We start from the raw sequence: 208,882 nt of genomic DNA on the forward strand, positions 1-208,882 counted from the left end.
CCGACGACCTCGGCTCGATCACCTGGCGGCTCACGCTGGCCGCGGGTGCGACCGCGACGGCCACGCTCGCCTACCGCGTCGACGTCGCCAAGGGGGTGGAACTCAGCGGCTGGCGCGAATAGCCGTCACCCCCGCGCGATGTACGCCTCCAGCTGTTCCTGACTCTGCTCCAGCCGCTCGATCCTGGACTTCACCACGTCACCGATGCTGACGATCCCGGCGAGCCGCCCGTCGTCGAGCACGGGCACGTGCCGGATCCGGCGTTCGGTCATCAACACGCTCAGCTGGTCGACCTCGTCGTCGGGGGACGCACTGGCCACGAGCTTCGTCATGATGTCCGCGACCGGACCGTCGAGCACCGTCGGCCCGTGGTCGTTGAGCCGCCGCACCACGTCGCGCTCGGACACGATGCCGGCGATGCCGCCTTCGGGGGTCACCACCACCATGGCGCCGACGTTGTGGCGGGCGAGCCCGGCGAGCAGTTCGGTCACCGTGGTCCCCGGAGCGACAGTGGCGACGGCAGCGCCCTTCGCCCGGAGCAGATCAGCGATCCGCATGGGTGTTCCCCTCTCCTCGTCGAGTTGGGTCACACCAGGTTAGGGCCCGGGTGCCGAGTGCGAAAGTCCAGCGAAGAGCGTTCACCCGTGGTATGGAACGCTCAGGAAAGCCGCTGTGCCAGGCCCTCGAGCGCGGCGCGGATCCCGGTGGCGTAGTCGTCATCGCCCAGCGCGTCGAGCTTCTCCCGGGCCAGGGCCAGGTGGCGGCGCGCGGAGTCGAGCTCACCCAGCTTGCGATAGTCCTCGCCGAGGTTCAGGTGCAGCGACGGGTAGAACCCGCGCACGGCGAGCGTCGAGTGGTACTCCTGCGCGCGTTCGTCGGTGAGCGAATCGGCGGCCGAGAGGGCGCGCAGGTCCCACTCGAGTTCGTCGGCGGGCTCGTCGCAGACGTCGGCGAGGTGGTGTGCGAGGGCGCAGCGGTGCAGCGGGTCGCCGTCCTCGCCGATCTCCCGCCACAGCGCGAGGAACGTCTCGCGCGCACCCGCGCGATCGCCCCCGATGTGCTTGCGCAGGCCCGCGTCGATCGCCACCATCACGTCGTCGGTCATCGCACTCCCTCGTCGAACACCCGGCGCAGCCGGTGCAGGCCCGGCCCGATGCGCTGGGCCGCGATGGCACCGTAGCCGAACATCAGCCCGTGCCGGGGCTCGGTCATGGCGAAGTCACCGAGCAAGAGCACACGCACGCCGACGGCCCGCGCATTCCTCGCGACGGCACCGAGGTCGTGGTCGGCGGCCGCGCTCAGGCGGAGCCCGGCGGCCGCCGGTACCGGCCGCAGCACGTCGCCGAACTCGCGGCGCAGGCCGTCGACGAGCACGTCGCGGCGCTCCCGGTAGATCTTGCGCATGCGGCGGACGTGCCGCGAAAAGCCGCCTTCGTGGATGAAGTCGGCGAGCACGGCCTGCTCGATCGCCGGCGAATGCCAGTCGGTCGGGTACTTCGCTTTGGTGAGCGCGCCGATGAGCGGCGGCGGCGCCGCGAGGAAACCGATCCGCAGCGCGGGCGAGACCACTTTCGAGAAGGAGCCGACGTACACCACCCGGCCACGGGAAGCCAAGCTGTGCGACGGTTCCAGCGGCCGGCCGGTGTAGCGGAATTTCGTGTCGTAGTCGTCTTCGACGAGCACGGCACCCGTTCGTTCGGCCCACTCCAGCAGCTCCTGCCGCCGCGCGAGCGACATCGCGACGCCCAGCGGGCACTGGTGCGACGGCGGGACGTACACCAGCCGCGCGCCGTCCGGGATCGCGTCGACGATCAGGCCCTCGTCGTCCACCGGCACCCCCGTGACGCGCGCGCCGAGCGTTTCGAGCAGGATTCGCGGTGGCGGGTACCCCGGATCCTCGACGGCGACCAGGTCACCGGGCTCCAGCAGCACGCGCGCGACGGGTCCACCGTCTGCTGGACTCCCGTCGTGACAACGATGTCCTCCGGTCGCACGGGAACGTTGCGCGAGACCCCGAGGTGCCGGGCCAGCCCTTCCCGCAACCGCGGGTCGCCCTGCGGATCGCCGTAGGTGAACAGCTCGGCGTGCGAGCCGCGCAGGCGCTTGGGTGGTCAGGCGGCGCCAGGTGTCGAACGGGAACAGCCGCACGTCGGGCACACCGCCGCGGAAGTCGAACTCCGCCGGCGGCCCGAACGGCCGCGGCGGGCGCGGCACGTCCGTCCACTGAGGACTGGGGCGGACGCCGGGCGCGGGATCGGCGGCCGGTTCCGCGGGGTGCCGGCCGGCGCCTGAACGCACGAACGTGCCCGCGCCGGCCCGGGTGCCGAGGAACCCCTCGGCGGCGAGCCGTTCGTAGGCCGCGCTGACCGTCGTGCGGGACACGGCGAGCCGCTGCGCCAGCTCCCGCGTCGGCGGCAGGACGTCGCCGTCGCGGTCCGGCCGTCGAGCACGGCTGCGCGGATCTGGCGCTAGATCTCGTCGCGGTGGCCGCGCGTGCCGGTCAGGTCGATGTGCAGGTCCACGTCGTCAGGCTAGATTGGTCCACGGGAGTTCGGCGGGTTTTGGACCTTCAGCTGGTCCGCTCACGCGGTTAGCGTCCGGGGATGACCACGTTCGAACTCGACCGCCAGTCCCTGCTCGTCCTCGACAGGATCGTCGCCGCGGCAAGCCACCAGGATCTGAACCGTCCCACCCCGTGCGAGGGCTGGACCCTGGCCGACCTGCTGCGCCACCAGGTCAGCGAAAACCACGCGTTCGCCGAAGCCGTGCGCCACGGCGTCGCCGCCGACTGGGACGCCGGCCACCTGGGCGAGGACGCCTACGCCTCCTACGCCGCTTCCGTCGACGACTTCCTCGCCGCGTTCGGCGAAGAGGGCGCCCTCGGCCGCGAACTGAAGATCCACGAGTTCGGCCCGCTGCCCGCCGAGATCGCCGCGGCCATGCACCTCGTCGACACGATCGCGCACGGCTGGGACCTCGCCAAGACGATGGGCGTGCCCTACGAGCCGGTGCCGGAAGCGGTGCACGCGGCCCTCGAGTTCGCGGCGATGGTCCCCGCCGATCCGGCGGCGCGCGAGGCGGGCGGCGCGTTCGCCGCCATCGTCGACGTGCCCACGGACGCGAGCGAGCTCGACCGGTTCCTCGGGCTGCTCGGGCGCGATCCGGGGTGGCAGGTCAGCTGACCTCGGAATCGGGGGCCGACCACGTGTTGCACGCCGACGTCGTGCCGACCGAGAACCCGGCTTTCGCCCACGCCAACTGGTTCACCCGGCTGCCGTGGTCGCCGCTGTCGTCGGCGCGGCCGTAGTCGGCCACCGCGGCGTTGGCCGTGGCACGGCTGATCGAGCCCCGGCCCTCGGCCGCGGCGATGAACAGCGCGCCGAAGCAGTTGGCCTGCAGCTCGATGCGCCGCACCAGCGCCCGGTCGTGCGGGGCGTCCTGGTTGGGCGACGTCATGCGGTCGCCCGCCGCGGCCAGGATGCCGCTCTCGTCCTGCACGTGGTGGCCGTACTCGTGGGCGATGGTGGCGAGGTGGCGCGAAGGGTTCTGCCCCGCGTCCGCGAGCATCCAGTCGGTCGGCGCGTAGATCGTGGAGTCGCCGCCGCAGTAGTAGGCCACGGCCTGGTCCTTCGACGGCGCCGAGCCGCACGCGCTCACCTTCGTCAGCGTCACCGACACGCTGACCCGCTGCGACGGCTCGTGCGCGTGGTCCAGCGCCCGGCGCCAAGCCTGCTGGAGGCACTCGGTGAGTGCCTCGTAGTAGGCCGAGAGCTCCGCGCCGGTGCGGCCCAGCTCCGGCAGGGTGCACGAGACCTCGTTGAGCTCGACCCCGTTCGCGAGCAACGGGTTGGTTTCCAGCTCGGGCACCGCCACGGGGGTGTCCCGCACTCCGTCGGGCGCGCTGTCGGAGCGGTGGAGGGCGTTCGGCACCGCGAGGGCGTGGCCGGACAGCTCGTGCGGCACCACGGCGATCACCCCCACCGTCACGACGAGGATGACGAGCGCGACCGCCGCACCGGCGACCCCGCCACCGCTGCGGCGCGGCGGCCGGTGCCACGCGGGGGCCGCCCACGGGTTCGCCGCGGGCGGCCGGGCCGCCACCGGCGGCGGTGGCGGCCCGGCCGGCTCCCAGCCGTCGTTTTCAGTCACTGAACCCCCCTGTCCCGCGCGCGGTCCAGCATACGGAGCAGCGGCGGACACCGGATCACGAAACGGGAACGCCGCGCCGGTGGCCGGAACCCCCTCGAGACCGCGAGACTGGGGTCATGAGTGACGAAGATCCGTACCTGTGGCTGGAGGACGTGACCGGCGACGAGGCGCTGGACTGGGTCCGTTCCCGCAACACCGAGACGCTGGACGTGCTGACGTCGGGCGAGCGCTTCGCCGCTCTGCGGGACGAGATCCGCGAGGTGCTCGACGCCGGCGGGCGCATCCCGTACGTGACCCGCCGCGGCCCGAAGCTCTACAACTTCTGGCAGGACGCCGAGCACCCACGCGGGCTGTGGCGGCGCACGACGCTGGAGGAGTACCGCAAGGCCGAGCCCGATTGGGAGGTGCTGCTCGACGTCGACGCGCTGGCCGACGCCGAGGGCGAGAACTGGGTGTGGAAGGGCTGCGCGGTGCTGCGGCCCGGGCACCGGCTGGGGCTCGTGCAGCTCTCGCGCGGCGGCGCCGACGCGACGGTGGTGCGCGAGTTCGACCTCGACGCGCACGAGTTCGTCGAGGACGGCTATTTCCTGCCCGAGGCGAAGAACCGCGTCGGCTGGATCGACGAGGACCGCGTGTACGTCGGCACCGACTTCGGGCCGGACACGCTCACCACGTCCGGCTACCCGCGCCTGGCGAAGGAGTGGCGCCGCGGTACGGCGCTCGAAGCCGCCGAGACGGTGTTCGAGGGCAAGCCGGACGACGTCGCCGTGTCCGCCTACCACGATGCGACCGAGGGGTTCGAACGCGACTTCGTGCACCGGGCGCTCGACTTCTACCGCACCGAAGTCCACCTGCGGACCGCGTCAGGGATGCAGAAGCTCGACCTGCCCGACGACGTCGAGACGTCGGTGCAGCGCGAATGGCTCTACGTCCAGCCGCGCACCCCGTGGACGGTCGGCGGCACCGAGCACCCGGCCGGCGCGCTGCTCGTGATCGGGTTCGACGCGTTCCTCGCGGGCGAGCGCGACTTCACCGCGCTGTTCACACCCGACGCGCACACCTCGCTCGAGTACTACACGTTCACCCGCCACCACGTGCTGCTCGCGAAGCTGCGCGACGTCAAGTCCGAACTGGTGGCGCTCACGCCCGGCCCGGACGGCTGGACGGAGTCGCCGCTGGGCGGGGCGCCGGAATACGGCAGCGCGGACCTCGTGGGCACCGACCCGGACGAGAGCGACGAGTACTTCGTCGACTCGTCCAGCTACCTGCAGCCCTCGACGCTGAGCCGAGGCGAGGTCAGCGGCGACGTCGAGGTGCTCAAGCAGGCGCCGGCGTTCTTCGACACGTCCGGCATCGAGGTGAACCAGTACTTCGCGACGTCGGAGGACGCCACGTTGATCCCGTACTTCGTGCTGCGCCCGCGCGGCGCCCACGGCGGGCCGGCGCTGCTGACCGGCTACGGCGGCTTCGAGGTCTCGCTGACCCCGTCCTACAGCGGGGTCATCGGCCGCGGCTGGCTCGCGCGCGGCGGCACGTACGTGGTCGCCAACATCCGCGGCGGCGGCGAGTACGGGCCGGAGTGGCACTCGCAGGCCGTGAAGGAGAACCGGCACAAGGTCTACGAGGACTTCTCCGCGGTGGCTCGCGACCTCGTGGCACGCGGCATCACCACGGCCGCGCGGCTGGGCATCCAGGGCGGCAGCAACGGCGGGTTGCTGATGGGCGTGATGCTCACGCGCTACCCCGAGCTGTTCGGCGCGATCGTCAGCCAGGTGCCGCTGCTCGACATGAAGCGCTACCACCTGCTGCTCGCGGGCGCGTCGTGGATGGCCGAGTGGGGTGATCCGGACGTGCCCGAAGAGTGGGACGTCATCGCGAAGTACTCGCCGTACCACAACGTCCACGAGGGACGGACCTACCCGCCGACCCTGTTCGCGACGTCGACCCGTGATGACCGCGTGCACCCCGGGCACGCGCGCAAGATGATGGCGCGCATGCTCGAGCAGGGCCACGACGTGGCGTACTACGAGAACATCGAAGGCGGTCACGGCGGCGCGGCGGACAACGGGCAGCTCGCGTTCAAGTGGGCGCTCGTGTTCGAGTTCCTCTGGTCACGCCTGTCCTGAGGAGCCGACGCGGGGGCGCTCCCGGGCGCCCCCGCGCTCACCTCCCCACCTTGCGCCAGATGATCGTGGCGCCGATCACCAGCGCCACGATCGCGCCGAGCACGATCAGGCCCTTGATCAGCAGGTCCAGCACGAGGTGCTGAAGCACGCCCTCGGTCACCGGTCTCGCCCGCTGTCGAAGCGCCGCAGCGCCTCGCGCGCCACGCTGCTCCCGAGCCCGCCCCCACGCCGGGCTCCGGGCGCACGCCGCTCGTCCAGCACTCGGCCGGCGAACCGCGCGGCGTTCTCCACCCCCTGGCGCACGCGGGCGCCTTTCCCCCGGCGGCGCAGTGCGACCGCGACCGCGAACAGGACCAGCCCGAGCACCACCAGGCCGGCGGCGATCAGGCCGAACCGGATGAGCATCAGGTTCAGGTACGTCTCCATCTTTCCCACCTCGTTTTCTATCACACCCGTGATAGAAAACGAATATCACAGGTGTGATAAAAAGGTCCAGTGCCCAAGCAGGTGGATGGCGAACAGCGGCGCGCGGACATCGCGGACGCGGTACTGCGCCTCGCCGCGCGCGATGGGTTGCCGGCCGTTTCGCTGCGTGCTGTGGCCGCGGAGTCGGGCCTGAACATCGGCTCGGTGCGCCACTATTTCGACGGCCAGCGCGATCTCATGCGTTTCGCGATGCGCTCGACGATCGATCGCGTCACCGCCCGGCTCGAACGGCGGCGCGAGTCGCTGCGCCCGTTCGCCGAGCTCACCCGCGACGAAGCGGCCTCCCAACTGACGGACTTCCTGGCCGAGCTGCTCCCCCTCGACGCCCCGCGGCGCGCCGAGGCCACGGTCCTCGTCGAATTCCTCATCGCGGCCCGCGTGGACACCGACCTGGCCGACCTGGCACACGAAGCCCTGCGCGGCACCCTCACCCTGGCCCGCCGCATCATCGACGCCATGACCCGCGACGCGCTCCTGCCACCCGGCGCCGCGGACCTGGAGGCCGAACGCCTGGCGGCCCTGCTGGACGGCCTCACGTTTCGCTGCGCCCTCGACCCGGCGGCCACGCCACCCCAGGCTTGCCGCGACGTCCTACGGGCGCACCTGGCTTCGCTGCCCCGGCCTTAGACGAACCCGTACGGCCGCGCCCTCTGTGCCGCCAGGCAGCTCTACCGAAAGAAGCGGTCGAACCGCCACTTCCGGAGGTACTCGGTTGGTAGCCGGTGGCGAACAGTTTTTCACGCCGCCGTGCCAGCGCGCTGAGCCGACAACCTCAGATCAACCCGTTCGGCCGTGACCGTCGCGCCAAAGTCCTGACGCAACCCGGCCGCTTTCGTCCACTGTGGACGTCGGCGAGGACCTCCTCGAACCGGGCCAGGACGTCGGCCGCGAACCGAAGCCGCGTGATCCCCAACGCGCGCAGCGCCCGCCCGTGATCGACCAGCACCGTCGGCAACGCCCCGGCCATGAGGACCCGCCACCCGGCGGCGACGAGTTTTCCCTTCGCGCCGGGAAAGGCTCCCCGCAGCTGGTCACACTGGAACGGCACGTGCCGCTCCTCGTCGGCCAGGATGCGTGCCGCGACTTCGCGCGTGAGAGTGTCGTCGGTGCCGTCCCTCAGCGCCCCGGTAGTAGCTCAGCGCCACCACTTCGGCGATGAGCAGCACCATGAGCTCCAGCCGGAGCCCGAGCGCCCTCCTGAGCCAGACGAACGCGGTGTCGGACCAGTGTTCCCGGATCGTCGTGCTCCCGGCGGCCTTGAGCAATTCCGCCAGCAACCGCGCGTGGTTCTGCTCCTCGGCCACGAACAGGCGGACCGCCTCCCGATACCGCGGCTGCGCCTTCGCGATCAGGTTCACCCCGTCCCCCGACTCCCCGACCTGGAACCGCTGCAAGCTCCTGACCACGAGCGCGTCCAGCCGCGCCCCGCACCCCCACGCCGGCTCGGGCCGCACCCGGCGCCGCTCCGCGTCCGCTGTGAACTCCGTCAGCCACTCCACGGGCCCGATGCTGGGCGCACCGATGCGCTCACCCGAGGGAGGACCTGTGGAGATCTTGTGGAAACACGCGGCCGGGACGCAGTCGGCCGAAAAACGCTCGCAAACGCAGCCGTGGTCAGACCTTGGTGGCGAGCCGGCGCAGCAGTCCCGCTCGAGGTGCTCATGACCGGCGCTGACGGCACGACGGATGACCGCGCGCCAGTCGTCGCGGTCGAGCACCGACCGGTAGGCGTCGCGCAGCCGGTCGCGGTGCGCCTGCGGCCAGCCGAGTCGCGCGGCGCCGCGGAGGTAGTCGGCGATCACAGCCGCCGTCGCGAACCGCCTGGCGGTGGGTTGTTGCCTGACCAGGCGCTGAGCGTGGACGGCGAGGACACCCGCAGCGTGGGCGTAGTCGTGGATCGAGAAGCCAACGCCGTCGCAGTACGTCTGCACGACCAAGAGCCGGCCGGCGTGGTCGCAGCCGGGTCGCCGAGCCGCAACAGCGCCTCCACCGCGTAACCCGGCCCATCCGTCGCCCGGTCGCCCAGCCCGCACAGCGCTTCCCCGCCGCCCGCCGGCATTTTTCCACGCTCGCGCGGCGAGGTGCGGCGCCGGCTCGGGCTTGACGCTCACCGGCGTGCGGACGGCTCCGTTCTCTCGATCATGCGTCGGGCATGCCACCGGGACAATACGATTTCTCGCCGCGGCGCCGGGCTTGACGGCGATCAGGGTGGCGAGAACGGGACCTCGCCACCCTGACCACAACGTTCACCGCCTCAGGCCCGGAGTGGATCAGCTGCAACCCGAGGTCGCGCCGCAGCCTTCGCAGGCGTAGCACGAGCCGGCGGGGCGCATCTTGGTGCCACACGTCATGCACAGCGGCGCGTCGGCCGCTTTGCCCAGGTGGAGTTCCATCAGTTCGGCCGTGCTGTGGGCGTCGCGGGGGGCCGGTTCGGCAGCGGCCTCTGATTTGGCCTGGACCGGGGACGAATCCACGCTGGTGCGCAGCGCTTCGAGGTCCACGTTCTGGCCACCGTAGTTCTGCTCGACCTCCGCCGAGCGCTCGTCGGCCGTGAAGATGCCGAGCTGGGAGCGCTTCTCGTACGGCAGGTAGTCGAGGGCGAGGCGGCGGAACAGGTAATCCATCACGCTCGTGGCGATGCGGATGTCCGGGTCGTCCGTCATGCCGGCCGGCTCGAAGCGCAGGTTGGAGAACTTCGAAACGTAGAACTCCAGCGGGATACCGTGCTGGAGGCCGACCGAAATCGACATCGAGAAGGCATCCATCACGCCCGCGAGCGTCGAGCCCTGCTTGCCGAGCTTCACGAAGATCTCGCCGAGGCCGTCGTCCGGGTACGAGCCGGCGTGGAGGTAGCCCTCGGCGCCGCCGACGGTGAAGGACACCGTCTGGCTCGGGCGCTTCTTCGGCAGGCGGCGGCGCACCGGGCGGTACTCCACGACCTTCTCCGGCTCCGCCTCGGTTTCCTTCTTCTTGCCGGTCGAGAGCGGCTGGCCGACCTTGCAGTTGTCGCGGTAGATCGCGAGGGCCTTGAGGCCCAGCTTCCAGCCCTGGAAGTAGATCTCCTCGACGTCCTCGACAGTCGCCGACTCCGGCATGTTGACCGTCTTCGAGATCGCACCCGAGATGAACGGCTGCACCGCGGCCATCATCCGCACGTGGCCCATCGGCGCGATGGAGCGGTCACCGACCGCGCAGTCGAACACCTCGTAGTGCTCGGGACGCAGGCCCGGCGCGTCGACGACGTGGCCGTGCTGGGCGACGTACTCGACGATCGCCTCGACCTGCTCGTCCTGGTAGCCCAGCACCTTCAGCGCGCGCGGCACGGTCTGGTTCACGATCTGCATGGACCCGCCGCCGACGAGCTTCTTGAACTTCACCAGCGAGAAGTCCGGCTCGATGCCCGTGGTGTCGCAGTCCATCATGAAGCCGATGGTGCCGGTCGGCGCGAGCACCGAAGCCTGCGCGTTGCGCCAGCCGTGGCGCGCGCCGAGCTCGATGCCGCGCTGCCACTCCTCGGTGGCCAGTGCGCGGACGGCCGCGTCGTTGGAGTGGTACGTGCGGACCAGCTCGTTGGCCGCGGCGTGCTTGCGCATCACGCGCTGGTGCGCCTCGGCGTTGCGCGCGTAGCCCTCGTACGGGCCGACGACCTTGGCCAGCTCGGCCGAGCGCCGGTACGACACCCCGGTCATCAGCGACGTGATGGCGGCGGCCAGCGCACGGCCGCCCTCGGAGTCGTACGCGTGCCCCAGCGCCATGAGCAGCGCGCCGAGGTTGGCGTAGCCGATGCCGAGCTGGCGGAACTTGCGCGTGGTGTCGGCGATCGGCTCGGTCGGGAAGTCGGCGAAGCAGATCGAGATGTCCATCGCGGTGATGACGAACTCGACGGCCTTCGCGAACAGCGGCGCGTCGAACGTGCCGTCGGCCGACACGAACTTCAGCAGGTTCAACGACGCGAGGTTGCAGCTCGAGTTGTCGAGGTGCATGTACTCGCTGCACGGGTTCGACGCGGTGATCCGGCCCGATTCGGGGCAGGTGTGCCAGTCGTTGATCGTGCCGTCGTACTGCACACCCGGATCGGCGCACTCCCACGCGGCCTGCGCCATGCTGCGGAAGAGCTTCTTCGCGTCGGTGCGCTCGATGACCTCACCGGTGAGGCGGGCGCGCAGGCCGAAGTCGGTGCCGTTCTCCACGGACTGCATGAATTCGTCGGACACTCGCACCGAGTTGTTCGCGTTCTGGTACTGCACCGAGGAGATGTCCGCGCCGGAGAGGTCCATGTCGAACCCGGCGTCGCGCAGGACCTTGATCTTCTCCTCTTCGCGCGCCTTGGTCTGGATGAACTCCTCGATGTCGGGGTGGTCGACGTCGAGCACGACCATCTTCGCCGCGCGCCGGGTGGCGCCGCCGGACTTGATGGTGCCCGCGGACGCGTCGGCGCCGCGCATGAACGAGACCGGGCCGGACGCGGTGCCGCCGGAGGTGAGCAGCTCCTTCGAGGAGCGGATGCGGGAGAGGTTGAGACCCGCGCCGGAGCCGCCCTTGAAGATCAGGCCCTCCTCGCGGTACCAGTTGAGGATCGACTCCATCGTGTCGTCGACGGCGAGGATGAAGCACGCGGAGACCTGCTGCTTCGAGGCGGTGCCGACGTTGAACCAGACGGGCGAGTTGAAGCTGAAGACCTGGTGCAGCAGCATCCAGGTGAGCTCGTGCTCGAAGATCTCGAGGTCCGCCGGACCGGCGAAGTAACCGTGATCCGCGGCGGCCTTCACGTACGTCTTCACCACGCGGTCGATGAGCTGCTTGAGGCTGTTCTCGCGCTGCGGGGTGCCGACGGCGCCGCGGAAGTACTTGCTCGTGACGATGTTCGTGGCGTTGACCGACCAGAACTCGGGGAACTCGACGCCCCGCTGCTCGAAGTTGACGCTGCCGTCGCGCCAGTTGGTCATGACGACGTCGCGCTGCTCCCACGCCACCTCGTCGTAGGGGTGCACGCCCTCGGTCGTGAACACCCGCTTGACGGTCAGTCCGCCAGCAGCCTTTTTCTTGCTCCGGCCGGCTGCCGCAGCGCCGGTTCCCACGGTTTCGGTCATCGGGTCTCGTCCCTCGCTCCCGCGCGGCGCAGGCGACACTCAGTCGTCTTCGGCGCGCTCGCCTCGTTCTTCAGCAGCAGTTCCCGCCATGGCTTTCCGCAGGTCCGAGATCTCCTTCTCGAAGTCCTCGACCGAGGAGAACGAGCGGTAGACGCTGGCGAAGCGGAGGTACGCGACCTCGTCGAGCTCCCGCAACGGGCCGAGGATGGCCAGGCCGACCTCGTGGCTCGGGATCTCCGCCAGCCCGGCGGAGCGGATGGACTCCTCCACGCGCTGCGCGAGCTTCTGCAGCGCGTCGTCGTCGACCGGGCGGCCCTGGCAGGCCCGCCGCACGCCGTTGACGACCTTGTCCCGGCTGAACTGCTCGGTGACGCCGGACCGCTTGACAACGGCGAGCACCATCGTCTCCGACGTGGTGAAGCGCCGGCCGCACTGGGCGCACGAGCGCCGCCGCCGGATCGCCTGGCCTTCATCCACCTCTCGGGAGTCGACGACCCGAGAGTCCGCATGCCGGCAGAACGGGCACCTCATCCGCCGATCACCTTCCCCTCAACGCCGGTCGCTTCCATCCACGCCGGCCCCGGCCGCCACGCTACGACCCGGGCCACGATCACCCCGCACGACCCCGCGCCTGGTGATCGACTTGTGGAAAACCGGTGGATCAACACCGACCAGCTGTGGACAACTGGTGTCGAGTCTACCCCTACCTGTGGACCAACTACAGCGGTGTAACTACTAGATGTAGGGGTTGACCATAGATCGCCCGGACGGCCTACGCAAGCGACACAAGGGGGTGAAGAAGGCACCGATTCGGGGTGCGACCGGTCGAATCCCGACCGTCACCGGCCCGCCCCCGCCACCTCCGCCGCGACCGGGACCGTGAGCGGCAGACCGGGTACGAGAACACCGTCGTCCAGGTGGTTGAGCTCCTCGATCCGCTCGACGACGGCCGCCTGGTCGGAATCGGGCGCGAACCGAGCCGCAAGATCGGACAGCGTGTCGCCCTGCCGGACGGACACCGCCGCCGTGCGCTCGGGCACCGCGCCGGCCGGCGTGCCGGACCCGAAAACACCCAGAACGGTGACCACCAGGCAGGCCCCGACAGCGATCGCGACGAGCCACGGCCACCGCACGGCGGGCCTGCGCGGCTCCGCGCACGCGGACCCGGCCGACCGGTGTCCCGCAACCACCCGGGCGCGGGTCGGCGGCCGCAGCGGCTCTCCGCGGCGCTCCCGCGCGCCCGAGGGGTGCCGGGCCGGACTGGGCGACCCCGCCGGGACCCGCGCCGGACCCGCGCCCTGCCGGACGGGCCGAAGCGGGCGGACGATCCCGCGGTCTGCCAGAATCGACATGGCGAACCTCCTTCTGACCTGCTGATCGGTTCGGCCCGACCCGCTCACCGGCGGCGATGCGTCCGGGTCGAACAGGCGTTCTATCGAACGTCCGTGCGAAGGTCTACCACCCCGCACCGACAAAATCGAGAGGACACGGCGTGTCGATCGAACAGATGTTTGAAATCGTCACGCTCGGTGGGCTACTGTCGGTGACCAGGACATCTGCCGGGCAGATGTCGCCGGCGAGTGCTCCCGCGGCCGCGGGAGCCGGCCGGCGGACGCGGAAACGCGCGGGACGTCTGGGAGGCGACACTGGTGCGAAAAGACCCGGTGCGAAAAGACACGGTGACGAAGGAGAGCAAGCCGGGCAGCACACCCGGTGACGTGGGCAAGGTGACTCCCTTACCGGAGGTCTACGACGTGGACGAGACGCTGACCGTGCGGCAGCAGCAGGTACTGGACGTGATCCGCACCTGGGTGAGCCGGTTCGGCTACCCGCCGAGCGTCCGCGAGATCGGCGAGGCCGTGGGACTCACGTCGACCTCGTCCGTGTCGCACCAGCTGCGCGCGCTTCAGCGCAAGGGCTACCTGCGCCGTGACGCGAACCGGCCGCGCGCGGTGGGCGTGCTCGCGTCCACCGACGACAACCCCATGGGCATCGACATGGACCAGCAGCCGTCCGTGCCGAAGGCGGCGTACGTGCCGCTGGTCGGCCGGATCGCCGCCGGTGGCCCGGTGCTCGCGGAACAGGCCATCGAGGACGTGTTCCCGCTGCCGCGCGAGATCGTCGGCGAGGGTGAGCTGTTCCTCCTGAGCGTCACGGGCGACTCGATGGTCGACGCCGCAATCACCAACGGCGACTGGGTCGTCGTCCGCCAGCAGCCGACGGCCGACAACGGCGAGATCGTCGCCGCCATGATCGACGGCGAGGCGACCGTGAAGACGTTCAAGCGCAAGGATGGCCACATCTGGCTGATGCCGCACAACGAGGCCTACGACCCCATCCCCGGTGACGACGCCACCATCCTGGGCAAGGTCGTCGCCGTCCTGCGGCGGCTCTAGGGTTTCGCTTCCCGCGGCCGCGGTACGGCGACGAGGATGCCCGGCCTCCGTCGCCCCCGCGGTCCGATGTGGACGGCGCCGGCAGCACTGTGGACACCGCGGCACTCGGGTGCGACAGCAGTGTGACACCACCGAGCTCTGACACCACCGCTCTGTGACGCCACTGCGCTCCGACGCCGCCAAGCCCTGACACCACTGCGCTCTGGCTCCACTGCGCTCTGACACCACTGCGCTCTGACACCACTGCGCTCTGACACCACTGTGGACCGCACTCACGGCCGCTCCCCCGCGGTTGCCTCCCCGCGGGGACGGAGGTCGAGCGACCCGGCTGGCGAGTGCGTCCGCAGGCGGTCTCAGCGCCGAGGGCGGCGGCGCCGCCGGCTGAACGCGAACCAGCCGCCCAGCACCACGACGACCGCGATCCCGGCCGCCGGCAGCCACGGCACGCCGGACGAGTCGTCCGAGCCGCCGCCACCGGAACCCGAAGCGGCGGAGGGCTTCGCGGCCTCCCGCTGCGGGGCGGCCGCGCCCGGGACGAGGGCCGTCGCGTTCTTGACCGCGCGCAGAGGCTGACCGACACCCTCCCCACCCGACAGGAGCGTGCCGTCCGGTTCGAAAGCGAGGGCCTCGCCCTGCTTCTCGTTCGGCAGCGGAACGCGGACGGGGTTGCGTTTGAGCGCCGCGAGCACGTCGCCGTCCGGCGCGGGGTACAGATAGGCGTCGGTGTACGTACGCAAGGCGACCACGGTGCCGTCGGCGCTGGTGGCGCCACCCGTGACCAGCACGGAGCCGAACGCGCCCACCGGACCGCCCGGGGTGCCGGTGTCGTGGATGGTCAGCGAGCCGACCTTCTCCAGTTTGGTCGGACCGGGGGCCGCCAGCGGACCGGTCGGCCGGTAGACCGCTGAGTCGCCGAAGACTTCCTTCGTCACGAGGTACGGCGTGCCCGAGCGGTCCAGCAGCAGTGCCTCAGTGTCGTGCGGACCGTCGGGGTACGTCAGGCGGTACAGCGTCACGCCGCCGGCCGACGGTTTCATCTCCAGCAACGCCACGGTCGAGCGCTTGTGGCTGTTGTCGCCCGTGTCCGAGAGCCACAGGGTGCCGTCGGCACCGCGGGCGAGGTCTTCGACGTCGTACGGATCGGTGCTCGCCGACAGCACCTTCTGCACGGCGCACGAGTGGTTCAGCACGAAGACCTGCACCTTCGTGCCACCGTCGTTGATCGCGTACCAGTGCTCGCCGTCGGAGGCGAGACCGGACAGCTCCCCCAGCCGCGAGTCCGTGACCTTGCACAAGGTCTCCGGCGCGGGTGGTGGCGCCGCCGCGGCGGGCGCCGCGCCCATCACCAGGAAAACCGCCGCCACAGCGAGACCGACCCGCACCAGCGCACCTCCGTAGTGCCGCGGCCGGGACCGGCCGCGCACTACGGAAGACGTTCAGAGCCGCGAGGAGTTGGTTTCGTACCGGCGCAGAGCCGCCGCGAGGTCCGGGTGGACCCGCACGAGCAGGCGCGTGCCGTCGGCGATGTGCTCCTCCTCCAGCACCTCGCCGTCCGCGTGGGCGCGGGCCACGAGCTCGCCCCGCGCGTAGGGGACCAGCGCCTCGACCACGACCTGCGGACGCGGCAGCCGCTCGGCGAGCACGTCGGCCAGCTCCGGGATGCCCGCCCCGGTCCGGGCGGACACCTGCACGGACCCGGAGAGCTGGTGGCGAAGCCGGGCCAGCGTGACCTGGTCCGCGGCGTCGGCCTTGTTGATCACCAGCAGCTCGGGCGGCAGCGGTTCCTTGCGGGTGCGGGTGATTTCCGCGAGCACCTCGCGCACCGCGTTCACCTGCTCCTCGGGCGCCGGGTCGGAGCCGTCGACGACGTGCAGCAGCAAGTCGGCGTCGGCCGCCTCCTCGAGCGTCGAGCGGAACGCGTCCACCAGCTGGTGCGGCAGGTGCCGCACGAACCCGACGGTGTCGGTGAGGGTGAACGTGCGCCCGTCGGCCGTCTGCGCCCGCCGCGTGGTCGGGTCCAGGGTGGCGAACAGCGCGTCCTCCACCAGCACCCCCGCGCCGGTCAGCGCGTTGAGCAGGCTCGACTTGCCGGCGTTGGTGTAGCCGACGATCGCCACGCTGGGCACCTCGTTGGCCACGCGCCGGCCGCGCTTGGTCTCGCGGATCGTGTCCATCGACGCGATCTCGCGGCGCAGCTTGGCCACGCGCTTGTTGATCCGCCGTCGGTCCGTTTCCAGCTTGGTCTCACCGGGACCGCGCAGGCCCACACCGCCGTTGGCGCCACCGGCGCGGCCACCGGCCTGCCGGGACAGCGACGCACCCCAGCCCCGCAACCGCGGGATCAGGTACTGCAGCTGGGCCAGCTCGACCTGGGCCTTGCCCTCCTTGGAGCGGGCGTGCTGGGCGAAGATGTCGAGGATCAGGGCGGTCCGGTCGATCACCTTGACCTTGACCTTCTCCTCCAGCTGCCGCAGCTGGCCGGGCGAGAGCTCGCCGTCGCAGATCACTGTGTCGGCGCCGGTCGCCACGACCACGTCGCGCAGCTCCCGCACCTTGCCGGAGCCGATGTACGTGGCGGGATCCGGCTTGACGCGTCGCTGGACCAGCCCTTCGAGCACCTCGGAACCGGCCGTCTCGGCCAGCCTCGCCAGCTCGGCGAGAGAGGCGTCGGACTGGTCGGCCGTGCCCTCGGTCCACACGCCGACCAGCACGACGCGCTCCAGCCGCAGCCTGCGGTACTCGACCTCGGTGATGTCCGTGAGTTCGGTGGACAGCCCCGCGACCCGCCGGAGCGAGGCGCGGTCCTCGAGCTCCATCTCACCGGTCGACGGGTCGTCGTCGTAAAGGTCTTCGTGTGTCAGTTCTGTCATCGTGCCTCCATGCTCCCACGATTCGGCGCGGGAGCCGAGTGATTAGCGGCTGGGGTAGATCGATACATAGATGGCCGTGCGCTCCGCGCCGGGTGAGCGCGGCCGCGAACCGAACTCGTCGAGCAGCTCCGCGACGCGGCTCTTGAACTCGGCGACCTCGGCGGGTGAGACCTGGAAGACGAGCCGGCTGCTGTCGACTTCGGCCGGGTCGGCCTCGCCCATCTCCGCGAGGTACGCCTCGAGCATCGCCTGGCGGACGGGCACGGCCTGCACGTCGGCGTTCTCCAGCGTCCAGGACAGGCCGGTGGACCGGTACGGGATCTCCTTGGCGCCGCGAGCACCCCGGCGGGGTTCCTCCGGGACGAGGAAACCGGTCTCGACCAGGCGCCGCACGTGGTGGAGCGTGGTCGCCGGGTCGCGGCCGAGCCGCTCGGCCAGCTCCTTGTTCGTCATGGCCTCGAAGGACGTCAACCGGATGATCCGCAGGCGTATTCCGGACGCGAGCGCGGCGGCCTCGGCCTCCGTCGAAGGGCGTCGTGGGGTCGGCACGCGCACAGCCTAGGCAGCGCTAAGTGATTGACACTTTCCAATCACTTCGCGGACACTCTTTCGGGTGAACCGGGACTCCCTCTTCTTCCACGCCGACTTCCGCCGGCTCTGGTCGGGCGACACCGCCAGCCAGTTCGGCACGTTCGTGGGCAACACGGCGATCCCGCTGCTCGCGGCGGTCACGCTCGCGGCGACGCCGTTCGAGATGGGCCTGCTGACCACGGCCGAGACGCTCGGCTTCCTGCTCATCGGCCTGCCGGCGGGCGTGTGGGTGGACCGGCTGCGCAAGCGGCCCGTGATGCTCGCCGCCGACCTCACGCGGGGCGTGCTGATCCTGAGCATCCCCGTCACGTGGTGGACGGGGCTCCTGACGATGCCGCAGCTGATCGCGGTCGTGCTCCTCACCGGCATCGGCACGGTGTTCTTCGACGTCTCCTACCAGGCCTACCTGCCGGCGCTCGTCGGCCGCGAACGGCTGCTCGAGGGCAACGCCAAGCTGCAGGGCGTGCAGTCCTCGGCCCAGATCGCCGGGCCGAGCGCCGCCGGTGTCCTGGTCCAGTTCGCCGGCGCCGCGAGCACGGTCCTGGTCACCGGATGCGGCTACCTGATCTCAGCGCTGTGCCTGTGGCGGATCCGCACCGTCGAACGGCTGCCCGAGCGCACCGGGCACGAGCGGCTGCTGCCGCAGATGCTCGAAGGCCTGCGGTTCGTGTTCACCGACAAGCCGCTGCGCGCGATCGTCGCCTGCACCGCCACGGCGAACCTCTTCGGCGCCGCCGCACAGGCCGTGCAGGTGCTGTTCCTGACGCGCACGGCCGGCCTGCCCCCGGCGGCGGTCGGCGGGCTGCTGGCCGTCGGCGGCATCGGCGGCATCCTCGGCGCGCTGTTCGCCGGCGCGATCATCCGCCGCGTCGGGCAGGCGCGCTCGATCTGGCTCGTGCCGCTGCTGGTGTGGCCCGGCAACCTGCTCGTGCCGCTCGCGGGCCCCGGCTGGCGGCTGCCGCTCGCCGGCTTCGGTCTCGCGCTGGCCGGGTTCGGCGTGATCCTCTACAACATCGCGCAGGTGTCCTACCGGCAGGCGATCACGCCTGACGGCCTGCTCGGCCGGATGAACGCGAGCGTGCGGTTCGTCGTGTGGGGCACGATGCCGCTCGGCGGCCTGCTGGGTGGCGGGCTCGGCGAGTGGCTCGGGCTCACCGGCGCCCTGTGGGCGGCGGTGCTCGGCCAGCTCGCCGCGGCGCTGTGGGTCGTCTGCTCCCCGCTGCGGCGCATGCGTGACCTCCCGGTGCCCGGGAAACCGGTGGCGGCTCCCGCCTAGAGTTGGCCCATGAACGCCACACCGCAGCCCAGCCCCCGTGTCCCCGAGAAGGTCGGTGTCGACGGACTTGAGGCCAAGTGGGTAGCGGTATGGGAGCGCGCCGGCACCTACCGCTTCGACCGCGAGAAGCCGCGCGCCGACGTCTATTCGATCGACACCCCGCCGCTCACGGCGAGCGGTTCGCTGCACATCGGCCACGTGTTCTCCTACACGCACACCGACGTCCTCGCCCGCTACCAGCGCATGCGCGGGCGGGAGGTGTTCTACCCCATCGGCTGGGACGACAACGGCCTGCCGACCGAGCGCCGCGTGCAGAACCACTACGGCGTGCGCTGCGAACCGTCCCTGCCCTACGACCCGTCGTTCACGCCACCGGCGAAGCCGGGGAAGGACGTGATCCCCGTGTCGCGGCGCAACTTCGTGGAGCTGTGCCGCACGCTGTCGGAGGAGGACGAGAAGGTCTTCGAGGACGTCTGGCGGCGCGTCGGGCTGTCGGTGGACTGGACGCTCGCTTACCAGACCATCGACCCGTCGACCACGGAGATCTCGCAGCGCGCGTTCCTGCGCAACCTCGCGCGCGGTGAGGCGTACCAGGCCGAAGCGCCGACCTTGTGGGACACCACGTTCCGCACCGCCGTCGCGCAGGCCGAGCTCGAAGACCGCGAGCGGCCCGGCGCGTACCACGACCTCGTGTTCCGCGCGGACGGCGACGAGGAAGTGCTGATCTCGACCACGCGGCCCGAGTTGCTGCCCGCGTGCGTCGCGCTCGTGACGCACCCCGACGACGAGCGCTACCGCCACCTGGTCGGGAAAACCGTGCGCACGCCCGTGTTCGGCGTCGAGGTGCCGGTGCACGCGCACCACCTCGCCGACCCCGAGAAGGGCACGGGCATCGCGATGGTCTGCACCTTCGGCGACACCACGGACGTCACGTGGTGGCGCGCGCTGCGCCTGGAAACGCGGCCGGTGCTCGGCCGCGACGGGCGGTTCCTGCCCGAACCGCCGCGCGAGGTGCCCGCCGAGGCGTACGCGCCGCTGGCCGGCAAGACCGTCCACACGGGACGCCAGCTCGTCGTCGAGGCGCTGCGGGCCGAAGGCTCCCTGCGCGGCGAGCCGCGGACCATCACGCACGCGGTGAAGTTCTACGAGAAGGGCGACCGGCCGCTCGAGATCGTCACGAGCCGCCAGTGGTACCTCACCAACGGCGGCCGCGACGAGACCCTGCGCGCGAAGCTCCTGGCCCGCGGCGAAGAGCTGAACTGGGTCCCGCCGCACATGGAGGTCCGCTACCGCGCCTGGACCGAGGGCCTCACGAGCGACTGGCTCGTGAGCCGCCAGCGGTTCTTCGGCGTGCCGATCCCCGTCTGGTACCCGCTCGACGAGCACGGGGAGCCGGACCACGAAGCCGTGCTCGTGCCTGCGGACACGAACCTGCCCGTTGATCCGACCACCGACGTGCCACCCGGCTACACCGAGGACCAGCGCGGGAAGCCGGGCGGGTTCGCGGGCGAGGTGGACGTGATGGACACGTGGGCGACGTCGTCGCTCACGCCGCAGATCGGCGGGCGCTGGAGCCTCGACGACGACCTGTTCCGGCTCGTGTACCCGTACTCGCTGCGGCCGCAGGCCCACGAGATCATCCGCACCTGGCTGTTCTCGACGGCCGTGCGCTCGGAGCTCGAGGAGCACGTGCTGCCGTGGCGCGACGCCGTGATCTCCGGCTGGGTGCTCGATCCGGACCGCAAGAAGATGTCGAAGTCCAAGGACAACGTCGTCACGCCGGCCGCCCTGCTGGACCAGTTCGGCCCGGACGCCGTCCGGTACTGGGCCGCGAGCGCGCGCCCGGGGGTCGACACGGCCGAGGACCAGGGCCAGATGAAGGTCGGGCGGCGGCTCGCGACGAAGCTGCTGAACGTGAGCCGCTTCGTGCTCGGGCTCGGCCTGCCCGGGCCCGGCGCCGAGGTCACCGAAGCGCTGGACCGGTCGGTGCTCGCCGCGCTCGGCGCCGTGGTCCGCGAGGCAACCGCGGCGTTCGAGAGCCTCGACCAGGCGCGGGCGCTGCACGTGACGGAGACGTTCTTCTGGACGTTCTGCGACGACTACGTCGAGCTGGTCAAGGCGCGCGCGTACGGCGACCGCGGCGAGGCGGCCGCGGAGTCGGCGCGGGCGGCGCTGACCACCGCGCTGTCGACGCTGGTGCGGCTGTTCGCACCCGTGCTGCCCTACACCGCCGAGGAGGTGTGGTCGTGGTGGCAGGAGGGTTCGGTGCACCGCGCGCCGTGGCCCGAGGCGCCGGCGGTCGACGGCGACTCCGGACTGCTGCCGCTGGCCGGCTCGGTGATCGCCGCGGTGCGGCGGGCCAAGACGGACGCGAAGGTGTCGATGCGCTCGGCCGTGGAGGCCGTGACGGTCAGCGCGCCGGACGACGTGCTCACCGGCTTCGCCGCGGTGTCCGACGACGTGCGCGCGGCGGGCGTGATCTCCGCGGTGACCACCCGGCCGGGTGATGGCGAGCTTGCCGTCGAGGTGACGGTGGGCTGAGGCGCTGAAGCGCTGAAGTGCAGGGCCGCCGCTCACGCTCCGGCGGCGGCCCACCAGCCTTCGTCCAGCTCACCGCGCGCGACGATCTCCGCCGGGCCCGTGAGCGTGGAGGCACCGCGTTCGACGGTCACGGTCACGCGCCCGCCCGGGATGTCCACCGTGGAGGTACCCGTGTCGGTGCCCGCGAGGTGGAAGGCCGCGGCGACGGCGGCGACCGTGCCGGTGCCGCACGAGCGGGTCTCCCCCACGCCCCGCTCGTGGACGCGCATGCGCAGCACGCCCTCGCCGAGCAGGTTCACGAACTCGAGGTTCACGCCGTTCGGGAAGAAGTCGTGGTCGAAGTCGGGCTGCTCACGCAGGTCGAGCTCCGCCACCTCGTCGTCGAGCACGGAGACGAGGTGCGGGTTGCCGACGTCCACGGCCACGCCCGAGAACGGCTGCCCCGCCACCACGGTGACCGAGGTGCCGGTGATCGTGGCCGGTCCCATGTGGACGGAGACGGAACGGTCGGCGTGCACGACCACCGGGCGGTCGCCCGCGCGCGTGCCGACCGTGAAGTGCCCGTCGTCCGCCAGGCCCGCGTCGACGAGGTAACGCGCGAACACGCGCACGCCGTTGCCGCACATCTCGGCGACGGAGCCGTCGGCGTTGCGGTAGTCCATGAACCACTCGCCCTCAGTCGCCTCACCCAGCGCGCTCGCGCGGACCACGCGCAGCACGCCGTCGGCGCCCAGCCCACGCCGGCGGTCGCACAGCGCCGCCACGCGCTCCGGCGTGAGGTCGAGGCGGCCGGCCGCGTCGGGCAACAGCACGAAGTCGTTCTGCGTGCCGTGCCCCTTCAGGAATTCGATGCCGCCCATGGGTTCAAGATTACTGGGCCAGCGCCTCGAGCACGCGCGCGGCCAGGTCGGGGGAAGCGCCGTCGAACCACTGGATCCGCTTGTCGCGGCGGAACCACGAGCGCTGCCGGCGGACGAAGCGGCGGGTGGCCTGCGCGGTCGCCGCGGCGGCGGCCGCGAAGTCGCCTTCCCCGTCGAGTTCGGCGAGCACCTGCTGGTAACCCAGGGCGCGGGAGGCCGTCTTGCCTTCGCGCAGGCCCCGGGTGACGAGGGTGCGCACCTCGTCGACCAGGCCGGCCTCGAACATGTGCTCCACCCGCAGGTCGACGCGCTCGTCGAGCTCGGCGGCCTCGCGGTCGACGCCGATCAGCACCGTGCCGTAGCGGGCCGGGCCCGGTTTGGGGAGGTTCGCGGAGAACGGCTCTCCGGTGAGCTCGATGACCTCCAGCGCGCGCACGATGCGCCGGGTGTTCGTGGGCAGGATCGCGGCGGCCGCGGCCGGGTCGCGCTCGCCCAGCCGCGCGTAGAGCACCGCGGTGCCGAGCTCGGCGGCTTCCGCGTCGAGGCGGGCCCGCACGGCGGCGTCCGTGCCGGGGAACCGGAGGTCGTCGAGCACAGCCTGCACGTACAGGCCGGAGCCGCCGGCGAGCACCGGGACGCGCCCGGCCGCGAGGACGTCCTCGATCTCGCGGCGGGCGTCGCGCTGGTAGGCGGCGACGGAAGCGGTCTCGGTGACGTCGAGGACGTCGAGCAGGTGGTGGGGCACCCCGCGCCGCTCGGCTTCGGTGGCCTTGGCCGTGCCGATGTCCATGCCGCGGTAGAGCTGCAGGGCGTCGGCGTTCACGACGTCGCCGCCGAGGGCGAGGGCGAGCTCGACGGCCAGCGCCGTCTTCCCGGTGGCCGTGGGACCGACGACGGCGACCGGACGAGGCGGCTGAGCAGGGCTGATCACGCTGGTCGAGGGTACCTGGACGGGTAGGACCTGCCGACACGGAGCGTCAAGGAGAAGTAGGATCACTGGCTTCAGGTGGCGCATCGGTACCACAGCAGGCGCTGAGCTGCTTGAATGCCGCTGGGGCACCGTGGCCCCGGAGCAGAACCGCGTAACCCGGCCCCGCGCACGCGGGGCGCCCGCACCAGCGGGCGTACAGGCGATAAGGAGCCTGCGATGGCCCAGGAGAACACGTCCAGCGGCACCCCGGCACCCCACCCCGTGCCGCACGCGCCCGGCAGCGCCCAGACCGCGCCTCCGGTGCCGCCCGCCGAGCCCACCCCGTCCACCTGGGGGCGGGTCGACGCGGAGGGCACTGTCTTCGTTTTCACCGCCGAAGGTGAACGCTCGGTCGGGGTCTGGCAGGCCGGCACCCCCGAGGAAGGGCTGGTGCACTACGCCCGCCGCTTCGACGACGTCCGCACGGAGGTCGAGCTGCTCGAGACCCGGCTGCACTCCGGCGCCGGCGACCCGAAGCACGCGCTGTCGAGCGCCACGCAGATCCGCGACGGGCTGGCCGAGTCGGCCGTGGTCGGTGACCTCGCCGCGCTGGCGGCGCGCGTCGAGTACGTGATCGGTGTCGCCGAGAAGGCGCTGGCCAACGCGAAGCACGAGCGCGAGGAGGCCCGGGCCGCCGCCGTTTCGCGCAAGCAGGCGCTGGCCGAGGAGGCGGAGAAGATCGCCGCCGACTCCACCCAGTGGAAGGCCGCGGGCGACCGGCTGCGCGCGATCCTCGACGAGTGGAAGACGGTCAAGGGCGTCGACCGCAAGACCGACGACGAGCTCTGGAAGCGGTTCTCGAAGGCCCGGGAGGGTTTCAACCGCCGCCGCGGCTCGCACTTCGCGGAGCTCGACAAGCAGCGCGCGAGCGCCAAGCACCGCAAGGAAGAGCTCATCGCCGAGGCCGAGTCGCTCGCCGATTCGGAGGACTGGGGCGCGACCGCGGGCCGGTACAAGGAGCTCATGGCCGAGTGGCGCGCCGCGGGCCGCGCGCCCAAGGACAGCGACGAAGCGCTGTGGCAGCGCTTCCGCGCGGCCCAGGACCAGTTCTTCGCCCGCCGGTCCGCCGTCTTCTCCGAGCGTGACGCCGAGTTCGCCGGCAACGCCGCCCGCAAGGAGGAGCTGCTGGTCGAGGCCGAGAAGATCGACGTCGCCGCGAACCTCGACGCGGCCAAGTCGGCCCTGCGGCGCATCCAGGAACAGTGGGACGAGATCGGCAAGGTCCCGCGCGAGCGCATCCGCGAACTCGACGGCCGGCTCAAGGCGGTCCAGGACGCGGTCAAGTCGGCCGAAGACAGCCGCTGGCGCCGCACCGACCCGGAGGCCCAGGCGCGCGCCGCGCAGTTCCGCGAGCGCGTCGAGCAGTTCGAAGCCCAGGCCGCCAAGGCCCGCGCCGCCGGCGATGAACGACGCGCCAAGAAGGCCGACGAACAGGCCGCGCAGTGGCGCGAGTGGATGGAAGCGGCCGAGGCCGCTGTGGCCGACCGCTGAAGTTGCCACGGCTGCCGCGGCCGTGCGTTGAGGTCGCCACAGCTGGCGCGGCCGAGCACTGAGGTTGCCGCGGCGGTCGTTCCCGTGCGCTGAGCGTTTCGTTGAGGAAGGGCCGCTCCCGGGTGTACCGGGGAGCGGCCCTTTCTCGATCGTCCAGGTGGTCAGCGAGGCCCGAGGGCGCTCAAGCAGCGGCAGCCGGGATGATCAAGCCCGCGAGTGGTCGCTGGTGGTCGGCGAAAGAATGAAGGGGCCCTTCACCACCGGCCAGGGGGACCCCTGGCTTTTATTCTCCCAGCCCGCCACGCCGGCAGTCACACGCAATCGCGCGCGAACGGGACCGCCGCACCCGCTGATCGCAAACAACACCGGTGTGAGTGGATAACCGCTCCGGCGACCCGCGGTACCAAGGGGACCATCGCACCTCCGGCCCCGGGCACAAACCAGCGGAATTCGGCGAGTCGGAAGCCCGCACACACTCATCGCCGCCGAAGGCCCGGCCGGGGCTGCACCTCGGCGAGACAGAAGTCGGCGACCACTCACCCCGACCGAACCCACCACCGAAATCCCCGGCCACGGCAGGACCTCCGCAAGACACAAGCCCGCGACCACTCACCCCGACCGAACCCACCACCGAAATCCCCGGCCACGGCAGGACCTCCGCAAGACACAAGCCCGCGACCACTCACCCCGACCGAACCCACCACCGAAATCCCCGGCCACGGCAGGACCTCCGCAAGACACAAGCCCGCGACCACGCAACCTCGACAAGCCGCCGAACGCGTCCAGCCACAGCCGACCTCGGCAACAGAAGCCCCCGGCCACTCAACCCCGACGGACTCCACTATCGAAGGCTCGGCCTCGCCTTGACCTCGGCGAGCGGGAAGCCCGGGAGCACTCAACGTCGCCACTGAAGGTCCGGCCGAGGCTGAACCTCGGCGAGCCGGAAGCCGGCAAACATTCACGTCGCCACCGAAGGCCCGGCCACGGCCGCACCCCGGCGAGCCAGAAGGCCACAAGCACTCAACGTCGCCACCGAAGGCCCGGGCGAGGCTGAACCTCGACGGGCAGAAGTACGGCGTAGTCAACCTCGCCACCGAAGATCCGGCCGGACCTCGGCGCGACACAAGCCCCCGCCACCCAACCCCGGCAAACCGCCGAACACGTTCAGCCGAGGCTAAACCTCAAGACCGCGAAAAGGCCGTCCTCATCCACATCGTCGCGAGGACGATCGTGGCCACCCACGCGATGATCAGGCCGATTCCCGGGCCGCCGCCGGCGGCGCCCGAAGCGTGGGCGGACTGCTGGGACCACACGGCGAGCAAGCCGTCCACCGAGGCGAACCAGCCGCCCGCGGCGCAACACCACGCGACCCACCAGCGGCGCGTCACGAGGGCCACCGCGCCGGCCAGAACGCCGATGCCGGTGGACGTCGCGGCGAACAGCTGGGGGATGCCGCCGCCCTGGCCCTGCAGGACCTGGTAGCCCGCGTGGTCGCCGACCCACGGCAGGGCCTGTGCGACCAGCAGCACCACGATGAACACGGCGAGGTAAAAACCACGCCTGCCGAGCTCCACCGTCCGGGCCGCACGGTGACCCGCGTCGTCGATTTCGGAAGTCAGCTTTTTGTCGACCTCGGCCGGCGTTCCTGGCTCGCTCACAGCGCACACCCACTCACCGGGGCCGGCTGCGCCGCCGGGACTCCGAAGCCCGGCAGCCCCAGCGTGACCCCGCTCGTCTTGGGCCGAAGACCCGCTTCGGCGTTGTCGCCCGCCCGCGTGCGGCGGTGCGTCAGGAGGTCGCCGTCGGCGACCAGGTGGTGTGGAGCGCCGTAGGTGATCACGGTCTCCACCACATCGCCCGCGCGCACCGAACCGTCCACCGCGGGCCCGGTCGGCGTGAAGTGCACGAGACGCCCGTCGCGCGCGCGGCCGCTCATGCGATGCGTCTCGGCGTCCTTGCGGCCCTCGCCCGTCGCCACGAGCAGCTCGACCTTCGCGCCGAGGAGCTTCTTGTTCTCCGCCCAGGAGATCTCGTTCTGCAGCTCGACGAGCCGGTCGTAGCGCTCCTGCACGACCTCCTTCGGCAGCTGGTCCGCCATCGTCGCGGCCGGCGTGCCGGGGCGCTTCGAGTACTGGAACGTGAACGCGCTGGAGAACCGCGCCTCGCGGACCACGTCGAGCGTCGCCTGGAAGTCTTCCTCGGTCTCGCCGGGGAAGCCGACGATGATGTCCGTGGTGATCGCCGCGTCGGGCATCGCCGTCCGCACCTCGTCGAGGATCTTCAGGAACCGGGCTGAGCGGTAGGACCGGCGCATCTCGCGCAGCACGCGGTCCGAACCCGACTGCAGCGGCATGTGCAGCTGGTGGCAGACGTTCGGCGTGTCGGCCATCGCCTCGATCACGTCCGACGTGAACGCCGCGGGGTGCGGCGAGGTGAACCGCACGCGCTCCAGGCCGGTGATTCCGCCGGTCGCGCGCAGCAGCTTGCCGAACGCCAGCCGGTCGCCGAACTCGACGCCGTAGGAGTTCACGTTCTGCCCCAGCAGCGTCACCTCGAGCACGCCCTCGGCCACGAGCGCTTCGACCTCGGCGAGGATCTCGTCCGGGCGGCGGTCGCGTTCCTTGCCACGCAACGACGGGACGATGCAGAACGTGCAGGTGTTGTTGCACCCGACCGAAACCGACACCCAGCTCGCGTACGACGATTCGCGGCGAGCGGGCAGCGTCGACGGGAACGTCTCGAGCGACTCGAGGATCTCGACCTCGGCCTCGGCGTTGTGCCGCGCGCGCTCCAGCAGTGCCGGCAGTGAGCCGATGTTGTGCGTGCCGAACACGACGTCGACCCACGGGGCGCGCTTGACGATCTCCCCGCGGTCCTTCTGCGCCAGGCACCCGCCCACCGCGATCTGCATGTCCGGGTTGGCGATCTTGTCCGGCCGCAGGTGCCCCAGCGTGCCGTACAGCTTGTTGTCCGCGTTCTCCCGCACCGCGCAGGTGTTGAACACGACCAGGTCCGGCTTCGCCTCCGCGCTCGCGGGGACGTACCCGGCCTCCTCGAGCTGACCGGCGAGCCGTTCCGAGTCGTGCACGTTCATCTGGCAGCCGAAGGTGCGGATCTGGAAGGTCTTGAGATTCTCGGTCATCGTCAGTCAGGGTAACCCCCGCCGACCTCGCCGAAGCCGCCGCCCACCTGGTTGTTCCCCGGTCGCGACCCCCTTTCGACCCGATCACCGCGCGATGTCTGACTACGCGGTTTCCACCGCTGCCGGGCGCCTTGACCGCTTGCGGAGATCGCGCCGCCCGCGGCCGCGGTCCGTCTGGCACGATCGCCCCATGCGGTGGAGGCGGACGGTCGCGGCGGTGGTGGCGGTGCTGGCGACGGCGCTGACCGCCGCGTGCGGGCCGAGTTTCGAGGGCCTGCACCTGCGCATCGCGGCGGGCGCCGTCGGCGGCGTGTACAACGACCTCGCCCAGGCGCTGTCCGGCGCGTGGGCCGGGGACCTCGAGGTCGACCGGCCGCAGGTGCTGGCCACGCAGGGGTCGCGCGACAACCTCAACCGCGTGCTGTCCGGGGGTGCCGACGTCGCGTTCGTGGCCGCCGACCTGGCCGCCGACGCCGCGGCGAAGCATCCGGACAAGCTGGCGGCGCTGGCCCGCATCCACGACGACTACCTGCACATCGTCGTGCGCGCCGACTCGCCTTACACGTCGGTGGCGATGCTGGCCGGGCGCCGCATCGCGGTCGGGTCGCCGGAGTCGGGCGTGGAGTACATCGCCGAGCGCGTGCTGCACGTCGCCGGGCTCGACAACACCGAACCGCAGCAGCTGGGCCTCGAAGACTCCCTCAAGGCGCTCGAGGACCACCGCATCGACGCCCTGTTCTGGTCCGGCGGCCTGCCGACGCCGCTCATCACGCAGTACACGCAGAAGGTCGGCCTGCGGCTGCTCGACATGGCGAGCCTGATGCAGGGCATGCAGGCCTACAGCCCCGTCTACGGCACGGCCACCATTCCCGGCAGCACCTACAACCAGGCCGGCCCGGTGACCACGCTCGTGGTGCCCAACTTCCTCGTCGTCCCCACGACGATGGCCGACGTCGTCGCCGAGGCCCTCACCCGCGGCCTCTACGACGCTCGCCCCGCCCTCGCGCAGGCCAACCGGGCGGCGCTGTCCATCGACGTCCACCCCGGCATCGAGACCGAGCCCCTGCCGCTGCACCCGGGCGCGCTCACGTTCTACCGCGAGCAAAAGGTCTAAGGCGCCACCTGCAGGTCCATCTCGACCCGGAGCCCGCCGCCTTCGGGCAGCGAAAGCCGCAGGTCACCGCCGGAGTGGCGGACGATCTCGCGCACGATCGCGAGGCCCAGCCCGGAACCGGGCACGTTCTGGTGCGCCGTGCTGCGCCAGAACCGGTCGACGGCCCGCTCCAGCTCGTCTTCGCGCAGGCCGAGGCCGTGGTCGCGGACGGCGAGCTTCACCCGCTCACCGTCGCGGACGGCCGACACGTGCACGGACGTCCCCTGGCCGGTGAACTTGAGCGCGTTGTCGATCAGCGCGTCGAGGATCACCTCGAGTCCGCGCGGTGGCAGCAGCACGCGTGCGCCGTCGACGTGGGCGTCGGTCTCCAGCGCGACGTCGCGGGCCGCGCCGACCACCGACCAGTCGGCGACGCGGTCGGCCACCACCTCACCGAGGTTCTCGGCCACGAGCTCACCACCCGCCGCCTCCGCGCGGGCCATCGACAGCAGCTCGTCGAGGATCTGGTTGAGCCGGCCCGCGTCGACGCGAGCGGCGTCGAGGTCGGCGGCCGCGGTGTCGTCGTCCACGTGGCCCTCGAGGTTGCCCAGCCGCAGCTTCAGCGCGGTCAGCGGGTTGCGCAGCTGGTGCGACGCGTCGGCGACGAACGCGCGCTGCGCCGCCAGGGCCTCCGACACGCTCGCGGCCATCCGGTCGAACGAGCGGCCCAGCTGCCGCAGCTCCGGTGGCCCGCCGCTCTCGCCCACGGGCACCACCTCGCGCCCGCTGACCACGGCCGCGACCAGCGAGCCCGTCGCCTCGTCGAGGCGGCGCACGGGCCGCAGCGTCCAGCGCACCACCGGGATCGCGGCGAGCAGTGCGAGCCCGAACGCGATCACCGCGCCGGCGGCGAGCACCAGCCACTGCCACAGCAGCACCGTGCGCACGTGGTCGGTCGCGGACTCGGTGACGACGGCGCCGCGCACCTCGCCGTCGATGAGGATCGGTTCGGCGAGCACGAGCGGCGCGGTCGTCCACGGCGTCAGCAGCGGCCCGGGCGCCGGGGGCCGGCCGGCGAGCGCCTCGTTCACGGGCACGTCGATGGCCGACCGGTCGATCCGCGCGGCGTCGGTGCCGCCCAGTGAGCTGAGCACCGTCACGCCGTCCTGGTTCACCACGACGACCTTCACGCCGTACACGTCGGTGTAGCGGCGCAGCTCGGGCTCCAGCAGCGCGGGCCGGTTGTCCACCAGCGGCCGCTGCGCGAGTGACGCGAACCGCGCGGTGTCGGTCAGCCGGTCGAGGAACAGGTTCTGCTCGAGGCTGTTCGCCATCGTCAGCGCCAGCGGGATGCCGAGGCCGAACACGAGCAGCGCGACGAGCGTGACCACGATCCCCTGGAGGCGGACGCGCACCGCTCAGCCCCGTCCGCCGAGGCGGTAGCCGACACCGCGGACGGTCTCGATCAGGGCGGGCCGCCCAAGCTTCGTGCGCAGCGTCGCCACGTGCACGTCGAGCGAGCGGCTCTCGGCCGCACCGCGGTGGCCCCACACCTCCCTGAGCACGTGTTCGCGCGAGCACACCGAGCCGCGCGCGCCGGCGACGAGCGCGAGCACCTGGAACTCCTTGCGGGACAAGGCGATCGACTGCCCGTCCACGAGCACCTCATGGCGCGCCAGGTCGATCTTCACGTCGCCGACCTCGATCACGGGCGCGGGCGCGTCGGCGCGTTCGCCCCGGCGGCGCCGCACGGCCTCGACGCGGGCCAGCAACTCTTCCACGTCGTAGGGCTTCACGAGGTAGTCGTCGGCGCCCGCGCGCAGCCCTTGCACCCGGTCGTCCACCTCGCCGCGCGCCGACACCACGATCACGGCGACGTCGCTGACGGCGCGGATGCGGCGGCACAGCACCACGCCGTCGACGTCGGGCAGCCCGAGGTCGAGCAGCACGACGTCCACGTCGTGCACGCGGTCCAGCACGCCGGCGCCCGATGCCAGCCGCTGCATCTCCAGCCCGCGCCTCGTCAGCGCGGGCACGAGGGCGCCCGCGACCCGGTCGTCGTCCTCAACCAGCAGCACCCGCACCGCTCGCCTCCCCGGTGATCCAGCCCACGGTAGCGGGGAACTCTAGGGGGCACCCGACCGCGACCACGAACGGGCACAGCGGATCACCCACCGTCACCCTCGCGGGGTGCTCAGCGCGATTCCGAGGTGCATTCCTGGCTAGGCTGAGCTGCACAGATGGTCGCCGACCAGCCAGGACGGCGCCGCGATCCGATATGTACTTGAAACCCTAAGTATTGCTCAAGCCGCCTTTACAAAGGGTTCGATGCGAGTAGGTTTCCGCCATCGACGCGGGACCCGGTCCCGCAGGTGCCGGTGGTGAAGGAGCTCTGGAGGCCAGATGACCGCGGAGGTGGCGGCGCCGATGATCAAGGCGACCGCCGTGGACAAGTACTTCGGCGATTTGCACGTGCTGAAGGACATCAACCTCGAGGTGCCACGCGGCGAGGTCGTGGTGGTGCTCGGGCCGTCCGGCTCGGGCAAGTCGACGCTGTGCCGAGCGATCAACCGGCTGGAGCCGATCAACGCCGGGGAGATCGCCGTCGACGGCGTGCCCCTGCCGGCCGAGGGCAAGGCGCTCGCTGCGCTGCGCGCCGACGTCGGCATGGTCTTCCAGTCGTTCAACCTGTTCGCGCACAAGACGATCGTCGAGAACGTGATGCTCGCGCCGGTCAAGGTCCGCAAGCTCTCCTCGGCCGATGCGCGCAAGACGGCGATGGAGCTGCTCGACCGAGTCGGCATCGCGAACCAGGCGGACAAGTACCCGGCCCAGCTCTCGGGCGGCCAGCAGCAGCGCGTGGCCATCGCCAGGGCGCTCGCGATGCACCCGAAGGTCATGCTGTTCGACGAGCCGACCTCGGCGCTGGACCCGGAGATGGTCCAGGAGGTGCTCGACGTGATGACCGGCCTGGCCAAGGACGGCATGACCATGCTCGTCGTCACCCACGAAATGGGCTTCGCCCGCCGGGCCGCCGATCGGGTGATCTTCATGTCCGACGGCGAAATCGTCGAGGACGCCACGCCCGAACAGTTCTTCACCCAGCCGAAGAGCGACCGGGCGAAGGATTTCCTGGGCAAGATCCTCACCCACTGACACCGAGTTTTTCCCGGCACCTGCCGTACCCGGCGGCTTCGGACCAGCCGTACCGACGACAGATACAGGAGACAAACCAATGAGGATCCGCACCCTCGCGGCAGGCCTGCTCGCCGGCGGGCTGCTGCTCACGGCCTGCGGCAAGGAAGGCACGCCCGCGGCGCCGGGCGGCGAAGCCAGTGGCACGAACACCGCCGCGCTGCCGACGTACACCGTCGCGCAGAACGTCGACCTGCCCGGCTCGGCGACCTTCGCCAAGATCAAGTCGGCGGGCACGGTGACCATCGGCGTCAAGGACGACCAGCCGGGCCTCGGCCAGAAGGACCCGACGACCGGCAAGTTCGAGGGCTTCGACATCGAGATCGCCCGGATGATCGCCGCCGGACTGGGCGTGGCGCCGGACAAGATCAAGTTCGTCACGGTCGACTCGGCCGCGCGTGAGCAGGCCATCTCCAACGGCCAGGTCGACTACTACGTCGGCACGTACACGATCACCGACAAGCGCAAGCAGCAGGTTTCGTTCGCCGGGCCGTACTTCCAGGCCGGCCAGGACCTGCTGGTGCGTGCGGACGACACCTCGATCACCGGCCCGCAGACCCTGAAGGGCAAGAAGGTCTGCTCGGTGACCGGGTCGACCCCGATCCAGCGCGTACGCGAGCAGGGCCTGACCGAGCCCGCCAACATCGTCGAGTTCCAGAAGTACTCGCAGTGCGTGGACAAGCTGAGCACCAAGGAGGTCGACGCCGTCACGACCGACGACGCGATCCTCAAGGGCTTCGCCGCGCAGGACCCGTCGTCGTTCAAGGTCGTCGGCAAGCCGTTCTCGCAGGAGCCCTACGGCATCGGCCTGAACAAGGACGACAAGGTGCTGCGCACCAAGATGAACGAGCTGCTGCAGACCAGCCTCGACGACGGCACCTGGCAGAAGATCTACGACGCCACCCTCGGCAAGTCCAACGCCTCCGCGACGAAGCCGACCATCCAGCCCTACTGACGCACCTCCGCGGCCGGTGGACGGGGTGCCCGTCCACCGGCCGTGCCACGTAAACCTACGGACGCGGGGAAGGCTCCATGGACGTCCTGTTCGACAATCTGGACCTGTTCGGTCCGTTCTTCCTGCGCACGATCGAGCTGTTCCTCATCGCCGGCGCCGGCAGCCTGGTGTTCGGCACGATCCTGGCGATGCTGCGGGTGAGCCCGGTGCCGGTGCTCCGCGCGATCGGCACGACCTACGTCACCGTCGTGCGCAACACGCCGCTGACCCTGGTGTTCGCGTTCTTCGTGTTCGCATACCCCTTGCTCGACATCGTCTCGCTCGACTACTTCACGTACGCGGTCGTGGCGCTGACGGTGTACACGTCGGCGTTCATCTGCGAGGTGGTGCGCTCGGGCATCAACACCGTGCCGGTCGGCCAGGCCGAAGCGGCCCGCGCGCTCGGCCTGACCTTCGGCCAGATCCTCGGCCAGGTGGTGCTGCCGCAGGCGCTGCGATCGGTGGTCCCGCCGCTGATCAGCACGCTCATCGCGCTGCTGAAGAACACCACCATCGCCAGCGGGTTCTCCGTCGCGGAGGCCGGCGCGATCCGGCAGTACATCTCCGAGCGCGGCGACAGCCAGCTGGTCGCCCTCCTGTGGGTGGCGCTCGGGTTCATCATCCTGGTCGCCGTGCTGTCGCTCGTGCAGCGCAGCCTGGAGAAGCGCTGGAGCGTGGCCCGATGAGCACCGTCCTGTTCGACACGCCGGGGCCGAAGTCGCGGGCCCGGCACCGGCTCTACGCCGTGCTCGGCATCCTCGTCGTCGTCGCGCTGATCGCCTTCGTCGTCTACAGCTTCGCCGCCAGTGGTCAGTTCGCCCCGCGCAAGTGGGAGTGGCTGCAGTACGCGCAGGTGCAGTCCGACCTCGCCAGTGCCGTGCTCGCCACGCTCGAGGCCTTCGCGCTCGGCGCCGTGTGCGCGCTGATCTTCGGCGCGGTGTTCGCCGCCGGGCGGCTCTCCGAGCACACCTGGGTGCGCGGGATCTCGACGTTCGTCGTCGAGTTCTTCCGCGCGATCCCGCTGCTGATCCTGATGTTCCTGTTCTACTACGGCCTCCCGACGGTGGGCGTCGACACCTCGCCGCTGTTCGCCGTGGTGCTCGGTTTGACGCTGTACAACGGTTCCGTGCTCGCGGAGGTCTTCCGCGCGGGCATCAACGCACTGCCGAAGGGCCAGTCGGAAGCCGCGTACGCGCTCGGCATGCGCAAGACGCAGGTGATGTTCACGGTGCTGCTGCCGCAGGCCATCCGCGCGATGCTGCCATCGATCATCAGCCAGCTGGTGGTGCTGCTCAAGGACACCGCGCTCGGGTTCCTGGTCACCTACCCCGAACTGCTCTACTACGCGCGCTACATCGGCTCGCAGGGCGCGTTCGGCCGGCCGATCGTCCCGTCGACCATCGTGGCGGCCGCGATCTACATCGTGCTGTGCCTGCTGCTGACCGCGCTCGCGACGTGGGTCGAGCGCCGCAACCGGCGCAGCAAGAAGCGCATCGAAACCACCGACACCAAGGCGGAGCAGATCGCACTGGGCGCCGCGACGGGCCAGGCCGGGCCGCTCTGACCGTCACTCCCGAAGAAGCCCTCGCGCCTCCGGTGCGGGGGCTTTTTCGTGCTGCGGCACCGGTTCGGCCAGGCCGCGGGCGACCGCCCGCGCCCGCTCGGGGCGCCCGAGTACGTCGGTGCTGTCCACCCACTGGTCGACGGCCCCGACCGCGCCCGGGCAGAGTGCGTCGGCGAAGCGGGCGGCGTCGAGGACGCGGTAAGGGCGGCTGTGGAAACCGCGAGTGCGAGGCTCGAGGGGTGGTGTGAGGCCGAGCTGGTTGTGGTGTGCCGCAACGGTTTCGTACGCATCGGCCAGGTGGGTTTCGCGCGTGGGCCACGTGGTCGCGGCCAGGGCGCCGGTGAGGTGGGGAGTCAGCGTCGGCGCGATCGGCAGCCGAGCGAACGCGCTGCCGAGCCACTTCGAATACGGCGGGTACCGCCGGGCCATCAGCAGGCACAGGCGCATGAGGTCCCGCACGAGCCGCGCGGCGACGACGGCGGACCCGAGCTCGTCGCCGGCTTCACCGCACCGCCCGACAAACGGTTCTTCCTGCGCGACGCGCTGCCACTGGCCGGCGAGGACCTCGCGCCAGACGTCGTCCGGATACCACGCCAGCGCGGCGCGCACCGGCTCGAGCCGGCCGAGCCCGTCGTGGAAGACGCCGCCCGAGGTGAGTTCGGCGAGGGTCTGGGTCGGGGTCGCGAGCCAGTCTGCGCGGGAAATCGGCACCGTCGGCACGAAACCGAGGTACGCGCCGAAGAAGCGGTCGACGTCGGCGACCTCGACCGCGTGGCGCACCGGCCCGTCCGCGGGCGCCCGGCGGCGGATGGCGTCAACGGGGTTGCCGGCGAAGTGGGTGGAGTAGCCGAGGAACTCACGCGGTAGTTCGCGGGAGAGCAGCTCGTCGAGACCGGCCGGCTCGGTGACGAACACCTGCAGCCGCGGGCCCCAGTCGTGGTCGGTGGAGCGTTCCGTGTCGAACCCGAGAACCTCGGAGCCGCGCCCAAGCAGCGCAGCCGAATACGGCACCCCACGCCGCTCGAGGATCGGCCGCACCGCCTCGTCGTGGAAGCGGCGCGCGAGCTCCAGCCCGGGGAGGAAGACCACGCCGGCGAGTGTGGCGGGTCCTTCGGTTTTGGGGCCAGCGATTTTCACCCGGACGAAGCGACCAGTTGTCCACAGAGGCGCCTCGATGGCTGTGCACAGCCCGAATTTCGTCGGTGTGGAGCGATAGACTGGACGTGGGGACGCCCCCTAGGGAGGGCGGGGGCTGTGTCCGCCGGGCCGTGTCCGCCGGCGTTCGCCCATCGAGGCCTGCCCGCCGCGGGATTGCTCGACGCCGTTCGTCGGCCGGGGTTCGCCCTCCCAGGAAGTACTCGCCGCGACGAACTCCGCCAGGATTGCGCAGTGGGATTCGCACGCTGCGGAGGTGCCCCACGGAACTGCCCGCCGGACGCCACGGACCTACCCCACGGAACTGCCCGCCGGACTTCCCACGCCACGGACCTGCTCCCCACGGGACTGCCGCCGAGACGCGGGCGCGGACACGCAGCCCGGAGCCGCAGCTGGTCAGCCGTGCACGAGGTGGCCCGCTTGCCAGACCGCGCGGATGCGGCCGGACAAGTCGGTCACGTCCACTGCCGCGCCGTGGAGCAGGACGAGATCCGCGCGCAGCCCGGGCGCGATGCGGCCGCGGTCAGGCAGGCGGAGGAGACGGGCGGCGTCGCTCGTGGCGGCGCGGAGGGCGCGCGCCGGGCCGAGGCCGGCGGTGGCGAGGAGGCGCAGTTCGGTCAGCAAGTCGACATGGGGACGCGGCGCGAGGTCCGAGCCGGCGGCCACGGGGACGCCCGCTTCGAGCGCGAGGGCCACGGAGCGCCGGTGCGCGGTGGCGTGGTCGGGCGGGATCGGGGCAAGCGTGGAGACGTACCAGCAGCCGTGGTCGCGCATCGCGGTGATGGCAGCCTCGTCCAGGAACACGCCGTGTTCGATGCTGCGGGCGCCGGCGGACGCGGCCGCCGAAGCCGCCGCCGCGGTGTGGGCGTGGGCGAGCACGTCGCGACCCGCGCGGCGAGCCTCGTCGGTGACGGCGTGCAGTTCCTCGTCGGTCGGACAGATGTCGTGGCCGGAAGCCAAGGCTGCCATGGCACCGCCGGCGCTGAGCTTGATCCAGTCGGCGCCGGCGCGAACCATGCGGCGCACCGCGGCTCGGGCTTGGTCCGGGCCGTCGAACACGGCGTCGGGCAGGGCGGGGTCGGCGATGCGGTCGAGGCGGCCCGTGTCGGCGTCCCACCAGTCGCCGAGGCCGCCGGTCGGTGACAGCTGCCGCAAGCTGACGAGCAGGTCTGGCCCGGCGATCCACCCTTCGCGCAATGCGTGCTTGAACCCCGCGTCGGCACCCCATGCGTCGCGAACCGTGGTGACGCCGCGCGAAAGCAGCCGCCCCAACACGAAGACCGCTTCGAGGATCCGCGTGCTGCGCGGAAGTCCTTCGCCGCGGGGAAAAGCGACGTGCGCGTGACAGTCGATCAGCCCGGGCAGCAGCAGTCCGCCACCGCCGTCCCACGGCTCCGGTCCGTCCACATCGGATCCCGCAGCGGCGATCTCAGCGCCGGGCACGAGCACGTTCGCCGCTTCGGCCACACCGGAATCGGGATCGAAGACCCGCACGTTCTTCAACAGCACAGCCGCGACCCTGACGAATCACCGAGGAAATCCGTCGGTCATTCAGGCCCTCCACCGCGCATCCACGATGTCCACCGTGGAGGGTTCGGGCCCGCCTCAAACCGGCGCGGACCTCACGAACTTCCGGTGGCGGCCGGCTCAGCCGCCGAGCTCCACCGCCGCCGGCGCGACCGTCTCCTCGGCCGGCGCGGCGAGGTCCGGTTCGCGGTCGACCGCGGCGCGCGCGAGGCGCGTGACGTCGTCGACCCAGCGGCCCGTCGCTGCGTCCGGCTCGCCGATCCGCGCGAAACCCCGCTCCAGCAAGCCGTTCGCGTCGTCGACGCGGCCGCGGGCGACGGCCTTGACCGCGCCGAGTGCGTTGGCCAGTGCGCTCGCCGGACGCGACCACTCGCCTTCGCGGGCGTGCCCGGCCGGGTCACCGCTCCCGGGCTCGGCGGCCGCGGACGCCTCCCGAAGTTCGAGGTCCGGCCGCCAGAACAGCGGCACGCCCGAGAAGCGCACGAACAGCAGCCGGCGTTCGCGGGAGCGGAAAAAGTCCGGCGACGTGCGCACGGCGGCGACCGGCCGCACGTGCTCCAGCACCGTCCGGACGTCACGGGTGCACGCGGGCACGCGCCCGTCCGGCACCACCCACTCGACGTCGATGTCGCTGAACGCGTCCGCTGTGCCCGCGGCGAGCGAACCCCGCAGCCGCGCGCGAACCCGGGCACGCGGCCGCGAGCGCGCGCACGACGGCATCGGCGAGCTGCGCCCGCGACGGCGTCACCGGCGGAACAGCTTGTTGCCCAGCCAGACGATCGGGTCGTACTTGCGGTCGGCCACGCGTTCCTTCATCGGGATGAGCGCGTTGTCCGTGATGTGGATGCCTTCGGGGCAGACCTCGGAGCAGCACTTGGTGATGTTGCAGAATCCGAGCCCGTGCTCGTCCTGCGCGGCGTCACGACGGTCGGCGACGTCGAGCGGGTGCATCTCCAGCTCGGCGATGCGCATGAGGTAGCGCGGGCCGGCGAAGCTCTCCTTGTTCTCCTCGTGGTCGCGCACCACGTGGCAGGTGTTCTGGCACAGGAAGCACTCGATGCACTTGCGGAACTCCTGCGACCGCTCGACGTCCACCTGCTTCATCCGGTACTCGCCCGGCGCCAGGTCCTTCGGCGGCGTGAACGACGGGATCTCGCGCGCCTTCGTGTAGTTGAACGACACATCGGTGACGAGGTCGCGGATCACCGGGAACGTGCGCATCGGTGTCACCGTGACGACCTCGTCCTCGGTGAACGTCGACATGCGCGTCATGCACAGCAGCCGCGGTTTGCCGTTGATCTCGGCCGAGCACGACCCGCACTTGCCCGCCTTGCAGTTCCAGCGCACGGCCAGGTCCGAGGCCTGCGTGGCCTGCAGCCGGTGGATGATGTCGAGGACGACCTCGCCCTCGTTCACCTCGACCGTGAAGTCCTGCAGCTCGCCGCCGGTCTCGTCGCCGCGCCACACCCGGAAACTGGCCTTGTAGCTCACGCGTTCCTCCCGGAGTGGTTCTCCAGCTCGGCGTCGGTGAAGTACTTGCCGAGCTCGTCGAGCTCGAACAGCTCCAGCAGGTCCGGCCGCAGCGGGATCTGCTCCTCCTCCACCACCTCGACGCCGGGTACCACGGGATTGTCCCCCGCAGTCGCCGAGCACACCAGGAGCTTGTGCCGCCAATCGGCGTCCATGCTCGGGTAGTCGTCGCGGGTGTGCCCGCCCCGGCTCTCCGTGCGCAGGAGCGCCGCGCGGGCCACGCACTCGCTGACCAGCAGCATGTTGCGCAGGTCGACCGCCAGGTGCCAGCCCGGGTTGAACTGCCGGTGCCCCTCGACGGTCACGCGGTGCATGCGTTCGCGGATCTCCCCGAGCTTCTCGAGCGCCTGTCGGATCTCCGGCGCACGGCGGATGATGCCCACGAGGTCGTTCATCGACTGCTGCAGCTCGGTGTGCAGCGAGTACGGGTTCTCCGCGACACCGTTGGCGGGCGGGTCGAACGGTGCGAGCGCCATCTTCGCCGCCGCGTCGACGTCGGCGTCGGACACCTTCGGCCGGTTGTCGCCGAGACCGTCCACGTAGGACGCGGCGCCGAGGCCCGCGCGCCGGCCGAACACCAGCAGGTCAGACAGGGAGTTGCCGCCGAGCCGGTTGGAGCCGTGCATCCCGCCGGAGCACTCCCCCGCCGCGAACAGGCCGGGCACGCTCGCCGCGCCTGTGTCCGGGTCGACCTCGATGCCGCCCATCACGTAGTGACAGGTCGGCCCGACCTCCATGGCCTCCTTGGTGATGTCGACGTCGGCCAGCTCCTTGAACTGGTGGTACATCGACGGCAGCCGGCGCCGGATCTCCTCGGCGGGCAGCCGGCTGGCGATGTCGAGGTATACGCCGCCGTGCGGGGACCCGCGGCCTTCCTTGACCTCGCTGTTGATCGCGCGCGCCACCTCGTCACGGGGCAGCAGATCGGGCGTGCGGCGGTTGTTGTCCGCGTCGGTGTACCAGCGGTCGGCTTCGTCCTCGCTGTCCGCGTACTGGCCCTTGAACACGTCGGGCACGTACTCGAACATGAACCGCTTGTCGTCGGAGTTCTTGAGCACACCGCCGTCACCGCGGACGCCCTCGGTGACGAGGATGCCCTTCACGCTCGGCGGCCACACCATGCCCGTGGGGTGGAACTGCACGAACTCCATGTTGATCAGCTTCGCGCCGGCGCGCAGGGCGAGCGCGTGACCGTCGCCGGTGTACTCCCACGAGTTCGACGTGACCTTGAACGACTTGCCGATGCCGCCCGTCGCCAGCACGACCGCGGGCGCCTCGAACAGCACGAACCGGCCGCTTTCGCGCCAGTAGCCGAACGCGCCCGAGATCGCGCCGTCGTCGAGCAGCAGCTCGGTGATCGTGCACTCGGCGAAGACCTTGATGCGGGCCTCGTAGTCGCCGTACTGCGCGAAGTCCTCCTGCTGCAGCGAAACGATCTTCTGCTGCATCGTGCGGATCAGCTCGAGCCCGGTGCGGTCACCGACGTGCGCGAGCCGCGGGTACGTGTGCCCGCCGAAGTTGCGCTGGCTGATCCGCCCGTCGGCCGTGCGATCGAACAGGGCGCCGTAGGTCTCGAGCTCCCAGACGCGGTCCGGTGCCTCCTTGGCGTGCAGCTCGGCCATGCGCCAGTTGTTGAGGAACTTGCCGCCGCGCATGGTGTCGCGGAAGTGCACCTGCCAGTTGTCGTTCGGGTTCGCGTTGCCCATCGACGCCGCGCAGCCGCCTTCGGCCATCACGGTGTGGGCTTTGCCGAACAGGGACTTGCACACCACCGCGACGCTGAAACCGCGTTCGCGGGCTTCGATCACCGCGCGCAGACCGGCGCCCCCGGCACCGATCACCACCACGTCGTAGCTGTGCCGTTCGACCTCGGTCATGTCAGGAGCCACCTCGGAGCTGGGACGCCGTTGTCTTTCACTGCTGGAAAAGAGGGTGCCGACGCTAGCCGACGAAACGCAGATCCGCGATCGCTCCGCTCGCCACCAGCATCACGTAGAGGTCGGTCAGCACGAGTGTGCCGAGCGTCGTCCACGCGAGCGCCATGTGCCGGGTGTTGAGCCTCGAAACCTGCGTCCACACCCAGTACCGGACCGGGTGCTTCGAGAAGTGCTTGAGCCGCCCTCCGGTGACGTGCCGGCACGAGTGGCACGACAGCGTGTACGCCCAGAGCAGCACCACGTTGGCGACGAGGATGATGTTGCCCAGGCCGAAGCCGAACCCGGTGGGGCTCTGGAAGGCGACGATGGCGTCGTAGGTGTTGACCAGCGAAACGACCACCGCGACGTAGAAGAAGTACCGGTGCACGTTCTGGACGATCAGCGGCAACCGGGTCTCGCCCGTGTAGCGCTCGTGCGGCTCCGCCACCGCGCACGCGGGCGGCGAGAACCAGACGGACCGGTAGTACGCCTTGCGGTAGTAGTAGCAGGTGAGGCGGAACCCGAGCAGGAACGGCAGCACCAGGACACCCAGCGGCAGCCAGCTCGGGAAGTCCCCGAACCAGTGCCCGAAGTGGCTCGCGCCCGGAACGCACGAAGTGGACACACACGGCGAGTAGAACGGCGTCAGGTAGTGGTAGTCGGGCACCCAGTACGCGGTGCGCACGAACGCCCGGACCGTCGCGTAGACGATGAAGGCGGCGAGCCCCAGCACGGTGAGCAGGGGTTGCAGCCACCACCGGTCGGTACGCAGCGTCCGGTCGGCCAGCAGCGCGCGCCCCGGAGAGCGGACGCCGGTGCCGGCCCGGCTGACGTCGTTGTCAGCGGGGGCGCTCACCGCTGGTCGCGCTTGTAGCCACCGACACCTTCGTCATCGGCGCCTTGCCACAGCGCCGGGTCGTAAGGCGTATCCGGTACGGGGACGCGGTCGACCGGTTTCGCCTGCGCGGGCACCGCGTGCGGGTGCCCGTCGAGGTCGGCGGTGTCGATGTCGAGCCGTTCGACGTCGTTGGCCAGCCGGCGCACGGCCGACGCGTCGCCGTACCGAGAGCGCAGGGCGCCCACGCACTGCCGCAACTGGCCGATGGTGCGCCGCAGTTCGGCGAGCTCTGTGGTGGACATCGGGAGCCTCCCTGTTCGGTGGGGCTGACAGGAGCCGGGTGACGATCACATCGCCACTTACGACTCTGCCTCTCGTTGTGCACTGTGACAAGTAGCACACTCGTCCGACCTGGAGTGATCAGGGTCACCTGTGGGAGTTCTCTGAATCGATTTTGATCTGCGGACGAAGACCGGTTACCGTGCTACTCGTCACGTTCCTGAGACGCCAGCGCTGCCGTCCCGCGGACCCCACCACCCAGTGAGCCGGGAGCCGGACATGAGCAGCAAACCCGACGGAACGGTGCATCCCGTCGTCGCGGAAGTGACCGAGCGCGTCGTGGCGCGGAGTGCCCAGACGCGGGCAGCGCACCTCGCCCGGAGCGCCGCCGCGTACGAGGAGGGGCCCGTGCGGCGGGGCCTCGCGTGCAGCAACCTCGCGCACGGCTTCGCCGCCATGGACGGCGTCGACAAAGCGGCGCTGCGGGAACTGCGGGCGCCGGGCGTGGCGCTCGTGTCGTCGTACAACGATCTGCTGTCGGCGCACCAGCCGCTGCGGGAGTACCCGGAGTGGCTGAAGAAATCGGTGCGCGCCGCGGGCGGCGTGGCTCAGTTCGCGGGCGGGGTGCCGGCGATGTGCGACGGCGTCACGCAGGGCCGCGCGGGCATGGAACTGTCGCTGTTCAGCCGTGAGGTGATCGCGATGGCGACGGCGATCGCGCTGTCGCACGACTTGTTCGACGCCGCACTGCTGCTGGGCGTGTGCGACAAGATCGTGCCAGGCCTGCTGATCGGCGCGCTGTCGTTCGGGCACCTGCCGGCGATCCTCGTGCCGGCCGGACCGATGAATTCGGGCTTGCCCAACAAGGAAAAGGCCCGGGTGCGGCAGCTGTACGCCGAGGGCCGCGCGACGCGCGAGGACCTGCTCGACGCCGAGGCCGCGTCGTACCACTCGGCCGGCACGTGCACCTTCTACGGCACGGCGAACTCGAACCAGATGGTCGTCGAGGTGATGGGCCTGCACCTGCCGGGCGCGAGCTTCGTGCCGCCGAACACCCCGCTGCGCCGGGCGCTCACCGAGGAGGCCGGCCGACGCGTGGTCGAACTGTCGCGCGGTGCGTCGTACACGCCGATTTCCCTGGTGCTGGACGAAAAAGCGTTCGTGAACGGCATCGTCGCGCTGCTCGCGACCGGGGGTTCGACCAACCACACCATGCACCTCGTCGCGGTCGCCGCGGCGGCGGGCATCCAGTTGTCGTGGGACGACTTCTCGGAGCTGTCGGCGGTCGTGCCTTTGCTGGCGCGCGTGTACCCGAACGGGAGCGCGGACATCAACCACTTCCACGCCGCGGGCGGCATCCAGTTCCTGGTGGGCACGCTGCTCGACGCGGGACTGCTGCACGAGGACGTGCACACGGTCGCCGGGTTCGGGCTGCGCCGCTACACGCAGGAGCCGATCCTGTCCGACGGCGAGCTCGTGTGGCGGGACGTGCCGGCCCGCAGCCTCGACGAGGACGTGCTACGCCCGGCGTGGCGGCCGTTCGCGCCGGACGGCGGGCTGCGCGTGGTCGAGGGCAACCTCGGCCGGGCCGTGACGAAGGTGTCGGCGGTGGCGCCGGAGCACCGCGTTGTGGCGGCGCCGGCGCGGGTGTTCACGTCGCAGGAGGCGTTCAAGGTCGCGTTCGAGGCGGGTGAGCTGGACCGCGACGTCGTGGTCGTGCTGCGGCAACAGGGGCCGCAGGCCAACGGGATGCCGGAGCTGCACGGCCTGACACCCGCGCTCGGGGTGCTGATGGACCGCGGATTCCGGGTCGCGCTGCTGACCGACGGCCGCATGTCGGGCGCGTCGGGCAAGATCCCGGCCGCGATCCAGCTGACGCCGGAAGCCGCGGTGGGCGGGCCGATCGCGCGTCTCGCGGACGGCGACGTCGTGCGCTTCGACGGGCGCACCGGCACGGTCGACGTGCTCGTCGACCCCGAGGAGTTCGCGCGCCGCGACCTGGTGGCCGCGCCGCCGTCGGCCGTCGAGGGCACCGGCCGGGAGCTGTTCGACGTGCTGCGCCGGGCGGTCGGTCCCGCCGACCAGGGCGCGAGCGTTTTCGGTGCACTGACCGCGGAGCTGGACCTGCTCCGGAGCGTGCCCGCGGGGCGGGGCACACTCGGACTGCCGTTGCACACCTTGGAAACCCAGGAGGTCGGTCAGTGACCACGGGCCCGGATCTGCTCGCTCTGTCTCCCGTCATGCCCGTCGTCGTGATCGACGACGTCGACGACGCGGTACCCACCGCGCGCGCGTTGCTCGCCGGCGGGATCGGCGTGATCGAGCTGACGCTGCGCACGCCGGTCGCGCCGGCCGCGATCGAGCGGGTGGCCGTGGAGGTGCCGGAGATCGTTGTCGGGGCGGGCACGGTGACGTCGCCGGCGCAGGCCGCGCAGGCCGCGGACGCCGGCGCGAAGTTCCTCGTGACGCCTGGCAGCACCGACGCCGTGCTCGACGCCGCTTTCGCGACGGCCCTGCCGTTCCTGCCGGGTGCCGCGACGGTGTCGGAAGCCATGCGGCTCGCCGAGCGGGGGCTGACGGCGCTGAAGTTCTTCCCCGCGGAGGCCAGTGGTGGTGTGGCGTTCCTGAAGTCACTGTCGGGTCCGCTGCCGGACTTGCGCTTCTGCCCGACCGGCGGGATCACCGCGGACTCAGCGCCGACGTACCTGGCCCTGCCGAACGTCGGCTGCATCGGGGGCTCGTGGCTGACGCCCGCGAAGCTGCTGGCGGCCAAAGACTTCGGCGCGGTGGAGAAGCTGGCCGCAGACGCCGCCACGTTGCGCGGCTGAGCGGGAGGCCCTGTCGTTCCCCGCGTGGGGGTGGGGAACGGCGGGGCGTTCTCCTCGGCTGGTGTCAGTCGAGGGTGGCGTCAGTCGATGGTGGCGTCGTCGAGGAGGGTCGAGGTGGCGCCGTACTCGCGGAGCTCGTCGCGGATGACGGTGTAGGCCAGGCCCTGCGGGTAGCCCTTGCGGGCGAGGAACCCGAGAAGCCGGCGGATGGCCGTCTGTTCGTCGACGTTGCCCAGCGAGCCGAGACGCTTGCGGACGAGCTCGCGGGCTCGCTCTTCTTCGCTCTCGCGGTCGACTTCTCCGGCGGCCTGCACCGCGATCTCCTCGTCGACGCCCTTGCGGCGCAATTCGGCGACGAGCGCCGTGCGGGAGAGTCCTTTGGCGGAGTGCCGGGCTTTCACCCACATCTCGGCGAACTCGGCGTCGTTCACGAGGCCCGCGCGGTCGAGCTTGCCGAGCAGGGTTTCGATGGTGTCGCTGTCGAAACCCTTGCGGCGCAGCGTCTGCCGCAGCTCTTCAACGGTGCGGGCCCGGATGGCCAGGAGATCGAAGCAGATCTCCTTGGCCTTCTTGGCCCGCTCCTCCGGCGGCAACTCCGCCGGCTCGACCTTCGGCGCCCTCGCCACTACGCCCGCCCTCCTTGACACACTTACTTCACCCGCCCGCACCCGGCCATTCCGCCGGTGCGCAGGCCGCCCTGTTCACCCCGGTCGGCCGCACTTCACCAACGCCACCGGTGACTCCCCCAGCCATCCCACCCCGGCGAGCCCACCTCACGAACGCAACCCAGCCGGGGTCCAGGGGCTCGCCCCTTTTTCGGGGGTGGGGTTTCCGAGCCGGCAAGACACCAAGGGAGGGCTCTGGCGACACCCAACCCGCCCGGCATCATCCGCGACCACACCGGGCCGGCACGCCTCACAACGCCGTCGGCAACTCCGTCACCCCGGCCCAGCGTTCTCACCCCGGCGAGTCCACCAACCAACGCAACCCCGCCGGGGGTCCAGGGGCTTGCCCCCGGGCGGGGGTGGGGGGGTCGACCCCCACAAGACACCGGAGGAGAGATCCGGCGAGCGCGACCCGCAAACACGCCGCACCCACTCTCTCCACCGCTCAGAAGTCGACGGGGGCCGGCACCGCTTCGACGGCCTCGGCGTCGACCTGGGCGCCGATGCCGAGCTTTTCCTTGATGCGCTTCTCGATCTCGTTGGCGATGTCCGGGTTGTCGCGCAGGAACTTGCGGGCGTTCTCCTTGCCCTGGCCGAGCTGGTCGCCTTCGTAGGTGTACCAAGCGCCGGACTTGCGCAGGATGCCCTGGTCGACGCCCATGTCGATGAGCGAGCCCTCGCGGGAGACGCCCTGGCCGTAGAGGATGTCGAACTCGGCCTGTTTGAAGGGCGGCGCGACCTTGTTCTTCACGACCTTGACACGGGTGCGGTTGCCGACCGGCTCGCCGCCGTCCTTGAGGGTCTCGATGCGGCGCACGTCGAGGCGCACGGAGGCGTAGAACTTCAGCGCCTTACCACCGGTCGTGGTCTCCGGGGAGCCGAACATCACGCCGATCTTCTCGCGCAGCTGGTTGATGAAGATCGCGGTGGTGCCGGAGTTGTTCATCGCACCGGTCATCTTCCGCAGCGCCTGGCTCATCAGGCGGGCCTGGAGACCGACGTGGTTGTCACCCATCTCGCCCTCGATCTCGGCGCGCGGCACGAGCGCGGCGACGGAGTCGATGACCAGGATGTCGAGCGCGCCGGAGCGGATCAGCATGTCCGCGATCTCCAGCGCCTGCTCACCGGTGTCCGGTTGGGAGACCAGCAGGGCGTCGGTGTCCACGCCGAGCTTCTTGGCGTACTCCGGGTCGAGCGCGTGCTCCGCGTCGATGAAGGCCGCGATGCCGCCCGCCTTCTGCGCGTTGGCCACCGCGTGGAGCGCGACGGTGGTCTTACCGGAGGACTCCGGGCCGTAGACCTCGATGACCCGGCCCCGCGGCAGGCCGCCGATGCCGAGCGCGACGTCGAGCGCGATCGCCCCGGTCGGGATCACGGCGATGGGCGCGCGGCCTTCTTCACCGAGACGCATCACCGAGCCCTTGCCGTACTGCTTGTCGATCTGCGCAAGGGCGAGCTCGAGCGCCTTGTCCTTGTCGGGTGCTGCTGGTGCCATGGAGTCCACCTCGCTGGTTGGAGCCTGTGGGGCTTGTTCGGTTTTCAGATCAAGCTCTGTCCGGTCCGACGCTACGGGGAGGGACCGACAATTCCCGGCGCGGCGACCGATCTGTGGATCGCCTGCCCCCGATGTGCACAACACTGTAGACGAACAGGTGTTCGAGGGTGGTAGCGACACGCCAGTCCGCTATAATTTTCGCCCTTCCGAGCGGCTGCACGTCGTCACGGACCGCGATCAGCGCAGGTCAGCGCAGGTCAGCGCCGCTCCGGCGGGACCTCGAAGGCTTCACACACCTCGCGCCAGATCTGCTTGGCCGGGATCCCCGCGGCGAGCGCCTGTTCGACGGTCCGCCCGCCGAGCCCGCTGAGCACGTGGTCGTGGGCCAGGACCTCGGCCCGCCCGGCGCCGAACTCCTCCGCCATGAGCCGCCGGAAAACCGTGATACGCATCGATCGAATGCTAGCCCGCACGCGCGCCGGCGGTACGAACGGCCCGTTCGCACCGCGGCAGCGGATGAGTTCTACTCCCCCGGCTGAACGCTCTGCTCGAAGTAGTCCGCGAGCGTCCCCGGCGTCGGCGCCGCGCCCTGGTCGCCGGAGTAGACCTGGTAGATGAACCCGGCCATCGGCCGGTCGCTCACGGTGAACACGAGCACCGCCGCGTTGCGCCCGGCCGCCGACGCGTAGTGGCCGGCCAGTGCGTTGCCCGTCCAGTCGGCCTCGACGCGGTCGCCGCCGACGGCGGCGAGCAGCCCGTCGGTGTACTGCTCGAGGAGGGCGGCCGACGTGCCCTGCACGTACGTGACCTGCGATCCCGCGCGGCCCGGCGCCGAGCAGGTCGACGTGGTGCCCAGGCTCTGCGCCGGCGTCGCCGGGCCGTTGCCCATGCCCGGCCGGCAGCCGCCCGTGTCCGCGATCTTCCCCGCGAGCTGGCGCAGGCACCCGGTGAGACCCTGCGCGTCGGCCGGTCCGGGCGTGCGGCACTGGTCCGCGGAGTAGGTCTGCGCCGACGAGGACGACGTCAGGAACACCGTGAACCCCGCCGCGAGGAGCACGACGACGGCCGCCGCGACGCCGATCCACAGCTTCGCGCGGCTCTTCTTCGCCGGGGCCGGAGCGGCGGCGGCAGACAGCGAGTACGTCGGGAAGTTCGACGGCGCCGGGCCCGCCGGGAACGAGGGCGGCGGCGCGAAACCACCGCGCTGCTGCGGGTGCGGCGGCGGATAGCCACCCGGCGGCGCGTACGCCGGCGCCCCCGCCGCGACCTGGCCTTCGACGTTCTGCGTCCGCATCGACAGCCCGTCGCGCGCCACGTGCTGCGCCCCCAGCGCCACGGCCGTCTCCGGCTGGTCGAGGCTCGCGGGCACCACGCCGAGCTTCTCCGCGATCATCGAGCCGACCAGCGGCAGCCGGCTCGACCCGCCGACGAGGTAGATGCCGGCGAGCCGGTCGGGCGTGAGCCCCGCCGCGCGCAGCGTGCGCGCGAGCAGTTCGACGCTGCGCAGCATCGCCGGGCGCACCAGGCCTTCGAGCTCGCCGCGCGTGACGAGCACGTCCTTGAACGGCTCGGGCATCGGCACCTCGGTCTGCGGGTGCCGCGACAGGGCTTCCTTGGCTGCCTTGAGGTCTTCCTGCAGCGCGCGCCGCGTGCGTCGGTCCGCAGTGGACTCCGGACGCAGGAGCCGTTGCCAGCGCTGGGGATCCGAGTGCGACACCTCGCGGCCGACGTGCACCATCAGCGCTTGGTCGACGTCGAGGCCGCCGAGGTCCGGCAGGCCGTCTTCGGCGAGCACGACGTAGCCGTTCTGCGTCGCGCCGACCACGGCGACGTCGAACGTGCCGGCGCCGAGGTCGTACACCGCGAGCGCGTGCCCCGGCGCCAGTGCCTTGCCCGGGTACGACGCGAAGTGCGCGGCGGCCGCGACGGGTTCGGGCACCAGCACCACGTTCGCGCCGATGCCCGCGAGCCGGGCCGCGGACAGCAGGACGTTGCGGCGCACCGGGCCCCACTGCGCGGGGTGGCTGAGGCGGACCTCGTCGGGCTGCTCCCCGCCGAGCTGGCGCGTGGTCTCGTCGAGCACGCGGCGCAGGATCGCGGCCAGCGTCTCGTTCACGGGCACGACGTCGGTGCCCAGCAGTAGCGTCTGCTCATCGATGCGGCGCTTGGGGTTGGGTTCGAAGCGCGTGGGGTCCAAGCGCGCGCGGCGTTCGGCGTCGCGGCCCACCATGATCGTGCCGTCCTCGCCGGCGTAGACCGCCGAGGGCATGGTGGCCGACCCGTCCACCTCGACGACCCGCGGTGGCCGGCCGTGTGCCGAGAGCACGGCGACCGTGTTGGAGGTCCCCAGGTCCACCGACAGGATCCGCACTTCCACTCCCCTGTGTTGTCTGCCCCGGCTTCGCCGGGGCGTGCGAGATCGCCTTCAAGCGGCTTGCGGATTGTACGGTCGGAACGGCCTGGGGGCCGATCGCACCGCACGATCCGCAAGCCGGCGCGATCTCGCTGGTGGGCTTGACGCCACGTGGTGACGCAAAGCACCATGGCTGCCACTTTGCGCGACCCGAGGGGGTGAAACCGTGCGCGATCTGCCCCGCAAGCGCTGGGTCTACGTGATCCCGGTGGCCGCGGTCATGTACATGCTGGCCTACCTCGACCGTACGAACGTCGCGGTGATCCTGCCGTTCATCGGCCACGACCTGCCGCTTTCGGCGAGCGCCCAGGGCCTGGCGAGCGGGATCTTCTTCGTGGGCTACCTCGTGCTGCAGATCCCCGCCGCCGTGCTGGCGGTGAGGTGGAGCGCGCGCAAGACGGTGCTGGTCCTGATGATCGCGTGGTCGCTCGCCGCGGTGCTGTGCGGCCTGGTGCGCAGCGAGGCCCAGCTGTACGTGGCGCGGTTGCTGCTCGGGTTGTTCGAGGGCGGCGTGTGGCCCGCGGTGCTGATCCTGCTCGCGTCGTGGTTCCCGCAGGCCGAGCGGGCACGGGCGAACGCGCTGTGGATGAGCTGCCTACCGGTCTCGGCGATCATCATGTCGCCCCTGTCGGGGCTGATGCTCGACCACATGTCGTGGCGCTGGGTGTTCGTGCTGCAGGGCGTGCCACCGCTCGTGTGGGCCGTCGTGTGGTGGTTCACGGTGGCCGACCGACCGGCGAAGGCGCGCTGGATCACGACCGCCGAACGCACGTACCTCGAGGAAACGCTCGCCGCGGAAGAAGCCGCGAAGCCCGCGTACGCGCGGCAGGGTTACTGGCAGGCGCTGAAGAACCCGTCGGTCCTCTTGCTGATCGGCGTGTACTTCTTCTGGATCACCGGCTTCTACGGCTTCTCGCTGTGGCTGCCGACCGTGGTGAAGGAGATGACGAAAGGCTCGGCGACATCGGTCGGGCTGCTGTCGGCGATCCCGTACGTGTTCGCGCTGGTCGCGATGATCGCGTGCGCGCAGTGGTCGGACCGCACGGGACGACGGCGGACGGCGGTGACCGCACCGCTGCTCGTGGCCATCTCGGGGCTGCTGCTGGGCAACCTCGTCCACTGGCCGGTGGCGGTGCGGTTCGTGCTGCTGTGCCTGGTCGCGGCGGCGGTGTACATGCCGTACGGGCCGTTCTGGGCGATCCCGGGCAAGCTGCTGGGGATCGAGGTGGTCGCGGTCGCGATGGGCGTGATCAACGCGCTGGGCAACCTCGGCGGGTTCGCCGGCCCGTACCTGGTGGGCTGGCTGACGGACGCGACCGGCACCGCGACGACGGGGTTCGTGGTGCTGGCGGTGTTCCTGGCCCTGGCCGCGGCGCTGGCGCACTTCGGGCTCGGGAAGTCGGCCGACGCCGTACCTGACCTGGCGCGGGCCGCCGACCGTTCGCTGTGAGCGGACCGGCGGCGGCCGCGCCGGAAACTGTCGGGGGTGCCGCGCATCATGGAGGACGTGGCAGCTGAAGTCCTGGACCTGTTCTCCCCCGCGACCCGCACGTGGTTCGAGGGGGCCTTCGCCGCGCCCACAGCGGCTCAGGAGGGGGCCTGGCGGGCCGCACACGGCGGGGAACACGCCCTGGTCGTCGCGCCCACCGGCTCCGGCAAGACGCTTTCGGCGTTCCTGTGGGCGCTCGACCGGCTCTCGGTGGAGCCGCCGCCGGCGGAGCCGCGCAAGCGCTGCCGGATCCTGTACGTCTCGCCGCTGAAGGCGCTGGCGGTCGACGTGCAGCGCAACCTGCGCGCTCCGCTCGCGGGGATCTCGCAGGCGGCGCGGCGGCTGGGCCTGCCGGTGCCCGCGATCGAGGTCGGCATGCGCACGGGCGACACCACGGCGGCCGAGCGCCGCTCGTTCGGCAAGACGCCGCCCGACGTGCTGGTGACCACGCCGGAGTCGCTCTTCCTCATCCTCACGTCGTCGGCGCGGGAGTCGCTGGCGGGTGTCGAGACCGTGATCGTCGACGAGGTCCACGCCGTGGCTGGCGGCAAGCGCGGCGCGCACCTGGCGGTGTCGCTGGAGCGGCTCGACGCGCTGCTGCCGAAGCCCGCGCAGCGGATCGGGCTCTCGGCCACGGTGCGCCCGATCGACGAAGTGGGTTCGTTCCTCGCCGGCGGCCGGCCGGTCACGGTGGTGCAGCCGAAGCTCGCGAAGACGATCCAGGTCCGCGTCGAGGTCCCCGTGGAGGACATGGCGAACCTCGACGGGCCGGCGCCGTCGCCGATGGAGCGGCTGGAGAACCTGACGTCGCTGTCGCAGTTGCCTTCCGAAGGCGGCATCGGCACGCAGGAGGAGATCGCTGGCGCCGAGGTGAAGCGCGCATCGATCTGGCCCGCGGTCGAGGAGCGGGTGCTGGAGCTGATCCAGGCGCACCGCTCGACCATCGTCTTCGCCAACTCGCGGCGGCTGACCGAACGGCTCACCGTGCGGCTCAACGAACTGGTGGCGGAGCAGACGCAGCTCGTGGCCGGGGACACGTTCCCGGCCGAGGCGATCGGTCAGTCGGGCCTCACCACGGGCGCGGCGCCGGTGATCGCGCGGGCGCACCACGGTTCGATGTCGCGCGAGCAGCGCACCCACGTGGAAGAAGAGCTGAAGTCGGGACGGCTGCCGTGCGTGGTGGCGACGTCGTCGCTGGAGCTGGGCATCGACATGGGCGCCGTCGACCTCGTGGTGCAGATCGAGGCGCCGCCGACGGTCGCGTCGGGCCTGCAGCGCGTGGGGCGCGCCGGGCACCAGGTCGGGGCGATCTCGTCGGGCGTGATGTTCCCGAAGTTCCGCGGCGACCTCGTGTCGTGCGCGGTGGTCGCTGAGCGCATGGCGGCTGGCGCGATCGAAGCCGTGCGGTACCCGCGCAACCCGCTCGACGTGCTCGCGCAGCACGTCGTCGCGATGGTGGCTCTGGAACCGTGGACGGTCCCGGAGATCGCGGCGCTGGTGAGGCGAGCGGCGCCGTTCACCGCGCTGCCCGACGACGCGCTCCACGCGGTGCTCGACATGCTGGCCGGGCGGTATCCGAGTGAGGAGTTCGGCGAGCTGCGCGCGCGGATCACGTGGGACCGCGTCACGGGCGAGCTGCGCGGCCGGCCGGGGTCGCAGCGGCTGGCGGTCACGTCGGGCGGCACGATCCCCGACCGCGGGCTGTTCACGGTGATGACGCCGGGTGCCGACGACAAACCCGGGTCGCGCGTCGGCGAGTTCGACGAGGAGATGGTGTACGAATCGCGCGTCGGCGACACCATCCTGCTGGGCACGTCGTCGTGGCGGATCACGGACATCACCCACGACCGCGTAATCGTGGTGCCCGCGCCGGGCGAGCCGGCGCGGATGCCGTTCTGGAAGGGCGACGCGGCGGGCCGTCCGCTGGAATTGGGGCGGGCGCTGGGCGCGTTCGTCCGCGAACTGTCCACTTCGGACACCACGGCGGCGCGGGACCGGGCCGCAGCGGCCGGGCTGGACCAGCGCGCGTGCGACAACCTGCTCGCGTACCTGGAGGAGCAGAAGTCGGCGACGCGCCACGTGCCGAACGACCGCACGATCCTGCTCGAGCGCTACCGCGACGAGCTGGGCGACTGGCGGATCGTGGTGCACTCGCCGTTCGGGGCCCAGGTCAACGCGCCGTGGGCGCTGGCGATCGCCGCGCGGCTGCGCGAGAACCGGGGGGTCGACGCGCAGGTGGCGCACTCCGACGACGGCATCGTGCTGCGATTGCCCGACGCGCTCGACGCCGAGGGCGGTGAGGTCACCATCGGCGCCGATGACGTGCTGCTGGACCCGGAGGAGGTCGAGCAGCTGATCGTCGCGGAGGTCGGCGGGTCGGCGGTGTTCGCCGCGCGGTTCCGCGAGTGCGCGGCGCGGTCGCTGCTGCTGCCGCGGCGGGATCCGCGGCGCCGCACTCCGTTGTGGCAGCAGCGGCAGCGGGCGTCGCAGCTGTTGTCGGTGGCGGCGAAGTACGAGCGGTTCCCCGTGGTGCTGGAGGCGATGCGGGAGGTCCTGCAGGACGTCTACGACGTGGGCGGGCTGCGGGAGCTGATGACCGACGTTCGGGCGCGCAAGGTGCGGCTCGTGGAGGTGGAGACGCCGGCGGCGTCGCCGTTCGCGCGGAGCCTGTTGTTCGGGTACGTCGGGATGTTCTTGTACGAGACCGACGCGCCGCTGGCCGAGCGGCGGGCGGCGGCGTTGTCGCTGGACTCGGCGCTGCTGGCCGAACTGCTGGGCACGGAGGCGATCCGGGAGCTGCTGGATCCCGAGGCCGTGCGCGAGGTCGAGCGGTCGTTGCAGCGGCTGGACCCCGACCGGCACGCACGGTCGGCGGAGGACGCGGCCGACCTGTTGCGATTCCTCGGCGATCTGTCCACTGTGGAGGCCGCCGAACGGGGGATCGAGCCGGAGTGGCTGGCGGAGCTGGAAGCCGCGCGGCGGGCGATCCGGGTGCGGATCGCCGGCGAGGAGCGGTTCCTGGCGATCGAGGACGCCGGGCGCGTGCGGGACGCGCTGGGCGTGGCGCTGCCGGTGGGGGTGCCGGAGGCGTTCACCGAGCCGGTGGAGGACCCGCTGGGTGACCTGCTGGGGCGGTACGCGCGGGTCCGGGGGCCGTTCCCGGCTTCCGAGGTCGCGACGCGCTTCGGGCTGGGTCCGGCCGTGGTCACGGGAGTGCTCGACCGGCTGACCGGACAGGGCCGGCTGGTGCGCGGCGAGCTGAGTCCCGTCGGACACCCGGACACGCACGGCGTCGGTGTGGAGTACTGCGACGCGGCGATGCTGCGGCGGCTACGGCGGGCGTCGCTCGCGAAGCTGCGCGCGGAAGTAGAGCCGGTGGAGCCCGCTGCGCTCGGCCGGTTCCTGCCGGCGTGGCACGGGATCGGCGCGCGCGTGCGCTCGGCGCCGACGGCCGATGACGTGCTGTCGGTGGTGGAGCAGCTGGCGGGCGCGCCGTTGCCGGCGAGTGCCGTCGAGTCGCTGATCCTGCCGAGCCGGCTGCCGGGCTATTCGCCGGCGCTGCTCGACGAACTGACCACGGCCGGCGAGGTCACGTGGGCGGGCTGCGGCGCCCTGTCCGGCGGCGACGGGTGGCTGGCGCTGGCGCCTGCCGATGTCGCGGACCTGCTGCTGCCGGAGGTCGAGGAAAACCCGCCGTCGGGTCCGGTGCACGAGGCGATCGTGTCCGCTTTGGAGGGTGGGGCGCTGTTCTTCCGCCAGCTGGTGGACCGGGTCACGCCACAGCTGGAGAAAGCGCCGAACGACGGTGACGTCGTGGGAGCGCTGTGGGATCTGGTGTGGGCCGGGCTCGTCACGGGCGACACGCTGGCGCCACTGCGGGCCCAGGTCGCGGGCCACGGCGCGCACAAACCGCGGCGGCAGGCCCCGCGCGGCCGGTACGCGCGGCTGCGGGCCGGGCGGCCGGCGATGCCGTCGCGCACAGGCCCGCCGACGGTCGCGGGCCGTTGGGGCCTGACCCCGGCGCGCGAGACCGACCCGACGCGGCGGGCGCACGCGCGGACGGAAGCGTTCCTGGAGCGCCACGGCGTGCTCACCCGCGGGGCGCTCGACACCGAACGCGTGACGGGCGGGTTCTCCGGGATCTACAAGGTGTTGCGCGGCATGGAGGACTCGGGCCAGGTCGTGCGAGGCTACGTCGTGGAAGGCCTCGGCGCGGCCCAGTTCGCGGCGAAGGGCGCGGTCGACCGCCTGCGCGCGTTGTCGGGGCCGGCACCGGGCAGCGAAGGCTGGGACAGCCCGGTCCCCGGCGCGGCCGGTGGCTCGAGCTCTTACGGGCCGGGCGGCGGTTCAGGACGGGGCGGCTCGGCCCGGTCGAACGCGCGGCGGGCCGTGGTCCTCGCGGCCGCGGATCCGGCCCAGCCGTACGGCGCGGCGTTGCCCTGGCCGGCGGCCACGGGCGACACGAAGCACCGGCCCGCCCGGAAGGCGGGCGCTTTGGCGGTGCTCGTCGACGGGCTCCCGACCCTGTACGTCGAACGCGGCGGCCGTTCGCTGCTGAGCTTCACCGAGGACCGCGCCCCGCTGCAGGCCGCCGCTGACGCCCTCTCGACCGCCGTCCGCGAAGGCTGGCTCGGCCAGCTCGCCGTCCAGAAAGCCGACGGCGAACAAGCCCTCACCTCCGAACTCGCCGACGTCCTCCGCGAAGCCGGCTTCCGCGCGACTCCCAAGGGTTTGCGCCTCCGCGCCTGACCCCACGACCTGCGGGCGGCGCTCGCGCCGCAGACGTGCCCACGTGCGGCGGCAGCGCTCGCCTCGATGCCGAGCGGCCGCACGCGTGTCCCCGCTCGGCACGCTCGACGCGAAGTCGGCCTCCGCGGCGCCCCCGGCGTGACCGCGACTGCCCGGCCCCGCCGCACGCCGCAGGCGATGCGGGCGGCCCTCGGCCGCAGACAGGTCCGCTCACCGCGGCCGCCGCGCCGGCGCCGGCGCCGGAACGACCTTCGGCTCCTCGAGTGAGTCGTGCCGCAGCACTCCCGCAAACCTGGCCCCGCACATCCCAAAGCCCACGAACCCCGCAGGGAAGCGACTGTCAGCTCAACCGCCGCAGACCGCACGCGGCGCCGGACAGGGTGTACGCGCGAGCAGGGCGCGGGGGGCGCTTGCGGGTGGTCACTAGACTCCGTCGGGACACTCGGCGGGAAAAGGACGTTCGATCATGGCGATGCGCGCGCTGCGCTACTTCGGGGACCCGGTGCTCAAGACGGTCTGCGATCCCGTGACGACCTTCGACAAGAAGGTCGAAGCGCTGGTCAAGGACCTGCTCGACTCGGTGAAACCCGACGGGCGCGCGGGGTTGGCGGCGCCCCAGATCGGGGTGAGCCTGCGGGTGTTCAGTTACGACGTCGGGGGTCTCACAGGTTATGTGATCAACCCGGAGATCGTCTCGTTGTCCGAGGAGACGCACGAGATCGACGAAGGCTGCCTGTCCGTGCCGGAGCTGTGGTTCCCGACCGTGCGGGCGAAGCACGCCGTGGTGCGGGGAGTGGACCTGCGCAACGAGCCGATCGAGGTGGAGGGCGTCGACGTGCTGGCGCAGGCGCTGCAGCACGAGACGGACCACCTCGACGGCACGCTGTACCTCGACCGCCTCACGCCCGAGCGCAAGAAGCAGGCCCTCAAGCAGGCACGCGGCAAGGACTGGTTCTGGAACCGGTGAGCTGAGCGGGAGCGGCGGCCGCCGGCTTCAGTGCTCGACCGCCGTCTGCGAGAGGGCGGCGAGCGTCGCATCGTCGGCGAAGGAGCCGTCCCAGACGGCGGTGGCGCGGGTGATCAGGCCGCGAGCGTCGAGTTCGAGCGCGGTGACACCGTCGGGCACCGGGCCGCCCGAGGCCCACTCGTAGCCGCCGCCGAGGGCGCCGCCCAGGGTGTGGCAGCCGGCGGAGCCGGGGCGCGCGTACGGAAGCAGGTCGCGCGCCGACGAGAGGAACCGCGTGATCGCCGCCGGGCCGACGAGGTACAGCTGCGCCGGCACGTCCTCGAACACGGCGTCCTCGGCGAAGAACTGGGCACCGATGCACCGTTCGCCAAAGCGCCGGCAAGCCCGTCGACCGCGCGCCGCATCACGGGCGCTGCCGACTCGCCGACGGTCTCCTCGCGGGAGTCCGCGGGGTACGTCTCCCGCTTGCCGGGCACGCAGTCGATGCCGATGTGCCGGCCGTCCCGGTAGTCGACCCAGCGCGAGATCTTGCCATCGTGCAGGTTGACCACTCCGGTGGCGCGGATCTCGCCCGGTGCGAACAAACCCTGCGTGTGGGAGAAGAAGACGATGGCGCTGCGGTCGTCGCCGACGATCCGCGTGGCGTCGGACTTCCCGTCGCCGGGCCACTTCGGCATGTTCTTCGCGAAGAGGTCGTGCAGCGCCTGCCACGACGGCCAGATCTCCCCCGTCACGGCATCGAGGTAGTTCATCCGCGCCCGGTTGATCGGCGCCATCGTCGCCTCGGGCTGTTTGCCCGTCTTCGCCAGGAAGTACGCGATCAGCACCCGGGAAACCCCCGGCGTCGCGTGCGACGTGTCGATCACTGTGCCGAGTCCCGGCACTTGCGGCACCCGGTGCCGTACCCGCGCGACGCGGCCGAAGCCGGGCCCGCCGGCAGCACCGGCACCGCCGCGGCCGCCGCACCCGTCATCGCGGCACTGTTCAGCAACGCCCGGCGGCCCACTTCAGCTCGTCGAGGAAGTCACGGGAAGCCCGAGTGGACGCCGGGGCAGACTTCCGGCCCGCCGAGGCGGCTCACCCGGCCACGGACAGGCCCGGACCCGCCGTATAGGCCGGAATGTGCAACCTGGGAACCCGAAGACGACCGTCAGGGCATCCAGTCGGTCGAGATCGCGATGACGGTCGTGCGCGCCCTCGAGCGCGGATCGGGTCCGATGAGCCTCAAGCAGGTCGCCGAAGCGAGCGGCATGGCGCCGAGCAAGGTGCACCGCTACCTCGTCGCCGAATTTCGGTCGCTACGACCTCGGCCCCGCGCTGCGCCGGCTCGGCATGGAAGCGCTGCGGCGCATGGACGAGGTCGAGGTCGTCTCCGAGCACTGGCCGGGACTGCGCGACCGGACCGGTCACTCCGTGAACCTCTCGGCGCGGGGAGACCACGGGCCGGTCATCGTCGGCTGGCACTACGGGGCCCACGTGCTGCCGCTCACAGTCCGGGTCGGTGCGATCCCGGCCGCTGCTGACGACGTCCGTGGGCCGCGTTTTCCTCGCCCCACCTCCCGGAAACCATCACCGCACCCGTCCTGCGCGGCGACTTCGGACCCGGCACGCTCTCCGAAGAACCTTCGCCGGCCCAGCTCACCCGCATCGTTCGCGACGTCCGCCGCGCCGGCGCCGCGGTGCCCACCGACGCGATGATCCCCGGTGTCACCACGATCGCCGCTCCCGTGTTCTCCGCGGCGACACCGCTGCCGTTGGCCGTCGCTCGCGCTGACCGCGCGCCACGCCGGTCCGGACGAGATCGCGAACGCCACCGGGAACTGCTGCGCACCACCAACCTCGGCGTCCGAGGAACTCGGCGGCCGCAGCCCCGTCGCCGGCTGAGCCGCGGCCTTCCAGGCGGCCACTTCCGTACCGTATCCACGCAACGTGAACTTCATCCATCTAAGTGGGCAACTTGCAGGCCCTCGCACCCATGACGCCGCCGGTTGTTCGACCGGAATCCGGGCGTCAGAATCACGCTCACCCAACTCGGTCGAGAGAATTCCTTACTCCGTTTGGCAGATCGATCACTGAAGCAAATGGGGCAACGTCGAACGCCCTATTCAGCAAACGGAACAACCGCCAATACTTCTCCGTCAAGACGCCCGGAAATTTCACTCCACCGCCTAGCAGGCCGCGACCGGCTCGCGATCAGCCGCGACAACACCCGCGCCTTGGCTCGGTTCTGAAAGCCGCCAAGGTAAGCAGATGGTTAACCTATGGCAAGATCACGGTTTAAACCGGACAATCCACCGGGCGGACGATTTCCAGCCCATCCGCGTTCCCCGCGCGTTCACCCACATCGTGTTGGCGATTAATTTGCCGTCCCTAAGTTCCTGACGCACGTTTCACGACGAAAGCAAAGGGACCCATGGACACACCTCTGGCAGTCCGGGCTCGGGGAATCACGAAATGTTTCGGCGACGTCGTCGCGCTCGACGAAATCGATCTCGACGTCGCCCAGGGGCAGATCCACGGAGTGGTCGGGCCGAACGGCGCGGGCAAGACCACGCTGCTGGGCCTCTTGCTGGGCCTCGCCGTCGCGGACGAAGGCCGCCTGGAGATCCTGGACTCGCCCGTCGGGCGTGCTCTGGAGGCTCCCGGAGGAGTCGCCGGATTCGTCGACGGCCCCGGCCTGTACCCCTCGCTCACGGCCCGCAAGAACCTCGCCGCGCTCGCCGCCCTCCGCGGCGGTGACGCCGGCGCCGCTGACATCGATGACGCACTCGGCCAGGTCGGGCTCACCGACGTGGCCGACGATCGCGTCCGCGGCTTCTCCCTCGGCATGCGCCAGCGCCTGGGGCTCGCCGCCGCCCTGCTCACCCGGCCGCGGCTGCTCGTGCTCGACGAGCCGGCGAACGGCCTCGACCCGGCAGGAAAGAAGCACGTGCACGGGGTCCTCACGCGGCTGGCCGCCGACGGCGCCACGGTCGTGCTCTCCAGCCACCGCATGGACGACCTCGAAGCGCTGTGCTCCGAAGTCACGATCCTCGCGACTGGCCGCATCGTGTTCACCGGTCCGCTCGGCAAGCTCTCGGCCGAGAACCAGGAGCTCGACTACCGGCTGATCACCTCCGACGAAGAGGCCGCCCGCCGGCTCGCGGGGGACACCTCCGGCGTCCAGCTCATCGACGAAGCCGGTGTGTTCACGCGGAAGGACGCGGGTGTGCTCGTCGCGCGCGCGCTGGTGCCCGCCCTCGATGAGCTCGTGATGCGTCTCGTGCGCGAGGGCGTCGCCGTGCGCGAGCTCGCGCCCGTCGTCTCGCCGCTGGAAGCCGCGTTCCTCGCCCTCACCGAGCAGCCCGAGCAGGAGTCCGACCGATGACCGCGACCCTCGACACCCCCACCGGTCCCGCCGCGCCGGCGCCCGTGCGCCCGGCTTCGGTGGGGCGCGGTTATCGCTTCGAGCTGGTGAAGCTCGTGTCCCAGTGGCGCATCCGGCTGCTGGTGCTCGCGTGCTGGCTCGCGCCGGCGCTGTTCGTCGCGGCAGTGAGCCAGCAGAGCGACCTGCCCGTGGACACCGTGTTCGGCCGCTGGATGAACGCCACGGGCTGGGCCGGCCCACTGGTGATGCTCGGCTTCGCGGGCAGCTACGCGCTGCCGCTGCTGACTTCGGTGGTCGCCGGTGACGTGTTCGCGTCGGAGGACCGGCTGGGCACGTGGCGCCACCTGCTGGTCGCCGTCCGGTCGTACCGGCGGATCTTCGCCGCGAAGGCGCTGGCCAGCCTCACCGTGATCTTCGTGCTGGTGGCCGGGATGGCCGTGTCCAGCGCGGTCGGCGGTGTCGTCGGCGCCGGCAGCCGGCAGCTGGTCGGGCTCGACGGGCACCTCCTTTCGCCCGGCGCCGCGGCCGGCACGGTGCTGCTCGCCTGGGTGTGTGCGCTCGCCCCGACGCTGGCGCTGGCCGCGGTCGGCCTGCTCGGTTCCGTCGCGCTGGGCCGGTCGCCGATGGGTCTGCTGCTGCCGGCCGTCGTTGCGCTGGCCATGGCGGTCGCCCAGCTGCTGCCGCTGCCCGTCGCACTGCGGATGGCGCTGCCGACCTACGCGTTCATCTCGTGGGAAGGCCTGTTCACGAGCCCGGCCCAAACCGGTCCGGTGCTGATCAGCATCGTCGTGTGTCTGGTGTGGACGGTCGTTGCGACCGCACTGGCGTACTACCTGTTCGTGCGTCGCGACTTCACCAACCTCAGCTACGACGGCTCGGCCCGCCGCACGATCACCGTCGGCGCGCTCCCGCTCGTCGGGCTCATCGTGGTCGCGTTCGCGGTCCTCGCCGTCGCGACCCCCTCACTCGGATCCGGGATCACGCAGGACAAGGTGCAGCAGTCGCTCTCCGTCGCGTACGGCCACCTCTACCGCCTGCAGACCGACGAACTCCACCGCCCCGCCGTCACCGAAGAGCAGCTCGGTGTCACGTCCGCGTGCACGAAGGGCGGCGGCATGGTCGCCCAGGAAGGCCCGGGCAACGACTGGCGGTGCGTCGTCTCCTGGCACCTCCCCGGCGTCGCAGCGACTGGTCAGGCCATCTACCAGCTCGACGTCACCTCGGACGGGCGGTTCGTCGCCGACGGCGACGGACCGAAGGAAGTGAACGGCTACTTCCAGGTGCGGACCCCCGCGGGGGACCAACCCAACCCGATGTGGCAGTTCGACGGCAACGTCGAACTGCTGTGACCACCCACCCCGAAGGGAAAACTCAATGCAGGTAACACGCCGCCGCAGGCGTGTCGAGAGAGCCGCTACCGGGGCCTCCGGCGCGGGCAGATCCCGCAAGGTCCGCCTCGCCACCGCCGGTACCGCCACTCTCGCGCTCGTGGTGACCGGCACCGGCATCGGTACCGCTTCGACGCAGCAATTCGGCACTCAGCACGTCACGCAGCAGACGAAGGACGGGATGGTCGTCTCGAGCGACCAGTACCTGAACCCGATCGGTGACCGCCTGGTCGTCAACAACGGCAAGATCATGGCCTCGTCGATCAGCCCGGACGGCACGCACCTCGCCGCCCTGACCACTGACGGTGGCATCGCCCTGACGATTGTGGACCTCAAGAGCTACAAGGTCCAGCAGCTGATCGGCAACTCGGCGAGCGCGAACCTCAAGATCGCCGGCAACGACGTCGGCCAGGAAGGCCCGTCGTACTCCCCCGACGGCAAGTTCCTGTGGCTCGCCCAGACCGACGGTTACACCAAGTTCACGGTGAACGCCGACGGCACGCTCGCGAACCCCGTCTCCGTCAAGATCCCTGCCGACGGACCCAAGCACGCCCTGGTCGCCCAGGCCGTGTTCTCGCCCGACGGCACCGTCGTGTACGCCGCTGTGAACGGCCAGAACCGCGTCGTCGCCATCAACGCGTCGACCGGTGCCGTGCTGCAGAGCTGGAACACCGGCATCGCGCCGCGCGACCTGGTTCTGGTGGGCAACAAGCTGTACGCCAGCAACGAGGGCGGCCGGATGGCCAAGCCCGGCGAGACGACGATCAACTCCTACAACACCCCGGTGCCGGCCAACCCCGCCACCGGTGCCTCCACCACCGGCACGGTGAGCGTCATCGACACCGCGAACCCGGCCGCCGCGGTGAAGAGCATCGACGTGGGGCTGCACCCGACCGCGCTGTACACGAGCAAGGGCACGGTGTTCGTCGCGAACACCTCCAGCAACTCGGTGTCCGTGATCGACTCGGCCAATGACCAGGTCGTCCAGACCATCGCGACCCAGCCGTGGCCCGCGGCGTCGGTGGGGTACGAGCCCGACGGCATCACGCTCACCCAGGACGGGCACCTGCTGGTGACGCTGGGCCGCGCCAACGCGATCGCCGTCTACCGCTACGCCAGCCCGAAGGACCCGGCCAGCTACATCGGCCTGCTGCCGACGGACTACTTCCCGACCGCGATCGCCACGGTGGGTAAGGACATCGTCGTGTCCAACACCCGCGGCATCGACGCCCAGCGCCCGACCACGGCCGCCGGGCACGGCACGCACGACACGACCGCCAGCGTGCAGCGTTTCCAGCTGCCCGACGACCGGACGATCAAGTCGTACACGCCGAAGGTGTTCAGGCAGAACGGCTGGACCGAGAACTCCGTGCAGGTCGCGAACGACAACCGCAACAAGAAGCCGGTGCCGGTGCCGCAGCGCCTCGGTGACCCTTCGACGATCAAGCACGTCTTCCTGATCGTCAAGGAGAACCGGACCTACGACCAGGTCTACGGTGACATGCCGCAGGGCAACGGCGACGCGGCGCTGGCGCAGTTCGGCGAGAACGTGACGCCGAACCAGCACGCGCTGGCCCAGCAGTTCGGGCTGTACGACAACACGTACGACATCGGCACGAACTCCGCTGAAGGCCACAACTGGCTGATGCAGGCCGACGACCCGGAGTACACCGAATCCTCGGCCGGTGAGTACCTGCGCAGCTACGACACCGAGAACGACGTGCTCGGTCACCAGAAGTCCGGCTTCATCTGGACCGGCGCGCAGGCGGCCGGCCAGAGCGTCAAGGACTTCGGCGAGTTCCAGTCGATGGAGACCAAGCCCGCCGGCGGGACCTGGCAGAACTACTACTGCGACGCCAAGAACATGGCCGCGACCGGTGAGCCCAGCGCTTACCCGATCAAGACCGGTTCGGCGATCCCGTCGCTGAACGACGTGTCGGTGCCCGGCTTCCCGCTGTTCGACACCAGCGTGCCGGACGTCTACAAGGAACAGGTCTGGAAGCAGGACTTCGAGAAGAACGGTCCCGCGAACCTGAACATGTTCTGGCTGTCCAACGACCACACCGGTGGCCCGGCGAGCCCGGCCGCTCAGGTCGCGGACAACGACCTCGCCACGGGGCAGATCGTCGACGAGATCTCGCACAGCAAGTACTGGAAGGACTCGGCCATCTTCGTGGTCGAGGACGACTCGCAGGCCGGTCTGGACCACGTCGACGGCCACCGGGCGCCGATCCAGGTCATCAGCCCGTATGCGCAGCACGGTGTGGTCGACAACCGGTACTACTCGCAGATCATGATGATCCGCACGATCGAGCAGATCCTCGGGATCCAGCCGATGAACCAGAAGGACAGCGCGGCCACCCCGATGGCGACTGCCTTCACGAACAAGCCGGACTTCACGCCGTTCACCGCGGTGCCGAACCGGACGTCGCTGACGGCCGGTCTCGCAACGCAGCCGACGTGTGGTTCGGACGTCGTGGCTCCGCAGTTCGCGGCTGTTCAGCCGAGCACCGCGGTGCCGGCCAGCGAGCAGCAGGTCGCGTCCCAGTGGGCGGCGTGGCAGAAGAACCAGCACTTCACCGGTCCGGGCGCGATCCCGGACTCCGCCAACCCCGAGCAGATGGACCACTTCACGTGGTACCAGGTGCACGGGTGGAAGACCCCGTACCCCGGTGAGAACAAGATCTACTCGCCGGACCAGGTGCCGGGTGCCTACATCCCCTCGGCTGAGTCGGACGGCTGACGAGCAGTCGAGTGAACACGGGCCCCTGGCCGGCTTCGCGCCGGTCAGGGGCTTTTTCCGCGCGGACTCCGAAACCGTGGTGTTTCAGGTGCGCCCCGCAGCGGCGGGCGGTGGTAACGGTGGATCCCGTCGTCAGCACGCCGTACGGGCGGGTGCGTTGCAGCCTCGCGTGACGGCGTCACACGGTTTCTCGGCATCCCGTACGCCGCCGAGCCCTTCGGCTCCGCGACCCGACCTGCCGGTGCCGGTGTGGACTGCACGGAGGCTCGAACGTCACGGTCTCGTCGGCGATGCCGATCTACGACGGCGCAGCCTTCGCGCGGCGCGTGGTCATGTTCGCACTGGCCGCGGTCTCACTAGCGGGCAAGAGCACGTCCGCCGAAGTGACAACATTGCTGGGGCGTCAGGGTTTCCCTCACGCGGGCCGGTAACGGGGCCCCGGGGGAGCTGCATGCCGCGGTGCTCACCGACGCGATGTTCCGGCGGCCGGTGCGCCGGTTGGTCGATTCACGGCGCGGGCCGACGTTGGCGTACGAGTTCGGGTGGCCTTCGCGGCTGCCCGGCGTCGGGGGCGGCACACGGGATCAAGCCCGGGGTTCGTGCTCGGCAGCCTTGGGCTGTCGGCGCTTGAAGGTTCGAAGCCACCGCCGTAGCCGGCTCGCCGGGTGCAGTCGGCGTGGGTTTCCTTTGCGTCCACGGGTGATCCGAGGTGGCCGCGCGACGAGGTGCACGTCTTTCGGGCCTCGCGTACCCAGCGCGCTCGAGCGGCGCACGCCGCGCCGGCAACTCGTCGACAGCCTCCGCGCCGAAATCGCGTCGGAAGAGCTGGGCGCGGGCACCGCACTGGTGGAAAGCGAGCTCAACCAACGGTTCCAGGTCAGCCGCGGGACCGCCCGAGAGGCGCTGCGCGAATAGGGTCTCGTGCTGCAGCAGCCGCGGGATGCCGTTCGCCTCTACCACTGTCGGCGGCCGGGCCGGTCAGTCAACGGTCGATTGTCCGACATCGGACAGCGGCAGGTCGCAGGGGGGGCCGACGGTCAGGCGAACTCGTTGCCCTCGGGATCCACGGCGGGGCCGGGGTGTTCGCCGAGGTGGACGCGCAGCCGGTTGCGCCCGCTCTTCACGTCGGCCGACCTCAGGAACTCGACCGCCGGCCCGTGCCCCGACGGACCGCGCAGCGTGACGACCACCGGATGGCTCGCAGCGACCGGCCACCCGAGGCGGGCTGACCAGAACTCCGCGAGCTCTGCCGGCTCGTTGGCGTCGACCACAAGCGCCGCGAGCGCCCCCGCGCGCGAGTACTCGGGCCGTGGTTCGAGGACGCAGAACTCGTTCCCCTCGGGATCCGCGAGCACCACCCACGGCACGTCACCCTGGCCGACGTCGAGCGGCCGCGCGCCCAGAGTGAGGGCCTGCTCGACGACCTGCCGCTGATGGCGGTCCGTGCGGCTCGCGAGATCGAGGTGCAGCCGGTTCTTGCCTCGCTTCGGCTCCTCCTCGGGAACGAACACGAGGTCGAACTCGCAGCCGTCCCCCGCCGACGGCCGCACGACCACCGCATCCTCGACAGCACCAGCCGGCCGCTGGTCTCCGAGGGCAGAGCTCGACGACTCGAATCCCACGGCGGTGTCCGGTGCGCCGTTCGCGCCTACTTCGCCGGGCCTGGTCGCGCCTTGACCCGCTCCGGTGCCGCCCTGCTTGGCTTCACGCCCGACGAGAGGGTCTCGTCCTCCAGAAGCGGGCATCGACGACTCGGATCCCGTAGCCGGGCCTTGCGCGCCACCGTCGCCATCGGCTGCCGGCTCCTGCGGAGCCGGGCCATTCCCCGTAGTCGCCCGCCCCCGCCTTGCAACGGCGGTGCTCTGCGTTTCCCTTGCCGTGACAAGCTGCCAGCCGAGCAGCGCGGCCCAGAAGCGAGACAGCTCCTGGGGCCGCGCTGCGTCGATGGTCAGGTTCGCCGGGCCGGTGGTCATGGCGGGACCGTAGCGCGCTCCACCGACAGAAACCGCCGGGTGAACCGGGAAAGCTTCCCCACTCTCCGGTTCAGCGGGTGGCCAGCCGTAGCAGGGCCCAGAGCTGGGCTGCCAGGTCGTGGCCGCCGGTGGAGATCACGGCGGTCGGGGCGGCGCGGCCCCACAGCCAGAGGTAGACGTTGGCCGGTTCGCCGCTGACGAGTTCGTCGGCGGCTTCGGCTTCCTCCGGCGAGCAGCGCCACGCCTCCATGCGGTCGGGGCCGGCGCGGGCGATCCAGCTGTGGCCGCCCGTCTGCACGCCGACGGTGCCGAGACGGGTGCCGGCGAGGCCCATGACGGCGAGGCGGTGGCCGAAGTACAGGGTGAGGACCTCGTCGACACCGTCGGTGGCGAGGTCGGCGGGCACGGCCGGGTGGGCGGTGCCCGCGGCGCGCTCGGCGTCGACGCGGTGGACGAGCGTCTCGTGGAGCGTGCGGCGGCGCCAGAAGCCGTAGGTCGGGTCGGCGGGCCACCAGGTGGCGGCGTGGTCGGCGGGGTCGTGGGCGGCGAGTTCGGCGATCACGGCGTCGCGCGCGACGGCGTAGTGGTCGGCCACCGTTTCGTCCTGGCGAGGGCCGCGCTGCCACTGTGCGGGCTTGCGCCCTTCGCGCAGCCAGCCGAGGGTGACTCCGTAGACGCTGCCGACGTGGCGGACCAGCTCGCGCACCGTCCAGCCCGGCGCGGTGGGCACCGGCGCTTCCGCCGACGCCGTGTGCGCCACCTCCCCCAGCACGCGCGCTTCGATCTCCAGCGCTTCGAGCAACCGGCCGTGGTCGACCGGACCGAGCTCACGCGACATTGGCTTCGCCGGAGATGGGCAGTCCGTGGACCACCCGGCGGACGACTTCCAGGAACAACCCCGTGGCGCGCAGGAGTTCGGCGGCCGACTCGGCCGTGACCTTGCCCGTGATGCCGGCTTCGGCGGCCGCGCGCGTGGCCGAGTTGGCCGCGAAGAAGGCAGACCACTCCCGCAGCTCCGGAGCGACGGCGTCGAGCAGCACCCAGCCGCTGGCCGGACGCCCGCGGCCCCGGCGCGGCCGCCCGCGCACGGCGAGCACCGCACCCGCGCCGCGCAGCGCCGCGAGGTACGCCCCGATGAACCGCTCGGCGGGATCGCGTTCGTTTCCGGCATCGGCCAGCCCGCGCTTGGCCTGGGTGAGCAGGGCGGCCGCCGCCGGGTGCACCGGCGGGCGCAGCGACAGGGGCAGCTGCGGCTGCCCGGAATCCGTGGGGGACACGACCGAGACGGACATGACGACCCTCCTCCTGCTCGGGTGAGCCCGGCCGGTGCCCGGCGCCGAGGCGCTTCCCCCGCCCCTCGCCGGGCACCGGCCGGTGAACACTCACCGGATGTCGAACGTCTGTTCGAACGATTTCCAGAGTAACCCCCGGTGCCGCGTTCTCTCAACCCCGCCGGTGGAATCCGGGGACGTGGTGCGGGACACGGTGCGGTCGGCGTGGTCTGATAACGGCATGAGCTCGCTCGACCATCCCGCCGTCGCCAAGGTCACAGCCGCGCTCGCCGAGGCAGGCCGGCGGACCGCAGCCGAAGGCGTCCGCGTCCTGCCCGCCGAGGTCCGCACCGCGGCGCACGCCGCCGAGGCGCTCGGGGTGCCGGTCGGCGCGATCGCCAACAGCCTCGTCTTCCGCGCGCGCACGGCCGCCGGTGAGGAGGTGGCGCTGCTCGCCCTCACCTCCGGCGCGCACCGCGCCGACCCCGTCCGCCTGGCGGAACTCGCCGGCTTCGCCGAGGCGGGCAAGGCCGACGCGGACTTCGTGCGCGAGCACACCGGCCAGCCCATCGGCGGCGTCGCCCCCGTCGGCCACCCGCGGCGGCTGGTCACGCTCGTCGACACCGCGTTGCGCGCGTACGACGAGGTGTGGGCCGCGGCCGGGCACCCGAAGTCGGTGTTCCCCACGACGTTCGACGAGCTCGTCGCCTTGACCGGGGGCACTCCGGGCGCCCTGGCGGCCGGAGGGGAGGATGGGCAGCCGTGACCGCCATGTCCTCCGGAGTTTCCCGGTACGCGCAGCTGTCCGCGGACGAGTTCCGCACGCGCCTGCCCGAAGCGCTGGCCATCTACGTCAAGGCCATGCGCTACCCCGAGGGCACGGCCGAGCAGCGCGCGCCGATGTGGCTCACCCACGCGCTGCGCGAAGGCTGGCGCTGCATCGCCGCCCTCGATGCCGATGACGCGCTGCTCGGCCTCGCCTACGGGTACACGGGCCGCGCGGGGCAGTGGTGGCACGAGCAGGTCCGCCACGGCCTCGCCCGCCGGTCCGGACCTGCCGAGGCGGACCGCTGGCTCAACGATTACTTCGAGCTCACCGAGATCCACGTGCGGCCCGAGAACCAGGGCAAGCAGATCGGCGAGGACCTGCTGCGCCGGCTGCTCGACGGCGTCCCCAACGCCAACGTCCTGCTCTCCACACCCGAAGGCACCAGCCGGGCGTGGAAGCTGTACCGGCGCACCGGGTTCGTCGACGTCTTGCGCGACTACCAGTTCACGGGCGACCCGCGGCCGTTCGCGATCCTCGGCCGACCGCTGCCGCTCGACCTGCGCTAGGTTCGGGCCGCCAGTAGCCGACCGCCAGCGCCACGACCAGCAGGGCCGCGCCGCACCACGCCGGCGTGCTCAGCCGCTCGTGCCGGAACGCGACGGACAGAACGGTCGCCGTGAGCGGCTCCAGCAACGCCGAAAGCGCGCCCAGCACGGGGCGGGCTCCGGCGAGGCCGCGGAAGTACGCGGCGTATGCGAGCGCCGTCGACACGACGCCGAGGTACGGGCTGAGTTGTCCACAACTCGGGTCCCGTGTGGACAACTTGGGCAGAGCGCGGCGGGCAATGCGCCGAGTCGGTTACGGTTCGAGGGTGGGAGCAAAACCAACGTCGGGCAAGGAAAAGCCCTCGGTAGCGGCGAAACTCCCGGGGGCTTCACCAGGCAGAGCCGGCTTCGCTGGGCCTTGCCCGGGCCGGGCGAGCCGGCAAAGGTCAGCCAGGCCAGCTAGGCCGGACAGCCGGGCCACGCCAGCCGCGGCGGGCCGGTCGGGCCAGAAGGTCGAGCCAAGCCAGGCCCACCCACGACCAACTCAGACCCAGCCAAGCTAGAACCGCCGAGCAAGACCCAGCCGAACTCGGCCGGCTGAGCCTGACTCGCACACCACAGCCGACCGGTCAGGCCAGACGGGCCGGATCAACAAGACCGAGTCGAGCGGGCAATCCAGGGACCCAGCCGAACCAGCCACCGCAGCCGCACCGCGCCGACCAGACCAGAAGCCCTAGCCAAGCCAGACCCACCGTCCAAATCAGGCCCAGCCAAGCCAGAACCGCCGAGCAAGACCCAGCCCAACTCGGCCCGCTGAGCCTGACTCGCACACCACAGCCGACCGGTCAGGCCAGACGGGCCGGATCAACAAGACCGAGCCGAGCGGGCAATCCAGGGACCCAGCCGAACCAGCCACCGCAGCCGCACCGAGCCGACCGAACCAAAAGCCCTGAGCAGGCCAGACCCGCTCAAGCCGAACCGACCCAACCCAGGCCCAGGCAAACCAGACGCCAACCGAACCGGGCCGGCCAGTCCGAGCCGAATCGGGCCGGCCAGACCCAACCGAACCCAGCCAGCCAGACGCCAACCGACCCGGACCGGCCAGTCCAGTCGAACCGGGCCGGCCAGACCCAGCCGATCAGGCCGGGCAAAGCCTCACTCGAACTGAGCCAGCTGTTCCCGCAACGTGTCCAGTCCCATCCCACCCATTTCGAGGGCCCGCGTGTGAAACTCCTTGATGTCGAACGAATCCCCCAGCCGCTGCCGGGCGTCGTCGCGGGCGGAGAGCCAGAGGCGTTCGCCGAGTTTGTAGGCGGGGGCCTGGCCGGGCCAGCCGAGGTAGCGGTCGATCTCGTCGCGGACGTGGGCCTGGTCCGTGATGGTGCGCGTCAGCATGAACTCCAGGCCCAGGTCGGGCGTCCACCGCGAGCCTTCGTGGAAACCGGTGCCGGCGGGGATCTGCAGTTCCAGGTGCATGCCGAGGTCGACGACGACGCGGGCGGCGCGGAAGAGCTGCTCCGAAAGCATGCCCAGGAGGTTGCCGTCGTCCGAGAGGTAACCCAGTTCCTGCATGAGGCGCTCGGCGTACAGCGCCCAGCCCTCGCCGTGGGCGGAGATGAACGTCATCAGCCGCTGGTACTTGTTGAGGCGTCCGGCCTGGTTGACGGCCGTCGCGATCTGGAGGTGGTGGCCCGGGACGCCCTCGTGGTACACAGTGGACACTTCGCGCCACGTGGTGAACTCGTCCTTGTCCGCGGGCAGCGACCACCACATCCGGCCCGGGCGGCTGAAGTCCTCGCTCGGCCCGGTGTAGTACGCGCCGACACCGCCGCCCGGCGGGGCGATGCGGCACTCGAGCGCCATGAGCCGGTCGGGGATGTCGAAGTGCTTGCCGCGCAGGGACTGCAGGGCGTCGTCGGAGAGGGCCTGCATCCAGGCCTGGAACTGCGGCCGGCCGTGCACGCGGTAGCGCGGGTCGGCGTCGAGCACGTCGGCGGCTTCGGCGACGGTCGCCCCCGGCCGGATCCGGTTCGCCACCGAACGCATCTCCGCTTCGATGCGCGAGAACTCCTGCCAGCCCCACTCGTAGGCCTCGCGCAGGTCGAGCGACGCACCGATGAAGTAGCGCGACCACAGCTTGTACACGTCCTCGCCGACGGCGTCCTTGGCCGGAGCCTTCGGCGCGAGCTCGGCGCGCAGGAACCCCGCGAACTCCGCGAACGCCTCCTCCGCGGCGCGGGCGCCGGCCCGCAGGTCGTTCGACAGCGCGCCGCCGACGTCGCCGGCGGCGCCGACGAGCCCGCCGAAGAACCCCGGCGCGTCACCGAGGCCCGCCCACGTGTCGCACTGCTCCGCGACCTTGCCGATCTGCCGCAGCGCCGACACGCGGCCCGCGTCGGACGCGGTCAGGAGCGACGCGCGGATCCCCGCGAGCGCCTCGGGCACCTTGCGCAGCCGGGCGGCGACGTTCGCCCACTGCTCGGGGGTCTCCGTCGGCATCAGGTCGAACACCATGCGCAGGTCCTGCACCGGGCTCGCGATCACGTTCAGCGAAGCAACGTCGAGACCTGCGTCGTGGATCTCGGCGTCGAGGCCGACGCGTTCGGTGAACACGGCTTTCGCGACCCGCTCGCCCGCGTCGGCGGGCTCGGTTCCGGCGAGTTCGGCCAGCGCGCGCGTCGCGAGCGCCGCGCGCGCGGCGTGGCCGGTGGGCGAGTAGTCGGTGAGCTGGTCGTCGTACCCCGCGACGCCGAGCATGGTGGCCGCGACCGGGTCGACGGCCGCGTAGTCGTCGACGTACCGGTCGGAGATACCGTGCACGCTCTGTTCGGTTGTTGCCATGGGCCGCACCGTACCGGCCGGAACCCCACCGGCGGTACGGACTTACGCGACTTACGCCCGGGCGGGGACCAGTCCCAGCCGCGTCACGACCTCACGCGTCGCCTTCGACCGGTTGAACGTGTAGAAGTGCAGGTCGGGCACGCCTTCGGCGATGAGCTTCTCGCACAGTTCGGTGACGGCGTCGAGACCGGCCGCGCGGAACGCTTTCGGGTCGTCCGACAGCGGCTCGAGCCGGTCGAGGAGCCGCTGCGACGCGGGCGCCCCAGAGAGCTTGATCGTGGTGTGCAGCGTGCGCAGCGTCGTCAGCGGCATGATCCCGGGCAGCACCAGCGCGTCGCAGCCCGCGGCGGCGACGCGGTCGCGCAACCGCAGGAAGTCCTCGGCCTCGAAGAACAGCTGCGCGATCGCGAAGTCTGCCCCGGCGCGAAACTTTCGCACGAGGTACTTCGTGTCCGACTCCAGGTCCGGCGAACGCGGGTGCCCGTACGGGAACGCCGAGACGCCGACGCAGAAGTCGCCCAGGGAGCGGACGAGCTCGACGAGCTCCTCGGCATAGGTGAGGCCCTGCGGGTGCGGCACCCAGTCGCCGTAGACGTCGCCGGGCGGGTCGCCGCGCAGCGCGAGGATGTTGCGCACGCCGACCGCCGCGTACCAGCCGATCACGTTGCGCAGCTCCGAAACGGAGTGGTCGACCGCCGTCAAGTGCGCCATCGGGCACAGCGTCGTCTCGGTGGCGACGCGGGCGATGCTGCGGATCGTGCCGTCGCGGCTCGAACCGCCCGCGCCGTAGGTGATGGACATGTACGCCGGGTCCAGCGGCTCGAGTTCCCGGACGGCGCGCCAGAGCACAGCCTCGTCGGCTTCGTCCCGGGGTGGGAAGAACTCGATGGAGAACTTGGGCGAGTCCCCCTGCAACCGCTCGATCACGGACTTCATGAAGGGAAATGGTAGTGGGCGAAACCGGACACGGGCAGCCTCGGCGCGTGGCGTTGGCCACGGGTACCGTCGGACGCGGAACCCTCCGCCGAGGAGCCCGCCATGAGCAGCGAAGACGACACTGCCTGGGACGAAGACGTGCGAGTGGCCGTGTACCAGGCCTTCGCCACCCACGGCCGCGCGCCCACGGGCCCTGAGCTGGCCGCTGCGGCCCACGGTTCACTCGCCGTGGCGAAGCAGGCACTGCACCGCCTCGCGGACGACCGCCACCTGGTCCTCGACGAATGCGAGCACGTGGCGCTGGCTCACCCGTTCGCAGCGATCCCGCTGGGGTTTTCAGTGATGGGCGCCCGCACGCTCTGGTGGGGCGGCTGCGCGTGGGATTCGTTCGCGATCCCGCACCTCGTGCCCGCCGAACCGGAGGTGCTGGTGGCCACGCGCTGCCCGGGCTGCACCGCGCCCACGGCGCTCGTCGTGAACCGCTCGGCGCCACCGGCCGGCGCGTATGTTGCCCACTTCCCCGTGCCGACGGCCCGCATGTGGGACGACGTGCGCCACACGTGCTCGGTCCAGCGCCTGTTCTGCGACGAGTCCTGTGTGGACGAATGGGTCGCGCGAAGCGGGATGGCCAAGGGCGCGGTGCTGGACCTGCCCGCACTGTGGCGGCTGGCAGAAGGCTGGTACGCCGGGCGCCTCGAGCACGGCTACCGCCGCCGCGACCCGGCCGAAGCGGCGGAGTACTTCGCGGCGGCCGGGTTGCCGGGCGAGTTCTGGACGGCCTAGCTCCGGCAGCACGCACCCGCCGGGCGTCCGGCCAGCACCGCAGCCGGCCGAGCCGGAGGGCGCGGACCTGCGGTTGCCGTCCTGGCGGCGGGGCGTGGTGGGATCACCCGTACCTGACGTCTCGTTCGCCACATCCGGGGCACCCGGCGGCACCGGGCGGGCGCGGGCCCCGGATGATGGCGGCATGGATGTGCCCGGTTTCGACGACGACCTGCCCGCCCACGTCGAGCGGGCGCTGGCCGCGTTCCTCGGCCGGGCCAGTGACGGGATCGTGCGGACGGAGCCGAGCGTGCGGGCCGGCATCGACGTGCTTTCGGGGTTCGTGCTGAACGGCGGGAAGCGCATCCGGCCGACGTTCGCGTGGTGGGGCTGGCGCGGCGCCGGCGGTGCGGCGTCCGGGGAGCACGCCGAAGGGGCGCTGCAGGTCGTCGCGAGCCTCGAGCTGATCCAGGCGTGCGCGCTGATCCACGACGACCTCATCGACTCCTCCGACTCGCGCCGCGGGTCCCCGACGGTGCACGTGGCGTCGGCGAAGGTGCACGCGGACCACGGGTGGCTGGGCTCTCCCGCCACGTTCGGGCTGGCCACGGCCGTGCTGGTCGGCGACCTCGCGCTGGCGTGGGCCGACGACATGTTCGCCGAGGCCCCGCTGCCGGCCGAGACGCTGGCGCGGGCGCGGCCGGCGTGGCGCGCGATGCGCACGGAGGTCCTCGCCGGGCAGTACCTGGACGTGCGGACGCAGGCCGTCGGCGACGCTTCGCCCGAGGCGGCGCTGCGAATCGACCGGCTGAAGACCGCCGCGTACACCGTGCAGCGCCCGCTGCACCTCGGCGCTGCGCTGGCCGGCGCGGGCGACGAGCTGGTCACCACGCTGCTGGAATTCGGCGGCGACGTCGGCGTGGCCTTCCAGCTGCGCGACGACCTGCTCGGGGTGTTCGGCGACCCGTCCGTGACCGGCAAGCCCGCCGGCGACGACCTGCGCGAGGGCAAGCGCACGCTGCTCGTGGCGCTGGGCCTGCAGCTGGCCGACGAACGCGGCGACCGGACCGCGGCGAAAGTGATCGACGGCGCGATCGGCAAAGCCGACTTGTCCGACACCGCCGTCGACACCGTGCGCGACGCCCTCACGAGCGTCGGCGCGGTCGAGGCCGTCGAGCGGCGCATCGACGAGCTCACCCACTCGGCGATGGCTGCGCTCGACCGCGCGCACCTGGCCGAGCCGGCGCCAGCCGCGCTGGCCGAGCTGGTCGGCAAGGCGACGCGGCGGACCTCGTGACCAAAACCGTCACCGGGCCCACCGACCACGTGGTGGTGGTCGGAGCGGGCCTGGCCGGGCTTTCGGCGACGCTGCACCTGCTCGGCTCGGGCCGGCGCGTCACGCTGCTGGAGCAGGACAAGGTGCCCGGCGGCCGCGCGGGACAGCAGGACTTCGGCGCGAACGCCGTCGACACCGGTGCGAGCGTGCTGACCATGCCCGAACTCGTCGACGAGGCCCTGCACGCCGTCGGCGAGTCGCTCGCGGACACGCTGCAGCTCACAAAGCTCGACCCCGCGTACCACGCCCGGTTCGCCGACGGCAGCACCCTCGCGCTGCGCACCGACGGCGACGCGATGGAGCAGGAGATCCGCGTGTTCGCCGGCCCCGCGGAGGCCGCCGGCTACCGCGCGCTGCGCCGCTGGCTCACCGACCTGTACGCGGTGCAGAAGGACCACTTCATCGGCGCCAACTTCGACACGCCACTCGAGCTGGCGCGCCCCGAGCTCGCGAAGCTCGCCGCGCTGGGCGGGTTCGGCCGGCTCGGCCCGAAGATCGCGCACTTCCTGCGCGACGAACGCGTGCGCCGGCTCTTCTCGTTCCAGGCGCTGTACGCCGGGCTCGACCCGGCGCGGGCGCTCGGCGCGTACGGCGTGATCGCGTACATGGACACCGTCGGCGGTGTCTACTACCCGCATGGCGGCATGGGCGCGATCGCCCGAACCATGGCCGGCGCCGCCGCGAGAGCCGGCGCCGACCTGCGGTTCGGCACCGAGGCGGCGTGGCTGGAGCGGGTGTCGTCGCGCGTGCGCGCGGTCCGCACGCGCACCGGCGAGCGGATCGAGTGCGACGCCGTCGTGCTCGCCACCGAGCTGAGCACGGCCTACCGGCTGCTCGGCGCGCGCCCGAACCGGGTCCTGCCGCTGCGGTACTCGCCCTCGGCCGTGGTGCTGCACGGGCACACCACGAGGTCGTGGGACCAGCTCGGGCACCACACGATCTTCTTCGGCCGCGCCTGGGAGCAGACGTTCACCGAGATCGTGCGCGAGGGCCGCCTGATGAGCGACCCGTCGCTGCTCGTCACCCGCCCGACCGCGACGGAACCGGGCCTCGCGGGCGACGGCGGCGAGATCGTGTCCGTCCTCGCGCCCGCCCCGAACCTGCGCCGCGGGCGCATCGACTGGCCGCGCATCGGCCCCGCCTACCGCGAAGAACTCGTCCGCACGCTGGAAGCGCGCGGGCTCACCGGGTTCGGCGCCGAGTTCACCGTGGACGAACTCGTGACGCCGGCCGGCTGGGCCGCGCGCGGGCTCGCCGCGGGCACGCCGTTCTCGCTCGCCCACACGTTCACGCAGACCGGCCCGTTCCGGCCGGCCAACCTGGTGCGGGCCGCGGGCAACGTGGTGCTCGCCGGCTGCGGCACCACCCCCGGCGTCGGCATCCCGCCGGTGCTGATCTCCGGACGCCTCGCCGCGGAAAGGATCACCGGCCGGTGACAGAACTGGACGCCGCCGGCATCACGGAGCCCGGCCTGCGGGCCGCGTACACCGAGTGCCGTCGCATCAACGCCCACCACGGCCGCACGTTCTTCCTCGCCACCCGCCTGCTGCCGGCGCGCGCCCGGCCGGCGGCGCACGCGCTGTACGGCTTCGCGCGCATGGCCGACGAACTCGTGGACAACCCCGAACCCGGTTCCGATCCGAAGAGCGCGCTCGGCACCGTGGCCGGGATGGTCGACGAGGTCTACGAAGGCGGCACGCCTTCGGACCCCGTTTTGGCGGCGCTCGCGGACACCGTGCGCCGTTATGAGATCCGGCGCGAGCTCGTGGACGCGTTCCTGCACTCGATGCGGATGGACCTCACCGTGACCGAGTACGCGACGTACGCGGATCTCGCCGAGTACGTCCACGGCTCCGCGTGCGTGATCGGGCTGCAGATGCTGCCGGTGTTCGGCACCGTCGTGCCACTGGCGGAAGCGGAACCGAGCGCTGCGGCGCTCGGGGAGGCCTTCCAGCTCACCAATTTCCTGCGCGACGTCGGCGAAGACCTCGACCGCGGGCGCCTGTATCTGCCCACGGAGGAACTCGCGGCGTTCGGTGTCGACCGTGAGCTGCTCGTGGAATCCCGGCGCCGCAACGCCTCCGACCCGCGCGTGCGGCGCGCGCTCGCCGTCGCCGTGGCGCGCGCCCGCGCGGTGTACCGGCGCGCCGAGGCCGGACTTCCCTTGCTGCGCCCCGAATCCCGGCCATGCGTGCGGACCGCGATCACGCTCTACGAAGGAATCCTCGACGAGATCGAGAGACTCGACTACGACGTGCTGAACCGGCGCGCGGTCGTCGGGACGGGCCGCCGGCTGACCGTCGCGCTGCCGCAACTGGCCGCCGTGTGGGCCCGGTCCCGCGTGCGTAGGCTCTGAAGCATGACTGGTTCGACCAAGCGGCTGCGGATCGGGCTTCAGCTCCAGCCGCAGCACGCCGACTACGACAGCATCCGCCGCACCGCCTCCGCCGCCGAAGACCTCGGCGCGGACATCGTGTTCAACTGGGACCACTTCTTCCCGCTCTACGGCGATCCCGACGGTCTGCACTTCGAGTGCTGGACCATGCTCGGTGCCTGGGCGGAGTCGACTTCGCGCGTCGAGATCGGCGCGCTGGTGACGTGCAACAGCTACCGCAACCCCGAACTGCTCGCCGACATGGCCCGCACCGTCGACCACATCTCGGGCGGCCGGCTCATCCTCGGCATCGGGTCGGGCTGGTTCGAGAAGGACTACGACGAGTACGGCTACGAGTTCGGCACCGCGGGCGGGCGCCTCGACGACCTGGCCGAGTCGCTGCCGCGCATCGAATCGCGGCTGGGCAAGCTGAACCCGGCGCCGACGCGCAAGATCCCCGTGCTGATCGGCGGTGGCGGCGAGAAGAAGACCCTCAAGCTCGTGGCGAAGCACGCCGACATCTGGCACGGCTTCGGCGACCCGGAAGTCGTTGAGCGCAAGGTGAAAGTCCTCGACCAGCACTGCGCCGACCTCGGCCGCGACCCGGGCGAAATCGAGCGTTCGGTGGGCGTGCAGGGCGACCCGGATGAGCTCGGCCCGAAGCTCGCCGAGCTGGGTGTGACCACGTTCACCGTCGGCGTCGGCGGCCCGGACCACGACCTCACCGCCTTGAAGAAGTGGCTCGCCTGGCGCGACAAGCAGCAGGGCTGAGCTGCACCGATTCACCGAAGGCCTCCTCGCGCACGCGGGGAGGCCTTCGGTCGTACGGATGTTCGGCGCGATGGACGGAGCACAGCCGCGATCGGCTACCCGGCGTGGTCACGCCGGGCGTGGGGTGGACCGGGCGAAGTGCCTAGAACGCCATCGCCTGGGCGCGCCGCTTGACCTCCGTGCCGTGGCTCGTCCGCAGTGCGTTGACCGGCGTCACGCCCGGCAGGGTCTCGTCCTCGGCGAAGAGCCAGCGCAGCATCTCCGTGCGGCTGAACCCCGAGTCCGCGAGCACCGTGATCGTGCCGGCCAAGCCCTTGACCACCCCGTCCTTGACGAAGAAGTCGTTCGGCACGCACAGCTCGCCGTCCCGTTTCAGCGCGATCAGGTGGCCGTCGCGAAGCATCTGGCGCACCTTGTTGGACGAGATCCCGAGCACGGCCGCCACCTCCGCCAGCGGAAGAACGGCGACCGCGGAGTCGAGGACGTCATCGGCGACAGGTATCCCACTCACACGTGACACTGTGCCACATTCGACCGGTTTCCCCACTGGTACGCACGGGTGACCCACCAGGTCACCTCACCGCCGCAGGCATCAGTCCGTACGATAGCCAGCCGTGACACGCACGCACCCCAGTCTCGTCGGCACGCTGCTCGAACGCCGCTACCGGGTGGACCGGCTGCTGGCCCGGGGCGGGATGTCGGCGGTCTACCGGGGTGTGGACACTCGGCTGGACCGGCAGGTCGCGATCAAGATCATGGATCCCCGCTTCGCCGACGACCGGTCGTTCGTGGACCGGTTCGTGCGCGAAGCGCGGTCGGCAGCGCAGCTGCATCACCCGAACGTGGTAGCCGTGCACGATCAGGGTTTCGACGTCCCCGCGGGCGAGGAAAGCGGGCTCGCGTTCCTCGTGATGGAGCTCGTGGACGGCGGGACGTTGCGCGATCTGCTGGCCGAGCAGGGCCGTCTCGACGTGGCGCTCGCGCTGAGCATCGCCGAGCCCGTTCTGTCGGCCCTGGCGGCCGCGCACGCCGCCGGCCTGGTGCACCGCGACGTGAAGCCGGAGAACGTGCTCATCGGCCGCAGCAGCGGTGCCCTTTCGGGCGGTGTGGTGAAGGTCGGCGACTTCGGCCTGGTCCGCGCCGTCGCCAGCGCGGGCACCACGAGCTCGAGCGTCATCCTCGGCACCGTCGCCTACCTCTCCCCGGAGCAGGTGACGACGGGCGCCGCAGCAGCGCGCGGCGACGTGTACTCAACCGGGATCCTGCTGTACGAGATGCTCACCGGCGCCACGCCCTACACCGGGGACACCCCGCTGTCCGTCGCCTATCGGCACGTGAACGACGACGTGCCGCGCCCGAGCGAGCTGCGCCCGGACCTGCCACCCGCGCTCGACGAGCTGATCCTGCGCGCCACCCGCCGCGACCCCGAGCAACGCCCGGCCGACGCCGGGGCGTTCCTCGCGCAACTGCAGGCCGTGCGCGCGGAGCTGGGCCTGCAGCCCGTGCCGATTCCCGTACCCCCGCCGCCGGACGGCGACCGCATGTCCGACGCCGAGCGCACGATGCCGCGCATCCCGGTGGCCGAGCGGACCATACCCGTCTCGGGGCCGCAGGGCACCCGGGCGCTGACCCGGGCCGTGCCCGTCGGGCCGCCGCCGTCGCCGCCCACCGGCCAGCAGGCCGTGGCCCCGCCGCCACCACCACCGCGGCCGCGTTCGCATGCCCGCACCGAGAACGCGCCGAAGCCCCGCGACCGGCGCAAGATGATCGCACTGGTGGCGCTGGGCGTGCTGGTGCTGGGCGGGCTCATCGGCGCGTTCGCCTTCATCCTCAGCGAATCGGCCCCCACCACGGCGGCCGTGCCCAAGCTCGTGGGCCTGACGCAGGCCGAAGCCGGGGACAAGCTGCGCGCGGCGAGCCTCACGCCGAAGTACACCCAGGAATTCAGCAACACCGTCCCGGCCAACATCGTGGTCGAGGTGGACCCGGCCGAAGGCACGCAGCTGGAGAAGGACGCGACCGTGTCGGTGGTCGTGTCCAAGGGCCGGCCGGTGGTGCCGAACATCCAGGTCGGCACCCCGCTGGCCGACGCGACGAAGGCGGTCCAGGCCCAACAGCTCACCCTTGTCCAGGGCACGCCGGCGTTCAGTGACACGGCGCCGCAGGGCACCGTCGTGAGCGTCAGCCCGGCGGCGGGCACACCGGTGAACATCGGCGGCCAGGTCACCGTGGTCCTGTCGAAGGGCCCGGAACCGCTTCCGCCGGTCCCGGACGTGACGGGCCGGCCGAAGGCCGAGGCGTTCCAGCTGCTGCAGCAGGCCGGATTCCAGCCGGTGGACGGCGGCGAGGAGTTCTCCCAGACGATCCCCGCGGGCGGGGTCACGCGCACCGACCCGCCGGCGAACTCGCCGGGCAGCAAGCAGGTCAGGGTCTTCGTCTCCAACTCCGTGCAGGTGCCCGACGTGCGGTTCAAGCAGTTCGACGAGGCCGAGCAGATCCTCAAGCAGGCCGGGCTCGACGTCGACAAGCAGGGTGGCGGCGGCGGACGCGGCCACGGCGGCGGGGGCGGCTTCAACTTCGTGTTCCAACAGGACCCGCAGCCCGGTTCGCTGGTGCCCAAGGGCACGAAGGTGAAGATCCGGGGCTTCGGCGGATGATCGGCAGCCGCGGTCGCATCACGGGCGCCGTCGGTCCCGGCCTGATCGGTGAGGTGCTGCTCAGCGTGCGCGGCGGAACCGAGGCGTTCTACGCGTACGCGGCCGACCCCGAAGCCCGATTCCCCACCGGGACACAGGTCCTCGTGGTGGATTTCGAACCCCCGCGGACGGTTTACGTCGAACGGTGGCAACCCCTGCGGCCGTAGCTGCGTCGAAGAGGCGCCAACAACCGAAAATCGGGCTGCGAGGGGTTATGGAAATCTGGCTCATCGTCGTGATCGCGGTGGTAGCCGTGATCGTGCTGTTCGGCCTCCTGCGGGTGCTGTACAAGGTCGCGGAGCCGAACGAGGCGCTCATCATCTCGGGGTGGGGGATCCGGGTCGAGCGCACCGAGACCGCCGACAGCCTCGGCTTCAAGATCGTGACCGGCCGAGGGGTCAACGTGATCCCCGGCTTCCAGACCGCGCGGCGGCTCTCGCTCGACACGCGCGGGGTGAACCTGCAGGTCTCGTGCGTGACCAAGCAGGGCCTGCCCGTGACCGTGCGCGCGGTGGTGATCTACAAGGTGGGCGACGACTACGCCTCGATCGCCAACGCCGCCCGCCGGTTCCTGGACCAGCAAAAGGGCATGAACGACACCATCCACGAGCTGTTCTCGGGCCACCTGCGCTCGATCGTGGGCGGGCTGACCATCGAGGAGATGATCCACAACCGCGATGCGCTGACCGGCGAGGTGCGGCAGTCGTCGGCGACCGAGATGATCAAGCTGGGCCTGATCGTCGACTCGCTGCAGATCCAGGAGATCGACGACGAGTCCGGGTACATCCTCAACCTCGGCAAGCCGCACGCCGCGGCCATCGCGTCGGCCGCGCGCATCGCGGAGGCGCAGCGTGACCAGGAGGCCACGCAGGCCGAGCAGGTCGCCGCCGCGCAGAAGGCGGGGGCGATGCGGGAGAGCCAGATCAAGCAGGCGGGCTACCAGGCCGAGGTCGACCAGGCCAAGGCGAAGGCGAGCCAGTCGGGGCCGCTGGCCGAAGCGACCGCGCGCCAGGAGGTCGTGGTCCAGGAGACGCGGGCGGCCGAGCTCGAAGCCGCGCTCGCCGAGCAGCGGCTGCAGTCGCAGGTCCGCAAGCCGGCCGACGCGAAGGCCTACGAGACGCGCACGACGGCCGACGCCGACCGCGACGCGCAGATCGCGCGGGCCCAGGCCGAGGCGAAGGAGACCGAGCTGCGGGCCGCGGCCGACGCGACCCGCGTGAAGACCGCCGCCGAGGCGGAGGCGCAGGCCACGAAGGCCCGCGCGGAGGCGTCGGCGGGGGCCACGCGCGCCACCGGTGAGGCCGAGGCCGCCGCCGCCCAGGCGCGGGGTCTGGCCGAGGCGGAGGCCGCGAAGGCGAAGGGTCTCGCGGACGCCGCGTCGGCTCGGGCGAAGGGTCTCGCCGAGGCCGAGGCGATCAAGGCGCGGGCGGCGGCACTGGCGGAGAACCAGGAAGCTGTGGTAGCACAGCAGCTGGCCGAACGTTGGCCGGAAATCGTCGAGGCCGGCGCCCAGGCGTTCGGTAACGTCGACCACATGGTGGTCCTGAACGGCGCGGACGGGATGTCGGACATGTTCACCAAGGCGTTGTCGCTGGGCGGTACGGGCCTCGGCCTGGCCCGCCAGCTCATGGACGCCATGGGTGGCGGCGCCAAGCCCCCGTCGACCGGTCCGGCCGCTTCGGAGCAGGCGCTGACGAACGGCGACCTGACCCCGCGCGAGTAGCGCATGAGCTTCTTCACGGACGGCCCTCGTGAGAGACCCCTGTTCCCCGCGCGGGAACGGGAGCTCTTCGCGTACGAGGGCCGCCCGTGGATGGGCCCGCCGAGCGACCACATCGTCCCGGCGCTGCTGCCGTGGGCACGCCTGCTCGGCCGTTCCGAACGCACGATCGTGGCGCTGCGGGGCGTCGAGGTCTGGCCGGAGGCCTTGACGCTCCGGCTGGCGGTGTACTCGCGCGACACCCTGGAGGAGGGCTGCGGCGGCTCCCTCATCGACCATCGGCGGATCCCGGACCACAACGCGTTGCTGGTGGGTGTGCTGTACCCGGACGGCAGCCGCGCGAGCTCCGAGTCGATCTCCGTCCCGGCCGCCTCGGAACCCGACCACCCGGTGCTGCGCGCCCACGGCTGTGGTGGCTCCCAGTTCCACCTGGACCACCGTGTCTTCGTGTGGCCGCTGCCCGAGGACGGGCCGTTCACAGTGGTGGTCCAGTGGCTGGAGCGGGAAGTCGCGGAAACCCACACCGAGCTGGACGGCGCGGCCATCCGCGCGGCGGCTCTGGACGCCGGGGAGCTGTGGCCGGGCCTGCCGAAGCGACCGGGCAACGGCGGGGCGTTCCGGAACGTCTCGGCCCCGACGGGTGCCCCGTTCGGCCACCCACCGGCGGCTGAGGACGCGGGTTCGTCGCCGCAGCGAGCTCCCGACGGAGCCTCCCCGCTCCCCCGTCGCGCACCCGCGGAAAGCCCACGGCGGGCCTTCGCGGACCCGCCGGCCGAAGGTGAAGTGCCCCGCAAGCCGCCCAGTGCAGCGTCGCCGCTGCCACACCGCGCGCCGGACGGGCCGGCGCACGAGCCGATGCCACCGACCGGGTGGGTCGCCGAGCGCCCGGCGCAGCGGCTGCCGGGCGAGGACGCCTCTCTGCTCCCCCACAGCGCCCTCGCGGAGGGAATCAGGCCGGACCCGGCAGGCGCTGAGCCACCGGCTGTGATGACGCCCGACCGGGCGCCTGGTGCGAAGTCGCCGTTGCCGCGCAGGACACCGGCGGGTTCGGGGCGGCCGACGTTCGCGCCCGCGAAGGAACCGGCTGAGGATCCGTTCCTGCACGTGTCCCGGTTTGCCGAGGCCCGGTTGGCCCAGCCAGTGCGGTTCGCCGGGGACCAGGCGGCGCGGCCGGTGGCCGAGGCTGACGAGCCGCTGCCGGCAGTGGCCGGAGAACCGCAGGCCCGGACGGAGGGTGCAGGACCGTGGCGAGCCGGCGAGCAGCACTTGCCGCAATCACAGCGGGCTCCCGACGGGCCGTTGCCACAGCCGTCGAGCGCCGGCTCCGAGCCGTTGCCGCAGCCGTCGCGCAGTGGCGAAGGGACGGGGCCACGGCCGGCGTGGCCGGTGGAGTTGCCGCAGCCGTCGCGGGCCGGGAAGGGCGGGCGGAGGCCGAGGCGCAAGGACCGGGCGTGACCCGGGTGAGTGAAACCGCGGGTCGTTAGCACTCGCGAAACACGGCGACCACCCTCCCGTCATGTGCGGGTGGTGTCGTGGGGACCTTCCCGCACGAAAACCCACCGCACGAAAACCCCCGAGGACGGTCGTCGGATGGTTCGCACCCCGCTCAGCTCGCTCGACGTCGCTTTTCTGTGCCTGGAAAGCGAAACCGCGCCGATGCACATGGGTGCGGTACTTTCATTCACTTCTTCCTCTCCGGTGGACGGCGCGGAGATCAAAAAGACCCTGGCCGAGCGCGCGGCGAAAATCCCCCAGCTGCGCCGGAAAACGCGCACCGAATTGTTCCCACCCGGGTCGGCCTCGTGGTCGGACGACCCGGATTTCGTTGCGGCGCAGCACATCCACCACCACGAGCTCACCACGCTCTACGACCCGGACCCGCTGCCGGACTTCGCGTCCCGGTGGATCGCCGAGCCGCTCGACACCGGGCGCCCGCTGTGGGACCTGACGGTGGTGACCGGGCTGGCGCAGGGCGGGTTCGCCGTGCTGCTCAAACTGCACCACGCGCTCACCGACGGCGCGGGCGCGTACGCGGTGACCGTCGGACTGCTCGACGGCCTGACCGTTGCCGGCCGGACCGTGGACCGCGCCACCGGGCCGGCGCCGATCCCGCGCCCTCGGTCGGCTCTGGACACCGTGAAGGACGCGCTGGGCAGCGGGCTCGCGCAGGCGGGGATCGCCACGTCGGTGGTCCGCGCGGCGCGGCCGCCGCTCTCGCCCGTGTCCGCGCCGGCGTCCGCCGAGCGGCGGCTGGGGTTCGTGCGCCTCAGCGGCGGCGACGTGCGCCGCATCCGGCGCGCCCACGGCGGCACGAGCAACGACGTGGTGCTCGCCGTGCTGGCCGGTGCGCTGCGCGACTGGCTGGTCAACCGCGGCAAACGCGCCGACGGGCGCACGTTGCGGGCCCTCGTCCCGGTCAGCGTGCGCGGCCGCTCGGGCGGGCAGGTCGGCGGCAACAAGTTGTCGGGATACCTGTGCGACCTGCCGATCGGCGTCGACGACCCGGTGGAGCGGCTCGGCCTGGTGCGCCGCGCGATGACCCGCAACAAGGCCGCCGGCCCCGCGCGGGGCGCCGGCGCGTTCCCGCTGCTCGCCGACCGCGTGCCGACTTTCCTGCACCGCCTCGGCACCAAGACCGCCGGGCGGGCCGCGCCGCTGCTGTTCGACCTGGTCGTGACCACCGTGCCGCTGCCGCCCGCCCGGCTGACGCTGGCGGGCGCGCCGCTGGCGCAGGTCTACCCGTTCGTACCGCTGGCGCCCAACCACGCGGTGGGCATCGCCGTCGCGACCTACCGCGACGGCGTCCACATCGGACTCCAGGCGAACGCCGAGGCCGTCCCCGACCTCGGCGGCCTGCGCGACGCCGTCGTGAAGTCCGCCGCGGCGCTCCTGAACACCGTGTGAGGGGTCAGCCCCGCAGCATTTCGGCCACGAGGAACGCCAGCTCGAGCGATTGCTGCGTGTTCAGCCGCGGGTCGCAGGCGGTTTCGTAGCGGCCGGAGAGGTCGACGTCGGAGATCTCCTGGGCGCCGCCGAGGCATTCGGTGACGTCTTCACCCGTGAGCTCCACGTGGATACCGCCCGGGTAGGTGCCGAGCTTGTGGTGCACCTCGAAGAAGCCCTGCACCTCGTCGACGATGCGGTCGAAGTGGCGGGTCTTGTAGCCGGTGGACGACTCGTGGGTGTTGCCGTGCATCGGGTCGCACTGCCAGATGACCTTGTGCCCGGACGCCTCGACCTTCTCGACGATCGCCGGCAGCACCTCGCGGACCTTGCTGTTGCCCATGCGCGAGATGAGCGTGAGCCGGCCCTCCTCGTGCCGCGGGTCGAGCCGCTCGACGTACTCCAGCGCCTGCTCGGGCGTGGTCGTCGGGCCGATCTTGAGCCCGATCGGGTTGGCCAGCAGCTCCGCGAACGCGATGTGCGCGCCGTCGAGCTGACGTGTGCGCTCGCCGATCCACAGGAAGTGCGAGGACAGGTTGTACAGCTTCGGGTTGGCCGCGTCGGCGTTGTCCAGCCGCAGCAGGGCGCGCTCGTAGTCGAGCAGCAGCGCTTCGTGGCTGGCGAAGATCTCGGTGGACTGCAGCGACGAGTCGGTGACCCCGCAGGCGTTCATGAACCGCAGGCCGCGGTCGATCTCGGCGGCCAGCGCCTCGTAGCGCTCGCCGGCGGGCGAGGACGACACGAAGTCCTTGTTCCAATCGTGCACCTGGTGCAGGTCGGCCATGCCGGCGCCGGTGAGGGCGCGGACCAGGTTCATCGCGGCACCCGCGTTCGCGTACGCGCGGATCATGCGGCCCGGGTCCGGCACCCGCAGCTCGGGCTTCGGCACCAGCGAGTTGATGATGTCGCCGCGGTAGACCGGCAGGCCCAGCGCGTCGGTGGACGCCGAACGCGGCTTCGCGTACTGGCCGGCGATGCGGCCCATCTTGACCACCGGCAGGCTCGCGCCGTAGGTGAGGACCACGGCCATCTGCAGCAGCGTGCGCAGGTTGGCGCGGATGTGGGGCTCGGTGTTGGACTCGAACGTCTCCGCGCAGTCACCGCCCTGCAGCAGGAAGGCCTCGCCGCGCGCGACCATCGCGAGCTCGTTGTGCAGCCGGTCGATCTCGGCGGGCACGGTGATGGGCGGAACGCTCTCGAGGACACCGCGCACCCGCTTGGCCAGCTCGACGTCGGGCCACTCGGGCTGCTGCGCGGCGGGCAACGCCAGCGCCGCGTCGAGGCGTTCGCGCAGCTCGGGCGGGAGCGGCGGCAGTTCGGGAAGTGTGTCGACGGGAACGTCCACTGTCCAGTTCACGCGACCCAGGATAAGGTTCGCCGCCCCGCACGGCTCCGCGAGGGCGACGCGGGTCACGCGTCGGGGCCGTCCTGGCGGTGAAGCTCCCCCCGTTGTCGTGGCCGCGGCGGCGCGGGGGAACAGCGCGCTCCGGCGCTTCGGCCCACGCGGAGCCCGCATGGTGTCCGCCGAGTTCAGCCGCACGCGGTGAGCTTCTCGAGCGCGCCGGACGGCGACGTGCGGTACCCCGGTGTCACCGTCGATCGCGAGGCCCGGCCAGGCCCGCGGCGCGTGAAAAACAGGCCCCGGCGCGCCGTTGCGCCGGGGCCTGCAGCCGGGGATGCGGATCAGACCACCGCGAGCGGCAACGCTGTCGGGTGCACCGGCGCGGGCAGGTCCGAATCACCGGTGAGGAAGGTGTCCACCGCGTTGGCCACGGAGCGGCCCTCGGCGATGGCCCACACCACGAGTGAGGCACCGCGGTGCGCGTCGCCGCAGACGAACACGCCCGGGGAGCCGGTCTGCCAGTCGGAGCCGCACGACAGCGTGCCGCGGCGGGTCAGTGAGAGGCCGAGCCCGTCGAGCAGCGGCATCTCCTCCACACCCGCGAAGCCGATGGCGAGCAGCACCAGGTCGGCGGGCAGCACCTCGACCTCTTCACTGGTCGGCACGACCTCGCGGCGGCCCGTCGCCGGGTCCTTCTCAACGCGGACGTGCTGCAGCTCCAAGGCCTTCACACGGCCCTCGCCGTCGTCGACGAACCGCTTCACGGCCACGGCGAACTTCCGCTCACCGGCTTCCTCGTGCGCCGGGTACGTGCGCAGGATGTACGGCCACGTCGGCCACGGCGAACGCTCGTCGTCGCGCGTGGTGGGCGGCGCCGGGTACTGGTCCAGCTGCGTCACGGACAGCGCGCCCTGGCGGGTCGCCGTGCCGTAGGAGTCGGCGCCCGTGTCACCACCGCCGATGATCACGACGTGCTTGCCCGCCGCGTCGATCGGCGACGGGCCGTCACCCTCGACGAAGCGGTTGGCGGGCACCAGGTGCTCCATCGCGAGGTGCACACCGGCGAGCTCACGGCCCGGGATGGTCCGGTCGTCGCGGCCGCGCAGCGCGCCCACGGCGAGCACGACGGCGTCGTACTGCTCGCGCAGGTCCTCCACCGTGAGGTCCACGCCGACCTCGCAGCCGGTGACGAACCGCGTGCCCTCCTTGCGCAGCTGCGTGAGGCGGCGGTCGAGGACCTTCTTCTCCATCTTGAACTCGGGGATGCCGTAGCGCAGCAGGCCGCCGAGGCGGTCGTCGCGCTCGAACACCGTGACCTCGTGGCCCGCGCGCGTCAGCTGCTGCGCGGCCGCGAGCCCGGCGGGCCCGGACCCGACCACGGCGACGCGCCGGCCCGAGGAGACCTCGGCGACCTGCGGCTGCACGTAGCCCGCTTCCCACGACTGGTCGGCGATCGTGGCCTCGACGCGCTTGATCGCCACGGGCCCGCCCGACAGCGGCGAGATCGCCAGCACGCAGCCCGCTTCGCACGGCGCCGGGCACAGTTTCCCGGTGAACTCGGGGAAGTTGTTGGTGGCGTGCAGCCGATCGCTCGCCGCACTCCAGTCACCGCGGCGGACGAGGTCGTTCCACTCGGGAATCAGGTTGCCGAGCGGGCAGCCCGAACCGCCGGAGTGGCAGAACGGGATCCCGCAGTCCATGCACCGCGAAGCCTGCTCGCGCACCGCTTCGTTGCGCTCGCCGGGATCCACGTCGGCGTACACCTCGCCCCAGGAGGCGAGCCGGTCCTCTTTGGACCTCTTCTTCGGCTCTTCGCGCCGGAACTTCAGAAAACCGGTCGGGTCAGCCACGAGCGGCCTCCATGATCGCTTCGTCGACGTCGCGGCCGGCGGCGCGCGCCGCCTTCGCCGCGTCGAGGACCCGCTGGTAGTCGCGCGGCATCACCTTGGTGAACGCAGCCGAGCGCCGCGTCCAGTCGCCGAGGAGCGACGCGGCCACCGCCGAGCGGGTGAGGTCGTGATGCTGCTGGACGATCTGCTTGAGCCACACCAGATCTTCGGCATCCGGCGGGGTCAGGTCCACCATGTCTTCGTTGACCTTGGCGCGGTCGAGGTCGAGCACGTACGCGACACCGCCGGACATGCCGGCCGCGAGGTTGCGGCCCGTCGGGCCGAGCACCACGGCGCGGCCACCGGTCATGTACTCGAAGGCGTGGTCGCCGACGCCCTCGGCGACGACCGTGGCACCGGAGTTGCGGACGCAGAAGCGTTCGCCGACCTGGCCGCGCAGGAACATCTCCCCGCTCGTGGCGCCGTAGGCGATCGTGTTGCCCGCGATCGTCTGCGCCTCGGCGGCGAACTTCGCCTCCGGGTGTGGCCGGACGATGATCCGCCCGCCTGAGAGGCCCTTGCCGACGTAGTCGTTGGCGTCGCCGACCATGTCGAGGGTGAGACCGCGCGGCAGGAACGCGCCCAGCGACTGCCCGGCCGAACCGGTGAGCAGCACGTGGATCGTGTCCTCGGGCAGGCCCTCGCCGCCGTAGCGGCGCGTGATCTCGGAGCCCAGCAGTGTGCCGACGGTGCGGTTCACGTTGCGCACGGGCAGTTCCAGCCGCACCGGGTGCGCGTCCTCCAGCGCCGCCTCCGCGAGCTGGATGAGCGTGCGGTCCAGCGCGTGCTCGAGACCGTGGTCCTGCGCGCGCACGCGCCGCTTGGCGCCGCCATACGGCGTTTCGGATGGCATCTCGAAGATCGGCGCGAGGTCGAGCCCGGCCGACTTCCAGTGCGCCTGTGCCGCGGCTGTGTCGAGCACCTCGGCGTGCCCGATGGCCTCGTCGAGCGTGCGGAAACCCAGCTGCGCCAGCGTTTCCCGCACCTCCTCGGCCACGAACTCGAAGAACTTCACGACGTGGTCGACCTGGCCCGTGTACCGCTTGCGCAGCTCGGGGCTCTGCGTCGCGACGCCGACCGGGCAGGTGTCGAGGTGGCACACGCGCATCATCACGCAGCCCGCGACGACGAGGGGGGCCGTCGCGAACCCGTACTCCTCGGCACCGAGCAGCGCCGCGATCACCACGTCGCGCCCGGTCTTCATCGCGCCGTCGACCTGCACGGTGATGCGGTCGCGCAGGCCGTTGAGCAGCAACGTCTGCTGGGTCTCGGCGAGGCCGATCTCCCACGGCGTGCCGGCGTGCTTGAGCGAGTTCATCGGCGACGCGCCGGTGCCGCCGTCGTGCCCGGAGATGAGCACCACGTCGGCGTGGGCCTTGGAAACACCCGCGGCCACCGTGCCGACGCCCAGCGAAGAGACCAGCTTCACGTGGACGCGGGCCTGCTCGTTGGCGTTCTTCAGGTCGTGAATGAGCTGCGCCAGGTCCTCGATCGAGTAGATGTCGTGGTGCGGCGGAGGCGAGATGAGCCCGACGCCCGGCGTCGAGTGCCGCGTGCGCGCGATCCACGGGTACACCTTGTTCGGCGGCAGCTGGCCGCCTTCGCCCGGCTTCGCGCCCTGCGCCATCTTGATCTGGAGGTCGCTGGCGTTGACCAGGTACTCGCTCGTGACGCCGAACCGGCCGCTCGCCACCTGCTTGATGGCGCTGCGCCGCTGGGGGTCGTAGAGGCGCTCCGCGTCTTCGCCGCCCTCACCCGTGTTGGAGCGGCCGCCGATGCGGTTCATCGCGATGGCGAGCGTCTCGTGGGCTTCGGCCGAGATCGAACCGTAGGACATCGCGCCGGTGTTGAAGCGCTTGAGGATCGCCTCCACCGGCTCGACCTCGTCGAGCGGCACGGGCTCGCGCGCGCCGTCGCGGAACTTGAACAGCCCACGCAGCGCGCCACCCTCGCGGTAGAGGCGGTGCACCTCGTCGGTGTACTTGCGGTAGACCTCTTCGCGGCCCGTCTTCGAAGCGTGCTGCAGCAGGAAAACCGTCTCCGGGGTGAACAGGTGCAGTTCGCCCTCGCGGCGGTAGGCGTACTCGCCGCCGGTGTCGAGACCGCGGTGCACGCGGTCGGTCGGGTTGTCCGGGTACGCGCGGCGGTGGCGCACGGCGACCTCTTCGGCGAGCACCTCCAGGCCCACGCCGCCGAGCTTCGACGACGTGCCGGTGAAGTACTCGTCGAGCAGGTCCTGGCTCAGGCCCAGCGACTCGAACACCTGCGCCGCCGTGTAGGCGCCGACGGTGGAGATGCCCATCTTGGACATGATCTTCAGGACGCCCTTCACGAGCGCCTGCACGTAGTTGCGGACCGCCTTGCCGGCCTCGAGGCCGGAGATGGCGCCCTGCCCGATCATGTCCTCGATCGTCTCGAAGGCGAGGTACGGGTTCACGGCGGCGGCGCCGTAACCCAGCAGCAGCGCGATGTGGTGCACCTCGCGCGCGTCGCCGGTCTCCACGACGAGGGCGACGCGCAGGCGTTCCTTGGTGCGCACCAAGTGGTGGTGCACGGCGGACACGAGCAGCAGCGACGGGATCGGCGCCAGGCGGTGGTCGGAGTCGCGATCGGACAGCACGAGCGTGCGCGCCCCGGCGGCGATCGCCTCCGACGCCTCGCGGCGCACGCGCTCCACGGCGGCGGCGAGCGCCTCGGCACCACCGTCCACTTCGTACAGTCCGGAAAGGACGCTGCACGCGAAGCCCGGCAGGTCGCCGTCGTCGTTGATGTGGATGAGCTTCGCCAGCTCGTCGTTGTCGATCACCGGGTACGGCAGGTTCAGGTGCCGGCACGACGCGGGGCCGGGCGCGAGCAGGTTGCGCTCGGGGCCCATGATGCGCGCCATCGACGTGACGAGCTCTTCGCGGATCGCGTCGAGCGGCGGGTTGGTGACCTGCGCGAAGTTCTGCTTGAAGTAGTCATATAGCAGCCGCGACCGCTGCGACAGCACGGCGACCGGGGTGTCGGTGCCCATGGAGCCGATGGGCTCGGCGCCCTTGGCGGCCATCGGCGCGAGCAGGATCTTGAGCTCTTCTTCGGTGTAGCCGAAGGCGAGCTGACGCCGCAGCACCGAATCGTGGCTCTGCACCACGTGGTCGCGGTCGGGCAGCTCGGCGAGCTTCAGCAGGCCGGCGTGCAGCCAGCCCTCGTACGGGTGCTCCTTCGCGAGCTCGGACTTGACCTCGTCGTCGGAGACGATGCGACCGGCCTCGGTGTCCACGAGGAACATCCGGCCCGGCTTGAGGCGGCCCTTCGCGACGACGTCCGCGGGCGCGACGTCGAGCACGCCGGCCTCGGACGCGAGGACCACGCGGTCGTCGGCGGTGCGCCACCAGCGCGCCGGGCGCAGGCCGTTGCGGTCGAGCACCGCGCCGACGAGCGTGCCGTCGGTGAACGTGACGCACGCCGGGCCGTCCCACGGCTCCATCAGGCTCGCGTGGAACTGGTAGAACGCGCGGCGCTCGTGGTCCATCGTGGCGTGGTTCTCCCACGCCTCCGGGATCATCATCAGCACCGCGTGCGGCAGCGAGCGCCCGCCCAGGTGCAGCAGCTCGAGCACCTCGTCGAACGACGCCGAGTCACTCGCTTCGGGCGAGCAGATCGGGTACAGGCGCGTGAGGTCGCCCGGGATCAGGTCGGACTCGAGCAGTGCTTCGCGGGCGCGCATGCGGTTGCGGTTGCCGCGCACGGTGTTGATCTCGCCGTTGTGGGCCACGAACCGGAACGGGTGCGCGAGCGGCCACGACGGGAACGTGTTGGTGGAGAAGCGCGAGTGCACCAGCGCGATCGCGCTTTCGAGGCGGGTGTCCCGGAGGTCGGAGAAGAACCGGGGCAGCTGCTCGGTGGTGAGCATGCCCTTGTAGACGATCGTGCGCGCCGACAGCGACGCGAAGTACGTGCCGCAGCCCGCGGACTCGCTGTCGTGTTCCACGCGCTTGCGCAGGCCGAACACGAGCCGGTCGAGGTCCAGCCCGGACTCGCCGCCCGGCGAGGTGACGAACAACATCGCGAAGTGCGGCATCACCGAAAGCGCCGTGGGACCGATTCCGGCCCCCTCGGCGTCCACGGGTACGTCGCGCCAGCCGAGCAGGTCGAGGCCTTCTTCCGCGGCGACGCGTTTCGTCAGCTCGACGGCCTTGCGACGCTGCTCGGCCTCGGCGGGCAGGAACGCGATGCCTGCGGCGTACGTGCCGGGCGCGGGAAGGGAGACGCCGGCCTCGGCACGCAGCAGCTCGTCGGGCAGCTGCAGCAGGATCCCGGCACCGTCACCGCTGGTGGGCTCGGCGCCCGCGGCGCCGCGGTGCTCGAGGTTCGCCAGCGCGGTCAGTCCGTCGGTGACGATGCCGTGGGAGCGGCGGCCCCTGACGTCGGCCACCATGGCGACGCCGCAGGAGTCCTGCTCGCTGGTCGGGTCGTAGAGACCCTGCTTGCCGGGATTGGCGGAGAAGATCATGGAAAAGGGACCTCCTTCGTCGTTTCGTGCGATGGCCGGCGGACCGGCCGTGGGGAGCGCACGGGACGACGATGGCCCGCTTGTTAGCGCGACTTTAACACCTGGGAAACAGGGGAGCAGCACCTCAGAGCGGCCCGGACGGCGATGAACGGTAACGATCTGGCTGCGCGGAACGACGTAGTTCCTGATCACCTGTATGTCGTTCGCTTAGCTAACTATCTGATCTGTGCGATTCCGTCAAGTGTAACCGGCACTTAACGGATCCTGCGTCACAGACGGATTTCCGGTACTCAGCGTGGTCGATGCACTGCCGCGCGTCCACCTGTGTGACCGCTGCCGCACCGTGGTGAAACGTGTTAGCGTCCGCCGCATGATCCTCGATCGGTTCCGCGTCACGGACCGGGTCGCGGTGGTCACGGGCGCCGGCCGCGGCATCGGCGCGGCCACCGCCGTGGCGCTCGCCGAAGCCGGCGCCGACGTGGTCATCGCCTCCCGCACCGAAGCCCAGCTCCGGGAGGTCGCCGAGCGCGTGGCCGCGGCCGGGCGCCGCGCGCACGTGGTGCCGGCCGACCTGGCCGACCCCATGGCCGCCGCCGCGCTGGCTGCCGCGGCCACCGGGGAGTTCGGCCGGCTTGACATCGTCGTCAACAACGTCGGCGGCACGTACCCGCGCCCGTTCACGGAGACGACGGCGGAGTTCCTCGAGGAGGCGTTCCGGTTCAACGTCGCCACCGCCCACGCGCTGACGGCCGCCGCCACCCCCGCACTGCTCGAAAGCGGCGGCGCGGTGGTCAACATCTCGTCGATCATGGGCCGCGTGCAGGGCCGGGGGTTCCTCGCCTATGGCACGGCGAAGGCCGCGCTGTCGCACTACACACGCCTGGCCGCCGTCGACTTGGCGCCGAAGGTGCGCGTGAACGCGATCTGTGTCGGTTCGGTGCTCACGTCCGCATTGGAAGTCGTGGCGGGCAACCAGGAGATCCGGACCAAGATGGAGGGTGCCACCCCGTTGCAGCGCATCGGCTCCGCCGAGGACGTCGCCTCGGCGGTGCTGTACCTGGCTTCGCCCGCCGGTGCCTACGTGACGGGCAAAGTGCTCGAAGTGGACGGTGGACTGCAGGCACCGAACCTGGAACTCGGCCTGCCGGACCTATGACCGTCCATTGTGGATATCGTGCCTGATTTGCGCCCTTTGCCTGACTGCTGTCGTCAAACCGGTTGATTTCCCGAAACCCTCCACGCTGGGTGATCACTTCCTGCCATAGTGTTCGTCGATCGACGATCAAGGGGAGGGATTCGGTGCCGGACTTCGAAGTGCACACGGGCACGATGCGGGAGTACGCCGACGTGGTCGACGGGCTCCACGCGCAGGTCGACAAGATCAAGGACTACATGAGCACGACCGCGTGCGACACGGCGGGCTTCACGGGGCTCTTCTCCGTGCTGCGCCCCGTGGTGGAGCTCGTGTCGGGTCTCTACGGCGACACTCTCGGCTTCGGCCAGAACCGGCTCTCGTCGCTGAGCCACGGCATCAAGGGCGCGGCCGACGCCTACGACCACCACCAGGGTCAGGTCTCGGCTCTGCTGAAGGAGCTCGGCGGCTCACTCGGCTCGATCGAGCCCCCGGCCGCGGGCTGACCGCTACCCACCTGACCCACTGCCTCTGATCCACTGCCTCGAGGGAACCGACATGGCCAAGCACGGCGGCGGCACCAAGACCAAGACGCACAAGGACGAAGACGAGGAAGAGCCGAAGAAGAAGAAAAAGGAAAAGGACGAGGACGAGGAGTCCGGCGGCGACGACAAAAAGGAGGCGCCGGAGCTCCCGGGCCCCGGCGGCAAGACGGCCGCCGGGTTCGACGACGGCAGCACCATCACCGAACCGCTCCAGCCGCCCGAGGACACGTCCGGCGAGGACATCCAGGACCTGGTGAAGGAAGCCGGCGTCGAGGTGATGGCGGTGGAGTGGATCTTCCAAAAGCTCACCGGCGAAACGCTCACGCAGAAGTTCATCGAGCCGATCACGGGCGACTTCTCGAAGATGTCGGCCGACGCCGAGGCGTGGCGCAACATCTCGACGTCGATGAAGGCGTTCTCGGCCGTGATGGTCGGCAACGAAAAGGTGCTCGGCGAAAGCTGGACCGGTCCCGCGGCGCTCGCGCACAAGGCGTACGTCGACGCGGGGTGGCGCGCCGGGCTGATGGCGGAGGCCGGGATCGCGAGCCTGATCGCGAAGGGCTTCGACTTCCTGTCGGACACGTCGAAGAAGCTCACGGCCAAGGCACTCGACCTGCTGAAGAGCCTGATCGACCGGCTGCTCACGATGGCGGCCGAGGCGTGCGTGCCGATCGCCGGGTGGGTCGCCGACGCGATCACCGGCCTCACGGAGATCCTGCCGCTGATCAACGCCATCATCTCGATCATCGAGACGATCAAGGACGTGATCGAGAAGGTCGGCCAGCTGTGGAACTCGGTGAAGGACATCGGGTCGCAGCTGGCGAAGATCAAGGACATCGACAGTCTCAGCGACGCGGTCGACATCGGCAAGAACATCGCGGGCGACGTCGGCGACATCAAGGACGACACCAAAGCCATCGCCGGAGACGGTGTCAAGATCGCGAAGTCCGCGGCCGACGGCGCCAAGGACTCCGACGAGCAGGCAGAGAAGAACGAGAAGTACTGGGACAGCCGCGCGGCGAGTTCGACCCCGGTGCACTCCGGAAGCGGCCGGATCAGCGGCCACATCGACTGAGAGGACCGTCCGTCATGTCAGGGCAGGTTCCCGCGCAGGACGCGTGGAAGACCCCGGAGATCCGCCAGGCGGAAGCGGCGCTCGAGGGCGCCGTGGCCAAGTCGCGCGAGCTGCTGAAGAGCCTCGAAAAGCTGCGGCTGAAGCCACTCCCGAAAACCGATACCCCCGAACGTGTCGAGGCGGTCAAGCGGGCCGCGTCGAAGCCGGACGCTTCGGCCGAGCTGCGGCTCGTCAAGAAGAAGGTCGACGCCGGCAAGCTCACGTGGGAGGACGTCGCCTCCGGCCGTGCCTTCGCCGACCCGGACGTACGGGCCCTCGCGTCCGGCAAGCTCGGCGAGGCGAAGGACATGTACGAGGAGCTGCAGGAAGGACTCTCGCCCGAAGAGGTGCTCGAAGCACGCGAAGGAGCCCGCAGCGACGTTGCCGACACCGGGCGCCCGACGTACCCGGCCGCTGAGGAGGAGCCGAAGGGCTTCTCGAACGAGGACCCGCTCGCGAGCAGTGCGCAGCCGGCGCACGAAGTGCCGGAGCAGGGCCGGCACGGCACGCCGCCGCAGGACGAGCCGCGGTCGCGCCACAGCGCGCCGTCGGACGACGACTTCGCCGACCCGCTCGCGGACCGCGGACCGGCCACCGCGGACAATCCGGGCACCCCGCCCCCACCGCCCGCACCACCGGCGCCGGACCACGGCCGGCACGCCGCACCCCGGTACGACGAACCCGCCGCGGACGACGAGTTCACCGACCCGCTCGCCGACCGCGACAGCGCGCCGAACCGCCAGGACCCGCCCCCGCGCCGCCGGCCGGCCGACCCCTCCCCCGGCGACGACGACTACTTCGGCGGCTCCCCGCTCGGCTGAGCCCGCAACGCGCGAGGGCCCCGGCCCATCAAGGACCGGGGTCCGCGTGCGTGGTGAAGCGTGGTGAAAACTCTCAGGACTTCTCGGGCTGCTCGGAGTCCGGACCGGACGATCCCGCATCCACCTTGATCTCGTCGCGGCTTTCGGGCTCCGCTGAATACGAGTCGGCCGCCGGTGCCTCAGGAGTCTCGGCCGCCTCTTCCGCAGCACGTTCGTCGCCCTTGCTGCGCAACGTTTCCGGAGCCTCGCGCGGCCCGCGCCTCTTCGCGACGATCATGAAGATCACCGCGCCGAGGAACACGAGGATCGCGGTCCACACGTTGACCCGCAGGCCCAGGATGTGGTTGGCGGTGTCGGTGCGCATCAGCTCGATCCAGCAGCGGCCCAGTGTGTAACCGGCCACGTACAGGGCGAACGCGCGGCCGTGGCCGAGCTTGAAGCGGCGGTCGGCCCACACGACGACCAGGGCGACCAGCAGGTTCCAGATCAGCTCGTAGAGGAACGTCGGGTGCACCGGGCTGTCGGGCAGCGGGATGTGTCCGGTGGCGACACCGGAGAGGGTGTCGGGCGCGCCCGTGACCGGGTCGAAGCGCTGGTAGATCTCCAGGCCCCACGGCAGGTCGGTGTGCGCGCCGTAGAGCTCCTGGTTGAAGTAGTTGCCGATCCGGCCGATGGCCTGCGCCGTGACGATGCCCGGCGCGATCGCGTCGGCGAAGGCGGGCAGCGGGATGCCCTTGCGGCGGCAGGCGATCCACGCACCGACGCCGCCGAGTGCGATGGCGCCCCAGATGCCGAGGCCGCCGTCCCAGATGGCGAAGGCGTTCCACGGGTTCTTGCCCGGCACGAAGTACAGCTCCGGGTCGGTGATCACGTGGTAGAGCCGGCCGCCGACCAGGCCGAACGGCACGGCGAACACCGCGACGTCGATGACCGTCCCCTTGGTGCCGCCGCGGGCCACCCAGCGCCGCTCACCCCACCAGATCGCGACGACGATGCCGACGATGATGCACAGCGCGTAGGCGCGGAGCGGGATGGGCCCGAGATGCCAGACACCGCGGTCGGGGCTCGGGATCGTGGCCAGGAAGGCTGCTGCCGAGGCGGAATACACGCGGTCACCGTAGCGCGTCAATGCTCCGGTGTGGTGAGGGAGCCGCCGAAGGGTTCGTGAAGGACCGGTCACGGTCCGGTGTCGATGATGACTATTCGTAGCCACCCGGCTGCAGAGCGGCCAGGTACCCCGCGAGCAACGCGCCCGCGACCTGGCCGACGGCCGCGTCCTCGGGCAGGAACACCTCGTCGTGCAGGCTGCGCGCGCCGGCGGTGTCGCCGAGGCCCACGAACAGCATCAGCCCGCGTGTCCCGGAGCCGCAGTAGTGGGCGAAGTCGTCGGCGCCGAACGAGCGGAAGTCCACGTCGACGTCGGCGCCGCCGTCGAGCAGCCACGGCTGGGCCGCGGCGGCGAGCGCCGGGTCGTTGACCAGCACGGGCTCACCCGGGCTGAGGTGCAGGTCGGCGGTGCAGCCGTACGCGCGGGCGGTCGAGTGCACGATCTCGGCCAGCACCTCCAGCGCCTCGTCGCGATCGCTCGCGCGCATGAGCCGCAGCGAGCCCTGGGCGGTCGCGGTGGGGGGCACGACGTTGGCGGCCGTGCCCGCCTTGATGCGCCCGACCGTGCAGACGGCGCCGTGCACCGGGTCGATCCGGCGGCTGGCCAGCTGCTGCAGGCTGACCACGAGCTGGCTCAGTGCCAGGACCGGGTCGCGCACCAGGTGCGGGTAGCCGGCGTGCCCGCCCTGGCCGTGGAGGACGACCTCGAACTCGTCGGTCGACGCGTTGACCGGCCCGGGCGCGGCCGACACGACGTTGTGCGCGAGCCGCGGCTGCACATGGGCGCCGATGACGGTGTCGACGCCCAGTTCCTCCAGCGCGCCGGACTCGACGATGTCCAGCGCACCCGGCGGCGACGTCTCCTCCCGCGGCTGCAGCACCGCGACGAGCCGCCGCGGCAGGCCCACGCGCCGCGCCGCGCGGCACACGGCGACGAGCGCGGCCAGGTGCACGTCGTGGCCGCACGCGTGCATGAGCCCGGAGTTCGACGCCCACGGCACGCCCGTGCGCTCGGCCACCGGCAGTGCGTCGAGCTCGGCCCGCAGCGCCACAGCCGGGCCGGGGTGCTCGCCAGGCAGCTCGAGCAGCCGCCCGGTCTTGGCCACGCGCATGCCTTCGCCCAGGCCGAGCGCGGCGGTGACCGCGCGGGCCGTGTCCTCCTCGTCGCCGGAGGCGCGCGGGTCGGCGTGCAGCCGGTGGCGCAGCTCGATCGCCGCGGGCAGCTCGTCGGTGAGGGCGGCGCGCCACCGCGCGGCCAGGTCGGTCATCGGGTCTCCAGCCGGTAGACGCGCCGGGCGTTCTCGTGGCCGACCAGCCGGGTGAGACGCTGTGCGTCCACTTCGGACATCGCATCGGCGGCCAGCGCGGATTCGAGGAAATCGGAAAGACCCTGGCGGAACAGGGTTGTGCCGAGGTGGTACAGCTCCGCGAGACCGAACGCGTCGGTCGAGAACAGCAGCTTGCCGAACGGCACGAGCTCCAGCGTCTCGGCCAGGATCGCCGGCGCGCGGAAGCCGGCGTTGTGCGTGATGAGCCCGGTGTCGACGAAAACGTGCTCGAAGACCTGCGCGAGGTAGGCGGCGCCCCGGTGGAACGGGTAGTTGTGCAGCAGGAGGATCGGCACGCCGGTTTCCCTCGTCGCCCGAAGGAAACCGGTGAGCAGCAACGGATCGCAGCGGTGCAGGTCGACGTCGGAGTCGCCGTAGCCCACGTGGAACTGCACGGGCAGGCCGAGGTCGATGCCCGACCAGACGAGGTGCCGGTGCAGCACCTCGTCGGCCAGGCGCACGGGCAGCCCGGCGCCGACGCGCGCCAGCCAGCGCCCGGCCGCGTCGGACACCTCGACCGGATCGGGACGATCCCCCTCCAGCGCCAGCCCCACGCGGTACGCGGCGATCGACTTGACCCCGACGGCGTGCTCCGCGCGCTTCGCCAGCTCGGCCCCGAAGTCGGCCGCGAACCGGCTCGCTGTGGTGCCGGCGCGCACCACGTCCTCCGCGACCTGCTCCAGCCGTACCACGTCGTGCGCGCGGCTGCCGGCGAGCTGCGCGAACTCGCCGGTGCCGGTGAGCGAGTCCGGCCGGAAGCCGCCGTCCAGCAGGAAATCGGTGGTGCCGGTGGCGCGCAGGAGCCGCCGGTTGGCCTCGTCGGCACCCAGCTCCGCGCGCCGCGCCAGGTAGTCCTCGGCGGGCGCGTGCTTCGGCAGATCCAGCACCGGCGCGCACCGTTCCCGCACGGCAAGCCCGATCAGCGATTCGAACAGCGACGTCCCCAGCGGCGACACGGCGTCGGCCTCCGTGAGCATCGCCTCGAACTCGTCGCGGGCCAGTTCGCCGGTCACCACGCCGTGGCAGTGGTGGTCGACCAGCGGTACCTCGGCGACGAAGTCCAGCACCCCGCTCATCCGCCTCCTCCCGCGACCGCCAGCCTTTCCCCCACCCTACGGGCGAAGCCCGGTGCCACGAGCACCAAGACGATCGCCAGCACGAGGACCGCGCCGGCTGCCACGGGGAACCAGCGGGCCGGGCCTTCGGTGGGGTACGGGACGACGTTGACGTACACCGTGTAGCCGAGCAGGGCCAAAGCGCCCAATGGGAAGATCAGGTGCCACCACGGCACCCGCATCGCCCGGCGGACGAACAGAAGCAGAATGGCGCCCAGGGTGGTCAGGAGGTAGATCACCAACAGGATGAGCGTGCCGATGGACCCGCTCCACGCGAACGTGTCCTCCGCGGTGGCACCGAAGAACACCGCGCACACGACGATGATCAGAGCGGCGGCCAGCGCGACGGCCGTCACGGAAATGACCGGTGTGCCCTTGGCCGACGCCCGGCCGATGGCGCGGCCGTCGAAGGCGTCCCGGCCCACGGCGAACAGCAGGCGTGAACCGCCGACCACGCAGGCGAGGCAGCAGCCGAACGCGCTGATCGCGGCGCCGATGCTGATCACGTCGCCGACCCAGGCGCCGACGAACGAGGTGCCGAGGTCGCCGAGCAGCGAGGCCGAATCGTGGAACGCCTGCGCGTCGGCGCCGAACGCCATCATCTCGACGGCGGTGACGACCACGAAGAAGGCGCCGCCGAACAGCGCCGTGCCCAGGATCGCGCGCGGGATGTTGCGGCGCGGGTTGTGGGTCTCCTCCCCCAGCGTCGCGGCCGCTTCGAAGCCCGCGAACGACAGGAACCCGAAGACCGCGCCGAGGAACACACCGGACAGGCCGACGTCCGGGGTGAAGGTGAAGACCGACAGCGTGAAGTGTGCGCCGCCCGGGGCGCCGCCGGCGATCAGGCGAACCAGGATCACGGCGGTGACCAGCAGGATCACCGCGATCGTCGCGCCCTCGACGGCCAGCAGCGTCGACGTGCCGCGCCGCGCGGGAGCGACCGCGAGCAGCCACGCGCCGACGAGCGCGACGCCCGTCAGCACGAACGGACCCCACCACGGCGGGTTCGGCCAGATCCCCACCTGCGTGAGGAACGCCGTGCCCAGGGTGCCCGCGGCGGAGCTGGTGACCACGGCGTAGAAGATGTACGTGCCGAGCAGGCCGATGCCCGACACCACACCCGCGCGCGGGCCGAGCGTCGCCCCGACGAAGGCGTAGACCGATCCGGCGTGGTTGTAGTACCGGCACAGGCGGACGAAGCCGTAGGCCACCAGGAGCACGCCGACGGCCGAGAGCAGGAAGGCGAGCGGCACGGCGCGCCCGGCGGCGGCCGCGGTCTGCTGCGGGTTGATGTTGGCGGCCATGCTGGGCGCCATCAGCGCCACGGACAGGCCGACGGCTTGCCACACCGACAGCGTGCGGCGCAGTGCTGGACGGGTTTCGACGATGTCTGACACGATGCGCTCCTCGGTGGTCCGGACGCAGCGAGCTCCTCGTTGGTGGGCGACGTGAAATACACAGTGAACATCGCGGGGGCACGGATGAGCCAGCTCGATCGGGCGGAACTCGCCAGGCGGGGTGCGGACGCCGCAGCGCGGCTGGGCCGTTCGGGGGTCGAGCTGGTCGCGCTGACCTTCGTCGACAACTCCGGCATCTCGCGGGTGAAGGCGGTGCCGGTGGCCCGGCTGGCCGACGCCGCGGCGTGGGGGGTGGGCGCGTCGAACTCGTTCGACTTCTTCCTGTGCACGGACACGATCGCTCCCGGCCCGTACTCACTCGGCCCGGTCGGCGACCTCCGGCTGCACCCGGACCTCGACGCGCTCACCGAGCTCGCGGCCCAGCCCGGCTGGGCGTGGGCGCCGGCGCTGCGCTACGACCAGGAGGGTGACCCGCACCCGCAGGACTCGCGAGCGCTGGCGGCCGCGGCCGTGTCGCGGCTCGCTGCGCGGGGCTGGTCGGCGCGGATGGCATTCGAGATCGAGTGGGTCGTCGCGGACTCCGACGGGGTGCCGGTGCCCGGGCCGGCGTACGGTTTTTCCCGCCTCACCGGCAATTCCGCGTACCTGCGGGAGCTGGTGTCCGCTTTGGACAGCCAGCACGTCGACGTGGAACAGGTGCACCCCGAGTACGCGGCGGGCCAGTTCGAGCTCACGGTCGCGGCGGCCGATCCGGTGCGCGCGGCGGACGTGGCGGTGCTGACCCGCGAGACGATCCGGGCGGTCGGCGCCCACCACGGGCTGCGGGCGTCGTTCACGCCGAAGTTCGCGCCCGGCGGCGTCGGCAACGGCGGCCACGTGCACCTGAGCCTGTGGGAGGGCGCGCGCAACCTGTGCTCGGGCGGCGACGGGGAGTTCGGGCTGACCGGCACCGCCGAGACCTTCGCGGCCGGGATTTTCACGCGCTTGCCTGCTCTGCTGGCGATCGGTGCGCCGTCGGTGGTGAGTTACTTGCGGTTGGAGCCGCACCACTGGGCCGGGGCTTTCACGGCATGGGGGCTGGAAAACCGAGAAGCGCCGCTGCGGCTGGTGCGCGGCCCGGCGGGGCGGCGCGCCACGGCGGCGAATCTCGAGGTGAAGTGCTTCGACCTCACCGCGAACCCGTACCTGGTGGTGGCCGGGCTGCTGTTCGCGGGGCTCGCCGGCCTCGACGCCGGGGCGCGGTTGCCGCCGCCGATCGACGTGGATCCGGGTTCGTTGTCAGCTGGAGCCGCGGCTGCTGCGGGGGTGCGGCGGTTGCCGCGGTCGCTCGAAGAATCGGTGGCGGCGTTCGAGGCTGACGATGCCCTGAAGACGGCTTTTGGGGCGGAGCTGGCGACGACGTTGATGGATGTGCGCAGGGGTGAGCTGGCGGAGTTGGGGGGTTTGTCGGGTGAGGAGTTGTGTGCGGTGATGCGCTGGTTGCATTGAGGGGATGGCGGCTCGTCGGGCGGGGCGCGCCGCTGCGCCCGGGGTGGTTCAGGGGGACATCCCGATCTTTGATTGTGACGACGGTCTGGATCACCTTGTCCAGACGGGAAAGTGTGCCTGGACAAGGTGATCCAGACCGCGTGAAGAGCGGGGATGGAGGTGCGGGGCCGGGTCTGGGTGCCGGGCGGGTTGCGTTGTCGGGCGTGGCTGGGGTGGTGCGTTGGGTAGCCGAGGGCGGCGCGGGGTGCGCAGACGAGGCCTGGCGCACGTCACGTCGCGGGGCGGCGCGAGGTGTGCAGCAGGCGGCAGCGCAGGTTGCGTTGCCCGGCTGGACCCGAGTCCGGCCAGAGGGCATGAGACGGTTCGGATCAGGCCGGGGCCGGAGCCGTTCGGACGCCTTCCGCCAGTTCGCCGGCGAGCTTCCGGACGCCGTCGGGGCCGCCGTTGGCTGCGGCGGTGACCAGGGCGGAACCGACGATGACCGCGTCGGCGAAGGCGGCGACCTGGGCGGCCTGGGCGCCGGAGCGGACACCGAGGCCGACGCCGATCGGGAGGGTCGTGTGGGCGCGCGTGCGAGAGACCAGGTCTTCGGCGTGCACGCCGACCTGGTCGCGGGCGCCGGTGACGCCCATGACGGCCGTGGCGTAGACGAAGCCGGAGGAGGCCGCCGTGGTGAGCGCGAGGCGTTCCTCCGACGACGACGGCGCGACGAGGAAGATCCGGTCCAGGCGGTGGGTGTTCGACGCCTCGATCCACTCGCCGGCCTCGTCGGGGATGAGGTCCGGGGTGATCATGCCGAGCCCACCGGCCGACGCGAGGTCACGCGCGAAGCGGTCCACACCGTAGCGGTGCACGGGGTTCCAGTACGTCATCACCACGGCCTTGCCGCCGCGGGCGGACACCGACTCGACGACCTCGAAGAGCCGCTTGAGCTTGAATCCGCTCGCCAGCGCCGATTCGGCGGCCGCCTGGATCGTGGGACCGTCCATCACCGGGTCCGAGTACGGCACGCCGACCTCGAGCAGGTCCGCACCACCGTCGACCGTGGCGGCCAAAAGATCCTTGGAGCCGTCGATGGACGGGAAACCGGCGGGCAGATAGCCGACCAGCGCGGCCCGACCCTCCGCCCGCGTCGTCGCGAACAGGTCGTCGAGGCCGCTCACTTGTCCTCCCCGTCCACGAGCCCGAACCACTTGGCCGCGGTGTCCATGTCCTTGTCGCCGCGCCCCGAGAGGTTCACGATGATCAGGCCGTCCGGCCCGAGCTCGCGGCCGAGCACGAGGGCGCCGGCCAGGGCGTGAGCCGACTCGATCGCCGGGATGATGCCCTCGGTCCGCGACAGCAGCCGGAACGCGTCCATCGCCTCGGCATCGGTGACCGGCCGGTACTCGGCCCTGCCGGAGTCCTTGAGCCACGCGTGCTCCGGGCCGACGCCCGGGTAGTCGAGGCCGGCGGAGATGGAGTGCGACTCCACCGTCTGGCCGTCCTCGTCCTGCAGCAGGTACGACATCGCGCCGTGCAGGTTGCCCGGGCTGCCCTTGGTGAGCGTGGCGCCGTGGCGGTTGCCGTCGATGCCCTCGCCGCCCGGCTCGAGCCCGACCAGCCGCACCGACGGGTCGTCGTAGAAGCCCGAGAAGATGCCGATGGCGTTGGACCCGCCGCCGACGCACGCGGCGACGGCGTCGGGCAGCCGGCCGGCCTGCTCGAGGATCTGGGCGCGCGCTTCCTCGCCGATGACCTTGTGGAAGTTGCGCACCATCATCGGGAACGGGTACGGCCCCGCGGCGGTGCCGAACAGGTAGTGCGTGGTGTCGGCGTTGGTGACCCAGTCGCGCAGCGCCTCGTTGATCGCGTCCTTGAGCGTGCGCGACCCGGTCTTGACCGGCACGACCTCGGCGCCGAGCAGCTTCATGCGCGCGACGTTGAGCGCCTGGCGCTCGGTGTCGACCTCGCCCATGTAGACCAGGCACTCGAGGTCGAGCAACGCGCACGCGGTGGCCGTGGCCACGCCGTGCTGGCCCGCGCCGGTTTCGGCGATCACGCGCTTCTTGCCCATGCGCTTGGTCAGCAGCGCCTGGCCGAGCACGTTGTTGATCTTGTGCGAACCCGTGTGGTTGAGGTCCTCGCGCTTGAGGAACACGCGGGCGCCACCGGCGTGCTCACCGAAGCGCTTGGCCTCGGTGAGCAGCGACGGACGGCCGGCGTACTCGTTGAGCAGCCGGCGCAGCTCGCCGGTGAACTCGGGATCGCGGCGCGCCTTGTCGTACTCGGCCGCGACCTCGTCGACGACGCCGATCAGAGCTTCCGGCATGAACCGGCCGCCGTACGGGCCGTAGTAGCCGTGCTCGTCCGGGTCGTGCTTGCTGTGCTCCTGCCCGGTCACCGCGACGGCCTCGGGCAGGCGGGGTGCGAACCGGCCGTGACGAGCTTCACCAGCGCTCCCTTGGGGTCGCCGGAGGCCACCAGGCCCTCGCCGACCAGCACTGCGTCGGCGCCCTGACCGGCGTACGACATGAGGTCGCCCGGGCCGCGGACACCGGACTCGGCGACCTTGAACACCTCGAACGGCAGGCCGGGGGCGAGCCGGGAGAACACGTCGCGGTCCACTTCGAGCGTGTGCAGGTTGCGGGCGTTCACGCCGATCACCTTGGCGCCGGCCTCCAGAGCGCGATCGGCCTCTTCGGCGTTGTGGATCTCCACGAGCGCGGTCATGCCGAGCGACTCGACGCGGTCGAGCAGCGCGGCCAGCGCGTTCTGCTCCAGCGCGGCGACGATCAGCAGCACCATGTCCGCGCCGTGCAGGCGAGCCTCGTGCACCTGGTACGGGCTGACGATGAAGTCCTTGCGCAGCACCGGAACGTCGACGGCGGCGCGCACCGAGTCGAGGTCGGCGAGCGAGCCGCCGAAGCGGCGCTGCTCGGTGAGCACGCTGATCACGCGCGCCCCGGCGTCCTCGTAGTCCTTCGCCAGCGCGGCGGGGTCCGCGATCGCGGCCAGGTCGCCCTTGGACGGGCTGCGGCGCTTCACCTCGGCGATCACGCCGATGCCCGATTCCTTCAGGGCGGCCATCACGTCACGGGGCGGCGCGGACTTCGCCGCGCGGGCCTTCAGCTCGTCGAAGGGCAGCGCGGACTCGCGCGCCGCGAGGTCCTCCCGCACACCGGCGACGATGTCTTCGAGCACGCTCACCGGGCAACCCCACCCGACGGTGAAGTCATCGATCCATTCGCAAGGTCGCTCACAAAAACCTTCCCCTTCCCGCCGAAACGATGCTAACCCCCGCTCTGAGACCCGCCCGTCCCGGGTGCACGCCTTGCTCCGAATGCCCTGCGGCACCCGGCGTTCACCTGCCCGCGGTGGGGTCCTCGCCCTCGGAAAGCGCCTCCCACAACTCGGTGTCCGGATCACGCCGGACTCGCTTGGCACCCGGCGCGGCGTAGCGGGCACCGAGCCGCCGCGCGGTCCCGGCACCCTTGACGGCCGCCAACCCCGCGACGACGAGAAGAATTCCGCCCAGCACCGCCAGACCCCGGCCGAGCAGCAGCTCCGCGACGGGCAGCCCGGGCGCCCAGCCACTGAACTTCACGCCGTTCACGCCGGTCCAGACGCCCGCGAGCCCGGCCAGCGCCAACACCACGCCGAGGACGCGACGCGCCCAGCCGCCGGTGGCGATCACCCCCGCCACGCCGGCCAGCGCTAGCAGGGCCAGCGGCACCAGAGCGGTCGCGCGCTGCTCACCGTCCTCGGTGTAGAGCTTCACGCCGAGCACGCCCTCGTCGCGGAACTCGGCGTACCAGGCGAGCTTTGAGGCGCCCCACAGCGCGAGGGCACTGAGGAGCAAGCCGATGATGATCGTCCACAGTGGACGTCGAGCGGGCTTCGCCGCGGTTTCCCCCGCGCCGGCGGGCGTTTCCGCGCCGGACCGCGCCGAACCGGCTGGTTGCGGCGTTTCCGGCTCCGGCGGGGTGACGCCGGGTGGTTCGGGTTCGTCAGACACCGGCGGAGTCCTCGGCCGGGTCGAGTTCGCCCGCGGGGACCATGGTCTGGGCCGCCGCGACGGCCGAGAGCACGGTGCGCGCCTTGTTGAGCGACTCGGTGTCCTCGTAGTCCGGCACGGAGTCGGCCACGACGCCGCCGCCGGCCTGCACGTACGCGACGCCGTCACGCATCAGGGCGGTTCGGATGGCGATGGCGGTGTCCGCGTCGCCGGCGAAGTCGAGGTAGCCGACGACACCGCCGTACAGCGCGCGGCGCACGGGTTCGAGCTCCTCGATCAGCTGCATCGCCCGCACCTTCGGCGCACCCGAGAGCGTGCCGGCCGGGAAGCAGGCGGCGACCGCGTCGAACGCCGTCCTGCCCTCGGCCAGCTCGCCGGTGACCGTGGACACGATGTGCATCACGTGGCTGTAGCGCTCGATCTGGAAGAAGTCGACCACGTGGACGCTGCCGGGGCGGCAGACCTTGCCGAGGTCGTTGCGGCCGAGGTCCACGAGCATCAGGTGCTCGGCGCGTTCCTTCTCGTCGGCCAGCAGGTCCTTGGCCAGCTGCGCGTCCTCCTCCGGGTCGGCGCCGCGCCAGCGCGTGCCCGCGATGGGGTGCGTGGTGGCGCGGCCGTCGCGCACGGTGACCAGCGACTCGGGGCTGGACCCGACGATGTCGAAGCCCTCGAGGCGCAGCAGGTACATGTACGGGCTGGGGTTCGAGGTGCGCAGCACGCGGTAGACGTCGAGGGCGTCGGCACCCGTCTCGATCTCGAACCGTTGCGAGGGCACGATCTGGAAGGCCTCGCCGGCCTTGATCGCTTCCACGGCCTTGTCGACGGCGGCGTGGAAGTCCTCCTCCGTCCGGCGGCGCGTGAACTTCGGCGCGGGCCGGTCGAACGTCGCGACCGTCGGCGGCGCCGGCACGCGCAGCTGCTCGGTCATGGCCGAGAGCCGCCGCAGCGCGTCGTCGTACGCCGCGTCGACGCGTTCCGGCGAGTTGTCCCAGTTGACCGCGTTGGCGATCAACGTGACCGTGCCCTCGTGGTGGTCGAACGCCGCGAGGTCGGTGGCCAGGAGCATGGTCAGCTCGGGGATGTCGAGGTCGCGCTCGGCGAGCTCGGGCAGCTTCTCCAGCCAGCGCACGGCGTCGTAGCCGATGTAGCCGACCATGCCGCCCGTCAGCGGGGGCAGGCCGGGCAGCGGCTCGGTGTGCAGCGCTTCGACGGTGGCGCGCAGCACCTGCAACGGGTCGCCGTCGGTCGGCAGGCCGACCGGCGGCGTGCCGGTCCACCCGGCCCGCCCGTCGCGCACGGTCAGCGCGGCCGGGCTGCGCACGCCCACGAACGACCAGCGCGACCACGACTTCCCGTTCTCGGCCGATTCGAAGAGGAACGTGCCGGGACGATCGGCGCCGAGCTTGCGGTAGATCCCGAGCGGGGTCTCGCCGTCGGCGAGCACCTTGCGCACCACGGGGATCACGCGGCGGTCTTCGGCGAGAGCGCGGAACTCCGCGCGGGACGGGCTGACCGGGCCGGGCCCCGCGGGCTTGCCGGCTGCTGAGCTGACCATAGGGGCCATTGTGCCGCGCGGGCCTGGACCGGCCATGGGCGGGCTCTGAATTCAGCACCCGTTGAATTCGAGGTGGCCAGGGTTCATAGTGGACACCGTGACCACCGAAGACACTACCTCCCGCAGGCGCGGCCGGCGCCCGGCCGGGCAGGACACCAAGACGGCGCTGGTGGAGGCCGCGCGGGCGGTGTTCGCGGAGAACGGCTACGAACGTGCGACGGTCCGCGCGATCGCGGCCCGCGCCGGCGTCGACGCCGCCATGGTCAACCACTGGTTCGGCGGCAAGGAGGGCCTGTTCGCCCAGGCCGTGTTGAAACTGCCCTTCTCGCCGATCGACCTCGTGGCGCCCCTGCGCGACGGGCCCGACGAGCAGTTCGGCGAACGCGTGGTGCGCACGTTCATCACCCGCTGGGACGGCGCGGGCGGCGACACGTTCCAGGCGCTCGTCCGCAGCGTCGCCGGCCACGAGCTCGCGTCCACCGTGCTGCGCGAGTTCTTCTCGAAGTTCTTCACCGAGCTCATCGGCGGCCTGGGCTCCGACCACGGCGCCCTGCGCACCACGCTGTGCGCCTCGCAGCTCGTCGGGCTCGGCGTCATCCGCTACATCGCCCGCTTCGAACCCATGGCGACGGCCGAGGTGGAAACCCTCGTCACGGCGATCTCGCCGACGATCCAGCGCTACCTCACGGGCGACCTCGGCCTCGGCTAGCGTGTCCACGGCCCGCACGTCGACCAGGTCGAACCCGGGGACGAGCGGCACCATGCGGGTGCCCGCGCGGCGACGAAGCCCCGCCGCGCCCGGAGCCGACCCGCGCGTACGCACGGGAGAGGCCGAGGACCGGCCACAACCACAGGCGGCTGCCGTCGGCGAACGTGGCGCGGGCGACGCCGGGCTCCCGGAAGTCGAACCGGGCCGGGCGCCACCCGGTTCGCCGCACGGTGTGCCGGCGCCGCCACCACCGCACGGCGAACCCGACCGCGGTGCTCAGCCCGAGCACCCCGGTCAGGGTCAGCCCGCTCGCGATCGCCTCCCCGTCCGGGTCGAGGACGTCGTCGTCGGGGTACCACACGACCGCCTGAGCCGCCTGGTCGTAGGTCACGAGCACCCGGTCGCCGGGGACGTGGTACTCCCCCGGCCGCTGGCCCGGGATGGTGCGGTACCGACCGCCCGGGCTGGAGTAGTCCAGCTCGAAATACCCGCCCTCGAGCCGGACGACGTCGCCGTAAACCGTGAAGTCGTTGCGGTGCACCAGGACCGCCTGCGCCCGCGCCACCTCGAACCGGTTCACGCCGGCGGCCCACACCCCGACGCACCCGACCGCGATCTCGAGCCACAGCGCCACCCGGCCCGCCATCCGCTGGAGGCCCGCGCCGCGCCGTCGGGCCGCGCGTCGTGACCGGGTGGCAACCACGGTTCGTCGTCCGGCGGGACGCGGTCCCGCGCCGGGCGCCCTCGTTTGCCCGTCGCGCGGCGGCTCACCGCCCGGTCCACTTCGCACCGCGCGGGACGCGCAGCGGGACCGCGTACGGGGCCGGGCCGCGGGGACCGTGCGCCGGCACCAGCACCAAACGCCGGCCTTCGCCCGCGACCCAGGCCTCGAACGGGCCCTTGCGCAGGAACGAGTACCGGCCGCGCACCGCCGCGACCGTCCTGGCGACCAGGTGGGCGCCGCCGGGGAAGTCGAGGCGCAGGAGGTGGTAGCCGCCTGAGGAGTCGAACACCTGCGCTGTCACGGGTTCCCACCCCTCGCGGCGCGCCACGCGCCGCCGGTTGGCCCACCCCACCGCGTACGCGGCCAGCCATGGGAACACCATCAAGGCGACGAGCGTCGGGACGACGACGAAGCCGATCCAGACGTCGCTGAGGTTCTCCTCGTCCTCGGTCCGCACGTGTCCGGGGTCCGCCGGGTCGTAGTAGACCCGCACGGCCTGGCCGACCGTGTAGTCGGCGCCGGAGTCGCGGTTGATCTCCTGCTGCTCGTACACGTCGCCGGCGAGGAAGGCCACGGTGATGCTCGGCGTCCCGTGCCCGCTCACCGGCGTGTGCACGGCCACGACCTCGCCCCGCGCCGTGGAACCGTTCTCCAGCAACCAGTCCGACGAGGTCAGCAGCGGCGTGATCCCGACCGTCGCCGACGGGATCGCCAGGAACCACAGCGTCGCCGCCACGACCGCGCGCCAGAACCGGCGGCGCAGCGTCCGGTCCCACTCCGCGGGAGCCGCCGGGCCGCGGCGCGCCCGCTCGCGCTGGGCCAGTTCGTGCCGGTGCACGCGCTTGCGCGCACGCCCGGCCGGCTTCGGGGCGGGTAGGAGCGGTTCGCCGTCTTCGGCAGCCCGCTCGGGTCTGCCGCCTTCTTCGTTGCTCGTCCCCAGATCCATCTGCTGAGCGTACGGCTGCGAAATGCCGCTCCACCAGCGAAAAGTCTGCGATGGAGAACACCGGGCCGGAAGGCAACCGAACGGCCGTCGCCGGCGTGTTGTCTAGTCCTGTGCCGGCGGGTCGACGACCCGGGCGGGCGGGTGTACACCGACCGGCCCGCGTGGCTGGGCGGCACCGGTGCTGCCTCGGTGATCCTTGTCCGCCACGGTCGCGGCGAAGCCGGAGGAAGCGGGCGCCGTGGGTGGACGGCGCGGCGCACAGGCGGACGGTTTCGCCGGACGCCAGGCGCACGTCCACGTACGGCGGGTTGAGGCTGGGCCCGCGGCGCACCGTGGGAGGGGCGAGCGTGACAGTGGCCATCGCCTCGCGCCAGCCCGTGCGCCGCACCGCGCGGTGCCGGAGTGACCAGCCGGCCACGGCCGCCGCGGCGACGAGCGCGCAGCCCTCCCTCCGGCCGAGCCCGAGCCACGCGAAACCGAGGCCGGTGTCGTTCAGGCCGTCCTCTTCGATGGTGCGCACCCGCTTGGGGTCGGCCGGGTCGAACACCACCGTCACTCGTTGCCCCGGTGTGTCGGCCGCCGGGGAACTCCGATCGATCCGTTCGGTGACCTCACGGTCGCCGGCGGAAAACGCGACGACGATCGACCGCGGGCCCTTGGCCGGGCTGTCCACGCCCACGACGGTGCCGGGCACGCGAGTACCGGTCACGAGAAGATCGTCCGCCGCGTGGAGCACGCCGAGCAGGCCCGCGGCGAACGCCGGGCCCCAGAGTCCCGTGAGCACCCACGCCCGCCTGGCAAAGGCCCGCAGCCGGGCCGTTTCGCGGGTGAGGTCGACGCCGTTCAGCGGGCCAGCAGCAGGAACACCAGCGCCAGCACGCCCGGCAGGACCTGCACCAGCAGGATCCGCTTGGACGCCGTTGCGGCGCCGTAGAGGCCGGCGACGATCACGCAGGCCAGACCGTAGAGCTTCAGCTGGAAGCCGGTGGGGTCGGTGGCGATCAGGCCCCAGATCAGGGCGGCCGCGAGGAAGCCGTTGTACAGGCCCTGGTTGGCGGCCAGCGCCTTGCTCTCCCGCGCGAAGGGCTCGGTGGTGCCGAACGCCGCGCGGGCGCGCGGTGTCGTCCAGAGGAACATTTCAAGCACCACGATGTAGACGTGGATGAGGGCGACGAGCCCCACCAGCACGTTCGCGACCACCGTCACCGGCTGTTCTCACTGTCGTCGGCCAGGAGCAGGCGCTCCGCGGAGTCGAAGCAGGTGTGGGTGCCCGTGTGGCAGGCCGGGCCGGTCTGGTCCACGCGCAGGAGCACTGTGTCACCGTCGCAGTCGATCCGCACCTCGCGGACGTGCTGGACGTGGCCCGAGGTCTCGCCCTTCACCCACAGCTCCTGGCGGCTGCGCGACCAGTACGTGCCACGCCGCGTGGTGAGGGTGGCCTCCAGGGCCTCGTCGTTCATCCAGGCCATCATCAGCACGTCGGAGGTCGAGTGCTCGACGACGACCGCCGCGATCAGGCCGTCGGAGTTGCGCTTGAGCCGCTGGGACAGGGTCGCGTCGAGGGTCATCGGACGACGACCCCGCCGCCGCGCAGAGCGTGCTTCACGTCGCCGATCTTCAGCTGTCCGAAGTGGAACACGCTGGCCGCGAGCACCGCGTCGGCGCCGGCTTCGACGGCGGGCAGGAAGTGCCCGACGGCGCCCGCGCCGCCGCTGGCGATCACCGGCACGCGTACGGCGCGCCGGACCAGCTCGATGAGCCCGAGGTCGAAGCCGGACTTGGTGCCGTCGGCGTCCATCGAGTTGAGCAGGATCTCGCCGACCCCCAGCTCCTCGCCGCGCGCGGCCCACTCGACCGCGTCGATGCCGGTGCCGCGGCGGCCGCCGTGGGTGGTGACCTCGAAGCCCGACGCCGTCGGCTCGCCGCCCTCGGGCACCCGCCGCGCGTCGACCGACAGCACGATGCACTGGGCGCCGAACCGGCGCGACGCCTCGCGCAGCAGCTCCGGGCGCGCGATCGCGGCCGTGTTGATGCTCACCTTGTCCGCGCCCGTGCGCAGCAGGCGGTTCACGTCCTCGTTCGACCGCACGCCACCACCGACGGTCAGCGGGATGAAGACCTGTTCGGCGGTGCGGCGGACCACGTCGAAGGTGGTCTCGCGGTTGCCCGAGGACGCCGTGACGTCGAGGAAGGTCAGCTCGTCGGCGCCCTCCGCGTCGTAGAGGCGGGCGAGCTCCACCGGGTCGCCCGCGTCGCGCAGGTCGGCGAAGTTCACGCCCTTCACCACCCGGCCCGCGTCGACGTCCAGACACGGGATCACCCTCACCGCCACAGCCATGCCACCAGCGTAGCCGTCCACCTGCGACGGTCCGCCCGCCCGGTCACAGCGCAGGCGGTCAGAAGATGGGCGGTGCCCAGTCCCACAGCGGGGAGGCCTGGCGGCGGATGACGGACGCGGGCATCACCGGCACCGTCACGGCCAGCAGGAAGTGCAGCCACCACGCCGACGACGTGTCGGCCGCGGCCTTCCCGCGCGCCTGCTTCGTGACGTACGCCGCGCGCGGCCGGCGCGCCGAATCGTAGGCGGCCAAGGCGTCGCCGACGGAGGCGGCGCGCAGGGAGGCGGCGAGCACCACGGCGTCCTCGATCGCCTGGCACGCGCCCTGTCCGAGGTCCGGCGGCACGGCGTGAGCCGCGTCACCGAGCAGCGCGACGCGGCCGCTGGTGAACGCGGGCAGCGGGTCGAGGTCGAGGATGTCGTTGTGCAACACGGCCTCCGGCCGCGTCGCCGCGACGAGGTCGCGCGCCTCGGCCGGCCAGTCCGCGACGCGGCGCGACACCTCGGCGTGCTCGTCGGGGTACGTCACGCCGGGCGTGGACTCGGCGGCGCCGAGCGCCCAGCACGAGCGGTCGCCGGGCAGCGGGTGGATCATGAAGTACGCGCCGCGCCCCATCGTGAAGCTGCCGCGCACCGGGGGTCCCGCACCGGGTTCGGTGACGCCGCGCCAGCACGTGTAGCGGAAGCCCGGCGCGGGCGCGGCCGGGAAGAGCCGCCGCCGCAGTCCGCTGTACACCCCATCGGCCGCGACCACCACGTCGGCGTCCACTTCGGACGGATCGGTGACCTCGGTTCCGGTGTGGAGCACGCTTTCCGGCAGCTCGGCCAGCAGCGCGCCGTGCAGTTCGGCGCGGTGGAACGCGGCCAGTGGCTCGTCGCGGCCGGCCCGGAAGCGCCGCAGGTACCGGCCCGAGGACGTGCGCAGGGTGCCCGTGACCTCCGACGGAGCCGAATGCTTCCGCACGCGTTCGCCGACGCCGACCGCGTCGAGCGCTCGCATCGCGTTGGGCGCCAGCGACAACCCCGCGCCTATCTCGCGCAGCTCGGGCGCGCGCTCCAGCACGGCGACCTCGTGTCCCGTGCGCCGCAACGCGATCGCGGCCGTGAGGCCACCGATCCCGCCGCCCACCACCACTGCTTTCATTCCGGCTCCCCAGCTTCTCGAAAGGTTTCGGCCAGCCACGCGAAGGCGGCGTCGGCGCTGCGGACCCGAGCGGCGCGGCCGCCGTCGCGTTCGAGCAGCTCGATGCCCGCGCGCGTGATGTCGCGGAACGACCCCAGCGTGGCGATGCGGCGGCGGATCACGCGCTGCCAGGCGTCGTCGTCCACGCGGTAGTACGCGGTGCGCTCACCGCGGCCCGCGCGTTTGCCGACCAGCCCGGCGTCGACGAGCAGCCGCAGGTTCGTGGTGAGCGACGCGCGGCTCGCGCCCACCGCCTCCGCGAGCTGCGCGGCCGACTGCTCCGGCGGGTCGCACGCCATCAGCCGGCCGAGCACACGCCCGGCGATGGGTGGCAGGCCGTACTCGCGCGTGAGGAAGGCCGCGACCCGCTCGACCCATTCGCGCACTTCGCCGCCCATGAGTGTCAGCATAGGCTAGTCACGACTGAAATCGGCTCGCGATGCATCAGAATGGTGTAGTCGCGCGTCTGAAGGACGTGACCACCAGCTTCGACGAGTTCGTGGCGGAGCGCCTCGACGGGCTCCTGCGCTACGCGACCGTCCTGACCGATGATCCGCACCTGGCGCAGGACATCGTGCAGGACGTGCTGCTGCGAGCCCAGGAGCGCTGGGCGAAGATCGAGTCGGCGCCCACGTACGTGCGGCGGATGGTCACCAACGAGTACCTGTCCTGGCGGCGGCGCGCGATCCGGCGCGTGGTCCCGTCGAGCCACGAGGTGCTCGACGCGATCAGCCCGCCGGAGGCCGACCTGTCGACCGCCTACGACGAGCGGGACGAGATGCTGGCCCGCCTCGCGACGCTGCCGCGCAAGCAGCGCGCGGCGCTCGTGCTGCGCTACTACGAGAACTATTCCGACGAGGAGATCGCCGAGGTGCTGCGCTGCGGGACCTCGACCGTGCGCAGCCAGATCTCGCGCGCGCTGGGCACGCTGCGCGCCGCCGTGCACCCCTTGCCCACCGCCCTGACCACCGGAGCCGGAGAATGAGCCAGCCCGAGCACGACACCGAGACGTTGCTGCGCGACAGCTTCGAGCGGCTCGCCGAACGCGCTCCCGGCGGCCGTGAGGTCCGCACCGCGCTGGTCCGGGCGCGGCAGTCGCGCCGGCGCCGGTCGCGGCTGGCGCTGGCCGCGGTGGCCGCCGCCGTGGTCGTGGTGACGGTCGGGGTGTCGGTCGTGGTGGGCTCGGTGCCCGACGAGAAGGTCCCCGCCGCGGCGGGCCGCCCGGTGCTCGGCTACTCGCCCGGCTGGCTGCCCGACGGGTTCACCGAGCAGTACCGCTCGGCCGGGCCGGGCACGACGCCGCAGGTGCGCCGCTGGTTCGCCGGGCCGAGCCGCATCGAGCTCTCGGCGTTCTCGACGGCGGATCCCGACTGGTCCGCGACGGCCCTGCGCATCGCCGCGCTGCCCGCCCAGATCGTGGTGCACGGCCGGGTCGCGATGGTCACCGGCTCGTCGACGTCCGCGGTCCTGACGTGGTCCCCCGACGACACCCACGTGCTGCGCGCCGAGGTCGACGCCGTGCCCGCCGCGCGCGAGGTCGCCCAGCGCATCGCCGAGGACGTCACGACGGACGAACCCCACCGCATCCACGGTGAAGCCCGTTTCGGCCCCCTGCCCGACGGCCTGCGGGAAGCCGCGACCACCGTCAGCGGCGCCACGCCCGCCGACGGCACCACGACGCTCGAAGCGCGCAACTCCACGTCGTCGGTGCAGGCCACGGTCGGGCCCGCCTCCCCGGGCCTGGGCGGCTCGGTCCCCGTGACGATCCGCGGCGGGTCCGGCGCCGCGCGGGCGGACCTGGTCACCGCGCGGCTGCCGTCAGGCCGCTGGCTCACCGTCTCGGGCAAGCTGCCGCGCGCCGACCTGGTCGCCGTCGCCGACGGCGTGGTCCTCGACCCGGACCCGGACTACGACTGGCTCGGCCAGGCCTGACGCGGACTACTGTGGACACATGCCGACGGAACTGGACCGCCTCGCGGCCGAGAAGTACGTCGTCCTCACCACCTTCCGCCGCGACGGCCGCGCCGTGCCCACCCCCGTCTGGTTCGCCCGTGACGGCGAGGAACTGGTGGTGTCGTCCGAACGCAAGGCAGGGAAGGTCAAGCGCATCCGCAACAGCGCCCGCGTGCAGCTCCAGCCGAGCAACTTCCGCGGCCGCACCCACGGCCCCACGGCAACCGGCACCGCCCGCCTCCTCGACGACGCGGCCAGCGAACGCATCCGCACGGCGATCGCCCGCCAGTACGGTTTGGTGGGGCGGGTGACCATGTTCTTCAGCCGCTTGCGGGGCGGCCCCCAGCGCACGATCGGCATCGCGATCAGGCTGGAAGAAAAGGCCGCGGGCTAGGCGGAGAGCCGCGGCGCTGTCGGGCGTTGGGTTGGGGGCCCGCGGCGGCAGGCGCTGACGGGGGTTGTCCGAAGTAGATTGGTCCACCGGGTTGCCGAGTGGTGGACAAATCGCCTCCGGCCTCGCTCCGAGGCGATTTTGTCGGTGGTGGCCGAGAGAATGGAGATGGGACGCCCCTTTTTTGGGAGGCGGTTTCCAGCGGTCGTTGTGACACTGTTGGTCGTGGCCGGTGTCGGGTGACTGTGTCCTGTGTTCGTCGGGGCTGTCCCAGTCGGGGGTCGTGCGAGGGCGGTCGTTGAGCGCGGCCGCGACCGCGTCCAGGTGCTCAGCGGTGTGGGCGGCGAGTTCGGTGCTCTGGGAGGTACTGGCGGAGCGGCTCGTGGGTGTTCTCGTTGGCTGCGGTGCCACGGCGGGTGCGGGTCGCAGAAGTGGGCCGGCGTGCTGGTGGCCGGTGTGTACTGGCGGTGCAGGTGCCTCTCGCTGCCGTGGTCCCGGGTCAACGACCGCCGCAACGGGTCAGGCAGTGTCGCGATCTTCGCAAGCCGAGCATCACCGACCAGCGTCGGGGTGTGGCCGTGGGGCGGGTGCAGCAGCATCAACCACCGGTGCCGCAACCACGGCAACAGCAGCCCGCCGGCATTTCGCGGTCCGGTAGTGGATCCCGACCCACCGCGCTCTTCCCCGGTACCCACACCCGCTTCCACCAGCGCGAAACAGGCCGCCCATTCCCCGGGCACCCCTGACCAGACCCTCGAGATCCGCCCCCGACCCCGGTCGCGTTCCGATCTGGACATCCACGCAACTCCCGAACAAACCCAGGTATCGCAGCCACACATAGAAGCCGCCGGAGGGCGGGGGTTTGTCCGGTGAGTTCTGGGGTCTGGCGCAAGCACACCGAAGCGAGCCCGACCCCCGCCTTGCGCTTCCCAACCCAGCCGGCGGCGCCTACGCAATCTCGAGCCCACACCAACCCACGCGGCCACGACGGCCGATCTACGCCAGGCCCAAGCACCCGAACTCGGCCCTGCACGTCGATCCCCGCTGTTCACAATCAAAGATCGGGGTGCCCCCGGCGCAACAGCGCGACGAGCCGCCCGCGCATCACAGAATCAGCGAACCGCGGCCAACGCCTCCGGCAACGTGAACGCCCCGGCGTACAACGCCTTCCCCACGATCGCGCCCTCGACACCATCGCAGGCCAGCCCGGCGAGGGCCCGGAGATCATCCACACTGGACACCCCGCCGGAGGCGATCACCGGCGCGTCCGTCCGAGCCGTCACCTCCCGTAGCAGGTCCAGGTTCGGCCCGCGCAACGTCCCGTCCTTGCTCACGTCCGTGACGACGTACCGCGCAGCCCCGTCGCGGTCCAGCCGCTCCAGCACCTCCCACAGATCCCCGCCGTCGGACGTCCACCCGCGCGCCGACACCCGGTGCCCGGCGTCGCTGATCCGCACGTCCAGCCCGATCGCCACGCGGTCCCCGTAGGACGAGACCACCTTGGCCGTCCACTCCGGGTCCTCGAGCGCCGCCGTCCCCAGGTTCACCCGGCGGGCACCCGTGCCGAGGGCGGCCTCCAGCGACGCGTCGTCGCGGATGCCCCCGGACAGCTCGACCTGAACGTCCAGCCGGCCGATCACCTCCGCGAGGAGGGCCCGGTTCGAGCCCTTGCCGAAGGCCGCGTCGAGGTCCACGAGATGGATCCACTCGGCGCCGTCGCGCTGCCAGGCCAGCGCCGCGTCGAGCGGGCTGCCGTAGGACGTCTCGGTGCCGGCCTCGCCCTGCACGAGGCGCACGGCCTGGCCATCGGCCACATCAACTGCGGGAAACAGCGTGAAAGTCACGGCGACAGCCTAGAGCGGCCAGAACGCGAAGGAAGCTACAGGGTGTCGAGCCAGTTGCGCAGCAGCTTCGCGCCCGCGTCGCCGGACTTCTCGGGGTGGAACTGGGTGGCCCACAGCGGGCCGTTCTCCACGGCGGCCACGAAGTCCTCACCGTGGTTGGCCCAGGTGACCTTCGGCTGCCGCCCGGGCAGGCCCGACTCCAGCTCCCACTTGCGCGCGGCGTAGGAGTGCACGAAGTAGAACCGCTCGGCCGGGTCGATCCCGGCGAACAGCTGCGAGTCCACCGGCGCGCGGACGGTGTTCCAGCCCATGTGCGGCAGCACGTCGGCCTGCAGGCGCTCCACCGAGCCGGGCCACTCGCCCGTGCCCTCGGTCTCCTCACCGTGCTCGACGCCGCGGGCGAAGAGGATCTGCATGCCCACGCAGATGCCCAGCACCGGACGCCCGCCGGCGAGGCGCTTGCCGATGATGCGGTGCCCCTTCACGTCGAGCAGCCCCGCCATGCACGCGGAGAACGCTCCCACCCCGGGCACGACCAGCCCGTCGGCCTCGACCGCGGCATGCGGGTCGGCGGTGACCTCCACCTCGGCGCCGGCGCGCGCGACGGCGCGTTCGGCGGAGCGGAGGTTGCCGGAACCGTAGTCGAGGATCACCACACGAGACACCCCACCAGCCTAGTCCCGGGGCGGGAGCGCACGTCAGCGGCGGCGCAACGAGTAGACGTCCGTCACGGTGTTGCACGGCGCCGGCGGCACGACCTCCACACGCAGAGTCCCCGTGGGCGGGTCGTAGTCCACCCCCTCCGGCGTGAACGCGCCGGAGCAGGTGCTCGACAGGGGCAGCTGCCCGAGCTCCTTCACGTGGGCCGTGAGGTCGTGCCCGGTCACCGCGTGCGGCAAGTCGACCTGCAGGAGCTGGTAGCTCGTCGGGTACAGGTCGTCGGTGGAGTCCGACGTCGCGCACAACAGCCGGGCCGGGGACACGAAGTCGCAGCCCTGGGCCGACCGGACGGTGTGATCGAGGTGGATGCGCGCCGCGAGCGGCAGGTCGCCGGCCACGCGCGGAGCGCGGCGGTTGAGGAACGGCGTCGGTGAGACGTACAGCTGCGTCGCGTCACCCAGCGCGCCCGAGACGAGCCATTGGCCGTCCGGGGTCACGGCGACCTGCGCGTTGGCGTTGGCCGCGGGCTCGCCGGGCTGCAGCGGGTGCACGAACTCCGTCGTCTCCCCCGACGGCGAGGTGACCAGGTACATCTTCGACGCCGGCGGGTTCGTGACGGTGTCCTGGTAGACGTCGAATGTGTAGCCGCGCAGCGAGTCGGGGTCGCCGACGTGGCCCCAGCCCTCGTCCTTCAGCGCTTGCGGGATGGTGGTGCCGTTGCGGTAGACGAGCTGTGGGGCCTGCCCCGGCAGCCGCAGCGTGGTGATGCCCTCACCGCTGATCGAGTTGGCGACCGAGGTCTTCCCGACCACTCGCCAGCCGGCCGGTGAGCCCGCCGGGCTCGCCGACGCGAGGCTCGCGCAGCCCAGCACAGCGGCCGCGGATAAGGCGAGTGCTTTCGCCGCCGTCGTCAACAGACGCATGGTTCGCTCCTTCGCGAACGTGACCTTGGCGGCGGCTCGCGAATTTTTGCACGCGACCCCGTTTCACCCGAGCCCCGTTGGGGTATTCACCCGTTCGGCTGAGGCACCGCCGGTGCCCCCGGACCCCCGGAAGAGGACGAGATGTCCGAGTCGGACCTCCTCTGCCAGATCTTCGATGCGTGGCGTGACGACATCAACAGCGTCCCGTTTCCGCAGTTCACGGACCTGGTGATTCCCCTGCAACCTTCGCGGGCCGAGGTTGACTCATGTCGCTCTCGTGACGCTCGCAAAGAGAACGTGATGAATCCCACGAGGTGGTACGGCCGCCATCTGTGATTTCCTGCTGGCACCGCATCGCCGCGAGCCAGTAGGAGCAGCCGATGAGCACGACCCCGGACCCACACGATTTCCTCGACCTCGACGCGGCCCTGTCCGAGGAGGAACGGGCCATCCGGGACGCAGTGCGGGACTACGCACGCGACCAGCTTCTCGACCACGTCGCCGACTGGTACGAGTCGGGGTCGCTGCCCGCGCGTGACCTCGCGAAGGGCTTTGGCCGGCTCGGCCTGCTGGGCATGCACCTCGAGGGCTACGGCTGCGCCGGCACGAGCGCGGTGGCCTACGGCGTCGCGTGCCGGGAGTTGGAGGCGGTCGATTCGGGGCTGCGCAGCTTCGTCTCGGTGCAGGGCTCGCTCGCGATGTTCGCCATCCACCGCTGGGGCAGCGAAGCGCACCGCCAGGAGTGGCTGCCGAAGATGGCCGCCGGCGAGGCGCTCGGCTGCTTCGGACTCACCGAACCCGACGCCGGCAGCGACCCGGGCAGCATGCGCACCCGCGCCGTGCGCGACGGCTCCGACTGGGTGCTCACCGGCACGAAGATGTGGATCACCAACGGCACGGTCGCCGACGTCGCGGTGGTGTGGGCGCAGACCGACGAGGGCATCCGCGGGTTCGTGGTCCCGACGTCGACGCCGGGCTTCACCGCCAACGAGGTGAAGCACAAGCTGTCGCTGCGCGCGTCGCTCACGGCCGAGCTGGTGCTCGACGGCGTACGGCTGCCCGAGTCTGCGGCCTTCCCCGAGGTGCGTGGCCTGCGCGGTCCGCTGTCCTGCCTCAACGAAGCCCGCTACGGCATCCTCTTCGGGGTCGTGGGCGCCGCCCGCGCCTGCTACGAAGCCGCGCTGGACTACACGCTCTCGCGCGAGCAGTTCGGCAAGCCGCTCGCCGGTTTCCAGCTGACCCAGCGCAAACTGGCCGACCTCCTCGTCGAGGTGAACCGCTCCGGCCTGGTGGCGCTGCAGATCGGCCGGCTCAAGGACGCCGGCTCGCTGCACCACAACCACGTGAGCTTCGGCAAACTCGCAAACGTCCGCTCGGCGCTCGACGTCGCCCGCACCGCGCGGTCGATGCTCGGCGCCAACGGGATTTCGCTGGAGTACCCGGTGATGCGGCACATGGCGAACCTCGAGACAGTGCTCACGTACGAGGGCACCGAGGAAATGCACGCGCTGTCGCTCGGCCAGGCGGTGACGGGCATCGCCGCGTTCCGCTGATCCACTGAGGACAGCAGGCCCGCCGGCACCCCCAGCGCCGGCGGGCCTTTCGTCACGCGCGGAAGAAGTCCTTGAGGGACAACGCGATCGAGCCCGCGTCGAGACCGTGCGCCAGGTCGTGGTCGGCGCGCGTGCCGTAGGTGCGCACCTCGGTGTCGCGCAGTGTGCCCAGGGACAGCAGGCGGTGCGGGACGTCGATGAGCGCTTGGCTCACGTGGTGCGCCGAGGTGCCCTTGAGGTACGGCTCGACGAGCACGACGTCGGCGACGTCCCCCACCGCGGCGCGCAGGCCCGCGGCGTCGAACGGGCGGATGGTCGACGCGTACAGGACCGTGACGTCGAGGCCTTCGGCCGCCGCGAGCGCGCGGTCGAGCACCGGCCCGACGGCGAGCACGACTCCGCGCGTGCCGGTGCGGATGCGCTGGAACCCGACACCGAGGTGGGGTTCGGCGTTCCGGTCCGCCGAGAGCCGCAGGTACACGCGGCTGTCGCCGGGCACCGAGTCGAGGAGCAGGCGCCGGGCTTCGGCCGGGTGGCCGGGCACGTGGACGTACCAGCAGGGCAGGGAGTCGATGAGCGCGACGTCGCCCGGTGACTGGTGCGTGCGGCCGTCGGCGGGCATGTCGTAGGACGCGCCGTAGGACACGAGCACCGCGCCGGCGTCCTGGTGGCCCAGGTCGAGCTTGATCTGCTCGAACGCGCGCTCGACGAGGAACGCCGAGAAGGTGTGGACGATCGGGCGCAGCCCGGCCAGTGCGAGGCCCGCGCCGGTGCTCACGAGCAACTGCTCGCGGATGCCGACGTTGACGACCCGGTCCGGGTGGCGGCGTGCCGCGCCGGCGAGCTGGGCGGCGGAGATGTCGGCCAGGACGACGGCGACGTCCGGGTCGGCGTCCACGATCTCCTCGGCGGTGGCGAGGAACGTTTCGCGCATCGACAGCATCTTTCGTCAGCCCTTCGGTTCGACGACGGCGACCACGGCGAGCGGACGCCCCGGGTGTGCGGTGGTGAACGCTTCGTGGAGCGCCTCGTGGTCGCGGCCGGACACGGTGCGCGTGGCCCAGCCCTCGACCTCGAAGCGGCGGGCGATGCCGCCGGGCCAGCCGTGCGTCGACGACTGGTTGTCGACGACCACGGTGGTCAGGTTCTCGAGCCCGAGCCGCGCTCCGACGACGATGGCTTCGGAGCTGGAGCCCTCGTCCAGCTCGGCGTCACCGACGAGCGTCACGACGCGGCCGCCGTACCCGCGGGCGCGCACGCCGAGCGCAGTGCCGATGGCGATGGGCAAGCCGTGGCCGAGGGAACCGCTGGAGATCTCGACGCCGGGCGCGCGTTTGCGGTCGGGGTGGTGGCCCAGGCGCGAACGCGCCGACGACCAGTCGGCGAGTTCGCCTTCGCCGAGGAATCCCTTGGCCGCCAGGACGGCGTAGTAGGCCATGGGACCGTGCCCCTTGGACAGCAGGAAGCGGTCACGGGCCGGGTCGCAGAAGGTCTCGGGCGAGATGGCGAGCACGCGGTCGTAGAGCACCCAGATGACGTCCACTGTGGACTCGGCGGCGGCCTGGTGCTTGTCGTCGCCCGTCATCAGCGAAATCAGCCGGGGCAGATCCGCGTAACCCGTTGCTGTGGTGGTCATGCGTCCACCGTGCAACCTCGACCAATGTCTAGGTCAAGCGCTAACCTGGACCAATGACGAGGTTGGCGGAACACTTGAGCATCGGACAGGTCGCCGAACGCAGCGGCGTGCCGCACACGGCGCTGCGCTTCTACGAGGACAAGGGGCTCATCTCCTCGGAGCGTTCGGCGGGCAACCAGCGCCGTTACCCGCGCTCGGCGCTGCGGCGGATCGCGTTCATCCGCGCGGCGCAGCGCGTGGGCCTCTCGCTGGAGGACATCAGCAACGCACTGGCCACCCTGCCCGCCGACCACGCCCCGACGAAGGCCGACTGGGCCCGTCTTTCCCGCGAGTGGCAGCACGAGCTCGACGCCCGCATCGACGCCCTGCAGCGCCTGCGCGACCGCCTCACGGGCTGCGTCGGGTGCGGGTGCCTGTCGCTGCGCAGCTGCAGCCTCTACAACGCGGACGACGAACTGGCCCGCTTCGGCCCCGGCGCGAGCAAGCTGCGGCCGGTCTCGGAGGGCGGAATCTGAGTTGCCCCGCCGCCCCGGGTTGTGGTCTCTGGTCCGTGACATGAACGAGAAACACCTGACCCGCGTCTCCAAGCGCCTGTCCCGCCACCTCCGCCACGATCCGGGTTCTCTGGGGCTCGTCCTCGACCCCGCCGGCTGGGTGTCCGTCGACGTGCTGCTGGCGGCCCTGCGGGAGCACGGGTTCGGCGTGACGCGCGCCCAGCTCGACGAAGTGGTGGCGCGCAACAACAAGCAGCGCTTCAGTTTCGACGAAACCGGCACGCGGATCCGGGCCAACCAGGGCCACAGCGTCGAGGTCGAGCTGGGGCTGGCAGTGGTCGCGCCACCCGCGATGCTTTACCACGGCACGGCGTCGACGACCGTGCCCGTGATCTTCACCGAAGGCCTGCGGCCCATGCGCCGCCACGCGGTGCACCTGTCGGCCGACGTCGAAACGGCCCTCAAGGTCGGCGCGCGACACGGCCGTCCGGTGGTGCTGCGAGTCGCCGCGGGCGAAATGGCCCTGGCCGGGCACGAATTCCAGCGCAGCGACAACGGCGTCTGGCTGACGGCCGAGGTCCCGCCGCCGTACCTGACGCTCGACGGCTGAGGAGCCCTTCACCGCCGGCCGCTCAGTCCCAGTGGCGCCGCGGACGGCCGAGGAGCCGGCGCCCGACGTCCACGAGCTCCCGGCGCAGGCTCTCGTCGTCGAGGTGCGCGATGTCGGGCGACCCGCCCGTCATGGCGAGGCCTGTGAGGGTCACCAGTGCCGACACGCGGGACGAGATGTCCGGATCGGGGCCGGCGAGGATGTCGATGAGGGCGTTCTTGAAGCCCTCCATGCCACGCGTCGAGTTCTCGATGGCGCGGTTGATGCCGGGGTCACTGGAGAACAGCGCGACGAGAACGCGGTGGCGCACCACGAGGTCGACGAACCCGTCGAGCAGGTGGTCGACCTGGGCGCCGCGGCGGCGCTGGGTGGCGGCTTCCGACACGAGGGCGTCGAGCTCCCGGATGGCCGGCGCGGCGACAGCCTCCGTGATCTCCGCTTTCGTCTTGAAGTGGTAGTACACGGCCGCCTTGGTGACCCCGAGCGCGTCGGCGATCATCTGCAGCGACGTGCCCTCCACGCCGTGTTCGGCGAACAACTTCAGCGCGGTGCCGAGCAGCCGCGTCCGAGTGTCCTCGGCCGGGACGGCGGTAGTCATCGTTCCTCCTCGTCAAGCGGGGGAAGCGTACGCGACAACCTGCCGATCGGCAAACGGAGTTACTTGCCGATCGACAAGTGAATCTCTAGCCGTGCGGCTAGTCACATACTTGCCGATCGGCTTGGCATCCTCCTTGCCGATCGGCTAGCTTCGGGCTCACTGGTTCGTGTGACGGAGGCCCGATCCGGGCGAAACGGAGAAAGACTCGTGGCGACATTCCTGTACCGGCTGGGCCGGTTGTCGTTCCGGCGCCGCGCCCTCGTCTCGGCCGTGTGGGCAGCCGTGCTGGTGGTGCTCGGCCTCGGGGCGCTCACGCTGTCCGGCCGGCTTTCGGACTCGGTGACGATCCCCGGCACGGAGTCGCAGCAGGCGATCGACCGGCTCCAGGAGAAGTTCCCGCAGGCCGCGGCCGGTGGAGCGCCCGCGCGCGTCGTGATCGCGGCGCCGCCGGGCCACACCGTGACCGACGCCGGAGGCAAGGCCGCGGTCGAGTCGACGGTCGCGAAGCTCAAGAACGCGCCCAAGGTCGCGGGGGTTGCCGACCCGTACCAGGCGAAGTCGGTCTCACCCGACGGCCGCGTCGCACTGGCCCAGGTGAGCTACCAGGTCAAGGGTTTCGAGCTCACGGACAGCGACCGCCAGGCGCTGCTGGACAGCGGCAACGTGGCCGAACAGAGCGGTTTCGAGGTCGAGTTCGGCGGCGACGCGGTGCAGGCGCTCCCCGAGACCGGCGCGACCGAGGGTCTCGGCGTGGCCGTGGCGGCCGTCGTGCTGATCATCACGTTCGGCTCGCTGCTGGCCGCCGGTATCCCGCTGCTGACCGCGCTCGTCGGCGTCGGCACCGGCATGGCGGGCATCTACTTCGCCTCCGCCGGGCTCGAGCTGAACTCCAACACTCCGGTGCTCGCGCTGATGATCGGGCTCGCCGTCGGCATCGACTACGCGTTGTTCATCGTCTCCCGGTACCGGCACGAGCTCAGCCTGGGGCGGGATCCGGAGGAAGCAGCCGGACGCGCGGCGGGCACGGCCGGGTCCGCCGTGGTGTTCGCCGGCCTCACCGTGATCATCGCGCTGGCCGGGCTGACCGTCGTCGGCATCCCGTTCCTCGGCCAGATGGGCATCGCCGCGGCCGCGACCGTCGCGATCGCCGTGCTCATCGCCCTCACGCTGCTGCCGGCCGTGCTCGGCTTCGCCGGGACGCGGGTGCTCAGCAACCGCATCCGCTTGCGCCGCAAGCCCGTCGAGCGGTCACACGGGGAACGCTGGGCGCGGTTCGTGGCCCGCCACCGCCTGCCCGTGCTGCTGACCGCGCTGGCCGGGCTGATCGTCGTCGCGATCCCGGCGCTGAGCATGCAGCTCGGCCTGCCCAACGACAGCACGGCCGCGCCGGAGTCGACGCAGCGCAAGGCCTACGACCTCGTGAGCCGTGGCTTCGGCGCCGGCGCCAACGGCCCGCTGCTCGTCGTGGTCGACACCGGTCCGAACCACGACCCCGAGGGGCTCGAGCAGGCTGTCGCGGGCATCAGCACGCTGCCGGACGTCGCGGCCGTCACGCCACCGCGCGTCAACGCCGCGGGCGACACCGCGCTGCTGACCGTGATCCCGAAGAGCGGCCCGAGCAGCGAGCAGACCGAGAACCTCGTGTCGGCGATCCGCGCGCAGTCCGGGCCGCTGCACGAGACGACCGGTGCGAGCCTCGCCGTCACCGGCCAGACGGCCGCGAACATCGACGTGTCCGAGAAGCTCTCCGACGCGATGCTCCCCTACCTCGCGTTGATCGTCGGGCTCGCGTTCCTCCTGCTGATGCTGGTGTTCCGCTCCATCGTGGTGCCGCTCAAGGCGACGCTCGGGTTCCTCGGCTCGGTCGTCGCGACGTTCGGCGCCGTGGTCGCGGTGTTCCAGTGGGGCTGGCTCACGGACCTGCTCGGCGTCGAGTCGACCGGCCCGATCATGAGCATGCTGCCGATCCTGCTCATCGGTGTCCTCTTCGGACTCGCGATGGACTACCAGGTGTTCCTGGTGACGCGGATGCGCGAGGAGCACGTGCACGGTGCCGATCCGCAGGAGGCCATGGTCACCGGCTTCCGGCATGGTTCGCGGGTGGTGACGGCGGCGGCGCTGATCATGATCAGCGTGTTCGCGGGCTTCGTGCTGGCGGAGTCGACGCTGATCCAGTCGATCGGGTTCGCGTTGGCGTTCGGGGTGCTGGTCGACGCGTTCATGATCCGGATGACGATCGTGCCGGCGGTGATGTCACTGCTCGGGCGCGGCGCGTGGTGGCTGCCGCGGAAGCTGCACAAGGTGCTGCCGAACGTGGACGTCGAGGGCAAAGGCCTCACGAAGGCGCTGGCAGAACGCGAGCCGGTCCGGGTGTGAGGCAGGGCGCTGCCGTCCGGTTCAGCTGACGAGCCAGACGACGGCGCCGCCGATCGCCAGCAGCGCCGCGAGGCCCAGGACGACGGCGATGAACTTGGCCGTCTTCCACGTCGAGTAGACGCCGCCGGCCAGGAAGCCGCCGAGGGCCAGCAGCAGGATGGCGATCACCTCTTTGCTCACGGGGGTTAGCGTGCCACATGGCCTTCACCCTGACGGTACTGGGCAACGCCACCCCGTACCCCCGCCCGGGCAACCCGTGCTCCGGCTACCTGGTCAGACACGGCAGCACCAACATCTGGGTCGACGCCGGTCCCGGCACGCTCGCCGCGCTGCAGGAGCACACGAGCCCCGACGAGCTCGACGCCGTGTGGGTCTCGCACCTGCACGCCGACCACGTGGCTGACCTGCTGCCCGCCGTGTACGCCCTGCTCTTCGCCGACCTGCGGCCGCGCCGGCCGATCCCGCTGTACGGCCCACCTGGTACGGCCGCCCGGATCTCGGCGTTCCTGTCGAACACCGGCCGCGCACCCATCGAGCAGGCCTTCGCGGTCCACGAACTGCACGACGGCCACCGCGCTCGCATCGGCGACCTGCGCCTCACGTCCGTCTCGGTGGACCACGGCTTCCCCGCGTTCGGCCTGCGCATCACCGACGGCCGCCGCACCCTGGCCTACTCGGGCGACACCGGCCCCTGCCCTGCGCTGACCCGCCTGGCCGACGGCGCGGACCTGTTCCTGTGCGAAGCCGACGGCTCGGAACCGTCCACAGTGCACCTCACGCCCGCCGAGGCCGGCCGCGCCGCGGCGGGCGCCGCCCGGCTCGTCCTCACGCACATGAGCCACACCGTCACCCCCCGCGACGCCGTCACGCAAGCCGCGACCCACTTCCCGGGCCCGGTCGCGTACGCGACGCCGCGCGCGGTGTTCGGCGTCTAGCTGTGATGTCTGGGTAGGTTGGTCAGCCTGCTGGTGGGTGGCCTGCGGTGGCGCTGTGGGGTCGGTGGCGATTGTCGGCGTGGAGCCAGGCGGGAAGAGCGGCTCGGCGTGGGGATGCTGGGTTGAAAGTCGGCGTAGGCCCAGCCGTCGGCCAGGGTGCGATGGCAGCGCTCGATCTTGCCGTTGGTCTGGCGCCGGTGGGCCGGGTGCGCTTGTGGGTGATTCCCAGGGTGGCGCGAGTGTCGCGCCAGGCGAACGAACGGTGGCAGGCGCCGATGTCGGACAGAACGCGTTCGACGGTGTCGCCGGGGTGGGCGAACCAGGTGACCGCGCGGTGCGACACACCGACGAGCCCGGGTACTCGTGCTCATCGCGGCGGAGACGTTCGCCCGTGACCCGGTCGATGTGGCTGAGCCGGTTGATCCGGCAACGGATCAGCACCGCGTGCACGGTCGACGCGGGCACGCCGAGCCGGCCGGGCATCTGCACCGGTTCGAGACGTGTGCGCCACCGCAACCGAACTATCTCCCCCGGTGATCTGCTCGGACGTCGTGGCCGGGCTGCGATGCGGCCGTGAGGAGTGGCCGGCCGTCCTGGCAGCCCCTTCGGTCCGGTATCGGTTCGCCCACTTCGCAGCCGTGCGAGGTGAAACCGTGAACACCTTCGCGGCCATGGAACTAAGCCCCCGCCTTGATCGACGACAACCCGCGAAGGCTCGCACGCGCACGCGGGGTCAACGCCGCGTTGGCGTGGGACACGAAGGCCTCCGGATCTTGGTGAAGCGGTTCCTCAACAGCTCCACTTCACAACCGGAGGCCTTCGCCTGTCTCAACGACAGGCCCCAAGTCACCTCAATCTCGAACAACGTCCCTGGACCTCACAGCTAGAGCACGCCCTCCGTCGACGGGATGCCGCCCGCGCGCGGGTCGGGTTCGGTCGTGGCGCGCAGGACGGGGCCCCCACCAGCGACCACAGGTGCGGCGCCTTCCGCGACGCCGGGCGAACGCACGCGGTCGACGATGCCAGGGCGACACGGCGCGGCGCCACGAAGCACGCGATGCGCCCGGACGAACGCGACCGCCGACGCGGGTACAACACAACGCGGCACACGGCAGCGTGAGGCCGGCCGCTACCGGCCAACCAGCCGCGAAGCCACAGACGCGACACCGTGCCGGAAGAGCAACACCTCCGCCGGCACGAGCCCCGGCGTCTAGAGCACGCCCTTCGTCGACGGGATGCCGCCCGCGCGCGGGTCGGGTTCGGTCGCGGCGCGCAGAGCGCGGGCGACGGCCTTGTACTCCGCCTCCGCGATGTGGTGCGGGTCGCGGCCGTGGATCACGCGGACGTGCAGCGCGATCTGCGCGTGGAACGACAGGGAGTCGAACACGTGGCGCGTCAGGACGAACGGGTAGTTGTTGCCGATCGTGAACGTGTTGAACTGCTCGGGCTCGCCGACGTGGACGCAGTACGGGCGGCCCGAAACGTCGATGGCGGCGTGGGCGAGCGTCTCGTCCATGGGGATCCAGGCGTCGCCGAAGCGGCGGATGCCGCTCTTGTCGCCGAGGGCCTGGCGCAGCGCCTGGCCCAGGACGATGGCGGTGTCCTCGACGGTGTGGTGGGCGTCGATGTGGATGTCGCCCGTGGCTTCGACCTTGAGGTCCAGCGAGCCGTGCACGCCGAAGGCCGTGAGCATGTGGTCGTAGAACGGCACACCCGTGGAGATCTCGACCTGGCCCGTGCCGTCGAGGTCCAGCTGGACCAGGATCGACGACTCCTTGGTCGTGCGCTCCACCTTGCCGATGCGAGTCATGCGCCCACCTCGCCGACGCTCGGTGCGCCGTTACCCGAAGGCGCGGTGTCGAATGATTCGCTCGCAGGCTCGCTCATCGCGGTACTTCCTTACTGGCCTCGAGGAAGGCGTCGTTCTCTTCCGGGGTACCGATGGTCACGCGCAGGTGGCCTTCGATGCCGACGTCGCGGATCAGGACGCCGTTGTCCAGGTAGGACTGCCACGTGGCCTTCGCGTCGGCGAACTGTCCGAAGAGGATGAAGTTCGCGTCGCTCGGCACGGGCGTGAAACCCAGGCCCAGCAAGGCTTCCACGACGCGATCGCGTTCGGCGGCGAGCTTCTGCACGGTGCCGAGCGTCGCGTCGGCGTGGCGCAGCGCGGCGCGCGCGGCGGCCTGCGTGAGCTTGGACAGGTGGTAGGGCAGCCGAACGAGCTGCAGCGCGTCGACGATCGCCGGAGCGGCCGCCAGGTAGCCGAGCCGCCCACCCGCAAAGGCGAACGCCTTGCTCATCGTGCGCGACACGATCAGCTTCGCCGGGTACTCCTCGATCAGCCCGACCGCGCTGGGCTGCGACGAGAATTCGGCGTACGCCTCGTCCACCACGACGATGCCCGGCGCCGCGTCGAGGATCCCGCGCAGCTGGTCGAACGGGATCGACCCGCCGGTCGGGTTGTTCGGGCTGGTCACGAACACGACGTCCGGGCGCCGCTCGGCCACCAGCTCCGCGGCGCGGGCCGTGTCGAGCGTGAAGTCGGGCCGGCGCGGCACCGGCACCCAGTCCGTGCGCGTGCCGGAGGAGATGATCGGGTGCATCGAGTACGACGGCTCGAAGCCGAGCGCGCTGCGGCCCGGCCCGCCGAACGCCTGCAGGGTCTGCTGCAGGATCTCGTTGGACCCGTTGGCCGCCCACACGTTCGCCTCGGACAGCACGACCCGCGTCGACACCGTGAGGTAGTCGGCGAGGTCCGTGCGCAGCGCGACGGCGTCGCGGTCCGGGTAGCGGTGCAGCGAAGCGGCTTCGGTTCGCACGGCTTCCGCCACGTCGGCCACCAGCTCGGGCGGCGGCGGGTAGGGGTTCTCGTTGGTGTTGAGCCGCACGGGCACGTCGAGCTGCGGCGCGCCGTAGGGGCTCTTGCCGCGCAGGTCCTCGCGCAGCGGCAGGGCGTCGAGCGTCACCTCGGCGCCCGGCACGGCCTGGTCGGTCATCGGGTCTCCCCCGCGAATCGGGCGGTCACGGCCTCGCCGTGGGCGGGCAGGTCCTCGGCGTCGGCCAGCGCGACGACGCGGCCGGCGACCTCGCGCAGCGCGTCCTGGCTGTAGTCGACGACGTGGATGCCCTTGAGGAAGCTCTGCACCGACAGGCCCGACGAGTGCCGGGCGAAGCCGCCCGTGGGCAGCACGTGGTTGGAGCCGGCGCAGTAGTCGCCGAGCGAGACCGGCGCGTACGCCCCGACGAACACCGCCCCGGCGTTGCGCACCCGCGCGGCGACCTCCCGGGCGTTCGCCGTCTGGATCTCGAGGTGCTCGGCGGCGTAGGCGTCCACGACCCGGAGCCCGTCGTCCACAGTGGACACCAGGATGACTCCCGACTGCGTCCCGCTCAGCGCCTGCGTCACGCGCTCCGAGTGCTTCGTCGCGGCGACGCGCCCGGTGAGGTCTTTCTCGACGGCGTCGGCAAGCTCCTCGGACGTGGTCACGAGCACGCTGGCCGCGAGCGGGTCGTGCTCGGCCTGGCTGATGAGGTCGGCCGCCACGTGGACCGGGTCGGCCGTCTCGTCGGCGAGGATCGCGATCTCCGTGGGGCCGGCCTCGGAGTCGATGCCGATCACGCCCCGGACCAGGCGCTTCGCGGCGGTGAGGTAGATGTTGCCCGGACCGGTGACGATGTCCACGGGCGCGAGCTCGGCGCCATCGGTGTCCGTGCCGCCGTACGCGAGCAGCGCCACGGCCTGCGCACCGCCGACAGCCCACACCTCGTCGACGCCCAGCAGAGCGGCGGCCGCGAGGATCGTCGGGTGCGGCAGGCCGCCGAACGCCACCTGCGGTGGCGAGCAGACCACCAGCGAGCGGACGCCCGCGAGCTGCGCCGGCACCACGTTCATGACCACCGTCGACGGGTACACCGCCAGCCCGCCCGGCGCGTACAACCCGACGCGGTCCACCGGCACCCAGCGCTCCGTGACCGTGCCACCGGGGACCACCTGCGTGGTCACGTCCTGGCGGCGCTGATCGGCGTGCACCTTCCGGGCGCGCGCGATCGACTCCTCGAGCGCGGCGCGGACCTGCGGGTCGAGCGCGTCGAGGGCTTTCGTCAGCTCCGCCGCGGGGACGCGCACGGACTGCGGGCGGACCTTGTCGAACTGCTCGGTGTACTCGAGCACCGCCGCCACCCCGCGGTCGCGAACCGCCTCGACCACCGGCCGAACGTGATGCAGGGCCGCGTCCACGTCGTATTCGGCGCGCGGCAGCGCGGCTCGCAGTTCGGCGACGGTCGGGACCTGCCCACGCAGGTCGGTGCGGTTCAGCATGGTCACCAGGGTACGAGGTGGCTCCGCACGCCCTGGCAGGGATACTCGGTGGTGACCTGCTGTCCCACGATGAGGGAGGACGCTGTGCCGCGGATCGCGTTGGTCCAGCTCAACTCGGGCGACGATGCGGAGGAGAACCTGAAACTCGTTCGCGCCGGTGTCGAAGCCGCTGCCGCGGACGGGGCGCGCATCGTGGTCTTCCCAGAGGCGACGATGGCGCGGTTCGGGCGGCCGCTCGGGCCGGTGGCGCAGCCCCTGGACGGGCCGTGGGCGTCGGCGGTGGCGGCGATCGCGGACGAGCACGGGGTGCTGGTGGTGGCGGGGATGTTCACGCCGGCCCCGGACGGCCGGGTGCGGAACACCTTGGTGATCACCGGCCTCGGGGTGTCGCTCGGGTACGACAAGATCCACCTGTACGACGCGTTCGGCTTCGCCGAGTCGGACACGGTGGCGCCTGGGGACGCGCCCGTGACGTTCGAGGTCGAGGGGACCGTGTTCGGGGTCGCGACGTGTTACGACGTGCGGTTCCCGGAGTTGTTCCGGCGGTTGGCGGACGACGGCGCGGATGTGGTGCTGATGCCCACTTCGTGGGGGGCTGGGGAAGGGAAGCTCGACCAGTGGCGGGTGCTGGTGCGGGCGCGCGCGTTGGATTCCGGGTGCTGGGTCGTGGGGTGTGGGCAGGCTGATCCGGCGGCTTCGGGGATCGAGGTGAATCCGAAGGCGCCGACGGGGATCGGGCATTCGCTGGTTGCTGATGGGTTCGGGCGGGTGCTGGTGGAGTTGGGCGCTGAGCCGGAGACGGTTGTGGTGGAGGTGGATCCCGCGGTGGCGGGGAAGGCGAGGGGGGCGACGGGGGCGTTGGGTAATCGGCGGTTGTGACGGGGTTGTGAGGGGGTCGTGCGCGGGGATTGTTGAGGTTTTGCGCACGGTGTGTCGGGGATGTCGCGGGGAGTGGTGCGGTCCTCGCAGGGGGTGTGGGGTTTTCGCGAGGTGTGAGGCGGTCCTCGTAGGGGCGTGTTGCGGTTGTCGCAGGAAATGGTGCCGTCCTCGCAGGGCTGTTGCGTGGGAGTGCACCCCGAAGCCGGATCGTAAAGAAGGCTTCGGAACGGGGTGCAGGGCGGGGGCTGGGTGCAGGTGAGCTCTGTGCGCGTCTGTTGCGTTGTGCAGGTGAGGGGAGCGGTCGGCTCGCCTTCGCGGGTGGCCGCCGCGTGGGCTGGTGTGAGTGCGCGTTAGCGGAGTAGGCCTTCGCGGATGGCGGCACTTACGACGCCGACGCGGCGGCGTTCGCCCGGTTTTGTCGCGGACGCGGTCGGGGTAGGAGCGGACGGTGCGGACGCTGATGTTGAGGATTTCGGCGACGTCCACGTCGCGTTCGCCGACGGCGACGAGGGGCAGGACCTGCTTTTCGCGTTCGGAGAGGACGATCTTGGGGCCGGCGTGGCCATCGTCGCTGTCCTGGATGATCAGGTCGGCCAGGGTGGGTGAGACGTAGGCGTTGTCCTGGGCGATGGTGCGGATGGCGCGCGACAGCTCGTCTCCGTCGACGTCCTTGGCCAGGAAGCCCTTGGCGCCCGTTTGCATGGCGCCGAGGACTTCCGGTTGTTCGGCGTGGGCGGAGACCACGAGCACCTTGTGGCCCAGGTATCCGACTTCCAGGACGGCGGCCGCGTCCTGGACGCCGCGGAGCTTGAGGTCGAGCACGACGACGCTGCCCGGGGGCTGGTCTTGCACGGCGAAGCGGGCGACGGAGTCGGCGACGGCGCCGAGTTCGACGTAGGGGGCTTCGGTGAGCACGCGGGCGACGGCGTCGCGGTAGAGGGGGTGGTCTTCGATCACCCCGACGTGGATCGGGTCAACAGCCGCGCTCATTTCAGGACCCGCCCACGAGGCCCCGGCGGATGGCCTCCTTGACCAGCCCCGGGCGGCGGCGTTCACCCGTCTTGTCGCGGATGCGGTCGAGGTAGCCGCGCACGGTGCGGACGCCGATGTCGAGGATGCGGGCGATGTCGATGTCCCGCTCGCCCGCCGCGACCAGCCGTAGCACCTGCTCCTCGCGCGGGGAGAGCGCCATCTCGGGCCGTGCGACCGGCCGCTCGGTGTTGTCCGTGATGATCATCCCGGCGACCACCGCCGACACGTAGGAACCGCCCTCGGCGACGGCGCGGATCGCGATCAGCAGCTCGTCGACGTCGACGTCCTTGGACAGGAAACCCTTGGCGCCGGCCGAGATCGCGGCCAGCACCTGTTCCGATTCGGCCTGCGCGGAGACCACGAGCACGTGGTGCCCGAGCTCGCAGACTTCCAGCACGGCGGCCGCGCCCGCGACGCCCGGCAACCCCAGGTCGAGCAGCACCACCGACCCCGGCGGCTGCCGCTCGACGTGGAAGCGGGCCACGGAGTCCGCCACCGCGCCCAGTTCGACGTCCGGGGCCTCGGCGAGCACGCGCTCCACCGACCGCCGGTACAGCGGGTGGTCCTCGATCACCGCCACCCGGATCCGCGCGGACTCCGTCTCCCCCGTGCTGGGCCGTTCCTCTGTCATGTACACCGACTCGCTCATCCCGTTCCACCCGACGGCACCGGCTGCCCGGCCGTGGCCGGGTCCAGCGCCGGACCCGTCGGCACCAGTGCCAGAAGACCGCTCGCAAGCGCCTGCCTGGCCACGGAACCGTAACCGAGCGAAGCGAGCGCCGGAGCGGTCGCGATCGGATAATTTCGCCCCAGGTCCGTGACCAGGTAGGTCGTGCCGGAACCGGTGTCGCAAACCAGGGCGCCGCCCGAGGGCGGCACGTACACCTCGTCGGCCACGCGGGCGTCGCGGTGGCTCGTGACCGGCAACGCGCACCCGCCCGGCGGCACCGGCACTGCGGCGCAGACGAACACTTCGCCGCCCTGCGCGCACAGGGTCACCGACGAGCCGGTGGCCGGCGCCTTGCCCGGGACCCGGTCCGGGTACGCGGCGAGATCGGCGCCGCCGGCACGCGAGGGCGCCACCTTGCGCACAGAAGCGACGTCGGCCGCACGTACGCGCTCCGGCGCGGCGTTGCCGTCGTACGCGGCGTCGTTGGCGGATGTGGTGACGAGCAGGCTCGCCTCGGTCTGGCCGACGGGCTCGAGGCCGTCGCCGCGCACGAGGTAGTACAACGTGGCGTCGCCCGCGCTTGCCATCACGTCGACCACCGCGAGGACCTCGCCGACGCGTGTGTCCGCCGGGTCGACGCGCGGCCCTGGCCCGCCCGCGCCGGGCACGGGGAGCTCGCCGAGGTCGCGTCCGGCGGGCACGGTGTCGAGCCAGCGGGACGACACCGCGATCGTCGGGTAGCTGCCGAACTGCAGCGCGGCCGTGGCCTCGTCGCCGAGCCGGTAGCGGCGGCCGTCGGCGAGCAGGTAACGCTCGCCGCCCCGCACCCGGACGATCACGCCCGAGCCGCGCGGCAGCCGCGTCCCCGCGGCGGGCGTGCCGAGCAGCACGGCCACGAGCGGTTCGGCCGACGCGGGCGCGTCCTGCGTCGTGCGGCTGCAGCTCGTCCACGGCGCGGCCACGAGCGCGCCGGCGGCGGGCAGCGAGTCGGGGGCGGCGGAGATGCCGATCTCCGTGCCACGCGGAGCTTTGCCCAGGTCTTCGGAGGAGACGGAGACGGTCGCGTCGCCGTTGCCATCCGCGAGCAGCCGCGCCGACGCGTAGTTGAGCACCGGGTGCACCGCGCCGTCGGCGCCGAGCACGAAGCGCGCGCCCGTGCCCTCCTCGACGATCACGTGCCCGCCGGCGAGCCAGTCCTTGCCACCCGAGGGGCTGAGCAGGCCGATCACGCCGAACAGATTCCGCTTCGAGGGCTTTTCAGGGCCCCACAACGATGGACTGGAAGGGGGACGCCCTCCATGGAGTTCGGTAGGGACTGTCTGTCGCCTGGCGGGGCTGTCGGGGGTACGGCGGGCCGTCTGGAGTACTGACGAGGCGATTTGGAGCGCGACGGGGCTGTCCGTCGCCCGCGTGCGGCAGGGCCACGCCTCGCCCGGCGAGGCGATCTGGGGCGCGACGGGACCATCCATCGCCTGGGTGCGGCAGGGCCGCGCGTCGCCCGGCGAGGCCATCTGGGGAGCGACGGACGCCGCCCATCGCCCGGCGGGGCCGCCCGGGCTGCGGCGGGGCCGTCTACGTCGGCACTCCGGCGCCGGCGCGTCCGCGGATCCCCCGGTCGCGCCGAGCTGCGGCGTGCGGTGCTCGGCCGCGCCGTCGGCGGCCACGCGCCCGACGGCCACCCCCGAATGCCGAAGGCCGCCGCGTCCGATTGGCCCTCCGGGTGTGGCGTGAATCGGCCCTTCTGGGGGCGTTCCGGTCGCCTTAGGGTCGAGCGCATGAGCCTCGACCTCGCCGTCGCCAATGCCGCCGCGTTCTGGACCGCCCTCGCCGAGAGCCGGGGTCACGCGCTGACCACGCGGCCGGGATTCGTGTGCGTGCACGGCAGCGAACGCAGCGGGATGCGGATCGTGCTGCGCTCGGCCACGCCGAGCGCGGACGACGTCGCCGAACTCACCGAGCTGGCGAAGAACGGGACGACCGTGGTCGTGGAGGACGCCTACGGTTGCGTCGACCTGGAGCCGCTCGGGTTGAGCGCGCGGCAGCTGCCCGTGATGACGCGCACGGGGCCCGGCTTCGGCGCCGGCGACGTCGTGCTCGCCGACACGCCGGACCTGCTCGCGGCGGTGGAGGACGTGGTCGTGCACGGGTTCCCGCTCGGGCGCCACCAGCCCTACGTCCGCGGCGAGGTGTTCCCGCCCGGCCTGCTGGAGCGCGACGACCTCTCCGCGCGGCTGCTCCTTCGCGACGGCGAACCGGCGGGCGCGTGCCTCGTCGTGCGCGGTGGTGGGGCCGTCGGGCTGTACTGGGTCACGACGGCGCCGGCGTTCCGCTCCCGCGGGATCGGCCGGGCGTTGATGCACGCCGTGCTGTCCGAAGTGGACGGCGAGGTGGTCACGCTCACCGCCTCGAAACTGGGCAAACCGCTGTACGACGCGCTGGAGTTCACCACCGTCGCGATGGCCTCGTGGTGGGCGTAGCGGCATGACGGCGGGCAGCGCGTTCTGGATCGCCGCCGTGCGGGCTCGCGAATCCGAGCGCGCCGACCGGCTCTTCGACGACCCCTTCGCCCGGGAGCTGGCGGGCGAGCGCGGGTTACGGCAGGTCGTGCTGCACGGCGCCGGGCTGGACACGCGCACGTACCGGCTCGACCTCCCGACCGACGCCGACTGGTACGAAATGGGCCGTGCGAAAGTCTTCGCCGCCAAGGAACCCGTTCTCGCCGTGGCCGCAGCCCGGTGCCGGCGCCACCCGGTCGTGGCCGACCTCGCGGCCGACCGGGCCACGCCCTTGCGCGACACCGGGTTCACACCCGGTGCGCCAACGCTCTGGCTCGCCGAGAACTGCTGCACGCCGCGGGGAACTACGCGTCGGTGCGGGACCTCCGAGCGGCGCGTGCGGAACGCGGCCCTCGACTCGAGCCCGTGCGCGGCGAAGATCGGAAGGCGGGTTCAGGTATGGCGAACACGACGCGCTTCGAGAACGCGAAGGTTTTAGGAATTTCCGCCGGCATGATCGATCAGGACGCGAACGCCTGCCTCGTGCAGGACACTGCTCATCGTCCGGGTGATGATCACGTTCACGTTCGCGACGTGCTTGAATGGCCCGCTCGCGTCCTGGTTGATGACCTTTCACAGGACCCGCCCCCGCTGAACGCATCAACTCACTCGTTGCCGAAAATCCGGGTCTGTTTGCTGCGGCAGCTGGGCTACTCTGACGTTCTTCGCCTCGTTACCAGTCCCGACCACGCGGCGGTGCTTGAAAGCGATGTCACCGAGCTCCTGACCCCAGCGGCCGCGAGCCGCGATTGGATCAAGCAGACTGCGGGCGTCCGACAATCCGTTGCCACGCGTTATTTCCGTGCGACGTCCGGGCCGGTTCGGCACACTGCACCCCATGCTCACCGCCAAGACCGCCCTGGACGTCCTGGCCCGCCTGCGCTCGGCCGGCTGCCGCGTTTGGCTGGCCGGCGGCTGGGGCGTCGACGCGCTCCTGGGCCGCCAGACGCGTGACCACTCCGACCTCGACCTCCTCCACCGCGTCGACGAGGAACCCACTGTCCTCGCCGCCCTGGCCGGCTTCGCCGAAGCCGAGGACCTCCGCCCGGTCCGCTTCGTCCTCACCCGCCCCGACGGCGCGTCCCTCGACCTGCACCCCCTGCACTTCGCCCCGGACGGCTCCGCCACCCAGGCCGCCGACAACACCGGCGGGACTTTCGACTACCCCGCGGACTGCTTCGTCACGGGCACCATCGAAGGCGTGACGGTGCCGTGCTTGTCGGTCACGCAGCAGCTGCTGTTCCACCAGGGTTACGAACCGCGCGCCCACGACATCGCGGACGTCGAGGCTCTTCACACAGCGCTCGGCCGGTCGCGCTAGCCGATCAACCCCAGCAGCGCTGCCTTGTCCGGTTTTCCCGACGGTGCAACAGGAACCTCGTCGATCACCGTCACCGAAGCCGCGGCCTCGCCCACGAAGGAAGCCACCACCGCGCCCAACGCCACCACATCCGCGCTCCGCCCCGGCGCCGCGACGACGAACGCGCGCGCGGCCTCGCCGGTGTCCGCGTGGGGAGCGGCCACGACATAGGCCTGATCCACGTCCGGGTGTTCCGCCAACGCCCGCTCGATCGGCCCGGTGTAGTGGATCACCGCGTTCACGATCACCACGTCCCGCGTCCGGCCGGTCAAGAACAGGAAACCGGCGTCGTCCACCCACCCGAGGTCCTGCGTGCGGACCCACCCGTCCTGCAGCACGGAAGCAGTCTGCGAGGGATTGCGCCAGTACTCGGTGAAGACACCGGGCGCGCGCACGAAGATCTCGCCCGGCGAACCCGCCGGCAGCAAAGCACCCGACGCAGAACGCACTGAGATCTCCACGCCGGCGCACGGGCGGCCCACCGAGCCCAGGGCATCGGGGAACGCAGCCACGTCAGCCGGCGTCAGGACGGTCAGCTTCCCCGCCTCCGTCTGGCCGTACGCCTGCTGCATCCCGGGCCCCACGCGGGAAAACGCCTCCGCCATCAGGCCCGGCGCGACGGGCGAACCGGCCACTACCAGCATGCGCACACCGCTCAGATCAACGGCGGAAGTGCGCAGCACGTCCAGGATCCGGTACAGCCGCGGGACGGTCGTCAACGCGGCCGTGATGTCCAGGCGCGGCAGGATCCACGGGAAGTCCGGCAGGTCCTCCGGGATCACCACCGTGCCGCCCGCGAGCAGGCACGAACGCAGGTGCGTGATCATCACCGCGCTCGTCAGGGTGCCGAACAGGAGGAACCGCCGGTAGCGCGCGGCCAGGTCCGCAGCGCTCTCCTCCGGGCGGTGCTCCACCCCCTGCGCCGTCAGCGCGGCGAAGGAGTACGCGACGCCCTTCGGCACGCCCGTGCTGCCGCTGGTGAAGACCACCCAGCCGGGGTCGTCCGGCCGTCCGCAGGGCACCGGCTCCTCGAACACCTCGAGCAACGACGGTTCGATCCGCAGGAGCTTCGCGCCCGCCGCGGTCGCGCGCAGTTGCGGGGTTTCGGAAGCCGCGTCGACCACCACGGCCGCCAGATCGCCCACGACTTCGCGCAGATGCGCGACCGGCAGGCCGGCCCGGATCCCCACCGCGCGGCACCCCAGCACCTGCGCGGCGATCAGCGCGGCCCACCCCTCGGGCGTCACGGCGGTGGCCAGGCCGACGCCGTCCCCGCGCGCAACCCCCGCGCCCCGCAGCGCGGCGGTGAACCGGCCGATCAGGTCGAACACTTCGGCGCGCGTGACCTGCCGTGGGCCGTGCTCGAACGCGACCGCGTCCGGATCCTGGGTGAGCGCGTCGAGCACTGCCTGCGGGTAGACCATCACCCCGTCTTACCGCAGAGTTCTCAGAAATCGGTCAGAACGCAGCGACACCTTCACCCCCGAAGCCACCACCACGAGGAGGCCCGCCGCCGCGGCGAGCGCCCAGAACTCCGGGCGAACGATCGGCTGCCCGCGCGGCGCCTGCCACGTCACCAGCGCCGGCAGGCCCGTATAGCCGAGGGTCGCGGTCCAGACCAGGCGCCGGCGCACGATGTCCGAAGAAAGCGCCGGGTAGTGCCGCGCCAGTACCGCCAGCGCGAGCGCGACGAGCGGGATCACCTGGATCACGTGGATACCGACGAAGTGCGAGATCCGCAGGTCGCCGCCGGCGGTGCTCCCCCCCGAGCAGCGGCAGCCCCGGCCCGCCGTCGGCGAGGCCGACGGTGCGGCCGCCGATCACCGGCGGCTTCCCGCCTGCCGCGAGCATCGCCTGCTGCGCCGGCGTCGGCGAGAACACCAGCAGTGCCAGTCCCATGCCGACGGCCGCCACCGCTGTCCCCCAGCACAGCGCCGACGCAAGCGACCGATCCGGCAGCTTCTGGCACAGCAGGAGCACCACCACCACCACCACCGCCGCCGTCGCGCCCCGCGCCGGCGGCGGGGTGGCGATCATCGGGTCGACGCGGTGTGTCGAGAACCGCTGACCGCGCACCGGTTTTCTTCTCCTCTATCCGGCGGAAACCGGTGACCGTGACCCCCGTCGCGGCGGCGAGGACCACACCGCCCACGGCGAGGGCCACGAGGCGAAGCTCGCTGCCGGAGAGGCGCGGCGACCGGAGCCGTCGACAGGCGAGGTCGCCGAATCGCCGGGCCTCGCGGTGGTCGCCATCGGCGTGGCTTCGTCGAACGGAACGTTCAGCACCGCAGGCGGAAGCCGGCTCGCCAGACTCCCCGTCATCGATGCCCAAGCAGGTTCGCCGAAAGAACGCCGGGCACTACCAACGATGCCGTGCACGCAATTCCGCGCGCCTACGGCGTGAACCGCGACGCCTTCCGGCGCCGCCGGCCGCGGCGGAAGGCGACGGCCGAGACCCCGTCGCGGCGGCGAGGACCACGCCGCCCACGGCGAGGAAGCCAGCGGCGAGGTGCACCGGAGACGCGGGTGGCGCGGGGGCCGCAACCACGGCAGGCAGAGCCAGCGGCGCGGCCGAACCACCCGGCACCGCAACGGAAGCGGGCAAAGTCGAGGACACGGCGGCATAAGCGTCGACCACGCCGCAGCCCCGCCGGGTGTAGCGGGTGCCCGAGGGCGGAGGGGACGCCGTGAGGGTCAGCCGGGTCACCACCTGGTCGCCGGTCAGCGACGGGTGGGCGGCGCGCACGAGAGCCGCGACGCCGGCGACGTAGGCGGCAGCCGGCGACGGATCCGTCACGGGCCAGCAGTGGGCAACGGCGCCGCCCCCGCCTGCGAAGGTGCTGACCAGGTTGGCGCCCGGAGCGGAAATGCCAAGGTAGTCACCGGCCTCCGTCTGGACGGGAGCGCCGGCCTCGCTGGTCGAGCCGACGGCCAGCACGCCGGGCGACGCGGTGGGGTAGGTGTGCGCGTCCTGCTGCGTCGCGGCGGCAGCGGAGACGACGACCGCACCGCGGGAGCGCGCGCGGGAAACGGCGGAAGCCAGGGCCGGGCTGTCCGCCACCGCGGGCACGGCCACGAGGATCACGCCGGCACCGCGGTCGACCGCCGTGTCCACGGCGCCAGCCAGCGCGCCCGGGTCACCGCAGTCGGAGCCGTCCACGTACCGCAACGCGAGCAGCTTCGCGTCCGGCGCCACGCCCGTGAACGTCGTTTCTTCCGACGGCTGCGCGCCGACGATCCCCGCGGCGATCGCGCCGCGGCCGTCGCAGTCGGAGGTGCCGCCACCGAGGACCTGGCCGAGCGCGAACTGACCGTTCTGCGCGTCGACACCCGTGCCGATCACGGCGACGAGCTGATCGTCGCCACGCGTCAGGGGCCACAGGCGTTGCGGGTCCACCAGCCGCTGCCCCACGGCACCGCACCGGTGTAGGTGCCGGACGGGTTCGCGCACGCCCCCACCGCGCTCGCGGACCCGCCGGCGACGGGCACACCCACCGCCGCGAGCGCGGCCGCGGCGATGACGGCTCGCCACCTCACCGCGGCACCCTCCCGGGGAATCTCGCTGTCCGACAACGGGATTCTAGTCGAGCGGGCGCCGCGGCAACAGGTTCAGCGCAGGTCCATCCCGAGGTCCAAAGCGGGCGAAGAGTGCGTCAACGCGCCCACCGACAGGAAGTCCACACCGGACTCGGCGTAGGCCCTACCACGGTCGAGGGTCAGTCCACCAGAGGATTCCAGCCGCGTTTTCGGCGAAACCGTGTCCCGCCGCGTCACGGCCTCGGCGCACTGCGCGGGCGTGAAGTTGTCCAGCAGCACCTCGTCCGCGCCCGCGGCGAGCGCCTCCTCCAGCTGTGCCAGATCGTCGACCTCGACCTCGCACGGCAGCTCCGGCGCGTGCTCGCGCGCCGCCGCCAGCGCGGCCGTCACCGAGCCGGCCGCGACGACGTGGTTGTCCTTGATCAGCACGGCGTCACCGAGGCCCATGCGGTGGTTCACGCCGCCGCCGCAGCGCACCGCGTACTTCTCCAGCAGCCGCAAGCCCGGCGTCGTCTTGCGGGAGTCGCGGATCGCAGCGCCCGTACCCTCCACCTCGGACACCCACTCGGCCGTCGCCGTCGCGATGCCCGAGAGCCGGCACACGAGGTTCAGCGCCGTCCGCTCGGCCGTCAGCAGCCCCCGCACGGGGCCGCGCACCACGAGAGCGGGCTCCCCCGCCGCGAGCCGCGAACCGTCCGGCTTCGACGAAACGACCTCGTAATCGGAGCCCAGCACCGCGTCGAACACCGCGAGCATCACGGGCAGGCCGGCGACGACCCCGGGCGAGCGCGGCGTCAGCTCCGCGACGGCCCGCGCCGACGCCGGCACCGTCGACGCGGTGGTGGCGTCGGGCCCGTACCGCAGGTCCTCTTCGAGCGCCGTGGTCACCACGCGCCGGACATCGGCCACCTCGAGCCCGGCCGCGACCAGCGCGTGCTCGACGGCCTCGGAAAACGGGTAGAGCTCGGTCATGCCACATCCTCCAGGGTGATCGGGTCGGCCAGCACCGGCTGACCGGAGAGACTGAGGCGGATCAGCTGGCTGCGCCGCCAGTGTCCGGAACGCTCGGGGAAGTCGGTCCGCACGTGGCACCCGCGCGATTCGGTGCGCCGCTGGGCGGCCGCCAGCAACGCCTGCGCCACCACGGTGAGCGCCGCGTCCTCCACGGCGGCGTGCGTCCACAACGGACTGTCCTTGGTAGACAGATCGAGCACGGAACCCGCCGCCGCCAGCCCGTCGGCGTCGCGGCCGATCGCCGCGTAGCGGCTCATCACGCGCTGCAGTGCGTCGCGCTCGGCTGCCGGCGCCGACGTTTGCGACGGCAACCGGCCGCGCGACGGGTCGGGCAGCAGCCCGGCCGCGAGGTCCGCCGCCACGGCGCCGGCCACGCGGTGCCCGACCACGAGCCCTTCGAGCAAGCTGTTGGAGGCCAGCCGGTTCGCGCCGTGCAGCCCGGTGCGCGCCACCTCGCCGGCGGCGTACAGCCCGGTCACGCTCGAGCGTCCGTCCACAGTGGTCACCACGCCGCCGCACGCGAAGTGCGCCGCGGGGGTCACCGGGATCGCATCGACGGCCGGGTCGATCCGCAGCGCCGCGCACGCCGCGTGGACGGTCGGGAACCGCTTCGCGAAGCCGGCGATCCCGGTGGCATCGAGGAACACGTGGTCGCCGACCCCGCCCGGTGCCAGCGCCACGCGCCTCGTGATCGCGGCCGACACGACGTCGCGCGGCGCCAGGTCGCCCAGCGGGTGCACACCCGCCATCACCGGCGCACCCGCGCCGTCGACGAGCGTGGCCCCCTCGCCGCGCACGGCCTCGGTGACCAGCGGGCACCGCCCGCGCGCGCCGGGGGTGTAGAGCACGGTGGGGTGGAACTGCACGAACTCGACGTCGGCCACTGTCGCCCCGGCCCGCAGCGCCAGCGCCAGGCCGTCGCCCGTCGCGATCTCCGGGTTCGACGTCGCCTGGTACAGCTGCCCGAACCCGCCGCTGGCCAGCAGCACGGCCGATGCGCGCACCACACCGGGCACGCCGTCGCGGTCGAGTACCGTCACGCCCGCCACCTCACCGGCGGGCGTGCGCAGCGCGTCGACCGCGATGTGGTGCTGCAGCACGGGTACGCGCCGGTCGCCCGCCTGCGCCACGAGGGTGCGCTCGACCTCGGCGCCGGTCGCGTCGCCGCCCGCGTGGATCACGCGGAACGCGCTGTGCCCGCCCTCGCGCGTGCGCGCCAGTCCCTCGGCACCCGGGTCGAACCGCGCCCCACCGGCGCGCAGCCGCTCGACGGCGGCCGGGCCGCCGGCGATGATCGACCGCGCGGCGTCCTCGTCGCACAGGCCGGCGCCTGCGGTGAAGGTGTCCTCGGCGTGCTTCGCGACGGAGTCGTCGAGGTCGTGGTCGCTCTCCAGGACGACCGCGACCCCGCCCTGGGCCCAGCGCGTGTTGCCGTCGGACACGGCCGCCTTGGTCACCACGAGCACGTGGAGGCCGAGCTCCTGCGCCCGCAGCGCGGCCGTCAGCCCGGCCACCCCGCTGCCCACCACGACGAGGTCCGCCCGGGCTTCCCACACCGGTGTTTTCGCCTCAGCGGCGTTAACCGGCGCGGTCATTCGCCGCCGCCGGGCTGCCCGATTTCGATCATCCGCTGCACCGAAGCGCGCGCCCGGGCGGCCGTGTCGGCGTCCACGTGGACCTCGTCGGCGCCCTCGCGCAGGCTCCGCAGCAGCGCGGCCGGCGTGATCATCTTCATGTACCGGCACGACGCGCGGTCGTTCACGGCGCGGAAGTCGATCTCCGGCGCGGCCTTGCGCAGCTGGTGGATCATGCCGATCTCCGTGGCCACGAGCACCGAGCGGGCTTTCGTGTCGCGCGCCGCGTGCACCATGTCACCGGTGGAGAGGATCTTCACGCGCTCCGGCGCAACCGCACCCTCGCCCGCGAGGTAGAGCGCCGATGTCGCGCACCCGCACTCGGGGTGGATGAACAGGTCGGCGTCGGGGTTCGCCGCCGCGCGCTCGGCCAGCTCGGCGCCGTTGATCCCGGCGTGGACGTGGCACTCGCCGGCCCACACGCGCAGGTTCTCCCGACCCAGCGTGCGCTTCACGTGCGCGCCGAGGAACTGGTCCGGGAGGAAGAGAACCTCCTGGTCGGCGGGGATCGAAGCCACCACGTCGACGGCGTTGGACGACGTGCAGCAGATGTCCGTCTCGGCCTTCACCTCGGCCGTGGTGTTCACGTACGACACCACCACCGCGCCCGGGTGCTCGGCCTTCCAGGCCCGCAGCTCGGCGCCGGTGATGGAGTCGGCGAGCGAGCAGCCGGCCCGCGCGTCGGGGATCAGCACCGTCTTCTCCGGCGCCAGGATCTTCGCCGTCTCGGCCATGAAGTGCACGCCGCAGAAGACGATCGTGGAGGCGTCGCTGCTCGCCGCGATGCGGCTCAGCGCCAGGGAGTCGCCCGTGAAATCGGCGATGTCCTGGATCTCGGGGACCTGGTAGTTGTGCGCCAGCAGCACCGCGTCGCGCTTGCGCGCGAGCTCGCGAACCTCCTCCGCCCAGTCCGCGTTCGCCGCCACCCCGCCGTAGGGGGTCAGGTCCTGCTCAACCGTGGAAGTCATGTCTGGCCCTCCTGGACCGTGGACGGGTTTTCGCCTTATAATCGAAAACCGTGCGCAGTCATCTTAACACCCAGGCCCCCTTGGCCCACGAGGTTCTGTGTGCCGTCCTGCAAGTGCGCTCGGACACACTGCGGGTGCTCCTGTGGCGCCGCGCGCTCGACCCGCACCTCGGCCGGTGGTCACTCCCCGGCGGCCGGCTGCGCCCCGACGAGGACGTCGAAACGTCCATCCGCCGCCAGCTCGCCGAGAAGGTTGACGTGCGCCAGCTCAAGCACGTGGAGCAGCTCGCGGTGTTCAGCGCACCCGACCGCGTGCCGGGCCCGCGGGTGGTGGCCACGGCGTTCCTGGGCCTGGTGCCCTCGGACGTCGACCCCGAAGTCCCGGAGGACACGCAGTGGCACGACGTGACCGCGCTGCCGCGCACCGCGTTCGACCACGAGGCGATCGTGCTGCGCGCCCGCGATCGGCTGCGCTCGAAACTCAGCTACACCAACCTCGGTTTCGCGCTGGCGCCCGAACAGTTCACGATCTCGGCGCTGCGCGGGCTGTACTCCGCCGCGCTCGGTTACCGGGTGTCGGCCACCAACCTGCAGCGCGTGCTGGCCCGCCGCGGACTGCTCGTGCCCACCGGGCACACGGCCTCCCCCGGCCGTGCCGGCGGCCGCCCCGCGGCGCTGTTCTCCTTCGCGGGCAAAGGGATGCAGGTCACTGACCCCTTCGCGGTGCTCAAGCCGCCGCCCGCAGGTTGACGGACTGCGAGCGCGCGCCGCTACCCGTACGGTGGACGCGTGACCGAGCCGGACCAGGAGCAGAACCCCAGTGGGACAGCGACACTGCCGTTGTTCCCGCTGCAGACTGTGCTGCTGCCCGGCACGCACCTCCCGCTGCACATCTTCGAACCGCGCTACCGCCAGCTGACCGCCGACCTCGTGGGCGGCGCGGTGCCGGGGCGCGAATTCGGTGTGGTCGCGTTGCGGGCACCGCTCGTCCGGGAGGTTCGCGGTCTAGACCATGTGCACGACGTGGGCTGCAGCACCGTGCTGCGCGAGGCGAAGCGGCTGCCCGACGGCCGCTACGACGTGGTCACCAAGGCCGCCCGCCGCTTCCGCCTGCGTGAGCTGGACTGCACCTCGGCGCCGTACCTCATCGGCGTCGTCGACTGGCTGCCGGACGACCCCGTGCCGGCCGCCGCGGCCGAGACCGGCCAGCGGCTCGGCGACGTCGCCCGCGCCGCTCACCGCCGCTACTGCGAGGCCGCCTGGCACGCCGACGACTGGCAGACGCCCGGCGAGGAGGCCGACCTCACCGAACTCGCCTACCAGCTCGCCGCCGACTGCCTGCTGCCCTTGGAAGACCGTCAGCACCTGCTCGAGGAGACGCACCCCTTGCGGCGGCTGCGGATCATCTGCCGCCTGCTCACCCGGGAGGCGTGGTTCCTCGAGACGCTCAGCGCCGTACCGCTGCCCCCGACGGAGCTCGCGGACTACTCGAAACCGGCGAACCTGAACTAACCGAGCCGGCGCCCGAGGTCCTCACGGCCGTTCCACGCCGTTAGCAGCGCGTACACCAGCGCCGTCATCAGCGGCGCGGCAAGCCAGATCCAGCCGGACTCCAGCCGGGGTGCCTCCGCGATGACGGCGCCCAGTGCGGGCGGCGTGTCGATCGCGTACTTCGCGTTCACGAAGGCCACGCCGACCTGCGTGCCGAGCCAGCCCGCGAGCGCGGCACCACCCGCGGCGGCCAGGAACACGACCGGGCCACGGCGTTCGCGCAGCAGCCACACCACGATGCCGATCACCAGGCCCGTCGCGAGCGCCAGGAGGCCGTAGATGGCGAGGTCGTCGAAGCGGTGCCAACTTTCCAGCTCCAGCGGCACGCGCTGGCCGTCGGCCGTCACCACGCGCTCGCGCTGCGGCGGCGCCATCAGGGACCACAGCCAGCCGAGCGGGATGCCGAGCAATCCGGCGGTCGAGAGCACGCTGATGGCGGGCAGCAGGTCGGCCTTCACCACCACTGTGGGCCGCACCCGGTGGGGCGGGAAGAGGTTCGGCACCGACCACGCGTCGGCCACGGCGGACGACCGGTGTGCTGCCTTGCCCGCGGAATCGACCACCCCGGACTCCCTCCCTGCGCGTGTGCGGACCGAGCGTAACCGGTCAGCACCCGCGGTCAACCACTGGCGGTCTCCCCGTGCCGGCTGCACCGCGCGGTCCAGCCGACGGGCGTCACCTGCACGACCATGCGCCGGGCGCAGAACACGCAGTACCGGGGCGGTTCCAGCGCCGTGCGCGGGTTGTGGCACGCCGGGTGGTCGGCGCCGCCGGGCGAGGGCTGTCCACAGTGGACGCAGTAACCGGGTTCGTCAGAGGGTGTCACTGAGCGCCTTGACCGGCATCTTGAGCTCGTCGAGCATCTTCAGGTCCGCGCTCGCGGGCCGGCCGAGGTTGGTCAGGTAGTTGCCGACGATGATCGCGTTGATACCGCCCAGCATGCCCTGCTCGGCACCGAGGTCGCCCAGGGTGAGCTCGCGGCCGCCCGCGAAGCGCAGCATCGTGCGCGGCATCGCGAGCCGGAACGCGGCGACGGTGCGCAGCGCGTCCTTGCCCTCGACGATCTCGAAGTGCTCGTACGGCGTGCCCGGCTGCGGGATGAGGAAGTTCATCGGCACCTCGTGCGGGCTCAGCTCGGCGAGCTGCACGGCGAACTCCGCACGCTGCTCGACCGTCTCCCCCATACCGATGATGCCGCCGCAGCAGACCTCCATGCCGGCGTCGGCGACCATGCGCAGCGTGTCCCAGCGCTCTTCCCAGGAGTGCGTGGTGACGACCTCCGGGAAGTGCGAGCGCGCCGTCTCGAGGTTGTGGTTGTAGCGGTGCACGCCCATCTCGACCAGCTCGTCGACCTGCTCCTGGGTGAGCATGCCGAGCGAACACGCGATCTGGATGTCGTTGCCGTCGGCCCGGATCGCCTCGACGCCTTCGCGGACCTGCGAGAGCAGCCGCTTGTCCGGCCCGCGCACGGCGGCGACGATGCAGAACTCGGTGGCGCCCGTTTCGGCGGTCTGGCGCGCGGCCTTGACGAGGCCCGGGATGTCGAGCCATGCGGAGCGCACCGGCGACGGGAAGCGGCCCGACTGCGAGCAGAAGTGGCAGTCCTCCGGGCAGCCGCCGGTCTTGAGGCTGACGATGCCCTCGACCTCGACCTCCGGGCCGCACCAGCGCATGCGCACCTCGTGCGCGAGCTGCAGGGCCTCGGCGAGCCGTTCGTCGGGCAGCCGCAGCACGGCCAGCACCTGTTCCTCCGACAGCCCGACGCCGCGCTCGAGCACCTGTTCGCGGGCGACGGCGAGCACGTCGCCGGCGTCCTGGTCGAGCTTCCCCGGGGCTGCGGTCACGACGTCTCCTTCTCCTCGGCTGCCTGACACCGGTACGGGCCCGGCCATCGTCCCCCAGCGCGGGCCGCGCCGGGTGCGACTCCCGTCACTTCCCGACGGTCGCGCTCCCCGCGAACGACTCGGGGTCGAACTCCCCGCCGAACCACGGCGAGAGGCCGGACCGCGCGCGTTCGACGAACGTATCGCGCTCCACCGCGCCCAGCCCCTCGGGCAGCACCCCGAGCATGGGTGCGCCTGCCGCGTTCGGCAGGTCCTGAAGGTTCTCCACGGACGCGAGGTCCGGCTCGGCCGGCCACGCGCCGACCACCACACCCACGACGTTGAGCCCGCGGCGCGTGGCGACCTCGGCGGTGAGCGCCGTCGCGTTGAGCGTGCCGAGCCCGGGCTGGGCGACGACCACGACCGGGGCGCCCAGCGACCACGCCACTTCGGCGAGCCCGCTGCCCTGGGTGTCGAATCGGACGAGCAGGCCACCGGCGCCCTCGATGAGCGTGAGGTCGTGCGCGGCGTCGAGCTCGGCCGCCGCGGCCGCGATCTCGCCCGGGCCCAGCGTCGGCAGGCCGCTGCGCCGCGCCGCCGCCTCCGGCGACAGCGGGTCCGGGTAGCGGCGCAGCTCACGCGTGGTCACGTCCTTGCCGGCCAGCCGCACGATGTCGTCGAGATCACCGGCCTCGCCGGGTGCGACGCCGGTCTGCGCCGGTTTGAGCACCGCGACGCGCTGCCCCTGCTCGAGCGCCAGCGCCGCGATCGCCGCTGTGGTGATCGTCTTGCCGACGCCGGTTCCGGTCCCCGTCATCACCAGCATGGTCACGGGCCATCAACTTAGTCACCCCGACCGGGGGCGCACCACGTCCGGGTGGGATCACCCACGATGCGGGGCCACCGGGTTGCCCGCCGCGACGAACGCGTCCACCGCCGGATCGGACAGGTGGACCTGCGCCGCGCCGACGTCGAAGTACAGGCCGGTCAGCAGCAGCTCCCCCGGGCTTCGGCCGCCGCGACCAGCGGGTATGCCCGCAGGTGGTCGAGTTGCTGCAGCACGTTGTGCAGGGCCAGCCGATTGGCTTCACGCGCTGGGAGCTCACCGCCGAGCGGCACCGGACCCTGGCGCCGCAGGCTCGGCTCGGCGTGCCGCAGCCAGCCCGCCAGCGCCGTCCCGGCCGGCGGGCCGTCGGCGAGCGCGCCCATCGCCCCGCACGACGAGTGACCGCACACCACGATCTCGCGCACGCGCAGCACACCCACCGCGTACTCGACCGCCGCGTTCGTCGACGGATCGGCCTGGTCCAGCGGTACGAGGTTGCCGATGTCGCGCACGGTGAACAGGTCGCCGGGGCCGGAGTGATGAGGTTGGGCACGATCCGCGAATCGCCGCAGGTGATGAACAGAGTGTGGGGGCGCTGGCCGTCGGCGAGCCCGCTCAGTGTCTCCTTCAGCAGCGGTGCGGCCCGGCGCTGGAACTCCGTGGCGCCGCGGTGGGTGCGCCGGCCGGGCAGGCGGGCATCGGCGGCCTGCCAGACCGACCACGGCGCGAGCCAGCGCGGCACGGCGCGGACGGCCGCCGCGCGCCGTAGCGTCGGCGTGCCCCGCTTGCCCTGACCGAACCACGGGTGGCCGACCTCGTCGACGACCACCGTGCCACCGGCCCGCTCGTGCGCCTGCTGCCAGCTCGAGAGGCTCTCCAAGGCCGCGTGGTCGAGGTAGTCGGCCACGAACTCGAGCGTCACCGCCGAGCCGGCCGGGACGTCGCCGAGCACCTACGTCAGGCGCGGCACGGACAGGAACGTGAGCACGCCCTCGGCCCGACGCTCGACTGCTCGCCGTCGCGCTCGGCGTGCACCCCGGTCCAGACGGCGCGGCGCAGCATGAGCATCACTGCGAGGCCGATCCCGGCGAGGACCCCCGTCAGCAGGTCGAACACGACGACACCGGCGAGCGTGACGAGGTAGAGCGGCAGGTCGCGGTGGCGCAGCACCTGCCTGAGGTGGCCGGGGTTCACGAGCTTCACGCCGACGTGCACCAGCAGTCCGGCGAGGGCGCCGAGCGGGATGTTCTCGATGAGGCCCGTGAATGCCACCACGAACACCAGCACCCACACCCCGTGCAGCGCCGCGGAGACGCGGGTTTCGGCTCCGGCGGCGACGTTGGTGGAGCTGCGCACGATCACCCCCGTCACGGGCAAGCCACCGAGCACGCCGGACACGACGTTGGCCGCGCCCTGGCCCACGAGCTCGCGGTCGAGGTTCGCGCGCGGGCCGGTGTGCAGCTTGTCCACGGCGACGGCCGACAGCAGGCTCTCCACGCTGGCGATGAGCGCGATCGTCACCGCCGCGAGCACGACGTCGGCCCAGCCGTCGCCGGGCAGCTGCGGCGCGAAGCGGATCTGCAGCAGGTCGCCGGGCAGCTCCACCCGCGGCAGCGTCATCCCGGCGACGACGGAGACCACCGTGGCCACCGCGATCGCGTCGAACGGCCCCGGCACCTTGCGGACGGCGGCGGGCAGGCGTGGCCAGACCACGAGCAGCACGATGGTGAGCACCCCGATCACCGTCGCGGCGTCGTGGTGCGCGATGACCTGCGCCGGCAGCTCGGCGATGTTCGCCAGTGCGGCACTCTGCGCTATCCCGCCGAGCACCACGTGCAGCTGGCCCAGCACGATCGTCACACCGATGCCCGCGAGCATCCCGTGCACGATCGCCGGCGAGATCGCCAGCGCCGCCCGCGCGACGCGGCTGAGGCCCAGCAGTACCTGCACTGCGCCGGCGAGCACCGTGATCAGGCACGTGACGGCCCAGCCGAACGTGCTGATCGTCTCGGCCATGATCACGGTCAGCCCGGCCGCGGGCCCGCTGACCTGCAACGCCGAGCCGCCCAGCGCCCCGGCGACCACACCACCCACCACGGCGGCGATCAACCCGGCGGCGATCGGCGCGCCGGATGCCAGCGCGACCCAGCGACAGCGGGAGAGCGACGAGGAAGACCACGAGCGAGGCGGGCACGTCGTGGCGAAGCCCCGCAGTCCGGCTCATGATCACCAGATAACCCGAATGTGGGTCAAATATCCGCTATGTCCAACCTGATGGCATGAATTTTCACGACAGGTTCACCTTCCGGTTGTGCGGTGACCGATCACCGCCAAGCGCCGGTGCAAAGCCGCAACCCCGCACCCTCCTCGCGGTCAGTACACCACCACGCCCGCCGGGACGAAGCCGCGGTGGGCGGCGTCCAGCAGCGACACCTGGGCAGCGCCGACGTCGAAGTACATGCCCGTGAGCCTGAGCTCGCCGCGGGCCAGCGCGGCGGCGACCACCGGGAACGCGCGCAGGTGCTCGAGTTGCTGGACCACGTTGTGCAGGGCCAGCTGGTCGCACTCGGCGGCCGGGAGGTGCCCGTCGAGCAGCAGAGCCGGTTCGCTCGCGCGGCGGCGCAGGGTCGTTTCGCCGTGCCGGAGCCAGTCGCCGAGGCGGTCGAGTCCCTCGGGGGCCCGGCCGAGCAGGGCCTTCATCGCGCCGCAGGACGAGTGGCCGCACACCACGATCTCCGGCACCTTCAGCACGCCCACGGCGTACTCGATCGCCGCGCCCACGGACGAATCACCGGTCGTCGGCACGAGGTTGCCGATGTTGCGCACGGCGAAGAGGTCACCCGGTCCCGAAGTAGTGATCAGGTTCGGCACGATCCGCGAATCGCCGCAGGTGATGAACAGCGTGTGCGGACGCTGGCCGTCCGCGAGGCCACGCAACGTCTCGTGCAGCAGCGGCGCCGTGCGCCGCTGGAACTCCGAGGCACCACGGACGAGCGGCGACGTACCGTCGCCGCCGGGGCGCTGCTCGGGCACCAGCACGTGCTCGGCCTGCCACTGCGACCACGGCGCGAGCCACCGCGGCAGCACGCGCGTCGCCAGGCTGCGCCGCACCGTCGGCTCTCCGGAGCTGCCGCGGCCGTACCAGGGGTGGCCGATCTCGTCGACGGTCACGGTCCCGCCCGCCTTGACGTGGCTCTGCTGCCACCCGCGCAGGCAGTCGAACGCGGCGTGGTCGAGGTAGTCGGCGAGCAGTTCGAGCGTCACGTCGGCGCGCTCGGGCACGCCGGCGAGCACCCTCGTCAGGTGGGGCACCGAGAGGAACGTCAGCGCACCCTCGATGACCACCCGGGTATGCCGCTCACCGACCTCGAGGTGCACGCCGGAGTGCACCATCCGCCGCAGCATGAACGCGAGCGCGAGCAGCACGCCGGCGGCGACGCCGGTCAGCAGGTTCACGAAAACCGCGCCGACGAGAGTCACGGCGTACACCGCGAGGTCGCCGTGGCGCAGCACTTCCTTGAGCACCGCGACGTTCACGAGCTTCGCGCCCACGTAGACGAGCAACCCGGCCAGCGCCGCGAGCGGGATGAATCGCAGCACGCCCGTGAGCAGCAGGCAGAACGCCAGGATCCAGACGGAGTGCAGGATCGCGGACGCGCGGGTCTTCGCGCCCGCCTGGTAGTTGGTCATGCTGCGCACGATCACACCGGTCACGGGCAACCCGCCGAACGCACCGGAGGCGATGTTCCCGGCGCCCTGCCCGATCAGCTCGCGGTCGAGGTCCGTGCGGCGACCGCCGCGCAGCTTGTCCACGGACACCGCGGACAGCAGGCTTTCGAGGCTGGCGATCAGCGCGATCGTGACGGCCGCGAACGCTGCCCCGCCCCAGCCACCCGAGGGCAGCTGCGCCGCGATCCCGAACGACGGCAACGCGGCCGGCAGGTCCACACGCGGCAGCGACATCCCGGCGACGACCGACAGGCCCGTCGCGAGCGTGACGGCGGCCAGCGGTGCGGGCACCTTCCGCACCGGCGCGGGCAGGCGCGGCCACACCAGCAGGATCGCGACGGTCAGCACGCCGATCAGCACGGCCTGGTCGTGGTGACCGACGAGCCGGCCGGGCAGCGCCGCGAGGTTCGCGAGTGCGGAGCCCTGGGCACGGCCGCCGAGCACCACGTGCAGCTGGCCGAGCACGATCGTCACGCCGATGCCGGCCAGCAGGCCGTGGACGATCGCGGGCGAGATGGCCAGCGCGGCGCGGGCGAAGCGGCACAGCCCGAGCAGGATCTGAACCAAACCGGCGCCGACGGTGATCGCGCACGTGACCGGCCAGCCGTAGGTGGTGATGGCGTCGGCGAGGACCACGGTCAGCGCGGCGGACGGTCCGCTGACCTGGAGGGCCGATCCGCCGAGGAGGCTCGCGACCAGGCCGCCGACGACGGCGGAGACGAGGCCCGCGAGCAGCGGCGCGCCGACAGCGAGCGCGACGCCGAGGGAAAGCGGTACGGCCACGAGGAAGACGACCAGCGAGGCCGGCAGGTCGTGGCGCAGAAGGGTCTGGAGGGACTGGGTGGCGCGAACTCGGCGGGACGGGGGTCCCGTGTCGTGCTCTCCGCGAACGATCTCGATCATGGGGCCAGGAAAGCGGAAAATGATCGAAATGTCCGCTACGCGAATAACGCTCACATCATCTGGTGAACCGGAGAATTAGAACAATCGATCATTTTCACGCAAACCGGTCTAATCTCGACGGTCCGTCCCAGCCCTGACCGGTGACTTCGGACCACTTCCCGTCACCGGCAGTGAACGCTCCCTGTTTCATGAGCCCCGTCACACCCGATAGGGTGAATTCACGCTTTTTCGGCCGCCGCGAGCATCGCAGTGGTGATCACGGCCAGGTCGGCGTCGTCCGTGACGTACGGCGGCATCGCGTACACGAGGTCGCGGAACGGCCGCAACCACGCGCCCTCGGCCGTCACGACGTCGGTGGCCACGCCCAGGTCCACCTCGTGGTCGAGCTGCAGCACGCCGATCGCGCCCAGGACCCGGACGTCGCGCACGCGCGGCAGGTCCCACGCCGGCGCCAGACCACGCCGCAGCCCCGCCTCGAGGCGGGCGACGTCGGCGCGCCAGCGACCTTCGGCGAGCAGGCCGAGCGACGCGTTCGCGACGGCGGAGGCGAGCGGGTTGCCCATGAACGTCGGTCCGTGTGCCAGGACGGGCAGGTCGCCGTGCGAGATGCCGTCGGCGATCTCGGGTGTGCACAGCGCCGCGGCCATCGTGAGGTAACCGCCGGTGAGCGCCTTGCCGAGGCACAGCACGTCGGGCGTCACCCCGGCGTGCTCGGCCGCGAAAATCCGCCCGGTGCGGCCGAAGCCGGTCGCGATCTCGTCGAACACCAGCAGCACGTCGTGCTCACGCGTCAGCTCGCGCAGCGCCCGCAGGTAACCGGGGTGGTGGAAGCGCATGCCGCCGGCGCCCTGCACCACGGGTTCCACGACCACCGCGGCCAGCTCGGGCGCGTGCCGCTCCAGCGCCCCCGCCAGTGTGCCCACATAGGACTGGTCGACCGGCTCGCCGAACCCGCTCGGCGGCTGTGGCACGAACACCTGCTCCGGCAGGACCCCGCGCCACAGCGAATGCATGCCACCGTCGGGGTCGCAGATGCTCATCGGCGTGAACGTGTCGCCGTGGTAGCCGCCGCGCCACGTCAGCAGCCGCCGCTTGCGCGGCAACCCGCGCGAACGCTGGTACTGCAAGCACATCTTCACCGCGACCTCGACCGACACCGAACCGGAGTCACACAGGAACACGTGCTCGAGCCCCTCGGGGGTCAAGTCCACCAACGACTTCGCCAGCGTCACGGCCGGTTCGTGCGTGAGACCGCCGAACATCACGTGGCTCATCCGCCCGGCCTGCTCGGTGAGGGCGGCGTCGAGCACCGGGTGCCGGTACCCGTGCACCGCCGCCCACCACGACGACATGCCGTCGACGAGCTCGCGGCCGTCGGCGAGCTTCAGCCGCACCCCGCTCGCCTCGGCCACGACCAGCGGCGCCACCCGGCCCGGCATGGGCGCGTACGGGTGCCACACGTGCGCGGCATCGAGGGCGAGCAGGTCGTCGGCGCTGGTCTCCACGAGCCGACCTTACGTCGGGCGCAGCATGGGCCGCTCAACCCCTCAGGCGAGCACGACCGGCAGCTTCTGCAGTCCGTGGACGAGCGTGCTGGTGCGGTAGGTCAGCTCCTCCTCCGGCACGGCGAGCTTCAGGTTCGGGAACCGCGCGAGCAGCCCGTTGAGCGCGACCTCCGCCTCCAGCCGCGCGAGCGGTGCGCCCACGCAGTAGTGGATGCCGTGCCCGAACGCCAGGTGGCCGCCGGCCGCGCGCGTCACGTCCAGGTCCGCCGGGTCGGGGAAGCGCTGCTCGTCGCGGTTGGCGGCCAGCAGGGACACCTGCACGAACTCGCCGGCGGGGATCGTGTCGTCGCCGATCTCGACGTCCTCGACGGTGTAGCGCAGGGTCGCGATGTTGATGGGCCCGTCGAAGCGCAGGAACTCCTCGACGGCACCGGGCATCAGCGCCGGGTCGGCCGCCAGCTTGGCGCGCTGCTCGGGCGCGCGCAGCAGCGCCAGCGTCGCGTTGCCGATCAGGTTCACGGTGGTCTCGTGGCCCGCGACGAGCAGCAGGAACGCCATCGACACGAGCTCTTCCTCGCTCAGCGAATCGCCCTCGTCGGTGGCGAGCACGAGGCCGGACAGCAGGTCGTCACCCGGTTCGGCGCGCTTCTGCGCGACCAGACCCACGAGGTAGGTGTGCATCGCGATAACCGCGGCCTGGACGTCCTCGATCGCGCCGGCGCCGAGCATCGTGTTGGACCAGCCCGAGAACTCGCCGCGGTCCTCCTCGCGCACGCCGAGCAGCTCGCAGATCACGGTGATCGGCAGCGGCCCCGCGAACGCGGCCATCACGTCGGCCTGCTCCTGCTCGGCCATCGCGTCGAGCAGTTCCGTGGCGATCTCTTCGATCCGCGGCCGCAGCCCGGCGATCGCGCGCGAGGTGAAGGCCTTGTTCACGAGTTTGCGCAGCCGCGTGTGGTCCGGCGGATCGGTGTTGAGCATGTGCGCGCCGAGCAGCTGCCCGAAGTTGCGGTTGATGTTCTCGGGGCCGACCTTCTTCGCCATCAGGTCGTACGCACCTCGGTTGTCCTTGCTCAGCCGCGGATCGCTCAGCAGCGACCGCGCTACTTCGTATCCCGTCACCAGGTACGACGGCGTGCCGCGCGGCATGCGGATCGGGCACACAGCCCCGTGTTGACGCAGGTTGTGCAGCGTTTCGTGCGTGTGCTGCAGGAAGCCTTCGTCGATCACGGGCATTTCTTCGGCAGACGCTGAATCGTCCACTGTCGTTTCGCCCCCAAGGTCTGGCCGGATCCGTCGTACTCCCAAGTATGCCCACGGCCCGGTGTGCTCCGTGTGGCGCGCGCGGCAGGATGGGTTTCCGTGCGCTACCGACCCATTTCCCCTGCCGCCCTGGCCGCCGAGCTGACCGACCGCGTCGCTGCGCTGCCGAACCGCCGCCTCGCGGTCGCGGTGGACGGCGCGGACGCGGCGACGGACACCAGCGGCCTCGCCGACGCCCTCGTCGCCCCGCTGCGACTGCTGGGCCGCGCGACGGTGCGGGTGTCCGCCCGCGGTTTCCTGCGCCCGGCGTCACTGCGGTTCGAGCACGGCAAGCAGAACCCCGACGCGAGGTACACCGACTGGCTCGATCTGGGCGGGCTGCGTCGCGAAGTCCTCGACCCGCTGACCGCCGGCGGCACCGGCGAAGTGCTGCCCGCGCTGTGGGACACGACTCGCGACCGCGCCACGCGGCTGGCCCGGGTGCCCGTGCCGGAAAGCGGTGTGGTGCTCGTCAACGGCGAATTCCTGCTGGGCGCCGGGCTCGCGTTCGACCTCGTGGTGCACCTGTGGCTCTCACCCGCCGCGCTGCACCGCCGGCTGCCGGCCGACGACGCCTGGGCGCTGCCCGCGTACGAGCGCTACGAAGCGGAGGTCGACCCGAGCTCGCTGGCCGACGTCGTCGTGCGCGTCGACGACCCGCGCCACCCGGCGGTGTACGAACCCGAAGGCTGATCAGCGGACGGCGGCCACGGGATCGCCGTCGAGAAGGCCGGCGAGCCGTTCGGCCATCTTGTCCCACCGCCAGTTCTCGGTGACCCACGCGCGGCCCGCCTCGCCCATGCGACGGGCCCGCACGGGGTCGTTCAGGAGGGCTTCGAGGGTGTCACGCAGCTGGGCCACGTCACGGCCGTCGACGACGTGGCCGGTCACCTCGTCGAGCACGGCCTCGGGCGCGCCGCCCGACCGGCCCGCGACAACGGGCAGCCCGGTCGCCGAGGCCTCCAGGTAGACGATGCCGAGGGCCTCGACGTCGAGCCCCTTTCCGCGCGTGCGCGCCGGCATCGCGAAGACATCACCCGCGTTGTAGTGCGCCGGCAGTTCGGCCCACGGCACGGAACCGGTGATCACCACGTGGTCCGCCACGCCCAGTGCGTCGACGAGCTCCGTGAGCCGCTTGCGGTACGGACCACCGCCCACGAGCAGCAGCACCACGTCCGGCACGCGCTTGCGCAGCTCCGGCAACGTGCGGATCAACACGTCCTGACCTTTGCGCGGCACGAGCCGGGAAACACAGACGACCGTCGGGCGGTCACCGAGCCCGAGGCGCGCCCGGATTTCCTCGCGGGCGCCCGAGTCCGGGGTGAACAGCGTGGTGTCCACTCCGGACGGCAGCAGCTCCAACCCGGCCATGGGCCCGAACGCAGCGGCGAACCGGCGGCGCGTGTACTTGCTGACGTAGGTGAGGACGTCGACGGTGTCCCCGATGCGCCGCAAGGCTTGCCGCGACCCGGGCAGCATCGACCAGCCCACCTCGTGTCCGTGCGTCGACGCGACGACGCGGCGCGCGCCGACCTGGCGCAGGGGGTGGCCCAGCAGCGCGAGCGGGGCCGCCGCGCCGAACCAGACGGCTTCGCAGTCGCGCGCCCGCATGATCTGCTTCGCGCGCCGCAGCACGTCCGGCGTCGGCAGCATCAGCGAAGTCGGGTGCCGCACCACCTCGAACGGCGCCGCCGCGTCGAACTCCACGTGCGACCCGGTCCGGCCCTCCCACGACGGGGCGTAGACCACCAGGTCGTCGGCCGGGAGCCGCGTGGCCAGCGAGTTGAGGTAGTTCTGGATCCCCCCTGGCCGCGGCGGGAAGTCGTTGGTCACGAGCAGCGTCCTCAACACGAGGGGAAGGCTACTGTCCGCGCCCCGGCCCGGTTTCCGGCACCACCGGTAGCGAACACCCACCCGCGAAACGCCACCGGGGCGGCACCGCGTGTGCGGTGCCGCCCCGGTGATGCGAAAAGAGCGTCAGCTGACGCGGCGTGCGCCGACGTACTGGCTCTGCAGCGGCGAGATCTTCACGACGTCGCCGGTGGTGGGGGCGTGGACCATCTTCCCGTCACCGATGTACATGCCCACGTGGGAGACCGGGGTGTAGTAGAACACCAGGTCGCCGGGCTGGAGCTGGCTGCGGGCGACCGGGGTGCCGAAGGTCGACTGCTCCCGGCTCGAACGCGGCAGCGAAATGCCGGCCTGGCGATACGCCCACTGCATGAGACCCGAGCAGTCGAACGTGCTCGGACCGGTGGCGCCCCACACGTAGGCGTCACCCAGGCGCGACAGGGCCGCGTCGACGGCGGCTTGCGCCGCGGGGCCGGGCGCCTTGATGTTGGTCGGCGCGTCGCTTCCCTTGTCGCCCTGCAGTGCCCTGTCCAGAGCGGACAGCGACGGCTCGGTGGCCTTGAGCTGCTTGATCTGGTCCTGCAGCGTCTTCTGCTTGGCCTTGATGTCGTCCGTCAGCTTCGCGGCGGCATCACGGGCGTCCGTGGCGCGCTTGGCGGAGTCGGCCGCCAGCTTGGCGGCGTCTTCGGCCTGCTTCACTGCACCGGCCAGCGCGTCGAGCGCGGCGTCCTTTTCGGACGCGATCTGGTCCAGAGCAGAGGAACGCTCGAGGAATTCCTGCGTCGACGTGCCGGCCAGCAGCGCGGAGAGCTTGTTCATCTGGACGCCGCTGAGGAACGACGCGCCGGCGAACTTGTCGACGTCGACCTTGTACTTCTGCTCGTTCTGCTCGGCCTGCGTGGCGAGCTGCTTGGCGTGGTCGGCGTCGGCGTTGGCCTTGTCGAGGTCACCCTGCTTGGCCTTGAGGTCGTCCTGGGCCTTCAGCAGGTCCTCGTTGGCCTTCTCGGCCTGGGACGCGAGGTCGCGGTACTTCTGCAGGGCGCTCGAACCGGAGTCGGGCGGGGTCTGGAGGGCGGGGACGGGAGCTGCGATGGCCGTGGCCGAGGGCTGCGCGACGGTGACCACTGCGATCACCGAGGCTGCCGCGAGGGCACCTGACACCACGCGCTTGACTGGATGCGACTGCACGGTCGCGCGTGTCTCCTTTGCTGTCGGGCCGCCGTCGGAACCCTTGCGACGCCGAAGAGGTCGGGGGCCCTCTCCGCCACGTCTCACCACGCGTGTTTTCGGCCGCGATCGACTGCAACAGCGTCACGCGCGCGGTGTGGTTCCGGTCCTGGCTCCCCGACAAAGCCGTTCCGGCGGCGATCTCGCGTCGCCGCCTTGCCGACGGCTGCTGGCCGCGAGATCTCGGACAGGTTACGAAAAGACCGCCACGGCGTCCACCGGGCCCGGCGCAAAAACTCTGCGTAGTCCGGTGAAACACCATCGGACCAGCGAGGGAGGCAGAGTGTGACGGCCGTCATACTCTCTGGTGTCAGAATGAAGTGAAATTGCTACCGACCGTTCACCGGGTCGGATCGACCACTTATCGCCCCGTTATCAACCACAAGTGTCATGCGGGCTTACGTTCGGGCTCCGCTACCAGGCGCAGCCGGGGCACCATCCCCGCCTCGGCGAGCGCGTCGACGGCTCGCCGTTCGTCCGCGTCCCACGCGAGGGTGACCGGCGGGCCGAGCAGCACACTCACCACGCAGTCGTGGCACGCGAACCCGCGCACGGCGCAGCGGTCGCAGTCGACCACCAGCGTGTCGAGTTCGGCCGGGTCGACTCCGCTCAGGTCGGCTTCGGCGGGTTCCGGGGCTGCGGCCCGGCCGGGCGGGTGGCCGGCGGTGTCACTCATGGGAGGCTCCTCACGTCGTCGTGCTCCTGCTGCGCACGGTAGGAGCCACCACCGACAAGATCCGGCACGCCGGCGGCCGTGCCGATCAGACGCGACCCAATCGGCTGACGAGCACCGCCGACGGCGCGGAGTGCGCGCCCGCCGCGCGCACCGAATCCGCGACCGCGCGGTCGGAGGTCGCCACGACCATCGGCCGCCCCTTCGGCTCGGCGGCCACCAGCGAGCGGATCACGTCGTCGGCCAGCACGCCGCGGTCGGAGAACAGCACGCGCACGCCCCGTGGCACCGAAGCCGGTACGGACAACACGCCAGCACCGTCGAACACGACCGTGACCTCGGCGGAAGTGCGGGCCGCGAGGGCCGAAAGCTGGTGCACGAGCCGGTCGCGCTGGTCGGCCAGCGCGAGCTCGGGGTACCCGGTCTTGGTGACGTTGTAGCCGTCGACGATGAGGTGCACGCCGGGCAGGGCGAGGTAGCGATCGAGCGCGACCACGTCCTGGACGCGCCCGCCCGGGCCGAGCCCCGACGTGGCGCCGCGCACCATGTCGGCGGGCCGCGCACCGCGGTCGCCCAGAGCCAGCTCGCGGCGCAGGCCGCCCACGGCGCCTTCGATCGTGTCGACGAGCAGCGCCAGGCGTACCTCATCGGCTTCCCGGGCCTCACGAGCCGACTGACGGGCGATCTCGGCGTCGGCGACCGCCCGCTCCGCCCGGGTGCGCTCGGCCGCGACGCGGCGACGCTCGCGGTCGAGTTGCGCGGTGAGCGCTTCGACCTCCTCGGCCTTCGCGGCGCCCCCGCGCGCCACCTCCGCCCGCGCCTCGTCGGCGGCGTCCCTGGCCTGGCGCAGCTGCACGCCCTGCTCGCGCAGCCGGCGCAACAGCTTCTCCACCTCGGCCTCGCGTTCACCGCGCGCGGCTTCCACGGCGCCGCGCACGCTTTCGAGCTCGGCCCGCACTTCGGCGAGCTCGGCTTCGAGCTTCTGGTTGCGGGCCAGCGCGGCGTCGCGTTCGGCCCGCAGCGCCGTCTCCTCGGCGTTCTTGGCCACGAGCCGCACGCGCCCGGCCGCACCGGATTCGCCGAGCAGCACGGCGGCGGCCGCGGCGGACACGGAATCGGCGGCGTTGGGGTCGAGGGCGTCGGTGCGGTGCTCACGCAGCCACTCGATCACGGCCGTGCGGAACTGGGCCGAATCCCCGAGCGAGGCCAGCAGGGCGGTGCCGCCGAGCTTCGCGCGCTTGGCGGGTGCGAACTTCGCGACGGGCCGCAGCTGCCGCGGCACGTCGGCGGCGGGCAGCTTCGCGACGGCGGCCGCCGCCAGCTCGGCGATGCGCTCGCGCACTGCGTCGGGCAGCGAGACCCACGATGCGGGTTCGGGCGCCGCGGCGTCGGCGCCGGCTTCGTCAGCCCGCGCCGGCACGGCCGAGGGGCCGACGGCCTCCTCGGGTTCAGCCGGGTCCACGGGCTGGGGGTGCATTGGTCCAGGGTAGGCCCCGGGGCCGGATCGCGCGCCGTTGGTCGCCCGACGTGGGACAGCCCGGCGGGGCGCCTCATCCGTCACCGCCGTCACACGCGTCACGCCGATCAGCTCGCCCGAGATTGTCGGTGGCCGGTCCTAAAGTGCGCGATCATGGAGACCCGACCGCGGCCCGGCCAGGCGCAGCTGGCCTTCGACGAGCTCGGCACCCCGTTGCGGGACACCACGTTCGTCGTCTTCGACCTCGAGACCACGGGCACCAAACCGGGACCGGACGGGATCACCGAGATCGGCGCCGTCAAGGTGCGCGGCGGCGAAGTGGTCGCCGAGTTCGCGACGTTGGTCAACCCGGGTGCCGCGATCCCGCCGCAGGTGGTGGAGCTCACGGGCATCACCCAGGCGATGGTCTACGACGCACCGCGGATCGAGCGCGTGCTGCCGGCGTTCCTCGAGTTCATCTCGGGCGCCGTGCTCGTGGCCCACAACTCCGGGTTCGACACGGGGTTCATGCGCGCGGCGTGCGAGGGCCACGGTTACGTCTGGCCGCGGGCGACGGTGATCTGCACCGTGAAGCTCGCGCGGCGCGTCATCCCGCGCGAAGAGGCGCGCAGCTACCGGCTCTCGTCACTGGCGATGCTGCTCGGCTCCCGCACCCGGCCGACGCACCGCGCGCTCGACGACGCCCGCGCCACCGTCGACGTGCTCCACGCCTTGCTGGAACGGGTCGGCAACGTCGGCGTGCAGACGGTCGAGGAGCTCGTCGACTACCTGCCCGAGGTCACCACGGCGCAGCGCCGCAAACGGCACCTGGCGGCGGACCTGCCGTCGCGGCCCGGCGTGTACCTGTTCCGGGGGCCGCGCGACGAGGTCCTGTACGTCGGCACCGCCCGCGACCTGCGGCGGCGCGTGCGGCAGTACTTCACGGGGTCGGAGAGCCGTGGGCGCATCCGCGAGATGGTGGCGCTGGCGGAGCGGGTGGACGCCATCGAGTGCGCCCACTCGCTGGAAGCCGAGATCCGCGAGCTGCGGCTGATCTCGGCCCACCGGCCGATGTACAACCGGCGTTCGAAGAACCCGCACCACGCGTGGTGGGTCGGGCTCACGGACGAGGCCTTCCCCCGCCTTTCGGTGGTCCGCCTGCCCCGCGACGGCACCCTCGGCCCCTTCCGCACCCAGGCCGACGCCCGCACGGCCGCCGACACCCTCGCCGGCGCCGCCGGGCTGCGCACCTGCACCCAGCGCATCTCCGCGGTCTCCCCGTCCGGCACCCCGTGCGTGCTGGCCGAACTGGGCCGCTGCGGCGCCCCCTGCGCCGGCCGCCAGACCGTCGAGGGCTACTCCCCCGCCGTCACCGCCACCCGCGCCCTCATCGCCGGCGAGGACGGCCGTCCGCTGCAGCTGGCCGCCGCGCAGCTGGAACGGTTGTCGGAGGGCCGGCACTACGAACAGGCCGCCCGCCACCGCGACGAGCTCGCGGACCTCGTGCGCGCCGTCGGCCGCTCCCACCGCCAAGGCGCGCTCGCCGCCATCGCCGAACTCATCGCCGCTTCCCCCGACGGCACCGGCGGCTGGGAACTGTCCGTCATCCGCTACGGCCGCCTCGCCTCCGCCGGCGTCGCCCGCCGCGGCGTGCCGCCGATGCCCGTGGTGGAACACCTGGTCGCGGCCGCGGAAACCGTCCTGCCCGGCGAGGGCCCCCTGCGCGGCGCCTCAGGCGAGGAAGTGGCCGTCCTGCTGCGCTGGCTGGCCCGCCCGGGTGTCCGGCTGGTCCGCACCACCCGGCCGTGGGCCGAACCCACGGCGATCGCCGGCTGGCGCAGCTGGCTCGACCTCGCCGCCGACGCCAGGACACTGGAGCGCGTCGCCGGGTGAGCACGCGGACCCCTGGATCCGAGTTCGGCCCAGAAACGAAACCCCGGGTGCCGCCGAGCCCGCCCGCGGAATCCGGCCCCCGCTTGCGGAACAAGCGGCCGGGCCGCCTCCACGAGTGTGGATAGGGGCCGCTGAACGGTGCTGCCAAGCGAAGGACCAGCGCCCGGCGCCTCCTGCGAGGCGGTAGTACTTCCACGCGGACTCGCCCGCGCGGGCGTACGACTGGTCCGCACCACACGGCCGTGGGCCGAACCACGGCAATCGCCGGCTGGCGCAGCTGGCTCGACCTCGCCGCCGACGCCAGGACACTGGAGCGCGTCGCCGGGTGAGCACCGATGCTGTCGCGGATCGTGGGACCGGAAGGGCGCGCGGCGCTCGGCCCGCCGTGGAGATTCGCGCGGCCACGGGGCGCGCCTACCGGTCGCCGCCAGCTGTCTGAGACAGGGCGGCAAGGCGTCGCAGGTCGCGGTTATCCGAGGGGTCGACCTGGTCAGCGGCCGCCTCCGACTGCGGATCCCCGCGGCACGCGCAATCCGAGCGACCGCGGGCGCGGACGCTGGAGCCGGCCGGGGATGTGATCCGGGCTACGATCGCGCTCGTCGGTTATCGCCAGGGAGTTGGAGGAGCGCTGTGATCACGGCGATCGTGCTGATCAACGTAGAGGCCGAGGAGATCCCGCAGGCCGCGCAGGCGATCGCGGACCTCGAGGGGGTCAACGAGGTCTACTCGTGCGCCGGTGACGTCGACCTGATCGCGACGGTGCGGGTGAAGGCCCACGAGGACCTCGCCGACCTCATCCCCGGCCGCATCGGGAAGGTCCGGGGTGTGCTGGACACCGTCACGCACATCGCGTTCCGGTCGTACTCACGGGCCGACACGGACTCCGCATTCGAGATCGGCGTCGAGGGCGCCTGATCCGCGACGCGAAGAATGGCGAAGGCCCCTCCACCCTGCGGGTGAAGGGGCCTTCGCCGTTCACGAGACTCAGTGGCCGGAGCCGACTTCCGAGGACTCCGACGAGCTGCCCACCTGAGCGTGTCCGTTGCCGTGGTTGGCGCGCTCGAGAGCGGCCGTCTCCTCCTCCGGGTCCGGCGTCCACAGCGAACCCGGCACGGCGTGCCCGGCGGTCCCGAGCTTGTTCATCTTCTTCGGCACCGGCGCGCCCTGGTACTCGAGCGGGACGGCGTGGCCGTCGCCGTCCACGCCACCGAGCGGCTGGTGAACCTCGATGAACTCACCGTGCGGCAGGCGCTTGATGATGCCGGTTTCGACACCGTGCTCCAGGACCTCGCGGTCGGCCCGCTGCAGGCCGAGGCAGATCCGGTAGGTCACGTAGTAGGCGATCGGCGGCACGATCAGCACGCCGATGCGGCCGGCCCACGTGGTGGCGTTCAGGGAGATGTCGAACTGGTCGGCGATGATGTCGTTGAAGCCCGACAGCTCGATGACCAGGAAGAACCCGAGCGCCATCATGCCCAGCGCGGTGCGGACCGGTGCGTCACGCGGCCGCTGAAGCAGGTTGTGGTGCCCCGTGTCCTTCGAGAGCTTGCGCTCGATGGTCGGATACGCCAGCAGCAGGGTGATCAACAGCGGCATCCCGATCGCGCCGGGGAAGAACACCGCCGGGATCGTGTAGTTCCCGAGGTAGACCTCCCACGCGGGCCAGATGCGCAGCATGCCGTCGGCCCAGGCCATGTACCAGTCCGGCTGCGAACCGGCCGACACCATGGACGGGTTATACGGACCGAAGTTCCACACCGGGTTGATCTGGAAGAGGCCCGACATCAGCGCGATCACGCCCGTGACCAGGACGAAGAACGCACCGCCCTTGAGGGCGAAGTACGGCACGATACGCACGCCGACGACGTTCGTCTCCTTGCGCCGCACGCCCGGGAACTGCGTGTGCTTCTGATACCAGACCAGACCCACGTGCACACCGACCAGCGCGAGCATGATGCCCGGGATCAGCAGGATGTGCAGCGTGTACAGGCGCGGGATGATCTGATCACCCGGGAACTCACCCCCGAACAGCGCCCAGTGGATCCAGGTGCCGATGACCGGCACCGACAGCACGATGCCCGACAGAGTCGCGCGGATACCGGTACCCGAGAGCAGGTCGTCGGGGAGCGAGTAACCGAAGAAGCCCTCGAACATGCCCAGGATCAGCAGCAGGCCACCGAGGACCCAGTTCGCCTCACGCGGCTTCCGGAACGCGCCGGTGAAGAAAACCCGGAACATGTGGATCATCATCGACGCGACGAAGATCAGCGCCGCCCAGTGGTGCACCTGGCGCACGAACAGGCCCCCACGCACGTCGAACGAGATGTCCAGCGTGGTCCGGAACGCCTGGGACATCTCGACGCCCTGCAGGTTCGTGAAGCTGCCGTGGTAGGTGACTTCCTGCATCGAGGGATCGAAAAACAGCGTGAGGTACACACCCGACAGCAAGATGACGATAAAGCTGTAGAGCGCGACCTCGCCGAGCAGGAACGACCAGTGGGTCGGGAACACCTTGTTCATCTGGTGCCGCAGACCCTTGGCGAGCTTGTACCGCTGGTCGGCGTTGTCCGCGGCCTCTCCGGCGTGCTTCTCGAGCGCGCTCGTGCCCTTTGTCGGCGTGGTGAGTGAACTCATGACTTACGCTCCCAAAAGGCCGGTCCAATGGCCTCGATGAAGTCGCCCCGTGCGATCAAGTATCCCTCGTCGTCAACCGTGATCGGCAGCTGGGCCAGAGGACGGGTGGCCGGGCCGAAGATCGGCTTGGCGTAGTGCAGGGCGTCGAACTGCGACTGGTGGCACGGGCAGAGGATGCGGTTCGTGCGCTGCTCATACAGCGAAGTCGGGCAACCAACGTGGCTACAGATCTTCGTGTATGCGTAGTAGTCGCCGAAGTTGAAGTCCTCCTGGCCCTTGCGCTTCACGACGCGGGCGGCGTCGGTCGGCCGCAGCCGGATGAGCATCACGGGGTTGTCGACGCGGGTCAACGCGGCGGCCAGCGCCTCGCGGTTGCCCTTCTCGGACTCGCGGTACGGGAACACCGTCTCCATGGCGCCGGCGTCGAGGTCCTCGGCCTTGACGAGGGTGACGCCGTGCTCGACGTCGTCGTCCAGGCTGCCGGTATTGCGGCGCAGGTAGACCTTCTCGCCCGGGTGCTGCGGCTGCCAGCCGGTGTGCCAGAGCGAGTTCTCGTTCTCGGTGTTCTTCCACGGGTCCTTGATGAAGGACGCGATGGGCAGCGCGGCGACCGCGAGGCCGAGCGCGCCGGCGCTCGCGCCGACGGTGCGCTTGATCAGCGACCGGCGCGCGATGGTGCTGCGATTCCCGGCGTCGGCCAGGTGCGCGAGGATAGTGGCGCGGTCGACCTCGGCGGACGGACCGTCACTGCGCTGCTGGATCGCGGTCTCCTGCGGGATGAACCGTTTCGTGTACAGGATCACGCCGATGCCGAGGGCCAGCACCGCGACACCGAGCGTGACGCCCAGCGCGGGCGTGTACAGGCTGTAGGTCGCGTGCCCGCTCGGGTCGCTCGGGTCCTTGTACTCCCACCAGTGCGGCCAGGCGATGACGACCACGAACGCCAGCCCGGCGAGCGCGGACAGGGCGAACCAGAACGCCACGAGCCGCTGCGCGCGCCGCTCGGCGCGGGTGTTCTTGACCGGCCACGGTTCCGGGTAGTCGACGATCTCGACGCCGTCGAGCTGACCACCCAGCTTGAGCAGCTGATCGCGGTCCATCTCGGCCAGTTCCGCCTCCGAGGGCGGCTGGGGCCCTTCGGCACTCATGCCTTCGATCCAATCCACAGGGTGACGCCCACAAGCGCGGCAATTCCGACGATAAACGCAATCAGGCCTTCGGAGGCGGGACCGAACCCGCCGAGGCCGTTACCACCCGGGTTGTTGTTGCCGTCGGACACCGACTTCACGTAGGCGATGATGTCCTTCTTCTCCTCCGGGTTGAGCTGTCGGTCGGAGAACTTCGGCATGTTCTGCGGCCCCGTGAGCATCGCGGTGTAAATCTGCTCTTCGGTGGCGGGGTCGAGGTTCGGCGCGTACTTGCCGGCCGACAGCGCGCCGCCGCGACCGGTGAAGTTGTGGCACGAAGCACAGTTCAGGCGGAACAGCTCGCCACCGCGGGCCGGGTCGCTGCCGCGCAGCGCGGCACCGGTTTCGGCCGGGCGCTGGACGCCGCCGCCGTGGGCCTGCACGAACGCGCCGACCGCGTCGATCTCGCTCGGGGTGAGCTTCGGCGGCTTCCGCTCGATCTGTGCCTCTTGGCGCGCGGCGGGCATGCGGCCGGACGAGGTCTGGAAGTACACCGCCGCGTCGCCGACGCCGATGAGGCTCGGCCCGCGGTCCTGCACGCCCTCGAGGTTCTTGCCGTGGCACTCGATGCAGGTGTTGTTGTAAACCTGCTCACCCTGCCGCAGCAGAGCCGGGTCGCCCTGGGCCTGCGCGGTCTGGGGCTCGGGCGCGAACACGGCGTACAGCGCGCCGGCTCCCACCAGCGCGACGCCGAGTGCGAGCAGGCCGGCGAACCGCCTCCGCAGCTTCGAACGCGCGCGGAACCGGCGCTCCGGGGACTTCTTGCTGGTGGTCATCTTGCGGCAACCCTTGCTGTCAGTTCAGGCCGATGGTGGTGGCGGGGGTGCGGGATCAGGGGAGGATGTAGATCACCGCGAAGAGGCCCACCCACACGATGTCGACGAAGTGCCAGTAGTACGACACGACGATCGCCGAGGTGGCCTGTGCGGGCGTGAACTTGCTGAGCTTCGTGCGGATCAGCAGGTACACGAACGCGACGAGCCCGCCGATCACGTGCAGGCCGTGGAAACCGGTGGCGAGGTAGAACACCGTGCCGAACGGGCCGGACGGGATCGTCAGCCCCTCTTCCACCAGGTTGTGGTACTCGTTGCCCTGACCGGCGACGAAGATCGCGCCCATGATCAGCGTGACGATGTACCAGCGCCGGAGCCCGTAGACGTCACCGCGCTCGGCCGCGAACACGCCGAACTGGCACGTCAGCGACGACAGCACGAGGATCACCGTGAACGGGATCGCATACGGGATGTTGAGGTGGAACTCCTCGCCGTGCAGCGGCGGCGGCCAGGGTGCCCCGGCCGCGTTCTGCGCCTTGACGGTGAAGAACATCGCGAACAGTCCGGCGAAGAACATCAGTTCGCTGGACAGCCACACGACGGTGCCGACGCTGACCATGTTCGGCCGGTTCAGCGAGTGGACTCGCTGGCTGATGGTGGGAGCTGCCGTTGTCACGGATCGCATTATGTCCTCTCGCGCGACCACCCCGCCCTTCGGGTCCACGGCGGGTCGTGGGAGCTTCGCATCACACCCGAACCCGGCACAGGCAGGAGCTACTGATGAGTCTGCTCGAGCGGCTGCGTGACCTGCTGGGAAAGCGCGAAACCGCCGGTCTGACGCCCGACACGCCCGGTTTGGTGATCGTGGCGGAGGCGTTCGACCCGGCCGTGGCGGACTCGGCGGTGCTCAGGAGTTCACCCCAGTGGGTGGCGAGGGACCCGGCGGTGTTCGTGCACCACCTCAGCCTGCCCGCGGACCGCGTGGCCGAGGCGGCCGCGATCCTCGCGCAGGACGGCTGGGAACTGCGCGAACAGGGCCCTGACGGCGACTGCGTGCTGGTGCACGCGCTGCGGGTGCAGGTGCTCGACGCCCTGCACTGCGCGCAGGAGCGATCCCGGATGGCGGGTCTGGCGCAACGCCTCGGCGGCGACGCGCTCGGCTGGGACGCGCGGCAACCGGGTGAGTCGCCCACCGCGCCCGCGTGATTTGCGTAACGGCCGATACGATCGCGTCCAGTTCCACCCGTGACGAGACGGAGGCGTGCTCAATGGGCGAGCAGACGAAGCGGATCCTGGTGTTCAGCCACAAGGCCGAGGTCCGCGACGCGATCATCAACGCCATCGGCCGGCGGCCCGCCGCCGATCTGGGCCGCGTGGAGTACGTCGAGGCGGCCGGGATCGCCGACGTGCTGTCCGAGATGGACGCCGGCACCGTCGACCTCGCGATCCTCGACGGGGAGGCCCAGCCGACCGGCGGCATCGGCCTGACCCGCCAGCTCAAGAACGAGATCACCGACTGCCCGCCGATCGTCGTCACGGTGCGGCGCAAGGACGACCGCTGGCTCGCCACGTGGTCGCAGGCCGACGCCGTGCTGGTCCACCCGCTCGACCCGCTGACCGCCGCGGAAACCGTCGCCGGCGTGCTGCGCGCCGGGCGCGTGCCCGCCGTCAACGGCTGAGCCCGGCGATGGGCACCACCCCGGTCCCCCACACCTGGCCGGCCCTGCTGACGCAGCTGATCGCGCGCGAGGACCTGTCCGCCGACGACACGGCCTGGGCGATGGACCAGATCATGTCCGGGGCGGCTTCGCAGGCGCAGATCGCCGGGTTCGCCGTCGCGTTGCGCGCGAAGGGCGAGACGCCGGAGGAGATCTCCGGCATGGCCGACGCGATGCTCGCGCACGCGCGCCGTATCGAGCTGAGGGCGCCCGCCGTCGACATCGTCGGCACAGGCGGCGACCGGTCGAACTCGGTCAACATCTCCACGATGGCGACGATCGTCACAGCGGCCGCCGGCGCACCCGTGGCCAAGCACGGCAACCGCAGTGCCTCGTCGAAGGCGGGCGCGGCCGACGTGCTGGAGACGCTCGGCATCGCCATCGACCTGCAGCCGGAGACCGTGCACCGCGGGCTCGAGGAGATCGGTATCGGCTTCTGCTTCGCGCCGGCCTTCCACCCCGCGTTCCGCCACACCGGCCCGCCGCGGCGCGAGCTGGGCGTGCCGACCACGTTCAACCTACTGGGCCCGCTCACCAACCCCGCGCAGCCGCGCAGCGCCCTGATCGGCTGTGCCTACGCGGACAAGACGCGCGTGCTCGCGGAGGTCTTCGCGCAGCGCGGCATGTCGGTGCTGGTGGCCCGCGGCGACGACGGGCTCGACGAGATCACCACCACCACGACCACCTCGGTGTGGGTCGTCTCCGGCGGCACCGTCAGTGAGCGCACCTTCGATCCGGCCGCGCTCGGCATCCCGCGCGCCACGGCGGAAGACCTGCGCGGCGGCGACGCGACCGCCAACGCCGAAGTCGTGCGCGAACTGGTCAGCGGCAAGACCGGCCCGGTGCGCGACGCCGTGGTCCTCAACGCGGCCGCGGCGCTGGCCGCGTTCACGGGCTTCTCAGGCTCGCTGGAGGACGACCTCGCCGCCGGCCTCGACCGCGCGAACCGCGCCATCGACACCGGCGCGGCCGCCACCTTGCTGGACCGCTGGATCGCCTTCTCCGGCGACGCTCGCTGATCCACCGGCTCGACCGCGAAGGCCGCCTCGGCTCCCCCGAGGCGGCCTTCGCCGTTTCCAGGGCTGGGCCGGGGTCGGTTGTTCCGCCGCTTGACGAACGTTCGGTGCTTCAGGGACCCCACCGGGTCGATGCTGTCCGGGCCTGAGCGACGGAGGTCGCGCCGTTGGGAGAAGTACGGCGCTGCTCAACGTTTCGGGCCGTGTCGCTTGTGCGATGCGCGGCTGCCCCCAAGCGCAGCGCTTGCCGACCGTCCGTGCTTCCCCGCCGTGCCCAGCAGCCGCATCGCGGCGGTTCGGGGCTCAGAAGCTCTGAGCGCCGTCCGGTCCGAGCAACCAACCGCGGGCGCGGAGTCAGGCCGGCAGACGGCCTCCGGGGCGGCTGAAGCGCGCCGAGCGGGCGTCAGCCGCGGTTCAGGCGCTGCGGAACGCCGCCCGGTAAGCGCTCGGGGTCGTGGCCCGCAGGCGGGTGAACTGGTGGCGCAGGGCGGCCGCCGAGGCGTAACCGCAGGCGGTCGCGATGTCTTCGACGCTCAGGTGCCCCTCTTCGAGCAGGGCTTGGGCGCGGTCGAGGCGGCGTTCGGTGAGCCAGCGGTGCGGGGTGGTGCCCGTGGCGGCCGCGAAGCGGCGCAGGAACGTGCGCTCCCCCAGGCCGCTGCGGCGGGCCAGTTCGGCGACCGTGAACGGCCGGTCCAGCCGCCGCTCCACCCATTCCAGCGACTCGGCGACCACGGTGTCGTCAGGGGCCGCCGTGGTGGGGACGGGTGCTTCGACGAACTGGGCCTGGCCACCGGCGCGGTGCGGAGCCGCGACCATGCGCCGCGCGAGGGCGGTGGCGGCCGCGACACCGCGCAGGCGCCGGACGAGGTGCAGGCACAGGTCCACGGCCGCGACTGTGCCGGCGCTGGTCGACACACCGTCGTCGTCGGCGTACAGCGCCTGCGGATCGACGACCGCGCGCGGGAAGAGCCGGCGGAACTCCTGCTCGTAGACCCAGTGGACGGTGCAGCGCCGCCCGTCGAGCAGGCCCGCGTAGCCGAGCGAGAACACCCCGGCGCAGAAACCGGCGACCCACGCCCGGCGTCCCCGCGCGTCGCGCAGCACGTCGAGCACCGGTTCCGGCGGTGCGACGGTGCGTGGTTCGCACGTCGGCACGATCAGCAGGTCCGCCGACGCCGCGAAATCCAGACCGGCCAGCCCACGGAGCCCGAAGCCGGACCAGGTGTCCACCTCGAACCCGGCGGGCGAGCACACGGCGAACTCCCAGCCCGCGATGCCGTCGGCGCTGCGGTCGGTGCCGAACACCTCGCACGCGACGCCCAGCTCGAACGGCGAAACCCGGTCCGCAAGCACCACCGCAACCCGTTTCACGTCCATGCGGGACAGGGTGTCACAAGTTTTGCGGTCGTTGTCATCTCTGACACTGGTCGAAGATCGCCTGAGAGCCGAACCTTAACCGCATGACGAACCCCGAAACCCGTCCGCTCCTGCAGTGGTCGGCCGCGATGGCCCTCTCGGGCACGATCGGCGCGGTCGTGCTGTCCAGCGGTGCCGCCGCCCCCGCCGTCGCCTTCGCGCGCTGCCTGGTCGGCGGGCTCCTGCTCGTGCTGTGGTGCCTCGCCCGCGGCTACTTCCGCACGTGGCGCCCGACGCGGCGCGACCTGCTGCTGGCCGCGCTCGGTGGCGCGCTGCTGGTGGCCAACTGGGTGCTGCTGTTCACGTCGTATTCGCTGTCGTCGATCGGCGTGAGCACTGTGGTGTACCACACGCAGCCACTCATCCTGGTCGGGCTGGCGGCGGCGTTCCTGGGCGAGAAAATCGCGAAGTCGCACCTCGCACGCGCGGGGGTCGCGTTCGCCGGCGTGGTGGTGATCTCGCTCTCGGCACACGGGGACGACGGGCAGCCCGTGCGCCTGACGGGGATCGCACTGGCGCTGGGCGCGGCCGTGCTCTACGCCGGCACGTCGTTCGTGGCGAAGCAGTTGACGCACGTCCGCCCGCACGTCCTGGCCGCGGTGCAACTCGTGGTGGGGACCGTGCTGCTGGCTCCGGCGCTGGCCGTCACGCCGCTACCGCGCTCGGTTCCGGGGCTGTTGTGGCTGGTGCTGCTGGGCACCGTGCACACGGCGGTGATGTACGTGCTGATGTACGCGAGCATCGGCAAGCTGCCCACCACGACGGTGGCGCTGCTGTCCTACCTGTACCCGGTGGTCGCGGTGGTGGTGGACGTGCTGGCGTTCGGCCACCGGCTCACGTGGCCGGAGGGCCTGGGAATGCTGGCGGTTCTGGCCGCCGCGCTGGCACCCCAGCGCGGCGGCCGGCCCGCGGCGCGAACGCCACGGGCCGGGGACGTCACTCGTGGTTCGGGCCCGTGTGGTACTCGAACACCAGCCCGCCGATCGCGATGAGCAGCGCGACGAGCGCGATGACCAGCAGCCAGATGTGGAAGAACGCGAGAGCGAGACCGCCCAGGGCGGCCGCGGCCGCCATGGCGATCGGCCAGTAGCTGCCCGGGCTGAAGAAGCCCAGCTCGCCGGCGCCGTCGCTGATCTCGGCGTCTTCGCGGTCCTCGGGGCGCGGTTCGATCCGGCGGGACACGAACTGCATGTAGCTGCCCGCGAGGAACGCGAGGCCGCCGGTCAGGAACAGCGCGACGATGCCGACGGGCTCGGCCTTCTGGTCAGTCGCGTAGAGGGCGGTCATGACCCAGTAGATGACGGCCATGACGACGGCGAACGCCGCCACCATGTAGAAAATCCGGGCTTCGACCTTCATGGGACTTTTTCCCTACTCCTCTGGTTCGCCGGAACCGGTCAGTTGGACGCGGTACGCGCGGTGCGGTCGGTGTTGAACGGCGCCGTGGTCACCGCGTGCGGGGTGCACAGCACGCCGCAGTTCATCGCCGACAGCGCCTCGGACGCCGTGTTCGGCTGGCCCGTCTTCGGGTTGATCTCCGTGCGCAGCTTGATGTACTGGTCGTACTTGTCCGGCGACAGCGCGCGGACCTCGAAGTTCATCACCGAGTGGTACGTGCCGCACAGCTCCGCGCACCGGCCGACGAAGGAGCCTTCGCGGTCGATCGAGTTCTGGAAAGAGCTGTCCTGGTTGTTCTTCTCCGGGTCCGGCATCACGTCGCGCTTGAAGTGGAACTCCGGGACCCAGAACGAGTGGATGACGTCGGTCGACCGCAGGCGGTACTCGATCGTCTTGTTCGTCGGGAGCACGAGCAGCGGGATCTCACCGGAGGAGCCGACAGTGCTCACCTGGGTACCGTCGGGGCGCTTCGCGTTCGCGTCGTCGTACTTGAACTCCCAGTTCCACTGGAACGCGACCACGTCGACGGTCACGTCGGGGTCGGGCTTCTTCTCGAGGACGTCGTTCTCGGTCGTCGCCGTGAAGAAGAACAGGACGCAGACCATGATCGTCGGGACGACGACCGTGAAGATCTCCAGCGGGATGTTGTACTGGAACTGCCGCGGGAGGTCCTCGGGACCCTCGACCGCGGCGTTCTTCTTCTTGCGGTGGAACGTCGCGGTCCAGAAGATCAGGGCCCAGACGATGACACCGACGACGAGCGCAGCGATGACCGTCCACGTCCAGAGGTTGCGCATCTCATCGGCCTGCGGGGTGACCCCGACCGGCCAGCCGAAGCGGAGGATCTCGTCCCCGGAGCACCCCGTCGCGGTCAGCGCTACCAGCACGGCCAGCACGGCAACGCGGCTGACCCGCTTACCCCCGTGGGTGCGCGCTGGTTTTTCCACTGCACCTCGCCCTTTCACCCAGAGCCTCCTCGACCGATCTTCGTGACAGGCGGAGCCTAGCCGAGTTCACGGTTCCCGCTGTCCAAGGGGTAACCACAACGCGCGCCCGTCCACCCGATGCGGCCCGCGGTGCACGGTTCGCGGCATACTGGGCCCTTCCCCGGACCGGCCCGACCAAAAGGTGTGTGAGTACACGTGTGCGGCCTGCTTGGACTGATCTGCGGCACCGAGACCGACGCGGCGAGCGCTCGTGCCGCCGTGGGCACGGCGATGCGCTGCCAGCGCCACCGCGGCCCCGACGAGCAGGACACCTGGGCCGACGCCGAGGTCGTCTACGGCTTCAACCGGCTCGCGTTCATCGACGTCGACCACGCGCACCAGCCGCTGGTCTGGGGCCCGCCGGAGGCGCCCGGCCGCTACACGCTGAACTTCAACGGGGAGATCTACAACTACCGCGAGCTGCGCGACGAGCTCGCTGAAAAGTTCGGGGCGAAGTTCGAGACCGAGGGCGACGGCGAGGCCATCGTCGCGGCGTACCACTACCTCGGCGACGACGCGGTGAAGAAGCTGCGCGGCATGTTCGCCTTCATGATCTGGGACTCGGTCGACAAGGTCGTGTTCGGCGCGCGGGACCCGTTCGGCATCAAGCCGCTCTACTACGCCGCCGGCCCGAAGGGCGTCGCGTTCTCCAGTGAGAAGAAGAGCCTGCTGGAGCTGGCCGAAACGCTCGGCGTGCCCCTAGAGCTGGACCGCACGGCGCTGCAGCACTACCTCGTCCTGCAGTACGTGCCGGAACCGGAGTCGCTGCACACGGCGGTGCGCCGCGTCGAGTCGGGCACGTCCTTCCGCGTCGTCCCGGGCGGTGCCGTCGAGTTCACCCGCTACTTCCACCCGCAGTTCGCGACGAAGCCGGTGAACGGCGCCGCGGAGGCCGAAGAGCTCTACCAGCGGATCGCCGATGTGATGCGCGACTCGGTGGGCAAGCACATGATCTCGGACCCGGACGTGACCGTCGGCGCGTTCCTGTCCGGCGGCATCGACTCCACCGCCACGGCGACGCTGGCCAAGGAGCACAACCCGAACCTCATCGCGTTCACCACGGGGTTCGAGCGCGAGGGTTACTCCGAAGTGGACGTCGCCGCCGAGTCGGCCGCCGCGATCGGTGTGAGGCACGTCATCCGCACGGTGTCGGCCGACGAGATGATGGAGGCGCTGCCGCTCATCGTCTGGTACCTCGACGACCCGGTGGCCGACCCCGCGCTGGTGCCGCTGTGGTTCATCGCACGCGAGGCCCGCAAGCACGTGAAGGCCGTGCTCTCCGGTGAGGGCGCCGATGAGCTGTTCGGCGGTTACACGATCTACAACGAGCCGATCTCACTGGCGCCGTTCGAAAAGGTGCCCGGGGGTGTGCGCAAGCTCATCGGCAAGGTCTCGACGAAGATTCCCGAAGGCACGCGCGGCAAAGATCTGCTCCGCCGTGGCGCGCTGCCGCTGGAGGACCGCTACTACGGCAACGCCCGCAACTTCCGCGACGAGCAGCTGCGCGCCGTTCTGCGGACCTACACCGAAGGCGTGGGCTTCAAGGACGTCACGGCGCCCTGGTACGACCTCTCCCGCGGCTGGGACCCGGTGGCGCGCATGCAGCACGTCGACCTGTTCACCTGGCTGCGCGGCGACATCCTCGTCAAGGCCGACAAGGTGACGATGGCCAATTCGCTCGAGCTGCGCGTGCCATTCCTCGACGCCGAGGTGTTCAAGGTCGCCGCGAGCATCCCGCTGGACCAGAAGCTCGCGCACGGCACCACGAAGTACGCGCTGCGCCAGGCGCTCGCGAAGATCATCCCCGCGCACGTGCTCAACCGGCGCAAGCTCGGGTTCCCGGTGCCCATCCGCCTGTGGCTGCGCAACGAGATGTACGACTGGGCGCGCGGCATCATCACCGACTCGAAGACCGACGAGCTGCTCGACAAGCCCGCGGTGCTGCGCCTGCTGGACGAGCACAAGGCGGGCCAGCTGGACCGCAGCCGGCAGATCTGGGCGCTGCTGGTGTTCATGCTGTGGCACGGCATCTTCGTCGAGCACCGCATCAAGCCGGAGATCCCGGAGCCGGTGTATCCCGTCAAGCTCTGATCCGCGCCCTGGCGGCCGGGTGGCGCCGCGGGCAGGATGACGCATGACCCGTGATTTCGTCCTCGTCCACGGCACCACGCAGACCCCGGCCGGCTTCGACCGGCTGATGGCCGAACTCACGGTGTGCGGCCACCGCGGCGTCGCGGTCGACCTGCTCGCCGACGGCCCCGACCACGACGTGGCCGGGTTCGCGAAGGTGGTCCGGCGGCAGACCGGCGCAGCCCGGCCGGTGGTCGTCGCGCATTCCGGCAGCGGGGTGCTCCTGCCCGCCATCGGCGCGGCGCTGGGTGCGGCGCACCTGGTGTGGCTCGCCGCGTACATCCCCGCCTTCGGCACCGGCCGGAGCCTGCGGGACGAAGCCGCGGCCGATGTCGAGGCGCTGTTCCACCCCGAGTGGCCCGGCGTGGACCCGACCGCCGACCTCGCCGCGGCGGACCACTTCCTGTTCCACGACTGCGCCCCCGAGGTGCGGTCCTGGGCGCACGGCACGCTGCGGTTGTTCCACCCTGCCGTGCTGCCGGCGCACGCCGCGGGCGAGCGGCCGGACATCCCGTCGACGGTGATCGTGCCGGCGGCGGACCGGACAATGCGGAGCTCGTGGATGTGCGCGGCGGCGCAGGAGCGGCTGGGTGTCGAAGCTCACGAAGTGCCCGGCGGACACTGCCCGCACGTGTCGCACCCGGAAGCGGTCGCGGCGGTGCTGCGAAGGCTCGCCTAGCACGGGCCGTCCCGTCGGAGCCGTACGCGCGAAGAGAGCCGCCCCGGTGCGGAGCGGCTCTCTTCGCGCGTACAGGTGCGTCAGGCCGGCAGCACCGTCGCGATCTCGTCCGCCGCTTCCGGGCCGAACGCCTCGCTGAGGCGCGCGAGGGCGTCGGTCCGGTCGAAGGTCCACTCCTGTGTGCCCACGGTCTCGAGCACGAGCACGGCGATCAGCGAACCCAGCTGGGCAGCGCGCTCGAGCTCCAGGCCGCCGTCCAGGGCGGCGAGGAAACCGGCGCGGAAGCCGTCGCCGACGCCAGTCGGGTCGGCCTTGCCACGTTCGGGAACGGCGCCGATCTGCAGGGCAAGACCATCGCGGCCGACGATCTCCACGCCCTTCTCGCCGAGGGTGGTGATCCGCATGCCCACGCGCTCCAGCACGTCGGCCTCGGTCCAGCCCGACTTCTGGAGCAGCAGCTCCCACTCGTAGTCATTGCTGAACAGGTACTTGGCGCCCGCGATGAACTCGCGCACCTGCGCACCGTCCATGCGGGCCAGCTGCTGCGACGGGTCGACGGCGAACTCGTAGCCCCGCTGGCGGCACTCCTGGGCGTGGCGGACCATGCCCTCGGGGTCGTCCGGGCTGATCAGCACGAGGCTGAGCGCACCGGCGCGGTCGGCGATGGGCTTGAGCTCGATGTTGCGCGACTCGGCCATCGCGCCGGCGTAGAAGGTCGCGATCTGGCACAGGTCCTCGTCGGTGGTGCAAACGAAGCGCGCCGTGTGCGCGACCTCCGACACGAGCACACCGGACGTGTCGACACCGTGGCGTTCCAGCCACGAAGCGTAGTCGGCCCAGTCGGAGCCCACGGCACCCACGAGCACCGGCTTCACGCCCAGCACGCCGAGGCCGAACGCGATGTTGGCACCGATGCCACCTCGGCGGACGACGAGGTCGTCGGCCAGGAAGCTCAGCGACACCCGGTGGAGCTGCTCCTTCACCAGCTGCTCCGCGAACCTGCCGGGGAAGTGCATCAGGTGGTCGGTTGCGATGCTGCCGGACACGGCGATCCTGGCTTTGTCTGCCACCGGTTCTCCTCTGGCTGTCGTGTGCGTGTGCGTCGCGAGCGGTTACCCGCAGGTCATGACCCGTCCGGGTAGTTCCCGCGCCTCGATCGACACTACCGGCTGGTATCGCTTTCCCAGTCGCGAGCAGATCAATAGCGTTACGGAAGTGAACACGGCCACTGAACCGGAAACCATCGGCGAATTGATCGCTGACTGCGCCCACATCCCGTCCGAACTGCGCGTCGAGCGTCTGGCCGGCGAGCGCTTGCCGCTGCCCCGCGCCGCGCGGCCGTGGACCGTCGACGACGCGTGCCACGCGCAGGTCGCCGACCTCGACGCCTACGTCTGAAGCCCCCGAACACGCGAAGAGGGCCCCGGCCGAAACTCGGTCGGGGCCCTCTTCGCGGTCGGCAGCAGCTCAGCCGTTCAGCAGCTCAGCCGTTCAGCAGCTCAGTGGAAGCTGTCGCCGCACGCGCACGAACCGGTCGCGTTCGGGTTGTCGATCGTGAAGCCCTGCTTCTCGATCGTGTCCACGAAGTCGATCACGGCCTCGCTCACGTACGGCGCGCTCATCCGGTCGACCGCCACGCGCAGACCGTCGAAGTCGCGGAAGAGGTCACCGTCGAGCTCGCGCTCGTCGAAGAACAGCTGGTAGCGCAGGCCCGCGCAGCCACCGGGCTGGACGGCGATGCGCAGGTGCATGTCGTCGCGGCCCTCCTGGTCGAGCAGCGCCTTCGCCTTGGCGGCCGCGGCGTCGGTCAAGGTCACGCCGTGGGTCTCCTCGGCGGTCTCGGCCTGCGCCGCACCGGTCTGCTCAGCGGTCGTCATGGCACTCCCTCTAGGTCGAACTCGCTGCGGGTACTTCTCGTGCGAAACTGTTCAACACCGCGGGTACCCGATCTGTTCCCCTCCATGGTTGCACATCCAGCGACCTGCCGAACATCGTCGTGACGCCTGCAATACCCTGGTGAGGTGAGGTTCCTGCGCCGAAGCACCACCGAGACCCCCGCCGAGGACGCCGACACCGGCGTCGTCGACTCTGCGTCGACCACGAGCAAGGCGTACACGCCGGGCAAGGGCCGCGCGACGCCGAGCCGACGGGAGGCCGAAGGGCGCAAGCGCGGACCCGCCGCACCGCCGCCCACCACCATGCGCGAGGCGATGAAGCGCAACCGTGAGCTGCGCAAAGCCAACCCGGTGAGCAAGGACGAGCGCCGCGCCGCCGCCAAGGAACGCCGCGAACGCATGATGTCGGGCGACGACAAGTACCTGCCCGTGCGCGACCGCGGCCCGGTCAAGGCCTACGTCCGCGACCTCGTCGACTCGCGGCGCAACATCCTGGGCCTGTTCATGCCGCTGGCGATCCTCGTGTTCCTCGCCCTGCTGGTACCGGTGCCGGCCGCGCAGCAGTACATCACACTCGTCTGCATGGCGATGCTGCTGGTCATGGCCATCGAGGGCGTCGTCAACGGGCGCAAGATCTCCCGGCTGGCGCGGGAGCGCTTCCCGAAGGAGCCGACCCGCGGCGTGGGCTGGTACGCGTTCGTGCGGGCGAGCCAGATCCGCAAGCTGCGCGTCCCCAAGCCGCGCCTGCGCCCGGGCGATCCGATCCCCGGCTGAACCGCTTCTCGTGACGGCCGCCACACCCACCCCGGTGCGGCGGCCGTTGTCGTCTCCGATCATGGAGGTTCGTTAGCAACGCGAACAACCCTCCGCCTAGGCTGGGGCCATGGAGTTTCGACGACTCGGCCGCAGCGGCCTCAACATCAGTGAGATCTCCTACGGGAACTGGCTCACCCACGGGTCCCAGGTCGAGGAGGACCAGGCGCAGGCCTGCATCAAGGCGGCGCTGGACGCGGGCATCACGACCTTCGACACCGCCGACGTGTACGCGAACACGGCGGCCGAATCGGTGCTCGGCCGTGGCCTCAAGGGCCAGCGCCGGGAGAGCCTCGAGATCTTCACCAAGGTCTTCTGGCCCACCGGACCGAAGGGCCCGAACGACAAGGGCCTCTCGCGCAAGCACATCGTCGAGTCGGCGAACGCGTCGCTGCAGCGGCTCGGCACCGACTACGTCGACCTGTACCAGGCGCACCGCTTCGACCACAGCACGCCGCTCGAAGAGACGATGCTCGCGTTCGCCGACCTGGTCCGCCAGGGCAAGGTGCTCTACGTCGGCGTCTCCGAGTGGTCCGCCGACCAGATCACGCAGGGCGCGCAGCTCGCGCGCGAGCTGAAGGTGCCGTTCATCTCGAACCAGCCGCAGTACTCGATGCTGTGGCGCGTGATCGAGTCGCAGGTCGTGCCGGCGGCGGAGCGTGAGGGCCTGAGCCAGATCGTGTGGTCGCCGATCGCGCAGGGCGTGCTCACCGGCAAGTACAAGCCGGGGCAGCCGCTCCCGGAGGGTTCTCGGGCGACCGACGTCAACGGCGGCGCCAACATGGTCAAGCGCTTCCTCGACGACGAAACGCTCACCGCCGTCGCCAAGCTGGAGCCGCTGGCCGCCGACGCCGGGCTGTCCATGGCGCAGCTGGCCGTGGCATGGGTGCTGCAGAACCCGAACGTCGCCTCGGCGATCATCGGTGCGTCCCGCCCGGAGCAGGTCCACGAGAACGTGAAGGCCGCCGGCGTGAAGCTCGACGAGGATCTCCTCACCAAGATCGACGAGGCCCTCGAAGGCGTCATCGAGCGCGACGCTTCGCTGACCCGCAGCCCGTCGCTTTGAGCACCACCCGCTGAGCGGGCCCCGGCTGCTCGTCCGCTCAGCGGGCGAGCAGCCGCTCGGCCACCGCGAGGTCGTGCGGGTAGGTGATCTTCAGGTTCTCCACCCCGCCGGGCACCCAGTGCACCGGCAGTCCGGAGAACCGCTCCATGCAGGACGCCGTGTCCGTGCCCAGGAAACCCTCGGCCGCGGCCTGCTCGTAAGCCGCCAGCAGTGGCCGCGCGCGGAACCCCTGGGGCGTCTGCACGCGGATCGCGCCCGGCAGCCGCGCGGCGACCGAACCGTCGGCGGCCAGCGACACCACGTCGTCGGCCGCGAGGCCCGGCACCGCTCCCCCGTGCTCCCGGGTCTGCGCGAGCACCTCGGTGATCAACGCCGGCGTCACAAGCGGTCGGGCGGCGTCGTGGATCAGGACGGCGTCGACGGCGCCCGCTTCGATGCGCGGCGCGAGGTGGCGCAGGGCGTTCAGCTCGGACGCCTGCCGGGTCGCGCCGCCGGTGACGACCTCGACCTTCCCCGGGTGCGCGGCCAGCACCTCGCCGGCCAGCGCCGTGTCCTCCGGCCGGATCACGAGCACGAGCACACCGAGGTCGGCGACCGCGGCGAACGCTGCCAGCGACCACGCCACGACCCGCCGGCCGGCCACCGGCAAGTAGACCTTGTTGAGCGCCGCTCCGACCCGGGTGCCGGCGCCACTGGCCAGCACGACCCCCGCCGCTGTCGTCTCCACGGTCGGCGACCCTACTGGAATGCGCTTCGGTAGGTTTGCGCGTGAGGACTCCCGCGAGAGAAAGGCCTGGCGTGGACGCGGACACCAGCATCGAGTTCGGCGAGATCGAACCACCCAGCGACCAGGCCCGGTCGGCGGCGATCGCACTGCACGACAAGCTCGTGAAGCCCGCGGGATCACTCGGGCGGCTCGAGGAGCTCGGCGTGTGGATCTCCGCGTGCCAGGGCCAGGCCCCGCCCCGGCCGTTCACCCGGCCGCGCGTGGTGGTGTTCGCCGGCGACCACGGCATCGCGAAGAGGGGCGTGTCCGCCTATCCGGCCGAGGTCACCTCGCAGCTGGTCGGCACCATGCTCACCGGCGGCGCGGCCATCAACGTGCTCGCGGCGGCGGCCGGGGCCAGCGTGCGGGTGGTCGACATGGCCGTGGACACCGAGGAATCGGCCATGCGCTCGATCAGCGAGTACAAGGTCCGCCGCGGCTCGGGCTCGATCGACGTCGAGGACGCGCTCACCGAAGACGAGGTCCGCGCCGCCGTGCTGGCCGGCATGAAGGTCGCCGACGCCGAGGTCGACAGTGGCGCCGACCTGCTCATCGCCGGTGACCTGGGCATCGGCAACAGCACGCCGGCGTCGGTGCTCGTCGCCGCCCTCACGGGCACGGAGCCGGTGGCCGTGGTCGGCCGCGGCTCGGGCATCGACGACAACACCTGGATGCGCAAGGCCGCCGCCATCCGCGACGCGCTGCGCCGCGCTCGCGCGGTGCTCGCCGACCCGCTCGCCCTGCTGCGCACGTCCTCCGGCGCCGACATCGCCGCGATGACGGGCTTCCTGGCCCAGGCGGCCGTCCGCCGCACCCCCGTGGTCCTCGACAGCCTCGTCGTCTGCTCGGCGGCGCTCGTGGCCGAGGAGCTCGCGCCCGGTGCCCGCCGCTGGTGGATGTCCGGCCAGCTCACCGGCGAACCCGCGCACGCCCTCGCGCTCGAGCACCTGGACCTCGGCGGGCTGCTCGACCTCGACGTCCGGCTCGGTGAGGGCACCGGCGCCGTCACGGCGCTGCCGTTGCTGATGATGGCCGCGCGCGTGCTCGCCGAGATGACCACGCACGAGCAGTCCGGTGTGTCGGGCCCACTCACGCCGGTGCCGGCTTCATAAGCCCCGCAACGAAAACAGGGCCGCACGGGACGAACCCGGGCGGCCCTTTTCCGTCCACAGTGGATCAGTTCAGCGGGTACATCCAGCCGGCCGAGCTCGGGCGGTCACCCTCCTGGATGCCGACCAGCTCTTCACGCAGCTTCATGGTGATCTCACCCGGCTGCCCGTCGGCGACGGTGAACTCGCCGCCGGCGTGCTTCACGTGGCCGACGGGCGTGATGACCGCCGCGGTGCCGCACGCGAAGACCTCGGTGAGCTCGCCGGAGGCGGCCGCCTTCTCCCACTCGTCGGTGGAGACCCGGCGCTCCTCGACCTTGTGCCCGGCGACCTCTGCCAGGTACAGCAGCGACTTGCGCGTGATGCCCGGAAGCAGCGAGCCGGACAGCTCCGGCGTGACCACGCGGGCGTCGGCGCCCGAGCCGAAGACGAAGAACAGGTTCATCCCGCCCATCTCCTCGACCCAGCGGCGCTCGACCGCGTCGAGCCACACCACCTGGTCGCAGCCGTTCTCGACGGCCTGCGCCTGCGCCACGAACGAAGCCGCGTAGTTGCCCGCGCACTTGGCAAACCCGGTGCCACCCGGGGCCGCGCGCACGTACTCCGTCGAGAGCCACACGCTGACCGGCTTCACGCCGCCCGTGAAGTACGACCCGGCGGGCGAACCGATGAGCGCGTACAGGTACTCGCTCGCGGGCCGGTTCACCCCGAGCCCCGTCGAGGTGGAGATCATGAACGGCCGCAGGTAGAGCGAGTCGCCCTTGCGCGTGGGCACCCAGCGCTCGTCGACCGCGATCAGCTCGCGCACCGACTGGACGAAGGTCTCCACCGGCAACTTCGGCATCGCGAGCCGCTCCGCGGACACCTGGAAGCGCTCGGCGTTGGCGTCGGGCCGGAACGCGGCGACCGTGCCGTCGGGCTGGCGGTAGGCCTTGAGTCCTTCGAAGATCGCCTGGCCGTAGTGCAGCACGGACGTGGCGGGGTCGAGCGAGAACGGCGCGTACGGCTCGACCTTGGCGTCGTACCAGCCGCGCTCCTCGCTCCACTTCACCGTCACCATGTGATCGGTGAAGAACGTGCCGAACCCGGGCTTGTCGAGTACCTCCGCGACGCGCTCGGGAGTCGCGGGGCCGGGATGCGGGACTCGGGAGAACTGCGTCGCTGTCGTCATGGCTGCAACTTTAGCGGTTGCTCGGAGGCGCGTTAGTCGGAAGACCACCTATTTCACGGGCCGCGCATCGACGCGCCCGCTGCGTGAGGGCCCGGGCGTGTTCTGCCCGCGTGGGCGATCCACCCCTACGATGGGGCCGTGAGCTTCCCAGCGACCTCGCAGCCGCACCCGCCCGCGAAGGCGGGTGCCGGAGACGGCGTGAAGACCTTCGTCACCGCGGTGTTCCTGACGTTCGGCGTCGGACTGCTCGGCATGGTCGGGTGGGCGCTGCTGGGCAGCGGGTTCGGCGGGTTCATCGGCCTGGTGGCCGGCGGGTTCGGCGTCTACTGGTGGCGCAGCCTGCACGGCAAGGTGTTCGCACCCGGTCTGCCCACCCGGTCGGTCGTCCTGCTGGTCGTGGTGAACGTCGTGCTCGCCGGGATTCTGCTGCTCACCGCGACCTGACGCTCACCGCGACCTGACGCTCACCGCAGGCCGGCGGGCAGCTGCGGCGCGGTCCATGCCGGGTCGGGCCGGAAGTCGGTGTGCGTGCCGTCGAAGGGGAACGCGCCCGCGTCGGCCAATGCGCCGATCCGCTCGCCCTCCGCACGCAGCCGGTCGAGCTGACCGGCCGTGAGGCGGCCGACGGCGAGCGCCTCCTCGGCCTCGTCCTCGTCGTCCCAGCGCCAGCCCCCGCCGGGGGTGACCACGACGTCGAGCACACCGTCGATGCGGTCCGGGCCGCTCGCGGTGCGCCCGAGCGGCACCTCCAGGTTCACGTACCAGTCGCGGAAGGTGCCGTCGGCCTCGAAGAACCACCACACCGAGGACCACCGGCCCTCGGGGATCATCCGCAGCGTCGACGTGCCGCGCCACGTGTCGGGCACCGGCACGCGCGGCACACGGAAGCGTTCCGCCAGCGGCGCCTCGCGCATCGTGCGGCCGTCGGCGAGCCGGCTGCCGACGATCGGCGTGCCGACGGGCAGCCAGCCGAACAGGACGTCGCCGTCGTCGGCCACGACGCGCAGCGGGTGGTGCTGGCCGATGCTGCCGTCGGGCCGCAGGAAGCGCTCCACGACGGTGTCCCCCGGCGCCCAGCGGTGATCACTCATGCGCGACACGGTAGCGGCGGTTGCGGGCCCGCAGGACCAGTTCCACCACTGTGCCGAGCCCGGCCGCGACCAGCACCGCATACGGCGACGCGAACAGGGCCGCGGCGAGCGCCAGGACGATCCCGGCAGCCGACTCCCAGCCGCGTTCGGGTGCGTACCGCTCGCGGGCGTCGGTGAACGTGGTGAGCGTGGCGGGAACCGTCGCGAGCACGACGACCACCGTGAGCAGCGGCTGCAGCTGGCCGGCGTCGGCGGCGTAGAGCAGATCGCGGATCGACGTCGCCGACAGCCCGAGCCGGTCGGGCCCGAGCTGTACCAGCGCGACGATCGTCACGAGCACCGCGAGCCCGCCGAGTGTCAGGGCCCGCAGGCTCACGCGGTCGGGAGCCACCGGGAGCAGGAACGGCAGCGTGATCAGCGCCGAGACCACGACCGCGGCGGGACTCGGTGTCCCGATCGGCGTCGACGTGACGACCGGGGCCACCACTGCGCACAGCACGATGAGCACCACCGCCGCGGCGATCAGCACCACGGTGAGCCAGCGCGTCAGCGCGGCGGGCAGCCGCAGGCCGGCGAGATCGGCCACGGCGACCACGAGCACGAGCCCGGCGCCCGCGTACGCGGGTTGCGCCGGGACGACGTAGGCGCCGAAGACGATCGCCTGCACCACGACCAAGGCGAGGCGGGTGAACGCGCCGACGTACCGCTCGAGGGGGGTGTCGCCCAGTGCGGGCAGGCGCGAAACGACCGCCGCGACCACCGCGGCGAGCACGACCCCGGCCAGCACCCAGTACCCGGCCCCGGCGGCCCCCACCGCCAGCACGACGAGGAGCCCGCCCCCGAGTCGCACAATGGTCCCCTTCCGACGTCCGGCCACGTCTGTCATTAGCATGGCTCACGATCGGTCCGGGCACGTCGCCCGGTACCACCGCGACAGCGCGAGGAGCCAGAAGTGACCGTGCCGAAGCTTGCCCTTTCCGAGAACACCGAGGCGGCGCTCGCCAAGACCCGCGCCGACGTGGTCGTGATCGGCACCCTCCAGGGCGAGGACGGCCCGGTGCTCGCCGCGGGCGCTGCGGTCGCCGACGCCGCCTTCGACGGCAAGCTCGCCGAGGTGCTGGCGACGCTCGGCGCCACCGGCAAGGCCGAGCAGGTCGTGAAGCTCCCGACGCTGGGCAAGCTGCCCGCGGGCGTCGTGCTGGCGGTGGGCTTGGGCAAGGCCGCGGATGGCCAGGACGGCACCGTCACCGCCGAGCAGGTCCGCCGCGCCGCCGGTGCGGCCGCCCGCGCGCTGGCCGGCACCGAGCGCGCGTTCGTCACGCTGTCGGCGCTCGACCTGCACGCGGCCGTCGAGGGCACGGCGCTCGGCGCGTACACCTTCACCGAATACCGCTCCGCGAAGGGCGACGCCCCACTGGCCAAGGCCGACTTCGTCAGCCCGGAGGACGGCACCGCGCGCGAGCACAAGGCGACGCTGAAGGCCGCCACCGCGATCGCCGAATCGGTGATCATCACCCGCGACCTCATCAACACCCCGCCCAACGACCTGTTCCCGGCTTCGTTCGCCGACCGCGCGCAGAAGCTGGCCGAGGACAACGGCCTCGACTTCGAGGTCCTCGACGAGAAGCAGCTCAAGCGCAAGGGCTTCGGCGGCATCCTCGGCGTCGGCGGCGGCTCCGTCCGGCCGCCGCGGCTGCTGCGCGTGGGCTGGAAACCGGCGAAGGCGAGGAAGAAGGTCGCGCTGGTCGGCAAGGGCATCACGTTCGACTCGGGCGGCATCTCGATCAAGCCTGCCGCGGGCATGGACCACATGACCTCGGACATGTCCGGCGCGGCCGCGGTGCTCGCGTCGGTGGTGCTGGCCGCGAAGCTCAAGTACCCGCTCGAGGTGACCGCGCACATCCCGCTGGCGGAGAACCTGCCCTCGGGCAGCTCCTACCGACCGGGTGACGTGCTGACGATGTACGGCGGCAAGACCGTCGAGGTCCTCAACACCGACGCGGAAGGCCGCCTGGTGCTGGTCGACGCGATGGTGCGCGCGGCCGAGGAGAACCCCGACTACCTCATCGAAACCGCCACGCTCACCGGCGCGCAGGTCGTGGCGCTGGGCAACCGCACCGCGGGCGTCATGGGCTCCGACGAGTTCCGCGACCGCGTCGCCGCCATCATGCAGGCCACCGGCGAGGGCGGCTGGGCGATGCCGCTGCCCGAGGAACTGCGCGCCGACCTGGAGTCGCGCCTGGCCGACATCGCGAACGTCACGGGCCACCGCTGGGGCGGCATGCTCGCGGCCGGCCTGTTCCTCAAGGAGTTCGTGGCCGACGGCTTGCCGTGGGCCCACATCGACGTCGCGGGCCCGGCGTTCAACACCGGCTCCCCCTGGGGTTACACCGGCAAGGGCGGCACCGGCGTGCCGGTCCGGACCATCGCGGCGGTCCTGGCGGACATCGCCGACCGCGGCTGAGCTCCTCGTCCGGGTCGCGGCCCCTCACCGCGCGCGGTGAGGGGCCTCTTCTTGTGGCACCCTCGGTGCCGTGGACCGTGACGCGTACCTCGAGACCGCGATCCGCGACGTCCTCACCGGCGACGAGCCCACGCTCGACCACCGCGTCGGGCACGCCGCGCTGCTGCTCGCCACGGCGGGCGCGGGCGCGGCGGCGGACCGGCTCGCGACGCAGTGGCGCTCGGTGACGGAGCGGCCGGCCACGCGGCTCGCCGACGACGCCGTGCGGGCCCGGGCGTGGGCGGTGCTGTTCGAGGCGCGCGGCGACCGTCCACAGTGGGCGGACGCGTTGACTCCGCTGGACCTCGACGCGGAAGAGCAGGCGCACCAGGCGTTCCTGACCCGGCAGGTGTCCGATCTGGACGGTGTCTTCGACGGATCACCGGTCGCCGCGGTGGTGGGTGCGCTCGCGCCGGGCCGGTCCGACCGCGTGCGCGCCGCGCTGGCCGAAGGCGACCTCCCACAGTGGACGGAGCTCACGGCGAACCAGGAGCAGCCCGACGTCGCCGCCCTCGGCGCCACGCGGAACCTGGCGCGGCAGCTGGTCCACGGAGCCGACCCGCTCGGGCTCGGCGCCGAGTGGCCGGACCTCTGCGCGGGCGCCCTCGTCGCCGCGTTGCGCGAGCGCTACCCGTCGACGGCGGACAGCTGGCCGCAACTGGTCGCCGCGATCGTGCGGGAACGCGGTCAGGTGGCGCCGCCGCCGGCGGCCGACGCGGACATCCGCGCGGCCGAAACCCGGCTGGGCACCACGCTGCCCGAGGACTACCGCGAGTTCCTCCACACCGCCGACGGCCTGCCCGCCGACGTCGCCTTCCCGCGGTTGCTGCGCGCGGAAGAACTCCGGGCCGACGGGACCGTCGTGATCGTCTCGGAACCGGCGCTCGTCCTGCTCATCGCGACGGGGCACGCCGTGGAGGTCGACCTCACCCTCGGCAGCACCGCGCACGTGTCGTTCCGCGCGCTGCTCGAACGCCACCTCGGCCTGCTCGAGGCCAGCCGCTAGGCCTGGCCGTGCTTCTTGCGCTCGGTGTACTCGCGCATGCGCCTGGGGTAACCGACCCGCGACACCTCGTACACGGGGATCGAGTGCTTCTGCCCGAAGTGCAGTGCCGCCGGCAGGCTGCCGATGCGCCGGCGGGTCCATTCGCCGTCGTGAGCGATGAGCACCACAGTGGTTTCCGTCACCGTGGTGCGGGGCTCCACGTACGCCTCGACCCCACGCCTCGTCGAGGCCCATTCCTCCAGGTGACGCGTGTCTTCCGAAGTGGCCCGACGCATGGTCCCCCGGCGCCTGCCGCCGCGACCGCGCCGGCGCAGCGAGTCGAAGATCCCCACTCCGACCACCTCTCTTCCTGCAGGAGTACGGCTTCCATTATTCCCACGGCCGGGTGTGGTCGGTGTCGCACGGCCGGGTTGGTCGGGCGAATCGCCGTAGTGACAAGATGGCTGGTGTCGCGCGCGCGGTTATACCGGCCCGGCGCGACGACGGAGCTTCACCCCCTACCGCTGCCGAGGAGTTATTGAAGTGAGCGACACCTCCGCCGACCTTGTGATCCTGGGAGGCGGATCGGGCGGCTACGCCGCGGCTTTCCGCGCGGCCGAGCTGGGCCTTTCCGTCACGTTGATCGAGAAGGACAAGCTGGGCGGGACCTGTCTGCACCGCGGGTGCATCCCGACCAAGGCCCTGCTCCACGCCGCCGAGGTCGCCGACGAGACTCGCGAATCGGAGTCGGTCGGGGTCAAGGCCGTGTTCGAAGGCATCGACATCGCCGGGGTCAACAAGTACAAGGACGGCGTCGTCGCCCGCCTGTACAAGGGCCTCCAGGGCCTGGCCAAGGCCCACAAGGTCAACCTCGTGGAGGGCACCGGCACCTTCGTCGGCGGCACGACCGTCGAGGTCGACGGCACGCGGTACACCGGCAAGAACGTCATCCTCGCCACCGGTTCGTACTCGCGGACCCTGCCCGGCCTCGAGCTCGGCGGCCGCATCATCGCCAGCGAGCAGGCGCTCGCGCTCGACTGGGTGCCGAAGAAGGCCGTGGTCCTCGGCGGTGGCGTGATCGGCGTCGAGTTCGCGAGCGTCTGGGCCTCCTTCGGCGTCGACGTCACCGTGGTCGAGGCCCTGCCGCGCCTGGTGCCCGCCGAGGACGAGTTCGCCTCCAAGCAGCTCGAGCGCGCGTTCCGCCGCCGCAAGATCGCCTTCAAGACGGGCGTGAAGTTCACCGGTGCGAAGCAGGACGACAACGGGGTGAGCGTTTCGCTGGAGTCCGGCGAGACCATCGAGGCGGACCTCCTGCTGGTCGCCGTCGGCCGCGGGCCGAACTCGGCCGGCCACGGCTACGAGGAAGCCGGCGTCAAGATCGACCGCGGCTTCGTCCTCACCGACGAGCGCCTGCGCACCAACCTGCCGAACGTCTACGCCGTCGGCGACATCGTCCCGGGCCTGCAGCTCGCTCACCGCGGTTTCCAGCAGGGCATCTTCGTCGCCGAGGAGATCGCCGGCCTCAACCCGCGCGTGATCGACGAGCGCGGCATTCCGCGCGTCACCTACTCGCACCCCGAGGTCGCCTCGGTCGGGCTCACCGAGTCGCAGGCCAAGGAGAAGTACGGTAACGACGTCACCACCTACACCTACGACCTCGGCGGCAACGGCAAGAGCCAGATCCTCAAGACCTCCGGTGGCGTGAAGCTGGTGAAGGCCCCCGACGGCCCGGTCGTCGGCGTGCACATGGTGGGTGACCGCGTCGGCGAGCTGATCGGTGAAGCCCAGCTGGTCTACAACTGGGAGGCCTTCCCGGAGGACGTTGCCCCGCTGATCCACGCCCACCCCACCCAGACCGAGGCCCTCGGTGAAGCGTTCCTCGCCCTCGCGGGGAAGCCGCTGCACGTGCACAGCTGACGTCTCACCAGCAGAATCCAACTCACGACTTACAGATCAAGGGAGTCAGCGAACGATGGCCTACTCCGTCACGTTGCCGGAGCTCGGTGAGAGCGTCACCGAAGGCACCGTCACCCGGTGGTTGAAGCAGGAAGGCGAGACCGTCGAGGTCGACGAGCCCTTGCTCGAGATCTCCACCGACAAGGTCGACACCGAGGTCCCGTCCCCGGTGGCAGGCACGCTGGTGAAGATCAGCGCTCAGGAGGACGAGACCGTCGAGGTCGGCGGCGAGCTCGCCGTGATCGACGACGGCACCGGCGGGGTCCCCGCCGCCGCCGAGCCGGCCGCCGCGCCCGCGCCGGAAGCCGCTCCGGAGCCGCAGGCGGCCCCCGAGCCTGAGCCGGCGCCCGCCGCGCAGGCCGAGGCCCCGTCGCGGCCGGACACCGCGCCCGCGGCCGGTGGCCAGGGCACCGAGGTCAAGCTGCCCGAGCTGGGCGAGAGCGTGACCGAGGGCACCGTCACCCGCTGGCTCAAGCAGGTCGGCGACTCGGTCGACGTCGACGAGCCGCTGCTCGAGATCTCCACCGACAAGGTCGACACCGAGGTCCCGTCGCCGGTCGCCGGCACGGTCCTCGAGATCCGCGCCGGCGAGGACGAGACCGTCGAGGTCGGCGGGGTTCTCGCGGTGATCGGCGACGCCGGTGCCGCGCCCGCCCCGGCCGCTCCCGCGCCGGCCCCGGCTCCGGCCGCTCCGGCGCCCGCGGCTGAAGCTCCGGCTCCGGTTCAGGAGAGCAAGCCGGCTCCCGCGCCCGCCGCGCCCGCGCCTGCCCCGGCGGCTCCGGCTCCAGCCCCCGCTGCCCCGGCTCCGGCCGCTGCCGCTCCGGCTGCCAAGGCCACGGACAACGGCTCGGCGGCCGACGGCCCGTATGTCACTCCGCTGGTGCGCAAGCTCGCCTCCGAGCACGACATCGACCTGGCATCGCTGACCGGCAGCGGTGTCGGTGGCCGCATCCGCAAGCAGGACGTGCTCGCGGCGGCCGAGGCGAAGCAGAAGCAGCAGGCCGCTCCGGCGCCCGCCCCTGCCGCCCCCGCCCCTGCCGCGCCCGCCGCCCAAGCTCCGGCCGCTGCCGCCCCGGCGGCACCGCGCGCCACCGTCTCGCCGGACGTCGCCGCGCTGCGTGGCACCGTCCAGAAGGCGAGCCGGATCCGCCAGATCACGGCCACCAAGACCCGTGAGTCGCTGCAGGTCTCCGCGCAGCTGACCCAGGTGCACGAAGTCGACGTGACCAAGGTCGCGAAGCTGCGCCAGCGCGCGAAGGCGGCGTTCAAGGAGCGCGAGGGCGTGAACCTCACGTTCCTGCCGTTCTTCGCCAAGGCGACGGTCGAGGCGCTCAAGCAGCACCCGAACGTCAACGCGTCCTACAACGAGGACACGAAGGAGATCACCTACCACGGCGCCGTGCACCTGGGCATCGCGGTGGACACCGAGCGCGGCCTGCTCTCGGTCGTGATCCACGACGCGGGTGAGCTGAGCCTGGCCGGTCTCGCGCACCGCATCGCCGACCTGGCGGCGCGGGCCCGGGCCAACCAGATCAAGCCGGACGAGCTGACCGGCGGCACCTTCACCATCACGAACATCGGCAGCAACGGCGCCCTGTTCGACACGCCGATCATCGTGCAGCCGCAGTCCGGCATGCTCGGGACCGGCGCCGTCGTGAAGCGCCCGGTCGTGGTGACCGACGCCGAGGGCAGCGACACGATCGCCGTCCGCTCGATGGTGTACCTGCCGCTGACCTACGACCACCGTTTGGTCGACGGCGCCGACGCCGGCCGCTTCCTGACGACGATCAAGCAGCGGCTGGAAGAGGGCAAGTTCGAGGACGAGCTGGGTCTCTGACCTCGCTGAACGCCTCCGCGAAGGCCCCGTACGCCCCCAGGGTGTGCGGGGCCTTCGCCGTGTCAGTCCAGGAGGTAATTCCGGAATCACGGAATCTCGGAATACCGTGAGTCCGTGCGCACCTGACGCATACTCCTGACCAGCGCGGCCGCCGTGAGCACCGCCGCCATTGCTCCACCCCCGCCACCGCCCGCGCCGGGACGCCGCCGGATCTCACCGCCACCGACGCGGTGGCTGCAATGGCCGGCCGCCCGCCGCGACGCGGTTTCGGCCGTGTTCGACGACGGCACCGGCCACCGCCTGGCCCACCGGCTGCGCACCCCGCGCCCGCTGGCGTCGGCGACTGGGACGCCCGCTACCCGTATGGCGGCGACGGCGGCTCGCACTTGCGGTCGTACACGCTCCTCGGGATTCCCCACGACGCGTGCGGCATCGCGATCGATCCCGACCAGACCGTGCCGCTGCACCGCATGGCCGAGCTGATGATCGGACTCAGCGACGGCGCCGCGGCCGATTACCTGCGGGCCCGGCTCGGCGACAGCGCGCTGCGGGCCACAGCGGCGCGCGCGGGGTCGTTCGACCGGATGTTCAGCGGCGAGACCCTCCTGCTGCTGTTCCCCGAGTTCTGCCCGCCGTCCGGCGCTCCCGCTGCAGTGCGCCGCGCGGCCGGCGACCGGCTATCCGACCGGTTCGGCCACGACGAAGCCTTCCGCGCCCAGGTGGTCCCCCGCGTCGCCGCCCGACCGCCCACAGTGGACGACAGCTCGTCTGGGCCGCCGGCACCGGCCGCGGCACGGCCACGCACCTGGCCGCCCTGCACCATGAAATCACTACCGCGCAAGGGAAATCCGCCTACCTGGCCCGGCAGCTCCTGGGCCACCAGTACGCCGGGCACCAGCCGCCGGCGCGGAGGCGATGCAGTTCAAGAGCGGCAGCTACCCCGGAATCCTCATGCTCGCCACAGGCGGCTGTGGCCGGACCGCCGCCCCGGCACGGCCGTGCTCCTGATCGCGACCCCGTCCGTGGACCTCGCGAACGCCGCCGCGTTGCTCGACCTGTGCGTCGGCAGCCCCACGACCCCCGCCACCTTCGCGGAAGTGAGCCGCGCGCTGGGACACTGAGTGCATGACCGAAGACCTCGCCGAGCGCGTCGCGGCACTGGAACGGCGGGTCGCCGCGCTCGAAGGGCGACCCGAGGAGTCCACTCCGGACGGTCCCGGCGGGGTCGTCGGCTACCAGGGTGAACTCACTGACCCGAACCTCACCTGGCAGATCCGGCTCACCACGACCGCCGTGCTCGGCCTGCCCGACGGACCGCGCGCCGAAGTGCTGGCCGCGCTGGCGAGCCCGGACCGGATCGCGCTCGTGCGCGTGCTCGCCCGCGACGGCGCGCAGGCGGGCGCCGCACTGCAGGAAAGCGCGGGCCTGGGTTCTCCCGGGCGGCTCTACCACCACCTGAAAACGCTGACCGCCGCCGGCCTCGTGGAGCAGGACCGGCGTGGCAGCTACCGGTTGCGCCCCACCGCGGTGATCCCGGCGCTGGTGCTGCTGACGGCCGCCGCTGAAATCGCGGGCGAGCTGCGGCCGGGCGTGCGGTCCGCGGACGGATAGGACACGATCTCAGCATGCGGGTACTCATCGCGGGCTCCGGCGGGCTCATCGGCACGGCGCTGACCGCGCGGCTGCGTTCGGACGGCCACGACGTGCGCCGCCTGGTGCGGCGCGCCGCGCGGACGGCGGATGAGCGCGGCTGGGACCCGCCGTCGGCGCGGATCGACGAGGGCGCGTTCGAGGGCGTCGACGCGGTGGTGAACCTGTGCGGCGCACCCCTCCTGCCGGGCCGCTGGAGCGCGATGCGCAAGCAGGTGCTGCTCGACAGCCGGGTCGAGCCCACCGAGGTCCTCGCCGAGGCCGTCGCCGACCACGGGGTCGGGGTGCTCGTGAACGCGTCCGCCGTCGGGTTCTACGGGAACACCGGCTCCGCGGTCGTCGACGAGACCACCGGCACGGGCTCCGGGTTCCTGGCTGAGCTGTGCACGGCGTGGGAAGGCGCGACGGCTCCGGCGGCGGCCGCGGGCGCGCGAGTCGTGACGGTGCGGACCGGGCTCGTGCTCTCACGCCGCGGCGGGCTGCTCGACGTGCTGCGGCCGCTGTTCAAGTTCGCGCTCGGCGGCCGGCTCGGCAACGGCCACCAGTACATGCCGTGGATCGCGCTCGAAGACGAGGTGGGCGGGATCGTCCACGCGCTGGAACACCAAACGCTGGCCGGTCCGGTGAACCTCACGGGTCCGGCGCCGGTCACCAACGCCGAGTTCACGCGCGCGCTCGGCCACGCCGTGTACCGGCCCGCGCCGTGGTGGGTGCCGGGAATCGCGATGAAGCTCGCGCTGGGCCAGGCCGCCGAGGAGATGGCCTTGTTCGGCCAGCGCGCCGTGCCCCGGCGGCTCGAGCACACCGGCTACGAGTTCCGCCACCGGACGCTGGAAAGCGCGCTCGCCGCCGCGACATGATCGTGCCGAGAGTGCGCTGGGTCGTCACGGGGGTGGTGCTGCTCGCCGCGTTCGTCGCACTGGGCCTGCTCGTCGACCGGCAGCCGCTGCGGCTCGACGTCGAGGTCGCCACGGCCCTGCGCGGCCAGGACACGCGGCCGGCCGGGCTGGTCGCGGGGGTGGTCACGAACGTCCTCGGGCCCGTGCTGCCGTGGGTGCTCGGGGTGGTGCTCGTCGCGTTCGCGCTGCGGGACCGCGCCCGGCTTTCGGTCTACGCGCGGCTCGCCGCGGTGCTGGTGCTGTGCCGGGTGATGAGCGTGGTGTTCAAGCCCGCGTTCCTGCGGCAACGGCCGCGCGCGTACCCCGAGTTGAGCTACCCGAGCGGGCACGTCGTGTCGGTCGCCGCGACCGGTCTGGTCGTGGTGCTGCTGTGCGGCTGGGCCGCGCGCCGGTTCGTCCGCCTCGCGACGTTCGTCGCCGCGGCCGCGACGGTGCTCGCGGCGGTCTGCCGGATCGTGCTGGGTGTGCACTGGGTCACGGACACCGTCGGCGCTGTGCTCGCGGTGCTGGGGATGGGCCTGGTGTCGGCCACAGCACTTCGGCTTCTGCCCTTTCCGGACGCCGACGGGCGTAGCCTCGTCGGGTGAGTTCTTCGACGATTTCCTGCCGTGCCACGAGCGATCCCGTCGACGTCCGGGAGCTCGGCACGATCGAGTACACCGAGGCCTGGGACCTGCAGCGCGAGATCCTCACCGCGCGCGCCGACGAAACCGGGCCGGACACGTTGCTCCTGCTGGAGCACCCGTCGGTCTACACCGCCGGCAAGCGCACCGAGCCCGAGGACCGCCCGGCCGACGGCACCCCGGTGATCGACGTGGACCGCGGCGGCAAGATCACCTGGCACGGGCCGGGCCAGCTGGTGGGTTACCCGATCCTGAAGCTCGCCGATCCCATCGACGTCATGCACTACGTCCGGCGGCTCGAAGAGGCGCTGATCGTGGTGTGCGAGCAGCTCGGCGTGCGCACCGGCCGCGTCGAGGGCCGCAGCGGCGTGTGGATCCCCGCCGACGAGCGCGGCATCGAGCGCAAGATCGCCGCCATCGGCATCCGCGTGCAGCGCGGCGTCACGATGCACGGCTTCGAGCTCAACTGCAACGCCGACCTCGCTGCCTTCGACACGATCGTCCCGTGCGGCATCCGCGACGCGGGCGTCACGTCACTGTCCTACGAGCTCCAGCGCGACGTGCCGGTGTCCGAGGTCCTGCCGCTGGCCCGCGACGCCGTGCTCGCCGCGCTGGCGGGCGAGCTGCCGGTGCGCGACGACCGCTGGCTGCCGCGTCCGGAGGCGCCGTCCGCGCCGGGCGTCACCTTCGCCTTGCAGAGCTGACCCGGGCCGGGTGGTGGGCGCCGCGAAACGGCCCACCACCCGGGCGCGTCACAGCTGCGGAGCCACGTCGGAGGCGATGAACTCGAGGTGGTCGAGGTCCGCCAGGTCGAGGACCTGCAGGTAGAGCCGGGTGATATCCGTCTTCTCCCGCCACTGGCCGATGCGGTCGACGACCTCGGCGGCGGTGCCCGCGAGGCCGTTTTCGCGCAGTTCCGACAGGTCGCGCCCGATCGCGGACGCGCGGCGCGCCACCTCGGCGTCGTCGCGGCCGATGGCGACCGTCAGCGCCACCGAACGGAGGATCTCCTTCGGGTCGCGGCCCAGCGCCTCGGCCGCGGCCGCGACGCGCTCGAACTGCGCCAGCGCCGTGTCCTGGTCGGTGAACGGCAGGTTGAACTCGTCGGCGAAGCGAGCGGCCAGCTCAGGTGTGCGCTTCTTGCCGCCGCCACCGATGATCACGGGCGGCGCGGGCGACTGCGCCGGCTTCGGCAGCGCGGGCGAATCGGTGAGCGTGTAGTGCTCACCGGAGAACGAGAACGTCTCCCCCGCAGGCGTCTTCCACAGGCCGGTGATGATCTCCAGCTGCTCGGCGTAGCGGTCGAAACGCTCCTTCAGCGGCGGCAGCGTCAGGCCGTACGCGGTGTGCTCGGCGTCGAACCAGCCCGCGCCGAGCCCGAACTCCACGCGCCCGCCCGACATCTGATCGACCTGCGCCACGGAGATCGCCAGCGGGCCGGGGTGGCGGAACGTCGCCGCCGTCACGAGCGTGCCGAGCCGGATCCGCTTCGTCTCGCGGGCGAGGCCACCCAGGGTGAGCCACGCGTCGGTGGGCCCGGGCAGCCCGTCGCCCGACCCCATCTTGAGGTAGTGGTCGCTGCGGAAGAACGCGTCGAAACCGGCTGCCTCGGTCGCACTCGCGACGCGCAGGAGGTCGTCGTAAGTGGCGCCCTGCTGGGGCTCCGTGAAGATCCTCAAGTCCATGGCGCCAGCGTAGCCAGGGCGGGTTCAGCTCGCGGCCGGTCGCTCCCCCGCTTCGCCGGGCCGGCGCAGCCGCAGCAGCATCCGCACGATCACGTCCTCGATCTGTGCGCCGACCTGCTTCGGGTCGGTCGCGCTCGCGATCTCCGTGGCCGCGGACGACAGCGCGCCGAACAGCAGCCGAGCGGTGAGGTCGACCGGCACCGGCTCCACCTCGCCGGCGTCGACGAGCGCCTGCAGGCCCGAGCGCACGAGCCCGAAGCTGCACTGCTCCTCGGCCTCGCGCCAGCGCTCCCAGCCCATCACGACGGGCGCCTCGTGGATCGCGATCCGCTGGTAGGCGGGGTCGAGACAGCTCTTGATGAACGCGTTGAGCGCGCCCAGCACCCGCTCCCACGGCGTGCCGGGACCGGTCATGATCTTGTCGAGCCGGTCGTAGACCAGGCTCTCCACGGAGTCGAACGCGGCCTCGAAGAGCGCCTGCTTCCCGCTGAAGTGGTGGTAGAGCGCGCCCTTCGTCACGCGGGCACGTTTGGCCACCTCGTCGAGCGAGGTACCCGCGTATCCGCGTTTCGTGAACAGCTCCACCGCGCTTTCGACCAGGGCGGATCGCGTGGACTCCGAGTAGTCGAGTCGTCTGGACCTCATTGTCGGCACCCTCACAACCTTACGCCGGACGGCGATCTCCATACCCATGGTATGTTCGCCGCGTCAGGTCCGTACCGGGAGTATGCCGCAGACCCGCGGTATGGCCCGGGTCACCGAAGGGGAGCCCACACCATGAGCTGGACCGACTTCTACCGACGCCGGGAGATCCTCGAAGCGGCCGTGCGCCAAGCGAAGCGCACCCCCGGTGAGCCGCTCGACCTCGCCGAGATCCCCGGCGCCACCGACGCTTTCGGCTGCGAAGAGCGCCTGCTGCTGGCGCTGCAGCACAAGTGGACGCAGGTGCTCGGGGGGCATCTGCGCGCCGAGCTCGCCGATCCCGAGGACGCCGCCGACGACGGCGTCGGCGACCAGGTCGACGCCGTTTGCCGGGCGTGGCGACGCGCCCAGGCCGAGCACGAGGCGCTGCGCGCCCTGCTCGACGCGGGCCTCGAACGCCACCCGGCGCTCGTCCCGCTGCACGAGGGTGAGCTGCGGATGCTCGCCGTCACGGCCGGGCTCGCCGAGCCCGGTGAGCCGGCCGAGGAACTCACCCGCGTCGGGTACGCGTTCGACTCGCTCGTCCGCGCGGGTGACCGGCGCCCCGAGCGCCCGGCCCGCCGCCGCAGCCCGGTGGGGCACCTGATGCGGCTGCTCGCGCCCACCGCGTGACGTGTAGTTAGGTGGACCTCGTGAACCGACGCTGGACCGAGGCCGACGTGGCCGACCAGACCGGCCGGACCGTCCTTGTCACCGGCGCCAACTCGGGACTGGGCCTGCGCACGGCCGAAGTCCTCGCCGGCCGCGGCGCGCGGGTGCTGCTCGCGTGCCGCTCGGCCGAACGCGGTGCCGCGGCGCTGGCACGCGTCAGCTCGGTGGCGTCGGGGCCGGCGCCCGAACTGGTGTCGCTGGATCTGGCCGACCTGTCTTCGGTGCGCAAGGCCGCCACGGCCGTGCGCGCGCTGACCGGCGACGCGCTCGACGTGCTCGTGAACAACGCCGGCGTGATGGCCACCGCGAAGGCCAAGACCGCCGACGGGTTCGACCTGCAGTTCGGCACCAACCATCTGGGCCACGCGGCGCTGACGTGGCTGCTGATGCCCGCTCTGCGCGGCGGCACGGCGGCGCGCGTGGTCACGGTGTCGAGCCTCGCCGCCGTCGGCGCGCGCATCCGGCTGGACGACCCGAACTTCGAGCACCGCTGGTACAACACAGCGGCCGCGTACGGGCAGTCGAAGCTCGCCAACCAGGCTTTCGCGCTGGAGCTGGACCGGCGGCTGCGCGCGGCCGGGTCCCCGGTGCTCAGCGTCGCCGCGCACCCCGGCTACACGACGACCGGCCTCGAGACGAACACGGCGACTTCGTACCGCAACCCGGTCGTGCGCAGCCTGATCCTCGGCGGCGCGCGGCTCGGCGACCTGTTGATCGCCCAAGACGTCGCGCAAGGCACGTTGCCGCAGCTCTACGCGGCCACCGCGTCCGGCGTCGAGGGCGGCGACTACTACGGCCCGGACCGCCTGTTCAACGCCCGCGGCTGCCCCACGAAGGTGCGGACGCTCGCCGCCGCCCGCAACCCCGCGACGGGGTCCGCATTGTGGGAGCTGACGGCCGGGTTGACGAACGTCACGCCCGACCCGCAGTAGGCGAAACGCCCGGTGCGCCGGGCGTACTGTGGTGGGCGTGACTGTTGCGCCTGAAGGGCGGAAGCTGCTGCGGCTGGAGGTCCGCAACAGTGAGACGCCCATCGAGAAGAAGCCGTCGTGGATCAGGACGCGGGTGCGGATGGGGCCGGAGTTCACGGAGCTCAAGGGTCTGGTGCGGCGCGAGGGTCTGCACACCGTGTGTGAGGAGGCGGGCTGTCCCAACATCTATGAGTGTTGGGAGGATCGGGAGGCGACGTTCCTGATCGGTGGTGATCAGTGCACGCGGCGGTGTGATTTTTGTCAGATCGACACGGGGAAGCCGGCTGCGCTGGATCGCGTGGAGCCGCGGAAGGTCGCGGAATCGGTGCAGGCCATGGGGTTGCGCTATTCGACGGTCACGGGGGTGGCGCGTGATGACCTCGAGGACGGGGGCGCGTGGCTGTATGCGGAAACGGTGCGGCAGATTCACGCGCTGAACCCGGGGACGGGTGTGGAGCTGTTGATCCCGGATTTCAATGCGGATCCGGTTCGGTTGGCCGAGGTGTTCGGTGCGCGGCCGGAGGTGTTGGCGCACAACGTGGAGACGGTGCCGCGGATTTTCAAGCGCATCCGGCCCGGGTTCCGCTATGCGCGGTCGCTCGAGGTGATTGCGCGGGCCCGTGAGGCCGGTCTGGTGACGAAGTCGAATCTGATCCTCGGGATGGGCGAGACCCCGGAGGAGGTCGGGCCGGCGATGCGCGATCTGTATAACGCGGGCTGCGAGATTCTGACGATCACGCAGTACCTGCGGCCGTCGTCGCGGCATCATCCGGTGGACCGGTGGGTCAAGCCCGAGGAGTTCGTGGAGCATGCGAAGGCGGCCGAGGCGCTCGGCTTCCCCGGTGTGATGGCGGGACCGCTCGTGCGCTCGTCCTACCGCGCCGGCCGCCTGTACGCCCAGACCAAGGCCCACCGCGGCGAAGAACTGCCGGAAAACCTCCGCCACCTCGCGGACCAGGGCCCGGCCGCCCAGGAAGCCGCCTCGCTGCTCGCCCGCTGACCACGGCTTCGACCGGAGGGCCCGCTCACCTCGAGCGGGCCCTCCGTCGTTGCGCTCCCCTACGGCTACCCCTGGGAACTCCCCCCATCTACGGAAGATCGCCGTTGCCAATTACAAAGAGTCCGTAAAGTGACTTTGTGGCTTTGGTAACGGATCTCTTGAACTGGCTGCAAGGACTCCCGGAACCGGGCCTTGTCGCTGCGGCGGGCGGGCTGGTGTTCGCCGAGTGCACGATCGGGCTGGGTTTCGTCGCACCCGGCGAGTCGGCCTTGCTGACCGCGGCGACGACGGCGACGACCGCACCGCGGTTCCTCACGTTGTGGGCCGTCGTGACGATCTGCGCGGCGCTGGGCGATTCGGTCGGCTACGCGCTCGGGCGGCGGTTCGGGCCGCGCCTGCGCGGGACGAAGCTGATCCGCAAATACGGCCTGGACGCGTGGGACAAGCGGCAGCCGTCCTCGAACGGCGGGGCGCGTGGGCGGTGTTCTTCGCGCGGTTCCTGCCCGTCTTACGGACGCTGACGCCGGCCGCCGCGGGCGCTTCGCGATTGCCGTTCCGGAAGTTCCTGCCCGCGACGGCCGCGGGCGCGCTGTGCTGGTCGGCCGTGCACATCAGCCTCGGGGCGGCGCTGGGCGAGGCGGCGAAACGGGTGGAAGGTGCCCTCAGCACGGGATTCCTGATCGCGGCGGCCGTGGTTGCCGGGGTACTGGTGTTCTTCCTGGTGCGGCTGAAGAAGCGCAAGGCGCTGGCCCCCGAAGTGGTGGAGGAGCCCGTGCGCGCCACGGAGTGAACTATCCGGCCCCACCCGTTCGCGAGTGTTCCAGGCCTTACCGTCGAGGACATGACGCCACTCGATCTTCCGGGCCCCGTCGCGTTCGTGCTCGGCGGTGGCGGCAGTCTCGGCGCGTTGCAGGTCGGGATGCTGCGCGCGCTGGACGAAGCCGGTGTGGTGTCCGACCTCGTGGTGGGCACGTCGGTGGGTTCGCTCAACGCGGCTGTGCTCGCGCTGCGGGGCGGCGACCGGCTCGCGCGCCTGCGCGAAATCTGGCAGCACATGACGAAGCACGAAGCCTTTCCCGGCGGTGTCTTCAGTCAGGTCCGGACCCTTCGGCACAGCAAGAGGAACCTGTTTCCGAACACCGGCCTGGCGAAGATCGTCGACGACCGGCTCGGTGCGGGCCGCCGGTTCGAGGACCTGGCCCTGCCGCTGGCCGTCGTCACGACGGACGTCGAAACGGCCGAGCCGGTGCAGGTCCGGAGTGGGCCGTTGCGAGAACCGTTGCTCGCCAGCTGCGCGATCCCGGGCATCTACCCGCCGGTGCAGCACGACGGGCGGCTGCTGTACGACGGCGGGCCTGGTCGCGAACGTGCCGATGCGCCAGGCGCTCGCGATGGGTGCGAAGTCGCTCGTAGTGCTCGATTGTGCGTTTCCGGGCAAGATGCCCGGTCCACCGCGCACGTTCGTCGAGGTGATGATGTTCACCGCGTTGATCAGCATGCGCAACCAGGCGGCACTGGAGGCTCCCCTGGCGGCGCGGCGCGCGCCGGTGGTCTACCTGCCCGGGCCGGCGCCAGCGCGGGTGAGCCCGCTGGACTTCACGCGCACGGACCAGCTCGCGGAAGAGGCGTACGACGCGGCCCGCGGCTACCTCAAGGAACTCGTGGTCGACGGGCCCGGGCTCTACGGCGCTCCGGGCCTCCTCGTGACGTGATCCACACCACTGCGATGCACCGATCCGCTGCATGGGGCGTCTTCACGATCGCGTAGTTTTGAAAAAGAAGAAGCCTGCCGGCCCGCGATACCCCGCAAAAGAGACAAAATGTTCCCGAAGAAGACTTTCCTTTCGGTTGCCGGAATTCTCGCGGCAACCTTGATGGTGTCGGCCTGTTCCTCCGGTGGGGACACCGGGGGGTCCGCGTCGCCCGCCACCGCGGACGGCTCGAGCCAAGCCGCTGCGCCCGCCGCGGTCGTGTCCATCGATCCGGCCGACGGCAAGGACATCAGCCCGACCACGCCGATCGTCGTCAAGGCAGCCAACGGGAAGCTCACCGACGTGACGGTGACGAACTCGAAGGGCAAGACGGTCGCCGGCAAGCTCACGTCGGACGGCTCGTCCTGGTCCAGCACCGAGGTGCTCGGCTACAGCGGCACGTACAAGATCGTGGCCCACGCCCAGGGCGCCGACGGCAAGCCCGTCGAAAAGGACGGCCAGATCACCACGTTGACGCCGACGAAGCAGGCGAACGCGAACCTGATCCCCGCTCCGTCGGCCGTGAAGTCGACCGGGGTCGGCGTGGGCCAGCCGATCGTGTTCAGCTTCGGTACCGCGGTGAAGAACAAGGCCGCAGTGGAGAAGGCCCTGTCGGTGGAGTCGTCGCCGAAGCAGGAGGGCAGCTGGTACTGGATGGACGACAAGAACGTCCACTACCGGCCCAAGGAGTACTGGCAGCCGGGCACCACGCTGACCGTCACGGCGAAGATCTACGGCGTCGACTTCGGCAACGGCGTGTACGGCGCCGAGGACCGTACCGAGACGTACAAGGTGCACGACTCGTGGATCGCCAAGGCGGACGGCAACACCGAGCAGATGCAGATCTTCCACAACGGCTCGATGGTCAAGTCCATGCCGATCTCCATGGGCAAGGACGCGACGCCGACCCACCTGGGCCCGCACGTGATCTCGTTCAAGTCGGCGAACTACACGATGGACTCGTGCACCTACGGCGTCTGCCCGCCCGACCCGAAGGCCTACCGCTCCGACGAAAAGTGGTCCGAACGCATCTCGAACGACGGCGAGTTCGTCCACGAGAACCCGAACAGCGTCGGCCAGCAGGGCAGCTCCAACGTGTCCCACGGCTGCATCAACCTCAACGCCGCCAACGCCGAGTGGTTCTTCCAGAACTTCGGCCTCGGCGACGTCGTGGAGGTCACCAACTCGGGCGGCCCGCAACTCCCGGTCTGGGACCTGTACGGCGACTGGTCCAAGTCCTGGACGGACTGGCAGAAGGGCTCGGCCCTCTCCTGACGGGGATTTCGCGCTGACAGGCCACAAAGGCGCCGGAGCTACTTGGCTCCGGCGCCTTTCTTCTTGTCTGGGCTTTGGTGGCTTCCGAGCGGTGGCTTGCGGGGTGACTGGCGCGAGTTGCCGGGTTCTGCTGCCGCGCAGTGAGTCGGTCGCCGGGCCGCGGTGATGGCGCTTCGAAGCGCTACAAGATCCGCTGAGGACCTCTATGGGCCAACGGCTGTGGTTGCTCCATCCTGGCCCGACTGGACCGTCGCGAGGCCGACTGAGGCCAAATCCGAGCCGCTGCACCACCAATGCGTACGGGCAGCGATGTCTGCCTGCCGGCACGACTTCGCTACCACACCGCTGAGCGACTCTCGAGCCACGTGCAACGGGCTGGCTCTGGCTCTGGCTCTGGCTCTGGCTCTGGCTCTGGCTCTGGCTCTGGCTCTGGCTCTGGCTCTGGCTCTGGCTCTGGCTCTGGCTCTGGCTCTGGCTCTGGAAGCACGGTCACCACTTCGCGCCGATCGCGAAGACCGTCGGGCAGCTGTTCGACCTCTCGGCGGATCCGGAGGCCGGCATCGCCCGGCCCGGTCCCGCCGGCTCGGCGGTCAACCGACTGTTCACGGCGCGCCGCGCAGCCGCGAGGAGCTGACCGCCTTCCGCGAGGCCACCACCTGGGCGCGCCACCGCAAGCACGCGAACGTCCGCGATCAGAGAAGCTTCCCGACCGGCTGGCCGCTCTGGGATTTCCTTCGCCATGAACAGAAGCAGGCCGGTCGTCGGGAGACAGCCCCCGCCCTCCCAAGGGGGGCGTCCCCGAGTCCATTCTATCGGCCACCCCCGACAGAAACGGGGGGACAGCGGCAGGGCGGGGTGGCTGTCCACAACTCGATCGGGTGGGGATGAACTGCGGGGCGGCGCTAGGCCTGTGCGCGGAGGGCCCTCGGCACCGGCGCTGTTCGAGCGATCAAGGGGCAGCCGGAGCTGCTTGTCGGGCGTCGATGCAGACAGGCCTGGTGGCGGCGAATTGGGCGTATCGGGCGACTCGCACTGTTAGGTGGAGACAGTGCGGGATGGGAGCCGGCGCTGGACCACCGGTGCGCGAAGGAGCCGAGAGAACCGGCGACCCTGGTTCCCGTCGAGCGGCGACCTCGACCGGACCGGTGTGACGGCCCAGCGCTACGGCGAGACGACGACCGCGCTGGTCTTCTCGTCCCCCGTGGTGCGCCGGCCGATCACCCCACCCCACTGACGACGCCGACCAGCCGACCGCCGGGAAACGGTGGCGAATGGAGAAAGGCCCCGGGAGAACCATACGGTTCTCGACCGGGGCCCGACTCGAGGTAACGTTCGGCGGCGTCCTACTCTCCCACAACCCTTCGGTTGCAGTACCATCGGCGCTACCAGGCTTAGCTTCCGGGTTCGGAATGGGACCGGGCGTTTCCCTGGCGCTATAACCACCGAAACACTACGAAACAACACACACCATGTTTGTTTCCACACGGTGTGGTGTTTCAGAGCTGTAGAGTGGATGCGTAACATCTTCGTGGGCAAGTCCTCGGCCTATTAGTACCAGTCAACTCAACAACACATTACTGTGCTTCCATCTCTGGCCTATCAACCCAATCGTCTCTTGGGGGCCTTAACCCACAACGGGGTGGGATACCTCATCTTGGAACAGACTTCCCGCTTAGATGCCTTCAGCGGTTATCCCTTCCGAACGTGGCCAACCAGCCATGCCCCTGGCGGAACAACTGGCACACCAGAGGTTCGTCCGTCCCGGTCCTCTCGTACTAGGGACAGCCTTCCTCAAGTATCCTACGCGCGCGGCGGATAGGGACCGAACTGTCTCACGACGTTCTAAACCCAGCTCGCGTGCCGCTTTAATGGGCGAACAGCCCAACCCTTGGGACCTACTCCGGCCCCAGGATGCGACGAGCCGACATCGAGGTGCCAAACCATGCCGTCGATATGGACTCTTGGGCAAGATCAGCCTGTTATCCCCGGGGTACCTTTTATCCGTTGAGCGACACCCCTTCCACCAGGAGGTGCCGGATCACTAGTCCCGACTTTCGTCCCTGCTCGACATGTCTGTCTCACAGTCAAGCTCCCTTGTGCACTTGCACTCAACACCTGATTGCCAACCAGGCTGAGGGAACCTTTGGGCGCCTCCGTTACCCTTTAGGAGGCAACCGCCCCAGTTAAACTACCCATCAGGCACTGTCCCTGAACCAGATCATGGCCCGAGGTTCAGATTCCCAATTCGACCAGAGTGGTATTTCAACAACGACTCCACAGCAACTAGCGTCACCGCTTCACAGTCTCCCACCTATCCTACACAAACCGAACCGAAAACCAATACCAAACTATAGTAAAGGTCCCGGGGTCTTTCCGTCCTGCCGCGCGTAACGAGCATCTTTACTCGTAGTGCAATTTCGCCGGGCCTGTGGTTGAGACAGCCGGAAAGTCGTTACGCCATTCGTGCAGGTCGGAACTTACCCGACAAGGAATTTCGCTACCTTAGGATGGTTATAGTTACCACCGCCGTTTACTGGCGCTTAAATTCTCAGCTTCGCGCCGAAGCGCTAACCGGTCCTCTTAACGTTCCAGCACCGGGCAGGCGTCAGTCCATATACATCGTCTTGCGACTTCGCATGGACCTGTGTTTTTAGTAAACAGTCGCTTTCCGCTGGTCTCTGCGGCCACCCACCCCTAGCCCGCGAAGGACTTCAAGGTGTTTGGCCCCCCTTCTCCCGAAGTTACGGGGGCATTTTGCCGAGTTCCTTAACCACAGTTCACCCGATCGCCTCAGTATTCTCTACCTGACCACCTGTGTTGGTTTGGGGTACGGGCCGTGCATGCACTCACTAGAGGCTTTTCTCGGCAGCATAGGATCACCCTCTTCGCCTCAAACGGCTACGCATCACGTCTCAGCCCATTGCCATGCGGATTTACCTACATGACGGCCTACACGCTTACACCAGGACAACCATCGCCTGGCGGAGCTACCTTCCTGCGTCACCCCATCGCTTGACTACTACAACATCAGATCCCACGCTCCACACGACATATCCGTCCGAAGACTTCCACGCCGGCTTCGGGTGGTTAGTATCAACTGCCTCGTCATGGGCGCACATGCTCGGGTACGGGAATATCAACCCGTTGTCCATCGACTACGCCTGTCGGCCTCGCCTTAGGTCCCGACTTACCCTGGGCGGATTAGCCTGGCCCAGGAACCCTTGGTCATCCGGCGGCAGAGTTTCTCACTCTGCATTCGCTACTCATGCCTGCATTCTCACTCCCACACCCTCCACGACTCGCTCACACGGCCGCTTCCCTGGATGCAGGACGCTCCCCTACCCATCCACACCACTACACAATCCCCCGAAGGAGAAAGCGGATGTATTGTGTGAATGACACAGCTTCGGCGGTGTGCTTAAGCCCCGCTACATTGTCGGCGCAGGACCACTTGACCAGTGAGCTATTACGCACTCTTTCAAGGGTGGCTGCTTCTAAGCCAACCTCCTGGTTGTCTGGGCAATCCCACATCCTTTCCCACTGAGCACACACTTAGGGGCCT

The 208,882-nt window shown here is 71.4% G+C and carries 187 protein-coding genes, 2 rRNA genes and 9 pseudogenes (2 of these 198 cut by a window edge); 86 read left to right on the plus strand and 112 right to left on the minus strand.

What is annotated here, in order from left to right; genetic code table 11:
• Positions 1–122, plus strand: partial view of a DUF4139 domain-containing protein gene (locus I6J71_RS32940; RefSeq protein ID WP_204090409.1) — the 3' end only. 1,414 nt of this gene lie to the left of the window's left edge; only the last 122 of its 1,536 coding nucleotides appear in the window; its start codon lies off the left edge, out of view; the stop codon is at positions 120–122.
• A 3-nt stretch (positions 123–125) separates the two neighbouring features.
• Here the strand turns inward: I6J71_RS32940 and I6J71_RS32945 are convergent, their stop codons facing one another.
• From I6J71_RS32945 to I6J71_RS32955, 3 genes and pseudogenes are all read right to left on the minus strand, one after another.
• Positions 126–557 carry a CBS domain-containing protein gene (locus I6J71_RS32945; RefSeq protein ID WP_204090410.1) on the minus strand — a complete coding sequence of 144 codons (432 nt, stop codon included), beginning with the start codon at positions 555–557 and terminating at the stop codon, positions 126–128.
• 101 nt (positions 558–658) lie between these two features.
• Entirely contained in the window at positions 659–1,105 is a 447-nt protein-coding gene (locus tag I6J71_RS32950; protein ID WP_204090411.1) for a hypothetical protein, read from the minus strand.
• Positions 1,102–2,462 (minus strand): annotated as a pseudogene (locus I6J71_RS32955) (PLP-dependent aminotransferase family protein). The gene I6J71_RS32950 and the pseudogene I6J71_RS32955 overlap by 4 nt, the downstream one beginning before the upstream one ends.
• A 141-nt stretch (positions 2,463–2,603) precedes the next feature.
• Between I6J71_RS32955 and I6J71_RS32960 the strand changes: the two are divergent.
• Complete coding sequence (locus tag I6J71_RS32960) at positions 2,604–3,182, plus strand: TIGR03086 family metal-binding protein (protein WP_204090412.1); 579 nt, start codon at positions 2,604–2,606, stop codon at positions 3,180–3,182.
• On the opposite strand, the gene I6J71_RS32965 is transcribed toward I6J71_RS32960, so the two are convergent.
• Entirely contained in the window at positions 3,175–4,149 is a 975-nt protein-coding gene (locus I6J71_RS32965; RefSeq protein ID WP_239154060.1) for a neutral zinc metallopeptidase, read from the minus strand. The two genes, I6J71_RS32960 and I6J71_RS32965, sit on opposite strands and share 8 nt — an antisense overlap.
• Before the next feature lie 116 nt (positions 4,150–4,265).
• Between I6J71_RS32965 and I6J71_RS32970 the strand changes: the two genes are divergently transcribed.
• The gene (locus I6J71_RS32970; protein ID WP_204090413.1) at positions 4,266–6,275 is read left to right on the plus strand and encodes a prolyl oligopeptidase family protein; all 2,010 of its coding nucleotides are present in this window, start codon (positions 4,266–4,268) and stop codon (positions 6,273–6,275) included.
• A gap of 37 nt (positions 6,276–6,312) precedes the next feature.
• Here I6J71_RS32970 and I6J71_RS49995 read toward each other — a convergent pair whose 3' ends face one another.
• Both I6J71_RS49995 and I6J71_RS32975 read right to left on the minus strand, forming a co-directional pair.
• Complete coding sequence (locus I6J71_RS49995; RefSeq protein WP_255570062.1) at positions 6,313–6,435, minus strand: hypothetical protein; 123 nt, start codon at positions 6,433–6,435, stop codon at positions 6,313–6,315.
• A complete protein-coding gene (locus tag I6J71_RS32975) occupies positions 6,432–6,701 on the minus strand; it encodes a hypothetical protein (RefSeq protein ID WP_204090414.1) in 270 nt (89 codons plus the stop codon). Before I6J71_RS32975 ends, I6J71_RS49995 begins: the two co-directional genes overlap by 4 nt.
• Positions 6,702–6,770: 69 nt before the next feature.
• Here I6J71_RS32975 and I6J71_RS32980 point away from each other — a divergent pair, with 69 nt between their 5' ends.
• A complete protein-coding gene (locus tag I6J71_RS32980) occupies positions 6,771–7,388 on the plus strand; it encodes a TetR/AcrR family transcriptional regulator (RefSeq protein WP_204090415.1) in 618 nt (205 codons plus the stop codon).
• 145 nt (positions 7,389–7,533) lie between these two features.
• Here I6J71_RS32980 and I6J71_RS49200 read toward each other — a convergent pair whose 3' ends face one another.
• The 5 genes from I6J71_RS49200 to I6J71_RS33000 all read right to left on the minus strand — a co-directional run bounded on the left by I6J71_RS49200 (position 7,534) and on the right by I6J71_RS33000 (position 13,203).
• The gene (locus I6J71_RS49200) at positions 7,534–7,809 is read right to left on the minus strand and encodes a hypothetical protein (RefSeq protein WP_239154061.1); all 276 of its coding nucleotides are present in this window, start codon (positions 7,807–7,809) and stop codon (positions 7,534–7,536) included.
• The gene (locus tag I6J71_RS49205; protein ID WP_239154062.1) at positions 7,793–8,692 is read right to left on the minus strand and encodes a hypothetical protein; all 900 of its coding nucleotides are present in this window, start codon (positions 8,690–8,692) and stop codon (positions 7,793–7,795) included. Before I6J71_RS49205 ends, I6J71_RS49200 begins: the two co-directional genes overlap by 17 nt.
• A gap of 339 nt (positions 8,693–9,031) precedes the next feature.
• The gene (locus tag I6J71_RS32990) at positions 9,032–11,851 is read right to left on the minus strand and encodes a vitamin B12-dependent ribonucleotide reductase (RefSeq protein ID WP_204090416.1); all 2,820 of its coding nucleotides are present in this window, start codon (positions 11,849–11,851) and stop codon (positions 9,032–9,034) included.
• 39 nt (positions 11,852–11,890) lie between these two features.
• On the minus strand, positions 11,891–12,382 hold the full coding sequence (gene nrdR, locus I6J71_RS32995; protein ID WP_204090417.1) for a transcriptional regulator NrdR: 492 nt from the start codon (positions 12,380–12,382) through the stop codon (positions 11,891–11,893).
• Between the two features lie 308 nt (positions 12,383–12,690).
• Positions 12,691–13,203, minus strand: coding sequence for a LysM peptidoglycan-binding domain-containing protein (locus I6J71_RS33000; RefSeq protein WP_204090418.1), 513 nt, complete (start codon positions 13,201–13,203; stop codon positions 12,691–12,693).
• 327 nt (positions 13,204–13,530) lie between these two features.
• On the opposite strand from I6J71_RS33000, the gene lexA reads away from it, so the two are divergent.
• On the plus strand, positions 13,531–14,247 hold the full coding sequence (gene lexA, locus I6J71_RS33005; RefSeq protein WP_204097357.1) for a transcriptional repressor LexA: 717 nt from the start codon (positions 13,531–13,533) through the stop codon (positions 14,245–14,247).
• Between the two features lie 353 nt (positions 14,248–14,600).
• On the opposite strand, the gene I6J71_RS33010 is transcribed toward lexA, so the two are convergent.
• The 3 genes from I6J71_RS33010 to I6J71_RS33020 all read right to left on the minus strand — a co-directional run bounded on the left by I6J71_RS33010 (position 14,601) and on the right by I6J71_RS33020 (position 17,666).
• The gene (locus tag I6J71_RS33010; RefSeq protein ID WP_204097358.1) at positions 14,601–15,590 is read right to left on the minus strand and encodes a hypothetical protein; all 990 of its coding nucleotides are present in this window, start codon (positions 15,588–15,590) and stop codon (positions 14,601–14,603) included.
• Between the two features lie 93 nt (positions 15,591–15,683).
• Positions 15,684–17,117 carry a GTPase HflX gene (hflX, locus tag I6J71_RS33015; RefSeq protein WP_204090419.1) on the minus strand — a complete coding sequence of 478 codons (1,434 nt, stop codon included), beginning with the start codon at positions 17,115–17,117 and terminating at the stop codon, positions 15,684–15,686.
• A gap of 42 nt (positions 17,118–17,159) precedes the next feature.
• Positions 17,160–17,666, minus strand: a complete 507-nt coding sequence (locus tag I6J71_RS33020; RefSeq protein WP_204090420.1) for a transcriptional regulator — start codon at positions 17,664–17,666, stop codon at positions 17,160–17,162.
• A 64-nt stretch (positions 17,667–17,730) separates the two neighbouring features.
• Here I6J71_RS33020 and I6J71_RS33025 point away from each other — a divergent pair, with 64 nt between their 5' ends.
• On the plus strand, positions 17,731–18,984 hold the full coding sequence (locus I6J71_RS33025) for an MFS transporter (RefSeq protein ID WP_204090421.1): 1,254 nt from the start codon (positions 17,731–17,733) through the stop codon (positions 18,982–18,984).
• A 9-nt stretch (positions 18,985–18,993) separates the two neighbouring features.
• Positions 18,994–21,525, plus strand: a complete 2,532-nt coding sequence (valS, locus tag I6J71_RS33030; RefSeq protein WP_204090422.1) for a valine--tRNA ligase — start codon at positions 18,994–18,996, stop codon at positions 21,523–21,525.
• Positions 21,526–21,557: 32 nt separating this feature from the next.
• Here the strand turns inward: valS and dapF are convergent, their stop codons facing one another.
• Together dapF and miaA are read right to left on the minus strand one after the other, a co-directional pair.
• Complete coding sequence (dapF, locus tag I6J71_RS33035) at positions 21,558–22,385, minus strand: diaminopimelate epimerase (RefSeq protein WP_204090423.1); 828 nt, start codon at positions 22,383–22,385, stop codon at positions 21,558–21,560.
• Positions 22,386–22,395: 10 nt separating this feature from the next.
• The gene (gene miaA / locus I6J71_RS33040; protein ID WP_239154063.1) at positions 22,396–23,316 is read right to left on the minus strand and encodes a tRNA (adenosine(37)-N6)-dimethylallyltransferase MiaA; all 921 of its coding nucleotides are present in this window, start codon (positions 23,314–23,316) and stop codon (positions 22,396–22,398) included.
• 216 nt (positions 23,317–23,532) lie between these two features.
• Here miaA and I6J71_RS33045 point away from each other — a divergent pair, with 216 nt between their 5' ends.
• Positions 23,533–24,846, plus strand: coding sequence for a DUF349 domain-containing protein (locus I6J71_RS33045; protein ID WP_204090425.1), 1,314 nt, complete (start codon positions 23,533–23,535; stop codon positions 24,844–24,846).
• Between the two features lie 1,181 nt (positions 24,847–26,027).
• On the opposite strand, the gene I6J71_RS33050 is transcribed toward I6J71_RS33045, so the two are convergent.
• Both I6J71_RS33050 and miaB read right to left on the minus strand, forming a co-directional pair.
• Positions 26,028–26,504 carry a hypothetical protein gene (locus I6J71_RS33050; protein ID WP_204090426.1) on the minus strand — a complete coding sequence of 159 codons (477 nt, stop codon included), beginning with the start codon at positions 26,502–26,504 and terminating at the stop codon, positions 26,028–26,030.
• Positions 26,501–27,988 carry a tRNA (N6-isopentenyl adenosine(37)-C2)-methylthiotransferase MiaB gene (miaB, locus tag I6J71_RS33055; protein ID WP_204090427.1) on the minus strand — a complete coding sequence of 496 codons (1,488 nt, stop codon included), beginning with the start codon at positions 27,986–27,988 and terminating at the stop codon, positions 26,501–26,503. Before miaB ends, I6J71_RS33050 begins: the two co-directional genes overlap by 4 nt.
• Before the next feature lie 190 nt (positions 27,989–28,178).
• Here miaB and I6J71_RS33060 point away from each other — a divergent pair, with 190 nt between their 5' ends.
• Positions 28,179–29,102, plus strand: coding sequence for a TAXI family TRAP transporter solute-binding subunit (locus I6J71_RS33060; protein ID WP_204090428.1), 924 nt, complete (start codon positions 28,179–28,181; stop codon positions 29,100–29,102).
• On the opposite strand, the gene I6J71_RS33065 is transcribed toward I6J71_RS33060, so the two are convergent.
• Positions 29,099–30,496 (minus strand): HAMP domain-containing sensor histidine kinase, encoded by a 1,398-nt coding sequence (locus I6J71_RS33065; protein ID WP_204090429.1) that lies wholly within the window; start codon positions 30,494–30,496, stop codon positions 29,099–29,101. The genes I6J71_RS33060 and I6J71_RS33065 overlap by 4 nt on opposite strands.
• A 3-nt stretch (positions 30,497–30,499) precedes the next feature.
• Complete coding sequence (locus I6J71_RS33070; RefSeq protein ID WP_204090430.1) at positions 30,500–31,165, minus strand: response regulator transcription factor; 666 nt, start codon at positions 31,163–31,165, stop codon at positions 30,500–30,502.
• Positions 31,166–31,508: 343 nt separating this feature from the next.
• Here I6J71_RS33070 and I6J71_RS33075 point away from each other — a divergent pair, with 343 nt between their 5' ends.
• The 4 genes from I6J71_RS33075 (at position 31,509) to I6J71_RS33090 (ending at position 34,834) form a co-directional block, all read left to right on the plus strand.
• On the plus strand, positions 31,509–32,237 hold the full coding sequence (locus I6J71_RS33075) for an amino acid ABC transporter ATP-binding protein (protein ID WP_204097359.1): 729 nt from the start codon (positions 31,509–31,511) through the stop codon (positions 32,235–32,237).
• 79 nt (positions 32,238–32,316) lie between these two features.
• Positions 32,317–33,231 carry a glutamate ABC transporter substrate-binding protein gene (locus tag I6J71_RS33080; RefSeq protein WP_204090431.1) on the plus strand — a complete coding sequence of 305 codons (915 nt, stop codon included), beginning with the start codon at positions 32,317–32,319 and terminating at the stop codon, positions 33,229–33,231.
• A 77-nt stretch (positions 33,232–33,308) separates the two neighbouring features.
• Positions 33,309–33,956: an amino acid ABC transporter permease gene (locus I6J71_RS33085; RefSeq protein WP_204090432.1), complete on the plus strand. Its 648-nt coding sequence runs from the start codon at positions 33,309–33,311 to the stop codon at positions 33,954–33,956.
• Positions 33,953–34,834: an amino acid ABC transporter permease gene (locus I6J71_RS33090; RefSeq protein ID WP_204090433.1), complete on the plus strand. Its 882-nt coding sequence runs from the start codon at positions 33,953–33,955 to the stop codon at positions 34,832–34,834. Before I6J71_RS33085 ends, I6J71_RS33090 begins: the two co-directional genes overlap by 4 nt.
• Positions 34,835–34,837: 3 nt before the next feature.
• Here the strand turns inward: I6J71_RS33090 and I6J71_RS33095 are convergent, their stop codons facing one another.
• From I6J71_RS33095 to I6J71_RS33125, 7 genes are all read right to left on the minus strand, one after another.
• Positions 34,838–35,923, minus strand: a complete 1,086-nt coding sequence (locus I6J71_RS33095; RefSeq protein WP_204090434.1) for a DUF4037 domain-containing protein — start codon at positions 35,921–35,923, stop codon at positions 34,838–34,840.
• 462 nt (positions 35,924–36,385) lie between these two features.
• Positions 36,386–37,498, minus strand: coding sequence for an amidohydrolase family protein (locus I6J71_RS33100; RefSeq protein WP_204090435.1), 1,113 nt, complete (start codon positions 37,496–37,498; stop codon positions 36,386–36,388).
• A 138-nt stretch (positions 37,499–37,636) separates the two neighbouring features.
• Positions 37,637–38,236, minus strand: a complete 600-nt coding sequence (locus I6J71_RS33105; RefSeq protein ID WP_204090436.1) for a hypothetical protein — start codon at positions 38,234–38,236, stop codon at positions 37,637–37,639.
• A 24-nt stretch (positions 38,237–38,260) separates the two neighbouring features.
• A complete protein-coding gene (locus I6J71_RS33110; RefSeq protein WP_204090437.1) occupies positions 38,261–39,007 on the minus strand; it encodes a succinate dehydrogenase/fumarate reductase iron-sulfur subunit in 747 nt (248 codons plus the stop codon).
• Positions 39,004–40,923, minus strand: a complete 1,920-nt coding sequence (locus I6J71_RS33115; protein ID WP_204090438.1) for a fumarate reductase/succinate dehydrogenase flavoprotein subunit — start codon at positions 40,921–40,923, stop codon at positions 39,004–39,006. Before I6J71_RS33115 ends, I6J71_RS33110 begins: the two co-directional genes overlap by 4 nt.
• Before the next feature lie 64 nt (positions 40,924–40,987).
• Complete coding sequence (locus I6J71_RS33120) at positions 40,988–41,818, minus strand: hypothetical protein (protein WP_204090439.1); 831 nt, start codon at positions 41,816–41,818, stop codon at positions 40,988–40,990.
• Positions 41,815–42,102 carry a hypothetical protein gene (locus tag I6J71_RS33125; protein WP_204090440.1) on the minus strand — a complete coding sequence of 96 codons (288 nt, stop codon included), beginning with the start codon at positions 42,100–42,102 and terminating at the stop codon, positions 41,815–41,817. The genes I6J71_RS33120 and I6J71_RS33125 overlap by 4 nt, the downstream gene beginning before the upstream one ends.
• Before the next feature lie 256 nt (positions 42,103–42,358).
• Here I6J71_RS33125 and edd point away from each other — a divergent pair, with 256 nt between their 5' ends.
• A complete protein-coding gene (edd, locus tag I6J71_RS33130; protein WP_204090441.1) occupies positions 42,359–44,284 on the plus strand; it encodes a phosphogluconate dehydratase in 1,926 nt (641 codons plus the stop codon).
• A complete protein-coding gene (gene eda / locus I6J71_RS33135) occupies positions 44,281–44,907 on the plus strand; it encodes a bifunctional 4-hydroxy-2-oxoglutarate aldolase/2-dehydro-3-deoxy-phosphogluconate aldolase (protein ID WP_204090442.1) in 627 nt (208 codons plus the stop codon). Before edd ends, eda begins: the two co-directional genes overlap by 4 nt.
• 80 nt (positions 44,908–44,987) lie before the next feature.
• Here the strand turns inward: eda and I6J71_RS33140 are convergent, their stop codons facing one another.
• The 4 genes from I6J71_RS33140 to I6J71_RS33155 form a co-directional block, all read right to left on the minus strand.
• Positions 44,988–45,533 (minus strand): regulatory protein RecX, encoded by a 546-nt coding sequence (locus I6J71_RS33140; RefSeq protein ID WP_204090443.1) that lies wholly within the window; start codon positions 45,531–45,533, stop codon positions 44,988–44,990.
• A gap of 484 nt (positions 45,534–46,017) precedes the next feature.
• The gene (gene recA, locus I6J71_RS33145) at positions 46,018–47,067 is read right to left on the minus strand and encodes a recombinase RecA (RefSeq protein ID WP_204090444.1); all 1,050 of its coding nucleotides are present in this window, start codon (positions 47,065–47,067) and stop codon (positions 46,018–46,020) included.
• 257 nt (positions 47,068–47,324) lie between these two features.
• Complete coding sequence (locus I6J71_RS33150; RefSeq protein ID WP_204090445.1) at positions 47,325–47,519, minus strand: DUF3046 domain-containing protein; 195 nt, start codon at positions 47,517–47,519, stop codon at positions 47,325–47,327.
• Between the two features lie 71 nt (positions 47,520–47,590).
• Positions 47,591–49,438, minus strand: a complete 1,848-nt coding sequence (locus I6J71_RS33155) for an Hsp70 family protein (protein WP_204090446.1) — start codon at positions 49,436–49,438, stop codon at positions 47,591–47,593.
• 208 nt (positions 49,439–49,646) lie between these two features.
• Here I6J71_RS33155 and I6J71_RS33160 point away from each other — a divergent pair, with 208 nt between their 5' ends.
• The 3 genes from I6J71_RS33160 (at position 49,647) to def (ending at position 56,685) form a co-directional block, all read left to right on the plus strand.
• Positions 49,647–50,930, plus strand: a complete 1,284-nt coding sequence (locus I6J71_RS33160; RefSeq protein ID WP_239154064.1) for an MFS transporter — start codon at positions 49,647–49,649, stop codon at positions 50,928–50,930.
• A 48-nt stretch (positions 50,931–50,978) separates the two neighbouring features.
• Positions 50,979–55,718: an ATP-dependent helicase gene (locus I6J71_RS33165; RefSeq protein ID WP_204097361.1), complete on the plus strand. Its 4,740-nt coding sequence runs from the start codon at positions 50,979–50,981 to the stop codon at positions 55,716–55,718.
• Positions 55,719–56,184: 466 nt separating this feature from the next.
• Positions 56,185–56,685 (plus strand): peptide deformylase, encoded by a 501-nt coding sequence (def, locus tag I6J71_RS33170; protein ID WP_204090447.1) that lies wholly within the window; start codon positions 56,185–56,187, stop codon positions 56,683–56,685.
• A gap of 27 nt (positions 56,686–56,712) precedes the next feature.
• Here def and I6J71_RS33175 read toward each other — a convergent pair whose 3' ends face one another.
• On the minus strand, positions 56,713–57,012 hold the full coding sequence (locus I6J71_RS33175; protein WP_204090448.1) for a hypothetical protein: 300 nt from the start codon (positions 57,010–57,012) through the stop codon (positions 56,713–56,715).
• 216 nt (positions 57,013–57,228) lie between these two features.
• Here I6J71_RS33175 and I6J71_RS33180 point away from each other — a divergent pair, with 216 nt between their 5' ends.
• The 6 genes from I6J71_RS33180 (at position 57,229) to I6J71_RS51300 (ending at position 65,098) form a co-directional block, all read left to right on the plus strand.
• On the plus strand, positions 57,229–57,432 hold the full coding sequence (locus tag I6J71_RS33180) for a hypothetical protein (RefSeq protein WP_204090449.1): 204 nt from the start codon (positions 57,229–57,231) through the stop codon (positions 57,430–57,432).
• Positions 57,433–57,857: 425 nt separating this feature from the next.
• Complete coding sequence (locus tag I6J71_RS51295; RefSeq protein ID WP_370542239.1) at positions 57,858–58,208, plus strand: helix-turn-helix domain-containing protein; 351 nt, start codon at positions 57,858–57,860, stop codon at positions 58,206–58,208.
• 890 nt (positions 58,209–59,098) lie between these two features.
• A complete protein-coding gene (locus I6J71_RS33190; RefSeq protein ID WP_204090451.1) occupies positions 59,099–60,052 on the plus strand; it encodes an ABC transporter ATP-binding protein in 954 nt (317 codons plus the stop codon).
• Complete coding sequence (locus I6J71_RS33195; RefSeq protein WP_204090452.1) at positions 60,049–61,401, plus strand: ABC transporter permease; 1,353 nt, start codon at positions 60,049–60,051, stop codon at positions 61,399–61,401. Before I6J71_RS33190 ends, I6J71_RS33195 begins: the two co-directional genes overlap by 4 nt.
• Positions 61,402–61,426: 25 nt before the next feature.
• Positions 61,427–64,183 carry an alkaline phosphatase family protein gene (locus tag I6J71_RS33200; protein ID WP_204090453.1) on the plus strand — a complete coding sequence of 919 codons (2,757 nt, stop codon included), beginning with the start codon at positions 61,427–61,429 and terminating at the stop codon, positions 64,181–64,183.
• A 474-nt stretch (positions 64,184–64,657) separates the two neighbouring features.
• On the plus strand, positions 64,658–65,098 hold the full coding sequence (locus I6J71_RS51300; RefSeq protein ID WP_370542240.1) for a GntR family transcriptional regulator: 441 nt from the start codon (positions 64,658–64,660) through the stop codon (positions 65,096–65,098).
• A 122-nt stretch (positions 65,099–65,220) separates the two neighbouring features.
• Here the strand turns inward: I6J71_RS51300 and I6J71_RS33210 are convergent, their stop codons facing one another.
• The 4 genes and pseudogenes from I6J71_RS33210 to I6J71_RS33220 form a co-directional block, all read right to left on the minus strand.
• On the minus strand, positions 65,221–65,739 hold the full coding sequence (locus I6J71_RS33210; protein ID WP_239154065.1) for a VOC family protein: 519 nt from the start codon (positions 65,737–65,739) through the stop codon (positions 65,221–65,223).
• Between the two features lie 342 nt (positions 65,740–66,081).
• Positions 66,082–66,156 (minus strand): annotated as a pseudogene (locus tag I6J71_RS51305) (VOC family protein); the annotation flags it as partial.
• Positions 66,157–66,226: 70 nt separating this feature from the next.
• Entirely contained in the window at positions 66,227–66,994 is a 768-nt protein-coding gene (locus I6J71_RS33215) for a maleylpyruvate isomerase N-terminal domain-containing protein (protein WP_204090455.1), read from the minus strand.
• Complete coding sequence (locus I6J71_RS33220; protein ID WP_204090456.1) at positions 66,984–67,448, minus strand: SAV_6107 family HEPN domain-containing protein; 465 nt, start codon at positions 67,446–67,448, stop codon at positions 66,984–66,986. Before I6J71_RS33220 ends, I6J71_RS33215 begins: the two co-directional genes overlap by 11 nt.
• Before the next feature lie 220 nt (positions 67,449–67,668).
• On the opposite strand from I6J71_RS33220, the gene I6J71_RS33225 reads away from it, so the two are divergent.
• Positions 67,669–68,193 carry a YbaK/EbsC family protein gene (locus I6J71_RS33225; protein WP_204090457.1) on the plus strand — a complete coding sequence of 175 codons (525 nt, stop codon included), beginning with the start codon at positions 67,669–67,671 and terminating at the stop codon, positions 68,191–68,193.
• The gene (locus I6J71_RS33230) at positions 68,190–68,762 is read left to right on the plus strand and encodes an N-acetyltransferase (RefSeq protein ID WP_204090458.1); all 573 of its coding nucleotides are present in this window, start codon (positions 68,190–68,192) and stop codon (positions 68,760–68,762) included. The genes I6J71_RS33225 and I6J71_RS33230 overlap by 4 nt, the downstream gene beginning before the upstream one ends.
• Here the strand turns inward: I6J71_RS33230 and I6J71_RS33235 are convergent.
• The 3 genes and pseudogenes from I6J71_RS33235 to I6J71_RS33245 all read right to left on the minus strand — a co-directional run.
• Positions 68,701–68,979, minus strand: a pseudogene (locus tag I6J71_RS33235) (EamA family transporter); the annotation flags it as partial. The gene I6J71_RS33230 and the pseudogene I6J71_RS33235 overlap by 62 nt on opposite strands.
• A gap of 917 nt (positions 68,980–69,896) precedes the next feature.
• Positions 69,897–71,582, minus strand: coding sequence for a DUF885 domain-containing protein (locus I6J71_RS33240; RefSeq protein ID WP_204090459.1), 1,686 nt, complete (start codon positions 71,580–71,582; stop codon positions 69,897–69,899).
• Positions 71,583–71,633: 51 nt separating this feature from the next.
• On the minus strand, positions 71,634–72,518 hold the full coding sequence (locus tag I6J71_RS33245) for a methylenetetrahydrofolate reductase (RefSeq protein ID WP_204090460.1): 885 nt from the start codon (positions 72,516–72,518) through the stop codon (positions 71,634–71,636).
• A gap of 102 nt (positions 72,519–72,620) precedes the next feature.
• Here I6J71_RS33245 and merB point away from each other — a divergent pair, with 102 nt between their 5' ends.
• From merB to I6J71_RS33270, 5 genes are all read left to right on the plus strand, one after another.
• Positions 72,621–73,301, plus strand: coding sequence for an organomercurial lyase (gene merB / locus I6J71_RS33250; protein ID WP_204090461.1), 681 nt, complete (start codon positions 72,621–72,623; stop codon positions 73,299–73,301).
• 184 nt (positions 73,302–73,485) lie between these two features.
• Positions 73,486–74,577, plus strand: coding sequence for a polyprenyl synthetase family protein (locus I6J71_RS33255; protein ID WP_204090462.1), 1,092 nt, complete (start codon positions 73,486–73,488; stop codon positions 74,575–74,577).
• The gene (gene crtI / locus I6J71_RS33260; protein ID WP_204090463.1) at positions 74,574–76,052 is read left to right on the plus strand and encodes a phytoene desaturase family protein; all 1,479 of its coding nucleotides are present in this window, start codon (positions 74,574–74,576) and stop codon (positions 76,050–76,052) included. The genes I6J71_RS33255 and crtI overlap by 4 nt, the downstream gene beginning before the upstream one ends.
• The gene (locus tag I6J71_RS33265; protein ID WP_204090464.1) at positions 76,049–76,972 is read left to right on the plus strand and encodes a phytoene/squalene synthase family protein; all 924 of its coding nucleotides are present in this window, start codon (positions 76,049–76,051) and stop codon (positions 76,970–76,972) included. Before crtI ends, I6J71_RS33265 begins: the two co-directional genes overlap by 4 nt.
• Positions 76,973–76,975: 3 nt before the next feature.
• Positions 76,976–77,761 carry an LLM class F420-dependent oxidoreductase gene (locus I6J71_RS33270; protein WP_204090465.1) on the plus strand — a complete coding sequence of 262 codons (786 nt, stop codon included), beginning with the start codon at positions 76,976–76,978 and terminating at the stop codon, positions 77,759–77,761.
• A 142-nt stretch (positions 77,762–77,903) separates the two neighbouring features.
• Here the strand turns inward: I6J71_RS33270 and I6J71_RS33275 are convergent, their stop codons facing one another.
• Positions 77,904–78,272 carry an Rv2175c family DNA-binding protein gene (locus I6J71_RS33275; RefSeq protein WP_204090466.1) on the minus strand — a complete coding sequence of 123 codons (369 nt, stop codon included), beginning with the start codon at positions 78,270–78,272 and terminating at the stop codon, positions 77,904–77,906.
• 103 nt (positions 78,273–78,375) lie between these two features.
• Here I6J71_RS33275 and pknB point away from each other — a divergent pair, with 103 nt between their 5' ends.
• From pknB to I6J71_RS33300, 5 genes are all read left to right on the plus strand, one after another.
• Positions 78,376–80,418: a Stk1 family PASTA domain-containing Ser/Thr kinase gene (gene pknB, locus I6J71_RS33280; RefSeq protein ID WP_204090467.1), complete on the plus strand. Its 2,043-nt coding sequence runs from the start codon at positions 78,376–78,378 to the stop codon at positions 80,416–80,418.
• Positions 80,415–80,624, plus strand: coding sequence for a hypothetical protein (locus I6J71_RS33285; protein WP_204090468.1), 210 nt, complete (start codon positions 80,415–80,417; stop codon positions 80,622–80,624). The genes pknB and I6J71_RS33285 overlap by 4 nt, the downstream gene beginning before the upstream one ends.
• A gap of 47 nt (positions 80,625–80,671) precedes the next feature.
• A complete protein-coding gene (locus I6J71_RS33290; protein WP_204090469.1) occupies positions 80,672–82,180 on the plus strand; it encodes a flotillin family protein in 1,509 nt (502 codons plus the stop codon).
• A gap of 3 nt (positions 82,181–82,183) precedes the next feature.
• Positions 82,184–83,632, plus strand: coding sequence for a hypothetical protein (locus I6J71_RS51310; protein ID WP_370542007.1), 1,449 nt, complete (start codon positions 82,184–82,186; stop codon positions 83,630–83,632).
• A gap of 201 nt (positions 83,633–83,833) precedes the next feature.
• Positions 83,834–85,081, plus strand: coding sequence for a wax ester/triacylglycerol synthase family O-acyltransferase (locus I6J71_RS33300; protein ID WP_239155504.1), 1,248 nt, complete (start codon positions 83,834–83,836; stop codon positions 85,079–85,081).
• Between the two features lie 4 nt (positions 85,082–85,085).
• Here the strand turns inward: I6J71_RS33300 and I6J71_RS33305 are convergent, their stop codons facing one another.
• From I6J71_RS33305 to gltB, 3 genes are all read right to left on the minus strand, one after another.
• Positions 85,086–86,477 (minus strand): class II 3-deoxy-7-phosphoheptulonate synthase, encoded by a 1,392-nt coding sequence (locus I6J71_RS33305; RefSeq protein WP_204090471.1) that lies wholly within the window; start codon positions 86,475–86,477, stop codon positions 85,086–85,088.
• A 326-nt stretch (positions 86,478–86,803) separates the two neighbouring features.
• The gene (locus I6J71_RS33310) at positions 86,804–88,312 is read right to left on the minus strand and encodes a glutamate synthase subunit beta (protein ID WP_204090472.1); all 1,509 of its coding nucleotides are present in this window, start codon (positions 88,310–88,312) and stop codon (positions 86,804–86,806) included.
• Positions 88,305–92,846 (minus strand): glutamate synthase large subunit, encoded by a 4,542-nt coding sequence (gene gltB, locus I6J71_RS33315; protein ID WP_204090473.1) that lies wholly within the window; start codon positions 92,844–92,846, stop codon positions 88,305–88,307. Before gltB ends, I6J71_RS33310 begins: the two co-directional genes overlap by 8 nt.
• A 370-nt stretch (positions 92,847–93,216) precedes the next feature.
• On the opposite strand from gltB, the gene I6J71_RS33320 reads away from it, so the two are divergent.
• The 4 genes from I6J71_RS33320 (at position 93,217) to I6J71_RS33335 (ending at position 96,458) form a co-directional block, all read left to right on the plus strand.
• Positions 93,217–94,002, plus strand: coding sequence for an SDR family oxidoreductase (locus I6J71_RS33320; RefSeq protein WP_204090474.1), 786 nt, complete (start codon positions 93,217–93,219; stop codon positions 94,000–94,002).
• A gap of 143 nt (positions 94,003–94,145) precedes the next feature.
• Positions 94,146–94,484, plus strand: coding sequence for a hypothetical protein (locus tag I6J71_RS33325; protein ID WP_204090475.1), 339 nt, complete (start codon positions 94,146–94,148; stop codon positions 94,482–94,484).
• A 52-nt stretch (positions 94,485–94,536) separates the two neighbouring features.
• On the plus strand, positions 94,537–95,598 hold the full coding sequence (locus I6J71_RS33330) for a hypothetical protein (protein WP_204090476.1): 1,062 nt from the start codon (positions 94,537–94,539) through the stop codon (positions 95,596–95,598).
• Positions 95,599–95,612: 14 nt separating this feature from the next.
• Positions 95,613–96,458 (plus strand): hypothetical protein, encoded by an 846-nt coding sequence (locus tag I6J71_RS33335; RefSeq protein WP_204090477.1) that lies wholly within the window; start codon positions 95,613–95,615, stop codon positions 96,456–96,458.
• Between the two features lie 73 nt (positions 96,459–96,531).
• On the opposite strand, the gene lgt is transcribed toward I6J71_RS33335, so the two are convergent.
• The 4 genes from lgt to I6J71_RS33355 form a co-directional block, all read right to left on the minus strand.
• Complete coding sequence (gene lgt / locus I6J71_RS33340; protein ID WP_204090478.1) at positions 96,532–97,566, minus strand: prolipoprotein diacylglyceryl transferase; 1,035 nt, start codon at positions 97,564–97,566, stop codon at positions 96,532–96,534.
• 91 nt (positions 97,567–97,657) lie between these two features.
• Positions 97,658–98,833, minus strand: coding sequence for a M20 family metallopeptidase (locus tag I6J71_RS33345; protein ID WP_204090479.1), 1,176 nt, complete (start codon positions 98,831–98,833; stop codon positions 97,658–97,660).
• On the minus strand, positions 98,830–99,969 hold the full coding sequence (locus tag I6J71_RS33350; RefSeq protein WP_204090480.1) for an amidohydrolase family protein: 1,140 nt from the start codon (positions 99,967–99,969) through the stop codon (positions 98,830–98,832). The genes I6J71_RS33345 and I6J71_RS33350 overlap by 4 nt, the downstream gene beginning before the upstream one ends.
• Positions 99,966–101,405 carry an APC family permease gene (locus I6J71_RS33355; protein WP_239154066.1) on the minus strand — a complete coding sequence of 480 codons (1,440 nt, stop codon included), beginning with the start codon at positions 101,403–101,405 and terminating at the stop codon, positions 99,966–99,968. Before I6J71_RS33355 ends, I6J71_RS33350 begins: the two co-directional genes overlap by 4 nt.
• 84 nt (positions 101,406–101,489) lie before the next feature.
• On the opposite strand from I6J71_RS33355, the gene I6J71_RS33360 reads away from it, so the two are divergent.
• A complete protein-coding gene (locus I6J71_RS33360) occupies positions 101,490–102,854 on the plus strand; it encodes a glutamine synthetase family protein (RefSeq protein WP_204090481.1) in 1,365 nt (454 codons plus the stop codon).
• A 368-nt stretch (positions 102,855–103,222) separates the two neighbouring features.
• Here the strand turns inward: I6J71_RS33360 and trpA are convergent, their stop codons facing one another.
• The 5 genes from trpA to I6J71_RS33385 all read right to left on the minus strand — a co-directional run bounded on the left by trpA (position 103,223) and on the right by I6J71_RS33385 (position 108,406).
• Positions 103,223–104,017: a tryptophan synthase subunit alpha gene (gene trpA / locus I6J71_RS33365; RefSeq protein ID WP_204090482.1), complete on the minus strand. Its 795-nt coding sequence runs from the start codon at positions 104,015–104,017 to the stop codon at positions 103,223–103,225.
• Positions 104,014–105,255, minus strand: coding sequence for a tryptophan synthase subunit beta (gene trpB / locus I6J71_RS33370; protein WP_204097364.1), 1,242 nt, complete (start codon positions 105,253–105,255; stop codon positions 104,014–104,016). Before trpB ends, trpA begins: the two co-directional genes overlap by 4 nt.
• Positions 105,234–106,043 (minus strand): indole-3-glycerol phosphate synthase TrpC, encoded by an 810-nt coding sequence (gene trpC, locus I6J71_RS33375; protein ID WP_204090483.1) that lies wholly within the window; start codon positions 106,041–106,043, stop codon positions 105,234–105,236. The genes trpB and trpC overlap by 22 nt, the downstream gene beginning before the upstream one ends.
• A gap of 154 nt (positions 106,044–106,197) precedes the next feature.
• On the minus strand, positions 106,198–106,704 hold the full coding sequence (locus I6J71_RS33380; RefSeq protein WP_204097365.1) for a Trp biosynthesis-associated membrane protein: 507 nt from the start codon (positions 106,702–106,704) through the stop codon (positions 106,198–106,200).
• A gap of 139 nt (positions 106,705–106,843) precedes the next feature.
• Positions 106,844–108,406 (minus strand): anthranilate synthase component I, encoded by a 1,563-nt coding sequence (locus I6J71_RS33385; RefSeq protein ID WP_204090484.1) that lies wholly within the window; start codon positions 108,404–108,406, stop codon positions 106,844–106,846.
• Positions 108,407–108,503: 97 nt separating this feature from the next.
• Between I6J71_RS33385 and I6J71_RS33390 the strand changes: the two genes are divergently transcribed.
• Positions 108,504–109,115, plus strand: coding sequence for a TetR/AcrR family transcriptional regulator (locus tag I6J71_RS33390; RefSeq protein WP_204090485.1), 612 nt, complete (start codon positions 108,504–108,506; stop codon positions 109,113–109,115).
• Here I6J71_RS33390 and I6J71_RS33395 read toward each other — a convergent pair.
• From I6J71_RS33395 to I6J71_RS33425, 8 genes and pseudogenes are all read right to left on the minus strand, one after another.
• Entirely contained in the window at positions 109,090–109,761 is a 672-nt protein-coding gene (locus I6J71_RS33395) for a hypothetical protein (RefSeq protein ID WP_204090486.1), read from the minus strand. The genes I6J71_RS33390 and I6J71_RS33395 overlap by 26 nt on opposite strands.
• A gap of 121 nt (positions 109,762–109,882) precedes the next feature.
• Complete coding sequence (locus tag I6J71_RS33400) at positions 109,883–110,785, minus strand: DUF3592 domain-containing protein (RefSeq protein ID WP_204090487.1); 903 nt, start codon at positions 110,783–110,785, stop codon at positions 109,883–109,885.
• Positions 110,786–111,251: 466 nt separating this feature from the next.
• Positions 111,252–111,569, minus strand: a pseudogene (locus I6J71_RS51315) (DUF3592 domain-containing protein); the annotation flags it as partial.
• A 59-nt stretch (positions 111,570–111,628) separates the two neighbouring features.
• A complete protein-coding gene (locus I6J71_RS33405) occupies positions 111,629–111,991 on the minus strand; it encodes a DUF1304 domain-containing protein (protein WP_204090488.1) in 363 nt (120 codons plus the stop codon).
• Complete coding sequence (gene hisI / locus I6J71_RS33410; protein WP_204090489.1) at positions 111,988–112,353, minus strand: phosphoribosyl-AMP cyclohydrolase; 366 nt, start codon at positions 112,351–112,353, stop codon at positions 111,988–111,990. Before hisI ends, I6J71_RS33405 begins: the two co-directional genes overlap by 4 nt.
• Entirely contained in the window at positions 112,350–113,123 is a 774-nt protein-coding gene (hisF, locus tag I6J71_RS33415) for an imidazole glycerol phosphate synthase subunit HisF (RefSeq protein ID WP_204090490.1), read from the minus strand. The genes hisI and hisF overlap by 4 nt, the downstream gene beginning before the upstream one ends.
• 58 nt (positions 113,124–113,181) lie before the next feature.
• Complete coding sequence (locus tag I6J71_RS33420; RefSeq protein WP_204090491.1) at positions 113,182–114,267, minus strand: FAD-dependent monooxygenase; 1,086 nt, start codon at positions 114,265–114,267, stop codon at positions 113,182–113,184.
• Positions 114,264–114,704 (minus strand): GbsR/MarR family transcriptional regulator, encoded by a 441-nt coding sequence (locus tag I6J71_RS33425; protein WP_239154067.1) that lies wholly within the window; start codon positions 114,702–114,704, stop codon positions 114,264–114,266. The genes I6J71_RS33420 and I6J71_RS33425 overlap by 4 nt, the downstream gene beginning before the upstream one ends.
• Before the next feature lie 41 nt (positions 114,705–114,745).
• Between I6J71_RS33425 and I6J71_RS33430 the strand changes: the two genes are divergently transcribed.
• From I6J71_RS33430 to I6J71_RS33440, 3 genes are read left to right on the plus strand one after another with little or no spacing between them, the layout of a single operon-like run.
• A complete protein-coding gene (locus I6J71_RS33430; RefSeq protein WP_204090493.1) occupies positions 114,746–115,291 on the plus strand; it encodes an RNA polymerase sigma factor in 546 nt (181 codons plus the stop codon).
• On the plus strand, positions 115,288–116,238 hold the full coding sequence (locus tag I6J71_RS33435; protein ID WP_204090494.1) for a hypothetical protein: 951 nt from the start codon (positions 115,288–115,290) through the stop codon (positions 116,236–116,238). The genes I6J71_RS33430 and I6J71_RS33435 overlap by 4 nt, the downstream gene beginning before the upstream one ends.
• 19 nt (positions 116,239–116,257) lie before the next feature.
• Positions 116,258–116,653 carry a PPOX class F420-dependent oxidoreductase gene (locus tag I6J71_RS33440; RefSeq protein ID WP_204090495.1) on the plus strand — a complete coding sequence of 132 codons (396 nt, stop codon included), beginning with the start codon at positions 116,258–116,260 and terminating at the stop codon, positions 116,651–116,653.
• Positions 116,654–117,762: 1,109 nt separating this feature from the next.
• Here I6J71_RS33440 and priA read toward each other — a convergent pair.
• The 3 genes from priA to I6J71_RS33455 are packed head-to-tail and all read right to left on the minus strand — an operon-like array spanning position 117,763 to position 120,077.
• On the minus strand, positions 117,763–118,494 hold the full coding sequence (priA, locus tag I6J71_RS33445; RefSeq protein ID WP_204090496.1) for a bifunctional 1-(5-phosphoribosyl)-5-((5-phosphoribosylamino)methylideneamino)imidazole-4-carboxamide isomerase/phosphoribosylanthranilate isomerase PriA: 732 nt from the start codon (positions 118,492–118,494) through the stop codon (positions 117,763–117,765).
• 35 nt (positions 118,495–118,529) lie between these two features.
• Positions 118,530–119,150: an imidazole glycerol phosphate synthase subunit HisH gene (gene hisH / locus I6J71_RS33450; protein WP_204097366.1), complete on the minus strand. Its 621-nt coding sequence runs from the start codon at positions 119,148–119,150 to the stop codon at positions 118,530–118,532.
• A gap of 42 nt (positions 119,151–119,192) precedes the next feature.
• The gene (locus I6J71_RS33455) at positions 119,193–120,077 is read right to left on the minus strand and encodes a hypothetical protein (RefSeq protein ID WP_204090497.1); all 885 of its coding nucleotides are present in this window, start codon (positions 120,075–120,077) and stop codon (positions 119,193–119,195) included.
• Between the two features lie 380 nt (positions 120,078–120,457).
• Between I6J71_RS33455 and I6J71_RS33460 the strand changes: the two genes are divergently transcribed.
• The gene (locus I6J71_RS33460; RefSeq protein WP_204090498.1) at positions 120,458–121,630 is read left to right on the plus strand and encodes an acyl-CoA dehydrogenase family protein; all 1,173 of its coding nucleotides are present in this window, start codon (positions 120,458–120,460) and stop codon (positions 121,628–121,630) included.
• Between the two features lie 52 nt (positions 121,631–121,682).
• On the opposite strand, the gene I6J71_RS33465 is transcribed toward I6J71_RS33460, so the two are convergent.
• Both I6J71_RS33465 and I6J71_RS33470 read right to left on the minus strand, forming a co-directional pair.
• Positions 121,683–122,573 carry a transketolase family protein gene (locus I6J71_RS33465; RefSeq protein WP_204090499.1) on the minus strand — a complete coding sequence of 297 codons (891 nt, stop codon included), beginning with the start codon at positions 122,571–122,573 and terminating at the stop codon, positions 121,683–121,685.
• A 6-nt stretch (positions 122,574–122,579) separates the two neighbouring features.
• Entirely contained in the window at positions 122,580–123,266 is a 687-nt protein-coding gene (locus tag I6J71_RS33470; protein WP_204090500.1) for a thiamine pyrophosphate-dependent enzyme, read from the minus strand.
• 53 nt (positions 123,267–123,319) lie between these two features.
• Here I6J71_RS33470 and soxR point away from each other — a divergent pair, with 53 nt between their 5' ends.
• Positions 123,320–123,781 (plus strand): redox-sensitive transcriptional activator SoxR, encoded by a 462-nt coding sequence (gene soxR / locus I6J71_RS33475; RefSeq protein WP_204090501.1) that lies wholly within the window; start codon positions 123,320–123,322, stop codon positions 123,779–123,781.
• 40 nt (positions 123,782–123,821) lie between these two features.
• The gene (locus I6J71_RS33480) at positions 123,822–124,370 is read left to right on the plus strand and encodes an RNA 2'-phosphotransferase (RefSeq protein ID WP_204090502.1); all 549 of its coding nucleotides are present in this window, start codon (positions 123,822–123,824) and stop codon (positions 124,368–124,370) included.
• Positions 124,371–124,392: 22 nt separating this feature from the next.
• Here I6J71_RS33480 and I6J71_RS33485 read toward each other — a convergent pair whose 3' ends face one another.
• Positions 124,393–124,968 (minus strand): TetR/AcrR family transcriptional regulator, encoded by a 576-nt coding sequence (locus I6J71_RS33485; protein WP_204090503.1) that lies wholly within the window; start codon positions 124,966–124,968, stop codon positions 124,393–124,395.
• A gap of 207 nt (positions 124,969–125,175) precedes the next feature.
• Between I6J71_RS33485 and I6J71_RS33490 the strand changes: the two genes are divergently transcribed.
• Positions 125,176–127,344, plus strand: coding sequence for an MMPL family transporter (locus I6J71_RS33490; protein WP_204090504.1), 2,169 nt, complete (start codon positions 125,176–125,178; stop codon positions 127,342–127,344).
• Between the two features lie 21 nt (positions 127,345–127,365).
• Here I6J71_RS33490 and I6J71_RS33495 read toward each other — a convergent pair whose 3' ends face one another.
• A complete protein-coding gene (locus I6J71_RS33495) occupies positions 127,366–127,524 on the minus strand; it encodes a hypothetical protein (RefSeq protein ID WP_204090505.1) in 159 nt (52 codons plus the stop codon).
• A gap of 17 nt (positions 127,525–127,541) precedes the next feature.
• Between I6J71_RS33495 and I6J71_RS33500 the strand changes: the two genes are divergently transcribed.
• Positions 127,542–128,279: an MBL fold metallo-hydrolase gene (locus tag I6J71_RS33500; protein ID WP_204090506.1), complete on the plus strand. Its 738-nt coding sequence runs from the start codon at positions 127,542–127,544 to the stop codon at positions 128,277–128,279.
• Here the strand turns inward: I6J71_RS33500 and I6J71_RS33505 are convergent.
• The 5 genes and pseudogenes from I6J71_RS33505 to hisD all read right to left on the minus strand — a co-directional run bounded on the left by I6J71_RS33505 (position 128,276) and on the right by hisD (position 132,597).
• A pseudogene (locus tag I6J71_RS33505) lies at positions 128,276–129,037 on the minus strand (leucine zipper domain-containing protein). The gene I6J71_RS33500 and the pseudogene I6J71_RS33505 overlap by 4 nt on opposite strands.
• A 125-nt stretch (positions 129,038–129,162) precedes the next feature.
• Positions 129,163–129,288: a hypothetical protein gene (locus I6J71_RS50000; RefSeq protein ID WP_255570063.1), complete on the minus strand. Its 126-nt coding sequence runs from the start codon at positions 129,286–129,288 to the stop codon at positions 129,163–129,165.
• A 201-nt stretch (positions 129,289–129,489) separates the two neighbouring features.
• Positions 129,490–130,089 (minus strand): imidazoleglycerol-phosphate dehydratase HisB, encoded by a 600-nt coding sequence (gene hisB / locus I6J71_RS33510; protein ID WP_204090507.1) that lies wholly within the window; start codon positions 130,087–130,089, stop codon positions 129,490–129,492.
• Between the two features lie 73 nt (positions 130,090–130,162).
• Complete coding sequence (locus I6J71_RS33515) at positions 130,163–131,275, minus strand: histidinol-phosphate transaminase (RefSeq protein ID WP_204090508.1); 1,113 nt, start codon at positions 131,273–131,275, stop codon at positions 130,163–130,165.
• A complete protein-coding gene (hisD, locus tag I6J71_RS33520; protein WP_204090509.1) occupies positions 131,272–132,597 on the minus strand; it encodes a histidinol dehydrogenase in 1,326 nt (441 codons plus the stop codon). Before hisD ends, I6J71_RS33515 begins: the two co-directional genes overlap by 4 nt.
• Positions 132,598–132,681: 84 nt before the next feature.
• Here hisD and I6J71_RS33525 point away from each other — a divergent pair, with 84 nt between their 5' ends.
• Positions 132,682–133,476 carry a carbon-nitrogen hydrolase family protein gene (locus tag I6J71_RS33525; RefSeq protein ID WP_204097367.1) on the plus strand — a complete coding sequence of 265 codons (795 nt, stop codon included), beginning with the start codon at positions 132,682–132,684 and terminating at the stop codon, positions 133,474–133,476.
• 350 nt (positions 133,477–133,826) lie between these two features.
• On the opposite strand, the pseudogene I6J71_RS33530 reads toward I6J71_RS33525, so the two are convergent.
• From I6J71_RS33530 to eccB, 3 genes and pseudogenes are all read right to left on the minus strand, one after another.
• Positions 133,827–134,466: pseudogene (locus I6J71_RS33530) on the minus strand (response regulator).
• 1 nt (position 134,467) lies between these two features.
• The gene (locus tag I6J71_RS33535) at positions 134,468–135,157 is read right to left on the minus strand and encodes a response regulator transcription factor (RefSeq protein ID WP_204090510.1); all 690 of its coding nucleotides are present in this window, start codon (positions 135,155–135,157) and stop codon (positions 134,468–134,470) included.
• Positions 135,154–136,407 carry a type VII secretion protein EccB gene (gene eccB, locus I6J71_RS33540; RefSeq protein WP_239154069.1) on the minus strand — a complete coding sequence of 418 codons (1,254 nt, stop codon included), beginning with the start codon at positions 136,405–136,407 and terminating at the stop codon, positions 135,154–135,156. Before eccB ends, I6J71_RS33535 begins: the two co-directional genes overlap by 4 nt.
• Before the next feature lie 546 nt (positions 136,408–136,953).
• Here eccB and I6J71_RS33545 point away from each other — a divergent pair.
• The 3 genes from I6J71_RS33545 (at position 136,954) to I6J71_RS33555 (ending at position 139,054) form a co-directional block, all read left to right on the plus strand.
• Positions 136,954–137,655 (plus strand): GNAT family N-acetyltransferase, encoded by a 702-nt coding sequence (locus I6J71_RS33545; protein WP_204090511.1) that lies wholly within the window; start codon positions 136,954–136,956, stop codon positions 137,653–137,655.
• 4 nt (positions 137,656–137,659) lie between these two features.
• Positions 137,660–138,172, plus strand: a complete 513-nt coding sequence (locus tag I6J71_RS33550) for a class I SAM-dependent methyltransferase (protein WP_204090512.1) — start codon at positions 137,660–137,662, stop codon at positions 138,170–138,172.
• A gap of 399 nt (positions 138,173–138,571) precedes the next feature.
• Positions 138,572–139,054 (plus strand): nucleotidyltransferase domain-containing protein, encoded by a 483-nt coding sequence (locus I6J71_RS33555; protein ID WP_204090513.1) that lies wholly within the window; start codon positions 138,572–138,574, stop codon positions 139,052–139,054.
• Here I6J71_RS33555 and I6J71_RS33560 read toward each other — a convergent pair.
• Both I6J71_RS33560 and I6J71_RS33565 read right to left on the minus strand, forming a co-directional pair.
• Positions 139,051–140,517 (minus strand): class I adenylate-forming enzyme family protein, encoded by a 1,467-nt coding sequence (locus tag I6J71_RS33560; RefSeq protein ID WP_204090514.1) that lies wholly within the window; start codon positions 140,515–140,517, stop codon positions 139,051–139,053. The two genes, I6J71_RS33555 and I6J71_RS33560, sit on opposite strands and share 4 nt — an antisense overlap.
• Positions 140,518–140,526: 9 nt before the next feature.
• Positions 140,527–140,796, minus strand: a complete 270-nt coding sequence (locus I6J71_RS33565) for a hypothetical protein (protein WP_204090515.1) — start codon at positions 140,794–140,796, stop codon at positions 140,527–140,529.
• A gap of 104 nt (positions 140,797–140,900) precedes the next feature.
• Between I6J71_RS33565 and I6J71_RS33570 the strand changes: the two genes are divergently transcribed.
• The gene (locus I6J71_RS33570) at positions 140,901–141,161 is read left to right on the plus strand and encodes a hypothetical protein (RefSeq protein WP_204090516.1); all 261 of its coding nucleotides are present in this window, start codon (positions 140,901–140,903) and stop codon (positions 141,159–141,161) included.
• A gap of 291 nt (positions 141,162–141,452) precedes the next feature.
• Here I6J71_RS33570 and I6J71_RS33575 read toward each other — a convergent pair whose 3' ends face one another.
• From I6J71_RS33575 to nadA, 5 genes are all read right to left on the minus strand, one after another.
• Positions 141,453–142,490, minus strand: a complete 1,038-nt coding sequence (locus I6J71_RS33575; RefSeq protein ID WP_239154070.1) for a S8 family serine peptidase — start codon at positions 142,488–142,490, stop codon at positions 141,453–141,455.
• Positions 142,463–142,630 (minus strand): hypothetical protein, encoded by a 168-nt coding sequence (locus I6J71_RS49210; RefSeq protein ID WP_239154071.1) that lies wholly within the window; start codon positions 142,628–142,630, stop codon positions 142,463–142,465. The genes I6J71_RS33575 and I6J71_RS49210 overlap by 28 nt, the downstream gene beginning before the upstream one ends.
• A 72-nt stretch (positions 142,631–142,702) precedes the next feature.
• On the minus strand, positions 142,703–143,602 hold the full coding sequence (gene nadC, locus I6J71_RS33580) for a carboxylating nicotinate-nucleotide diphosphorylase (protein WP_204090517.1): 900 nt from the start codon (positions 143,600–143,602) through the stop codon (positions 142,703–142,705).
• Positions 143,599–145,239 carry an L-aspartate oxidase gene (locus I6J71_RS33585; protein ID WP_204090518.1) on the minus strand — a complete coding sequence of 547 codons (1,641 nt, stop codon included), beginning with the start codon at positions 145,237–145,239 and terminating at the stop codon, positions 143,599–143,601. The genes nadC and I6J71_RS33585 overlap by 4 nt, the downstream gene beginning before the upstream one ends.
• A complete protein-coding gene (gene nadA, locus I6J71_RS33590) occupies positions 145,236–146,246 on the minus strand; it encodes a quinolinate synthase NadA (RefSeq protein ID WP_204090519.1) in 1,011 nt (336 codons plus the stop codon). Before nadA ends, I6J71_RS33585 begins: the two co-directional genes overlap by 4 nt.
• A 113-nt stretch (positions 146,247–146,359) precedes the next feature.
• Between nadA and I6J71_RS33595 the strand changes: the two genes are divergently transcribed.
• Both I6J71_RS33595 and I6J71_RS33600 read left to right on the plus strand, forming a co-directional pair.
• Positions 146,360–146,995 (plus strand): NUDIX domain-containing protein, encoded by a 636-nt coding sequence (locus I6J71_RS33595; RefSeq protein WP_204090520.1) that lies wholly within the window; start codon positions 146,360–146,362, stop codon positions 146,993–146,995.
• 39 nt (positions 146,996–147,034) lie between these two features.
• A complete protein-coding gene (locus I6J71_RS33600; RefSeq protein ID WP_204090521.1) occupies positions 147,035–147,757 on the plus strand; it encodes an LON peptidase substrate-binding domain-containing protein in 723 nt (240 codons plus the stop codon).
• On the opposite strand, the gene I6J71_RS33605 is transcribed toward I6J71_RS33600, so the two are convergent.
• From I6J71_RS33605 to I6J71_RS33640, 8 genes and pseudogenes are all read right to left on the minus strand, one after another.
• Positions 147,754–148,359, minus strand: coding sequence for a DUF2567 domain-containing protein (locus I6J71_RS33605; protein WP_204090522.1), 606 nt, complete (start codon positions 148,357–148,359; stop codon positions 147,754–147,756). The genes I6J71_RS33600 and I6J71_RS33605 overlap by 4 nt on opposite strands.
• Positions 148,360–148,415: 56 nt before the next feature.
• Complete coding sequence (locus I6J71_RS33610; protein WP_204090523.1) at positions 148,416–148,622, minus strand: hypothetical protein; 207 nt, start codon at positions 148,620–148,622, stop codon at positions 148,416–148,418.
• Positions 148,609–149,640, minus strand: coding sequence for a biotin synthase BioB (gene bioB, locus I6J71_RS33615; protein WP_204090524.1), 1,032 nt, complete (start codon positions 149,638–149,640; stop codon positions 148,609–148,611). Before bioB ends, I6J71_RS33610 begins: the two co-directional genes overlap by 14 nt.
• Positions 149,641–149,725: 85 nt before the next feature.
• A complete protein-coding gene (gene bioD, locus I6J71_RS33620) occupies positions 149,726–150,445 on the minus strand; it encodes a dethiobiotin synthase (RefSeq protein ID WP_239155508.1) in 720 nt (239 codons plus the stop codon).
• Positions 150,446–150,502: 57 nt separating this feature from the next.
• Positions 150,503–152,669, minus strand: a pseudogene (locus I6J71_RS33625) (SulP family inorganic anion transporter).
• Positions 152,670–152,818: 149 nt separating this feature from the next.
• A complete protein-coding gene (locus I6J71_RS33630; protein ID WP_204090526.1) occupies positions 152,819–155,077 on the minus strand; it encodes a bifunctional SulP family inorganic anion transporter/carbonic anhydrase in 2,259 nt (752 codons plus the stop codon).
• A gap of 218 nt (positions 155,078–155,295) precedes the next feature.
• The gene (locus tag I6J71_RS33635; protein WP_239155510.1) at positions 155,296–156,516 is read right to left on the minus strand and encodes an adenosylmethionine--8-amino-7-oxononanoate transaminase; all 1,221 of its coding nucleotides are present in this window, start codon (positions 156,514–156,516) and stop codon (positions 155,296–155,298) included.
• A 108-nt stretch (positions 156,517–156,624) separates the two neighbouring features.
• Positions 156,625–157,818, minus strand: coding sequence for a cytochrome P450 (locus tag I6J71_RS33640; protein WP_204090528.1), 1,194 nt, complete (start codon positions 157,816–157,818; stop codon positions 156,625–156,627).
• A 126-nt stretch (positions 157,819–157,944) separates the two neighbouring features.
• On the opposite strand from I6J71_RS33640, the gene I6J71_RS33645 reads away from it, so the two are divergent.
• Positions 157,945–158,577 carry a uridine kinase gene (locus I6J71_RS33645; protein WP_204090529.1) on the plus strand — a complete coding sequence of 211 codons (633 nt, stop codon included), beginning with the start codon at positions 157,945–157,947 and terminating at the stop codon, positions 158,575–158,577.
• Here the strand turns inward: I6J71_RS33645 and I6J71_RS33650 are convergent, their stop codons facing one another.
• From I6J71_RS33650 to I6J71_RS33665, 4 genes are all read right to left on the minus strand, one after another.
• The gene (locus I6J71_RS33650) at positions 158,578–159,735 is read right to left on the minus strand and encodes a glycosyltransferase family 4 protein (protein WP_204090530.1); all 1,158 of its coding nucleotides are present in this window, start codon (positions 159,733–159,735) and stop codon (positions 158,578–158,580) included.
• A gap of 126 nt (positions 159,736–159,861) precedes the next feature.
• Positions 159,862–160,923 carry a C40 family peptidase gene (locus tag I6J71_RS33655; RefSeq protein WP_204090531.1) on the minus strand — a complete coding sequence of 354 codons (1,062 nt, stop codon included), beginning with the start codon at positions 160,921–160,923 and terminating at the stop codon, positions 159,862–159,864.
• 427 nt (positions 160,924–161,350) lie between these two features.
• On the minus strand, positions 161,351–161,638 hold the full coding sequence (locus tag I6J71_RS33660) for a hypothetical protein (protein WP_370542008.1): 288 nt from the start codon (positions 161,636–161,638) through the stop codon (positions 161,351–161,353).
• Between the two features lie 85 nt (positions 161,639–161,723).
• On the minus strand, positions 161,724–163,112 hold the full coding sequence (locus tag I6J71_RS33665; protein WP_204090532.1) for an NYN domain-containing protein: 1,389 nt from the start codon (positions 163,110–163,112) through the stop codon (positions 161,724–161,726).
• A gap of 153 nt (positions 163,113–163,265) precedes the next feature.
• Between I6J71_RS33665 and I6J71_RS33670 the strand changes: the two genes are divergently transcribed.
• Both I6J71_RS33670 and I6J71_RS33675 read left to right on the plus strand, forming a co-directional pair.
• Positions 163,266–164,984 carry a DEDD exonuclease domain-containing protein gene (locus I6J71_RS33670; protein ID WP_204090533.1) on the plus strand — a complete coding sequence of 573 codons (1,719 nt, stop codon included), beginning with the start codon at positions 163,266–163,268 and terminating at the stop codon, positions 164,982–164,984.
• A gap of 630 nt (positions 164,985–165,614) precedes the next feature.
• Positions 165,615–165,899, plus strand: coding sequence for an Lrp/AsnC family transcriptional regulator (locus I6J71_RS33675; RefSeq protein ID WP_204090534.1), 285 nt, complete (start codon positions 165,615–165,617; stop codon positions 165,897–165,899).
• Between the two features lie 69 nt (positions 165,900–165,968).
• Here I6J71_RS33675 and I6J71_RS33680 read toward each other — a convergent pair whose 3' ends face one another.
• The 4 genes from I6J71_RS33680 to I6J71_RS33695 are packed head-to-tail and all read right to left on the minus strand — an operon-like array spanning position 165,969 to position 170,263.
• Entirely contained in the window at positions 165,969–167,618 is a 1,650-nt protein-coding gene (locus I6J71_RS33680; RefSeq protein ID WP_204090535.1) for a cytochrome bc complex cytochrome b subunit, read from the minus strand.
• Positions 167,615–168,766, minus strand: a complete 1,152-nt coding sequence (locus I6J71_RS33685; protein ID WP_204090536.1) for a ubiquinol-cytochrome c reductase iron-sulfur subunit — start codon at positions 168,764–168,766, stop codon at positions 167,615–167,617. Before I6J71_RS33685 ends, I6J71_RS33680 begins: the two co-directional genes overlap by 4 nt.
• The gene (locus I6J71_RS33690) at positions 168,763–169,581 is read right to left on the minus strand and encodes a c-type cytochrome (RefSeq protein ID WP_204090537.1); all 819 of its coding nucleotides are present in this window, start codon (positions 169,579–169,581) and stop codon (positions 168,763–168,765) included. Before I6J71_RS33690 ends, I6J71_RS33685 begins: the two co-directional genes overlap by 4 nt.
• A gap of 55 nt (positions 169,582–169,636) precedes the next feature.
• Positions 169,637–170,263: a heme-copper oxidase subunit III gene (locus I6J71_RS33695; RefSeq protein ID WP_204090538.1), complete on the minus strand. Its 627-nt coding sequence runs from the start codon at positions 170,261–170,263 to the stop codon at positions 169,637–169,639.
• A 95-nt stretch (positions 170,264–170,358) separates the two neighbouring features.
• Between I6J71_RS33695 and I6J71_RS33700 the strand changes: the two genes are divergently transcribed.
• The 3 genes from I6J71_RS33700 (at position 170,359) to trpD (ending at position 172,315) form a co-directional block, all read left to right on the plus strand.
• Positions 170,359–170,784, plus strand: a complete 426-nt coding sequence (locus I6J71_RS33700) for a hypothetical protein (RefSeq protein ID WP_204090539.1) — start codon at positions 170,359–170,361, stop codon at positions 170,782–170,784.
• A gap of 62 nt (positions 170,785–170,846) precedes the next feature.
• Positions 170,847–171,257, plus strand: coding sequence for a hypothetical protein (locus I6J71_RS33705; protein ID WP_204090540.1), 411 nt, complete (start codon positions 170,847–170,849; stop codon positions 171,255–171,257).
• A gap of 8 nt (positions 171,258–171,265) precedes the next feature.
• The gene (trpD, locus tag I6J71_RS33710) at positions 171,266–172,315 is read left to right on the plus strand and encodes an anthranilate phosphoribosyltransferase (protein ID WP_204090541.1); all 1,050 of its coding nucleotides are present in this window, start codon (positions 171,266–171,268) and stop codon (positions 172,313–172,315) included.
• A 411-nt stretch (positions 172,316–172,726) separates the two neighbouring features.
• Here the strand turns inward: trpD and I6J71_RS33715 are convergent, their stop codons facing one another.
• Positions 172,727–173,689, minus strand: coding sequence for a GlxA family transcriptional regulator (locus I6J71_RS33715; RefSeq protein ID WP_204090542.1), 963 nt, complete (start codon positions 173,687–173,689; stop codon positions 172,727–172,729).
• An 83-nt stretch (positions 173,690–173,772) separates the two neighbouring features.
• Here I6J71_RS33715 and I6J71_RS33720 point away from each other — a divergent pair, with 83 nt between their 5' ends.
• On the plus strand, positions 173,773–174,720 hold the full coding sequence (locus I6J71_RS33720; protein ID WP_204090543.1) for a DMT family transporter: 948 nt from the start codon (positions 173,773–173,775) through the stop codon (positions 174,718–174,720).
• On the opposite strand, the gene I6J71_RS33725 is transcribed toward I6J71_RS33720, so the two are convergent.
• Positions 174,665–175,087: a cytochrome c oxidase subunit 4 gene (locus tag I6J71_RS33725; protein ID WP_204090544.1), complete on the minus strand. Its 423-nt coding sequence runs from the start codon at positions 175,085–175,087 to the stop codon at positions 174,665–174,667. The genes I6J71_RS33720 and I6J71_RS33725 overlap by 56 nt on opposite strands.
• Positions 175,088–175,125: 38 nt before the next feature.
• Positions 175,126–176,073: a cytochrome c oxidase subunit II gene (coxB, locus tag I6J71_RS33730; RefSeq protein ID WP_204090545.1), complete on the minus strand. Its 948-nt coding sequence runs from the start codon at positions 176,071–176,073 to the stop codon at positions 175,126–175,128.
• A 195-nt stretch (positions 176,074–176,268) separates the two neighbouring features.
• Between coxB and asnB the strand changes: the two genes are divergently transcribed.
• Both asnB and I6J71_RS33740 read left to right on the plus strand, forming a co-directional pair.
• A complete protein-coding gene (gene asnB, locus I6J71_RS33735) occupies positions 176,269–178,203 on the plus strand; it encodes an asparagine synthase (glutamine-hydrolyzing) (protein ID WP_204090546.1) in 1,935 nt (644 codons plus the stop codon).
• A gap of 43 nt (positions 178,204–178,246) precedes the next feature.
• A complete protein-coding gene (locus I6J71_RS33740) occupies positions 178,247–178,921 on the plus strand; it encodes an alpha/beta fold hydrolase (protein ID WP_204090547.1) in 675 nt (224 codons plus the stop codon).
• Positions 178,922–179,001: 80 nt separating this feature from the next.
• Here the strand turns inward: I6J71_RS33740 and I6J71_RS33745 are convergent, their stop codons facing one another.
• The gene (locus tag I6J71_RS33745) at positions 179,002–179,991 is read right to left on the minus strand and encodes a carbohydrate kinase family protein (protein ID WP_204090548.1); all 990 of its coding nucleotides are present in this window, start codon (positions 179,989–179,991) and stop codon (positions 179,002–179,004) included.
• A 145-nt stretch (positions 179,992–180,136) separates the two neighbouring features.
• Between I6J71_RS33745 and I6J71_RS33750 the strand changes: the two genes are divergently transcribed.
• Positions 180,137–180,319: a hypothetical protein gene (locus I6J71_RS33750; RefSeq protein ID WP_204097370.1), complete on the plus strand. Its 183-nt coding sequence runs from the start codon at positions 180,137–180,139 to the stop codon at positions 180,317–180,319.
• 101 nt (positions 180,320–180,420) lie between these two features.
• Here I6J71_RS33750 and I6J71_RS33755 read toward each other — a convergent pair whose 3' ends face one another.
• Positions 180,421–180,798: an iron-sulfur cluster assembly accessory protein gene (locus I6J71_RS33755; protein WP_204090549.1), complete on the minus strand. Its 378-nt coding sequence runs from the start codon at positions 180,796–180,798 to the stop codon at positions 180,421–180,423.
• Positions 180,799–180,942: 144 nt separating this feature from the next.
• On the opposite strand from I6J71_RS33755, the gene I6J71_RS33760 reads away from it, so the two are divergent.
• Both I6J71_RS33760 and I6J71_RS33765 read left to right on the plus strand, forming a co-directional pair.
• Positions 180,943–181,590 carry a DUF3043 domain-containing protein gene (locus I6J71_RS33760; protein ID WP_204090550.1) on the plus strand — a complete coding sequence of 216 codons (648 nt, stop codon included), beginning with the start codon at positions 180,943–180,945 and terminating at the stop codon, positions 181,588–181,590.
• Positions 181,591–181,699: 109 nt separating this feature from the next.
• Complete coding sequence (locus I6J71_RS33765) at positions 181,700–182,695, plus strand: aldo/keto reductase family protein (RefSeq protein WP_204090551.1); 996 nt, start codon at positions 181,700–181,702, stop codon at positions 182,693–182,695.
• A gap of 37 nt (positions 182,696–182,732) precedes the next feature.
• Here I6J71_RS33765 and I6J71_RS33770 read toward each other — a convergent pair whose 3' ends face one another.
• Complete coding sequence (locus tag I6J71_RS33770; protein WP_204090552.1) at positions 182,733–183,422, minus strand: 2-C-methyl-D-erythritol 4-phosphate cytidylyltransferase; 690 nt, start codon at positions 183,420–183,422, stop codon at positions 182,733–182,735.
• A gap of 71 nt (positions 183,423–183,493) precedes the next feature.
• Between I6J71_RS33770 and cobT the strand changes: the two genes are divergently transcribed.
• On the plus strand, positions 183,494–184,573 hold the full coding sequence (cobT, locus tag I6J71_RS33775) for a nicotinate-nucleotide--dimethylbenzimidazole phosphoribosyltransferase (RefSeq protein WP_204090553.1): 1,080 nt from the start codon (positions 183,494–183,496) through the stop codon (positions 184,571–184,573).
• A 64-nt stretch (positions 184,574–184,637) separates the two neighbouring features.
• Here cobT and I6J71_RS33780 read toward each other — a convergent pair whose 3' ends face one another.
• Positions 184,638–185,741 carry a branched-chain amino acid aminotransferase gene (locus tag I6J71_RS33780; protein WP_204090554.1) on the minus strand — a complete coding sequence of 368 codons (1,104 nt, stop codon included), beginning with the start codon at positions 185,739–185,741 and terminating at the stop codon, positions 184,638–184,640.
• A gap of 138 nt (positions 185,742–185,879) precedes the next feature.
• Here I6J71_RS33780 and I6J71_RS33785 point away from each other — a divergent pair, with 138 nt between their 5' ends.
• On the plus strand, positions 185,880–186,185 hold the full coding sequence (locus tag I6J71_RS33785) for a hypothetical protein (protein ID WP_204090555.1): 306 nt from the start codon (positions 185,880–185,882) through the stop codon (positions 186,183–186,185).
• Positions 186,186–186,205: 20 nt separating this feature from the next.
• On the opposite strand, the gene I6J71_RS33790 is transcribed toward I6J71_RS33785, so the two are convergent.
• Together I6J71_RS33790 and I6J71_RS33795 are read right to left on the minus strand one after the other, a co-directional pair.
• Positions 186,206–186,832, minus strand: coding sequence for a DUF402 domain-containing protein (locus I6J71_RS33790; RefSeq protein WP_204090556.1), 627 nt, complete (start codon positions 186,830–186,832; stop codon positions 186,206–186,208).
• On the minus strand, positions 186,825–187,682 hold the full coding sequence (locus I6J71_RS33795) for a sulfatase (protein WP_204090557.1): 858 nt from the start codon (positions 187,680–187,682) through the stop codon (positions 186,825–186,827). Before I6J71_RS33795 ends, I6J71_RS33790 begins: the two co-directional genes overlap by 8 nt.
• Before the next feature lie 102 nt (positions 187,683–187,784).
• On the opposite strand from I6J71_RS33795, the gene I6J71_RS33800 reads away from it, so the two are divergent.
• Together I6J71_RS33800 and I6J71_RS33805 are read left to right on the plus strand one after the other, a co-directional pair.
• Positions 187,785–189,296: a leucyl aminopeptidase gene (locus tag I6J71_RS33800; RefSeq protein WP_204090558.1), complete on the plus strand. Its 1,512-nt coding sequence runs from the start codon at positions 187,785–187,787 to the stop codon at positions 189,294–189,296.
• Positions 189,297–189,366: 70 nt separating this feature from the next.
• Complete coding sequence (locus I6J71_RS33805; protein WP_204090559.1) at positions 189,367–190,341, plus strand: SMI1/KNR4 family protein; 975 nt, start codon at positions 189,367–189,369, stop codon at positions 190,339–190,341.
• On the opposite strand, the gene I6J71_RS33810 is transcribed toward I6J71_RS33805, so the two are convergent.
• Positions 190,338–190,682 (minus strand): oxidoreductase, encoded by a 345-nt coding sequence (locus tag I6J71_RS33810; protein WP_204090560.1) that lies wholly within the window; start codon positions 190,680–190,682, stop codon positions 190,338–190,340. The genes I6J71_RS33805 and I6J71_RS33810 overlap by 4 nt on opposite strands.
• A gap of 181 nt (positions 190,683–190,863) precedes the next feature.
• Here I6J71_RS33810 and lpdA point away from each other — a divergent pair, with 181 nt between their 5' ends.
• The 7 genes from lpdA (at position 190,864) to lipB (ending at position 197,989) form a co-directional block, all read left to right on the plus strand.
• On the plus strand, positions 190,864–192,237 hold the full coding sequence (gene lpdA, locus I6J71_RS33815) for a dihydrolipoyl dehydrogenase (RefSeq protein WP_204090561.1): 1,374 nt from the start codon (positions 190,864–190,866) through the stop codon (positions 192,235–192,237).
• Between the two features lie 55 nt (positions 192,238–192,292).
• Positions 192,293–194,113, plus strand: a complete 1,821-nt coding sequence (sucB, locus tag I6J71_RS33820) for a 2-oxoglutarate dehydrogenase, E2 component, dihydrolipoamide succinyltransferase (RefSeq protein WP_204090562.1) — start codon at positions 192,293–192,295, stop codon at positions 194,111–194,113.
• Between the two features lie 386 nt (positions 194,114–194,499).
• Entirely contained in the window at positions 194,500–195,234 is a 735-nt protein-coding gene (locus I6J71_RS33825; RefSeq protein ID WP_204090563.1) for a hypothetical protein, read from the plus strand.
• Positions 195,235–195,238: 4 nt separating this feature from the next.
• Complete coding sequence (locus I6J71_RS33830; RefSeq protein ID WP_204090564.1) at positions 195,239–195,724, plus strand: helix-turn-helix transcriptional regulator; 486 nt, start codon at positions 195,239–195,241, stop codon at positions 195,722–195,724.
• Positions 195,725–195,738: 14 nt separating this feature from the next.
• Entirely contained in the window at positions 195,739–196,623 is an 885-nt protein-coding gene (locus tag I6J71_RS33835; RefSeq protein ID WP_204090565.1) for a TIGR01777 family oxidoreductase, read from the plus strand.
• Positions 196,620–197,249: a phosphatase PAP2 family protein gene (locus I6J71_RS33840; protein WP_204090566.1), complete on the plus strand. Its 630-nt coding sequence runs from the start codon at positions 196,620–196,622 to the stop codon at positions 197,247–197,249. The genes I6J71_RS33835 and I6J71_RS33840 overlap by 4 nt, the downstream gene beginning before the upstream one ends.
• Positions 197,246–197,989, plus strand: coding sequence for a lipoyl(octanoyl) transferase LipB (lipB, locus tag I6J71_RS33845; RefSeq protein ID WP_204090567.1), 744 nt, complete (start codon positions 197,246–197,248; stop codon positions 197,987–197,989). Before I6J71_RS33840 ends, lipB begins: the two co-directional genes overlap by 4 nt.
• A gap of 48 nt (positions 197,990–198,037) precedes the next feature.
• On the opposite strand, the gene I6J71_RS33850 is transcribed toward lipB, so the two are convergent.
• Positions 198,038–198,970: an LLM class F420-dependent oxidoreductase gene (locus I6J71_RS33850; RefSeq protein ID WP_204090568.1), complete on the minus strand. Its 933-nt coding sequence runs from the start codon at positions 198,968–198,970 to the stop codon at positions 198,038–198,040.
• A 24-nt stretch (positions 198,971–198,994) separates the two neighbouring features.
• Entirely contained in the window at positions 198,995–199,615 is a 621-nt protein-coding gene (locus tag I6J71_RS33855; RefSeq protein ID WP_204090569.1) for a TetR/AcrR family transcriptional regulator, read from the minus strand.
• A 132-nt stretch (positions 199,616–199,747) separates the two neighbouring features.
• Here I6J71_RS33855 and I6J71_RS33860 point away from each other — a divergent pair, with 132 nt between their 5' ends.
• The 6 genes and pseudogenes from I6J71_RS33860 (at position 199,748) to I6J71_RS33885 (ending at position 205,320) form a co-directional block, all read left to right on the plus strand.
• The gene (locus I6J71_RS33860; RefSeq protein ID WP_204090570.1) at positions 199,748–200,284 is read left to right on the plus strand and encodes a hypothetical protein; all 537 of its coding nucleotides are present in this window, start codon (positions 199,748–199,750) and stop codon (positions 200,282–200,284) included.
• Between the two features lie 20 nt (positions 200,285–200,304).
• On the plus strand, positions 200,305–201,255 hold the full coding sequence (locus I6J71_RS33865; protein WP_204090571.1) for an oxidoreductase: 951 nt from the start codon (positions 200,305–200,307) through the stop codon (positions 201,253–201,255).
• Positions 201,256–201,292: 37 nt separating this feature from the next.
• A complete protein-coding gene (gene lipA / locus I6J71_RS33870; protein WP_204090572.1) occupies positions 201,293–202,294 on the plus strand; it encodes a lipoyl synthase in 1,002 nt (333 codons plus the stop codon).
• 137 nt (positions 202,295–202,431) lie between these two features.
• Positions 202,432–203,084: pseudogene (locus I6J71_RS33875) on the plus strand (DedA family protein).
• A 51-nt stretch (positions 203,085–203,135) separates the two neighbouring features.
• Positions 203,136–204,006, plus strand: a pseudogene (locus tag I6J71_RS33880) (patatin-like phospholipase family protein).
• A gap of 108 nt (positions 204,007–204,114) precedes the next feature.
• Positions 204,115–205,320 carry an Ig-like domain-containing protein gene (locus I6J71_RS33885; RefSeq protein WP_204090573.1) on the plus strand — a complete coding sequence of 402 codons (1,206 nt, stop codon included), beginning with the start codon at positions 204,115–204,117 and terminating at the stop codon, positions 205,318–205,320.
• A 1,330-nt stretch (positions 205,321–206,650) separates the two neighbouring features.
• Here I6J71_RS33885 and rrf read toward each other — a convergent pair.
• Positions 206,651–206,767: ribosomal RNA gene (rrf, locus tag I6J71_RS33890) — 5S ribosomal RNA — on the minus strand.
• Between the two features lie 81 nt (positions 206,768–206,848).
• Positions 206,849–208,882 (minus strand): 23S ribosomal RNA (locus I6J71_RS33895) (it continues 1,079 nt past the right edge of the window).

The sequence above is a fragment of the Amycolatopsis sp. FDAARGOS 1241 genome (assembly GCF_016889705.1).
Taxonomy (GTDB): domain Bacteria; phylum Actinomycetota; class Actinomycetes; order Mycobacteriales; family Pseudonocardiaceae; genus Amycolatopsis.

What these genes read in the sequence shown, in the direction of transcription:
- I6J71_RS32945 (WP_204090410.1), bottom strand. Translation starts at nt 557, where the DNA reads ATGCGGATCGCTGATCTGCTCCGGGCGAAGGGCGCTGCCGTCGCCACT.
- I6J71_RS32950 (WP_204090411.1), bottom strand. Translation starts at nt 1,105, where the DNA reads ATGACCGACGACGTGATGGTGGCGATCGACGCGGGCCTGCGCAAGCAC.
- I6J71_RS32960 (WP_204090412.1), top strand. Translation starts at nt 2,604, where the DNA reads ATGACCACGTTCGAACTCGACCGCCAGTCCCTGCTCGTCCTCGACAGG.
- I6J71_RS32970 (WP_204090413.1), top strand. Translation starts at nt 4,266, where the DNA reads ATGAGTGACGAAGATCCGTACCTGTGGCTGGAGGACGTGACCGGCGAC.
- I6J71_RS32975 (WP_204090414.1), bottom strand. Translation starts at nt 6,701, where the DNA reads ATGGAGACGTACCTGAACCTGATGCTCATCCGGTTCGGCCTGATCGCC.
- I6J71_RS32990 (WP_204090416.1), bottom strand. Translation starts at nt 11,851, where the DNA reads ATGACCGAAACCGTGGGAACCGGCGCTGCGGCAGCCGGCCGGAGCAAG.
- nrdR (WP_204090417.1), bottom strand. Translation starts at nt 12,382, where the DNA reads ATGAGGTGCCCGTTCTGCCGGCATGCGGACTCTCGGGTCGTCGACTCC.
- I6J71_RS33000 (WP_204090418.1), bottom strand. Translation starts at nt 13,203, where the DNA reads ATGTCGATTCTGGCAGACCGCGGGATCGTCCGCCCGCTTCGGCCCGTC.
- I6J71_RS33010 (WP_204097358.1), bottom strand. Translation starts at nt 15,590, where the DNA reads ATGGGCGCGGCGCCCGCCGCGGCGGCGCCACCACCCGCGCCGGAGACC.
- hflX (WP_204090419.1), bottom strand. Translation starts at nt 17,117, where the DNA reads ATGACAGAACTGACACACGAAGACCTTTACGACGACGACCCGTCGACC.
- valS (WP_204090422.1), top strand. Translation starts at nt 18,994, where the DNA reads ATGAACGCCACACCGCAGCCCAGCCCCCGTGTCCCCGAGAAGGTCGGT.
- dapF (WP_204090423.1), bottom strand. Translation starts at nt 22,385, where the DNA reads ATGGGCGGCATCGAATTCCTGAAGGGGCACGGCACGCAGAACGACTTC.
- I6J71_RS33045 (WP_204090425.1), top strand. Translation starts at nt 23,533, where the DNA reads ATGGCCCAGGAGAACACGTCCAGCGGCACCCCGGCACCCCACCCCGTG.
- miaB (WP_204090427.1), bottom strand. Translation starts at nt 27,988, where the DNA reads ATGACCGAGAATCTCAAGACCTTCCAGATCCGCACCTTCGGCTGCCAG.
- I6J71_RS33060 (WP_204090428.1), top strand. Translation starts at nt 28,179, where the DNA reads ATGCGGTGGAGGCGGACGGTCGCGGCGGTGGTGGCGGTGCTGGCGACG.
- I6J71_RS33075 (WP_204097359.1), top strand. Translation starts at nt 31,509, where the DNA reads ATGATCAAGGCGACCGCCGTGGACAAGTACTTCGGCGATTTGCACGTG.
- I6J71_RS33080 (WP_204090431.1), top strand. Translation starts at nt 32,317, where the DNA reads ATGAGGATCCGCACCCTCGCGGCAGGCCTGCTCGCCGGCGGGCTGCTG.
- I6J71_RS33085 (WP_204090432.1), top strand. Translation starts at nt 33,309, where the DNA reads ATGGACGTCCTGTTCGACAATCTGGACCTGTTCGGTCCGTTCTTCCTG.
- I6J71_RS33090 (WP_204090433.1), top strand. Translation starts at nt 33,953, where the DNA reads ATGAGCACCGTCCTGTTCGACACGCCGGGGCCGAAGTCGCGGGCCCGG.
- I6J71_RS33105 (WP_204090436.1), bottom strand. Translation starts at nt 38,236, where the DNA reads ATGCCGTCGTGCGCGCGCTCGCGGCCGCGTGCCCGGGTTCGCGCGCGG.
- I6J71_RS33115 (WP_204090438.1), bottom strand. Translation starts at nt 40,923, where the DNA reads ATGACCGAGGTCGAACGGCACAGCTACGACGTGGTGGTGATCGGTGCC.
- I6J71_RS33125 (WP_204090440.1), bottom strand. Translation starts at nt 42,102, where the DNA reads ATGTCCACCACAGAGCTCGCCGAACTGCGGCGCACCATCGGCCAGTTG.
- edd (WP_204090441.1), top strand. Translation starts at nt 42,359, where the DNA reads ATGAGCAGCAAACCCGACGGAACGGTGCATCCCGTCGTCGCGGAAGTG.
- recA (WP_204090444.1), bottom strand. Translation starts at nt 47,067, where the DNA reads ATGGCACCAGCAGCACCCGACAAGGACAAGGCGCTCGAGCTCGCCCTT.
- I6J71_RS33150 (WP_204090445.1), bottom strand. Translation starts at nt 47,519, where the DNA reads ATGCGTATCACGGTTTTCCGGCGGCTCATGGCGGAGGAGTTCGGCGCC.
- I6J71_RS33165 (WP_204097361.1), top strand. Translation starts at nt 50,979, where the DNA reads ATGGAGGACGTGGCAGCTGAAGTCCTGGACCTGTTCTCCCCCGCGACC.
- def (WP_204090447.1), top strand. Translation starts at nt 56,185, where the DNA reads ATGGCGATGCGCGCGCTGCGCTACTTCGGGGACCCGGTGCTCAAGACG.
- I6J71_RS33190 (WP_204090451.1), top strand. Translation starts at nt 59,099, where the DNA reads ATGGACACACCTCTGGCAGTCCGGGCTCGGGGAATCACGAAATGTTTC.
- I6J71_RS33195 (WP_204090452.1), top strand. Translation starts at nt 60,049, where the DNA reads ATGACCGCGACCCTCGACACCCCCACCGGTCCCGCCGCGCCGGCGCCC.
- I6J71_RS33200 (WP_204090453.1), top strand. Translation starts at nt 61,427, where the DNA reads ATGCAGGTAACACGCCGCCGCAGGCGTGTCGAGAGAGCCGCTACCGGG.
- I6J71_RS51300 (WP_370542240.1), top strand. Translation starts at nt 64,658, where the DNA reads ATGTTCCGGCGGCCGGTGCGCCGGTTGGTCGATTCACGGCGCGGGCCG.
- I6J71_RS33215 (WP_204090455.1), bottom strand. Translation starts at nt 66,994, where the DNA reads ATGTCGCGTGAGCTCGGTCCGGTCGACCACGGCCGGTTGCTCGAAGCG.
- I6J71_RS33220 (WP_204090456.1), bottom strand. Translation starts at nt 67,448, where the DNA reads ATGTCCGTCTCGGTCGTGTCCCCCACGGATTCCGGGCAGCCGCAGCTG.
- I6J71_RS33225 (WP_204090457.1), top strand. Translation starts at nt 67,669, where the DNA reads ATGAGCTCGCTCGACCATCCCGCCGTCGCCAAGGTCACAGCCGCGCTC.
- I6J71_RS33240 (WP_204090459.1), bottom strand. Translation starts at nt 71,582, where the DNA reads ATGGCAACAACCGAACAGAGCGTGCACGGTATCTCCGACCGGTACGTC.
- I6J71_RS33245 (WP_204090460.1), bottom strand. Translation starts at nt 72,518, where the DNA reads ATGAAGTCCGTGATCGAGCGGTTGCAGGGGGACTCGCCCAAGTTCTCC.
- merB (WP_204090461.1), top strand. Translation starts at nt 72,621, where the DNA reads ATGAGCAGCGAAGACGACACTGCCTGGGACGAAGACGTGCGAGTGGCC.
- I6J71_RS33255 (WP_204090462.1), top strand. Translation starts at nt 73,486, where the DNA reads ATGGATGTGCCCGGTTTCGACGACGACCTGCCCGCCCACGTCGAGCGG.
- I6J71_RS33270 (WP_204090465.1), top strand. Translation starts at nt 76,976, where the DNA reads ATGACTGGTTCGACCAAGCGGCTGCGGATCGGGCTTCAGCTCCAGCCG.
- I6J71_RS33285 (WP_204090468.1), top strand. Translation starts at nt 80,415, where the DNA reads ATGATCGGCAGCCGCGGTCGCATCACGGGCGCCGTCGGTCCCGGCCTG.
- I6J71_RS33290 (WP_204090469.1), top strand. Translation starts at nt 80,672, where the DNA reads ATGGAAATCTGGCTCATCGTCGTGATCGCGGTGGTAGCCGTGATCGTG.
- I6J71_RS51310 (WP_370542007.1), top strand. Translation starts at nt 82,184, where the DNA reads ATGAGCTTCTTCACGGACGGCCCTCGTGAGAGACCCCTGTTCCCCGCG.
- I6J71_RS33300 (WP_239155504.1), top strand. Translation starts at nt 83,834, where the DNA reads ATGCACATGGGTGCGGTACTTTCATTCACTTCTTCCTCTCCGGTGGAC.
- gltB (WP_204090473.1), bottom strand. Translation starts at nt 92,846, where the DNA reads ATGATCTTCTCCGCCAATCCCGGCAAGCAGGGTCTCTACGACCCGACC.
- I6J71_RS33320 (WP_204090474.1), top strand. Translation starts at nt 93,217, where the DNA reads ATGATCCTCGATCGGTTCCGCGTCACGGACCGGGTCGCGGTGGTCACG.
- I6J71_RS33330 (WP_204090476.1), top strand. Translation starts at nt 94,537, where the DNA reads ATGGCCAAGCACGGCGGCGGCACCAAGACCAAGACGCACAAGGACGAA.
- I6J71_RS33335 (WP_204090477.1), top strand. Translation starts at nt 95,613, where the DNA reads ATGTCAGGGCAGGTTCCCGCGCAGGACGCGTGGAAGACCCCGGAGATC.
- I6J71_RS33345 (WP_204090479.1), bottom strand. Translation starts at nt 98,833, where the DNA reads ATGACCGACCTGGCCGCGCGGTGGCGCGCCGCCCTCACCGACGAGCTG.
- I6J71_RS33350 (WP_204090480.1), bottom strand. Translation starts at nt 99,969, where the DNA reads ATGAGCGGGGTGCTGGACTTCGTCGCCGAGGTACCGCTGGTCGACCAC.
- I6J71_RS33360 (WP_204090481.1), top strand. Translation starts at nt 101,490, where the DNA reads ATGAGCCAGCTCGATCGGGCGGAACTCGCCAGGCGGGGTGCGGACGCC.
- I6J71_RS33385 (WP_204090484.1), bottom strand. Translation starts at nt 108,406, where the DNA reads ATGGTCAGCTCAGCAGCCGGCAAGCCCGCGGGGCCCGGCCCGGTCAGC.
- I6J71_RS33395 (WP_204090486.1), bottom strand. Translation starts at nt 109,761, where the DNA reads ATGGCGGGCCGGGTGGCGCTGTGGCTCGAGATCGCGGTCGGGTGCGTC.
- I6J71_RS33400 (WP_204090487.1), bottom strand. Translation starts at nt 110,785, where the DNA reads ATGGATCTGGGGACGAGCAACGAAGAAGGCGGCAGACCCGAGCGGGCT.
- hisI (WP_204090489.1), bottom strand. Translation starts at nt 112,353, where the DNA reads ATGACCCTCGACGCGACCCTGTCCCAGCGGCTCAAGCGCAACTCCGAC.
- hisF (WP_204090490.1), bottom strand. Translation starts at nt 113,123, where the DNA reads ATGGCTGTGGCGGTGAGGGTGATCCCGTGTCTGGACGTCGACGCGGGC.
- I6J71_RS33420 (WP_204090491.1), bottom strand. Translation starts at nt 114,267, where the DNA reads ATGAAAGCAGTGGTGGTGGGCGGCGGGATCGGTGGCCTCACGGCCGCG.
- I6J71_RS33425 (WP_239154067.1), bottom strand. Translation starts at nt 114,704, where the DNA reads ATGGGCGGCGAAGTGCGCGAATGGGTCGAGCGGGTCGCGGCCTTCCTC.
- I6J71_RS33430 (WP_204090493.1), top strand. Translation starts at nt 114,746, where the DNA reads ATGCATCAGAATGGTGTAGTCGCGCGTCTGAAGGACGTGACCACCAGC.
- I6J71_RS33435 (WP_204090494.1), top strand. Translation starts at nt 115,288, where the DNA reads ATGAGCCAGCCCGAGCACGACACCGAGACGTTGCTGCGCGACAGCTTC.
- I6J71_RS33440 (WP_204090495.1), top strand. Translation starts at nt 116,258, where the DNA reads ATGCCGACGGAACTGGACCGCCTCGCGGCCGAGAAGTACGTCGTCCTC.
- I6J71_RS33455 (WP_204090497.1), bottom strand. Translation starts at nt 120,077, where the DNA reads ATGCGTCTGTTGACGACGGCGGCGAAAGCACTCGCCTTATCCGCGGCC.
- I6J71_RS33460 (WP_204090498.1), top strand. Translation starts at nt 120,458, where the DNA reads ATGAGCACGACCCCGGACCCACACGATTTCCTCGACCTCGACGCGGCC.
- I6J71_RS33465 (WP_204090499.1), bottom strand. Translation starts at nt 122,573, where the DNA reads ATGCTGTCGATGCGCGAAACGTTCCTCGCCACCGCCGAGGAGATCGTG.
- I6J71_RS33470 (WP_204090500.1), bottom strand. Translation starts at nt 123,266, where the DNA reads ATGACCACCACAGCAACGGGTTACGCGGATCTGCCCCGGCTGATTTCG.
- soxR (WP_204090501.1), top strand. Translation starts at nt 123,320, where the DNA reads ATGACGAGGTTGGCGGAACACTTGAGCATCGGACAGGTCGCCGAACGC.
- I6J71_RS33480 (WP_204090502.1), top strand. Translation starts at nt 123,822, where the DNA reads ATGAACGAGAAACACCTGACCCGCGTCTCCAAGCGCCTGTCCCGCCAC.
- I6J71_RS33485 (WP_204090503.1), bottom strand. Translation starts at nt 124,968, where the DNA reads ATGACTACCGCCGTCCCGGCCGAGGACACTCGGACGCGGCTGCTCGGC.
- I6J71_RS33500 (WP_204090506.1), top strand. Translation starts at nt 127,542, where the DNA reads ATGGCCTTCACCCTGACGGTACTGGGCAACGCCACCCCGTACCCCCGC.
- hisB (WP_204090507.1), bottom strand. Translation starts at nt 130,089, where the DNA reads ATGACTCGCATCGGCAAGGTGGAGCGCACGACCAAGGAGTCGTCGATC.
- I6J71_RS33515 (WP_204090508.1), bottom strand. Translation starts at nt 131,275, where the DNA reads ATGACCGACCAGGCCGTGCCGGGCGCCGAGGTGACGCTCGACGCCCTG.
- hisD (WP_204090509.1), bottom strand. Translation starts at nt 132,597, where the DNA reads ATGCTGAACCGCACCGACCTGCGTGGGCAGGTCCCGACCGTCGCCGAA.
- I6J71_RS33535 (WP_204090510.1), bottom strand. Translation starts at nt 135,157, where the DNA reads ATGAGCGAGTCGGTGTACATGACAGAGGAACGGCCCAGCACGGGGGAG.
- I6J71_RS33545 (WP_204090511.1), top strand. Translation starts at nt 136,954, where the DNA reads ATGAGCCTCGACCTCGCCGTCGCCAATGCCGCCGCGTTCTGGACCGCC.
- I6J71_RS33550 (WP_204090512.1), top strand. Translation starts at nt 137,660, where the DNA reads ATGACGGCGGGCAGCGCGTTCTGGATCGCCGCCGTGCGGGCTCGCGAA.
- I6J71_RS33555 (WP_204090513.1), top strand. Translation starts at nt 138,572, where the DNA reads ATGCTCACCGCCAAGACCGCCCTGGACGTCCTGGCCCGCCTGCGCTCG.
- I6J71_RS33560 (WP_204090514.1), bottom strand. Translation starts at nt 140,517, where the DNA reads ATGGTCTACCCGCAGGCAGTGCTCGACGCGCTCACCCAGGATCCGGAC.
- nadC (WP_204090517.1), bottom strand. Translation starts at nt 143,602, where the DNA reads ATGACCGAGCTCTACCCGTTTTCCGAGGCCGTCGAGCACGCGCTGGTC.
- I6J71_RS33585 (WP_204090518.1), bottom strand. Translation starts at nt 145,239, where the DNA reads ATGACCGCGCCGGTTAACGCCGCTGAGGCGAAAACACCGGTGTGGGAA.
- nadA (WP_204090519.1), bottom strand. Translation starts at nt 146,246, where the DNA reads ATGACTTCCACGGTTGAGCAGGACCTGACCCCCTACGGCGGGGTGGCG.
- bioD (WP_239155508.1), bottom strand. Translation starts at nt 150,445, where the DNA reads ATGCTGGTGATGACGGGGACCGGAACCGGCGTCGGCAAGACGATCACC.
- I6J71_RS33630 (WP_204090526.1), bottom strand. Translation starts at nt 155,077, where the DNA reads ATGATCGAGATCGTTCGCGGAGAGCACGACACGGGACCCCCGTCCCGC.
- I6J71_RS33635 (WP_239155510.1), bottom strand. Translation starts at nt 156,516, where the DNA reads ATGCCGGGCCGGGTGGCGCCGCTGGTCGTGGCCGAGGCGAGCGGGGTG.
- I6J71_RS33640 (WP_204090528.1), bottom strand. Translation starts at nt 157,818, where the DNA reads ATGCCCGTGATCGACGAAGGCTTCCTGCAGCACACGCACGAAACGCTG.
- I6J71_RS33660 (WP_370542008.1), bottom strand. Translation starts at nt 161,638, where the DNA reads ATGAGTGACACCGCCGGCCACCCGCCCGGCCGGGCCGCAGCCCCGGAA.
- I6J71_RS33665 (WP_204090532.1), bottom strand. Translation starts at nt 163,112, where the DNA reads ATGCACCCCCAGCCCGTGGACCCGGCTGAACCCGAGGAGGCCGTCGGC.
- I6J71_RS33670 (WP_204090533.1), top strand. Translation starts at nt 163,266, where the DNA reads ATGGAGACCCGACCGCGGCCCGGCCAGGCGCAGCTGGCCTTCGACGAG.
- I6J71_RS33680 (WP_204090535.1), bottom strand. Translation starts at nt 167,618, where the DNA reads ATGAGTTCACTCACCACGCCGACAAAGGGCACGAGCGCGCTCGAGAAG.
- I6J71_RS33685 (WP_204090536.1), bottom strand. Translation starts at nt 168,766, where the DNA reads ATGAGTGCCGAAGGGCCCCAGCCGCCCTCGGAGGCGGAACTGGCCGAG.
- I6J71_RS33690 (WP_204090537.1), bottom strand. Translation starts at nt 169,581, where the DNA reads ATGACCACCAGCAAGAAGTCCCCGGAGCGCCGGTTCCGCGCGCGTTCG.
- I6J71_RS33695 (WP_204090538.1), bottom strand. Translation starts at nt 170,263, where the DNA reads ATGCGATCCGTGACAACGGCAGCTCCCACCATCAGCCAGCGAGTCCAC.
- I6J71_RS33700 (WP_204090539.1), top strand. Translation starts at nt 170,359, where the DNA reads ATGAGTCTGCTCGAGCGGCTGCGTGACCTGCTGGGAAAGCGCGAAACC.
- I6J71_RS33705 (WP_204090540.1), top strand. Translation starts at nt 170,847, where the DNA reads ATGGGCGAGCAGACGAAGCGGATCCTGGTGTTCAGCCACAAGGCCGAG.
- trpD (WP_204090541.1), top strand. Translation starts at nt 171,266, where the DNA reads ATGGGCACCACCCCGGTCCCCCACACCTGGCCGGCCCTGCTGACGCAG.
- I6J71_RS33715 (WP_204090542.1), bottom strand. Translation starts at nt 173,689, where the DNA reads ATGGACGTGAAACGGGTTGCGGTGGTGCTTGCGGACCGGGTTTCGCCG.
- I6J71_RS33720 (WP_204090543.1), top strand. Translation starts at nt 173,773, where the DNA reads ATGACGAACCCCGAAACCCGTCCGCTCCTGCAGTGGTCGGCCGCGATG.
- I6J71_RS33725 (WP_204090544.1), bottom strand. Translation starts at nt 175,087, where the DNA reads ATGAAGGTCGAAGCCCGGATTTTCTACATGGTGGCGGCGTTCGCCGTC.
- I6J71_RS33740 (WP_204090547.1), top strand. Translation starts at nt 178,247, where the DNA reads ATGACCCGTGATTTCGTCCTCGTCCACGGCACCACGCAGACCCCGGCC.
- I6J71_RS33755 (WP_204090549.1), bottom strand. Translation starts at nt 180,798, where the DNA reads ATGACGACCGCTGAGCAGACCGGTGCGGCGCAGGCCGAGACCGCCGAG.
- I6J71_RS33765 (WP_204090551.1), top strand. Translation starts at nt 181,700, where the DNA reads ATGGAGTTTCGACGACTCGGCCGCAGCGGCCTCAACATCAGTGAGATC.
- I6J71_RS33780 (WP_204090554.1), bottom strand. Translation starts at nt 185,741, where the DNA reads ATGACGACAGCGACGCAGTTCTCCCGAGTCCCGCATCCCGGCCCCGCG.
- I6J71_RS33790 (WP_204090556.1), bottom strand. Translation starts at nt 186,832, where the DNA reads ATGAGTGATCACCGCTGGGCGCCGGGGGACACCGTCGTGGAGCGCTTC.
- sucB (WP_204090562.1), top strand. Translation starts at nt 192,293, where the DNA reads ATGGCCTACTCCGTCACGTTGCCGGAGCTCGGTGAGAGCGTCACCGAA.
- I6J71_RS33830 (WP_204090564.1), top strand. Translation starts at nt 195,239, where the DNA reads ATGACCGAAGACCTCGCCGAGCGCGTCGCGGCACTGGAACGGCGGGTC.
- I6J71_RS33835 (WP_204090565.1), top strand. Translation starts at nt 195,739, where the DNA reads ATGCGGGTACTCATCGCGGGCTCCGGCGGGCTCATCGGCACGGCGCTG.
- I6J71_RS33840 (WP_204090566.1), top strand. Translation starts at nt 196,620, where the DNA reads ATGATCGTGCCGAGAGTGCGCTGGGTCGTCACGGGGGTGGTGCTGCTC.
- I6J71_RS33850 (WP_204090568.1), bottom strand. Translation starts at nt 198,970, where the DNA reads ATGGACTTGAGGATCTTCACGGAGCCCCAGCAGGGCGCCACTTACGAC.
- I6J71_RS33855 (WP_204090569.1), bottom strand. Translation starts at nt 199,615, where the DNA reads ATGAGGTCCAGACGACTCGACTACTCGGAGTCCACGCGATCCGCCCTG.
- I6J71_RS33860 (WP_204090570.1), top strand. Translation starts at nt 199,748, where the DNA reads ATGAGCTGGACCGACTTCTACCGACGCCGGGAGATCCTCGAAGCGGCC.
- I6J71_RS33885 (WP_204090573.1), top strand. Translation starts at nt 204,115, where the DNA reads ATGTTCCCGAAGAAGACTTTCCTTTCGGTTGCCGGAATTCTCGCGGCA.